Source organism: Chryseobacterium phocaeense (assembly GCF_900169075.1).
GTDB lineage: Bacteria > Bacteroidota > Bacteroidia > Flavobacteriales > Weeksellaceae > Chryseobacterium > Chryseobacterium phocaeense.
In genome coordinates this window covers 1-230,686 of the sequence record NZ_LT827015.1, presented here as the reverse complement: position 1 = coordinate 230,686, position 230,686 = coordinate 1, and the positions used below count along the sequence as shown (strand labels likewise).

Sequence of the window (230,686 nt, the reverse complement as noted above, 5' to 3'; positions counted from 1 at the left end):
AGCGCTATTTTTCCGTTATTTGATAAATGCGGGTGGGAATTTCTATCACTTGGAACCCCGTGTGTAGCCCATCTTGTATGCCCCATTCCTATTTTGGCTGTGCCTTTCAGCTGAGCTGAAATATTCACCAAATCATCTACCTTGCCTTTTGTTTTTTCTACTTCAAATTTTCTGTCTGAGCCTTCTAAAACAATTCCGGCACTGTCATACCCTCTGTATTCTAATCTTCTAAGACCGTTGATTACAATTTCATACGCATCCTGAAATCCTGTATATCCTACAATTCCGCACATATTTTGTCTAGTGTTTGTTATTTTTTATTCGGTACTATTTTTTAGTTCCGTAAGTGATTTTTAATTGAATTCTGTTGGGATTACCTGCATCTGACCCTACAAAAACACCTCTTTCCGTAGCAAATGCCCTCTCCGTAAATCTATACCCAACTCTGCCGTTATCTGACAAAATAAACTTACCGACGTTAAGCAATAGTGGCTTATTTTCTTTGGTGGTTCCGTCTGCAGCTTTTTCCACAATATCTTTTACTGTTTTGGTTACTGTAAATTCATAATAAGAAGGATTTTTATCCAGATCATATGAGTTTATCCAGCTAAAACCTATAGAAGTATCAGTAAGGAAGTCTTTAGGAGTATATATTCCTGACCCTGCCGCAGTTTCCGTTAAAGGCAGAAGAGTGAAATTATTAGCTGTCCTTTTATACTTATTGTTCCAAGTAGCCAGATCTGTATAGATTCTGATCTTGGCACTTACAATGGCTGCCTTGTCATTTTGATACAATGTTTTAAGCTTGTCAATTGTTTCAGCAGGAATCTTCACATGTACTGAAGGCCCTCCCATTCCCTGAAGATAAAGTTTAGGGTCACCGGTAGTTGTATTGATCATCCCTTTTGCAGTTTCCCATGCAGAGCCTGCTCTGTTGTATTCATATTGGCCAATACGTGCATTTCCAACCGTTCCTGCAAGAGAGAATTTGAATGTAGACTGCGGTCTTGTAATGGTCCCGTTATCATTTTTCTCGTTGGTGTAATACATGATAATTTCCATATTATCCGGAGGTATCTGTAAAAGATATCCGTCAATATCGGTTACAGAAAGTCTGATTCCTTTAAAATATCTTGTAAAGTTCGCCGCATCCATAAGTTCCGGCTTACCGTTTTTGTCAAGAATCTTGGTCTGGAAAAAATCTTTGTTCAAACGGATTCTAAGCCCCGGATCTGAAGTAAATACAGATGAATTATCTGATTTCTTGGTAATTGTTTTAGCGGTAACTCTTCCTTCAAGAATACCGGACCCTAAAGCTTCACCGGTACCTACAGTAATATTCGAATACTTGAAAGCATCCGTATTACCATCCAGGTAGGTTGTAATTTCATCCACATTGATATGCATCAAAGTGTGAGATCCTCCTGTACCTAACTTTGTTTTACCATATTTATAATCAAAACTGGTAGGATATGTTTTAATCTCCGTAGAAACCGGTACATTTTCAGTTCCTATCAATAACGTTTCGTCTTTCGCAGGTCGTGTCACAATGGAATCTGCAGCGGAAGACACAAGAGGCTTCATCACAAATACCACAGAATCTACTTTTGGAGTCTTTCCGAAATCAAAATTATCGGTACTCATTCTCAGCTGGGTAAGGAATGATGCTCTCTGCATACCAAACTGTCCTTCAGAAAAAGCTCCCAACACAGCAAGAGATGAAGTTGTTGATGTCCCGGAAATCGCGCTTATCAATCTACCCGCATCACTTCGGATAGAATCATTATTATTAACATTATAGGCAATAAGGTCGTATGAAGTTACATTACCTTCTGCAGCACCATCCACAAACAGCTGTTCTCCCAGCGAATCTGCTTCCGGTTCACAATTATACAGAAGGGCACTCCCGAAAACCGCCATAAAAAACATGGCTAAGGTCCTTTTAACAGTATGAGTCATTAAAAAAGTGTTTTTAATAAAGTTGGTTAATAGAATCTACGTCTACATATTCTGACTTCGGAGCTGTGGTTTCATTGAACCCTTTATCCAGATCTTCATCCAGAAATTCATCTCCTTTTACCACCATGTCTACGTAATTCATACTTTCGATTACAAAGCTTTTGATTGTTGGATTATCTAACGCCTTTAATCCTGAAATATTATCGAATGCCAATTTTTCAGAGATATTTTTATCCAGATCAGCGTCTTTCTCATTATATAGGGAAAGAACAATTTTAGCGTCCTTGAAATATGTATCAGATTCGTAGTATGTTTTAAGGTAAATAGGAACGAAGGAAGACATCCATCCGTTCAGGTGAATCACATCCGGAACCCAGTTCAGTTTCTTGATGGTTTCAATAACTCCTCTGGCAAAGAAAATCGCCCTTTCATCATTATCCGTAAAAGGATTTCCTTCATCATCCACATAATATTGCTTTCTTTTGAAGTATTCTTCGTTGTCTATAAAGTACACCTGAAGTCTTTCTCCCGGAAGAGATGCTACTTTGATGATCAGAGGCTGATCCAGATCATTGATAATAATGTTCATTCCTGACAGGCGGATCACCTCATGAAGCTGGAACTTTCTTTCACTTATTTGTCCAAATCTTGGCATAAAAACTCTTACATCATTGCCTTCATTGTGCATCTTAAGTGCCATTTTGTTTACCACTGCAGCCATATTTGTATCTTCCTGATATGGATACATCTCTGTAGTAATGTACAGTATTTTTTGATTCGGCATAAATTTCTATCTATATTTTTGTAAAAATGCTTTAATGTGCAAAATTACAAAAAAACATCCAACATTATTTTAATTAACATTATTTTACGATATTTCCTAATTTCAAATTGTTAAAAACACATATAATTATCTAATATTTTTAGTATTTTTGAATTAGTATTAAAATAAGCTATGGAAGTTATTAAGAATAAGAAAACCCTTCAGGATTTCATTGAAAGACAGAAGGAAATGGGAAAAAAAATAGGCTTTGCCCCTACTATGGGAGCACTCCATAAGGGCCATCTTTCCCTATATGAGGAGGCCAGAAAAGATAATGACCTGGTAATTTCTTCAATTTTTGTAAATCCAACTCAATTTAACAATCCCGAAGATCTGGAAAAGTACCCAAGAGATATCAACAGGGATATCCTTATTCTTGAAAATTCAGGATTAGTGGATGCAGTGTACATCCCTGAAGTAACCGATATCTACCCTGAAAAGGCCGTAAGCCAGCATTATGATTTTGACGGCCTGGAAAATGAAATGGAAGGAAAGTCAAGACCGGGACATTTTGATGGTGTAGGAACGGTAGTGGAAGAACTTTTCCACCAGATCCATCCTGACAATGCTTATTTTGGAGAAAAAGATTTCCAGCAGCTTGCCATTATCAGAAAAATGGTAGAAAAGAAGCAGCTTCCGGTAAAAATAACAGGCGTTCCCATTTACAGAGCAGAAAACGGCCTGGCACTGAGCTCAAGAAACCAAAGACTGCACGAAGACAGAAAAGAAGCTTCAAAAGTGATTTACCAGACCTTAATTAAGGTTAATGACTGGTTCAGGGCTGTAACCGTTCCTGAAATTAAAGATAGGGTAACGGATATTTTCGACCAGCAACAGGGAATGAAATTAGAGTATTTCCTGATCGCCGATGAAGAAACGCTTAAAGAAACTGATTTTTTCTATAAAGACAGAAATTACAGAGCATTCATCGTGGTTGTAGTGGATGGAGTGAGATTGATTGACAATATGCATCTTGATTAAAAATTAAACACGTGTTCAACAAAATAAGAACACCAACGTACAATAAATAAGCTCTGATCAATAGGATCAGGGCTTTTTATTTACACATTATCAATAAAATATCAGTTTAAACAAACTAATCAAAGACTGATTTGTTTAAGAGGCTGTGATGGCTCCGTTTATTCATTTGAAATTTGTTTGCAGTATTTGCGAAGATTAAAAACCAAAAAGTATCTGTTGGGTTTCCAGATTGTGATATAAGGCCGAAAAATATACTATAATTGTATAAAAAAATCAAAGGTCTCTTGCGGAGACCTTTGAAACACCAAATCACAAAATATTAATATGAAAAAAATTTACTTTTCAGTAAACTTGTGACCCGGCTGGGATTCGAACCCAGGACCCATACATTAAAAGTGTATTGCTCTACCAGCTGAGCTACCGAGTCGGTCACTTATTGACGACGCATTTCAACAGCGATCATCGTTTTTAAGAGGTGCAAAGATATAAATCTTTTTTTATTCTTGCAACATAAATTATAAAAAAAATCAAAGGTCTCTTACGAGACCTTTGAAACACCAAATCACAAAATATTAATATGAAAAAAATTTACTTTTCAGTAAACTTGTGACCCGGCTGGGATTCGAACCCAGGACCCATACATTAAAAGTGTATTGCTCTACCAGCTGAGCTACCGAGTCGGCCACAATTAAGAATAAATATAATGATTTATTTCTTAATTATCAATTTTTCTTTGCAGTGCCTGCGACTGGACTCGAACCAGCACATCCTTATGAAACCACCCCCTCAAGATGGCGTGTCTACCAATTTCACCACGCAGGCTAAAAATTACAAAAATCCAGTAATCTTTTTCGCTTGTGACCCGGCTGGGATTCGAACCCAGGACCCATACATTAAAAGTGTATTGCTCTACCAGCTGAGCTACCGAGTCGGTCACTTTGCAAACGATTTATATTTGAATAATATCCCTCGTTTTCAGTGGTGCAAAGATATGCGTTTTTTCGTTATCTCAAAACTTTTTTGCAAATTTGTTTAAAAAAAATTCATGGTTATTTCACTCATCGGATACATGGGATGTGGCAAATCTCACATTTCCAAAATTTTAAGCGACAAAATAAATTTCAGCCTCATAGACCTTGATAAGGAGATTTCCAGGAGAAATAAATTAACCATTCCTGAGATTTTCGAAAAAAAGGGAGAAATTCAGTTTAGAAAGCTGGAAAGGGAGGCGCTGGAAGAAATTCTTGCTTCGGAAGAAAATGTGGTTTTAAGCCTTGGCGGAGGAACCCCTGTTTACTACAATAACATGGAGCTCATCAATCACAATTCAAAAAGCATATTTTTAAGGGCATCAGTTAATACTTTATTTGAAAGGCTTTCGAAACAGAAAGAAAAAAGGCCTTTAATAGCCAATATTTCTGATGAAGATCTGCCGGAATTCATCGCCAAACATTTATTTGAAAGAAATGTATTTTACAGCAAAGCGCAATTTAGTGTGAATACGGATTCGAGAACGCCGGAAGATATTGTACAGGAAATAGTAGAAAAGCTCTATCTCTAGAGCTTTTTTATTTCTAATCTTCGTTTTCGGCAGCATCTTCAGTCTCTCCGAAGAAATCATCCCAGTCTGTAAAATCTGAGGTAACATCGTTGCCTACGTACTCATCCATCTCCCGTCTGTCTTTTTTGGTAGGTCTTCCTTCGCCTTTATTCCTGTAGTAATCCTGTGACATCTTGCGGAGTTTTAATAATTCATACTGATCTTTGTCCGTCACATCCTGTATATGAAGAGGAACCAGCTTGGCTCCCATCCTGCTTTTAGGAATCTGGATGACCTTTATTTTATAATCGATCTGATTTTTGCGGATTTTGATAATATCTCCTTCTTTTACCTCCTTAGACGACTTTACGGCAGAGGTTCCCACTGAAACTCTGTTCTTTTTAATTTCCTCTGTTGCAATAGTTCTCGTCTTATAAAAACGAATGCACCACAAAAATTTATCTATTCTCATAATTTTTTATACTTTTGCCGTTATATTATCTGTAAAGTAATTAAAGTTTTTTGAAATGAAAAAAATATTTTTATATATCCTTGCGGGATCTTTATGTTTTTCTGCATGTAAGAAAGATGATGAAGTTGAAACCTATAAAGAACCGGAAGACATTGCCGTTCAAAACAACTATGATGATCAGGCTATTAAGAAGTTTATGAACGAAAATTACCTGGATGCACAGGGAAATATAAAAGCTTTCAGTACTACGGACACCAGTGATGACAATGAAAAGAAGTTGATTGAGCTGCCTTATGAAACGCTTCCATCGGGAGTAATATACATTATGAGGACAGCGGCAGGATCACAACCTCCGGCTGACCAGGAGCAGGTCATTAAAACAGATGATATCCTTACACTTATGATCAGGGCTACCGCTTATTTAGCTACCGAATCAGACGGAAATGTTTCTTTCATTTCTTCATTGCCTATCAGCAATACCATTAATGTGAGCGGACTTCCCATGGTAGACCCGATGTATTATTATGCGAAAAAATCTATCCGGGACGCGGCAACAACAGGTGTGGCACAACAGAGAAGTTACTATGAGGTAGAAGGTTTCCGTGAAGCTATTCAGAAATTCAAAGCTTATAACAATCTTCCAAGCGGAAGTCCTTATAACCTTCAGGGAGTTATTCTGGTGCCTTCACGAGCAGCTTTCGCAAGAGATCCGCATTATCCGTATAATACACAATATTCTCTGAGAAATTACTCTATGATCTTTAATTTCCAGGTGTACGGAAGAAAAGACAGACCTGATGCTGAAAAATAAGTCATCTGAAACCATAAAGAAACCGCCCTCTTCTGAAGGCGGTTTTTATTTTTTTAAATTTTTAAGATCTTGCTTTCTGTTTTACGTTTCCTAAAATATCCGGGAAGTAAAGATCGGCCAGATGATCAAATTCATCTCCTCTCATAAACATGGTGGCATCTACTTCTTCGTAGGAACTTCTTCCTGCTGCAGCAATCAGCTCATTGCAGGTGTGCAGCGTATTTTTATGGAAATGATACACTCTTTCGCTCTTGTCTGTCACATCAAGACCTTTGATCAGCATTTTATCCTGGGTGGCAACTCCCGTAGGGCAATTGTTCGTATTACATCTTAAAGCCTGGATACATCCCAGTGAGAACATAAATCCTCTTGCGTTATTGCACATATCCGCTCCCATAGATATAGCCCTGAGAATATCCAAGCTGGTGAGCACTTTTCCACTGGCGATTACCCTTAATTTATTTCTTACATTATAATTATTAAGCGTTCTGTTGACAAAGATCAGAGCCGGTTCCAATGGCATTCCCACTCCATCCGAGAATTCAGGCGGCGCAGCCCCTGTTCCTCCTTCTGCCCCATCTATCGTGATAAAATCCGGGTAAATTTTTAAAACATTCATCTGTACACAGATGTCTTCAAATTCTTTGGTATCCCCGATACAAAGTTTAAAACCTATAGGTTTACCTCCTGAAAGTTCTCTCAGCTGCTGTACGAACCTCAGCAGACCCGGAGCATCGGAGAATGAAGTATGGGATGGTGGTGAAATTACGGTCATTCCAGGGGTGACGTGACGTATTTTTGCAATCTCAGGGGTATTCTTCACTCCCGGAAGCACCCCGCCGTGTCCTGGTTTTGCCCCCTGGGACAGCTTAATTTCGATCATTTTTACATTAGGCAGAGTAGCATATTTTTTAAATAATTCAGGATTAAATTTCCCTTCCTCATCGCGGCATCCGAAATATCCGGTCCCGATCTGCCAGCAAAGATCGCCTCCCTCCATATGATAAGGAGAAATTCCTCCTTCTCCCGTATTGTGGTAGAAATTTCCTTTTTTAGCTCCCCTGTTCAGGGACATCTGAGCCCTGTCACTTAACGCTCCAAAACTCATCGCCGAAATATTAAATAATGAAGCATGGTAAGGCTGCGTACACTGCTCACCTCCTACCCATACTCTCGGAAGTTCTTCTTTAGGGGATTTTGCATAAATGGAATGCTTGATCCCTTCATATTTTCTGTGGTTAACTTCTAACTGTGTTCCAAAGGCTACGGTATCACTCAGGTTTTTAGCCCGTCTGTACACGGCAGAACGCTGATTTCGGGGAAATGGCTTCCCATCTGTCTCCCTTTCGATGAAATACTGCTGCATTTCCGGTGAAATACTTTCGAAAAAGTACCTGAAGTACCCTAAAACCGGGAAGTTCCTCAAAATAGCATGTTTCGACTGGTAAGCATTGTAAACCCCCAATGCGTAAATGGCAGTTAACAGGATAGGTATCCAGTAATGCGCTCTGATCAGTAATGCGACGATCCATGTAGCAGTTACCAATACAATTCCCCAAGATAAGAACTTATCTCTCATGAATGTAGTATTTAAAGTTAAAATAAATTTAGTAGAAATTTTGCAAAAAGACTATGCTTTTGCTAAAAAACTTTCGAAGGATGATTGCACAGAAACCGTGCCATCTGACAGGATTTTTTCTAAATTTAGAAATTCAATCTGATTAACGAATGCGGGATCAAAATCTTTCTGGACTCTCACATAATTCTCTGTGAAACCATACATTTTGCCGTCTTTATTTTCGTGCTCCCAAAGAACCGGAAGCCTTTTCCCCAGCTGCGTCTGATAAAATGCCATTTTTTTCTTTTCAGAAAGTATTCTCAGCATTTTATTGCGTTTTTTTCTTTCCGGAATCGGTACTACACCGTCCATATCGGCTGCCTCTGTATTTTCTCTCTCAGAATAGGTGAATACATGGAGATAGGTAATAGGAAGCTCATTCAGGAAGTTATAGGTTTCCATGAATTTTTCTTCCGTTTCTCCCGGAAAGCCTACGATAACATCTACACCGATGGCTGCATCAGGCATTACCTCGCGGATTTTATTAACTCTGTCGTTATAAAGTTTCGTCAGATAACGGCGCTTCATTTTTTTCAACAGGTCATCACATCCCGATTGAAGCGGAATGTGGAAATGGGGTACAAAACTTTTGCTTCTGGAAACAAGCTCAATGCTTTCGTCTTTCAAAAGATTCGGTTCTATGGAGGAAATACGGATTCTTTCAATGCCATCTACCTGATCAAGCTCTGAAATTAAATCCAGGAACGTGTGTTCATGTCTTTTATTTCCGAATTCACCTTTGCCATAGTCTCCGATATTAACTCCTGTAAGAACAATTTCCTTAATGTCTCTTTCCGCAATTTCTTTAGCGTTTTTAAGAACATTTTCAATGGTATCGGAACGGGAAATACCCCTGGCCAAAGGAATGGTACAGTAGGTACACTTATAATCACAACCATCCTGTACTTTCAGGAAGGCTCTTGTTCTGTCTCCGATGGAATAGCTGCCGATAAAGAAATCGGTTTCTTCAATTTCACAGGAATGAACCACCCCATCACTTTCGGATTTTTCAAGATCATCCAGATAGCTTAATATATTGAATTTCTCTTTTGCTCCCAAAACAAGGTCCACCCCATCGATCTGTGAGATTTCTTCCGGCTTCAGCTGAGCATAGCATCCAACAATAACAACCAGCCCTTCCGGATTGGCTTTCATAGCTCTCTTTACGTGAAGTTTGCATTCACGGTCCGCGTTTTCAGTGACCGAACAGGTATTGATAACATAGACATCCGCTTTATCATCGAAGCTTACTTTATCATAACCTGCATCTGTCAATTGGCGGGCAATAGTAGATGTTTCCGCAAAATTTAATTTGCAGCCGAGGGTATGATATGCGGCAGTTCCGTGAAAAGTAGACATTGAATACTCCTGAATTTTCTGGGTGCAAAGATAGTAATTTTAATAAGAATTCTAAATTGATTCAATCTATTATTCTAACTGAGTTTGACATAAAACATTTTTCATGCTCAAGTAAGGAAGCCTGAAGCTGGAAGAGGGAAGTAATCCAGGTTTCAAAGGATTTATTTCTAACCTACATTAGTCTTTAAAAATAGGTGGGTCCTAAAATTTTGTGATAACTGTAAGAAATAACCAATCTGATAATAACTTTCATCATCCTTCTTCCAGCTTCCATCTTGTTATAGCAGGCTATTTATATTCATCCCGTACTTCCGGGCTGTTTTGAAAGCATACCGGAGATGAATTTGAAACTGATTCATTCGAGGAAAATTTATCTTTCATTTCATTATTGAATTCCTGAGACTTATTTCTTTCAATAGAAAGTGTTTTCCAGTCATGATCTTTTATCATTTTCGCAATATAAACGATCTGCCCGATGTGATACGGGTAATGAGCCAGCTGCCTGCAGACTGCATCCATCACAGAATGGGGTTCGCCCCGCAAATAAACAATGTGATGTAAATTTTCATCATTAATCTGATTCAACCCGTCAAAAAGACATTTCCAGCCGGTTTCCCAGTATTCAATGACCTCCTGCTTTGACTTAAACGTATTGATAAATTCATCATCCCTGTTCCTCCACGGCTTCTCCCCGTCTTCCGTGAGAAAATTGGTCCATCTTGAAAGCATATTTCCGGCGATATGTTTTACAATAACTGCAATGGAATTGCTTTCATCATTGTACTGCCAGAAAATCTGCTCATCTGAAAGCTGTGCAAATGATTTGTCCCCGAGTGATTTATAGTACGTAAACCGTTTTATAAAAAGATCTTTCATTTTTTCCTTTATTAATCGAACTAATGTAAAATTATTTTAACAACAAAACCACTTCTTTCGAAATGGTTTTGTCTATATAGTTTATTATTAAAAAGCTTAATCCCTGTTTTTAACAACAATCCATCCTGAATACTTAACAGGTGTACTCATTTTATCGTTCTCATTCCAGCCTACAGTATACCAATAGTTTCCGGTAGGGACTTTTACTCCGTTTTTGCTGGTTCCATTCCATTTATAACCGGTTGATTTATCCAACTGGAAGATCATATTTCCATAACGGTCGAAAATATTCATCATCAGATTTTTCTTATTTGCCAGCGCAGAATAATCAATAACATCATTGTATCCGTCATCGTTAGGTGTAATGACATTCACGAGATTAGGCACCACAATGCTGATGTCAATAGGATCACAATCATAGGAATCTTTCACAAATATGGTGGCATCGCCTCTTTTAACATTATTAAATACATTAGAATCCTGCCAGTTGATATTATCCATTGAATATTTATAAGCTGGCGTACCTCCTATTACATAAACGGTCACAGTAGTATTTGAAATATCAATATTTGAAACAACAGGCTGTTCGGACGGATATACTTTTACATGCTGAATAACGGTACAGTCTCCTGTTTTGAGTTTCACCCAGTAAGTTCCTACTCCTACATTGGTAATGGACTGGGTAGTAGCTCCCGTACTCCATTCATACCCGTTGAAACCCGGCCCGGCATCCAGCGTGGTCTTATCTTCTACACAGATCGTTTTATCCTTAAGAGTTGCGGAATAGACCGGTGGAATAACCACCAAAGTGATTTTAGCAATATTGTAACATCCCTGGGCATTGGAAACACGCACATACACTACACCGTTAGGCGCAGGATAGGCCAATGCTAGTGGTCCTGGTATTTCATTTGTCTGGTTCACGGCATCCGTCTCGGAACGGTAATATTTCTTGGTTGCCCCAAGCTGTGTCGTCACAGAAGCAACAGTAAGGTTAAACAACGCTGTAGCCGGTTCAGTCTCTACAGAGCATGACCTTAAGGTAGCATCATTCACCAATACGATGGGATGGAATTTTAAGAAGATCTGAGCTATCGCGCTGCATCCGAATGGAGAGGTTACCTTCACATAAATAGTTCCTTCAGCGGAGGTAAATGCCATCGGAGTTGTGATCTCATTTATCCCGGCATTCAGATCGGGAAGACTGTTATAATATTTCTTGGTTACGGCAGGGTCTGCAATAATATCCGCTGTTGTGAGGTCATATAAAGCTGTTCCTGCATTATTGTTGTTGCATTGCGTTAATGTCGCATTTTTTGTTGTGATCCTTCCGTCTCTGAACTTAAATATCCCAATCTGTTTACATTTATTAAGCGGACTGTTTGGATTGGACGGATCGGTATAGCTTATACTGTAATAATAGGTAGCTGTCATACTCACTACCGTAGGAACGGTGATGGCATTATTTCCGGTAAGCGCGTCATTCTGACTGGTGTGATAGCTTATCGTGAAATTAGGATTTCCATTGAGAATTCCTGCAGACAATGTAGAAAAGTCAAACAAAGGAGGGTTTACACATACCACCACTTCTCTCGGATCAGCAGGATTAGCAGCCGGAACTCCAGGAGGATTGAATGGATAAGGCTGAGTATTCGGGTCTGTAAAAGGAGAAGCCAGCGTTGCAGTACCTCCCCAGGTAAGTGAAAACGGAGCCGTTGTACTGCTGGTACTGCTCACCCAGTTGTCAATAAACAGATAATACGTCTGCCCCGGCAAAACATCCATATATTTACAATAAGGTGTCGATGATCCTCCGATAGCATTGGTAATGGTACTGGTCATGTTTAGTCCTGTATTCGGTCCGGGCCCTATTACTGTTGCCGCATTACAACGTATGGGAGCACCTAAGGCTGCACAGGTTACATTCGGTCCAAAAATTGCCCAGTCATAATCTGCATCCGGATCATTCGGGATAAGATCAAAAGTAAGTGTTCCCCCTGTAGCAATGGTAATTCTATACCAGATAGAATAATGTTCACCGGCTGCATCTATACAGGTTCCGGAATTGACCATTTCTTTGATGTCTCCATATCCTGTAGGGTTATATGTAATAGTTGAATTCCCGCAGACGGCCAAAGCAGTGGCGCAATCTGCCTGGGCCAATAAGACCCGCGAAATACCGAAAAAAATAATGAGTAAAAGTTTTTTCATAGATATATTGTTTTTAGTTAGTGTGATTTTACAACCATATGATATGCACTACTTTACAATGCACATCAAATATACCTATTAATTTAATCACAAACAATGGATTTTTAAAAATCTTAAATTATTTCAAATGAAATAATGAAATTATTACGACATCCAATACAAAAAGGAAACTATTTTATACTTGTAATATTTCCGCAGAGATTCTCAAGATGGAAGATTTTATGAAACGGGCTTTTCACTTCCTTAAGATGTTCTTTATCCTGAATAAAGGTATACCGGGAAGCAATGGAGTTCATATCGGAAACAATAACGAGCCAGCACTCGTCTACAGAAGTGTCGTAATAAGGAAATTTTTCGTTTTTTTTATCGATAAGCTCCAGGATTTTCTCGGAACAAAGTTCGTCAAAGAGGTTCATGCTGTATTCATGGGTAATGAATACGTTTCTGCGGTGAAAAGATTTCCTCATTCCCTTTACACAGCCTACAGGTTTATTTTTCTTTATGCTCTTGCAAATGCTGATGATATTTTCCTCCTGCTGTTCTATGTTGTCAAACCTGATATTCGGGTGGAATTCCAAAAAATAAACACCACGGTATTTCGCGGTGTCTTCCTGTTCTAATAGTATTTCTGCCTGACGGAACATTTTATTCAGAGTACTTTCTACTTTTTTCATTTCCAGATGATTGATCACTTCGGTCAGTTCTATTCCGATTTTTTTGTCGTTAAGTTTGGCGATAAAGTCGGGGCTTTCGCAGGTGAGATTTTCAAATTTAACGTCGGGAAAATGATGCATAAAAGAATTGAGCAGTAAAATTTCAGATTTCTTCCGGTATTTCTCACGATCATGCAGAAGAGATTCGTCTATTGTACGGTGGTACTTTTCTATCGGCTTTTTTTTCAAATGCCGGTTCATATAGTATAGGCTCAGATTCTTTATTAAATCTTCATCAGAAAATGTCTTTTTCATAGGTGATTTTTTTATGTGACCAATGAACCCGTGCCGGATTTGGTTTTTCACCGTTAGAAGTTTTTGATTTTCAAAAATTTACATATTAAAGGTAAGTAAAAAAACTATTCATCAGATAGTTTTAGATTAATTTATCAAATAATTAATGTAAAGTTTATTTTCATAATCAATACCTTTAGCCCTTTAAATATAAAACTGTTGATTTATGGATTTTAAAAATTTTAAAATACCTTACACCGTCAATCCACAATATTCTAAGAAAACCGCTTATTTCTCGATGGAATTTGCCATTGATCAGGTTTTAAAAATATATTCGGGAGGCCTGGGATTCCTGGCAGGATCTCATATGAGAAGTGCTTACAACCTTAAACAGGATCTTATCGGGATTGGTATTCTATGGAAATTCGGCTATTATGATCAGGCCAGAAATCATGACCAGACCCTTCAGCCGGTATGGACCAGAAAAATGTACAGCTTTCTTGAAGATACGGGAATCAAATTCCAGATTGAGATCCACAGTGCCCCGGTATGGGTAAAGGTTTGGTATCTGGATCCTGAAATTTTCAATACGGCCCCCATGTTCTTTCTTTCTACAGATGTTCCTGAAAACGATCACGTCTCCAAAACCATCTGCCATAAATTATACGACGCCAACGAATCTACAAAACTGGCTCAGTATATCCTGCTTGGAAAAGGAGGAGCCAAATTACTGGATGAAATCAATGCGGAAAGAGAAGTATACCACCTAAATGAAGCTCACGGACTGCCTGCAGCATTCTATCTTCTCAAAAAATATAACGGAGACCTGAACTGCGTAAAGGAAAAACTGGTTTTCACCACTCATACACCTGAAGAGGCAGGAAATGAAAAACATAACCTGAAACTGTGTTATGACATGTCCTATTTTTCAGGATTCAGCATGCAGGATGTAAAAAGCATTGAAGGTGCTGATGATGATCGTTTCAATCATTCATTGTGCGCTTTGAAAATGGCACGAATTGCCAATGGTGTATCTAAACTGCATGGGGTAGTTTCCAGAGCAATGTGGAGCAAATATCCGGGAATCTGTGAAATTACCTCCATTACGAACGCTCAGGAATTCAAATACTGGGCAGATAAACCTCTTTACAACGCCAAAGATGAAAACGATGCAACTGTTTTCGATTATCGTAAGAAGCATTTAAAGAAAAGACTGTTCACCATTGTGGCAGATCAGACCGGAAACCTCTTCAACCCGAATGTTTTCACCATCGTCTGGGCCAGAAGATTTGCAGGTTACAAACGCGCAGATTTATTGCTGCACGATAAAGAAAGATTCCATAAGCTTTTAAATAATTCCAAATATCCTGTACAGATCATCTGGTCAGGAAAACCTTATCCTATGGACTACTCTGCCATTTCTACATTCAACACGCTGGTGGAAGAAAGTAAAAACCATAAAAATATGGCTGTTCTTACAGGGTATGAACTATCTTTAAGCAAATCTTTAAAGCAAGGTTCTGATTTGTGGCTGAATAATCCGAGAGTCCCGAGAGAAGCTTCAGGAACCTCAGGAATGTCCGCTGCAATGAACGGATCCGTAAACCTTTCTACTGATGACGGATGGATTCCTGAATTTGCAAAACCGGGAGAAAATTCATTTGTGGTTCCACAGGCAGATTATCTAAACATGAGCATCTATGAACAGGATACCTACGACCTTAATCAATTGTATGAGATCCTTGAAAATGAAATTCTCCCTATGTATTATGATCAGCCCGAACGTTGGAGAAAAATACAGTATAATGCAATGAATGATGTGCAGGAACAGTTCAATAGTGATAGAATGGCGGATGAATATTACAGGATTTTGTATGATAATGGGCGAAAAGGCTAAGACTAAAGGGTAAAATGGCAAAAAGGCGAAAGGGCAAAGAAAGCGAAGAAGGCTAATGAGTCGATAAGCAAATTTGCCAATAAGCCCCATTTGTGATTTTGCCTTTTTACCTTTTTGGGGGAAGGTTATTCCTTTTTCTTCTTCGGGACCTTCAGCCCTTTTTCTCTGGCTTCAGAGATCCCGATGGCAACAGCCTGTTTTCGGCTGGTTACTTTTTCTCCGGAAGAGGATTTTAGTTTTCCTTCCTTGAATTCGTGCATTACTTTTCCTACTTTGTCCTGAGCTTTTTCTGAATATTTAGTCTTGCTCATGATAAAAAATTTTAAGATTTTGGCAGGGATACCCCTAGTTCGTAAACTTTGGCATGCTTCAAATACTTGGAGCGTTCTCTTGAAGTTACCGATTCAAAATGATCATTTTTAATCACAATAATCGGGTCTTCTGTATTTTCTATTTCAAAATTGGCAAGATACCGTTCATCCGGACTGGTTTTATCATTATTTGCTTTTATTTTCTGCAGTTCATCTGCATACTTTCTAAAGCCGGGATCTGATGAATGGATAAATTTATACTCATCACCGGCATCTACATAATAATGAAGCTTTTTCTCAATAAGTCCGGCTTCATCTGTGATCTGTGGATTATCATTTCCATCTTTAAATCCTACTTCAACCAGGGTTCCCCCTTTTTTAGCAGCACATTCCTCAGCATCTTTAAAACTTGAGAAACCGGTATAAATGACCTGGTCATTTAAAATATAGCGATTCAGTTTCTGGTTGTATGCATTCGTTTCCATAATTATTATTGAATTTGATTATGTACTGATACATTCAATTTTTTTGCCAAATAAGGTATCCAAAAAGCTTTTTTATGCATTTAATAAAATTATTATCTTTGAAATCCATTAAAATTAGAAATGAAAAAAATATTCTTAACTCTTACTGTGGCTGTTGCCTTTCATCATGCAGCTGCTCAGGAAATCACTTTAGATAAAATATATTCAGGATATTACCGTGGTAAAGGTATTGCTGGCATTGCTTCCATGAAAAACGGAGAGAATTATCTGGTGATTGAGCCCACCGGTATTGCCAAGTATTCTTATAAAACTTCACAGAAAGAAGGAAATATTGTTGACGGCCAGTTTGAAAGCTATGAATTTTCCGATGATGAATCAAAAATTCTTCTTTTAAAAGAAAGCCAGCCTATTTACAGACATTCTTTTCTTGGAAAATTTGAGGTAAAAGATCTTAAATCCGGAAAAACAATCAGTCTGAATGATGGCAAGACAGTTCAGGAACCAAGATTTTCCCCTGATGCCACCAAGGTAGCATTTATCGCTGAAAATAATTTATTTTACCAGGACCTGAGTTCCGGGAAAATTACGCAGATCACTACCGATGGTAAGAAAAACTCAATTCTTAACGGGCTTGCAGACTGGGTATATGAAGAGGAATTCGGGCATGCAAGACTGTATGAGTGGACTAAAAACTCAGACGCAGTTGTATTTGTAAAATCCGATGAAAGTCAGGTTCCTGAGATCTATATTCCAATCTACGGTAAAAAGCTTTATCCTGAAGAAATGCGTTACAAATATCCTAAGGCAGGAGAAAAAAACTCTGTGGTTTCAGCTCAGCTTTACCGTCTCGATACAGGAAAAACCACTGCTTTAAATTTAAGTTCCTTTAAAAACTATTATATTCCGAACGTAGTACAGACCGCAAAACCTGACGAAATCGTTCTGATCACTTCTGAAAGAATTCAGAATGCTTCTGATGTTTTAAAGGTAAACACCAAAACCGGAGCCGTTCAGAAATTATTTACCGAAACTGACGAGAAATGGATTGATACAGACAGTCCTACCCTGGAATTCCTGGAAGATGATTCTTTCCTTTGGGCTTCTGAAAGAGATGGAAACCGTCATCTGTACTGGTACGACAAAGACGGTAAGCTTAAAAAACAGATTACGAAAGGAAACTGGGAAGTAACGGATTACTACGGATTCAATCCAAAATCTAAAGAAATTTACGTTCAGACTACTGAAAAAGGAAGCATCAATAAAGTAGTTTCCAAAGTAAATATTGAAAACGGAAAATCTCAGCTGATTTCCAATGCGGAAGGAAATAATTCTGCCAACTTCAGTAAAAATTACAACTATTTCATCGAAACCTCTTCTACCGCTGCTAAACCGTATACCTTTGTTTTAAAAGACGGAAACGGTAAAACTGTAAAAGAGCTTCAAAACAATAATGACCAGCTTCAGAAATTAAAGGCTGATAATTTCGTAGACAAAGAATTTATCACCATTCCTAATGACGCCGGAGATCAGATGAATGCCTGGATCATGAAGCCTAAAAACTTTGATCCGAACAAAAAATATCCGCTGTTTATGTATCAGTATTCCGGACCCGGATCTCAGCAGGTGGCTAATTCATGGGATGCAGGAAATGCACTATGGTTCAATCATCTGGTGCAGAAAGGATACATCGTGGCGTGTGTAGACGGTCGTGGAACCGGTTACAAAGGCACTAAATTCAAGAAAGTGACGTACATGAATTTAGGGAAATATGAGATTGAAGATCAGATCACCGCTGCCAAATGGTTCGGAAACCAGTCTTATATTGATAAAACAAGAATCGGAATGTTCGGATGGAGCTTTGGAGGATATATGACCAGCTTGGCGATGACCAAAGGGGCTGATGTTTTCAAGGCCGGAATTGCCGTAGCACCGGTAACCAACTGGAGATATTATGATTCTGTTTACACGGAAAGATTCATGAGAACCCCTCAGGAAAATCCGGATGGGTATGACAAAAATTCGCCTACAGAATACGCTAAACTATTAAAAGGAAAACTATTACTGATCCACGGAACTGCCGATGACAACGTACATTTCCAGAATTCAATGGAGTTCTCCGAAGCTTTGATTCAAAATAAGAAACAATTTGATTTCATGGCTTATCCTGATAAAAATCACGGAATTTACGGTGGCCAGACCAGACAGCAGCTATACCAGAAAATGACGGATTTTATTTTGAATAATTTGTAGTATTTATAATGAATAAGCTTATTTTATTAGCGTTTATTATATTCTCATTTTCATTAAAAGCACAAATAAAAGCCATGACAGAAGATGGGAAAGAAGTAGTGCTTTTTGAAAATAAAACATGGAAATTTGTTAATGAAAGTGATGCAAAAACTCTGGAAACAATTACCTCCAACGAACAATCTTTTGAAAAATCAAAAGAATCCACTTTTATTGTAAAGAGTAAAAATGTTGATGGTGGGTTTTATTACAATCCAAAAAAATGGAAAATCGTAAAAGCTCCCAATACGAGTACTTTTGTAGAGTATGCATTTAATAATAATTCTAATTCGGCAGTATATGGTTTATTTGTAAGCGAGATACTTCCTGTCCAGAGTTTAAAGAATCTAAAAGATATTCTGATACCCAACATCCAAAGAAATGCAGATTATTTCAGATTGAAAAATTCTGAATACAGGATGATCAACAACATTAAGGTACTTCATCTGGAATACAGTGCCAATGTTAAAGGCCTAGATTTTGAGTATATTGCAAATTTGTATCTTACCTCCACAGGCTATACCAGCATTTCTGTTTATACCTATGCCAATCAATATGAAGCAAGCAAAAAAGAAATGGAAGATTTTGCCAATGGAATAGTAAAAGCTGATAAAGAAAAAGAGACTATAGTTGAAGTGATAGAATCATCTGATCCACTTCCACCAAAGTCTCTTATAAAATCAAAATAACAAAATTCCCCTTCAATATCCGGAGGGGAATTTTATATTTATTTCATTAATCATTTTTAGCGGATATTATTTATTTTATCAATTGAAATTAAAAACTTATTTTTGGGAAATTTGAAATTTGATTATATGAAGACTAAACATCCTAAAGGCCTGCCCTACCTCTTTTTCACAGAAATGTGGGAGCGTTTCGGGTACTATCTGATTCTTGGAATCTTTGTCCTGTATGTTATTGAACCTACCGGAATGAAAGGAGGACTTGGACTTCCTGACAAAACGGCTGATGATATTTTCGGAACCTATATTGCTTTAACGTACCTAACCCCTTTCCTTGGAGGATTTTTGGCGGACAGGGTTTTAGGGTATATAAAATCAATTTACCTTGGAGGAATCCTTATGGCTGCCGGATATATCGGAATGGGTGTTTTCAAGGAACTTCCTCTTTTTTACGGTTCCCTGGCGCTGATTATCATTGGAAACGGTTTCTTTAAGCCTACCATTTCCACGCTTTTGGGAAATCTGTATTCTGAGGAACCTTATAAAGCCAATAAAGACTCAGGGTATAATATTTTCTATATGGGAATCAATATCGGAGCCTTTATCTGTAATATTATTGCAGCGTTTATGCGAAATAAATTCGGATGGGGTGAAGCTTTCATCACTGCCGGTGTAGGAATGCTTGTTGGTCTTATTATCTTTACCATCGGAAGAAAACACTATATTCATGCAGCACAGATGAAGCCTGTAGAAGAAGGAGATACCAAGCTTTCTGAAATTTTAATTAAAGTGTTTGTCCCAGCTATTGCAGTGGGGGCCATTGGATGGTTTATTCCAGGGAATATTTTCGGTAGCGACAGTACGGATGCCTTTATTTTTGCATGTGCTCCTGTTATTTATTTCTACGCATCACTTTATTTTAAAGCAAAACCTGAGGAAAAACCGTCAATCGGGGCCCTACTTTCCGTGTTTCTGATCAGTATGTTCTTTTGGGCCGTTTTTAAACAGAATGGTACAGCTCTTACGAGATGGGCTAATTATTATACGGACAGAAGTGTTCCTGCCTCTGTGGAAAAACCTCTTGAGGACATTTATATGGTGGAAGGAAAAAGTTACGAGACCAAAGAAGTTCCGGTGTATGATAACCAGTTCCAGTCCCAGAAAGACAAAGACGGGAATACCATTAAGGAGCAAGGGAAAGATGTTTATTTCAAAAATATCACACCTGAACAGCGTGCTGCATTAGAGAAAAACCCTGAAACTAAGGTCTATTTGTACAATACGGAATTATTCCAGTCCATCAATCCTTTCTGGGTAATTGCCCTTACTCCTGTTATTGTAGGATTCTGGGCTTTATTGAGAAGGAAGGGAAAAGAGCCTTTAACACCTACAAAAATTGTTTTGGGACTGTTCATATCGGGCTTATCCTGTTTAGTAATGGTGCTTGCGGTTATGGCCGGGGACAACGGTGCGGTAAAAGTTTCACCTTTATGGCTGGTAGCCGGTTACGGAGTGATTACCATCGGGGAGCTATGCCTTTCTCCTATGGGCCTTTCTTTTGTTTCCAAGCTTTCTCCTGCAAGAATCACGGCATTGATGATGGGAGGTTTTTTCCTTGCCAACTCAGTAGGAAATAAGCTTTCGGGTATTCTGGCCAGTACGTGGTACAATTATGACAACAAAATGAATTATTTCCTGGTTAATTTTGCCTTGTTAATATTTGCAACACTTTTAGGACTGTCTATGTTAAAAAGGTTAAACAAAATCATGAAGGAAAAAGGACACTAATCCTTATTTATCATAAAGAATATCAAGCTGTAGAATCATTCTGCAGCTTTTTTATTTAAATATAAAATTAAAACCTTGTCAAAAACTCAAAAAAAACTATATTTGTCAGTCTTAACAAAAATTAACAATAGAATGGATAATACTGAAGCATTAAGTCCGAAGCCGGATGAATTTGTAGAGAATAAGAATTCAAAGCATCCAAAGGGGTTATGGGTTCTTTTCGGAACAGAAATGTGGGAGCGTTTCAACTTTTATGGAATGAGAGCACTTTTAACGCTCTTTATGGTAAATTCCTTATTGATAAAAGAAGCGGATGCGGCAATCATCTACGGTGGATTTTTAGCTTTATGTTATTTAACCCCTCTTTTGGGAGGTTTCATTGCTGATAAATATATCGGAAACAGAAATGCCATCTTAATCGGTGGTTCTTTAATGGCAATCGGCCAGTTTCTGCTTTTCATCAGTGCCTCTACTTTCTCTGCAGATTTAGGCAGCTCTAAAATGATCATGTGGCTCGCTTTATTCGTTATCATCTTTGGTAATGGATTTTTCAAGCCTAATATTTCCTCAATGGTGGGAAGCCTTTATCCTAAGCAGGAAAAATCCAAGTTAGACTCTGCTTTTACCATTTTCTATATGGGGATCAACATCGGGGCATTCCTTGGACAATTTATCTGTCCGTACGTAGGAGATGTGAAAGATGCGACTACAGGTGTAAGAGACATTTTTGCATTTAAATGGGGATTTCTTGCAGCTTCACTGGCTATGGTAATTGGAACAATAACATTCTTTATCCTTAAAAATAAATACGTGGTAACACCGGAAGGAAGGCCTATCGGTGGACTGCCAAAACACAATACAAGTGAAGATTTTGAAGAAGGTGAAACGCAGACTGCAAAATTCTCCGGAGGAGCATTAGGTTTTACAGGACTTATCTTCGTTATTTTATTTTTCGCTTTCAGATATTTACTGGTTGGAGAATTCGGATTTAATTCTGTAGAAATGGGTCAGCTGATTAAAGGTATCATCTATCCTTTTATCTATGCAGCCGGTATTTCCCTGGCATTCCTGATCATGAGTTCTGCTGAAAATAAAGTGGAAAGACAAAGAATCTGGGTAATTTATATCGTATCCTTCTTTATTATTTTCTTCTGGGCAGCTTTCGAGCAAGCAGGATCTTCTTTAACCTTTATAGCGGATAACCAGACGGACAGAAACATCTTCGGATGGAATATGCCGCCATCAATGGTTCAGATCTTCAATGGTATTTTCGTTGTATTACTGGCTGTTCCTTTCAGTTTAACGTGGGATAAGCTCAGAGCAAAAGGAAAAGAGCCGGTATCTCCTTTCAAACAGGCGATGGGATTGGCATTGATTGCACTTTCTTACTTCATCATTGCACACAACGTAAAAGATCTTGGAAATTCAGGGTTATTGGCTATTAAATGGTTAATGCTTCTGTATTTCATTCAGACTTGTGGTGAGCTTTGCCTGTCTCCTATCGGTTTATCATTGGTAGGTAAATTGGCTCCAAAAAGATTTGCTTCATTATTATACGGTGTTTTCTTCATTTCCAATGCTGCCGGCTATGCTTTGGCAGGTTCATTAGGAGCACTTATCCCTGCAACAGGTGATAAATTTAAGAAAGCAGAGGAAATAGGCGTAAATCTTCAGGATGTTTTGGATAAAAAAGTAACCCTGACTGCAGAGCAGACAGCGGCATTTGAAAAAGCTCAGTTACCATTGCACAATCCTACATTTGCAGGATTTGAAATCCATAACTTATTCGAATTCTTTATGGTATTCGTGGTACTTTGTGGTATTGCATCGGTAATCCTTGCGTTCCTTTCTCCAATATTAAAGAAAATGATGCACGGTGTAAAATAACCGCATCAATAAAGTATAACAAAACCTCTGCTAAGTCAGAGGTTTTTTTTATTTTCGTAGGATGGAAATTTCCGAAGATTCTTTATTCCAGTCCGTAAAGGAAATTATTAGGCAGTCGCGCGAAAAAGTGTTTCGGATCGCGAATTCTACCTTACTGCTTACGTACTGGCAGATCGGAAAATTGATTGTAGAAGATGAGCAAGAGGGAAAAGAAAGAGCAGAATATGGAAAACAGACGTTAAAAAATCTTTCTAAGAAACTTTCTTTGGAATTCGGAAAAGGCTTTGATTATACCAATCTTTCCAATATGCGTAAGTTTTATAAGGCTTTTCCAATTATTGACGCAGTGCGTCAACAATTGAGCTGGACCCATTACAGGCTTTTACTAAAAATAGATATTCCTAAAAAAATCAACTATTATATAGAGGAAAGCATTCAGAATAACTGGAGCTCGAGAGATCTGAAAAGACAGATCAATTCCCTTGCCTATGAAAGAGTTCTTGAACATAAGAAATCTCCTGTTGAAAACATTCACAGCGTTTTAAAAGACCCTTACATCTTTGAATTTCTGGGATTAACACCGGATCAGAAAATCTCCGAAAAAGAAATTGAAACAGCCATCATCGACCATATCCAGAAATTTCTTCTGGAATTTGGGAAAGGATTTGCGTTCGTAGCCAGACAACAGCATATTTCCACAGATACTTCAGATTTTTATATTGATCTTGTTTTTTACAATTATATCTTAAAATGCTTTGTGATCATTGACCTCAAAACCGGAGAACTATCCCACCAGGATATCGGGCAGATTGATATGTATGTAAGAATGTACGATGATATGAAACGAAGTGAGGGCGACAATCCCACCATCGGAATTTTACTATGTTCAGAAAAAGACGAAACCATGGTAAAATACTCCGTGCTGGATGACAAAAACAATCTGTTTGCCAGCAAATATCTTCTTTATCTTCCCAAAGAAGAGGAATTAAAAGAAATCATAGACCAGGACAGGCTACGCTTTGAACTGGATCAAAAATAATAAAACCCCTAATTAAAATCAATCATAGACAATTATGAGCTTAACTCTAGATGAAATACAGAATTTCAAAGGAAAATATCCCAGACAGATCTGGAGCCTTTTTTTCTCTGAAATGTGGGAGCGTTTCTGTTTCTACGGAATGCGCGGAATGCTGGTTTTCTTTATGATATCCCAACTTAACTTCCACGAAAAAGAAGCCAACCTTCAATATGGCGCCACACAGGCTTTCGTATACGCCTTTACCTTTGTAGGAGGACTTTTTGCCGATAAAATCCTTGGATTCAGAAAATCCCTGTTCTGGGGAGGACTTCTGATGATTGTCGGAAGTTTAATTCTGGCAACAGACCCACACCGGTTCTTTTTCTTAGGAATTGCATTCACTGTAGTAGGAACAGGTTTTTTTAAACCCAATATCTCGTCAATGGTAGGCCAACTGTACAAACCTAACGATTCCAGGGCAGATGCCGGTTTTTCTCTTTTTTATGCGGGAATCAACCTTGGTGCCTTGCTTGGCGGATATTTATGTATCGCTATCGGAAAAGGAGAAATTCTTGGAAATACAATCCCTGAGGAAATACGATGGAATATTGCTTTTGGCCTGGCCTCTGTAGTTATGGTTATCAGTCTGATCAACTTCATCTTTACCCAAAGAAGATTGGGAACCATTGGACTTCAGCCGGGGCATCCTCAGGCAGAAGTAAAAGCCGCTCCTATTCCAAAATGGCAAGAATACGGGGTATATGTTTTATCGCTTATTTTTGTTCCGGTTATTATGAAAATGGTGGCTAAAACAGAATATACAGATTATTTTATGTGGACCATAGGCCCGCTTACACTGATTTATCTGTTCTATGAAATGTCTAAAGTAACCGCATCTGAACGTAAAAAACTCTGGGCAGCTCTGATATTCATTATTTTCTCCATCCTATTCTGGGGAATTTATGAGCAGAGTGGCGGTTCATTAAGTATTTTCGCCGCTAAAAATCTTAATAAAGATCTTCTTGGACTGGATCCGAATGGTGTGAATAATTCAGGAGGTGCATTCTTTATCATCTTCCTTGCCCCACTTATCGGGCTTCTTTGGCTTTGGCTGAGCAAAAGAAAAATTGAACCTAATACAGTTGTTAAATTCGGTTTAGGATTTATTTTCTTAGGCCTTGGATATTATGTTTTATTCGCTACAAGACTTTTTGCGGATCTTCAGGGAATCACATCACTGAACTTTTTCACACTGGCACTTCTTATTATCACACTAGGGGAATTGTGCCTGTCACCAATCGGATTATCGATTATGACAAAGCTTTCCACAAAGAATCTTCAGGGAATGATGATGGGAATGTGGTTTCTGGCTTCAGCCTACGGACAGTACGTTGCAGGAATCATAGGAGCAGGTCTTGCCACCGCTAAAGAGGGTTCTACCAACTATGATGCTTTGATCACTTATACTGATGGATATAAACAATTAGGATTATACGCGGTAATTGCCGGTGTGGTATTAATTTTGTTATCATCGTTCGTAAGAAAATTAATGCAGGATGTAAAATAAAGTAAGCCGAATTATGCTTATTTTTATATAAATATCAAATTATGAAAAAAATTATAAGCATATTCTTGCTACTTATAGTAAATTTTAATTTTGCCCAGATCAAATGGATGAGTATTGAGGAAGCTTTAGAAGCCCAGAAAGAAAATCCAAAAAAGATTCTCGTTGATTTTTATGCAGACTGGTGCGGGCCATGCAAGATTATGGATAAAAAGACCTATGGTCATGCGGTCATTGCGCAGATCATCAATGAAAATTACTATCCTGTAAAATTCGATGCTGAGGAAAAAAAATCCATTACTGCTTTTGGAAGAACCTTCGCCAATGATAATACGGAACATAAAAAAGGAAGGAATTCCCTGCATGAATTCACCCAATACATGAATGTGGGAGCCGTTCCAAGCACTGTATTTCTTGATGAGAAAGGCGGTCCTATTACGATCCTTCAGGGAGAGTTGTCTGCTAAAGAGCTGGAGCCTTATCTGGAATTTATCTCGAAAGATCTCTTTAAAAAGATCCGTTCCAGAGAGCAATGGGAAGATTATCAGAAAAAATTCAAATCTAAGATCAAAGATTAATCCGCATTTAAAATATAGAATTAAGGCTTCCATTTTTTGGAAGTCTTTTTTATTTTACCGAAATTCGAACCTTTGTTTTTTTCACGCAAAACCCGGATCCAAAATCCGGATCTGAACACAAAAATGACTTTAGAAACCTCAATAGAATATGTAAAAGGCATCGGTCCAGAAAGAGCCAAACTCATCAAGAGCGTATTGGGCCTTTCCACTGTTGATGATCTTCTGAACTTCTATCCTATCCGTTACCTGGATAAGAATAAAGTATATAAAATTTCCCAGCTTGAAGAAAGTAGCATTGAAGTACAGCTTAAAGGGAGAATTACCCAGGTTCAGGAAGTGCAGACCGGGAAAACCAAAAGACTTTCGGCCAAATTTAATGATGATACCGGAACGATGGACCTGGTATGGTTCCAGTATTCAAAATGGCTGAAGGAGCAGATTCCTGTGAACCGAGAAGTGTATATTTTCGGAAAGATCAATGTATTCAACCGTCAGTTTTCCATGCCCCACCCGGAAATCGAAGCTGAGGAAAATAAGGAAAGCGACAGCCGCCTGAAACCTATTTATCCAAGCTCTGAAAAACTGACCAAAAGAGGGCTTAATCAAAGGTTCTTCCAGGTAGTTTTAAGAAATATCTGCAAGGAAATCCCTTCTCTTATTGAAGAAAACTTCCCGGAATATATGATGAAAGCCTTTAAATTTTTATCAAGGCAGCATACGTTCTTAAACATCCATTTTCCAAAAGATATGGAGCATTTTGAAAAAGCAGACAACAGGCTGAAGTTTGAGGAATCTTTCTTTTTTCAGTTGGGATATGCCCTGAAAAAGCTTCATCATAAAAGTCATTCACCGGGAAATCCGTTTCCTGTGGTGGGTGACCATTTTAATGATTTTTACAATAACCACATTCCATTTGATCTTACCAACGCCCAGAAAAGGGTTTTAAAAGAAATCCGCCTGGATATGAAAAGACCCATCCAGATGAACAGGCTTCTTCAGGGCGATGTAGGATCAGGAAAAACCATGGTGGCATTACTAACCATGCTGATTGCAATGGATAACGGTTTTCAGAGCTGTATAATGGCTCCTACCGAAATACTTGCCCAGCAGCACTACAATGGAATTAAAGACCTTTTAACGGAAACAGGCATCAATGTGCGCCTTCTGACCGGATCTTCCAAAACTGCGGAAAGAAAAATCATTCATGAAGAACTGGAAAATGGAACGCTGTCTATACTGGTAGGTACCCACGCCGTTTTAGAGGACAAAGTGAAGTTTAAAAACCTTGGGCTGGCTATTATTGATGAGCAGCACAGGTTTGGCGTAGCACAACGGGCAAAACTTTGGGCAAAAAATAAAATTCCGCCCCATATTCTGGTGATGACCGCCACTCCTATTCCCAGAACTTTGGCGATGAGCTTTTATTCTGATCTGGATGTCTCGGTAATTGATGAAATGCCGGTGGGAAGAAAACCTATAATCACCGCTCACAGAAGGGAAAAAGACAGAACCTACGTCTATAATTTCTGCAGGGACGAGATCAAAAAAGGAAGACAGGTGTATTTTGTCTATCCATTGATTGAAGAATCTGAAACTTTGGATTATAAAAACCTGATGGAAGGTTTGGACCACGTGATGAACGCCTTCTCCGATTATAACGTCACCATGCTTCACGGAAAAATGAAACCTGCGGAAAAAGACGCAGCGATGAATTATTTCGCTTCCGGAAAAGCAGAAATTATGGTAGCCACTACGGTTATTGAAGTAGGAGTAAATGTTCCCAATGCCTCTGTTATGGTCATAGAAAGTTCTGAAAGATTCGGGCTTTCCCAGCTACATCAGCTCCGGGGCCGTGTAGGAAGAGGCGCGGAGCAAAGCTACTGCATCCTGATGACCTCTGACAAATTATCAAAAGAAAGCAGAACCCGTATCCGGACAATGACGGAGACCAATGACGGATTTAAAATCTCTGAAGTGGATATGCAGCTCCGGGGGCCGGGAGATATTCTGGGAACACAACAGAGTGGTGTGGTGGATTTTAAAAGACTTGATCTTGTGAATGATTCTGCCATCATTAAAACCACCAAAAATACAGTGGATAAAATTCTGGAAGCAGATCCGATGCTGGCCAGGCCAGATAACCTGATCATTAAAAATTACTATCTGAAGTACTACAAAGGGAAAAACAAATGGAGTAAAATATCATAAAAAAACCGCGAAAAGAATTATTATCTTTCCGCGGCCCCCTTATAAAACTGTTATTTAGAAGAAATTACTTTTTAAAAATTTGCTTAAATAATTTATTTTAATAGTAAGAACTAATATTTTGTGATTGGTGAAAATATTTATATACTATTTGAATTTTCAGCTCTGACTATTAAAATAAATTAAAAAAACAAAATGAATTATTTTTCCAACTTGCTTATTATAAAAACTAACTGTTCAAGTTGAAGGAAGTGGGAATGAAACGAATAAATACCCTTCAACTTTCTTAAGTTTTCATGATTGTACCGTTTTGTTTAAAGATCTTCTATGCTTTATAGCTGGAAATGAATATAATTCATTTTGTTAAAACTAACATTGTGACTTATATCTTGATTTCTAATGAAATAATCTAATCTCTGTCATCCACTGCTTTTTTATATAGCTAATTTGTGTTGCAATGTCTACGTTACAAAATTGCGGATATTGCGTGGATTCTTCCTTATATTATTTTAATTATTAGTTATACAATTTTCACTTTTATGTGAATAGTATGCTTGAAATATCACTTTTATTCTACTTGAAGTGAACTCAAAAACCCTGCATCCATCATATCTTCATAATAAAAGTATCCTTATTGAGTCCGGATGTATGATACTGCCAGTTGATACTGATAATTTCTGTAAGAGACTTTTTCAGGCCTTCATAGCTTTCAGGTTTTTTCATAAAAATATTAGCTCCGTTCACGAAGATTTCTTCAATTTCATTTTCCGGAATCTGGTCCACATACATGGCAATAACAATGTTGCTGAATCTGGGATTCATTTTAATTTCTTCAAGGCATTCCCTGCTGTTTTTTCCGGAAATAGTATACTTAATGAAAATCAATTCCGGTATAATGGCTTCACCGGTTTGCAGATAATCCATAAGACTGTCTCCGCTTGAAAAGAACCGAGACTTTACTCCAATCTTTAAATCTTTGAAAATATTTTTAAAGAATATGATATTGCCCTCGTCATCGTCTGCTGTTATTACATTCAAATATTCTTTATTCATATATCATTTTAGAATTTACAGCTACGCTTTGTAGTTTTCTCCTTTTGTTAACAATCTTCTGAAACTGCGAAGGAGTGATTCCGGTTGTATTCTTGAATTGTGTACTCAAATGTGCTACGCTGGAATAATTCAGCTTATGCCCAATTTCCGTAAGGCTGAGTTTATTATTCAGAATCAGTTCTTTGGCGTACTCAATTTTTTGAAGGATAATAAAATTCTCTATTGAGGTATAAGCAACCTCAGAAAAAAGGTTGGAAAGATACCCATAACTGTGATTCAGTTTTTCGGCAATATAAATAGAGGCTTTAACGGGAACTGCATTTTCAGAAAATACCAACTCTACAATAGTGTCCTTTATTTTCTGTACCAAAGCGGTCTTCTGGCTTTCGATAATCTCTATTCCATAATCTTCAAGATCCTTCTTAAAAAGATTATGCTGATCCTGCGTAATGGGTTCAAAGAATTCCACTTCGCCAAAGTTCAACAGGCGGTATTTCAGCCCGTGTTCTTTCAGTTTTTCATCCAACACCTTCATGCAGAGGGCGTTGAAATCAAATTTTACATACATTTTCATCCTGATTTAGTGTCTCAAATTTCGAAGTAAATATACCAATTTATTTCATTTAAAAGTGAAATAGGATGTAATATTTTAACATAATATGTAAAAACAAAAAACTCCTGCATATTGAATACAGGAATTTAAACACTAAGGATGAAAAAAATATACTGATAAAAAGCTGCAATAGCTCAAAACCAAGCATATGAATGTATTATTGAAAGTGATTTGGTTCTGATACAAAGATGGATCAAAAAAAAATATCACATGTTATAGAATTAAAATTAAATGTTACACAATTTTAAGTCATTTAATTGTGAATTAAGAATTCCATAAGGTAGTCATCCATGACAAAACCTCTTCCAATATCAAACACCCCTTCATCATACACTCTGTATCCCTGCGATTCATAGAAGTTCCGTGCAGCATTATGTTTATTCACATTCAGCACAACTCTGTGATCTCCGTTTTCAGAAACCTTTTTATTGAGGAATTCCAGCGCTGCTTTTCCGAGTCCTTTCCCCTTACTTTCAGGGACAAGATAAATGCGGTGAAGCTTTGTTGTCCCTTCTTCATAATGATGCTGATAGCCTATAAACCCTTCAAACGAGCCGTTACTTTCATCCCGGATTAAATAATAATGATAATCCGGATGCTGAATATGATTTCCGATTTCAGCTTCCGAATACATTTCCGAAAGCATATATTCCATCTGTTCCCTGGAAAGAATTTCTGCATAGGCATTTTCCCAGGATCTTCTCGCCAAATCCTGGATAAGAGGAATGTCTTTTTCTGTTGCTTCTATTAATTTCATACTATTTCTGATTAAAAAAAGTGAAAAGCCGGAACTTTTCACCTTGTTATTTTTAGGTCAATGGTCAATTTTGCTTCGCAAGTGAATAGTGAATCATAACACAATACTAAAATTCACTATTGACCATTCACAATTCACATTATCTCTGTCAATGGTCAATTTTTGCTTCGCAAGTGAGTAGTGAATAGAAAACCCGATTATAAATTCACAATTGACCATTCACCATTGACCCTTTCTAGATTTTCGCCATTTCAGCTTTGATCTTCGCATAAAGTCCTTCAGAAGCAGGAACCAATGGAAGTCTTAAATAATTTTTAATGATTCCTTTTTCAGCAAGAACCACTTTGATTCCGCAAGGATTTCCTTCTGCAAAGATCAGCCTTGTAATGTCTACCAATTTATTGTGGATCTCATAAGCTTCCTTCACTTTTCCTTCAAAAGCCAGCTGAACCATTGTAGAAAATTCTTTCGGATACCCCTGCCCTATTACAGAAATTACACCATTTCCACCTGCCAGTGTTACCGGAAGTGTATATTCATCATCTCCTGATACCAGTGAAAATCCTTCAGGCTTTTTTCTTAAAATATCAAAATACTGAAGAATATTCGGAGCGGCTTCCTTGATCATGAATAAATTGGGAAACTCCTGTGCCAGACGGATGGTAGTATCTGCATCCACATTCTGCCCCGTCCTTGACGGTACATTGTAAATAATGATATTTTTACCGGTGGAAGCCAGCAATTTATAATGCTGATAAAGACCTTCCTGATTAGGTTTATTATAATATGGGGAAACGGAAAGTACAGCTTCGAATGCTGAAAGATCTGCTTCTTCAATCTGTTTCTTTACTTCAAGAGTATTATTACCGCCTATTCCCAACACCAGGGGAAGACGTTTATTATTAACCTTAATGATGTGCTCAATCACCTGTTTCTTCTCCTCATCAGAAAGCGTTGCAGCCTCTGCTGTAGTTCCCAAAACAACTAAATAATTGGTTCCGTTCTCGATATTGTAGTCAACAAGTTTTGTTAAGCTGTCAAAATCTACGGATAAATCTTCATTAAAGGGTGTTACAAGGGCAACACCTACTCCTTTTAAAATGCTCATCTGTTAGAATTATTTTTGTCAAATTTAATAATTTACAAGAAGAATTTGAACAAATAATAATGTTTTATTCTACATATAATTATATTTGCATATACTAAAAGATAGTATGACATCGCTATAACCAAATTTGCTTATGAAAGTATTAAAAGTAGTGGCGATTACATATGACCTTTAAAAAATAATTTGCAACATATGAAAAATAAATTCTTGTTACTAGGAATTGCTCTGGTCACGCTTACCGCCTGCAAAACAGCATCTACGCTGCAGCTGGCTGAAGTACAGATCCGGAAAAATATTTCTATTAATAATGAGCTGAAAAATGATGAGGAGTTTGTAAAAGTTATAGAACCCTATAAACAGAAACTGGAAAAGGAGATGAACCAGAAAATTTCCCACACCAGTATAGATCTTACCAAGGAAGGAACTAACAGCAATCTGGGTAATCTTTTGGCCGACTACACCTTTGACGGTGCCGATGTATGGGCAAAAAAGAACCTTAATAAAAATGTAGACGCAGCCCTGATCAACATCGGGGGAATCCGTACTACGATTGGTAAAGGTGATATTCTGCTGAAAAACATTTATGAAGTGATGCCTTTCCAAAATCAGGTGGTCATCGTAAAAATGAAAGGCTCAGACCTTCAGGGACTTTTTGATTATTATGCAAAAACACAGATGAACAACCCGGTGTCTCACTTATACATCGAAACCCAAAATGGACAGTTTACAAAAGCCCTGATCAACGGAAAACCTGTAAATCCGTCCCAGGATTATTATATTGCCACCTCAGATTATCTGGCGCTGGGAGGAGATAATATGAAATTCTTTTCCAAGGGAGAATCAATTAATACAGGGTTGGGGCTCAGAGAGCTTTTTCTGGAATATTTCAGGAAAACTTCGGAAGTGGTTCCCGCTACGGATATTCGTTTAAATTTTATCGGTAAGAAATAATGGATAGAAAAAGTTTTTTAAAAGTAATAGGAGGTGGATCTTTAGCAGCAGCTTTAGCTCCCAATATGATGATGGCGGAAGAATTGAAATTCAATCCTTTTACAACCGCAACCAAACTGACCATCCTTCATACCAATGACCAGCACAGCAGGATAGAACCTTTTGATGCAAGTTTTACCAAAAACCCCAATCAGGGGGGCTTTGCCAGAAGGGCAAGTCTGATACAGCAGATCAGAAGTCAGGAAAGCAACGTCCTTCTACTGGATTCCGGCGATATTTTTCAGGGTACCCCGTATTTCAACTTTTTTGGAGGTGAGCTGGAATTCAAGCTGATGTCTATGATGAAATATGACGCTTCCACCATGGGAAATCATGATTTCGACAATGGTCTTGAAGGTTTCCTGCAAGTACTTCCCAATGCAAAATTCCCGTTTATCTGTTCCAATTATGATTTTAAAAACACCATTCTGGACGGAAAAACTTCACAGTATAAAATTTTCAATAAGAACGGAATAAAAGTAGGTATTTTCGGAGTAGGCATTAAGCTGGACGGTCTTGTGGGCAAAAAGCAGTACGCGGAAACCGTATATTCGGATCCTGTAGAAATAGCCCAGCATTATTCCAACTTCCTGAAAAACGATCAGAAATGTGATCTTGTCATCTGCCTTTCCCATATTGGCTATGATTACCAGGATGAACCTGATAAAATAAATGATAAAACTCTGGCTGCCAAAACAGAAAATATTGACATTATTCTGGGAGGCCATACTCATACGTTTTTACCGGAACCGCAGACATTTACCAACAGACAAGGTAAAAACGTGCTGGTCAACCAGGTAGGATGGGCAGGTCTTCTTCTGGGCAGAATAGATTTTTACTTCGACAGCAATAAAAACGTAAAGCATATTACCTGGAACAACCAGGCTATAGACAGCAGTATAACCGTATAATATGAAAAAACTCTCGTTACTCTCTCTCGGTATTTTAGCCTCCCTGCAATTCGTAAATGCGCAGGTCATTTCATCCAAAAAATGGACGGATCATTTTTCCTACAACAATGTCTTGGCAATGAAGGAAGACAATGGAAAAATAATTGCCGCGACAGAAAACGGGATATTCTATTATACCATCTCCAGCGGAGAGGTGACCAAGCTCTCAAAAGCGAACGGTCTCCATGATGTGAACATATCCGCCTTCGATTATAATCCGCAGACCAAAGTAGCTGTGATAGGATATGCAAACGGCTCGCTTGACATCATTACACCTCAGGAAATCAAATATGTAGTGGACATCCCTATTGCAACCGGTTATAACGGTAGCAAAAGCATCAACCATATTTCCATTACCGGCGATCAGGCTGTAGTTTCAGTGGGGTATGGAGTCTCTATTTTTAACCTTAAAAAGCTTGAATTCGGGGATTCTGCATTCTTTATGACGGGTGGCGGTGTTTATGAAGCCAGTAATGAAGCGGCCATCTTTGGAAATAAGGTCTATTCCGTAACAAACACCGGCCTGAAAAGCCACGAACTGAATATCACATTTCCTGTATTCTCTACCTGGACCACTGAAATACCGGGATCTTTTAAGCATATAGATGCAGAAGGTACATCCCTTATTTATTCTTCTGCCACAGCAGCATTTATTTATAACGGCGGTACGCCTACCCCGCTTCCTGCAGCTTTTGGAGCTATTAAGGACATCGTTATAAGTTCAGACAATATTGTAGTAACAGACAGCAGGATTTATACGTTCGGCTTAAACGGAACCTCGTTGAGTTCCGTAAGTTTGGGAGAAGACTGCAATACCGCTATAATAGCCACCGGAAAAGTATATGGAGGTACCATATTATCAGGGATTAAGGATGAGAGCAGCAATACTTATAAACCTTCAGGACCTTATACCAATTCTTCCTATAAGATCAATCTGTATGACAACAACCAGATGCTGGTATCATCAGGTGCAAGGATCAACCGTTTTAATCAGGGAGCAACCAACCCTAAAAAACCCGGATTTTATTATTTTACAGGTTCAGAATGGATTGCCCCTTCTTATTTTATAGGAAACACGGGAGCAGTTAACGTACTGGATGCTATTTTAAATCCGGCCGATAACAGTGAGGTGCTCTTCACCAACTATACCGGTAGTACTAATGAAGGCGTTTATAAAATGAAATACAATTCCACGAGCAAGGATTTTGATTTTGTAAAATATTACTCGGGTCCTTTCCGGCCTGTAGGCTTTGCTACTGACAGCCAGAACAACATCTTTGTATCCGTTGGATTTGACGAAGGTACCAAACCTGCCATATGGATCTATGACAGGGCTTCAGACAGTTTTACACTAAAGAAAATAGGGTTAACAAGTGCGGGTGCTCAAAAGCCTGTGGTTCACGAAAACATGCTGTGGGTTCCGCTGCCAAGAACCAATCACTTTATGGTTTACGATTATAAGAATGCCGCCAACCTTTCTGATGATACGGATTATATATTGGATGATTCCAATGGATTCGCGGGAAATTCAAAAGGGACATTATCCGTAGCCTTTGATAAATCCGGAGATGCATGGATAGGAACAGACAGCGGATTAAGAATATTACCCAATGCCGCAACAGAAATTAAAGCACCGGACCCTAAAGTGGAGCCTATTGTTATAGAACAGGGCGGGCTTGGAGAAGAGCTTTTCAGAGACGGCCAGATCCTTCAGGTAGAAGTAGATGCCGGAAATTATAAATGGATTTCTGTAGACGGAGGCGGTGTATATTATCTTTCTGCCGACGGGCAGCAGACCATTAAACATTTCACAAAAGAAAACTCTCCCCTTCCTACCAATTCCGTTACCGATATAAAAGTAGACAGAAAAACCGGAAAGGTTTATTTTGTAACCTATAACGGTATTGTCGCTTATCAGGGAGATGTTGGCGATGTAAATGCCAATTTCGGACAGGTAGTGGTGTACCCTAATCCTGTAGTATACTCCAACTTTAAAGGAAAAGTGACCATTAAAGGCCTGGCAGAAAAAACAAATATCAGAATCACAGATTCTGCAGGGAATGTAATACACTCTGCAGTAGCCAGAGGAGGCTATTATGAGTGGGATTTGAATAATCAGAAGGGCACCAGGGTAGCTTCAGGTATTTATTTTGTATTGATGACCAATGAAGACGGATCAGATAAAGCTACGGCAAAAATAGGGGTAGTCAATTAATGAATTCACAAAACGGATTTTTACTCTCATTTATAAAATATGGCGAAAATGATGCGGTGCTGCATTGTTTTACAGAAGAAGAAGGCTTTCAGACCTATTTCGTAAAAGGAATCTATTCCAAAAGAAATAAAAAGAAGGCCCTGCTTCAGCCTTTAAGTATGCTTAATTTTACGGTGAATCCTGCCAGAGGCAACGGAATTCCTTCGGTTTCGAAATTTGAACTGCTTAAAAATTATGATCTGTATATGGATATCAAAGCCAATACCGTGATATTTTTTATTTCAGATTTCCTGAACCAGGTTTTAAGACATGAACACAAAAATCCAGTTCTTTTTTTCAGTATCAAGCAATTCGTTAATGAACTGACGGATAAAAACTATCAATGTCATCTGCTCTTTTTAATTTCAATCCTGAAAATCCAGGGAGTTGCTCCTCTCATACGGAACGGGGAATATTTAGATCCTGAAACGGGAATATTTACAGAAACTCCTGCCCACCAGCTTTTCAATAGGGAAATATCCCATATATGGAAAACAGCCCTATGCTCGGAAAATCTTTATACCACAAAAATTCATCCATCCTTACGAAAAGATTTCCTGGACAGCCTTCTCGTATATTACCATTATCATATTACTGATTTCAGGATTCCGGCATCCCTGGAGGTGATTCAGCAGATTTTTGAATAGGCGAAAGGGCAAAAGGGCGAAAAGGTGAAACGGCAAAAAGGCTAAGGAAGCGAAGAAAGCAGATCAGCTAATTTGCCCATTTGCGATTTTGCCCTTTCGCCATTTTGCTTTCTTCGCCTCCTTAGCCTCTTCGCCTCCTCAGCTCTCTTCAGGCATTTCCGTCTCCGATTCCGCTATTTTCTTTCTCGAGAATCTTGGAAGCAGCATTTTTGCAATCAGGCCGGTCCATCCCGTTTGATGGGAAGCTCCAACTCCCCTTCCGGTATCGCCGTGGAAATATTCATAAAATAAAATGTAGTCTTTAAAATCCGGATCGGTCTGGAATCTTTCATACTGCCCGTTCACAGGGCGGTTCCCGTTTTCATCCTTTAAAAAGATCCCGGACAGCCTTTTACTTAAAGCATCTGCAATCTGATCCAGATTGGAATAATTTCCGCTTCCTGTAGGATATTCTACGAGAAAATCCGGACTGTAATAAAAGAAAAACCGTTGAAGACTTTCAATAATTAAAAAATTGATCGGAAACCAGATTGGCCCGCGCCAGTTGCTGTTTCCTCCGAAAAGACCGCTGTCACTTTCTGCAGGGGTATATTTTACACAGTAATCTGTTCCGTTTAAATTCAATGTATAAGGATTCTGCTCATATTCTTTTGATAAGGCCCGCACGCCGTAATCGCTCAGAAATTCATCCGGATTCAGCATTCTTTTGAGCAAACGTTTCAAACGGTGCCCCCGGAGAAGAGAAAGAAGGTGCTTGGAATCCTGACCTTTCACTTCCCATCTTGACACCAGTGAAGCCAGTTCCGGTTTATTTTCAAGGACCCATTTCATTCTTTTTTTGAAATTTGGCAGTTTTTCAATCATTTCATCATCAATCACCTCAACTGCAAACATCGGGATAAGTCCTACAATACTTCTTAAACGTAAGTACATATGGCTCCCGTCGCTGGCAGCAATCGCATCATAGAAAAATTCATCTTCCTGATCCCAAAGGCTGAACTCTTCCTCACCCATATTATCAAGCGAATTGGCGATAGAAAGGAAATGTTCGAAAAACTTCATGGCCATTTCCTCATATACATTGTTGTAAAGAGCCAGCTCGAGGGCAATTCTCATCATATTCAGCGCGAACATCGCCATCCAGCTTGTTCCATCCGACTGTTCCAGCTGCTCTCCGTTGGGAAGCGTGGTATTCCGGTCGAAAACCCCAATATTATCAAGTCCCAGAAAGCCTCCTTCAAAGATATTATTGCCGTTGCTGTCCTTTTTATTCACCCACCAGGTAAAATTCATGAGCAGCTTTTGAAATGCACTTTCCAGAAAGGCCAGATCCGGTTTTCCTTTGATATATTCATCGATTTTGAACACTCTGAAAACAGCCCATCCATGAACCGGAGGATTTACATCGCTTAAATTCCATTCATAGGCGGGAAGCTGGCCGTTGGGATGCATATACCACTCAAACAGGAAAAGCTTAAGCTGATGCTTGGCAAAATCCGGATCTATTAATGCAAAGCTAATGGTATGAAAAGCCAGGTCCCAGGTGGCGTACCATGGATATTCCCATTTATCGGGCATTGAGATGATATGCTCGTTATTAAGATGCTTCCAGTCGTAGTTGCGGATATTCTCGCGGGATTTCGGCGGAGGCATTTCGGCGGGGTCGCCTTTCAGCCATCTTTCCACATTGTAATGGTAAAACATTTTGTTCCAGAGCATTCCCGCAAACGCCTGCCTCTGAACCATTTTTTCATCTTCCGATTCAATTCCTTTCTGAATTTCGGCATAAAACTCATCTGCTTCTTTTTTTCTAAGGTCAAAAATAGTCTCAAACTCAGCAAACGGTTCCTGTAATTCCTTATCTGTCATTCTGAATTCAAAGACCCTTGATTCTCCGGCTTTTATCACCTCATCAATAAAGAAAGAGGCTTTGGTTCCGGTACCTTTAGGATTTACCGCCTGCGAATTTCCATTGATCACAAAATCATTGATCCCGTCTTTACAATACCTTGATTCATTTTCAACCCCGTAAAGCCTCTCGTTATTGGTTTCATTATTACAGAATACGGTCTTTAATGACTGTTTTGCATAAATATTTTTAATTTCAAGATCCTTGTGGCTGACGGCAATATGGTTGGCCTCCTCACTGTCCAGCTGTGGTTTATAGTCATCATAGCCCCACTTCCAGGTATTCCGGAACCAGACGGTCGGCAAAATAACGAGTGGAGCATCATCTTCAGATTTATTGATGACCGTAAGTTTAATCAGAATATCATTTTCGCTTTCCTTTGCATATTCAATAAAGAGATCAAAATAATCATTGCAGTCGAAAATTCCTGTTTCGATCAGCTCATATTCAGGTTCATCCTTACTCCTTTCCGCATTGGTTTTTACAAGGTCCTCGTATGGAAAAACATTCTGCGGGTATTTGTACAGCATCTTCATATAAGAATGTGTAGGCGTGGAATCCAGATAATAAAAATACTCCTTAACATCTTCCCCATGATTTCCCTGCCCGTTTGTGAGACCGAAAAAACGTTCTTTCACCATTTTATCCTTTTTATTCCAGAATCCTATGGAAAAAACCAGTTTCTGAAGATCGTCACAGATGCCGCAGATTCCTTCTTCGCCCCAGCGGTATGTTTTGGCTTCTGCGGTATCATGACTGGTATAATTCCATGCATCGCCATTCCCGCTGTAATCTTCACGGACAAGCCCCCATTCACGGTTACTGACGTATGGTCCCCATTTTTTCCATGCAATTTCTGAAAGTCTTTGTTTTTCGGACATGTGTTGTTTTTTTATTAATGTAGCGTGTAAAATGTAATGGTGAGGGGTAGATAAAGATTTCAGATAACAGATAACAGATATCAGACATCAGATTCTAAAGTTTAGATTTTAGATGTGAAAGTTAGAAATATTGGTGCTGGTGGCTTCGGGAGCCTCAGCCACCGGATCGTTGTTTTTCATTAAATATTTCTGTAAACATCACTTTTCCAGACTGGAATTCTTCAAAATCATAGTATCAAACTCCACATCCCGAAACTCATAACTCATAACTCATAACTCATAACTCTCCCACTCTCAAACTCCCTCACCCATCACCCTCCCGTAGAAAAGCTCTCAAACGTCGTCATTCCACCATCTACGAAAATACTGGTTCCCGTTATGTAATCCGCAAGGTCACTTGCCAGGAAAGCAGCTAAGTTCCCAATATCGGTAGGCTGGCCTATTCTGTTGTAAGGGATTAGGGTAAGAAGAGAGTTCAAAGCTTCCGGAGTGTTCCAGGCATTGGTATTGATCGGGGTCTGAATGGCTCCGGGGCAAATGGAATTGACACGGATTCGATCGGCTCCATATTCCTGCGCCAGAGTCTGCATCAGCATTCTTATTGCGCCTTTGCTCGCTGCATAATTGGCATGCCCGGCCCAGGGAATAATTTCGTGAACGGAACTGATATGAATGATTTTTCCGCAGGCTACGGAACGCTCCGGATCAATCCCCCGGCGTAAAAATTCCTTTATGGCTTCCCTTGCACACAGAAACTGTCCGGTAAGGTTCACTCCAATCACGGCATTCCATTGATCCAGGGTCATTTCAGTAAATTTAGCATCTTTCTGAATCCCCGCGTTGTTGATCAGGATATCTACGGTTCCAAATTGTGAAACGGTTTCCTGAAACATGCTGATGACCTGGTCTTCTTTGGAGACATCACACTGGAAAGTAATCCCTTTTCCTCCGGTATCTGTGATTTCTTTTAAAACCGCCTGTGCTTCATCTTTGGATCGCTCCGAAGAATGGTTGATAATAACCGTTGCACCTGCAGCTGCAAGCGATTTTGCTATTCCCGAACCTATTCCGCTGGAGCCTCCGGTAACGATGGCGACCTGGTTTTTAAGTGATATTTCCATGTTTTATGATTTGATGTTACTCAAAGTTATGGAAAGAATTCAGCAGGATGGAATTTTAAAATTTAAATTTTTCTTAAAGTTTTTTGTACATCAGATACTGGGGACCGCTTGTGCCTATCCTCGTTTTACCGTCATACAGGTATCCTGTTTTCAAATACATATGATAAGCCGGAATATTTTTCTGATTCACCGCCAGGACAATTTCATCACATTCGGGAAAATTCTCCCGTACAAAATCATCAACGATCCGCATAGCCTTTTTTCCGACGCCTTTTCCCTGAAATTGGGGATTGACGGATAAGGATCTTATCAGAACCGAGTTTTTATTTTCAGTGAGATCAAGCTTGTCTTCTCCAAAATCCAGCACGAAAAAACCTGCGGGTTTTGCATCTTCTGTAATGGTAATGGCAAATGCCTGGGCATCATTTCTCTCCCGGATTTTCTGTAACGCCATTTCCGGTGTTGCTGTAAACTGCAGCTGAAGTTCGTCCAAAGTATAATTCACTTCAGAGAAATCTTCCTGTTTAAAAAATGCGAGACCGATCATATTTTAATGATGATAGATATCCTGGTACATCACTCCTGCCCTGATTTCTACGGGAAGTTTATTTTCTTCAGGAACGATCGGGCAATTATAATCATAAGCATTATAGGCACAGTATGGCTGATAAGACTGGTTAAAATCAAGAACGATGGTATCTCCTTTGGGGATTTTAAGGTCCATATATTTTCCGCCGCCATAGGTTTCTTTTTCGTTGGTGGCATCCCGGAAAGGAAGAAAAAGATAATCTTTGTGTTTCTCCAGTTTGATCAGGTCAAGGCTTTGATATAAGGTCAGCGTATAGGATTTCCCTTCCAGTTCAAAGGTTGCTTTTCCGTATTCCTGATAAGATTTTGTCTTTCCGGAAGATGTGGGAAGGTCAAAAGGTTTAGAATCTAAAGTTCTGCTGAATTTTGCAGTCACCCTGTATTTTAAATCTATAGGAAAGAAAGGATGTTGTTTAAAACGGGTCAGGTTTTCACCGCGTAACGGTGTTTCCTTTGGATTAAGGTATTCTGCATTGAGGGTTTTCTGAAATTTTTTAATCTCCGCAATTTCCTTTGAATCCTTTTTCTGAGAAAACAGAAAGATTGGAAAAAGCAGCAGTATAATGATATATTTTTTCATTGATTATTTCAAATGGATACGTAAAACTATGAATTTTCACTGGATGAAAAAGTTAAAATTCTACTAAAAAAGCACAATCTCTTTTAAATAATTCACAGCCTGTTTTCTTTAGCATATTTTTTGTGCCGAGGAGCATATGGACAGAAAAAAATTCATTAAAACAAGTCTTCTGGCGGTATCCGGTTTTTATTTCCTGCATGCTGATCTATTCCAGGCTGCACAGCCCAAAACAAGCAATCAGGAAAAAAAGATCATTGATGCCCGTATCCTGATTGTCGGCAGCGGATATGGCGGTGCTGTTTCTGCCCTTCGCCTGTGTGAAGCCGGAAAAAAAGTGGTGATGCTGGAGATGGGCCTCAACTGGGAAAAGTCCGGAATTCCTTTTTCCAACCTCCTGAAACCGGGGAAAAGTGCCGCATGGCTTAAAAAGAAGACCATAGCACCATTCATGAATCTTTTTTCTTTAACTCCTTTCACAGGTACACTTGACCGGCTGGATTTTGAGCATGTCAATATCTGGGTGGGGAGAGGTGTTGGCGGAGGCTCACTGGTGAACGGCGGTATGGCGGTGACTCCGAAAGAAAGCTATTTCAGGGAAGTTTTTCCTGATCTGGATGCCGGAAAGTTCTATTCCACCTATTTTCCTCTGGTCCATAAGGAATTAAAGGTGAATGTGATTGATGAACAGTTCCTTAAAGACTGTCCTTACTACAAATTTACCCGCGTGGGTGAAGAAGAAGCCCATAAAGCAGGTTTTAAAACCATCAGGATTCCCAATGTCTACGACTTTCAGTATATGGAGAAGGAATACAGAAATGAAGTTCCCCGCTCCGCTCTTAACACAGAAGTTATTTACGGAAATAATCACGGCAAGAACAGCCTGGACAAAACCTATCTGAAAAAGGCGCTGGAAACCGGAAATCTTGAGATCCTGGATCTCCACCGGGTTGATCATATCAAGCTTAATGATGATAAAACCTATACTTTAAATGTACAGCAAACCGATACTTCCGGTTCCGCTGTTGCTGATAAGATATTCAATTGTCAAAAGCTGATCCTTGCTGCAGGAACCATGGGAACCCTGAAGCTGCTGCTACACTCCAATGCTGTAAACCAATTTCCTGTTCATAAAGAAATCGGGAAAAGCTGGGGGAATAACGGCAATTTCATGACCGGCAGAAACTGGGTAAAACCTCTGTCCGGAGGAACCGGCGCAAAGCAGTCAACTATTCCTGTAGGAGGTATAGACAATTGGGATGATCCTGAACATCCTTTTTTCACGGAGATTGCTCCCCTACCGATGGGAATGGATGTAGCCACCGCACTATATCTTCTGATTAACAGGGTAGATAAAAAAGGTGAGGTTTCTTATGATGCGGGTACCCGGAAACTGGTGTTGGACTGGAATGAAAACCATACAGCCGGCATGAGAAAAAATGCAGATTATTTCATCAGGAAAATGAACAGGGCCAATGGCGGGACAAGAAGCCATTTCCTATTCAATAACGGCTTTGGGGCTGATGTATGTTATCACCCGCTGGGGGGCTGCGTACTGGGAAAAGCAACCAATGAATATGGAAAATTGAAGGGGCATGAAAACCTGTATGTTCTGGATGGCTCTTTAATTCCGGGAACAATTGGCGTTAATCCGTTTGTGACCATCACAGCAATTGCAGAATACTGTATTGAAAATCTGATCAGAGAGAATGAATTTGCATAGGATCAGGGCATATTTTTGACCTCATCCAGGTATTTCCTTACATCACTTTCATGCTGATGAGAATATTCGAACCCAAGTCTATCTGCTAAAAATGTTCCCAGCTCATGCACCAAATCTGCAGAGACGTATAAAGCCTGCCAGTTATCCTCTATACTGCTTCCTGAGAACGTGGCTTCTACTTTGTTCCAGAGTTCTTCGGACAGATATTTTTTAAAAAGGCGGCCGTGTTTATTGGTGGTGATATTATTCCAGTCGTGGAAGCTTGCAATATACCATTCGATCAGAGGAACCAGATAATCTGTCCTGATCACATTTTCTGACATAAATTTCGCATAAAACAGATCACCTCTTTTCAGGCATTTTGCCACATAGGTTGTATCCCACCAGAAATCATTCATCAGCTGCCCGAATTCCTTTTCCGTGGGTTTCGTGATCATGATGGACTGATAAGTCGGCGCTTTAAGATCCCGGGTTAAATTATCCTTATCCACTAAAACTTTATAGCCTACATCCCAGTCTTCCGGAAGATCTTCTCCCTGAACCTCTTTTACAAACTCAGATTTCTGATAAAGCTTGAAGTCAATTTTTACATGATCGGTGTACAGCACCATTTTCATGGCATGTTTTCCATCAAAACAGGTAGTATCTTCCTCCACCATGGAAACTGTTTCACCGAAAAGAAAGATCCAGCTTTTATCCTGTTCATACCGTTCCCTGTCTTCAAAGACAAGCTCAATATCCAGATCACTGAAATCATCCACGGGCGCATAGGGATTCACCAGTGAACTTGTCAGAAGTACACAGCGGATATCAGTATTATTTTCTGCCCAGCTGATGACCTGCTTCAGTTTTTCTTCTCTCGCTTTCATTATAAGTAAGATTCTGAGATTTTTACCCGGTACACATCCAGCGTATTTCTTTTGATCGATTCCACGAAAAAGCCTCCTTCTTCGGGAATGACTTCTTTAAGATCAAAACTTTTGCAATCTTTCGGCAGTCCGGAAAATATTAATGTAAACCAGAAATCCTGCATGAACGGAACGGGTGTCCAATTTGGATAAATAGTAATATTTTCAGCATGAATCAGCTTACTTTTGTGATCGGACTGGTTGTCCATCAGATACGTGGAATTCCAGATCCTGATCAGGTTTCCTAAAAAGGGTGATGCCGGAAAACAGCAGTGTACAATAACCTGCTTCTCCTCTTCCACTTTGGTCTGAAGGGATTCGAGGAGCTCTTTGACGATAATGGGTTTTATGATAACTTCTTCCACCTTTTTTATGAGTAATCGGTAATGAGTAATAAGTAATGTGAATGGTGAATGGTCAATTGTCAATTGTCAATGGTGAATTTTTTAAATCTTCTAAAAATTCACTATTCACCTGCGAAACAAAATTGACCGTTCACAAAAAACAAAAAGCCAATGGTCAATGGTGAATTTTTAAACTCTTCCAAGATTCACTATTCACCTGCGAAGCAAAATTGACTATTGACCATTCACTTTTCACTTTTAATATTCCAGTTCCAGTTTTTCTTTTGTATAGTTCCTTACTTTTTCGGTAAGTTCAGGATTTTGTGCAAGCTTCTGACCGTATGACGGAACCATTTCCAGTAATTTGTCTTTCCACTCACCCTGTATTTTTTCCGGGAAGCATTTTTCAAGAACATTCAGCATGGCATAGACTGCTGTAGAAGCGCCCGGAGAAGCTCCCAGCAATGAAGCGATTGTTCCGCTTTTATTCACCACAACTTCAGTCCCGAATTCCAGTTTTCCGCCTTCTTTTTCATCTTTTTTTATAATCTGTACCCTCTGTCCGGCTACTTTCAGTTCCCAGTCTTCTTCTTTGGCATCTTTAATAAATTCTCTCAGATGCTGCATTCTCTGGGATTTTGTCATCGCTACCTGCTGAATCAGATATTTGGTCAGAGGAATGTTATGCCACCATGCTCCGAATAGTGATCTTAAATTTTTTGTATTTACACTTTCAGGAAGGTCCAGATAGCTTCCTTCTTTCAGGAATTTTGTGGAAAACCCTGCAAAAGGTCCGAAAAGAAGTGCTTTTTTCCCGTCGATAATTCTAAGATCCAGATGAGGAACAGACATTGGGGGAGCATCCACTGTAGCCTGGGTATATACTTTAGCGTGATGTTTTTCTACCAGCTCCTGATTATGGCTCACCAGCCACTGTCCGGAGACCGGAAAGCCTCCATACCCTTCACTTTCTTTAATATCTGAACTGTCCAGCAGCGGAAGTGCATAACCACCGGCACCGATGAATACAAAATCCGCAACTACTTCCTGTTTGTGACTGTGGATTCTGTCTTTCACCTTCATTTCCCATTTGCCGTCTTCTCTTGGATCCACATCTTTCACTTCATGATACAGAAAAACCTCAACATTGGAATCTTCCAGCAAATGTCTCCCCATTTTTCTGGTTAACGTTCCGAAATTAACGTCTGTCCCCATATCCATCTTGGTGGCAGCCATCACTTCAGACCGGTTTCTTTTGCTCATCACCAAAGGAATCCATTCTCTCAGCTGTTCGTGGTCCATAGAATATTCCATTCCTTTAAACATAACAGATTCCGACATTTTTTCGTGGCGTTTTCTCAGGTATTCGGAATCCTTTTCACCAAATACCAAACTCATATGCGGACATGAACTGATGAAGTCCTTTGGCTCATGAATATATCCTTTGGTCACCAGATACGCCCAGAACTGTTTGGACATTTCAAACTGTTCGGCGATACTTTCTGCCTTGGTTATATCTATGCTACCATCCGGTTTTTCCGGGGTATAATTAAGTTCACAAAAAGCAGAATGCCCTGTTCCCGCATTATTCCAGGCTGCAGTGCTTTCTTTTGCAAACCTGCCAAGCCTTTCAAATATGGCGATCTCAAGATTGGGATCAAATTCGTGAAGCAGCGTTGCTAAAGTGGCGCTCATAATTCCGCCGCCTATCAGTACAACGTCATATTTCGGTTTCGGTGTTCTGCTTGTAAGCGAGTGTGACATAATTCTAAATTTTCTATCAAATTTCGGGAAAAGTTTTATAAGTCAGGAGTTTTAGCACGTTAATTTTTATGGTTAAAACAATTTTTTTCCAAGCAAAAAAACTCTATGGATACTGTTGATACATTTCTATTGAGAGAACTAATCAGAAGTACAATTTTCACATAAACAAACATTAAAACATTAAGAAGATTTAAGTTTTTAAGAATATTAAGATGAGCTTCGCTTCAAGATATCATGCTGAAAAAAGACTGCCTTTTGGGGACAGCCTGTATATATATCAAATGTAAATCTTTTTGACTTAATTTAGTTTTGGAGTCAGTTTTTTAAACTGTTTTTCTGCATTCTTTCCTTCATAAAGGATGGCATATACGGTATCGATGATCGGCAGCTTAAGTTTTTTCTGTTTTGCCGTTTTGTAGATGGAATCTGCGGCATAATATCCTTCAGCCACCATATTCATGGACTGGATCGCAGATTTTACGGTATATCCTTTTCCGATCAGGTTTCCTAAGCTCCTGTTTCTGGAGAAAAGAGAATAGGCGGTTACCAGAAGGTCCCCCAGATAGGCACTTTCATTTACGTCTCTCGGCGCTTCATAAACGGCTTCGAGGAAGATTTCCATTTCACGGATGGCATTGGAAACAAAAACCGCGGTAAAGTTATCTCCATAGCCCAACCCGCTCGCAATTCCGGCCCCGATAGCAAAAATATTTTTAAGGATGGCACTGTATTCATTTCCTAAAATATCTTTACTGGAATGTACCTTGATAAAATCCGAGCTGAAGATTCCTTCGAGCTTTTCTGCCGTTTCATCTTCTACTGCAGCCACCGTAAGATAGGAAAGTCTTTCCATTGCTACTTCTTCTGCATGACATGGCCCTGCAATCACTGCCTGGTTTCTGAAACCTATTTTAAATTCATCTCTCAGGTAGTGAGCTACCACATCATTCACTTTAGGAATAATCCCCTTGATGGCAGAAACAAAAATTTTGTCTCCGTACTCACACGTCATTTTTTCCAGGGTATCAGATAGGTAAATGGACGGTGTTGCCAGTACAATCACATCGCAGGCGCTCACCAGTTCATTGATATCTGTGGTAAGCTTTAAACTTTTAAGATTGAAATTAACCGCCGTAAGATAAGACGGATTATGTCCACGTAATTCAATAGCTCCTTTCACAAATTCGCTTCTTACGCACCAGTGCACTACTTTACAGTTTTCAACAAGCATTTTTACGATAGCGGTTGCAAAACTTCCGCTTCCTACTACTCCTACAGAAATATCGTTTTTATTCTTTTTTGGATGAGAAGATTCTGAAATTATTTTCTTTTTAGCCATAATTGGAATGTGAACTGCAAATATATTAAAAACAAAGTCGGAACACTGAATCCGGGACTATGATAAAAGCTGTTTTCTGAAAAAATTAACACTTGAACACAATTAAATATCTAATCAGACGTTAAATACAGAAATAAATAAGTTTTCTTTAAAAATATTCCTGAAAGTTTATTTTTAATTAAATTTGCAGGCTTAAAACCGTTTTGTAATTTATCTAAGCAAAGAAATATGAAGAAATTTCTAAACAGCAGGAAGAACGTAAATATTCTCCTTGGAGGACTTTTGCTGATCGTTTTTGCACAAGCCCTCTTAATCGGAAGGCTGTTTTCTGAAAAGGGCGACAAGATGTATGAAGTGAATCTTGTGAAAATAAACACTGAAAAAGACAGTGTGGATTATTTAAAAATGAAAACAGACCTTACGGTAGTTGACCAGACTGTAGCCCAGTTGAATTCATTTCTGAAATCCAAGGACATCGCCAGTGAAAAACTGATGGCCTTAAGCCAGGACAGTATTTCAAGTTCAGTATATCTTGCCAAGCAGGCCAACCGCTACAGCCAGTATTTAATGAACCTCCAGCAAAAACTGATGCAGGTTCCGCTGGGAATGCCAACGGACGGCTATATTTCCTCTAATTTCGGCATCAGAAAAAATCCCATTCCTTTTAAAACCGTTTATGCTTCTGTAAAACCAGGTGTTGTTGCAGAATCCAAAACTGTTGCCGCTGCCGCTCCAAAACCGGAAGTGAAAGCTGAACCTGTTGAAAAAATTATTGAATTAACAGACAGTTACGGGAATAAAAGAGAAGTAAAAGTAATGGTAACGCCCAAAGCGGCTCCTGCCACTCCGGCACCGGCAGCATCTACAACCGCAGCGTCCACAAAAGCCACAACCGGCAGCTCTTCATCAAAAGTTTCTATGGAAAAGAACAATCCTCCTGCTGAAGCTGACCAGATGCAGTTTCATAAAGGGCTAGATATTGCAGTCGCTTACGGCTCAGATGTAAGAGCTGCTGCTGCAGGAACTGTTATTTTTTCAGGCCAGAAAGGAGGTTATGGAAATTGCGTCATTGTTTCGCACGGAAACGGACTGGCTACTCTTTACGGACATTTATCGCAATTGGTTTCAAAAGTAAATGATAAAGTGAAAGTGGGACAGGTAATTGCCAAATCCGGTAACTCGGGACGTTCTACGGGGCCACACCTTCATTACGAAGTACATAAAAACAATACCCCGGTTAATCCGAAACTGTTTATGAATTTATAATAACAATGGCTGTCTTTTTTGACAGCCGTTTTTATTTTAATATACTAGATAGAATTTAATGGATTTATGTTTAATGTTTAATGTTTAATGTTTTTAAACTATTAAGATTCTGTATTGATTTCCAAATAAAAATCATTAACCACAAGGGACAAAAGTTTTTTTTGACACTTTAGTTATTTGAAATTGAATAATAAAGTGTATAAGAAGTTCACATAAGTTTTTAAAAAATCAAAGATTTTTACCCATCATCTTGAATCTGTCCCATCAGTTTCATATGAAAAAATTAAGGTGAGTTTTGCTTTGAGGATTATTGTACTTTTAAAAATCTATCTGTTTTTCTTAATGAAACTTAATTCCTTCATTATCCTTAATGGTTCAAATTTAAAATCTGCATCATCAGCTATATCTGCGTGAAATTCTTTTAATTTTAACGCAAAATTTAATATTTAATGCTGAATATTTTAGGTAGCAAAGAGGAATCAATAAATTGATTTGATGAAGCATATGATTTCATTCCGTTTATAAATCTGGTTAGGTTCATTAAAAATCTTCGAAATCAGCCAGATCTGCTAGAAATTTATTTTACACTCTCGCTACTCTTTTTAATCCACAACATAAAAAAACTGCTATCAATGACAGCAGTTTTTTATTTATTTCAGAATTTTCAAAGTTCCTTTCAGATGCCTGAAGGTTCCGCCCGGTTCTGCAATATTGGTGTAGACTGTATTTTTGTTATAATCCTGAATATGAGTAACGTTAGAGCCTGATTTAGGTTCGTGCCAGTAGACCATAAAGACATTTTTAGCCACCTCTACGGCTGTATATTTTACGGTATCTGTATTTCCTTTTACATTTCCAGAAGTTCCTTTGAAAGACATTTCTTTATTATCCTTAAAATCAAGGGTGAATTTCAATGTTCCGAAATCCGTCTCCACCTGATGCCCTATAGCTGGGTAAGGAGATTTCAGATCCCAGTTCATCTCCCTGAAGAAAACTTTCGTTCCCATTTCCAGTTCCTCTTTTCCGGGAAGATCCGGATATTTTTTAAGCATGAAATCAACAACACCGGAAGAGGATGTTTTATTCTTTGAGATTGCTTCCTGATAGTTTTCTAGATAAGTCTTCATAAAATCCAGAGATTTTGGAGACAGGGATAATTTTGCAAAATGAGATGGAACCACCTGTTCAGGTTTCAACGCTTTCATGGCATCAATCTGTGCGATCCACTGATCTATTGCCCTCATATTCTGTGTATCCGCCATCCAGACATGGGAATCTGCAGAAACTGAAATTCCTCCGGCTATAGTTTTTAAAGACGGAATCCAGACAAAGCTATGAGCCGGATCTTCAGCATTCTGCTTAATTTCAATTTTGTTTCCTTCGAGATCAGGAATTTCATTTACTGCTTCCGGAACAATGACTTCGGAAGGTGCATCTTCTTTTAATTGTGGTTTCCACACGTCTAATTTATCGTCTTTCGATGCAGCAATCAGATAGACCGTTTGTGCTGTTGAAATGATTTTCACATCTGGAAATGCTTTTCTGATCACATCCAGTCCAAAATAGAAATCCGGATCACTGTGGGATATAAAAACTGTTTGCAGATTTTTTCCGGTTGCTTTTATTTCCTTCACCAGCTGTTCCGCGTACTGTTTCTGAAACTGAGCATCAATGAGCATGGCATCTTTATCTCCATAGATAATTGTGGATGTAATGGGAAAAATAGCCTTTGCACCGGGATTATAAACTTTAATTTTTAAGCCGCCTGCCAGCACAATACCAGCCAGACCAAACACAGCCATTAATGATAATAATTTCTTTTTTAGCATTGTTGCTTTTTTTTGGATTAATAAGCTGCTGTGAAACGTTCACGGATGTGGTTGTTCTGTTCCAGCTCATCGACCAAAACTACGGCTACATCTTCTACGGAAAGACGGCTTCTTCCGTTTTCATCAAAAACCGGAGTTTCCAGGGAAGTTCTGTATACTCCTGTTCTTTCTCCTTGATTGGCCTGGTTCATCTCAATGGCAGGGCTGAAGAATGTCCAGTCCAACGTTTTGTTTTCTCTGATTTTGTTTAAATAATCCCTTGCTGCAGTGGCTCCCGGTTTGTAAGCTTCAGGAAAATCCGGGGTATCTACGATCTGTACATTGTCCGGAGTGTACAGGCTTCCTGCTCCCCCAACTACGATCAATCTTTTTACACCGGCCTGTTCCACTGCTTTTTCAATATTAACGGAACCGTTTAAAAAGTCATGATAAAGATTAGGATTAGTCCATCCAGCATTGAAAGCACTGATCACGGCATCACTTCCTTTTAAGGCTTCTGCCAGGTCATCCGTATTGTTTACATCTACACTTTTTGCCGTCACATTTTCCTTAGATTCCACTTTGGAAGCATCTCTTACCAAAGCTTCCACTGCATATCCTCTTTCTGCCAGTTCATTAACGATTTTTGTTCCTACAAAACCGGTTGCCCCGATTACTGCTACTTTTTTCATATGATTTTATTTTAAAATTAAATTGTAATAATTTTTGTTACATTTATGGATAAAAAATTTTATTCAAACTGATCGCAGAACTCCTGTAATGACTTGTCACCTAAAAAACGGCTAACCAGTTGATCTGTTTCTTCAAATAAATGATTTAAATGGTCATTGATTTCTTTTCCCACACTGCAGGCAGGATTCGGGTTATTATTCTTTTTTCCTAAAACTTCTGTATTTTTTACCGCCTTATAAATTTCTGAGATAGTGATCTCATCCGCACTTCTGGCAAGCTGGCTTCCCCCTTCTTTCCCCTGTCTGCTGATAATAAGTCCTGCTTCTCTCAATACACTCAATTCCTTTCTCACCATCACCGGATTGATGTTGATACTACCGGCCATCCACTCGGAAGTGAGCCACTCCTGAGGGCTTTTAGCCAGTAAGGTCATGATATGTATTGCCGTAGCAAATCTTGTATTATTCATTCTGATTACATTGCAAAGATATACAAAATTTTAATTGTAACAAATTTTATTACAGTTAATTTTTTCTTAAAGGATTAATTTATCCAGATCCAGCAATAAATAATTGATATTCTGGTTAATGGTTCTTGTCGCCGACTGCATCTGGTTGAGCATGGCTGCCCGGTTGTGAAGATCATCTGCCCGGTAAAAACCTCCGTCGCTGAAGATCACAGACTGATCGGCTTCCGTCTTGTTATCGTCAAATTGATAATGCAGCCAGCGTTCTTTCATGCTTCCGATAATTGAATGCTGTTCCTTATTGGAAAATTTTTTCTCCGTATACATATACCAGATGAATGGCGGAAAATTCGGGGATTCCAGTTTTTCCCTCCATATATCCCTTAAAAGGTTTCTCTGATGGATAAATTCTACTTTCTTCCCTTTCGGATTGAGTGTGGCAAGGCCAAACCCGGCCCCCAGAACCCCACCACCGATATCAATCGCGTTGCTCCAGCTGTTATCTTTTACAATTCCTCCGGCAACCGAAGCCGCGGCTCCCGTTACAATGGAGAGCAAAATCAGTTTATTATTCCTGGAATCATTCAGGTTATCCACATAATTCCCGATCTGGGCTACCCTTTCGCCTTCACAGTCGAATTCTGCAGCTACAGCATCCAGCTCTGTAAGGGCAATGGTAATTTTGCTGTTGATTTTAATTTTAAGCTGTAAAACTTTCACCTGAGAAGCAAGGGAAGAATCCTTTTTCAGGTCCATAATCTGATGAACCTCATCCAGATTGTCCAAAGCATTTAAAATCAAAATACTCTGATCGGAAAACATGCCTTGCAGCACTTTATTTGCAGCTAGAATAGAATCCGAATTATAGGAAGGAATTCTGCTGCTGTAATTATATTTAAAAGGTGCTTTACAGTAACTGTCCTTTAAAGTCAGGATATTCTGCTTAATGGCCTGGTTCTTCTTGGAAACACACGAAGTGAACAGAACTAATACCGCCAAAAAATAAAAGATTTTCTTCATTCAGTTTTTATTTGTTGGTTAATCGCAAAGACGCAAGAAAATTAATTGTGTACTTTTTTAAGGCGCAAGGATTTTATCTCCGATAAAATTTAAAACTGCATATTTTTATACTGTTTTTCAGGCATCCCAAATATTTACAAAAATTCCAACACTCTTTGTTTTTTGTAATTAATCCATACGAATATAGTACAAATAAAAAAATTTACCCGGATGCGGGTAAATTTTTAAGCTATTTTTAAGCCTGGATTATTTTATATCCAGAAGTTCCACCTCGAAAACAAGGGTAGAGTTCGGTCCTATTTCCTTGCTGATCTGCTGATCTCCATACGCAAGATGTGGTGGAATGATCAGTCTCCATTTGCTGCCCACAGGCATCAGCTGAAGGGCTTCTGTCCATCCCTTAATGACTTTGTTCAAAGGAAAAGACGCCGGTGTTCCTCTTTTTACAGAGCTGTCGAAAACTTTACCCGAAATGGTGGTTCCGTGGTAGTGACATTTTACAGTAGATTTAGGTCCCGGTTTTGCTCCGTCGCCTTCTGTAATGATTTCATACTGCAGTCCGCTTGGCAACTGTACAACGCTTTCTCTCTTGCCATATTCTTCCATGTACTCTTTACCGTCGTTCAGGTTTTTTTCTGCCTGTTCTTTTTTCTTTTTAAATAACATATCTGCTACTCCCATTGTTGATATTTTTTACAAAGATAGGGGTTTTTATTGGTTGAAAGTTTAGCGTTCAAGGTTTAAGGTTCAGAGTTTAAAGTTTGGGAATGAGGAAATAGTAGTTGGAGAGTTCGGGTTGCAAGTTGCTGGTTATTGGTTTCAATGAAGAAAAAAACCGATTTAAAAACAATCTATTTTCTTTCTGTTTTCGGACCTAAAAAACAGGTAACCAAGCAGCCAGCAACTGTTACTAAAAAAAATATCGCTCAAAATTCAAACAATTTTAATATTATGTTAACACGGATTCAGAAACTTGGCGTTATAATTGGATTTTAAAAACTAAATGCCAGAACCACTAAAATATAATAAGAAACTTGATGAGCTTAATGAAGAGGAAAAAAAACTTCTTGAAATCAATAAAAAGACCATTGCCGATTTCGTTGAGCAGTCATCATGTATAAGTGACGTCAATTATGCCACGAGAAATGCCCATGCCAAAACGTACGCTGCTGCTGCAGGCACATTCTTCATTGACAAGAATATTCCGGAGGAACTTCTACCCTATTTTGACGGGGAGCAATTTGACCTTACAATAAGACTTTCAAATGCGAATCTTAAAATCAAGAACAACGGAAAGGACGTTCCTGCATATGGTTTTGCTGTAAAAATAAAGGATGAAAACGGCGGACTCATCGCCAATTTTCCTCTGGTCAATTTTCCATTGTTTCCAATGAATTCCGTTTCTCATTTTCTGAAACTGTTTACTGCGGTGAATCGGTTTTATATTAAAAAATGGAGCAGCTTTTTTTCACTGGCTGCACAGGCTGTTAAGGTGATTCCCAACATGTGTACCCTGTCTTTTATCAGAAACATCTTCAGGCTCATCGGCAAAAGAAATGATTTTATCCTTTCTTTCGATTATCATTCTGTAGGCGCTTACCGTTTGGGAGATTATATGATCAAAATAAAGCTGGTCCCTGATTCTGTCCATAAAAAATTCGGCCGGAAACTAAAGATAAGAACCGCTTTGAAAAACTATTTCCAGGAACACGACTACAGTGCAGATGTGATGATCCAGCTTTGCTATGACCTGAAAGACCAACCCATTAATAAGCTGAATGTGGAATGGAAAAATTCACCTTGCATCCACATCGGAAAACTTAAAATCAATAAGGGTGCGTTGCTTGACCCTGACAGTTGTACGAATGAGCTGCTGTCATTCAACCCATTTGAAAGCAAGATTTTTTTCCAGCCGGTGGGGAAAATACAGAAACTGCGTGATGAAGCCTATAAGGTTTCTGTGCAGACGAGGAGAAAGATTAATAAGCTGTTGCATGGGAAAAGTTTTGAATTATGAGTTATTAATTATGAGATATGAGTTGTTGCATGGATAGCTTTGATCAGCACAGATATCATACAAGACGGGCCGTAGTCCGGCTCGCCTTGTATGATATGATTGGGAATTTTTATCTGAATTTCCTTTCTTCTTCCTGTATGGCCACATCGTTGATGCTGGCGTATCTTTTCATCATCAGGCCGTTGTCATCAAACTCCCAGTTTTCGTTTCCGTAGGCTCGGAACCAGTTTCCTTCCCTGGTCTGGTATTCATATTCGAAACGGACAGCAATCCGGTTACCGGTATGAGCCCAATATTCTTTTTTAAGGCGGTAGTTCAGCTCTTTTTCCCACTTTTTCTGCAGGAAGCTTACAATTTCCTCTCTTCCGCTAATAAAAGTATCCCTGTTTCTCCATTCGCTGTCGGTGGTATATGCTTTTGATACTTTTTCCGGATCCTGGCTGTTCCAGGCATCTTCTGCCATCTGTATTTTCTCTTTTGCTGTTTCAAGGGTGAAAGGCGGCAGCGGGTGTTTCTGTTCCATTTTTTAAGGGATTAATTGGTTAACGATTTTTTTTGAACGCTCTATTAATTCATTGGATCTAAAAAGCTGGCTTTCAATAATACTGCTTTCAAAAAGCAGATAGATATGATCGGAAAGTGCTTCATCTTTCACCAGGTTTGAAAAATAACTTCTCAGGTCTGATTTATGCTGCTGAATTACCTGCAAAATCTTCATATTATCCATCGGAATTTCTGATAAGATATTAAGAAAACTGCAGCCTCTGAAATCCTCTTTCTCATTCATGTACATAAGAAAATCAAAGGATCTGATTATGCGTTGCTTCGGATTATCTTCTTCGGTACAAAAATGATTCAGTTCACCGAACCAGTATTCATGTCTTACCCTGAGAAATTCTACGCAAAGGTCTTCTTTGGACTTAAAATGCTGGTAAAAGCTTGCTTTGGCTACTTTTGCTTCGGAAATAATCTGATTAATTCCAGTGGAATTGTAGCCTTGCCTGCCAAACAGGTCAAAGGTTATTTCCAGAATTCTTTCTCTCGGAGATGACATACAATTCAATTTTGTTGTACAAATGTACAACAAATTCATCAAAACAGACAGACTGGTCTGTATATTTTTATCAAAAAAATAGATCTAGGACAAAAGAACACTGATCGGCGAAATACCAAACCTCTTCACATAATCTCATAAAAAAACTCCTGAAACTGAGTTCCAGGAGTTATATTTTAACAGAGAATTTTATTATTCTTCTAATTTCTCTTTTTCCTTTTCTTCTTTTTCAGGGAAGATAATGGAAACCAATACGGAGATCACCAGTACTCCTCCCACGATTCCCAATGAAATTGGAGACGGAATGTGAATCCATGGTGCAATCAGCATTTTTACCCCAATAAAGGAAAGGATAATCGCCAGTCCGTAAGGAAGCTTGCTGAACATATGGATGAAATTCGCCAACAGGAAATACAGGGATCTTAACCCCAGGATTGCAAAAATATTAGACGTATAAAGGATGAACGGGTCATTGGAGATTGCAAAGATCGCCGGAATAGAGTCTACCGCAAAAAGAACGTCGGTAAATTCAATTACCCCAACCACCACTAAAAGCGGTGTTGCCATCTTGATTCCGTTCTGAATGGTGAAGAATTTATCTCCATCGTAATTATCGGAAACTTTCCAGAAGCTTTTGATGAGTCTTGCTCCTGCTGTATTGCTGTAATCCTCATCATCATCGTCACCTCCGTCGCCCCATGATTTGATCCCGGCATACACAAGGAACAATCCGAATAAGGTCATTACCACGTTAATCTGTACCGGATGTCCGAAAATATTCATTTCAGGAAGATAGGTCAGGTTAATTAGACCAACTCCCGCAAAGATAAATATCGCCCTGAAGATCAGTGCTCCGATGATTCCCCAGAAAAGGACTTTGTGATGAAGGTATTTCGGAACCTTGAAGAACCCGAAAACCAGGATGAATACGAATAAGTTATCCACAGAAAGGGCCTTTTCAATCCAGTAGGCCGCCTGATACTGGGTAAATTTCTCTACCGCCAATTCATGGCCGTCCGCTTGATTGAAAACCCAATACACCACTCCTGAGAATATCATGGACAATGAAATCCATACGATAGACCAGATGGTAGCTTCTTTGGAGGTTACTTCATGGCTTTTTTTGTTGAATACTCCTAAATCCAGGAGCAGCATGATAACCACCGTTACCGCAAATCCCCACACCAAGCCCGGGTGCAATTCTAAAATACTTTGATGTTCCACTTCAGTTTATTATTATATGATAAAAGCAATAGATGTACAGCGTGTACAAATATTGCTAATTTTTAATGTTTTTATTTTTTTGATATCAACGTTAAATAAATGTTCAGCTCAATTCATAAAAATATTCTTTTTTTCTGAACGGGCCAAAGTTCATTTCTGTTGATGATCTTTTGCTTATAAATAATTGGCCTGCACCGTCTGGATGGTCTGTTCCAGCTTGCGGTCTGATGTAGGATCTCCGATTGCGTTGAATTTCCATTCTCCGTTTCTCTTGTAGAAGACTCCCATTACCATCGCTACATGCCCTTTGAATGAAGCATCATTCGCAATATCGTATTTAGCAAACACCTCTCTTACATTGGTAGGCGTTCCTTCATAGATACGGATGGAAGCGAAAGGAATGGTTCCGAAATCCTGTCCCTGGTAGCTGTTCAGTACCAAAGCAACGTGCTCTACATTAGGTTCCAGCTGACTGAAATCTACTGTGATCACCTCATTATCCAGACCATCATCACCGTTGACGTCTCCGGTAAGATCGTCCCCGCTATGTTTTACAGAACCGTTTCTTGATTTCAGGTTTCCGAAATACACTACTTCTGTAACGTTCTTATTTGAATCATATAAAATACAGCTTCCGTCTAAGTCCACTGCTTCTTTTTTAGTTCCGAAAATTCCTTTTTTTTCTATTGCTCCCCAGTTGATTCCTACACAGGCTTGGGTAAGTTCGGCACCGTTTTCCTTTTTCAGGTTAATTCTCTGACCTTTTTGTAAGTTAATAGCCATCTTTTTATGTTTAGTATTGTTGTTTTTTTTGCGAAAAGGCTAAATTGCTAAAGGGCAAATTCGCTTTTTAACCTTTGCCTTTTTGCGATTTTGCCTTTCAGCCTTTTCGCTTTAATTATTATTCAAATTCAAATTCAGCATTGCCCGCAGGATGTTCGTTTCCTCATCAAATGCGAATATTTTGCTCATAATATCAATGCTTTCGAGGTTTTTAAGATAATCTTTCAGTACGTTTTCCACTTCAGCCGGAATGGTTCGTTTTCTTTCGTTGATGGAGTTTTCAAGCAGCTCATTTTTGGTTTTAAGCTGATTGATGATTGAACTCTGATTCGACTGGTTCTCTGAAATATCAAGCTTTTCCAGATCGCCGTCAAATAAATAAAGTTTTTTATCATCCACCCCGAAAATAAAATAATCATCGGTCTGGAAGATCTTAAAGAGCTCATACTCTATCGTCCCAAGCAGATAACCGCAGACAAAACGCACTTTGAACGCCTGAATATTCAGCCTTCCCAGCAATTTCCTTTCTATGGTATAATCTTTATACTGATAGGCCGGAAAAGGCTTGGCTTTCAGCTGTTCCTCATCGGTTCCGGTTCTGTAGAATTCCTGACCGTATTTTTTATGAAAATACAGGACATTATTCCAGTCTGCTGTAAAGATATCTTCAGTAAGATCTTTGTAGAGCATTTTCAGATGCTGGGAGAATATACCGCTGTACATCTTCCGATCGGTCTGAAAACTGTCTACGCGTCTTTCCTCAAAGCTTTCAATATACTTGGTATTGACGTCAATTTCGTTAATAACAGTCAGCATATCATTTTCTTTCTGGCGTTTTATTTTCGTCAGGAGTTCTATGAGACTGTCGGTATACTGAAGATGAAAAAGTTCCAGCTTGCTGTAGTCCAGAGCGGTATTTTCCTGAAATAGATTATGAATAATATCTGTTTTGATGTAAATAGATATGATATCAATATGTTCAAAAAAATTAGCCAGAAGTTTAAGCTTTGTTAATCTTCTTTTACTCTGGGACATTATGGTTGCTGCATCATCACCCACCTTGGTAACCTGTTATTTAACCTCTTACGTTTGCTTTTAATTCGTGTTCCAATGTCTGAAGATCCTGATCCAGTTTTCTTCTGCCTTCTGCTCCCTGCTTCTGGATCTGCTTCACTTCGTTTAGGGTATTGATCAGCATTGAAGTGGTTTCTCTCAATGTTTCTACGGATACAATCGTCTGCTCGTTTGCTCTTGCCACATTCACAGAATTCTGACCAAGGCGTTCAGCATTTTTCTTCAGAATGGCTTCTGTAGTGGAAGACACTTTCTGCTGGATCTCAATATTCTGCTGCTGTCTGAACATCGCCACCGCCAGCGAAAGCTGGTTTTTCCAAACCGGAAGTGTAGTGGTAAGGATGGTCTGCGCCTTTTCAGCAATAGAAACGTTATTATTCTGTACGAGTCTGATCTGCGGAAGCGACTGCATCATGATGATACGCACCACTTTAAGATCGGCCATTCTTCTGTCCAGTCTCGCAATGAAATCTCTTTTATCTGCAATCTGATAATCCTGGTAGTTCTGCGGAGCGGCTTCCATTACGGCCAGTTCTCCGGCAGCTTTTTCCATTCTTACATTTCCTGCAATCACCAGTTCTTCAATAGCCTTGATGGAATTTACATTGCTTTCAAAGATGGTCTGAAGAACTGCATTATCTTTGGTAGAGGTAATGATTCCTGCGTTCACTTTATGGGCAATCTGTTCAATATTGTTGATGATCTTATCATATTTGGCGAAAAGGTTTTCCACCTGGGTCATCACCTTTTTCATGAACGGGATTTTGCTCAGGAAGCTTTTCACTTTATTCTGCTGAAGCTCATCAACATCCACATAGTTCAATTCTACCAACAGGTCGTTAATCAATACACCTACTTCTCCTGAGTTTGATCTTCTTACATTTCCCAAAAAGCTGTCACTCTGGTTGGATAAAGTTTTCTGAAGCTCCGCCCCATAATTCACGATGGAACCGGGATTGGTCTCATCAATAGAATTGGCCAGAAGCTCATATTTCTGTCTCTCTTCTGTCTGTAAGTGAGCCAGATTTACATTCCCCTCTTTATCTACAAGAACCGGCGGTGCTGCATTCTGTACAGGCTGGCTCGGTGGAGCCATCGGCGTTGGTTCAAATGTTTTAAGAGGCTCAATTGATCCCATTGGATCTATAGGCTGATTTTCCTGATTGTCCATAATTACTTTTGATAAATTGATACAAATTTGTCAAGGCCGTCCCTTTGTCCTGCCCCAACTGCTTCAAATTTCCATTCTCCGTTTCTGTTGTAGATTCTTCCGAATTCCACAGCCGTTTCAATAGAGAAATCTTCATCCAATTCATATTTCAGGATCTCTTCATTCGTATCCGAATTGAAAATTCTGATAAAAGAATTTCTTACCTGCCCGAAGTTCTGCTTTCTTGCATCTGCATCGTGGATGGTTACTACTACTGTAATTTCCTGAATGGCAGAATCAATTTTGGTAAGATCAATTTTAATCTGCTCATCATCTCCCGAACCTTCTCCTGTAAGGTTATCCCCTGTGTGGATTACAGATTTATCCGGAGACTCTAAATTATTATAGAAAATAAAGTGATTGTCCGAAACCAGTTTTTTGTCCTCACCCAGTAAAAATAAAGAAGCATCCAGGTCAAATGCAGTTCCTGTTGAAGTATTATTGATATCCCATCCTAAACCTACTGTGAATTTAGGTGCGTTAATGTTTTCTCTTTGTCCTTTTTGTAAGTTAATAGCCATAATATAGTTCCGTTTGTGTTAAAGTATTGATGTTATTTTCGTATTCTTTTATTAAATGATAATTATTGCTGATCGCCAGCTCTAGAAGCAGATCCATCTGCTCCTTTTTTACTTTAGACGTAAGATAATCAAAATTACCTGAATCGAGGCCTAAAATATATTTTACAATTCGTGTATTAAATTCAAAATCCGGCTTCACCATTACTTCTGCGATGTGTTTTATATTTTTCACCGCATAGTAATTGAAAAAGTTTTCAATCTTGGGATCAAGATCCAAATTCATCAGTTCCGCATAATAGAGGAACATGAAATCGGCTTCCACATTATACTCATTCAAAATCCTGTTCACCGTAAACTCGTGGCTTCCTGTAATTTTGATATCGTCTATAAAAATACAAAGTTTTCCGCGTAAAAAGTCCTTATCGATGTAATAAGTATCATTAGCGATCAGATTTTTACGGTCCTCGAAATTAAGGTTGCCGTAATCTGTGATATACGTATGGTTCCGGTTGATCTTCGATAAAATACTGGATTTCTTTCCTTTCTGGAAAAGATACATATCCAGATGTTTTTTAAAGAAGAAACATAAAAAATTAGAGGCTGTAGGTATAGCCATATAAGGACTTGGAAGGACCACAATTTCTTTTTCTGTGTTGAAAAGCTCTGCATGTCCTGCTATAAATCCGTCGAATAGTTCTTTAGCAAATTTTTCAGCATACGACTTGGCGCCATACTTGAAATAGCTGTATTCCGCAGGCGAGAAAGTGAATTCATCCGCCGAATGAATGTGGTGTAAGCTGTATCTTTTGTTCATATGTATTTAGTGTTTTAGAAGGTGGGCACTGAAACCGAAATCCATGGCTCCCTTATAATCTGCCAGCGCGTTGTCTCCTATATGCAGGACGCGGTGCATGGGAAGCTCCTGATCTTTGAGGTTATTTTTTACTTCCTGGAAAATAAGGGGATTCGGTTTGGAAATATTAATTTCATCGGAATAAATATGGAAATCTATATACTGATCCAGTTCTTCCTGAATCAGAAATTTACGCATGGTTTTTCCTTTGATAAATCCTGTATTGCTGAGGATATTGACTGTCTTTCCCTGATTTTTAATCTGATCGAAAAATTCCTTTATGTTTTCGAAAATAATAACAGGTTTGTATTCCAGAAACAGTTCTTCACTTTTTAAATAAAATTCTTCCAGCGTTTCCTTACCAATCTGTTTTATATCTGCATCCAATGACCCCAGAATCATTAAATAGATCTCAAAGGTATCAATATTCCCTCCTGTCACTTCATTGATTGTATTGCAAAGATCATCGTAATACTTTACGGTTTTCGCAACCTCATCAATAGGCTTATCCACATTAAAAAATGAGGAGAACAGCTCAACTCTTTTTATTTTAAATTCAGGATGAGATTTGATTAGGGTGAGCCACAAGTCAAAAGAAAAATGACAGTGGTTGTGAATGTCGATCTCCGTTTTCAATAGTTTTAAGTTAAAAGTTTTATTTAGCTCTTGAAAAAGATTTAAAATTATTTAATCATCAACAAGTGTTTAAATTAGGTATTCTTCCCAAAGATAAAATTTTTCTTATAAATGCATTACGTACTTCCCTGTTTTAAGAAATTTTTATGAATTTTTACTGAATTTTCTATTGTTTAAAGCCTGGCTTAATGATTTGTTTAAATTCAGTTAACTAAATATCTTTTATGGTTATACTTTTTTACTGATTTATTTTTCGAAACATTAAGAATATGAAAGAAGCTATCCTTAATTAAATATTTTTTATCCAGCACGGTCTGCTTAATATTCTTAATTGCTTAATGAGATCTTAACGGTGAAAATATTTTCAATTGTGAAAGAGTAATTGTGAGTTTTTTGTTCATGCAGATTTTATAGATCATGCAGATTTCTTTTAGTGGCCTATTCCCTATTCCCTATTCCCTATTTCCTCCCACCTACTTTCCAAACTGCAAAAAAGATTTTCATTTTATTTTTTTACCTTTGCGGTCTATGAAACGATTCGCAGTTACATCTTCGCAAATCACACCGCCTTAAGTGGCAGGAATACTTATTTTTCAGTATCCGGAATTTCTTTCCGGACCTCCTTCTTTATATATCATTTAATTTTAATCATCACACCTTATATAATTCATTGATATGAAAAGGTGTTTTATAATACTCTCAAAAGTTTATGGAAAACATATTATCCGGTTTTCAATTGCGTAATGTAAATCTCAAAAATGAAATCCTGGCCGGCCTGACGGTTGCCATGACCATGATCCCGGAATCGTTATCATTTGCTATTCTTGCCGGGCTGTCTCCACTTACCGGTTTATATGCCGCATTTTTAATGGGAATTGTCACTGCTGTTTTCGGCGGAAGGCCGGGAATGGTTTCCGGTGGTGCGGGAGCAACGGTTGTTGTTCTGATTGCACTGGCTTCATCCCATGGGGTTCAGTATCTTTTCGGAGCGGTGATACTGGCGGGAATTATTCAGATATTGGTAGGAACTTTTAAGCTTGGAAAATTTGTCCGGCTTATTCCCCAGCCCGTTATGTATGGTTTCCTGAATGGTCTTGCCGTTATTATTTTCATGGCCCAGGTTGCCCAGTTTAAAACTGTAAAAGACGGGATCAGCACATGGATGAACGGTTCGGCTCTGATGATCATGGCGGGTTTAACGGCTCTTACGATCATAATTGTCTTAAGTTTCCGTAAAATAACCAAAGCAGTTCCTTCTTCCTTGGTGGCCATCATTATTGTTTCTGCCCTGGTTTATTTTTTTAATATTGACACAAAAAAAGTCTTAGATATTGCTTCAGTAAGCGGTTCTCTGCCTTCTTTCCATCTCCCTGAAATTCCTTTCAGCATAGAAACCTTAAAAATTATTTTCCCGTATTCCCTGGTGATGGCCGGCGTGGGGCTGATAGAATCATTATTGACCCTGAATATGGTAGATGAAATTACCGGAACAAAAGGAAAATCCAATCAGGAAGCAGTAGCGCAGGGTGTTGCGAATATCACCAACGGATTTTTTGGCGGAATGGGCGGTTGTGCTATGGTAGCGCAGACTCTTGTCAACATCGGTGCTGGCGCAAAAACCAGAATTTCCGCTGTTATAGGTGCCCTGACCATCCTTCTCATCATCCTTGCCGGAGGTTCTGTTATTGAACAGATTCCTATGGCTGCTCTGGTGGGGGTCATGATGATGGTTGCCATTACTACTTTTGAGTGGGCATCATTTCGTATTATTACCAAAATGCCCAAATCCGATATATTTGTAGGCGTGCTTGTTGCCATTATTACAGTAGTACTTCACAATCTTGCTTTGGCGGTTTTAATCGGGGTTGTTATTTCAGCGCTGGTATTTTCCTGGGATAGTGCGAAGAGGATCAGGGCCAGAAAATCTACTGATGAGATGGGCAATAAAGTATATGAAATTTACGGGCCTCTTTTCTTCGGCAGTACCACAGCATTTGCAGATAAATTTGATATTGCCAATGATCCGCAGCATATAATTATAGATTTTAAGGAATCCCGCATCGTAGATATGTCAGCCATTGAAGCGTTAAAAAAAATCATTGAAAAATATAAGACGCAGGAAAAGCAGGTGGTGCTCAAACATCTGAGCCCGGACTGCATCAAACTTCTGGACAATGCCAGTGGTTTTATAGAAGTAAATATCGAGGAAGATCCCACGTACCGGGTGATGCCCAAATAATTTAAGAAGGATCGCTTTATCGGGCAGTCTCTTTTTTTTAAATCCGTTTTCCGGAACCTCACCATTATATTTTTAATTAAAATTATATTAACTTAAAATAATTCACATATAAGAGGGTTTAATATGTTAATTTTAATTAAATTTTATTTTTATAGCGTTTTTTTATTCATTTTTAAGAATTAGCTTCTATTTTTTATTTAAATTTGAAGCGAACAAACGGATTATTTGAACATTTTTAAAGATTCACATAAAAATGATTTGTTTACACTAAGGACAATAGTTTAAAATATTACGAATAAAGCTGCATGAAAATGGTATCTATTACATAAGAATTCCGCGGATGGAAATGGGAAGTATAAAAAATTCTTAAGACAAAATAACCTGAAAACCAAATTATCGGCAGATCCTGAGACAGCCTGCCGGCCATGCGAATACCCGTTACAGCACTGAGCCTCATCTTCCCTTTTTGCTGCTGCTGAGATTTTTTTCTCAGCATGATTTTTATTTTTGGACAATTTATTCATTCACAGCATGAATGTGATATATGATCTATTTTCTTTAGTCTATAAATTAATAAAAATAGTACTCTATACATGTTATATAAGGAAATTCATATAGGAAGTTTTATCAAGCAGATGGTAGATGAAAATGAGATATCCATGGAGAGGATCTGCAATTTTCTCAATAAAGATGAAGCATTTATTGAAAATGTATATCAAAGTAAATCCATAGATGCTGAGCTTCTGCTGAGATGGAGCAAATTACTGGAATATGATTTTTTCAGGCTTTACAGCTCTCATCTTATCCTGTATGCACCGCCATCTGCTGCCACCAAAAACCAGAAGAAATCTGATAAGATTCCGTATTTCAGAAAAAATATTTACACCCAGGAAATCAAAGATTTTATTATGAAAAGGATCTTATCCGGAGAGATGACCTACGCCGAAGTGATCAGGGAATACTCTATTCCCAAAAGTACACTTCACCGCTGGCTTCAGAAAAACAATGACAATACTAACGGATAACCCCAACCATTATGCGCCCGAATTACAAAAAGATCTACTATGACATGCTGAGGCTGGAGCATCCGGAAAAGCTGAAGGACCCCAAAATAAAAGAACTTCTTGGAAAGCTGAACACCACTGAGGATATTCTGAATTTTAACGAAAAAATATTTGAACAATCGAAGGAAAGCCAGCTTAACAATCAGAAGCTGAAAACCTATGACAAGAAAACAATGTTCAAGCTTTTGCAGTATCAGAGTAAGCATGGCTTTTCGACAAGCTATATGTCCAGGAAATACAAGATCAGCAGAACAACGATCATGAACTGGAAAAAAACTTTCGAAGAAGAAATAAAAGAAATAATCAATGCCGATGAATAATTCACCGGCATTTTTTAAAAGGTAATGGGACAAGGAAAAAGGGGCTGTCGTTCAGCCGGAGTCGAACCGGATAACCTTGCCGGAGTGACCGGCTTCGCTATTCCTCCCCAGATTTGGTACGATGTATTTTTCCTTTACGACACTTTTATTTTCATATAGTAAAACAAGGCAATAATCGAAAGTGTGTAAGCGTGCTCTAACCAACTGAGCTACTCTTCCTATGTCAGACTGTGTTTTTGTGGAAGAGACGGGACTCGAACCCGTGACCCCGTCGTAATGAGCGAAGTAACACTATTCTACGGCACTTGTTTATTTTTTACAGATAAGGAAACAGGCGAAAAAGAGTCTGCTCTTTCTGAGAGCGTCGTTCTTACCCCTTAAGGGCAGTGAACCGGCAATTCTACATCTGCTTGAGACTTACGTTTCCACTGGAAAACTTTTGCCCGGCCGGGTTTCAATCCGGCTTCGCTGGTTCAGTCGCCCGAATTACGCTACCTTAGGACCGTTAATACGAAGGAACCCTTCTCTACGACACTTATCTGATTATGTTTTTAAATTAAAAGAGGCGAAAGGCGGGAAAACTGCTGTATAAACCATAGGGCTTATTCTGGAGTCGAACCAATTGTAACCGAAGTAAGCTTTCCCTTACGGCACTCTTTATTGAAAGTGAAGGTAGCGAGGTAAAGATCTTTTTTTCTGCGTTTTGCTCTGCCTGCTGAGCTACAATCCCGTTTACAACAGGGAAGGCAGGGATCGAACCTGCGACCTGAACGTTTAACCATCGAAGTATGATCTTAAAACGACACTTCACTTTTTATTTTTTCTATTTTTAAATCAAGGTAATAATGAAAGGATCTTCCGTGCATTTGCTCTACCTTCTGAGCTACCTCTCCTTTACGAGGGAAAGGCAGGAATCGAACCTGCGACCTAATGTTTCTAAATCCCGAAGTATGATCCTGAAACGACACTTGATTATTTTTTAAGCAGGGCATTCAGCCAAACAGAAACTTATGACAGAGCGATACCGTTACGCCATCTGTTTCCAGAGCAGGATTCGAACCTGCATTGTTGCCCCCAACGAAGCACTTCTGCTTTACGGCACCTGCCTTATATTTTATATTGGGTTTTTCTATATTTCTTCCAGTTTCGCTGGTAATTTTTGTGATGAGAATTCACCGTTTCAAAACCATGCGGAAAGCAATATGAACACCCCATTTCATTTCCGTATAACAGTCTTGAGATCTGTGTTCCGGAAATTTTCTCTGGAAAATCAATACACCCGTAGGCGTTGATTCCAAAAGATTTTTTAAATTTTTTAAATTTTTTCATGTATTGAGAATTAACCTCAATACAGTGTTCCTTTAAGACATGGTTTATAAATTTTCATGGTTATTTTTTTTAAATTTTATCTAAATAATAAAGTCAAAAGTTCATAAAGCTTAATCAATCCTAAAACAGGTATTAAAATAATGGTTCCCATCACCAAAAGAATAATTAACTTGCTAAGGTAACTTTCTTTATTTTTTGCTTCTGCTAAGCCCTTTTTATACTTTTCTTTATACTGAGGGATATGATTTGTTTTTTTCAGACTATCAGCTTCGAGTTCTTTTAAAACCTTGCATGCATAATCGCTAAGAATATTCTTATTACCTCTGAAAACAATATCTTTTAAAATAGCATTTCCGGAATAACTTAAACAGCTTTTATAAATTTCCACGGCCCTTTCCATTTCTTTATCTTTAGGCTCTGATAGAATCCAGAACTTACCAGCTTCATCAAGAAATCCTGCATCGTAATAGATCTGTCCTAGCTTTTCTCTTAGTGAAAGATCATCCGGCATCTGATTAATTGCGTTTCTAAGCCTGTCGCATGCTTTTTTCTTTCGACCTTCTTCCAGATCTTTATCGATTTTGTAAAAGATATTCTCCATAATTACAATTAAAAACCAAGCAACTGGCCATAAGAGTTTTGAGTGTATTCAAATTAAAAGTTTGACGATGAAACTCTTCATGTACGGCATTGGTTTGTATTACCGGGCGATATGGCAGAAAGACTTAGTTTCAATTGGAAGTCGAAGAAGTTCTTTCCTTACGGCACCGGATGAATAACAATGCAAAGTTATTTGTACAGTGCGCATTCTTTTTACGCAGCTGATTTTTATTTTTATTTTTATTTTTATTTAAAAGCAATCATCATTCATCACTCATCAATTATCAATTATCAATTATGATTAAAAAGCAGTGCCTTTTACAGCACTACTTTTTTAATCATCTGAACGGCAGATTTTTTGTTTTCCAAAGCATTCAATACATCAAAAACTTTGTCTGACCAGCCTGCAATAAGATATACATCATTTTGTCTGATATCTAAAGGCTGCCTTCCATAACCCGCCAGATCGAAAATATATAATTTAGCCTCCCGAGCGATACTTTTATAGCGCTTCCAGGAATCTTCAATCGTATTTCTGGTTCCGTTGCTGTTCCACAGCTGAGTATCGGTAAAGATCATGATTTTATCCGTTTTCTCTCTTTTACTGATCAGATCTTCAATGACCAGATAGCCGTTGGTGGAATATCCTACTTCACCTTCACGCTTGTAAAACTCGTTAACGTTTCTCAAAATTCCGTTTTTAGGCATAGGAACCCTCTTCCAGCTATCACCGAACATACCCGTAATCACATTTTTACATTGTGACTGAAGGATCATCGACATCAACAAACCGATATCATACAGCAAAATCTTGCTTTTTGGAGAAACCGCCTTCTGCATCGAACCTGAAACGTCTGCCGCAATAACTACTGAGGTCTCAAAGCCAAAACCTTTGATGTTTTTTGCACTCACAGTTACTGCGTCTTCCAGCGCTTCCAAAACTGAGGACAAATAAGGAGAGTTCATTGCAGCCAATTCCCTGTATGCTGCTAAAAACCTGAACGGAAGCTGCTTTGAGTTCAGTACTGCTTTTTCACTGGACAAATAGCTGCATACTTTATAGATAGCATCTGAAGAGACACCTGCTTCCAGAATATTTCTGAGGTTTCTCAAAGTCGCCATATATCCCAGCTTATTACTCAGGATCAATTCTTCCCATTTGTTTTTAAAAGCCAGTTTTTTTTCCGCATCAGTTGCAAATTTTGTCTGCCCTAAAACTGAAAGCTCTACTTCCCAGGTGTAAGGAGTTTCCAGTGCATCTCCCACAATTTTGTTGAAAACTGCCTGCTGGTTTTCATCCTTTGCTTTCGGGTGAACCAGGAATAAAGCATCCTTTAGCGTAACTTCAGCTTTCCTGTTGTATTTCGCAAACTGGTATTCATCAAATTTATTGAAAGACTTTGCAAGACCTTTCTGGATCTGCTTGGAAAGTTTGTTCAGCTTTTTGGTTTCAGTTCTTTGGTTAGCACTTTGGTAGTAGGCCAAAAGCTCGGTAATTTCATCCGCTCTCTGAACAACACCATCAACCGTTCTGCTCACCAGATCAGTACCCGAAGCCTGCTTGGCCAGCTCGGCAGTCAACACCAAAGGAATTGAACGGAGGTACATATCTTTTCTGGCATAAACCGCCAGTTTAGCTACAAATTCAGGGTCATTCTTTTTGATCAGAGACTGAATTCTCTGTAATCTGTCATTTCCTTTTTCATAGGAAGTATCAGACAATCCTGTTGTAACAACAGCACTGTATAATTCTTCAGCAGGCGACATGGTAAATGCTTTTGCCCCTTCGTAGTTCATTACGGTATTTTTCTCTTTCTTTAAAAAATTAAATTTCATGAGTTACTGTTTTTTGTTAAACGTGGTAGAGGATTATCATACCTCCTGATTTCTGATGCAAAGTAAAAACAGTATTGCGCAATGTTTCTGCGTAGAAAATATTTGTTTAAAAAAATAATTTTTTATTGAAAAAGAAGGCTACTATTTCCAATAGGTTTTGGTTAAAGCCGATGAATGGATTATCTTTTGTAAGGTGGGCTAAAGCCCACCCCTATTGAATTTTAGATGCTTGATTTAATCATTTAATCATTTAATCATTTAATCATTTAATCTTTTAATCTTTTAATCTTTTAATAATCCAATAAACTCTCCCTATCATTCATTTTCACTAAAGAAATCAAAGATCTTCTCTTTTTAAACAGGCATGGTATAGCTTTGTGTACATTAAAACTGAGGTTATGATCAAGGGATTATATGAAACCCATATTCAGGTGAGCGATCTGGAAAATTCTGTAAAGTTTTATACTGAAATATTAGGTTTGAAACTGGCTCACAGGGATGAGACCCGCCCTATCGTATTTTTATGGATCGGGGATGAAAAAGAATTTATGCTTGGATTGTGGGAACAGAAAGAAAACCTGCAGCCAAGGCATTTTGCGTTTTCAAGCAGTACAGAAGATATTTTAAATTATTCCGTTGATTTTCTCAAAAATAAAGACCTGAAGCCTTACAATTTCCTGAAAGACGGTATGGACCAGCCTATGGTTTTTGCCTGGATGCCTGCACTGGCCATTTATTTCAACGATCCGGACGGTAACCAGCTTGAATTTATTTCTATTCTCGAAGGTGAAGGCAGGCCGGAACTGGGCGTGATTACGTATGAAGAATGGATAGAGCAGCAATAATAAAAAGGACAGCCTGGTATTACAAGCTGTCCTTTTGACTCAGGTAAGAATTAATTTCTTTACGGCGAGAACATGTTTGCATGGTCCCCTTTCACCCTGGTATTTACTGAACCATTCGCAGGTGCAACGTTCCTTATCAGGACTTATGATCACCGTATGATGTACACCGGTACCCTCTACTCTGGCTTCTGTTCTGGCTTCTGTTTTATTTAAAATTTCAACTTTTCCTTCTTCAATAAGCTTTTCGGCATTCTTCATCCGTGGATTTAAACCGATAATCCGTTCAAGTTTAAAAGGCAGTCTCCGGTAGAAAAATCCGTTTTCATCAAGATCATACCCCAAAAGCCCCATAGCAGCGAGCCTCCCGGTAAGGTTATCCGTTTTCTGAAGACTGATATTTTCATCCAAAGCAAACGCTGACGGATTAAAGAACTGATTGGCATACGCATATTTATCCAGCGCGTCAATCCATTCATCAGAAATATCATCAATCAGGCTGTCCAGGACCGCTCCTTCTCCGGAAAACCCTCTCCAGGAATCTCTTGACAATGAAAAAATGAACCTTATGTTTCCCATATACAGCTGCCACGTGGTAGACTGCATATCTGAATGCGGAAAAACATTCATCTGGTCAATATACGGAAGAAGGGGCTCAAGCAGCCGAAGCCGGTGAAGGCCTCCGATGCAAACTGCATCCGCTGATTTTACGGGTGAAAACATAGGCTTATTCCCCCTGATTATCAAATAATAATCAGATTTTACAGCTCCTTTCGGAATTCCCCTGAAAAGCTGCTGGGTCTGGATTTTATTGAAAGAATGAAGCTTTTCTGATTGTGAGAGATAAATCTGAACGGTACTCAACCCTTTAATCCATTTTACAGGCAATGGAACCTTACGTTCCACCACTTTTTTTTCATCTTTATAAAGCCCGACTTCTTTTTCGCCCACAGAAAGCATGATCCTTTCATTGGGACGGATACTTCCCAGTGCCGTGATCATAGGTTGGTTAAAATCCACATTGGTGGTTCCGTTTTCCATAAACTCGCCATGCAGGCCTTCGGGTATTACATCTACCCTTGCATACACACCTGCACAATGTGAGAATCCTTCAAACCTCAGCCTGCTGTTTCCAGCCGTTACGATGGGATCTTTCAGCAATGCCATCTGAAACGGTGACAGGTTAAAGCTTGATTTCACAATATTGGAAAGCGTAATCAGGCATCTGGCCAGTATAAAAGGCTGACAAACGTCTCCCCAGAAAAAGCAGGGAGCATCTGTATTCTTCTGAATTTCGCTGTACCTGGACAGAAACAGTTCTTCAGATGCCTCATTTTTTATCAAAGCCGATGGTCTCTGATAATTGTAAATAAGCGTATCTTCCATATTCTATTTTTTTAGAAGAAGATTGCAGATTTTTTTCAGACTGGAGTTTTCTTTCCAGGTATTCAGTTTTTCTTTTAAGTTTTTATCGGCCTCAGATTGATTTAAGGCTAAAACCTCGTGGTAAATATCCAATATTTTTTTCAGATTGGTCACCGGGGTTTCCATCTGTAGAAGAATATGGGCCAGCAGCTGTTCGAGGGCCAGGTTATGGTCTTTGCTGACATTAAGCATCTGGTGCTGTACAATATCCGTAAAGCGTTTTATAGGCGCCCATTCAAGTTTTTCATGAAGACCTATTACTCTGCCGAGCTCAGCATTATCCATTACTTTATGAGATACATGTTCCAGCCAGATTTCAGCGGCAGTTCCCCGGATCACTTTGTCTCCATCTAGAAAGACCGTTCCCAAAAACAGTAATCCCATTGCATCCAGAGGTTTTTTCATCTGGTGCAATGCCTGCGCGGTACTCAGAACCAGGTTTCTTTCATAAACCTCAGCAAGCCCTGAATAGAACAGACAGTATTTGACGATCTTTGCAAAAACATTCCCAAGGGTATTGGGAAAGCTCCACATAAAGGAAGGAATCTCAGCAAAGTGTTTTTGTTCTGCAATAAAGTATTCAAGGAAAAGGGGATGCTGCCTTTTTTTCAGATGATATTTCGGAACACTGATATTGAGTTCAACGGGATAGTAGGAATTTTTTTTGCTGTCGATGGTTTTCCAGTCATAAATTCCGGAAAGAAATTCTTCAGGAATATCATCATAGCCAAAGTCCTTAAATTCTTCAAAAACTTTCCCCGGCGAGCATGTAATTCCGGCCGTCATCCACCACGAAGGATGTTCAAATTTCCCTTTCGGGGCGGGATTTTTATTAAAAAAGAAAAGAAGCAGGTCTTTGTATTCACCTTTTAATTTTTCCTCAACCTGCTGCAAAGCGTCTGATGTTTTTTCCAGTGAACAACGCTGAAGGGCAAGCTGCATATCAAGATCTTTGGGTTCCGTATCAGTATTCTGGTAAATTTCCAGCCTTTCTACCAATGCTTCCGGGCTTACCCAGCACGGTTCATGGGTTACGGTAGAGAGAAGCGGCGTCTGATCTCCCAAAGTGATTTTTTCAAAAACAAGTACCGCAATACGTTTAAAGGGTTCCATAGCCAAACCTCCTGCATAAATATCTTTAAGAGGCCCCAGCTTCTTATGGTAACTGGAATACACTTCTCTGGTGGCTTCATCTTCGCAGGTTCTTTTGTAGATTTTCTCCAGATTCTTAAGCTGAACCGGAAATTTATCCAACAACAAAAGTCCGTAATTGATGATCAGATTACACAGAAGCACATTAAAATGATGAACTTCCCATTTCGCAACGGTTTTACATGCTTTTTGAAATACGGGTTCGAAAAGTTTTACAGATCCTTCATCTGCCTCATTTGCAAAACGGATCAATCCATCCAGTGCCAGATCATAGTACCAGGTCCCGGGATTTTCTATGGCCTGCGGAAGGAAAAACATCAGGTCTTCAAAGCTTTCAGGCTTCTGAATACGGCTTTCCTCACTGATCAGTTCCAGCTTTTCCGGCTCTACAGCGTCCAATTCCAACGGTCTGTTCTCAATATACTGAACCAGTCCGGGTCTTACATTTGCCAATATATTGTCGGCATAATGGGACAAAGCTTCCTTGATTTCTTCAGAAACGGGAACATATTTCAAAATAACTTTTGCCGCTTTGGTCTGAATACTTTCATCTTTGCTTACAAATGCAGCGCTTAATGCCAATCCGAGATTATCAGTGTCTTTTTTTCTTTTCTGGAAAATTCTTTCTGTAACGGTAAGACTGGCTGCCACTACGGTTTTCACTTCGGAGCTTAATAAATTCGGAAGAAAGTGAGAGAACTCACCCGTTCTGAATTCCGGATCTGCAACTATTTTTTTCAGATGGGCCAGCATGGTATTTACTGCTTTTGACTGAACAGAGGCCAGTCCTGCCATCAGCTCATCCTGAAGCAAAATCAGCTCGTCATCAGAAGGCTTCAATGCATTGAATGCATCCATAAACCATCCGGTTACATTTTTATTAAAATTTCTGTTAGCTGCGAGCAGACATTCCTTTAGAAATCTTTTTCTTTCAATTTTATTTTCAGCAATCAGTTTCTGAACCACCGGAAACCATTCTCTTTGAAACGGAAGGGATTTCGACGGAAATTCACACATGTACCAAAAATGGGTTTCAAGGGTCTCCGGATTTTTTTCCAGTTCATGGGGCTGAAGGCTTAAGTGATAGCCAAGCAACTCAGGTCTGGGCTGTACGTAGCCTTTTTCGGCCCATCCAAGAATATCCTGATAGTTAAATGCAGTAAATTCGGCTTCAACAGAATCATTAATAAAATCTGAAAACCAGGGTGGACATCCCCATTCCAGTATTTTAGAGGTCTGCTCTTTGTCTCTGAAAAAGCTCCAGTAATCTTTCCCGTAATGCTTCTGATCCATACAGACAAATGATGCGATATCAATAATAGAATGCTGATCAGCAGAGCCGGCAGTATGATAGGAGTTTTTCGTCATTATGATCTTACTGATCTCCCTGTCCAGTTTTTTTATTGTAGGTATCAGGGCTTTCCTTTCTTCATGGCTGAGCTGTTTCAGAAAGGGGATGATTTCATGTGCTTTTTCCTCATTAAGGATCTCATAAAGTCTTTCTTTCATTTGTTTTAATTTGATAATAATTTTTTTCAGGTTATTTTCGTTTTTTGTCATGCTTTTAGTCTCCCTGCAACAGCCTGATCAGTTTGTGACTGATTAAGATGTGACAGTTCATTATATATCTCAAAAAGTTGTTTAAGGATTTTAACAGTTTGCTAAGAAAACTGAGAGGCAATATGTAAAAGCCCGGAGCCAGTTTTCCGTATTGCTCATGGGTCTGACCGGAAACCGAAAGGGTAAGCTCAGAGCCGTGATTATGCCTCCAGTCATTATTTAAAAATTTCTTGACAATGACGGAAGTTTTTTGTATTTCTTTTGGGGTCAGCTTTCTAAAAAAAAGAATTATTTCTTTGATTTTATCATTTAAATAAATCCTCTTCAATTCATCTTCACTAAGCATAATTCCACTGTTGAACGACTAAAATAGCAAAAAAATAAATGTCGAAATTGAATTATCCCTTTAAAGTGAGTTTTTTAACAAAAAATTATGCTTTCTGAAGCAGTTCAGCCCGGATTTCTGAATAAAAGTTAAAAGAAATTTTTGCTGTCACAGAAAAAAGCGTTGGTATCTATTTTTTATTTTTTGGTGTATTGCAAAGACGCAAAAGATTTATTTTCATACTGCTTTAAGGCGCAAAAAAATTCAAAGATCTGCTGCTATTTTTAATGAAAGTTAAGATTATTTTTTCTGCTATATCAATAAAAAACTCCCTTTCTGAGAAGGGAGTCATTGGTAGACTGTTATATTTTTATACTAGTACTGTCTTAAGCACCAGTGCAGGATTTTTGCAATATTCTTTGCATCATCCACGCCTCTGTGGTGGGTACCTTCCAGTTTAAGGTTAAGCTCACCTAAAGCCCTGCTCATGCCCACACTTTTTCTCACTGTGGGATGCAGCTGGCCAAATAAGGTCTTTACATTGATATGGTCATCGCTTAACGGATAATCCAGATTGAATCTTCTGGCCTGATTCTGCAGCATATTCAGGTCATAGTTTCCGTAGCTTGCCCACGTAAGATCTTCAGAGTCGTATTCTGCCCTAAGGATATCCAGTGCATCTTCCAGCATAATGCCTTCGCTATCCAGCATTTCCTGGGTGATGGAGGTGAGCTCCGTACAGAACGGGCTTACCTTTGAGTACAAGGATTTTATTAAAATCCCTTCATTCTTTGAGACCATACCTGTTGCGGCATTCATGATGCATACTCCTATTTCGATGATCTCGCTTTCCTGGCCTCTTGGCGGCCTGTCATTCCAACAGGTAGCTTCAAGATCTATGATTAATATATTTTCTGTTGTTTTCATTTGTTTATCAATTTAATGTTCGGGAAGATGGAAGATAGTAGTAGATTTTATTTATTTTCCGTTTAAACTTCCCTGTTACTGATTACTCCAAAATTTTCCGTAAAATTCTGGCGGCATTGTAAGCATCGTCTGCTCCGCTGTGATGGTTTCCTTCAAAATCCATCTTGAGATGGTTCAGGGCTCTTTTCAGCCCTATTAATTTATGCAGTCTGAAATGGTCTCTGAACTCTTCCATCACATTGAGATAATTTCCTCCGAAGGGGATCTCTATTCCAAGCCAGTCGCACTGCTCGAAAACCTGTTCCCTGTCGAAGTTCCCATAACCGGCCCAGGTAAGCCGTTCTGCATGATATTCTTCCCTGATTTTTTCACAGGCTTCCTCAAAATAGATTCCTTTTTCTTCAATCAGTTCAGGAGTAATTCCGGTCAGTTTTGTGCAGAAGTCATTAATTTCTGATCTTTCCGGTATTACATAGATGCTTTGTTTTTGGGAAATAGCTTTAGATTTTAAATCCAGCTTACAAATTCCTATTTCTATAATATCGACTTTTTGTCCGGCCGGAATTCTGTCATTTTCCCAGCATGTGGCCTCCAAATCGATGATTAATATTTCATTGGTTGTTTTCATTTAATTATTTTTATTCTACATTTTTTTCATTCATCTGCATATCGTTTTATGGGTTTGGAGGAGACGTGGGAAGGATTACCCTTAAAGAAGAATTGCTGTAACTGCTAAAGTTATGCAAAGGTAAAATCATCAGTACGCATTCTATTTACGCAGAAAAAATAATTATATAAAATTCCCGAAAAAACATTTTTAGTTTCTTACTGCAAACGGCGGCGTCCACTTCTTGCGTTTCATTATTTCTTTAACTTCTTCGTAGGAGATCGGGTAAAAATTATGGCAGTCTACTCCTACATCGAAGCTTAAAGCCATTTCATCATCCGGTAATGTTCCGTGTGAGTGCCCGTAGAGCTGCCAGACCCCTCGGTATGAGCCGTTCCAGCTTCGCATGGCGTAGTGCAGAAGAATGATTTTCTGTTTACCATTGGTGTTTTCCGGTTCATCGATTTTCAGTTCATGATAATCTCGTATGGAGTCAAATCTTTTGGGATATGTGAGGGCAGCGCCTTCATGGTTCCCTTTGATCAGATGGATTTTACCGTTCAGCCTGTCCAGAATTTCTTTGGTGAAATCCGGTTTTCCTAAACTGATATCGCCAAGATGATAGACCGTATCATTGATCCCGACCTTTTCATTCCATCTCCTGATCAGCTCTTCATTCATATGATCCAGAGATTCGAACGGACGTTCTGAAAATTTTATAATATTGGCATGACCGAAATGATGGTCTGCCGTAAAAAATATATTTGGTTTCATTTTTTAATAATTTGTTTGTTAATTTTTTTCGTTCAATTTTTTGACCACTGATTCCACAGATTTTCACAGATGAGTGTGCCTATTTGTGGAAAATATTTGTGCTGTTCATGTTTAAGGTAATTTTGTCTTAAAAGATTTTTTGTTTTCTGCACAATTATATCCTTAGTTTTTAAACATAAAAAAGTTCCGGTAAAATATACCGAAACTTAGACTTTAAGAGTCATGAACTCTTCTTTTATACAATGAATAACCAAAGTATTCAATTTTTTATTGATCCTTTTCTGTTCTTCTTTTTCTATTGAAGTGAAAGCTGCAGGGAAATCCTTTCCAAAATCTTCCAGAATATCATGTGCAAAAAGGCCAATCACCTTACCCATCATACCGGGATGAAATTCGCCAATCTTGCTTACTACATTATTCAGCCTGTTTGCGGTAACGTATTTTTGGATTTCTTCCCAAATATTTCCGGCAGTGTCACTGAAACGGACCTGTTCCTTCACGGGTCTGTATTTTTTAACCATTTTGGATTTTTCGGTCCATTTTTCATTCTTATTTTTCAGAATGACCCTTGAACCGTTTCCAAAATATCTGGTTTTCAAAGTTTTGACAATGGTTCCTTCGCAGATATTATCCTCAATTTCAGGCAGACCAAGCCAACCCGGAATTTTGGTATCAAAAACATTCGGGAACTTCAAAGCTTCTTCCAGTGAGCCCTGGAACACTATTTTAGCATAGAAAAAACCGGTTTCCTCAAAAATCTGATTCACCAAATCCGTATCCAGATAAGTGGTTCCGTTCAGCTTAATATCGAAAGCGTAAAATTCATTATGAGGGGCATATTCAATCCCTTTTTGCACTTTGACCGCATTTTTTACGGGCTCTACTTCCTTATGCTTGTATCCTCCGCCGAATAATTCGCCGTAAATCACAACAGTTTCCGTTTGAGGATGCATGTTTTTAACTGTTTGGAACAGATCCATCACATTTTTCCTGTAGCGTTCCAATACCTGATGGGCATTGAAAAACTTTTCATCTTTTTCAATAAAAGCGGTTCTTTTTCCGATCTTAATTTCCTTTCCGTCGGTAAAGAAAGAGAAATTTGCCCCGTGAACCTTTTCCTGCACTACGAAAACCTCATCCCCAAAACCCTGAAGCCTGATCTGATCTATCATGCGGGTCTGGTAAGCGTTTTCTATAGTGTTGTATGTTTTGAAAATCATTTCTTTTTAATTTTTAATAGTTTTTAAAGTTGTTCAAAAGGCTTTCAATGTTTTGTTTTCCAACCGGATTCATAAAGTGACAGTAGAATTTTGGCAGATCTAAATAATGATCCATGCAATATTCTACGAGCCATTTGGCACAGTCATATCCTTTTTTTTCAACAAATTCTTGAGAATCCTGTTCCAGATAATGTTCATCTGCCAGATCATGGTCAAAAGAAATCATTTCCGGAAGTCCTTTTTCCAGAATCCTGTTGACAAACTGATCGTAATTCCGAACAATATGCCAGTCCTTTCTGAGGAAAACATCCTGTCTGGAATAATGATACGCTTCAACCGGGTATCTTATATCATCCAGAAACAATAATCTTTTTGTTATTTCCATCTTATTTTTTTAATTAGAAAAGTAAATATTCAATGCTTTGATAACACTTTTCACATTTGTATTGGGATAAAACCCGGAACTGTTAATACAGTTTATTTCTACAATTTTCCAGCCTTCATCCGTTAAGCAGATATCCATTACGAAAGCCTTTTCAAGATTAAAAAGTTTGATCATTTCATTGGCAAAAACAAGTCCGTCTTCTGAAACCTTCTCTTCAAAAGGAGCATTATCATTAAATTTATAGTATCCTCCATCGATTATCTGTCCGCCTATAATCCAAAGTCTTGCTTCTTTTATGGTACATTTTGCTTCTGAAACCTGAACCATTGAATCACCCGTAATTCTATTAGATTGATTTTCGATTGATTCAAAAACGAAATCTTTCCATTCTATTTCCGTGAAAACTCTTCCTGTAAAAATTTTAGCTTCGTTGTAAGGCTTAATAAATTTTATTTCATTATTCTTCCAAACAAGGTCTTCTGAAATTTTATGAACAGAAACTTTATAATTAAGGAGATTTTCTCCATAAAATCTGGAATACACTTCATACAAATGATTACCCCCATAAAAAGAACCAGGAAACCACTCTGAATTCTGTTTTGCCAGTCTTGCTATCGTTACAGAACCGTATACAAAAACATCCTTCCGGTCTGTTTTAAAGTCTATTTTCTCTGCTGTTGGTGGAATATTAATTACTTCATAATCAATATTTAATTCCTCCAATACATTAAAAATTCTGTAATTATCCGGATCTAAATAGACATTGGCCTGAATTAAAAAATACATGGTTATCAGTTTTTATTTGTTTTTTCACAGTTTGAAATTTCCAGTACTTTTCTCCATTAATAAGTAAACTGTTTTCATTTTTTTAAATTAAAAGATTACACCATCATATCAGCACAATTAGAGCTTGCAAAGGCATACGGTTTTGCCTTAAACACATACCCCATTCCCAGGATATAGCCCATCGCATCCTTCAATGCGGCATTTGACTTGAAATCCGGGTCGGTATTAATGTCTGCGTGTACCTCCATTTCTACTCCATAAGCATCCAGAATGGCACAGATAGCGTAGGCAATTTCTACGGATCTGTTTACCTCATTCAGCATTCTTTCTTTGATACTGATTTTCTGTATTTCTCTTTCTTTTCTGATAAAGGTAAACGCTCCTTTTCCTTCCCGAACAAATACAATGGCCGTGGCATAGCTGATGGCGTCGCCATACACGTGGGAATCTGAACCCACACATACTTTCAGTCGGTGGCCGTTAGCCTGTTCGCGGATAATGGCTTCTTCTACCAGCTGCGTGATAGGTTTCAGGAAAAAATTTCCTTTCATATTCTGCCATACTTCTTGTTGCGTTTCCATTTTTTCTACATATTTTAGGTTGATTTTTATTTGTCAATGGTGAATGGTCAATTCGTTTTACCTGTCAATATTAAATTCATCTGCGAAGCAAAATTTACTGTTGCCATTGTATTTTGTGAATGGTCAATGGTCAATTCGTTTAACTTGTCAATTTTAAATTCATTTGCGAAGCAAAATTCACTATTCACTATTCACTATTCACTATTCACTATTCACTATTCACTATTCACGTTTTTGCACTCCGAACAGGACTCGAACCTATACCATCAGTTTTGGAGACTGAGATGCTGCCATTACACCATCAGAGTAATTTTTGTTGATTCATCAGGACTCGAACCTGAACAACAAGAGTCAAAGTCTTGTGTGCTGCCAATTACACTATGAATCAATATGATGAGTAATAAGTAATGGGTAATGAGTAATCCAGAGGTCAATTTATTATTTCACAATCGAGCCATATCATTCATTGCTCATTACTTATTATTCATGTTTGGTGGAACAGACAGGAATCGAACCTGTACCTTTAGTTTTTCAGACTAACGTGCAGACCAGCTACACCACTCTTCCCGGTTTATGAGTAATAAGTAATGGGTAATAAGTAATTAATTCACTTAATGACTATTTCACAATGGAGATCCGTTATCCCGACTACTTATTACTTATTACTTATTACTTATTACTTATTACTTATCATTTATATTAATGTGTACGGAAAGAGGGATTCGAACCCCCAAAACCCTGAGCCTAAATCAGGTGTGTCTACCATTTCCACCATTCCCGCGTTTTTTTATGAGTAATGAGTGATTAGTAATCAGTAATTAATTCACTCATTGACTATTTATCATCAGTCAAATTACTTATTGCTCATTACCCATTACTTATCAATCAAGGTCAGAGAAAGCCTGTCTGTATACAACTATGCCTGTTAGTGTCTGTAAGATCTTCTGCGCCTGACAAACTTTTCTCTTTCCTGTTTTTCTGTGAATGATCAGCGGATCAATTGTGTTTCCTCAATCTGAACTTTCATGGTATTCATTATTCATCATTGATTTTTGACCATTCACGTTTGTATTCCATAAGGGAATCGAACCCTTGTCGTCCGGTAGAAAGCCGGATGCACTTACCGCTATGCTAATGGAACATGTAAACCGACCAACCAGGAATCGAACCTGAACAACAAGAGTACTTTTCCTGCATGCTGCCATTACATTATCGGCGGTTTTTGTGGAAGTAGCAGGATTCGAACCTGCTCAGCAGTGAAGCAACAGATTTACAGTCTGCCCCGACTCTCCAACTTCGGCGTACTTCCAGTATAATGAGTAATGAGTAATTAGCAATAAGTAATTTTATAAGCGATAAGTGATAAATGATGATTGATTAATAATACTGATCTTATTTAATCACTTCTAACTTCTAATCTCTAATTTCTCTGTTGTGAAGAAAAACAAAGCCTGTCTTTATTTTTAGTTTGATATAAGAACTTCTACGCTCGACAAACTTTTACTTTTCTCCGGAACTAACTCTCATTTTAGTTATTTGAGATGGTTATGGATTGTTCATAAACATTTTTATTTTTTATCTGAATTCACGAATGCTGCGCATTTCAAAACCCACTCAGTTTTCACAACGGTTTTGCAGACCGCCCCGACTCTTCCACTTCGGCGAACCATCGAATTATAAATGATGATTGATAATTGATCAATGATACTGCTCTCATTTAATCACTTCTAACTTCTAACTTCTCATAAAAAAGAAAAAGGCTGTCGGTATTTTCCGTATTTGGCGTAAAGATCTTCTGCTCTTGACATACCTTTTTTCTCTTCTTTTGAAACAATTAACATTTAGTTTTTGCGATTTTGGAAAGACTCGAACTTTCAACTTCCGGTTTAACAGACCGGTGCTCTGCCATTGAGCTACAAAATCTTTTGATGTGAATAGTAAATGGTCAATTGTCAATCCGTTTTACCGTCAATTTTTAAATTCACTTGCGAAGCAAAATTCACTATTCACTCTTTCATTTTTCATCTTTTTGTAATTTCGGAAGGACTCGAACCTTCAGCCTCCGGTGTATCAGACCGACGCTCTAACCACTTGAGCTACGAAATCTTTTATGTGAATGGTCAATTGTCAATCTGTTTTACTGTCAATCTTAAATTCACCTGTGAAGCAAAATTCACTTTTCATCATTCACTTTTGTCCTCAACAAAACTTGTCTGGAAAATAGGATTCGAACCTATGGCCTCCCGCGTCCAAGGCGGGTAAACAACCACCGTTATCTTTCCAGTTTTTAAGATTCACTTCCAATTCCGTTTCCGGGAGACAGCCGGAGCTGAATTTTTCCGTGAATCCTTGCGGTCTATGCGAGAATCGAACTCGCGGTGCCCAAGAGACAGTCGGGCAGGTTACCATTACCTCAATAGACCTTTTTGTGATCCCGACTGGATTCGAACCTGTAACCCTGGGTTTAGAAAACCCATGCTCTATCCATTGAGCTACGGAACCGTTTTTAGTTTTGTGAATGGTCAATTGTCAATCCGCCTTCTTTGTTAATTTTTAAATTCAACATTGACTATTCACTCTTAATTGTAATCCCAGAAAGATTTGAACTTTCAACCCCCGGTTTAAAAGACCGGTGCTCTAACCAGTTGAGCTATGAGATTGTTTTTTAATGTGAATGGTCAATTGTCAATTTGCTTCGCCTGTCAATTTTACATTCACCATTGACCATTCACATTTCACAAAATTCATCATCCACTTGTATTTTGGGTATCTTCGGGGATCGAACCCTGTTCTCCGGTTCCACAGACCGGCGCTTTACCAAATAAGCTAAAGAAACCATAAAAAAAAGCACCTCTTTTCGGGAGGTGCTGTATATATTTTGACGTGTCAGATCATTGAGACCTACGTATATAAGCACCTTTTATGTATAAATTCCTGATCCAGAATACTGCATGCATATCCTTTCGGCCCCTGTCCGAGTAGTCTTGAATCCATATTAGATATGTTATGTAATTGTTTCATTATATTTTTGTTTAAAAAGTTTTTGAATCCTGAAAACCTGTTGCTTTCAATTTTCGGTTGCAAAGTAAGGATGAAAATTTTTAACCTGCAAATTTATTTTTCATTTAAGTCATTGAAAACCAAATAATTAAACTCAATTTTTAACACAAGAAGTATCTGTCCGCAATATCCTGCAGATCTCTTAAATACCTAAATGACTGTCTCTCATCGGGTTACTTATCACTCTTATTTATCGTATTAAATGTTCATTGTTAATTAAAAAATTTTCAATTTTATGGTTATTTTTTTTCATTCTAAATAATTTATGGCCTAAAACACAAGAAACGCCCCGGGTTATCGAGACGTTTCTGCAGTATTTTGTTTAAATTTTTACGGGTTTATTGTAAATAATTTTCAAAGCAAGCACATTTCGCCTCATTCCATATCATCCATTCATATCCGAATAATCCTTTTATTGAAGGGCTATCGCATAGATTTACATTGATATGTGCTCTTTGTAGTGTCATAATTTTTCTGGCGCAAAGATATGAAAAATTGTTTTTTGGAAATGTTATTTTCATTTTTTACATGGCCGGAAAGGTGGCTTCGAGTTCCTCAGCCACCTTTCCGGCCTTTGAGATTTCAGTCTAAAACAGATGTAATTTTCTGATGTAAAGAATACATTCCGGAAAGAACTATAATCGCAGGTGGCTGAGGAACTCGAAGCCACCTTTCTCTATATATTTTAATCTTTAAATGATTAAATCTTTAAATCTTTGAATTTTATTTCCTCAACATCCTGTTCCGTCCCGTCTTAAACCTCGAAATATCTTTCAAAATCACGCTGTCATCAGGATTGAAATGCTTCAGCTCATTAATGATCTCTGAGCGGGTTCCTACTTTTTCAGCAATAATTTCATACGCGATATTGCGGGTTACGGCCTGCAGTTTGGGATCTTTTTTAAACTCATGCTTCATGGCTTCAAGATAGATGACCTTTTTGTACGATGGTGTTTTCAGATAAAGGTCCTGAATTTCCGTTTCCAGTTTTTTGATATCAAAAACATTGGCAAAATAATTATTCAGGCAGTTGAATGAGTCTTTATCTTCTTCCCAGCCCTGCAGTAATATTTTTTGCGCTTCCTCCGGCTGCTCCATTTTTTTGCTGTAAATCAGGGAAGCTTTTACCATCTGGCTGTTGGCTGAATAATCGTCCGCCACCATCTGATAATAGGTATGGGCATTTTTTAGATCATTAAGTTCCTTATACAAGTCTCCTACCTTTTCTTTTTGCTGCATTTCTTTGTACAAATCAATAGCCTTTTTGTATTGTTTGGCTTTTTCATAGCAGGATGCGGCTTCGGACTTGTTATTTAGTTTTTTGAGATAAACTGCAGCAGCTTCATTATAGAAACCTCCGTTTTCGAGTGTTTTTGCCCCACGGAAATTGTCCTGAAGAAGGTTCATATATACTTTAGCGGCTTTTTTATAATCTTTCTCAGCAATGTATTTTTCGGCGAGCTCTTCGTATTTATTTCTGATCTTGTCAAACAACGAGGTTTCCAGATAGAAATTTCCGCCGCCCGATTCTCTCCTTCCTGAATTCTTAGTATTCCTTTCTTTATCTTTCAGGGCTGTGATCACCATCATGACGATAAAAGCGACAATAAGGAAAATGATCAATGTCCCGATAACACTCCATATACTTTCGTGAAAAAGCTGCGCCCCGATTCCTATGATCTTAAACACCGTAAGAATCATAAATGCAATCAGGAATTTGTCTATAAATTTCTGTCTATTCATCATCATCCGGTTTTAAAATGGTTTTATCTTCACTGAACAGGCGGTAAAGAAGCATAAGAACAAAAAAGACCAGAATCCATACGAACCAGTTGTATCCGAACATTTTTATCAGCGGATAAAACAGATACACCAGCATGGAGACAAGGACAACAGACAAAACAATCTTGATCCAAAGCGGTACATTATCGCCACCAAGATTGAGGGATTTCCTTTTGAAAATAAAAGAATAAATTCCCACCGCCCCGAACATGAATATCACAAGATACAGGATGTCTGAAACCTTTGTTTTTTCGTGAGCGTTATTTTCACCTGACTCAATAGTTGCTGTTTTTGAATCTTTAACTCGGGTTGGCGGAAGCGCTGTCATATCAAGCGTTCCGTAGAGGCGTCCGAGAGAATCCGCCATGAGTACCTGCTTTTTCTTTAGTATAAATTTTACAATTTCCCCATTAACCGGTTTTCCCTTTGTATATTGCTTTAATGAATCTGAAATCCGGCGCTCCATTTTAGCTTCCTGCTGAACCAGATGCTTTGTTATTTTTTTTGAGTAAACAATTTTCAGGGAATCGCGACTGTTCTGCTCTCTGGAATTGAGTTTTTCAATATCATTTCCCACTTCTCCCAGGTTACGGCCTCCTGATTTTTTATATTGATCCCTTTCATTTTTATCTTTCGACATGGCTGCTCCTGCCGCTGTATATTCGCTGGAAAGTTTTTTACGTTCTTTTCCGTAAATAGAATCGATTTTCATGTCGATGTCCGTCACTCCGGACTGGTAAGCGATCATATCTGCCTGCGATGTTCCCTTCCCGTTCATAATTTTCCCGGAAGAAACCAGGAAATCTTCTTCCTGGGTCTTTTCTTTTTCTGAAGGCATAAAAATTCTGAAAAGTATGGCAATCACCACCACACTCCAGAATATCCACCGGAAGTTCCGGCTTCCCGCAGACTCTTTCTGAGCGCCGGGTCCTCCAAACAAAGCACTGAACCAACTTTCTCCGAAAGTCAATTTTCCAAAACCATCACCGCGTGAAGTTCCCATAATATCCAGCGGCACCCCTAATTCTACGGCCCTGTCAGGATATTTTTCTATATATTTTAAATACTTTTCAATTTCTTTTTTATTCCCTGCCATTACCTTTTTAAGGTCAAAAGGCAGATCTTTCATCCATTCTTCTTCATTCTTTGGCTGTTGAAGACTGTTCAACACCTTTTCATCATTCATTTCCACCATGAAGCTTTCAATATGCTTAGGAATGGTAACGCCATTTGATGGTTTTCTCACATTTCCCAGGGAAATTTCAGGTTCCCTGATCACGGAAAGCCAGTCGATTTCTTCAGTCAGTTTTACCAAACCGAACTCCGGGTGCATCACCATCAGGCGTGAATTCATCGATTGCCAGTCTTCGGGATTGATCTTCGGATAAAATATAGTGTTTTCAGGGATAAAAAGCCGGTCGTCCACAGACTGGAAATAAGCGTTTTTTCCAATTTCCTGAGGAGCTTCACCATAAAAAACCAACAGACATCCGTACAGCACATTAGGCTGATCCGCCGGTATAGCATAGGATTTAACTGTATTGAGATCTATTCCCAGCAATTCCATTTCGTAAAGCCATGCCAAAGGTGAGGGATCTTTAATCAAGAGCCCTTTCTTAGGATATGTATTTTTCGGAAAAGGTTTTATTCTAAGCTCCATAATCCAGGATCTGATCAATAAATGCTGTTAAATACGTGGAATACATTTCTTCCATGGTCTTTACTTTCAGCAAAGTCTGTTTCGGAAGGTAATATTCCGATCCGCCATACTCGGTATGGGTGGCCAGGGCCAGAAATCCATATTCCGTAGAGGGAATATAAAATGTAGGAATCCCGGTATTACTGCTTTTAAAAGTAAGCATTCCACGGGAATCCGTAATCACCTCACTGCCGTCCTGAAATGTAAATCTATTTTTATTCTGTTCCGCCAGAATCTTAACGGTGTGTCTGTTTTTATAAAGATTCAGGGAATTATCATATAATCTGCACAATTCATTTCCTGAAATCACCAGATTATTATTTTCATTAATTCCCATTCTGTTAAAATTGCTGATGATTTTCATTCCGCTGCGGTTCAGCTTAGCAACTTCAGTCTCGGCTTTTGCCACATTCTTGTCTATTTCGCCATCATCATTGAAAACCTGTTCTACAAAAACATTTCCTTCTAAACTGATCTTATAGAGAGAAGAATTCGTAGGCTGATGCAGGTAAAAATTTTTCCCAAAATAGATCAGATGGTAAGAATTGGGGATATTCAGTCCGGTCACGTTCTGTTCTGAATATTCTTTGGTATCCAGATTAAGCTTTGACACCAGCTTTTTATCAGCCTGATACTGACATAAAATAAATTGCTGCTGCCTGTTCTTAGCCAAAGCAAACTGTCCTCGTGGTTTCACGGAAATATCTTCGATCAGCACTTCGCTGCCGTGATAGGTTTTATAATAGTCATATGAATTCCTGTCATAATAATTATCCGAAAGATAGGTTTTCAACAGCTGCTTTTTTGAGCTTAAAATATAAAATTCGCCTTCGTATAAAAACCGGGCAATGGTATTGGACGGAGTTGGAAACAGGATCGGGTAATTTTGCGGAAGATCTGTTTTCTTTCCATTAATCTGAGTTGTTTTTTGTGGCCGTTGTGGCGGATTGGCCCATAATTCCTGAAGGGGAAGCCTGATTTTCTGAATATGTTTTCTGGCTCCCTTATGGTGTTTATAAAAATTCAGCTCGCCGTCTGAATCCGTCGTGATCAGGAATTTTAACCGGTCTCTGTTTTCGTGGATTACTTTACGGATTTTCTCATTTGTAAGGTTTTCCCGGTGGGTAATGAAAAATACTTCAAGGTCCTTTTCAGTGCGCTCTTCGTTAAAAAACTTTTCCAATGCTTCTGAAACTTCCAAAACAGGACTTACCTGATTGAGATTTTCAATAACATATTCAGGCTTATCCAAAGCAACCGGAACAGATGCCTGTCCCAATGCAAAAACTTTACATTCCGAATGGGCTTTCGGATGTCTTATCACTGCAATCGCCGATGCAAAAGCCAATACTTTAGGGGTTCCCCAGTTTTTCAGGGAAGTATCAATTAAAATAATCCGTTCGAAAATATTTTCTTCGGGCGGGATTTCTCTTTGGATGTACAGCGCTTCGTTATTCGCAACCCGGTTCATAAAGACTTCATCATCATTTGCAAATTCGGAAAGAAGCATTCTTTGGAGGTCGCCTTTATTGGCCATATCAGAAATTCCTCCAATGGGCTGTTCTCCCGGTGATAAATGCCGCATAGGAATCCTCAGTCCGCTCCAGATCCTTTTGATGAGGCTGCCTACCTGAAACGTTTTAGGCTCTTCGATCAGCTGCTGAATAAAATCTTTGTTTGTTTCCACGGTTGTTTCCTCCTCCACTACTTCGTCATCCAGTTCCGGCTCATCCATATGATCCCGCATGGCATCCATGATAGACTGGGTAGTGGGGAATCTTTCATTCAAAAGATCAAGGGTACTTAAATCTCTGTTGATGGCGGACGGCCCCGCGTATTTTTTTTGGGCACTTACTCCGAGCATGTGCGGCCTTTTGTAATAATTCGTGAGAATCATTTCTGCTTTTCGGGGAGAGAGTCTGTTATGAGAATCCTGAAACAGGGTGTGAAGCAATATGATCCTGTTCTGGCCCTGTTTATATACTTTATTTAAGGATTTTATTTTTTCCAGGAACTCAATACTTTTTTCAGCTGTGAAATCAAAATTTCCGATGCTGTGAAAATTAGCCGTATGCTTCAAAGGGCCTGCAAAATCCGTGTAGCCTTCCTGCATGGCATAGAGAACCATCAGCAATGCACCAAACGGAGGCCATCCCAGCGGCTGAAGCTCTTTCAGGATCTCCATCACATAAGGCCTGTAGGCTATGGCCCCTACACCCGGAATCGATATGAGGTTATGATTATAGTAACCGGCATCTCCGGCGATATCCTCGTCGGTCTCCCACTCCCAAAAGTAGTTTTCATATGACTGGAAATATTCGTTTAAATCCATTCTTTTGTTTTTTCAGTAAGGCGGAATGAACTTACGGACAGTGGCCTCAGATCTTCTTTTTTAACGGGAAGATAAGTTCCGTCTTCATTCCATAAAAGCCATTTATCCGACTCTTTATTATATTGCTGCTTCAGAAGGAGACTCAGGTTTTTAAATTCAAAATCATAACCTGCAGGCAGGAGATGTCCGTCTTTTTCCCAATAGGTTTTCCCGGGAAGGCTTAATAAAGGAATTCCGAGAAATAATGCCTTATCATTAATCACCGTCCATTCTATTTTTTCAAGCTTAAAATCCGGCTGTGCAGGAATGCTTTCCTTAATTTCTGACAGGATGCTTAATAATGCAGCAGCAGGATGTTCTTCGGTTCCGGGTTTTAATCTGACCTGAACTTTTTCCTCGATTCCAAAATAGTTCTGGTTAGAAACCGGGAAAGTAAGGGGTAATGCTTTATGTATGGGTGACCAAAGCAAAGCCGTTCGCATTTTTTTGGTTGGAACCAGTGCTTCTTTTTTAAACAAAAGTCCGTCACGCAACTCATACAGTACAAAATCAGGCATTTGCCGGATTTCCGGAGATTCAGCCTGTTCTGCGGTAAAACCTTTCAGCCACAGCGTATCTTCATCCACTGCGATCTGCACATTTTTCCAGTCCCTGACAGCGCCCAGAAGATCTTCATCAACCCGGGGAAGTTCTGCCCGGAATTCTTTTACACACTTTGAAGGATCTTCTGCCATAAGCTTTCAATTTCTTGCCGGATATATTCTTTCTGCTCGGGGTTTCTGATCCAGTCGCAGCGGGTCTGCAGGTATCTCAGTTTATCCTTGATTACATTCTGCTCTTCAAAGCTGAGCATGCCGCCGTTCCATTTTTCCACAAGAATCTTTACATCCTTCATCACTTCTTCCGGATTGGGTGTTTTGTTCTGCATGGCCTGCGGATGGGATTTCGGATGGTCATCTTTTTCAATGGTCCTGTTGATGATCCCTTCCAGGATCTCAATCTGTTCTTCCGTATCCCAGATATGCTTGAGCACCCACAGATCGGAGAGTACGGCTTCGTTTCTTCCGCAGATGAGTGCGCTGGCTGCAATCAGGTTTTGTAATTTTACAGCTCTACGGTCAGAAATTGCAATTCCTGTGTTTCGCAAGCTGATGATGGTATTCAGATATACTTCATAAATGGGTCTGAGATCCACTGTTTTACAAAGATTCTGAAGTTCCCTGATCTCATCTGCATGAATTTCGGGGATTTCGGTTTCTGTTTCGTTTTCAAGCTTTCTTCCTGCAAGAAGTACCTGCTGAAGAAGCTCTGGATTTACATAATCTACATTGATTCTGACCAGAAAACGGTCAAATAACGCATTCAACGATTCATCTTCGGGAAGGACGTTGCTCGCTCCCACGAATATGAGAGCCGGTAATTTTTTGGTTTCTTTTCCTCTTTTGAAAATCTTTTCGTTCAAAGCTGTCAACAATGAATTCAGGATCGCTGAATTGGCATTGAAAATTTCATCCAGAAAAACCAGTGAAGCTTCAGGCATCATGCCTTCAGTATTAGTGAGCAGTTCTCCTTCTTTTAATTTCCGGATATCAAATGGACCGAAAATTTCATTCGGTTCTGTAAAACGGGTTAATAAATACTCAAAGTTCCTGCCGTCTTTTACGGTTTTGGCCAGCGTTCTTACAATAGCCGATTTTGCAGTACCCGGTGGCCCGTACAAAAACGCATTTTCCCTGGCCAGCAGACATATTCCCAACAGATCCACTACATCATTTTTCCCAACAAAGGTATCTTTTACGTAGCTGAGAACGGTATTAAGTTTTGTGATATTTTGAGTCATTGACTATTCTTCAGTTATTATTTTTAATTCTTTCCAAAATGAGTCTTTGTACATCCCGAATTCTGCGATAAGCAGTTGATTAATGTACGGAATTTCGGCAAGTTCATAAGCTTTCTTCTTTACAATTCTTTCGAGATATAATTTCCGGTACGTTTTATTCATCAGCTCCTTCTCCCAGTTGATCTTTTCCAGATTAAGATGATATCCAATCCCCGAATAATGAAAATGCGTAAGAATATCTTCCAGAATCCCGACCAAAGGATCATGAGGATCAGCAGCATGCAGTAGAGATACAATCTGAGGCAAAAATCTTAATGATAAATCAGCCGATAAAACAGAGGGAACATCTGATGCGATTTTCAGCTTCGGTATCAGTTTATCAAGATCTTTTGCCGTATTTTCCCGGATGAGATACAGCTGTGCACTGTGATATAAAACTTTTGCCGCCCAAACCGCCGCTTCTTTATGGCATTCTATTTCCTGAGATAAAAATTCCAGTCTCTCTTTTTCAAATTCTGTCTCGAAATAATCCCCGGCTTCCATTTCCTCTTTTTTTGAGATCTCCTGCAAATTTGAAAAAACAGTCATGCTTCCACTTTTTCGAAGCAGAAAAATAGTATCTAAAAAAGGCGATCCCTTTTGCATCATCTAACAAAAATAAAACTATTTCACAGAGAATAAAATTTTTATGGGAATGATTGATAATATCTACAATATTTAAATAAACTGAGTTCGGGATAAGAATTTAAGATGAAGTGGCTGGAAGTTGGAAGAGGGAGGCCGGAAGTTAATACAGGTACTCCTATCAAAAACCAGCTATGGAATCTGATCAATCTTGTTTTAAAAATTATAAGTTGCTTTAAAGTTCTTTTTTCAGATCTCAACAACTTCCCTCTTCAGCCTTCAAACTTCCTGACCATATTATAAAAACAGAAATGTCTAACTTTTAATTTTCAAGTTTTAGTTTTCGGCGGCGGCTTCGCCGCCGAAAACTCATCAATCACTCCGTTATTTCAATGATATTGTTTTCAGGATCCAGAATAACACTTTCATAGTAGCCGTCGCCTGTTGTACGGGGCTCTGCAGCGATGGTGTACCCGTCTTTTCTTAAAGCTTCCGTCAGTTCATCTACTTTTTCTTTACTTCCGGTGGAAAAAGCCAGATGAATTATTCCGAACTGCTGAGCATCATAGGAATTACTGCTTTCCTTAATGTCCGGTCTGTTCATAATTTCCAGACGGCTGCCATTATCAAAACTTAAGAAATAAGACTGGAAATTTTTTACCGGATTGTGGTATTTTTCATTGGAAACAGCTCCGAAATATTTCTGATAGAATTCCCTGATCTTTTCCAGGTCTTTCACCCAGATCGCAATGTGTTCAATTGTCATTGTGGTTTGTCTTTAATTTTTACTAAAATAATCAGAAGCTGTTGCTGCTGCTACTGCTGTATTGTTCTTTTCTGATGCTGTGTTAGCCGGTGATCATCTATTGTCATTCAGGAAGGTTAATCATATCTGGCCGAAATTTATATATTAAAAACTTACTGTATTGAACCAAAGTCCTTTAGATATTTCCATCTAAAAGTTGTTATCTTTGTCCCTTCAAAATAACATTATGAGTATTCACATCAGTGCAAAAAAAGGAGAAATTGCCAAAGTAGTATTGCAGCCGGGGGATCCGCTTCGTGCACAATATATTGCTGAAAATTATTTGGAAAATGCTAAACTGGTAAGCAAAACAAGAGGAATCTTTTATTATACAGGTCTTTACAAAGGTAAGGAAATTACTGTAGGAGCCAGCGGAATGGGCTTCCCGAGCATCGGGATCTATTCTTTTGAATTATTTACAGAATATGAAGTAGATACCATCATCAGAATCGGAACGTGCGGAGCATATACTACAGATCTTAAGCTTTTTGATATTTTAAATATTGAAAAGGCAGCGAGTGAAAGTACATATGCAAAATATGCCTGGGAAATTGAGGATGAGATCCTTTCACATCAGGGGAATATCTTCGGAACGATTAATGAAACGGCTCAGGAATTATCTTTGGCTGCTAAAGCGATCAACGTTCACAGCAGCGATATTTTCTACAGAAAAGATCAGAATATTCCTGCTATTGCTACAAAATATAACTGTCCGGCTGTAGAAATGGAAGCTTTCGGATTATTTGCGAATGCCCAGTATTTAGGGAAAAATGCCGCTACCATCCTTACGGTAACCGATATTATTCCTACCCACGAAAAAATTTCTGCCGACGAAAGAGAAAAAGCCCTTAAACCTATGATGGAGCTGGCTTTGGAATCTGCGTTGAAAAGTCTTTAGAAGGCAAAAAAGCTAAAAGGCAAAAGGGCAAAATCGCTAAAGTGAAAAAGGTAAATGGACAGACTGGGCAAATTTGCTTATCAGCCCATTTGCTTTCTTTGCCCTCTTTGCTTTTTAGCCTTTTCGCTCTTTCGCCTTTAAAGTTTAAAAAACTCCCTCGCCGTTTCAGTCGTTTCATCCGCTACTTCAGAAATATTTATTTTCTTCAGGTGGGCAATCGTCTGTGCTACATACGGCAGAAAAGACGGTTCGTTTCGGCGGTTCTGCATCCGCGGCATATTTTTGGGGAGCATGAAAGGAGCATCCGTTTCTATCATCATCCGGTCTAGCGGGGTGTATCGGATCACGTCTTCAAGGTGTTTAAATCTCTTCTCATCACTTATGGCTCCTGTGAATCCTAAGTAAAATCCCTTATCAAGATAGATTTTCGCTTCATTCAATGTTCCGGTAAAGCAGTGTACAACGGCTTTCGGTAGTTTGGAAAGATATTCATCTGTGATTTCATTGAATCTTTTGAAAGCCGATCTTTCATGAAGGAAAAGAGGTTTACCAACTTCTATTGCCAGTTCAAGCTGAGCTTTGTAACATTTTTCCTGAATGGGTCTTGGTGAAAAATCCCTGTCAAAATCCAGGCCGCATTCGCCTACTGAGATCACATGATCCAGTTTCAACAGGTTCCTGAGTTCAGGAATGCTCTGCGGGCTAAAAGATTTTGCATCATGAGGATGAATTCCTGCCGTGGAAAATAAAATTCCGGGATACTCTTCTGCAATCTGAGCAGATTCTTTACTTCCCCTTATACTTGTCCCGGTAAGGATCATTTGATCTACGCCGTTGTCCAGTGCGCGATTGATAATTTCTTCGTGTTCATTATAGAACTGTTTATTGGTCAGATTAATGCCAATATCAATATAGGTGTTCATTTGTTTTTTTGTTTCTTTTTCATAAAAAAATGTCTTATGATGTGAGATCCTTTCAAGACATTTCTGCATTCTTTTTCGGAATAGAATCCGCGATAATCGGACTGCTTTCTTCCATTGGTTTCTTTAGTAACTTTTACCCAGATTATTTTACGTTTGTTCTTCCTTGCTTTTTTGAACCTGAAAGTTTCTCTTAAGCGATCTTCAATATCACCTTTTTCAGTCCTTCTCCATTTTTTATTCCCATACTTCCTTAGATCCTGGGAAATTTTCCCATACTCACCGGCTCTGAAATTACCTTTATTGTAAATATTTCTCATCTGCTATTTATGTTTAAAAAGGAAACAGGCAGGATTCGAATTTGTATAACAAACCCATAGCTCCGGTTTACAGCCACAAAATTATTTATCCGATACGCAATCTTTTTACGCAGTAGAGAATCTTACTCATTAATAAATTTTTCCAGAAAGCCAATCAGCTGCTTCCCGCCATGACTCCAGCGAATGCCGTGACCTTCTTTTTCCCGAACTTCAAAAACCAGCTCATGCTTATAATGGTAAAAAACATTCCACCAGGTCCTGTGGTCTAAAATATGGCTGATCTTTTCCATTACCTTTTCCTGCTTCTGCTGATTATTCCCTTTGACTTCGTCCCAGAACTGATCATCGGTTCTTCCGGTATGTTTTTCCCAGGCTCTCTGCGCCATGGTTATTTCACTGTTAAAAGGTTTCCGGCAGGCTTCAAGCAAAATATTTTGTAAAGGAGGAATCGCATTTTCATCACGGATGCTTGCGGAAGTGAGACGCTGTCCCAGAACATCAAGCCAATGCTCAAAAGGAATTTTTTCAAGCTGCAGTGCTTTTACCTCATCAGCAGTATTGTTCTGAAACAGATTGATGAATAAATTAAAGCTTTTTTCCCGGTCTATCTTTATTTCTTCATTAAAATACGGCAGTTCCCATTCCAGCCGGTTGTTCTGAAATTTTACCATATTGTTTTCCATACCGGACAGATGTTCTTCAGCTAAGATAGCTCCATATTTTTCTTTCCATGAGTCTGACAGGAATGGAAGATAGGGTTTAAACAAATCCATTTTCACCTGTTTTTATAAGATTAGCGTCAAGATTTTCCTCTGAAATCAGATATCCGATAAGATTGAACCATTTTTCACAGTGATCCAGTTTCCATGCATCTGAAGACACAGCGATCTGTGAATTTTCAACTAAAAATTTATCCGGATTGTATTCCAATGCAGCTTCCCAATCCAGATTATTTTCTGCAGCAAAATCAAGGATGATCTGCTTGATTCTTCCACTGTTGGAAACGGGTTTGTCAAAGATCCAGATCAGTTTCTTTACTTTCGTTTTCTGAAAGAATACCGCGATAAGCTCCACAGCTCTTAAAGTCTGATTCACTCTTTTATACGTTCCGTGAACACCCGAAAGATCGCGGAAACATCCGTCCAGTCCTTCAAAAATATAAGCTCCGGAAAGCAGACTTTCCATCAGAATCAACACATTGAAACCGTCCAGATAAAGAACCTTATCTTCAAGTTCTGTGATTTCCATCTGCCTCAGTTTTCTTTCCTGCCGCTGCTTTTCTGATGCAGAAGCACCCCGCAGCGCCTGGATCTGTCGTGTTTTCAGTTTATAACGGTTTCCTACCAGTTCAGAGGACGCTTTTTCAGGATAATCCCGGCTCAACAGATAGCGCATATCCTGAACTGCCATTCTCAGCCTGGCAACTTGTTTTTCTGAGCCAAACAATGCATCATCTCCTGTATTTTTCCCGCGGTTCCTGTTATTCATATTCAAAAATAGTTTTTTAAACGGATATAATTACTGCATCAGGTTTTAAGGGTAAGGTATTTTATCATTAAGTAAATTCTGAAAACAGGGAGTTATACATTTTACAACAAAAGGAATATTTCATACAACATTTTGATTTTCATAAGGAATATGTTTGCAGGGAATAAAAATATCGATTATGAATATCCTGAAAAAATTAGGTTCCCTGTTTACAGCAGTACTTATGCTTACTGCTTTTGTATCATGCTCTGATAACGATGATATAATGCCGGAACCCCTCACGCCCTCACAAGTTCTTTCGTCCACTCCGTGGGAAACCACAGGAGCCAGAGATAACAATGGGAACCCAGTATCCCTGACAAATACCAGTGTAGCCGGATTTGTAGGTTTTGCCTACTTTAAGGCTGACGGAAATTTTGCGATCTATAATCTTAACGACGCCCTGAGATCCAGAGGCACATGGTCCGTAGATCCTGAAGGAAAAACCAGAACCATTACCGCCCTTAATCCAGACGGTACTTCCATTTTCAGCCGTGTGGTAGATATTCTTGTCCTGAATGCCAATGAATTCACCTACAGGATTCGTACAAATCCATCTGATCCGTCTGTGTATTATGATATTATCCATACAAAAACAGCCCATGCTGAACCGACCAACGGGCAGCTTATTCTGGCTTCCACACCGTGGGAAACAACCGGAGCCAAAGACCAGAACGGAAATCCGGTAGCGTTAACGGATGCCAGTGTCGCAGGATTTGTAGGGTATTCTTATTTCAAAGCCAACGGAACGTTTACCATTTACGGACTGAATGATGTTCTGAGATCACAGGGAACATGGTCTGTTTCCCCGGACGGTAAAAAAAGAACGATCACTGCGCTGGATGCCAATGGAAATGTGCTGTTCACACGGGTTGTTGATATTCTTACGCTGAATAATTCGGAATTTACCTACAGAATCATTCCCAATGCGGGAAATCCTTCTGTATATTATGATATCATCCATACCAAAGTGGCTCATCAGGAACCATAGGTATTTGTTTAGTTAGTTGTTGATGAATGGAAGACTCCGGCCCGGAATCGGGCCGGAGTCTATTTTTTTATTGTTTCATGCTAATTCATATCTGAATAGGATTTTCTGAAACATAGGAAAGTTTATCGTAAGGTTTATTTTCTGAATGTATATTTTAAGGTAGCAAAGAGGAATCAATCTTCGATTGATTTGACTAAGCGTATGTTTTGTAAAAACTTTATATGTATGAGTGTTTGATCAATATCATCCTATTTAATCTGAGTTCGGGATAAGACATTTCTGTTTTTATCATACGGTAAGGAAGTTTGAAGAAGGAAGAGGAAAGTTGTTGAAGTCTGAAAAAAGAACTTTAAAGCAATTTAATTTTTAAAGCCAGCTTGATCAAATTCCATGATTGGTGTTTAATATGAATGTCTGATATTAACTTCCAGCCTCCCTCTTCCAGCTTCCAACCATTTTACCTTTAATTTCTTATCCCGAACTCAGGTTATTTACATCAGCTCCTGCCACCATTTTTTCCATGAAACCTCTCCCAGTTTATCAAGATTTGCTTTTTCTCCGATCATGGGAAGAGTAATGGGAGTGCTGTTTTCTTCCGCATATTTTGAAACCAGTTCCAATGGCTCAAACCATGGATGCTGAGCGAGTTTAAATTTTGAATGATGAACCGGGATGAAATTTCCGGCTTTCAATTCTTTTACTTCCTGGATGATCTGCTCCGGCAGACTGTGGATATAAGGCCATTTTTCGTTGTACTGTCCGCATTCCATTACGGCAAGATCAAACGGACCGTATTTTTCTCCGATTTCTGTAAAATGGTTGCCATAACCGCTGTCCCCACCGAGAAACAGTTTTTTGGATGGAGTCTGAAGGACAAAGGATGTCCACAATGAAATATTCCTGTTCAACAGCCTTCCTGAGAAATGTCTTGCCGGCGTCAATGTGATCGTAAAACCATCCGCTAAATCAACACTTTCCCACCAGTTCTTTTCTATAATTTTTTCTGTGTCCCAGCCCCAGTACTCAAAATGCTGTCCGGTACCCAGTCCGCAGATAACTTTTCCTGTTTTATCTTTCAGGGCATGAACTGTTGAATAGTCAAGATGGTCCCAATGATCATGGGAGATCAGAAGAAAATCAATCTCCGGCATATCTTCCGGCCTGTAATGATCTGATCCGGCGAAAGCTTTTATAGAACCCGGCATTGGGGAAGCATTACCGCTGAATACAGGGTCTACAAGAAACCTTTTTCCATCAATCTGAATGAAGTAGGAACTGTGCCCAAACCATACGAGTACATTTTCATAGTGTTGAAGGTTTTTAAGGTCTGTTATAACGAATGGCAAAGGTAGCTTTGGACTTACATTTTCTATTTTACACAAGGTCTGCAGAAGCAGTTTGGTCATACTTTCCCCTTCCAGAAGGGCGGGTGTAGGGAGTATATTCTGAAATTTTCCGTTGGTATAATTGGCCAGCGTACTGAAATAGGTCTTTCTTTTTTCATTGGGGAACTGTCCCATCTGTTTCTTTAAATTCATTCTCTTGTTTTTTGTTCTGAGCTTTAGCCGTTATCAGAATACTAAATATAAGAATAGATTTCTTATTTATATCATGAACGTACCAATGAACATTTTACTTTATCAGTCTTCATCATTTTAATCATAAAAGATCATACTGTTAACTTTTTATTTATTTTTTGAATCTGATGTAACGAAGTTGCACTTATAAGTGTCTTATTGGTGAAATATCATTTTGAATGAAAATAATTATATCTTCGATTGCTTTATTAATGGGGTCTTTAGTTTTTGCCCAGGCTAAAAATGACACCATCAAGCAGAAGGAAAATCAGATAGAAGGGGTTACACTTACCGCAAGAAAACCTACCGTGGAATCAAAAGCGGACCGAACGGTTTTTAATGTATCCAACAGCTCTATCCTGGCAGGAAATACCACATGGGATGTTTTGAGGATGACGCCTTTAGTGAGTATTGATAACAATGATGCCATAAAAGCAGAAGGAGAATCGGTGACGGTTTATATTAACGACAGAAAATCTGTTTTTACAGGGAAGGAATTAAAGGAATATCTGAAAACTATTCCTGCGGACAACCTGATGAAAATTGAGGTGATCACCAGCCCTTCTTCCCGCTATGAGACAGCCGGATCGGTTATCAATATCGTCCTGAAAAAAAGAGATGATGAAGGAATTAAAGGAAGTGTAACCTTCAACAACAGGCAGAATACCAAAAACTCACAGTATACCAACCTCAACCTAAATTACCATAAGAAAAGTTTTACACAAACCCTGATCGGAAGTTACGGCGACAATACGTATTTCCAGAGAAATACCAGTCTCAATTCCCTGTACAAAGACAATGATGTCACCAATATTGTCAATGAGACCCTTGGAAAAAGTAAAAACCCATCTGTATCTTCCACTTCCGAATATGAGCTGAATGATAAAAATACAGTAGGCCTTATCCTGGAGTATTATCAGAGTAAAAATATTTCCAATTCTGATGCCGATTTTGAGAGAACCCAGAATGGTACACTATACCGTTCCTACCATCAGGATCAGGATGTAAACGGCCGTTTCCGCACATTGGGGACCAATGCCTTCTATAAATATTATGATAAGGAAAAGAACCGGATCCTGGACGTGAATATAGGTTCCAATTACAATTCCCAGAAAAACCTGAATGAATTTTTAAGAACTTCAAATATTTCATCGGAAATCAATCAGCTTGGAATAGATTCTCACGAACAGACCCGAAATTATTATCTGAAGATTGACTATACCCAACCTCTGGGAAAAGGCGGCAGCTTTGAAGTGGGTGGAAAAATGGATTTCAATAATAATGTAATTCCTAACCACCTCACCGGAAATAATGCCGATAACCTTCGTACCAATGATGTATTCCACTACGAAGACAATATCAATTCCCTCTATGCGAACTACAGCAAAACTTTGTTCGAAAAGCTGGAAACCAGAATCGGGATCCGCTATGAGCATATTGATTTTAAAATGAGAGAGGATATTGCCGGTACTTCAAGAAAGGATTCTTACGGTACATTCCTTCCCAATGTATTACTTAAATATTCTTTCTCGGAAAAATATGACCTGACTCTTACTTATAACCGTAATTTATGGCGCCCATGGTATGCGGAATTCAATCCATTTCTGGTTCCTACGAATGACGGAACCTTCTCCCGCGGAAATATGGATCTGGAGCCGAACCCAAGCCACAGGCTGTATATGAAATTCGGATTCAAGAAAAAGTACTTCCTTTCCGCAAGGTATATGTATACAGACCAGGATTACTGGACTACTTTTGTGGAAGAAGCCGGCAAAACGGTTACCCTGCCTGCCAACCTGAATGGAAAAGTTCAGAAATATTATCTTTTTGCCAATACCAACCAAACCTTTCTTAAAAATAAGCTGAATGTGAATGTAGGCGTCGGATGGTATTATATCGATAACCATGATTTTAACGAGGTGAATAAGCTTGAGAGCAAAAATTACATCAGTTATATGGGGGCATCAGCCAATCTTTCCTATACGAATCTTTTTAATAAGAATATTAACCTAAGCGCATGGGTGGAACTTTCTAACCAGAACAACGGAAACTCTTTCGCCAATAAAACGAATATTTTCCATAACATCTCTGCTACCAAAATATTCCCGAAAACCCAGGTGGAAGTAAGCCTGCAGCTGATGAATATTTTCAGCAGACCTATTTTCGACAATACCACCTATAGCCAAACGGGCACTTTCAGATCTGCGATGAGGTCGGACTGGTACGGATTCTCACTTTCGTTCGTGAAACGTTTCGGAAACCAGAAAGTAAAAGGAAATACCAAAACCGATGTAGAAAAAAACAGCGGCGGCGGAAAGTAGGAAACGGACATTGCACATCCTGAAATCATAAAAGGTAAGCAACAAATAATAAAAACAGCAGAAATCCTGGGATTTCTGCTGTTTTTATTTAATACTACAAGAAGCCGTTCGAATACAAAGAAGGAATCATTATTGATTTGACCAGATTTATATCCGGTGCAATTTTAGATCTCCTCTGTTTGGATTCTCAGAGCAAAATTTCATTTAAAAAAACCGTTCAGATAGTTTAGTATAGTCTGTGTCTGCATCATCAGGCTCACATGCCCTTGCCCAGGAACAATTGCCAGCTGTGATTTTGGCATGGGTCCTAAATCCGCAGTAACGCCGCCGCCCAGTAACTGATAGGTTTTCATTAATTCTACTTTGTCCAGTCCGTCATTGTCTCCTGCTATCAAGAGTACGGGAGCGGAGATTTTAGAAATATTAGAATCTCCAATGTTGAATTTGACATGTGAAAAATCAAACATCTGCATTAAGAAGGGTCTCCACTTGGTTTTATCCGGTGCCACGGCATCATATCCTGTTTTCAGTGGAGTGTTATCAAAAAATTCAGGTTTGAAATCTTTAAATGCATTGTTTACGGCAGGCAGCCAGCCTTCTGTTTTATAAGTAGATGAAATAATGACCAGCTTCCTCAATCTTTTGGGACTCTGAACAGCAAACTGATAGGCAACGGAACCTCCCATACTATACCCTGCTACATCCGCAGTTTCTATTTTCAGATAGTCCATTACTTTTTCCACATCACTTGCTAATGTATTGAGTGACAATTTTCTTTCTGAAAAAGGTGAATGCCCATGTCCCTGCATTTCAATGGCAATGACTTTTCTGGTTTTTGACAGTTCGGGAATCAATTCTCCCCAGTTCATATCAATAGTATAGAATGCTCCATGCAATAAAACAACAGGATCTCCTTTACCATAGACTTCGTAATACACTTTGATCCCATTCACAGGGGCGTATCCACTGTTTGAGGGTTTCATTTTTTGTGCATTTGAGGTACACGCTACAAACACCATGACCACCAGCAGCATTGACTTAAGCAATTGAGTTCTGCCCTTTTTCATGGTTTCAATTTTTTGTTTGGTTCAATAATTCTTCCAGTTCATTCAGGGTCATGGTAAATCCTTCTTTGAATCCCATTTCAATCATTTTTTCCATCCGTTCAAGAGAATCATTGTAAATACTGATGCTTACGGTTGTGATCCCGTTTTGCTCACTGAAGCTAAGATCCCAATCGGAACCGGGTAATTGTGGGTTTGCGTCCTGATCTGCAAATGCATTCAGCATTTTGAAATTGGTTTTGGGAGTAATGGAAGTATATTGGTGCATAGCCCACATCTCCTGTCCTTCAGGGCTTACCATAGCATACAATCTTACCCCACCTACTTTGAAGTCCATTGATTTTGTTTTTGAAGCAAATGGTTTTGGCGCCCACCACTGATCAAGAAGTTCCTGTCTTGTAAATGCATCCCAGACCAAAGACTGTTCTGCATTAAATTCTCTGTTTATCAACACGGTATTGGTTGATTTGTCAACGATAAAGTCAAATAGTAAATTGTTCATATTTTTGTTTTTTGAATTGTTGTTAATAGATCATCTAATTGATTAAACCGGTTTTCCCAAATCTTTTTGAATTGTTCTAACCACTGGTCTACTTCTTTCATTTTTTCAATTTCAAGAGAGTAGTAAATTTCCCTGCCCTTCTGCTCCTGTTTTACAAGCTCACATTCGGACAGTATTTTCAAATGCTTTGACACAGCCTGCCGCGTGATGCTGAAATTATCGGCAATGGCATTGGGGGTCATCGCCTGTAATGAAATCAGTACGATAATAGCCCGTCTGGTTGGGTCTGCAATTCCCTGGAAAATATCTCTGCGCATTTATAACTTTTTTAATGAAACCAATCAGTTGCAAATATATGTGCAACTTTTCGGTTTCGCAAATTATTTCATACCTATTTTTGGTAAGAGCAAAAAAATCTGAACACAGCTTCACAAAGAATATGCTGAAATTCCCTTGTATAATTCTTAAACAGAAGATTATCATAAAAAAATATCCCTCATGTTTGAATTATTCATATCTTAGTGATGCATTAAAAACTAAAATATTATGAAAAATTTAAAGAAAGTTTCACGCGAGAATTTAAAAACCATTAAAGGAGGACTTAGGTATTGCAATGATGAGCAGTATTGCAATATAAAATTCTGCTGTGCAGACGGTATTTGCAGACATATAGATTCTGCATACTGTCAATAATCGGTAAAAAACCAATTAAAGATAAGCTTCTGAATGATCAGAGGCTTTTTTTGTGTCAAAAAAAACACCAAATAGTGCTTTATTTAAAAAATTAACGCAAAGAAGTTAAGTAAAATCATATATTTGACGCTTTAATAAAACCATGAAAAAAATTCTCTTATTTTTAGGATTATCCTGTTTAGCTACCTTTTCTGCACAGGAAAACTTACTGGATACCACGTATGGCCAGAACAACGGATACTCTAATTTTGCGTTTTACACGAACGGACAGCCCAGCGGTGGCCTCCAGATTCATGATACCACCCAACTTCCGGACGGAAAACTTCTCGCCGTGGGAGTAAGTTGCTATGCCCGCTTTACAGCGAATGGCCTCTTAGATCCAACGTTCAATAACGGGTTAGGTTATAAACTTTTGTCTCCTCCACGCACTTACAACAAAGTAGAGCCCGCAGGCGATGGCAACTATATTGTGCTGGATGGCAGCACAGGAGGAAGGATCTTAAAGATAGACGAAAACGGAAATCCGGTAAGCAGCTTTACCATCTATAATCAATCCGGAGATTATATGGATATGCATATTGATCCGGCCGGAAAAATCTATGTGATCAGAAAGATCAGCAGTGATCACAGATTAGTACGCCTGCTTCCCAATGGCCTTGTGGATACTACATTTGCCAATAACGGAGAGATCGCTTTGGGTTCAACCTATCTGTACAGAAAAGTGGTAGTGAATGCCAACAACGAAATCTTCATCGGGGGGAAATATCAGATTGCCCCTAACAACCGGTATATGCTGCTTTCAAAATTTGATGCTGCGGGCAATCTTGATACCGGCTTCGGAACCAACGGACATTTCATGCGTTCTTCAGGGGAATATGTAGGTGACTATACCCGCCTCGAGCTTCTGGAAGACGGGAAAATACAGGGTTTTACTTCCGGAAGTTTCTGTTTCGGAAACAATTGTTTCGGGCTGATTGCCTACCGTCTTCTTCCCAACGGAACTTTAGATCCGTCCTATAAAAACGGTGGTGCATTTGTCCTGCCGATACAGTCGAATTCTGATCCTGTAGAAGTAAAACGTATGCCGGATAATTCTTTTATAATCGGAGGAACAGGACATCACACATTTTATGCTTTAAGAATGAAAGCCGATGGAAATCTGGATCCTTCTTTTGGTGTAGACGGCAAAATCATTACCCCAATCATTGGTACCGGCACTTCTTACGTGTACAACCAAGGGTTTGAATTATATGGAAACTCCATTGTACTGGCAGGCATCTACTCTATTGCATACGGAGGCCAGACAAAATATGTGGGTACGCTGCGGAAATATTTCTTCTCCCAGAACAATTTATCTGTTACCGACCTAGAAAAAGACAAAGACAAAGTGAAAATTTATCCTAATCCTGTCAAAAACAGCCTGAAATTTACCATCACTGGTCCTGCGAACGGCTATGAAATATATGATATGAACGGGAAAAGAATAATGCATTCATTATCTCCTTTAAAAACCCAATCTGTTGATGTGAGCAACCTCCCGTCCGGAAATTACATCCTTAAACTTCAAAGTCCAGGGGAAGTGATTACCGGGAAGTTTATAAAGGAGTAAACTGCTAAATCATAAAATATAAATGGCTCTTTTTTGTAAAGCCATTACGCAAAGAACCCGTCCCGCAAATGGTTGTGAGACGGGTTCTTATTTTGTATGGCCACCTGGTTATGAGTCAGGTGTTCTAACCTGCTGAGCAAAAGACCTCAAAAACGGAATTAAATAAAATAATACAAATATAATACGTCATCATTTGTCGTTTTGCCGGAATACCTTTACATCACAAACATTGGGCAGAAGTACAAAACAAGGAATTGATATGACCTACGTTAAATCTTATTGAAAGAGGCTTGTGGTACGTTAAAAAATGTTAAATTTGCCGCAAAATTATAAAAACTAATCTAAAATAAAACACAAAAAGCAGATGAAGAAATTCTACGCCGATGCATACACTTTATGCACGCTCCTGGGGCTGTCTGCCCAGGAAGTATTGTGGCAGAAAAATACTAAATTCTCTACCCAGGATTTTCCAAGCCATGTTACCACAACCATTGATCAGCAGCATCTGATACAGGCCAGCTCTATTCAGGGCGGCTCTTCGGCAAGCTCAGGGACTTATCTGGTGACTATAAAAACGTATAATAATAAAACGGCAAATGCTAAACTCATCAAGAAATAAAACCATGATAAAAAAACATTTTTTAAAGATAAAAAGCCTGTTTTTTACTTTAATTCTGGCATATACGACAGGAAACGCCCAGACCAATGTATTTGAATTTCAGAAGGAATCCATTCTCAGGAATTATGAAGGAGGCTATTCCAAAGGGAAAACAGATGTCAGTATTCCATTAGGAGGTATGCCCACATCAAGATCGGCATTAAAAATTGATATAGGATTAAGCTATGATACGGAAAGTGTATCCAACCTGTCCGGAACAGGAGATGCAGGGCATGGCTGGAACCTTGATGATGGCGCAGGTTCGGTAAGCAGATACCTGTATTATGGGCTCAATGATAATATGAATGTTTATCAATACAGTTTTTTGGGGCGAGCCGGACGTTTTCTTATTAAGCGGGACAGCAACACTGGAGATCAAAAAGCCATAGAAACGTATCCCAGCACCAATAAGATATTGATTCAGAAAGAATCTGACAGTATTTTTACTTCATTCACAATTATTGATGAAAACGGATTCAAATATATTTTTGATAAAAAGAACGTTTCTTATCGGTATGAGTATCCGCCAGTTTCCCCTAATCCGCATCCAGGAGGTGGCGGCGGAGGGATTCCAGATCCCAAAAAAGAAAAATTTACAAGCGCTTTCCTTTTGACAAAAATTCTTGACGAAAAAGGCAGGTTACTGGTCGATTATGAATATATGGCCCGCAGCAAAACCATTGAAACAGGTAAAGTAATTGTACAGAACAGGGTGAAGAAAATCAATATTCATGGAGTAGGTACCCTTAATTTTAGTTATAATGTTACTGACGGAACTTATTCTCTTGAGGATAGGGTCTGGCTTAATAGCATATCTCTGAAAAATAAAGCCGGGCAATTCATTAAACAATATGCTTTTGAGTATACTTCCGGATATACAGCGAAAAATCTGCTCTATCGCATAGTACAGAAAGACAGTGCCGGAACAATACTGGGTAAATACGATTTCAATTATCATATACCGCAGGAAACATCCCATGATATGAGCATGTACGATACTTACGGATATGTTAATTTCTTCTATCCATGCCGGATTGATTATGATAATTTTTATAGTTTAGGAGCAGTAAATCCCCGTCAGTATAAAACTGATTTTCTAAAATCGGTTACTTATCCTACCGGCGGAAGAACAGAATATGAGTATGAAGTAAATACCGTTCATATTGAACCGTATGCCTATTCTTCTATAACAGGCGATTACAACCATTCCGATTTTGAAGTTCAGAAATTAGCCGAGGTTACTGCTAATCCTCAAACACCCAGCATTCCTTTTACCATCAACAATCCACAGAATTACTCCCGGTTTTTGGTAACAACAAGCTACGGTGAAGAAATAGATTCAGAATTTAAAACCGAGATTGATCCTAATTTGTGGTTCAATTATAAAATATCTAAAACTGCTATCGGAAATGATACCATCCCATTAAAAAGATATAAATATGATGCTGTAAGACTTTGTGGTAAAAATCAGGTAAGAGAATTTGATCCCGGAACCAACAGCAATTTGTTTTTCAGGTTTATGGGAACCCAGCCTAACGGTAAGGCCAAAATCTTTGGTGTAAAAAAAATGAGCCGTAACATAAGATATGCAAAAGGAGGACGGATTAAATCTATAAAAACCTATGAAAATAATGCAGCTTCTCCCACTAGTGTTATCAAGTTCGACTACAATACGTTTTCTGATCCCTCAAAATCCAGTGGCTATTCTTATAATGACGGCGGGAACTGGGAAGAGAATATAAGCCTAGGAGTAACGGGACTTAAAAACCTGCAGGAAGTAGTGATGTATCAGAATGTAAAAGTGACAGATTCTGTAAAAAATATATCGGCAAAATATACCTATCTGATGCCTGAAGAAATAGACGCTCTTTATGGTACTGTCAATGATGAACAAGTGGATATAGATCTTAACCACTCATTGAAAAAAGCAGGACTGATGAAAAAAGTGGAAAAATTTGATTCCGGAAATAATCTGATAGAGGAAATTTCTAATCAAAATACCATAGAATATATTACAGCCAATTGGGTTCAACATGTGTTTAATCCATTTAAGTATGTTTGGGTAAAATCTGTCAATACCACCACTAAACTTAAGGTAGATAATACAGGCACGCTGGAATCTCAAACTCAAAAATTCTTTGAATCCGCCAACAATTTAATGACCAAAGAGGTATCCACGGATTTCTCAGGGTCTGTTACGGAACAGAATATTTTCTATCCGAAAGATCTTAATAACCAAAAACTTCTGGATGCCAATCTTGTGGGTATTCCTTTAAAAACAGAAGTGAAACAGGAAGGTGTGCTTACCGGCAGAGCAGAAACAAAATTTGATGATCCCACCCATATATTCCCTACCTCGCAGGTAGTGTATAAAATGGATACACAGACTCCTCAGACACAGGGAAATATTACGGTATATGACGAAATGGGAAATGCATGGGAAGTGAAATCTAAAGATGGAATTCCCGTTGTTACCATCTGGGGATACCACAAAACCCAGCCTATTGCTGTGATTACAGGTGCTTTGTACGCTGATATTATCAATCTGCAGACGGTACAGTCCGCTATTACGGCTTCTGATGCAGACAACGATAATCCGGCCAATGAGCCGGCGCTGATCCTTGCACTTAATAATCTGAGAAATGATGCTGCTTTAAAAAATTTCCAGATACAGACCAGCACCTATGATCCGCTTATTGGTGTCACTTCCTCAACATCCCCTTCCGGGTTCAGGGAAACCAATGTGTATGATGCTGCCGGAAGACTGCAGAAAGTAATGGATATGAACGGGAAAACGCTGAAGGAATTCAGGTACAATTATAAACCATAATCAGGATCTGGATTCATGAAGGATTTAAGTCAAACTTTAGCACTCAAAACAATGAAAAAAATTTTAAATATATTCTGTATTATCGCTGCAGGTGTTTTTTTCTCTGCACAGCAGACTGATACGGAAAACTATATCTACAGCAAAAGCTGTCTTGATGCAGACTGTGTCAAAAAAGCAGAAACCGTACAGTATTTTGATGGTCTCGGGCGGCCCAAACAGTCCGTTGCCGTAAAAGCTTCCCCATCCGGAAAAGATGTGGTTTCACATATTGAATACGACCAGTACGGAAGGGTATCAAAATCCTATCTTCCGGTACCGCAGACAGAAACAAGAAACGGAGGAATTTATGAAAACCCGCTGGCGAATGCCACGTCTCCCGGAATTTATGGAAGCGAAAAGATTTATGCCCAGCAGGTTATTGAAAATTCTCCCCTGGAACGGGTAAAGCAAAGCACAGGAACCGGAAATGCATGGAGCGGAAAACATGTGGATTTTCAATACACCACCAATACAACAAGCGACGGGGTGAAAAAATACCCTCTTATCACTACATGGACAGACGGAAGAAGCCATTCTGTGCCGGGCGTTCCCACTGTGTTTGCAGTAAATACCCTGATGAAAACTTCCGTTACCGATGAAGATGGAAATATGGTTACGGAATTTAAGAACGGAAAAGGCCAGACCGTATTGGTCAGGAAAAACACCGGTACCGCCAATGTGGATACCTATTATCTGTATGACCTTTATGGAAGACTGGCTTATGTCGTTCCGCCACTGGCCTCCGGATCTTCTTCACTGGATCAGGCCACTCTTGACAATCTATGTTACCAGTATCGCTATGACGGCCTTGGAAGACTGGTAGAAAAGAAACTTCCCGGAAAAGGCTGGGAATATCTGATCTACAATAAGGCAGACCAATTGGTAATGAGCCAGGATGCTAATCTCAGAGTTCAGAATAAATGGATGCTTACCAAATATGATCAATTCGGAAGAATCGTTTTAACAGGTATTACGAACAATACGGCTACAAGACAGAGCCTTCAAACAAGCATTACAGGTGCGGCCTATACATTTGAATTACGAAGTGCCGGCTCTTTTACCATATCCGGAATGCCCATCTATTATACAAACAGAGCGCTCCCTGCAAGTCTGATACAGGTGTTAAGTATTAATTATTATGATACTTATCCGAATTACAGTTTTGCTCCGGCTTTTCCCGGCTCAATACTGGGCCAAACCATCATTACGGACGGACAGAATGCTTCCGTAAGTACTAAGGCGCTCCCTACGTTAAGCCTTGTAAAGAATATTGATGATGACAGCTGGACGAAGAATTATGTCTATTATGATACCAAAGGCCGTGCAGCAGGGACCCATACTATCAATCACCTGGGAGGTTATACCAAAACAGAATCTGAATTTGATTTTACAGGCCTGGCCAAACAGACCAAGGTCTATCACAAAAGGCTCAGCACCGACACGGAGAAAGTCCTGGTACAAACGTTTGAATATGACAGCCAGAACCGCCTGAAAAAACATTATCATCAGGTTGGTACCCAGCCTCAGGAATTACTGTCGGAAAATACGTATAATGAACTGTCCCAGCTTTCCAATAAAAAAGTAGGCAGTAATCTTCAGAGTATAGATTATACCTACAACATCCGTGGAGCGCTTACCAAAATGAATGATCCGGCTGCTTTGGGAACTAAGCTTTTCGGCTATGAATTAAAATACCATAATCCACAGTCTCCGGGAATTGCTCCTGGAAAATACAATGGAAACATTGCAGAAGTGAACTGGAAAACAGCTTCCGATCAGGTTTTAAGACAATACAATTATGAATATGATGGTCTCAGCAGGCTGACAAAAGGAGTTTATTCCGAGCCCGGAGCTTCTCTTCCGCAAAACGGATTTTTTAATGAGACCTTAGCCTATGACCTGAACGGAAATATCACCTCTTTACAAAGAAATGGAAAGAGTTTTTCCGGAACAGCACAGCTTATGGATAATCTGGTTTATCAGTATACAGGAAACAGACTTAACTCTGTGGCTGATATCTCGGGAAATTATAGTGGTTATCCTGATAGTTCTGGAAATACCATTACCTATGATGATAATGGGAATATGAAAGATCATGTGGACAAAGGTGTTTTACAGATTAATTATAACTTTCTGAATTTACCTAATTATGTGAAGTTTGATCAGACTTTTGTGCCCAGAGCTACAGATGGTGAATACAATGTCAATACAAAATATTTCTACAAAGCAGATGGTACCAAGCTTAAAAAGATCTATACCTATGGGATGGGCAGGCAGAATATGGAGACTTCCAGAACAACAGAATACCTGGACAGTTTCCAATATGAGACCCAGGGATTATCGGCAAGTGCTCCCCTGACCCTCCGATTCGTCCCTACAGCGGAAGGTTACTATAATTTTGAAAATAATAAGTATATTTACAACTATACGGATCACTTAGGAAATACCCGTTTAAGCTACACCAGAAACAGTGCTGGAACAGGAGCAGAGATCATTGAAGAAAACAATTATTATCCATTTGGTTTAAGACACACAGGATACAATGCTTTGGATGGAAATCCTGCGTACAATTATCAGTACAACGGAAAGGAACTGCAAAAAGAAACAGGCTGGAATGATTATGGCGCCAGGATGTATATGTCTGATATTGGGAGATGGGGAGTGATAGATCCATTAGCAGAAACCAGCAGGGCATGGTCACCTTATCGATATGCCTATAATAATCCACTGACATTTATAGATCCGGATGGAAGAAAGGAAAGAAAGAGTTCTCTGGAAACCATGGTTGAACTTGGAGGATCCTGGAAGAATACAGGAAGTGGTTTTTCGAATGGTCGTATTACATTGGGCTATGATACCCCAGGTGTTGATAGTCCAGCTGTAGGCTCAGATATGCTTGATTTTACTTTAGGAAAAGAATATTTTAAAGGGATTGATTTTTCGAAATTTAAAAACAATAAGCCTGATGATATAATAATAAGAAATAATAAAGGACATATTATGTACCGTATTATTTCAGATATTAAAAAGGATGTACAAATAGACACAGATGTTGAAATTGGAAATCCGATGACGATAAATTTAGAAGATTATAAGAAAAAAGGCGTTCACGCAGTAGGTTTTAGCCTTGATTATAGTGGAACATTTGGAGGAGGAATGAATGGAGGGGTATCGTTTGTTTATTTTATATCTGGCGATAATGCCGGGAGTGGCTTTCTATATGGTTATAAAGGAGGAAATACAGGTCTTGAAGGCTCAGTAGGCGTTAGTAAATTTTATTCTACATTTGTTGATAATGATAAGAAGAACTTTAATGCAGAAGGATATGCCGGAAAATCTTCTGGACATGCCTTTGGAGTTGGGATCTGGGGATATTCTAAATCTTGGGGTAATAGAACAAACGATGGAGAATTGTGGCAAGGTCAAAAAAGTAAAACAACATGGGTTACAATTTCTAATGGGGTTGGACATGGTGGGAGTGTTGGAGCTAAAGTATTTTGGTCAGATTATATACTTTTAAAAAAAATATTTTAAATGGGAAGAAAAAAATTATTATACCTAATTTCAGCATTTGCAATTGCAGGTCTAATATTATTTCTATTTATTTATTCTCCAAAAAATGAGAATAAATTTATTTTAGCAGATATTAAGGTCGAGATAAAAGGAAAGATAAAAAAGAAAGTTGCCGTAAGAAAAAATCTTTTTACTCACACGCTCATTTCAAGATTTAACAAAACAGATACTTTAATTTTTTTAGGAGAAAGTATTGATAGTGTAAATGTTGGAGATAATTTTTTAAAATACAAAGATTCTCCTTTTTTCTACGTCCTAAAACAGGAAAAAAAAGTTAAGAAACTAAAATATGTATCAATACCTAAAAGTATATTGACTGATGAAAATTTCCCAAAAGAATGGAAAGACAGTTGTAAAACAGCTTGGAGGAGTGTTGTAGTTGATAATTAAGAAGAAAACGAGAATATCATCTAAAATATTAGTTATAGAAGTTTCACAAAGTCCCGGTTGGCGGGAGTGTCTTGCTCGTATCCACAATAAAAACCACTGTTTTTTCATAGTGGTTTTTACCTGAACTAGGAATCAATATATTACATTTGTAGAAAACCTGAAGGAAATAGCCGTTTAGGCTATACCAACACAGTGTGGAACTGGAGCAGAGCAGTTTAAATCGGGATCCCAATTAAGAATTTCAGACTAAATAATTAAAATGAGCTTAATAGTAACAGATATAGACAGCGATTATCAAAGCTTACTTGATAACAAAGATTTTACCGCCGTAAATTTCCCCATTGAAAAGGCTGTTAAAATTTATGGAAATAGTTATAGCAGACTAAGAGGTAAGAACAAATTAAAACGTGAATTTGAAAAAATAATAGGTTTTAAAGATGATCACTTAAACTCATGTGAAGCGATAGAAAACTTTCTGGTATTTACTTATTATCTATTAAAAACAAATGACAAGCTGGTTGTGTTCACAGCCGGACTATCATATGATTCTATTGACCACTATATTAAAATAATGGAAATTATTCTGCCAAGGCTGGGTAATCGTACATTATACGTTGTCAAAAATTTCACTGATATTAATGAATCACAATTAACTGATCTATACATACACATCAATAAAATTGAAAAAGAAATTATATTTGATTTTATGAAAAACTGATTGATCGGATTCAAGCCTAAAAATGAATATTTCAGATACCCTGAATATTTTGGAAAAATGGAGTTTGAAACTGAAGATTATTTCGAAATGCTTTCATTCATTTTATCTGAACCAAACAGGAATTATGAATTCTATTTTATCAATAAAAACAATTCTCAATATTATCCTAAAGGAATGATTCTTATTAATAACAATTCAATGTATTTGGGAATTGGTGTTAATAAAAGTTGTGAAAAAGATTTCATAGATAAACTAACTAAAGAATATGATAAGACACCTATTATTAGTAACTGGCTACAATTACCGTATTAAAACATGAAAATAATTCAGTTTTTGAAGTTAAAATACTCCAAAGGGATAGTTTATAGATTGGAAAAAGCGACGGAATTTATAAATAAGGGACTAAAGTCCTAATAATTTATGGAATTAACAGATATATATCTATTTATAGATAAGGTTGAAAAAGAGTTTATATTTGACTTTATAAAAAATTGGTTAATAGGTTTTAAAACCACAGATGAAGTTTTTGAATATCCTCAATTTTTTGGAGATACAGAATTGGAAACCTATGATTATTTTGAAATGCTTTCATTCGTCTTAGCTGAGCCTAATAGAAACTATAATTTTTATTTTGAAAACGGGAATAATTTACAAAACCCCAAGGGAATGATTTTTATCCAAAATAACAACATGTACTTAGGCATAGGTGTTATTCCAGGTTATGAAAATCATTTTATTAATAAATTGAGTGAACAATATAAGCAAGAACTAATTATTTGTAATGGAGTTCTACCTTATAAATAATATATAATTCCTTAGTTGTCCCGTTGATACGAGCCTTTCGCTCGCATCACCAAGTAAATAAAAACCACTGTTTTTCCACAGTGGTTTTTATTTGAGACTAGAATTAATAAATTTACATTTTGGACCTTAAGGTTATACAAAAATATTGTAGGAACAAAAATCATTGAAGAAAACAATTATTGTCCATTTGGTTTAAGACATAATGCAGGAACGGCTCCAACAGCAAATCCAGCCTACAATTATCAGTATAACGGAAAGGAGCTGCAAGAAAGAAACAGGCTGGAATGACTACGGAGCCCGGATGTATATGTCTGATATTGGGAGATGGGGAGTATTAGATAATTATAGTGAAACTTACAACTCTTTATCTCCTTATAATTATGTTGCCGGAAATCCGGTTAAATATATTGATATTAATGGAGAATGGATCTATATCAATGATACAAATGGAACTAAATACAGATATAGTAATGGAGGAGCACAGCACCAGGTAGAGGGAAAATGGGTGAATGTAAACGAAACTACAAAATTATCGGAATATGTTATGCAGACTATAGCAGGGCTTAGTTATTTAGATCATAACACATCGATCGGAAATACGATGATTAATTATTTTAATCAAGAGGGAACACAAAGAGATATACATTTTTACTCTACGAGTGGAGATTCACAGGTAAGACATGGGATAAGTAATATTATTGATCTAAAAATATTCCCATCAGATGGTGTTTGGACAACTTCAGGAAAGGACTTACAATATTCTCCATTATATACAACTATTGCACATGAAATGGGGCATGTTTATGGGTATTTTGCTTTAGGAGAAGTGGATACATCAGAAGAAAGATTTGGAGACAGATCAACAACGGCTGAAATTTTTGGAACACATGTTGAGAATATTGTCAGGGCAGAGACATTTCTTTCATTACGAACACACTATGGGAAAACCTGTTTGGGTAAAACTTGTATACCCAATACTGATGGTAGATTAATAGATAATGTAGGAAACAGTATTTATTACAATTCAAATGGAAGCCAAATTAAACCTATTCCAAATATTGAGAGTGTACGGAATATCAATAATAATATACTACAAAATAAATATAATTACCATGGAGCTGCTTTATATAATAACTGGCAAAGGTTTAAAAATAGAGCTCAGTAATATTAATAAATTAATTATAATGAAAAATTTTATCATCTTATTAAGTACGATCTTGTTTACTGGTTGTTTTTCACAAAATAAAATATCATTAAGAAAAGCGAATGATGAGATATTAAAAAATAGAAAGGTATTTCCATACAGTGAATCAAATGATTCAACAATGGTAAATATGCTCATAAAAGGATATACAACTTATCGATTATTGGGAGCAAAAACTTGTAATATTCTTCCTGATAAAAAATATTCTCATATTTATATAGAAGATGGATTTAATGTAGAAAGCGGGCAATATAGTGGTGTAATTATCATAGATAATACAAATATTTGTGAAATAGAAGCAAACAAGAATAATTTAAGAGCTGATATTCTTTCTTATACTAAAATTCAAGAGGATTATATTACTTTTTTCACTAAAAAAATTAGTAAGGATGATTTTAAGAAAAAATATCTTGATGAATATTTTAGATATGAGATTATAGCTCAAAATAAAACAAAAGATTTACAAAAATGTTTAGCTATAGATAAATTTACTCCAAAACCAATTATATATGCGGCTAGTTATTATTTTGCAGCTAAAAAAATAAATAATTATGGAACTGTCAGAATAAAATATAATGATATAAAAAGATGGCATAGAAGAAATCCCTTATTTTACGGAGGAAAAAAAGAAAAGTTTTATAGAATGCATCAACAATCTTAATATTCTGAAAATATCGGATAAACATGCTAACAGACTATAAACAATAAGTTATGATTCATAAGTTTATTATTATAATTTTATTAATCTGGATTACTTTTATTAAAACTCAGGGCAATAATAATTCTATCCAGGAGACAAAAATCTCCACATTTCTTAAAAACATGGAGACTAAAAAAGAACAGACTAATTTTCTTATTTATAATATCGGAAAAGAATATTTGATTGTTACCAAATTAGAATCCTCCTTCACATTGTATTGGTATAAAGAAAAAATGGATTTTAGCAATCAAATTGAAATTTATAGTTTAGTCAGAAAACGGCAAAATGTAAAAGATAAATTGTTACAAAAATTATTTAAACATAAATGTGGCAATAGAAATTATAAAAATACAGATGAAGGAAGTTCTTATATTTATTTTGAATTATATTCTAATAATATAAAGGAATGTGAGTTTAAGACACCTTATATGTATTACAATAAAGAAAATAAAAACCGTCCCCCTATAAAAAAGAAATATATGGAATATTTAACAGAAAATCTTTTACGTATCTATTAACGATGGGGTTATTCTAAAATTCTTATCAATTATATAGGAGGAAAAATCAAAATATAGTTTTAATAAGATTTGTTATGAATTTATTAGAAGTAATTTTCGGAGGAATACTTATTCGGTTTTTAGGATTGAATACGAGATATTATTTTTTCAAAATCTTTGATGAGAGTGTGAAAAAAGAAGATTTTGAAAGTGATAAGGAAGACATAGGGGCTAGCTTTTATCAAGGTTTTTTCAATTTTTTTATTGGACTCATCGTTTTTTTCCTTCTATCTTTTGGAATAGTGTATCTGTTATTCATACTTCATCTTTTATAAATGTGTCTTCCATACGTGTACGAGCATATTACAAGCTTCTTTGTAATAACAAAACCCTACATTTTACAAGACTTTATAGATCAGATTTGGGCAGACAGATGTGCACTTGAAAATAACAATTTATTCATTTCATAGTACACATTTGAAAAAATCTTGGAAAAATATGAAAAACAAAAAACCACTCACATTACTGTAAGTGGTTGAAATTGTGGTCCCACCTGGACTACAAGCTTGCATTTCTATTTAGCAGATTTTCAAAACAATACAAAAATAGCAATTTAATCAGTGGACAGTTTAGAGCACACTTTTAATTAAATATTCTTTTGTCTTAATACAAATTTAATTAATTAAACTGAATTCTAGTCACTCACAATAACATTAAAATAATTACCTGTATTTTTTAATAACATTTCTGTTGCTCCTAGTAACTTTAACTGTTCATTTGAAATTTTTGCTTTGGAAATTCCAGGCTGTACAATATGAATATTTACAATAACTTTTGAAAAACCTGATTGAATAATTCTTTTAAATATATATAATTCCTCTGTTCCTCCTTTTTCAAATCTAGATGGTTTATTAGCTTCAAATCTTTGCTTTTCTCTAAAGTTTAGATGATTAATTAGATTTTCTATTCTATGCTTCCAGTGAAAGCTTCTTTGCGCCTGTCCACAAACTTCATATAAATCCTTAATTCGTCCTCCTGCTTTTGATTTTTGTGAAAACTTACAGTGATATAAATCAACTACTACTTTACTGTAATCTTCTTCAAAATATTTTATCCCAACAATATCACTAATTTCATCTTTATCATCATCATCAAAAATTATTTTATAATCTTCATCTTTTTTTAATTCATTAACCATAAAATATTGAACTGAGTCAGTAATTTTTGTCTTTTTGGTTTTATCATATTGAGACTCATTAGTTATATTTACTCCCGTCCAAATTCTTGTTTCGATTAATTCTGGATTATATGCTTGAAATTCATATTTAAACTCAAAAAATATATCGTTATACATTTTTGAAGAGTCAGAAAATCTTATTATAGGAGGATACTTTTTGAAAAAGTCATCAATACTTATATTTTCATTTCGTCCGTATGTAAAAAATAAATCATTTCCTTTTATTTTAGAATAAGTGTAACCTTTTGAATTTTTATTTGAATCTAATATAAGTTCATATTCAGTCTCAATATTTTCTGTTTTTATTGAGAAATTAATTGAATTATTTTTTGTCTTATCAAAATTTAAAGCAATTCTGTAATCAAAAAAAGATTTTTCATTAATGAAAAACTCTGTTTCTCTGAAATATATTTCGTCATTCCATATTATTGAAATTGGAGTAATTCCATTAGGAAGAATAGAAATCCTTTCTGGTTTAGCTATAAAATTAAATATATTTTTAACGTCAATAGTATCATCGTTAAGTTTTTTCCCAATAGTATCACACCATTCACAAAATTCAGGTATTGTTTTAATCATTCTAGACCAAACTCGACCTTTAGATGAACAACCTATAGTTATTCTTTCACCTACAGTAAAACCTTTTCCAAAGAGATTTGCACTTGATTTTGTTTTTTTTGTTATTTCGTCTAAAGCTTCTCCAACATTTCTCCCAAATAATTGTGTGTAGCTTATTGCTTCCTCAGATATTGGCTTAACTCCTAAATTAAATAATTCTAATTGCTCTACTTCATGAAGCGATTTATATATATCAGATTCATTTATAAGATTTATATTCTCTCCAATTACAAGATTTGCAAGGCTCTCATAAAGGCTACCATTATTAGAACTATTTATAAATAATAAATTTTGTTCTCTATTAAAATAAATTATATATAGGTCATATACATTATTTATTAAATCATCTATTATCCCCCACCTTACAGAAGAATTGTTTCGACCAATAATGATTAACAAATCTTTTTCTTGATGTGTTGCGTGTACCGATTGATTATTCTTTTTTTCAAAAAACTTCTTATATGAATCAGGATTCCATTTGGGCTCTAAATCATTAACCTTATATACTACTGTACTAAGAGCTGGAGTAATATTTCTTAAGGGTATTTGGTATGGGATTCCTTCTTCATCAAATTTTTGAAAAAAATCTTCTTCCTTATTTAACTCAGCCAAAATCCCCTCATTAGAAACTTTTAGAATTTTATTCCAATCTGCATCCTTTGCGTAAAGTTTTCTTAAAAGATTATCTTTTAAATTATTATCTCCGATATTAGCAATTATTGTAGCATTACCAACTTTTTGAGTTGAACTTCTAGTAAATCGACCAAAAAACTGTATTGAAGTTGTAATATTCTTATGAATTTCATGCAGTGCACATACCTTTAAAGTTGGTAAATCATAGCCTTCTCCTAGCATATCTACACAAACAATAATTCTATAGTTATCATCATTTTTTATTTTATCTAATATATCTCTCTTTTCAGAATCACTAAGCCTACTGTGTACCAGCATAGGTTTAAATTCTTTATATTTTTTATAAATCTCAAATACTTCCTTTGCTCTATTTATGTTTTCCACCCTTGCCATTAATTTGTGATTCAATTCTTGTGACAAGTCATTTCTTAATTGTTCAATTGCTCTTTCTGCTATTATTACATCCGCCTTACTATCGTTAAATTCTATTATAGGTATAAAGTTTATATTCAAGAAAGAGCCGTCTCTTTGGGCAAGAGAAAGAGGATAATTATAAATTGTTTTACCCTTTAATCTTTTTTTATCATTTCTAAATGGTGTTGCAGTAAATTTCAACACGGGCTTATTTTGAGAAATAAATTTTGTTGCAATATTATCCCACGTGCTTGCTTCACAATGATGAGCTTCATCAACAATAAGTAATTTTGATTTCGAAATTAAAGTATCGAAAATTTTATAATCATTTTGGTTGCACTTATTTATAATTGATGTTGTTGCTATTATAACATTACACTTATCCCAAAACTCGGCTGCCTCAGTTTGACTTTTAAAAGAAGTCTGTAGTGTACCAACTATAGGACATAATGCATCTTCACCAACAATTTGAAATTTTGAATCTTTTAAAACTCCAAGTGTTAAAAATTTACCCGTTATTTGCCGTCTAAGGGAATCAGATGGAACAATTACAAGTATTTTATCTGTTTTATTAGCAACAAGAAGAGAAAGCATTGTTTCGGTTTTCCCCGTTCCTGTAGGCATTACTACTATTGCAGGCTCTTGTGAAACACTCCAATGTGCTAATATTGAATGTAGTGCACCAATTTGCGGAGGTCTTAATCCAAATTCAAGATTTACTTTATTTTCGTCTAAAACTTCTTCTTTGTAAAAAAAATTATTATTCCATGAGTTTTTGATAAATTCTGAATTGGGTAAATTAAAATTGAGGCATATTTTATTGGTGGTTTGAAGAAAAGAAACTAAGTCATTTCTAAACTTATTTTGGTCAACATAAAAGATACCGTTATACCCATTTGGTGCATAGCTGGGTTTTAAAGTAAACAAATACTTTTCATCATCGCTAACTGTAAACAAATAACCAAATTCGGATTCTTTTGAGAGTAATCCTCTTTTTTTTCCTAGATAATAACTGATTACATTTTTATTTTGACGTAATTTTACTGTCAAATCAATTTCAGCAGTTTCTTGAAATAATTCCATCATAGTTTATTAGTTTAAACAAAAATAGAAAATAAATACTAAAATCTCATCCTTACAGTATGATTACAAATGAATTACAAAATCTTTCATACATTTTCAATTTTTCTAAAATCTTTTATGAATCATACCATAAAAATCTTCCATTAATAAATTTTCCTAGCACTCTCGAAAAACTTATAGATATTGATATAATCCAACTAATAAAATCTGACGAAATACATATTCGTGACAAGGCAAATATTTGGATGGAAGAGGCATATCTTAATTTCCAACGAATCAGTAAAGTTGGAACAGAACCAAGCAAAAAATTAATTTTAGAATTGGTTCCTAATAAGATACAAGATAGCAGTTTTATACAAGCTCTCACTGCATTTAATGAAAGAAATTATAATATTGCTAACTGCTTAGTTAATAAAAAATCTTTGATTGATAATGAAAATCTAATAAAATCTCAAATTAAATTAGATGCATTTAAAGGTATTCCTCTTCTACTTCCCTGTGATGAATTAGTAAAAAAAATATCTAGTAATACATACCAACAACCAAGCCAGGATAAACTTTCAAAACACAATCTTCAAATTCAACAGAAATATATAGATAGGTTTATTAATTCTCTCTTAGTATATACTTTGGTTGATTCAAAAGAAGATTTAAAAAAGCTTCTACAAGGACATAATATCTTTAAACCTGTAGAGTTTTCTTGTCCTGCAAATTCAGTTATAACATTTTTCAGGGAAAGACATGAAGATGGTATAATTATTAGTAGTAAATCCATCACAAAACAATTCATTCACACTTTCTTCTTATTTGAAAATAAAAAAACCAAGATTTACCAGCACCCATCATTAAGTAATATAATTAACTTTCTTACAAGAGAAACTCCTCAAAGCGGTACACTAAAAAAAATTATTTTTATAGAATAAAGTTAAATTCAGTTAATTTTTATGACTCATTTATAACACCTCAATAACAGTGTATTGATGGTGTCACTTTTTGTAAAGTATATTTGCAAAGTAATTACAGAAAGTTATTAATAACCAATCATTAACAATTTAAAATATTATTATGAGTATAAAATTCAATGAACTTTTAACATTATCTGAACTAGAAAAAATATTAAGAAGAAAAAGAACAACAATTTATAATTGGCGAAAAGATGGCAAACTTGTCCCTTATGGAATGAGTGGAAAAAGTCCACTATTCAGAATGGAAGATGTAGAAAAATTTTTAACCGACTCACTAAAAACTTATTAATTATGATAGACAACTTTACAATTAAACTTAACTCACAAGAATTCTGTGAGAAATATTTGCAATCAACAGGCAATTATACTCAATCGTCATGGATTAGAAAAACGAAAAAGAGTGACGAAAAAGAGATAATATATCCTCTTAAAAAGAAAATCAATAATATAGAATTGAGAGTAACCGAAAAGAATTCAGTATTAGGTAATTCTATCCATAAGTATTTCAACATCAACAATTATGGAGAAATACAAGGGAATCAAAATTACAATGATTTTACTTTCTGTTCTCTATTGGAAGCCATTGAACAACTGGAAATAGATTTCAAAGGTTTAAATTTAAATAATGGTTATCTACAAAGTTTAGAATTTGGATTTAACTTGCTTGTTGATAAAGAACCAAAGTATTACTTAAATCATAATTTTCTTTTATTCGAACATAAAGCTCCAACAATTAATAAATCAACAAATGCTATGAATTATAGGAAGTTTGAGCATAATAATTTAGCATGGAAGGTCTATGATAAAAAAACACAATATGGTCTTGAAAATAACCTTTTAAGGATAGAAATTGTGCTCGGTTCATCTGAGTTAAAGAAACTGGGAATTTACGCCTTAAATGACCTTAAAAACAAGGAAAATATATTATTGCTTTATTCAAAGTTTTTAGAGTCTTTTAAAGGCTTTACACTTATTGACAATAGATTTGAAAGAAAAGATTTAAATACTGAATTTACAAGCGATTTAGGTAACAGATTAGAGCCTTCTTATTGGAAACACAAAAGAGGAAGAAATAACCTTTGCAGAGACAAAGCAAAGCTAAAGGAGATGATAAAACAAAATAACCTCAACACAACAGAATTGTATATTACAGAATTGATAAAATCCAAGTTTAATGAGCTGTTTTATGACTGTAGTATTATCAATCAAGTTGCATGATTGGTTTTCAGTGATTGTATATAATAAAATATCAATCATTTGGAATTTTTTCTTTTTTTTAATGCTTTTCCAAATAGCATTTTAATTTCTCTAAATTCTCAATTTTCTAATATTTTTTGTCAGTAATCAGTAATCTCATTTTTTTACAAATGAGACAAGAAAAGGTTTTGACTCTATGTAACTATAAATTTTACAAAAAATATGATTTAGAGATTCAATTTGAATTAATATCTTTGCTACTTACTTCAACGAAAAAAGTGTAAACTTTTTGCTTTTTGTTATAGAGAATCGGCAAAATTCACATAATGACACAGAACGCAAACAGTTATCACCTTGTCTCATACGGCAAGGTCGATTCTCCTGTTTTAATGTGTCATTGGCTTTGCCGAGCCATCTATAACTTTAAGCATGGATTTTCGCCTTGCTTTTTTTGTTGCTATTAAGGGAAACCGTAAAAGTTAAAGGAATCTTTGAATTAAATTAACAAACTCTAAAGCAATATTATGAGAAAATTATTACTTACCTCGACAGGACTATTGATTGGCATTTTTACAAGTGCACAAAGACAAGGATGGATTGACCCTACAGACCAAGATTTTACGTACAAAGCTTTACAACAAAAGCAAAATCTTTATGATAATAATTTAAGGGCTGTTAATATCATGAAAAGCAGAGCTCTTAGTGATATAAGAAATTACTTTGAATATTTAAAGACAATTCCTAGATTGACCGAAACCCATAAAGCTAGACTTAATTATACTGATAAAGTATTTCAATTTATGCGAAGTTCTCAATCATGGGATTATTCTAATACAAATATGAGTAGAGAAATTATAGACTATTATACAAACGTTTGTAACGAGATTGAAAGTTGGAAAGATTAAAATCTAATGAATTATGAAAAAATATTATTTAGCTTTTTTATTATTGAATATATTAGTAGTAAAAGCCCAGAATTTCGATTGCAACAATTTTGATAGATATGAATTGAATTACATCTACAAACAAAATGAGAATAAATTCAAAGCTACATTAGGTGAGATAAACTACATGCAAAAAAGTATCGATGGGTTAGATATTGGGGTTATAAAACAAATTTGCATAAATAATTGGGCAGTCTATGATAAAAATGGAATTGAATACATGTATAAACGATTTCTTGATTCCAATGGCAGTATTGACAAAAATTATTATTTAAAAAATATAGGATACTTAGAAGTATTGAGTTATTTAAAATATAAAATTAAGAGCACAATAAAATAATCTTAATATAGTATTAATATGTCAAACTACATCTCTATTTTTAATTTAAAACTAATTTTCGACTACGAAATCTTTTCATTAGGTCAGGAATATCCATATTTATTAGACTGTATAGAACATGAATGGAGAAGGGATGATTCTGTTGATTTAAAAAAGATTATTGGAAATATTATTATTAGACATGAACATAATATCTCATATAAACATTTCAATCCTAATTATTTGAGTAAATTAAAAGAACTGAACGAAATTCAAAGTGATAAATCATATTTGAATTATATTAAGATTTTTAATATTATGGGATACTGTTTCGTCATTATAGTAAAGGAAAATACTTACAAATTTAAACTTGACAAGTTCCACAGAGCTTTACTTCAAAATAATATTGAGCAAATTATTAATAAATTCACTAAATGTAAGTAGATAGAAAGCACAAAATCAATTACTAATAAGTCTTACTCTAATTATTATTAGATTGATTACTTTCTGATAATATTTTCATTCGTTAATACTATTTGAATAAATTTAGAAAAACACATAGGTCTTACATGAAGTTTTAAAAAAAAATAATCCTCTCACTTTTAGAGGGGATTATTGACTTTAGTACACCTGTAACAACTTCAAAGGATTATTTTTAGTCTAAACCACTGATAATCATAAAACTTCTCATTACAAATGGTAGATAAAAAAGAGTTTTGTTACTTTCCTATCGCAATTGTTATCTTATCTTTCAGAAACAATCTTTTTCTTTTATTTTTAATTTATTTAAAAATTTTTATACAATTCGCCCTAAATAACACATTTAAAAACTCTAATAACTCTAGTCCATCCAGGGTTTTCTTGCCATTCACCTTTTTTACTATTAATATTCTGTAAAACTTCAAATTCAGGATAATTAGAAAAGTGTCTCATAAAAGCATTAAGTCTACTTGTCCGTAAGTCATCAATAAATGGGCTCACACAAACAAAATAATTCAATCCTTTAAAAGTATTATCGATTAATGAAAGTAATTTAGTTAATGAAATATGTTCAATATCAATTATGTTAGAGAATAAGTGTAAGTTGGGTAAATTTGGGCTTGAGGTGAAGTCATCTTCATTTAGGTTATCTAAGGTTTTATTAATCGTATTAATTTCTATTTCTGTAAAATAACCTTTCAAATGTGCTGCAGCTCTTTTTAATGCAATTTCAGACGGCTCTATAAGAGTAAAGTACTTAGATTTTGTTTGATAGCCATTATCATTTAAATAATCAAAGTAAGTTATTGTTGCCATAGCTTGACCGCATCCCCAGTCAATCACATTTAAAGTTTCATCAAAAATGGTTTTAGGTAAAGAATTAAAAGCTGTTATTAATTTGGCATAATGCATATTTCCATAACTATGCATATAGGCAAATAATTGTAGTTCCTCTGTTAATATACCTACTCCTCTTTTCAAAGAATAAAATATCGAATCATCTTGCAAATGCCTATATAAGTCTTGTGATATTTTCTTTATAGAATAAAAATTTTTATCAGTAGTCTTAAATAATTCGATATAATCACCCGAATCCTCTATTAATGGCTCAGGGTTAACAGGAGGTAATATAATTTCTCTATTTAGAAAAGCTTCTAATTTTTGGTTTATTTCAATAGGAGATTCTTTAAAATCTAGATTCCCATTTAAAATCTCTTGTATAAAGTTATCATTTAAAAATGAATTTGGGTCTTCACCAGCCGATGTTAATAATTTTTCTCTCAGTCTTTCTACACCTTCAATATTGAATCTGCCGAAATCAACTAAGAGTCGCACATAATAATTTACAATAGTTGCAATTAATTTATTAACACCATCTTCTTCTTCGTTGTAAGCTTGTGAAAGTAATCCGTAAAAATTATCATATCTCTCAAAATGTTGTTGTATTACATTTATACCTACAAGATAAAGAGCCGATGCTTTTAATCTACTTCCTAGGACAAAATCTGTATTAGACAATAATTCATATAATTGTTTAAATTGTGATGTTAATCCTAATCTTTCACAAGCATTAAGCAATAAGGCTATAAAAGTTAAACTATTATCATTTTTTTCTAATTCACTAATAAATGTAATGTTGTTAGATATATAAATTCTCAAATCATTCTTAATAGCAATTAACTCTGAATCTTTTTGAAGTTCAAAATAATCATAAACCTTACTTAAATTGCTAGCCAAATAATCTTTAAAAATCTGTGGGTCTTGCGAAAGTTCTTCTAAATTTTCAAAAAATTTCATCAAAGAATTATTTTATTATTTTTAATAAGTGATACTAGTTCGGTTATATTATCTTTTTTATACTTACTAATATTAGGAATTCCCAAAAATTTACCTACAGCTTTTAGCTCTGCAAGACTAAACTTTTCATAATTGACGGTTTTAACATACGAATCATTATCAATTATTTTACCACTTTTATCTATTTCATTTTTTATCGTATCATGTCTTTCAATCTCTTTAATATTTAAATCGTTTTTAAAACTTTTCGGTTCTTTTGTATTGGCTACCAAAAACCTATTATTAGTATCCTCAGTAGGAATATTATTATATTGACTTAAAAAACTTGAAATAGATTGATTCATTACATTTTCAAGCATATTTTTAAAAAATAAAACAGATTTCTCACTATCAAAACTCTCTAGTAAAAATGGAGGGATAGTATTTTTAGTATAATCAGCTAAAATTTTACAAATGTCACCCGAATATATATTCCAAAATTCTTTTGAGAAATTTTTTTTTGGAGGGTTTTTTATTAATTTATCCAAAATAATATAATAGTCTGACTTTATATTTTTAGTTTTTTGACTAACAAAAAGATTATCTAAATATGTAAAAGAATAATTTTCCTTTGAATTATTAAAGTAGAATTGATAAATACTCTCAATAATATAGTAATCTAACTTATCCTCAAGTTCAAATTTAACTTTCGTAAAACTTCCATTAGTTTTATATTTATTACGTAATTTTGAATATCCAGAATATAAGCCATATAGTAAAGATAACTCTTCTTTCTTCTCAGCGGAGATATTTCCATCTCTTAAAAAACCTATTAAGTCCTCTGTACTTTTACTTCTTCCTTCTCCATACGTATATAAAATAGCTAAATCAAAAGTCAAGGAATTTTTGTCAATCATATTCAAATTAATTTGACCTAATTTAATTTCGATATTCATTCCATTTTTTTTAGCAATATCTTTAATTAAATTTATATCAATATCAGTGTACAAATGCTTTTGTAATCCTAACCATTCATTATCTTCATTTTTAAAAATCCCTTTATATCTTTCTGAAAATTTAAGACCTAATCTATTTTCTTCTGATTTAAGTTGTTCTCCTATAAGTTTATTAAAATGTGAAAGTGTAGAAAAATAATTAAGTGGAAACTCATAATCAATCGGTGCTCCAATTTTCATAAAAGCCATCGCTCCTAAAACTTTATCAAATGTATTGACCTTTTTTTCAAACTCTAAATTTTCATTTTTTTCAAAATCACCTTCATTGTTATAGGGAATAAAATCTGTCCTTAAAGGATTTTCTAGTGTTGTTAGATGTGGAGGTATGAAACCATTCCCATTATTAACATTCCAAACGCTTACATCCATTTGCTTCTTATCAAAAAAATAAATTCTCTTAATTCTTGAAATTGGAAGTGGTTTGTTTAGCTTTGAAAAATTATCATCAATTATATTTAAATTTAGCTCTTCCTCTGTTAAAATTATTTCCACAGAGCAATCACAATTCTCTACCCATTTATTTTTTGATAAGAGAATAAAGTTTCCTGCCTTATCTTGTATATCTGTAGGTTTATTTTTGTAATATACAGAAGGTAATATAATTCCCTTACTAAAATAGAAAGCAAGAGTAGATGATTTAATAGGTATATAAATTTGATTTTTCATTTTAATATTCTTCAATTGTATATGTCTGAGACTGTTCTGTACCTAAAAGGTTTGGATGAATTTTTGAAGTAATTAAATATAGATTTCTTCTAGCTCGTGTAAGTCCAACATAATAATCATTCTCAGTTATAGGTGCTTTTGTCATATAAGTTATATTATAATCATATAATTGAAAATCAGGAATTATTACTGTATCAAACTCTAATCCCTTTGCTGATTTAAAAGTTGTTATATGAATATTTTCCAAACCAATGAAATCTGGCATTTTACTATGGTAATAAGAGAAATTTATATTAAGATTAAGGCTTTCTACTATTTCAGTAAAATTAATTACATCTTGTATTAAAGGAACCAATATCGCAAGATTATGTGTTCCTCTTAATATATCATCTCTAAACAAGTTAACAACATCAATTATCGCTTGATTTCTTTGAACATTAGTAGCTTTTATAATTATAGGCTTCCTCCCTATTCTACCATTTTCTAATAAATTAGTTAATGTGTTATGTGGAATAAGTTTATTCGGAAAAAAAGCACTACAAAACAGCATTATTTCATAAGAATTCCTAAAATTTTCACTTAGAGGATATTGTCTTGTAGTAAAAATTTCACGTAATCTATTTTCTGTTGTAGCCCTTTTAGGGTCTAAAATCTGTTGGTCATCAGCGCCAAAACAAACCCTATCAGCATATTGGACAATTTTCATGTTGTCACTCTCTTCTAAATCCTGAGCTTCATCAATAATAATCTCATATTGTTTAGTCGGTCTTCCAGCTAGCCACTCCAAAGTTCTTGTTACAGCTTGACCAGCATTTGCATTATTCTGCTGAGCATTCATTCTTAGGTAATGTTCTAAAGTTTTGGTATATGTCATTAAGAGACTACCATTACCTATATCATGATTTCTAATATGTCTTAATAAAGCAACCACACTTTTACCTGTTCCAGGACCACCTGCAACAGATATTGAATTAGGGTTATTTAATGCAGCTTGTTGTTCAGTTGTAAGTTCTGTAATTAAGGGAGGAATCCAATTATAAGGCATTATCTAATTGTTCTAAATGTTAAATTTATTCTCTCAGCCACTTTTTGATTTGTTTTTGGTACTTGATGTTGCCAAAAATGTTGAAGTTCACCCTTCATAATTAATAAACTACCGTGGGTTAAATTAATATCTATCTTTTCTTTAGTTTCTATATGTCTTAACTGAAATTTTCTTGTAGCCCCAAAGTTTACTGAGCAAATTACGGGATTGATTCCAAGTTCTTCTTCAGCATCACTATGCCATGAAATTGAATCATTTTCATCCCGATATAAGTTTAATAGAACACTGTTAAATTCAACGCCCGCAATTAATTGAATACTGTTCTTAATATCAAGCAATTCTTTAGTCCAAGAATTGGGAGTTAGTGTAATTCCAGAAAATGAATATGGCTTATCATTGTCACCATACCATGCTGTAAGCCTAGGAAATAAAATATGTTTTCCATACATTTTCATAGATTCTTGTTTCCAAAAGGTATCCTTTCTTAACTTTTTAAAGTAAAAATTACTTTCCAGTTCTGAAAAAAAATTGGGCAAAAATAAATATTCTCCATTACTAATAGAGATTAATTTAGGTTTTTCACCTTCATTGAATACATCATCAAAAAGGCTTAATTGACTTATCATATTACAAAACTACGTTTAAAAAGAGTAAAATTCATTAAAGTTTTTTATACAAAAATCGCTTTACTAATTTACATAAAATCATTAAGACTTTTTAAATATACTTATTTGATTAAATGTTTTCGTTTTCTTTATTCTATTTTTAATCCTAAACAAATTCACTAAATATCTGTTCTTTATTAAAGTCAAAATATTTTGCATGAGTCCACAATATTATTAAAATATACTGTAAAATAAATTTTGCCTGTATATATTTATTTTACAACCATATAGACAACAATACCCCCTATTAATTTAAATCTATGGTATACCCCCCTTGAAATTAAAGTTATTTATCTCTGCTTGATTGAAGAATTTGAAAAACTTATAAAATTTATTTTTCATTTATATTAAGAGAAGCCTTTCTTGCATAAGAAAAGTTTTAACTTTCATTTTAACAGAATATAATTTATATAGTATCACTCCAAGCTTTGTTTAATTTTTTAACATTATCATTATCAGCAAACTTTACATAGTTTTGAAAAACTCCAAAATCCTCGTGACCTGTGATTTGCATAATTTCAAGAGGTTGCAACCCCCTATTCAAGCAACCAATAATAAAATATCTTCTACCATAGTGAAATGTAACCCAATCATACAAGGGTTTTACAACTGCAATAACATCCCCTTTATAATCTTTTTCATTGATAAGAATTTCTTCACTTATCTCAGCTTTTATAAGGATTTTTGTTAAATGTTTATTACTTGTCTGGTTTGTATATCCTTTACCAACACCATAAAGGTCATTAAATTCCTTTATATAAGAAACTGCTTTAACTGACATTGCAATTATATCAGGTCTGTTTTTCTTAGTATTTTTAAAATGATATTTACCATTCTTTATATTCTTATAATTTATGTCTAGAACATCCGAATGCCTTAATCCAGTAAGGCAGCTAATACAAAACAACCTACGTGTTATATCTAAATGACCGTGATTACTAAGGTCAAGATTGAGTATTTTTTTAAAATCTTTTTCTATAAAATCTACAAACTGTCCCTTCTCATGCTCTCTTTCTAATTTTTCAAAAATTTTATTAGTATGGTGATTTCTATCATACATAAATTTTAGAAAGGATTTAATATTCTTAATTTGCTTTGACCTCGTATTTGTTTTCTGCTTACAAGTCATTTGTAAATAGTTCATAAAACCATCAAAAAAACTAATATCTAAGTCATCAAACAATAAATCCTTTTTACTCATAGTAACCGAATAAGATTTTAGATGATTTCTCAGCGTTGTATATGCCTTAACCGTTCCTTCTTTAAGATTTGATTTTCGTATTTCTAAAAACTTATCAAATCCTTTGTCTACTGTCAAATCAATTTCAGAGTTTTCAAATTTCCCAGACAAATACGTTCTGACCTCATCAAAAAATTTAACTGTCATCGATTTATCATTTTCAATGAAATTTTTAGTATATAAATCTAATATCTTAGATTGTATAGTATTAAGGATTTTATTAAAATTTAATGCATTTGGAGCATTGGATTTAATTCTCTGATTATTTATATTCCAATATTTCGGGTTAATTTTCTGTGTAGTGGAAAATTTCGTCCTTTTTCCATTTAGACTAACAGTAACCAAGATTAATGATTCTTTTACTGAGTTTGGTTCTTTTAAATAGAAATTAATTTTCATAATAATTACATTAGGGACACTTTAATTTACGTTAGGGACACTAAAGGAGACACTATTTTATGAATATAATTAAACAATCTTGAAAATAAATATACAAAAAAAATCCTTGCATTACTTATGAATACAAGGATTTTAAGTTTAACTGTGTTCAGTTGTTTTTAACTGTTTTCAGTATTTGTGGTCCCACCTGGGCTCGAACCAGGGACCACCTGATTATGAGTCAGGTGCTCTAACCAACTGAGCTATAGGACCTCAAAACTTGGTTAAATTTTGTGCTTGCAAAAATAGCAAAATTTCTTTCACCACAAAACTTTTTATTGCTTTTCTTGACAAAGTTCTACCAGTACTCCATTCGTGGATTTTGGGTGTAGGAAGACAACTAATTTGTTATCAGCACCTTCTTTCGGTTCCTCGGAGATAAACTGGAAACCTTCTTTTTTCAGTCTTTCCACTTCTTCCAGGATATTTTCTACGCCAAACGCTAAGTGATGGATGCCTTCGCCTTTTTTATCGATAAATTTGGAGATCGGACTTTCAGGATTACTGGCTTCCAGCAGCTCAATTTTGCTTTCTCCCGTTCCATAAAAAGAAGTGACTACCCCTTCCCTTTCCACGGTTTCTTTTTTGTAGGATTCTTTTCCCAGCAGTTTAGCAAAAAGTTCATCCGAAACGCCTAAGGATTTTACCGCAATACCAATATGTTCTAGCTTCATAAATACTAATAAATATAATTAAATCGTAAATTTGATACCGGAGCTGAATTTCAAAGGTATCAATTCAAACAAAAGTACTAAATTTGCACAACTTATGGAAAGTAACAGACAAAGAAAAGTAGCACAGATCATCCAGGAAGACTTCGCGGAGCTTTTCCGCAAACAGGCTTCAGAAAGTAAGCAGAGTATATTGGTATCCGTTTCGGATGTGAAAGTATCTGCAGACCTGGGAATTGCTAAGATTTATTTAAGCATTTTCCCGCAGGAGTTTCGTTCTGCGGTGATGAAGGAAATTGAAGAAAACAAACCTCAGTACAGAAATTTTATCGGCCAGAAAATGGCAAAACAGGTTCGTATCATTCCACAGCTTAATTTCTATCTGGATACCGCTCTTGATGACGTTGAAAGACTGGAAAGAGAATTAAGAGGCGAAGGCGACAATCCGGTTTTATAAGGTCTTGAAGAATATTGCATTTTACATAGCATCCAGATACCTTTTGGCTAAAAAAGGAAGCACTGCCGTTACGTTCATTACGTGGCTTTCGGTAGGTGCCATGATGGTTGCCGTAACTGCCATGTTCGTGATTATATCCGTATTCTCAGGGCTTGAAGTTCTGAACAAAGATCTGATCTCCAATCTTCACGCTGACCTTACGCTGAAAAGCACTTCAGGAAAAACAGTGAAAGATCTGGACAAGGTGACCGCTGCTTTGAACAGCAATAAAGCTATCAGCCATTTTTCCCGTGTCATTGAGGAAAAAGTATATGTCAATTATAAAGGTAAGGGGGATATTGCGTATTTAAGAGGAGTGGATTCTGCGTATACCAGGGTTAATCCTATTGACAAAGATGTATTCTATGGAACCTATCCGAGTTTCAAATACTCCAATGAAGTATTGATGGAGACCAACCTGCACAACCGGCTTTCTATTCCTATAGATTCCAGCAGCAGCTATGCAACCATCTTCATGCCGAAACCAGGAACCGGCATCATCAATAAGGAAGAAGACATCTATAACAAAAGGGATTTTCTCGTAACCGGAGTTTTCCCGGGGAAAGAGCAGCTGGACAGCTATATCATTGCACCCATAGAACTTACCGAGGAATTGCTCAGCTTACCAAAAAAATCAGCGTACCAGATTGTAGTTAAATTAAAGAATCCCGAAAATGCTGATGCCGTAAAGCAAAGCCTTCTGAATTCGCTGGGGAAAAACATCGAAATAAAAACCAAGGAAGAAGAAAACGCAGCCTTCTGGAAGATGATCAATACAGAAAAAATGTTCATCTACCTGATTTTTGCACTGGTAATATTCATTACTACCTTTAATTTAGCGGGAGCCATCATTATTCTCCAGCTGGATAAAAAAGAACAGTCGAGATCTCTGGTTTCACTCGGCTTCCCGATCAGCCATTTAAGAATGACCTATTTCTACACCGGATTGCTTATTGTGATTTCCGGTGTAATCTCCGGCTTAATCCTTGGAACTCTGCTCTGCTATTTCCAGCAGTATACAGAATTTTTCAGAGCCAATGAAATCCTTCCTTTCCCTGTAAAAATCGTTGGAAAAAATTATCTTATTGTAGCGTTCACTGCTTCCCTTTTCGGAATCATTATTTCATGGTTCTTTTCCAAAATCGGCAAAGACTATATTACCAAAAATTAATACACTGATTTGAAATAAAATTCGCTCCATTTTCAATTTTGCGTACCTTTACGGCCCAATTTTTTTGAAATGAAACGAATTCTATTCTTTTTTTCGCTGAGTTTTGCAATTATTTTTGCATCAGCACAGGCACCTGCCGGTTATTATAACAGTGCAGCAGGTTTAACCCTTGCCCCGCTTAAGACAGCTCTTAAAAACATTATTAAACAAGGGCATCAGGACCATGGCTATGACGGCTTATGGACGGCTTATGCCACAACAGACCGTGACTATTTTTACGAAAATGACGGAAAGATCTTAGATATCTATTCCGAAAATCCTAACGGACCGGATCCATATACCTTTAATTTAGGAACCAACCAGTGTGGGCAGTACTCTAACGAAGGAGATTGTTACAACAGAGAACATATCGTTCCTCAAAGCCTTTTCAACCAGGGATTTCCAATGAAGTCGGACGTTCACTTCATCCGCGCCACAGACGGAAAAGTAAATGGAATGAGATCCAATTATCCTTTTGGAAAAGTAGCAACAGCTTCTTATACTTCCGATAACGGATCCAAACTTGGAAATTCTGCATCGGCAGGATATAGCGGAACAGTATTTGAGCCAATAGATGCTTTCAAAGGTGATGTAGCCCGAATGATTTTTTATTTTGTAACAAGATACGAAGCAGAGCTTCCGGGTTTCAGTACCGGAAATATGCTTGGCGGATCTTCCTACCCGGGACTTCAGCAATGGGAACTGAATCAGCTTCTCGCATGGCATGCTGCAGATCCTGTATCTGCTGAGGAGGTAGCCAGAAACAACGCATCATATACTTATCAGGGAAACAGAAATCCGTTTATTGATAACCCCGCTTACGCCAACCAGATCTGGGGAACTCCTGTAATAGATACGCAAGCTCCTACAGCTCCTACTAACCTGATCACGCAAAATCCTACTTCCAATACCATATCTCTGAGCTGGACAGCCGCTACGGATAACATAGGTGTGGCTTCATACGATGTATATGCCGGCGGAATATTAAAAACCTCCGTTTCAGGAACTACTGCAACCGTTTCAGGACTAATGCCGTCTACCACTTACACATTCCACGTCATTGCAAAAGATGCTGCCGGAAACCCTTCTCCTTCCAGCAATACTGCCGATGGAACAACCCTTGCAGGACAACCTGGCGGAACAAGCTGCGGGACTGAAAACTTTGAAGGTATTCCTAACGGCGGAAACGGATACGGAACCAGAACATGGACAAACGCCGGTATTTCATGGACTGCCACCGATGCAAGAACAGACCAGACCATTGCAGGAAAAGCCATTACTATCAGAAACGGTGAACTAACCAGTTCTACTATTTCAGGAGGAATTCAAAGTTTAACGCTGACAACCCAGCTAAAATTTGGAGGAAGCTCCGGTTTTTTCAATGTTCTTATCAATAATGTGAATGTAGGTACAATTCCTTACAGTGATACACAGGAGACCACAACTATTAACAATATTAATGTAAGTGGAAATATTGTTATTAAGCTGACGAATTCATCCACATCAAACAGAGTGGCACTTGATGATCTCACATGGACCTGTGCTGGAACACTGGGAACTTCCGATGTAAAAAAAGACAATTCTGAATTCACAGTGTACCCTAACCCGGTTAAAAATAATGAGCTGTTTGTAAAAGGTAAGAACCTGAGTACTATTTCAAAAGCTGAGGTCTATGATCTTTCCGGAAAGCTGATTGAAGTGATCTCCCATCCTTTCAAAAACTCTGTTAAGATCAACCTTAAGGGACTTACCAAAGGAAATTATATCTTAAAAACAGACCGTTTCTCTACCAAATTCATCGTAGATTAAAGTCTAAAAAATATTTAATAACGAAGACCGGTTTATCCGGTCTTTTTTATATTTTTGAGGTATGGATTCCAATAAAAAATTAGGGCTGATAGGAAAGAACATTTCCTATTCCTTTTCCAAAAAATTCTTTGAGGACAAGTTCCACAAGCTGATGCTGAAAGACTTTACCTACGATATTTTTGACCTGAATGAAATACAAGAAGTGGAAAACCTGCTGACTGATCCGGCGTTACTTGGCTTTAATGTAACCATCCCTTACAAAGAAAAAATTATTGATTATCTTGACGACCTTAGCGACGAAGCAGAAAAAATCGGAGCGGTGAACTGTGTTTTAATCAGAGACGGAAAAAAAACAGGGTATAATACCGATGCTTACGGTTTTGAGAAAACGTTGCTTCTTCACAGAAAAGCATATCAGGACAAGGCTTTGATTTTAGGAAACGGAGGCGCTGCAAAGGCAGTGAAATATACGATGGACAAGCATGGAATCCCATCTGTGGTGGTCTCCAGGAATTCAGAAATCAATTTTCAAAACCTGGACAGCGATACGGTGCGTGATCATAAAATCATTATCCAGTGCACACCGGTAGGTACGTTTCCCAATGTAGAAGACTGCCTGGAATTTCCTTTTGACGGAATCACTTCTGAACACCTGATCATTGATCTGATTTACAACCCGAACTATACCCAATTCATCATAAAAGCATCAGAAAAAGGAGCCAAAACAGTGAACGGTTATTATATGCTTGAACAGCAAGCAGAAAAAGCTTGGGAAATTTGGAATTTTCAAAAAAAATAACCTAAATTAGTACCTGAATTGGCTTCACAGCTATATACAAAAGGATTAACGCCACTCACATAAAAGATTTGCTATGACTACAGAAAACAATCTTTCTGAAAACGAAGAAAACAAAAATTCTGACGAAGTATCTCAGGAAGAAACCTCAGGAACCCCCGTTTCTCATGATGAAAGTGCTCATGATGACACTGAACATCTGGAAGAGGAACATGCCGAAGAGATCTCTCTGGCTGATGCTTTAAAAGAAATGGAATCTATCATCAACTCTGCCAATGCCGGTGAGAAATTCAAAAGATTCAATCTGTTAAAAGAAAAAGCAAGTCATTACATCCATGATGAAGTGGAAGACAAAAAGCATGAATACACGGAAGCCGGAAATGCTCCCGAAAATTTCAGCTATGAGCATCCTTCGCAATCCAGACTCTCTGCATTAATCAATATTTTCAGGGAAAAGCATGATACTTACCAGAAATCTCAGGAAGAGGAGCAGAAGAAAAACCTGGATCACCGTCAGAATATCATAGAAAGGCTTAAAAATCTTTATACCAATTCTGAGCCGGGAACCAATCTTTTCAAATCCATCCGTGAAATCAAGGAAGAGTGGTCAAAAGCCGGACAGGTTGCCAAATCTGAATTTAAAATCCTTAACAATAATTATTTTCACCATCTGAACCAGTTTTATCAGATGCTGGACCTGAATAAAGAATTTCTGGAGCAGGAATTCAGCCATAATCTGGAGAAAAGACAGCACATCATTGCAAGGGCTAAAGAACTGGAAAATGAACCGGTGATTCAGAAAGCCCTAAACGAGCTTCAGTATCTTCATAAGCTATGGAAAGAAGAAGCAGAACCTGTAGCTGAAGAATTCCGTGAAAAAACATGGGAGGAGTTCAAAGAGATTTCCAATAAAATCCACGAAAGAAAATCTGAACTTTCAGCAGCGATCGAAGGAGAACAGAATGATAACCTGGAAAAGAAAAACCAGATCATCGCAGAAATCAAAAAGCTGTCTGAGCCTGCTGAAACGCCTAACCACGGTTACTGGCAGAATTCCATTAAAAGAGTGGAAGATCTCCGTACCGAATTCCTAAAAACAGGAAGTGTTCCAAGAAAGCTTTCCAACCAGAACTGGAATGATTTTAAAACGATTCTGAGGGGTTTCAATACCACCAAGAATAATTATTATAAATCCCTGAAAGGCTCCCAACAGGCCAATCTGGAAGAAAAACTAAAACTGATCCAGACTGCTAAGGATAATATGAACAATGAAGAATGGGATATTGCCGTTCCTTTATTCAAAAAGCTTCAGGAAGACTGGAAAAAAGTAGGACATGTTCCAAAGAGTATGACCAATAAGATCTGGGACGAATTCCGTGATGCCTGCAATACATTTTTCAATAATTACAGGGAGAAAAACAACGCTTCCAACGACAACTGGAAAGAAAACTACAAGCAGAAAAAAGAAATTCTTGAAGATCTGAAAACCGTATCCAATGAAGAAGGCAGCATCGAAAGGATAGAAGCCATAAAAACCGCCTGGAACAATATCGGGAAAGTACCGAGAGATAAAATCTCCATCAATACTGAATTCAACAGGACGTTGAGAGAAAAGCTGAAGCTGAATAAAATCAATGAGCTTGAACTTAAAGAGGAAGGATTAACGGAAAACCAGCTGACAGACAAAGCAAGAAAGATCAAGAGCCAGATCTCCGACCTGGAAGCCGAAATTGTCAAACTGGAAAACAACCTTGCATTCTTTAAAAACCCGACCAAAGACAACCCTCTTCTGAGAGATACTTTCAACACAATCGACGAGAAGAAAGCCCATCTGGAAACTTTAAAACAGAATCTTCACAGCATTATTGCAGGAGATTAATCTATAAAAAATTATCAATAAGGCGGAGCAAAGCAATTTGTCTTCGCTTTTTCTTTTCACCCTATGAACAACGACGAATTATATATTAAAAGATGCATTGAACTTGCCCGGAAAGCCTTGGGAAAAACTTACCCTAATCCCCTTGTCGGAAGTGTAATCGTTCACAATGGGAAGATTATCGGGGAAGGTTACCACCACAAAGCAGGTGAAAACCACGCAGAGATCAATGCGATCAATTCTGTAGAAGATAAAAGCCTGATTCCTGAATCTACCATTTATGTTTCGCTGGAACCCTGTGCCCATTACGGAAAAACTCCGCCGTGTGCTTTAAAGATTAAAGAACTCGGCTTCAAAAAAGTAGTGATCGGTGCTATGGATTCTCATGATAAAGTGAACGGCAAAGGAAAGAAAATCATTCAGGATGCCGGCATTGAAGCCGTTTCCGGAATCCTTGAAAAAGAATGTATTGAATTAAACAAACGATTTTTCACGTACCACGAGAAGAAAAGGCCTTACATCATCCTCAAGTGGGCAGAATCAGGAGACGGATTTTTAGATAAGGACTTCCGTCCCACTGCTATTTCTAATTCATTGGTCAATCAATTGGTCCATCAGTTAAGAGCCGATGAACATGCCATATTGGTAGGAACACAAACTGCTTTAAATGACAATCCGGGTCTTACGGTAAGACATGCTGAAGGAATAAATCCTGTGAGAATCCTTATCGACTTCGATCTGAAAGTACCGTCCCATTTTAAAATATATAATGATGAAGCCCCTACCCTGATCATCAATACCCGAAAAGAAGAAGCAGTAGGGAATATCAGATTCATTAAAGCCGGAAAAGAGAATTTCCTGCAAAACCTGATGGATGTACTTTATAAAGAGCAGATCCAGTCCGTGATCATCGAAGGCGGAAATTATACACTCCGGCAATTCATTAATGAAGATCTTTGGGACGAAGCTATTGTTATCAGAAACGAAGAATTAAAACTGGAAAACGGTACAAAGGCTCCACTGCTGGATGTACAGCCGGAGGAAATTAAAATATTCAGGGATAACTGCGTTTCTATTTATCGAAATAGCAGCCAAGCAATTTAACATAATAAAAATTCTCGCAAAAATTAGATTTTAAATCAATAACAATAAGTAACTTCATGGTGAATTAAAACTTTGAACTCAAATTATTATTAAGATGAAAAATCTAAAAAAAACGTTCAAGAGTTGGCTTAAAAAGCATTATCGGAGGAGCATTTGTAAACTGTACACTTCCAACAGGAGAGCCTACAAGATGCAGAGATAAATGTCCTGAGGATTTTTGCGGTCCTACAAACTACATGTGTCTGCTTCCATCGGATTATTGTGGATCATAGGAAGGACCTGTCATAAAAAATAAAAGAAGCCGTCAAAGTTTGACGGCTTCTTTTGTTGCATAAATTAGGTCGTATTTTATACTTTTGCATTGATAAAGCAGGCTGAAATGACGTTTGAATATAAAACCATAGAAAAACCCATAGAAAATACCTTATTAAAAGAAAAAGGAAGCAAGTTCATAGGATTTGCCTTTCCTGTTAATAATGAAAAAGAACTGAAGGAAGCCCTTGATAAAATAAGAACAGAACATCCGAAGGCTACTCATCACTGCTATGCGTTCAGAATGGGGCTTGAAGGCGAAAACTATCGGGCCAATGATGACGGTGAGCCTTCCGGAAGTGCAGGGCTTCCCATCTACAATCAGCTTTTGGCCCATGAAATCACGAATGTTCTGGTGATTTCGGTACGCTATTATGGAGGAACAAAACTTGGGGTTTCCGGGCTGGTGAAGGCTTATAAAGAATGTGCAAAGATCACCCTGGAAGAAGCCCACATCATCACACGGGAGCTGGAAACTGAAATTGAAATTCAGTTTAATTTTAACCAGCAGAATACTATTTTCACCCTGCTTTCAAAATATGATGCGAAGGTTTTGAATTTCGATGCCAATGAAAACTGCATCCTCACCGCTTCGTTAAAACTGGCTCAAAAAGAAAGCATCTCAGACAAATTGTCCGAGATGCAGTATGTTTCATTTAAATTTGTTGATTAATCCCTTCTTCCTCCCAGCAGCATAGATCCCCAGTAAAGAAGCTGTGCCAGAGATCCGATGGCGGCAACAACATAGGTTCTCGCTGCCCACTTCAGACTGTCCTGGACCCCTACAAATTCTTCCTGTGTAACCGTACCGGTATCTTTAAGCCATTTCATCGCTCTGTTGCTGGCATCGTACTCCACTGGAAGCGTTACAAAAGCAAAAAGTGTAGTCATAGCAAACATAGCCACTCCTATCGCCAGAACCGTAGTATTTCCGTTCGGATCATCAATGGATCTGGTTGCAACCATTATCCCGATCCCTGCGATAAGGACAAACTGCATTAAATTAGAACTTATATTGACTACAGGAACCAGTTTTGAACGAAGATTCAGCATCGAATACCCCACGGCATGCTGTACCGCATGTCCGCATTCATGGGCTGCCACCGCAGCAGCAGCGGCATTTCTCTGCATATAAACTCCTTCCGAAAGATTCACTGTTTTATCTGCAGGATTATAATGATCTGTTAGCTGTCCGGGAACTGAAATTACCTGTACATCATTGATCCCGTTATCTCTAAGCATTTTTTCCGCTACTTCTTTCCCTGATAAACCGTTTCTGAGATGTACATTGGAATAATATTCAAATTTTGATTTCAATCTGGAGGAAACCCACCAGCTCACCAGCATTGAAATACCAATAATGATATAATAACCCGTCATTTTATATAGATTTTTTGTGTTTAATTTTAAGCATAATGATGTAAAAACTGTGCCAAAGTATTACATTTTATTATTTATATTTGTCCTATAATTACCCTCTTACATATGTCTGAAATTTCCGTTATTGAAGTGAAAAACCAGGATGAATTAAAACAATTCGTAAGGTTTCCGATGGATCTCTATAAAAACAATCCTTATTATGTTCCTTCTTTTATAAAAGACGAATTCAAAATATGGGATGCCAAAGAAAATCCGGCACTGAATTATTCGGAATCCAAACAGTTTCTTGCGTTAAAAAACAACAAAGTGGCTGGAAGAATTGCGGTAATGATTAACCATAAGGAAGAAAAGGAATTAGGCATAAGAAAGGTACGCTTCGGATGGATAGATTTTATTGATGACAAGGAAGTCTCCAAAGCTTTAATTCAAAAAGCAATAAATTACGCCAAAGAAAATAAGATAGATAAAATTGAAGGCCCGATGGGCTTTACCAATCTGGATAAAGCCGGAATGCTGACCATGGGCTTCGAGAAACTGGCTACCATGATCGGGATTTACAACCATGCTTATTACCCGGAACATATGGAAGCCCTGGGACTGACCAAAGAAAAAGAATGGGTGGAATATGAAATGAACTTCCCAAAAGTTCTCCCCGAAAAAGTGGAAAAATTCAGCGGACTTATTGCACAGAAATACAAACTAAAAGTACTTAATTTTAAGTCGAAACAGGAAATCCTGCCTTTTGTAGAGCCTATGTTTAAACTGCTTGATGAGACATACAAGCATCTTTCCACCTACACTCCTATTTCCGAAGAGCAGATTAAGACCTATAAGGAAAAATACTTCCCGTTTATAGACAAAAACTACGTGATCTGCGTGGTAGATGAAAACAATCAACTGGTTTCGTTTGCTATCACCATGCCTTCTTATTCAAAAGCGTTACAGAAATCAAAAGGAAAGCTGTTTCCGTTCGGATGGTGGCACTTTTTACAGGCCGGAAAGAAAAATGACCGTGCCAATTTTTATCTGATCGGAATTCATCCCGAATACCAGAGACGTGGCGTAACGGCTATTATATTCAAGGAAATTTTCGTCCGTTTTACCAGCATGGGTATCGAGTTTGCAGAAACCAATCCCGAACTGGAAGAAAACAAAAGTGTCCAATTGCTGTGGCAGGATTACAACCCGGTGAACCATAAGCGAAGAAGAACGTACACGTTGAATATAAGTAATGAGTAATGAGTAATGAGGGATGAGTTATAAGTGATGAGTTATAAGTTATGAATAATAGTCATTTAGTGAATTATTTTGAATTTTAAACTAATAACTCAACTTTTCACTTATCACGAAAAACTTTTAACCCAAAAATCACAAATCCGCAACCCGCAACCAGAACCCTACACCCATGAAACCACACCTTATCGTTTTTGCAATCCTTATCGCTGTATTCATTGCTTACAATTTTTTCTTCCGGATTGAAGATGACAGGACGAATACTGTAGTGAATATACTGCTTGCCAGCATTCTTTTTGGATACATCTCATTCATGGCCTACTCGCTTTTGAAAAAAATGAAGAAGTAGCAGTTCATTACGTGCTTATTCTTATCTGAAATGAAATATTTATCTTTTAACAGCCTACAAAAAACAGGAAAAATACACTAAGAAAATAATAACAAGCCTCTAATTTTTATTCATTCTAAATTACCGCTTTTCCCTATTTTCAACCCACATTTAAGCTTATTAATTTCATGCTTTCTTGTTTATTCGCTAAATTTGCAAATTGAGATAATAATGCAAAAATGAATTTACCTGAAAGTTATATTCCAATCCTGATCCAAGCAGGTGTAGCTGTGGCATTTGTGGCAGTTTCTTTGCTTGGAGCCCATTTTCTGGGACCCAAACAGAAGAAAGGAAATTCTGTAAAAAACCAAAGCTGGGAATGTGGAGTTCCTGTAGAAGGAAACGCGAGAACACCGTTTTCCATTAAGTACTTCCTGACTGCGGTATTGTTCGTGCTATTCGATATTGAAATCGTATTTTTTTACCCATACGCGGTTAATTTCAGAGAATTCGGAATGGAAGGATTCCTGGCCGTGCTTACCTTCGTGGCGATTTTCTTCATGGCATTTTTCTATGTCTGGAAACGCGGCGCATTGGATTGGGATAAATAAACTTTTAACATTAAAAGATTTAAGGTATTTAAATAATTTAAAATGACGACTTAAATTTTTGAATCTTTAAATACTTCAATCTTTAAATATTTACTAAAAATGTCAGATAAAAACCAGTAATAAGAACAGATGCACCTGCTCCGGAAGGATTTGAAGGAGAAGGGTTTTTCGCAACGAAACTGAGCAGTGTAATCGGGATGGCAAGAAAGTTTTCACTTTGGCCGCTTCCTTTTGCAACCTCTTGTTGTGGTATCGAGTTTATGGCAACCCTGAACCCTACGTATGATGCATCAAGATTTGGTATGGAAAGAAACTCTTTCTCACCAAGACAGGCAGATATGCTGATGGTTTGCGGAACTATATCTAAGAAATTAGGACCTGTCCTGAAAGAGGTGTATACCCAGATGGCCGAGCCGAAATGGGTAGTTGCAGTGGGAGCCTGTGCTTCCAGTGGTGGTATTTTTGATACGTATTCTGTACTTCAGGGAATCGATAAAATTATTCCGGTAGACGTTTATGTTCCGGGATGTCCTCCAAGACCAGAACAGATTATTGAAGGCGTGATGCAGGTACAGGCCCTGGCCGAAAGCGAAAGCATCAGAAGAAGAGATATGCCGGAATATCAGAAACTATTAGATTCCTACAACATAAGCAACTAAGAGAATGACAAACGAATTTGTATTAGAAGCCATCACAAGAGAATTTCCGGAGTCTGTTATTTCAAGTTCAGAGCCTTATGGAATGCTGACGATTGAAGTGAAGAAAGAAGATATCAAAAAAATCATTCACTACCTGAGAGATTCATCGCTGGGATTCAATTTCCTTACCGATATCTGCGGGATCCATTACCCTGAATTTCCGGACAAGGAAATTGGTGTAGTGTATCACCTGCACAATATGATGGCCAATTTCAGATTGCGTCTGAAGATCTTTATGTCCAGAGAAAATATTGAAGTGGATTCCCTTGTGGAATTATTTGCAGGAGCCAACTGGATGGAAAGAGAAACCTATGATTTCTACGGAATAAAATTCAAAGGACATCCTGATTTGAGACCTATCCTCAATATGGAAGATCTCGGATATCATCCTATGCTGAAGGAATACCGTCTGGAAGATGGAACAAGAACAGATAAGGACGATAATATGTTCGGAAGATAAAAAGCGAATGGCAAATGGCAGCTAGCCAATAGCCAGAAGCAAATAGCTAAAAGCAATCATTATGAAAGATAACTCATTATCTAATATACTTAACCAGTACGAAAGTAAGGAACAAATTGACGGACAGCTGTATACCCTCAATTTAGGACCTACCCACCCTGCTACCCACGGGATCTTCCAGAATATCTTAACGATGGATGGAGAAAGAATCCTTCACGCGGAGCAAACGGTAGGATACATCCACAGAGCATTTGAAAAAATTTCCGAAAGAAGAAATTATGCTCAGATTACTACCCTTACCGACCGTATGAATTACTGTTCTGCACCTATCAACAATTTAGGCTGGCACATGACTGTTGAAAAGCTGATTGGCGTTGAAGTTCCAAAACGTGTAGATTATATGCGTGTTATTTTGATGGAACTGGCAAGAATCGGTGACCACCTGATCTGTAACGGGGTAACCGGGATGGATTCAGGAGCGATTACAGGTCTTACCTATATGTTCATCGAAAGAGAACGTATCTATGATATGTATGAGCAGATCTGCGGAGCGAGGATGACCACCAATATGGGAAGAATCGGAGGTTTTGAAAGAGATTTCACTCCAAAATTCCATGAGCTTCTGAAAGACTTCTTAAAAACATTCCCGCCAAGATTCAAAGAATTCTGTACCCTTCTCGAAAGAAACAGGATTTTCATGGACAGAACCATCGGGGCAGGAGCTATTTCTGCTGAAAGAGCGTTAAGCTATGGTTTCACGGGCCCGAATTTACGTGCAGCAGGTGTAGATTATGATGTAAGAGTGGCACAGCCTTATTCTTCTTATGAAGATTTTGATTTCATTATTCCGGTAGGAACTGCAGGTGACACGTACGACCGTTTCATGGTCCGTCAGCAGGAAATCTGGGAATCCATTAAAATTATCAAACAAGCATACGAAAACCTTCCTGAAGGACCATTCCACGCGGATGTTCCGGATTTCTATCTTCCTGAAAAGGCAGATGTTTACAAGAAAATGGAAGCCCTGATCTACCATTTCAAAATTGTAATGGGAGAAACAGACGTACCGAAAGGAGAAGTATACCATGCTGTAGAAGGAGGAAACGGAGAATTAGGATTCTATTTGGTAAGCGACGGAGGAAGAAGCCCTTACAGACTTCACTTCAGAAGACCATGCTTCATTTATTATCAGGCTTATCCTGAAATGATCACAGGTTCTGTAATTTCAGACGCGATTGTTACGATGTGCAGCATGAATATCATTGCGGGAGAATTAGACGCATAAAATTGTAAAAAGTACAATGTATGATGTACAATGTACTTAAAATATAAACAGATAATAAATACTTTGTACTTTGTACAATGTACATTTTACAACAAAATAAAATGAGCGAAACAATAGCTTTTAAACCGGAAAGTTTAGCACAGGTACACAAAATTATCGCAAGATATCCTGAAGGAAGACAAAAGTCTGCCCTTCTTCCTGTACTTCACTTAGCGCAGAAAGAATTCGGAGGATGGTTAGACGTTCCTGTGATGGATTATGTTGCTGAATTATTAAGTATCAAGCCAATTGAAGTATATGAAGTAGCTACTTTTTATACCATGTTCAATATGAAGCCGGTTGGTAAATATGTTTTGGAAGTATGCAGAACGGGACCTTGTATGGTGTGCGGAAGCGAAAAAATCCTTGACCATATCAGAACCAAACTGAACATTAAGGACGGGGAAACTACCGAAGACGGTATGTTCACATTAAAGCCTGCTGAATGTCTTGGAGCATGCGGATATGCACCCATGATGCAGCTGGGGAAATTCTTTCATGAAAATTTAACGATAGAAAAAGTGGACGAAATCCTTGATCTTTGCAGACAGGGACAACTTGCTTTGGACTAATAATGATTCTGAATCTAAATTCTGGATTCTTAAGATCAGTTATTCTTTTTAATAATTATAAAAAGCTGGAAGCCAAGAGCCAATAGCTAAAAGCATAATAAACAATGAGTAAAAAACTTTTACTTAAAGACGCACATATAGAAGGCATCCGCTACTTTGAAACCTACCGCAAACAGGGAGGTTACACTGCAGCTGAAAAAGCCTTGAAAATGACACCTGACGAAATCCTGGAAGAAGTAAAAGCTTCGGGACTTCGAGGACGTGGTGGAGCAGGATTCCCGACAGGGATGAAATGGAGCTTCCTGGCAAAACCGGAAGGCGTGCCGAGACACCTCGTAGTGAATGCTGATGAATCTGAACCGGGAACTTTTAAAGACAGGTATCTGATGGAATTCCTTCCTCATCTACTGATCGAAGGAATGCTAATCTCTTCTTACTGTCTAGGTTCCAATGTTTCCTATATCTATATCCGTGGAGAATATTCGTGGATCCCGGATATTCTCGAAGAAGCTATTGAAGAGGCCAAAGCAGCAGGATTTTTAGGAAAAAACATCTTAGGAACCGGTTTCGACTGTGAAATTTATGTCCAGAGAGGAGGTGGAGCCTATATCTGCGGTGAGGAAACCGCATTGCTGGAATCCCTGGAAGGTAAAAGAGGAAACCCAAGATTAAAACCGCCATTCCCGGCTGTAAAAGGACTTTGGGAAAGACCAACCGTAGTTAACAACGTTGAATCTATCGCAGCTGTTGTTCCGATCATTGATATCACTGGCGCTGAATACGCTAAAATCGGGGTGGGAAGATCTACAGGTACGAAATTGATTTCAGCTTGTGGAAACATCAACAAACCTGGCGTTTACGAAATAGACATGACCATCACCGTAGAAGAATTCATCTACTCTGAAGAATACTGCGGCGGTATTAAGGATGGGAAAAGACTGAAAGCCTGTATTCCGGGAGGAAGTTCTGTTCCGATTGTTCCCGCTAATTTATTGCTGAGAACCGTAAACGGGGAGCCAAGATACATGAACTACGAATCACTGGCAGACGGAGGTTTTGCTACCGGAACCATGATGGGTTCAGGAGGTTTCATCGTTCTGGATGAAGATCAGTGTATTGTAGATCATACCATGACTTTGGCGAGATTCTACAACCACGAAAGCTGTGGACAGTGTACGCCTTGCCGTGAAGGTACAGGATGGATGTATAAGATATTAAAGAAGATAGAAAAAGGAGAAGGTAAAATGGAGGATATCGATCTGCTTTGGGATATCCAGAGAAAGATCGAAGGAAATACGATTTGTCCGTTAGGTGATGCAGCAGCATGGCCGGTTGCAGCGGCGATCCGTCATTTCAGAGACGAATTCGAATGGCATATTAAAAACCCTGAATTATCCCAGACCCAAAATTATGGATTAGCTAATTATGCTGACCCAATTCCTGCTGTTGAAAATAATGCGTAGCTAAGAATGAAGAAGTTATTGGTTGTCGGCCTTATGATGTCGAACCTTGCTTTTGCTCAGAATACTGTTCATATGGAGACAAAAGCATACGAAAATACCCAAAAAATGAATCCTTTTAAAAAAGGATCCGTAATGATTTTCTGGGGATGGAATAATGCAAAATATTCAAAATCGGATATCCGGTTTAAAGGAGACGGCTACGATTTCCAGCTGGAAAATGTAGCAGCTCAGGACAGGCAAACGAAATTCGATTGGGGAATTTATTTTAATCCGGGTAATCTGACGATTCCGCAGGTGAATTACAGAATTACCTATTTCCCTAAAGACAATTTCGGAATTACAGTGGGAATGGATCATATGAAGTATGTGATGGATCAGGATCAGACCGTGAATTTTAAAGGTCACATCAGCGATCCCCAATATGCAGCCATGGTAAACAACGGGCAGATAAATTTAAGTGACGCCAATTTTTTAACATTTGAACATACGGATGGACTGAACTATATCAACATCGGAGCTCAGAAGTATCACAATGTTTTGGATAAAAAAAATATTGATCTTTTCCTGAGTTACGGAGCCGGAATAGGAGCCTTATTACCGAAATCAAATGTTAAGCTGATGGGTAACGAAAGAAGTGACAGGTTTCACCTGGCAGGTTTTGGTACCGATATCAGAGCGGCGGTGAATTTAATTTTAATCAGTCATATCGTTCTTCAGGCAGAAGGAAAATTAGGATACATCAATATGCCTGATATTAAAACGACATTAAACAATAAACCTGACAAGGCTTCTCAGGATTTTGTATATGCGCAGTTCAATTTTGGAATCGGGTATACATTCAATACAAAAAAGTATAATTAAAATATAGCTTAAAAGCTTTTAACACTTTTAACAGCATAAGCGAAAAGCATAGAATATGAGCGAAGAGGTTAAAAAATTCAAAATAACTATAGACGGACAGACTACCGAAGTTTTGCCGGGCACATCCATCCTGGAAGCCGCAAGACAGATCGGTGGAAAATCTGTACCTCCTGCAATGTGCTACTACAGCAAATTGGAAACCAGTGGAGGAAGATGCAGAACTTGCTTAGTGGAAGTTTCCAAAGGATCCGAAGCAGATCCGCGTCCTATGCCGAAGTTGGTAGCAAGCTGCAGAACCAACGTCATGGACGGAATGGAGGTAAAAAACCTTTCGTCTGAAAAAGCTCAGGAAGGAAGAAAAGCCGTAACCGAATTCTTATTGGTGAACCACCCTCTAGATTGCCCTGTGTGCGACCAGGCCGGTGAGTGCCACCTTCAGGATCTTGGTTATGAGCACGGAAACCTTGAAACCAGAACGGAATTTGAAAGAAATACATACGAAGCAGACGATCTTGGTCCGAATATCAAGTTGAATATGAACCGTTGTATTCTGTGTGCAAGATGCGTATTGGCTGCCAACCAGCTGACAGGTCAGAGAGAGCACGGAATTCTCTTCAGAGGAGATCACGCTGAAATTTCAACCTATTTAAATAAAGCTTTGGATAATGACTTCATCGGAAACGTAATTGACGTTTGTCCGGTAGGAGCATTAACCGACAGAACATCCCGTTTTGCTAGCAGAGTTTGGTTTACTAAGCCAATGAATGCAACCTGTAAATGTGATAAATGTTCAGGAAAAGCTGTAGTTTGGATGAAAGGTGACGAAATTGTAAGAGTTACCGCCAGAAAAGACCAGTGGGGCGAAGTAGAAGAATTCATCTGCGACACCTGCCGTTTTGAAAGAAAAGAACTTTCCGACTGGAATATTGAAGGTCCTAGACATATCGACAGACATTCAGTAATTTCACTGAACCATTACGAAAAACCAAAGGATGAACTGAGAGTTTTAGACAATCCGATGGCAAAAGAAATCAGTGAAAAAGACGAAAAATAATTAATAAGACATCAGATCTCAGACAACAGACATCAGACCGTAGATTTTAAATCTGATATCTGACATCTGATATCTCATATCTAACATCTATAAAAATAAAATGGATTTACTAACATTTAAACTTATACTTGTACTGGCGCTTTTCCTGCTGTCTCTTACGATAGCGGCCTACTCTACCTGGGCAGAAAGAAAAGTAGCATCTATCATGCAGGATAGAATTGGTCCCAACAGAGCCGGACCTTTCGGATTGCTGCAGCCTCTTGCGGATGGTGGAAAATTTTTCTTTAAAGAGGATTTCACCCCTGCCAATGCGGAAAAATTCCTTTTCGTACTGGGACCGGCGTTGGTGATGTTTATTTCACTGATTACAGGAGCCGTTATTCCATGGGGTAAAAGTTTAAATATTGCAGGAACTTCTTTTGACCTGCAGGTAGCTAACATCGATGTTGGGGTACTTTTCATCATCGGAATGGCTTCCATCGGCGTATACGGAATTATGATCGGAGGTTGGGCTTCGAATAACAAATATTCACTTTTAGGAGCTATCCGTGCTTCTTCGCAGATGATCTCTTACGAATTGGCGATGGGGTTAGCTTTGCTTTCTATCATTATGATGACGGGAAGTTTAGATCTGAAAGAAATTACAGAAAGCCAGACGACAGGAAAATTATGGGGCGTTATTCCATGGGTTTCAGGTTTGAACTGGAATATTTTCTACCAGCCGATTGCCTTCCTGGTGTTCTTTGTTGCTGCATTGGCAGAAACCAACAGACACCCTTTTGACTTACCTGAATGTGAATCTGAACTGGTAACAGGATATTCTACGGAGTATTCTTCTATGAAATTAGGATTGTATATGTTCGGGGAATATGTGAACATGTTTATTTCCAATGCTTTCATGGTCGTTCTTTTCTTCGGAGGGTACAACTACCCGGGAATTGAATGGGTCACTCAGAACTGGGGCGAAAACGTTGCTGGAATCCTGAGTATCGTTGCGTTCTTAACAAAAACGGTAATCGGAATTCTGATCTTTATGTGGATCAGATGGACGCTTCCAAGATTCAGATATGACCAACTAATGCACTTAGGATGGAAAACCCTGATCCCGATGGCATTGGTAAACCTGCTGATTACAGGAGCTGTAATTTTAGCATTTGCAAACTAGAATAATTTGAAAATGAGATGATGTGATGATGTGATAATTTGGTGATCCGGGTAAGAACTTCCCGCTTCCATCTTCTAACATCTAACGTCTAACATCTAACATCTATAATTAAATGAAACTTACGAACAGATCAAAAGTTGTTTCCAACAAAGAAATGACCCTTGCTGAAAAAATCTACCTTCCTGCTATTTTTACCGGGATGGGGATTACATTTAAGCATGCTGTAAGAACCGTGATAAAAGGTGCTCCCGCAGTATATTCGTATCCGGAAGTACAGAAACCCAGAACCACCATCTGGAGAGGTCAGCACGTTTTGAAAAGAGACGAGGAAGGCAGAGAAAGATGTACAGCCTGTGGACTTTGTGCCGTAGCCTGCCCTGCAGAAGCCATCACCATGACTGCTGCCGAAAGAACGAAGGAGGAAAAAGGTCTTTACAGAGAAGAAAAATATGCATCAGTATATGAAATCAATATGCTGAGATGTATTTTCTGCGGAATGTGTGAAGAAGCCTGCCCGAAATCTGCCATCTATCTTACAGACAGACTGGTAGACGTGGAAACCAACAGAGGATCTTTCATCTACGGAAAAGATAAGTTGGTAGAAAAAATAAATGAAAGGATTGACATTACGACAAGACAATCCGAGAAACAAAAAAATGCGGTAAAATAATGGATCAGTTTTTATTTTTCTTGGTGGCGTTTTTAGCAGTGGCAAGTGCAGTGTATTTTGTATTTGCAAGAAATCCTCTCTATGCTATTTTGTCATTAATTGTTACGATGTTTTCCATTGCAGGCATGTACATTCTTCTGAATGCACAATTCCTTGCGATTATCCAGATTATAGTGTACGCCGGAGCCATCATGGTATTATTCCTTTATATCCTGATGATGCTTAACCTTAATAAAGAAGACGAAAGTAAGAAGGGCAATACTTTAAAATTTGTCGGAGTTTTTACGGCCGGTCTTTTATTAATTGGAGTTTTAGGCGTATTCAGAGGTGTTCAGGATAACCATATTGTTGTTGAAAATGTAGATAAAGGTGTGGGTCTTACGAAAAATCTGGGTAGGCTTTTGTTTAATGAATATGTTTTACCGTTTGAGCTTGCTTCTATCCTGATTTTGGCAGGTATTGTAGGTGCGGTATTAATCGGTAAAAAAGATTTATAAAATTATGGGAGAAGTAAATACATTTATACAAAGCGTCCCTCTGAATTATTTCATCATTCTTTCTTCTGTATTATTCAGTTTGGGAGTGTTGGGCGTATTGCTGAGGAAAAATGCTATTGTTATTTTGGGCTGTGTAGAGCTTATGCTAAATTCCACGAACCTTTTACTGGCTGCTTTTTCAGCGTATAAAGGCAACGGAGACGGACAGCTTTTAGTTTTCTTCATTATGGTGGTAGCCGCCGCTGAAGTAGCGGTAGGTCTGGCAATTATTGCTATGCTGTATAGAAATACCCGTTCTGTAGATGTTAGTATATTTAATAAATTAAGAGGATAAGGAATGGAAAATTTAGTGTATGCAATAGTACTTTTACCACTTTTAGGGTTTCTTATTAACGGTTTATTCGGGAAAAATCTTCCAAAAATATTTGTCGGCTCTCTGGCTACAGCTATGGTTTTCGGATCATTCTGTATTGCAGTAAGTCTTTTCATGAATATGAATTCAGAAAGCCAGCCGGTGATCGTAAAAGCATTTGAGTGGTTTACTGTAAACGGGGTTCAGATCAATTTCGGATTCCAGATTGATCAGCTTTCATTAATGATGGTGATGATCATTACGGGAATCGGTTCCCTGATCCACCTGTACTCGATCGGATATATGAGCCATGACAAAGGTTTCTATAAGTTTTTTACTTATCTGAATCTTTTCATCTTCTCCATGTTACTTTTGGTAATGGGAAGCAACTACCTGATCCTGTTTATCGGATGGGAAGGTGTAGGTCTTTGTTCTTATCTGCTGATCGGGTTCTGGTATACTAACGAAGAATATGGTAAAGCAGCTAGAAAAGCTTTCATCATGAACAGAATTGGTGACCTTGCCTTATTGATCGGAATCTTTATGATTGCGGCTCAGACCAACGCAGTGGATTACCTTACCGTAGCACAAAACGCTTCAAAATTTGAATTGGACGGAACAGTAATTATATTCATTACAGCGAGTTTATTTATCGGAGCAACCGGTAAATCTGCGCAGGTTCCTTTATATACATGGTTACCGGATGCAATGGCAGGTCCTACTCCGGTTTCCGCATTGATCCACGCGGCAACGATGGTAACGGCAGGTATTTATTTAGTGGTAAGATCCAACTTCTTATTTACTTTAGCTCCTACCGTTCAGGGAGGAATTCTCTTAATCGGATTCTTAACTGCAGCTTTGGCAGGATTCTATGCACTTCGTCAGAACGACATCAAAAAAGTATTGGCATACTCTACCGTTTCACAGCTTGGATTCATGTTCATTGCTTTGGGACTGGGAGCTTATACTACGGCGATGTTCCACGTAATGACGCACGCATTCTTTAAAGCTTTATTATTCCTGGGGGCAGGTTCTGTGATCCACGCCATGAGCAACGAGCAGGATATGCGTTTCATGGGGGGGCTGAAAAAATACATTCCCGTGACCCATGCTACTTTCCTGATCGGAACATTAGCTATTTCGGGTTTCCCTTTATTATCGGGGATGATCTCAAAAGACGAAATTTTAGTCGCAGCTTTCGCTAAAAATCCGGTGTACTGGGTGATGCTCTTTGTTTTAGCGGCCATGACTGCCACCTATATGTTCAGACTGTATTATCTTACGTTCCACGGAGAATTCAGAGGGACAGAAGACCAGAAACACCACTTACACGAAAGCCCGTCCAATATGACGCTTCCGCTGATCGTACTGGCTATCCTTTCTGTACTTGGAGGTTTCATTAACCTTCCTCACTTCATCGGGCACGGCCATTATGCTAAATTAATGGAATGGCTGAAGCCTGTTCTTACCGAGCAAAGCTACAGCCAGATGGAAGCAACTCTTTCCGGAGTACCGTTTGGAACTGAAATGATACTATTAGGCGCTACGGTTCTTATGTTCTTCTGCGTATGGTTTATCGTAAAGAATACCTACGTGAAAAAGAAAAAGATGGCGCTTGCAGAAGAAAGCTATACCGGATGGGAAAAGCTTTCTGCTAAAAAATTATATGTAGACGAACTTTACAATGCATTGATTGTAAAAACTGTTGAAGGATTAGGACGCGGAGGAAAGATGTTCGATAAAGGAATCTTAGACCGTTTTGTAGACTTCGTGGGCGAAGGCGCTGAAGACAGCGGAAAAGCCATGAAGCGTATCCAGAACGGAAATGTAGAGACCTATATTCTGATTATGTCTTTAGCGGTGGGAATTATACTGATTGTTAACTTTATATTACAATAATGTCTGGTTTATTATTAACATTATTACTATTACCTCTTGTAGGTTCGGGATTAGTTTTTGCATGGAAAGATAAATCCAGCAAATATTTGGCGCTGGGAATTGCTTTGATCCAAATGCTCATTACGTTCTACATCGTAGCGGATTTTGATTTTAATCCAACGGTAGACAGCGTACTACAGCACGAGATCAACTACCCTTGGTCACAATTTATTAAAAGCTCACTTCATTTCGGGATAGACGGGATGAGCCTGCTGCTTTTACTGTTGACCAATATTCTTACGCCAATCATTATTTTATCATCTTTTAACGAAAATGTTAGCTACAGAAATACATTCTATGGTCTGATCCTGCTGATGCAGTTTGGTCTTGTAGGGGTTTTCACATCGCTTGACGGATTGCTATTCTACATTTTCTGGGAAGTAACCCTTATCCCGATCTGGTTTATTGCCGGACTTTGGGGCCAGGAAAACAAAAGATTTGAATTCACTACGAAATTCTTCGTTTATACATTCGTGGGGTCACTATTTATGTTAGCAGGATTGATCTATGTGTACAATCACTCGGCATCATTCGCTTTAACGGACCTTTACAATGCTGATCTTAATGAAGTACAGCAGACGGTGGTATTCTGGTTTATTTTCTTTGCATTTGCAGTGAAATTACCGGTATTCCCTTTCCATACGTGGCAGCCGGATACTTATACCTACTCTCCTACCCAGGGATCCATGCTTTTATCAGGGATCATGCTGAAAATGGCAGTTTATGGCGTTATTCGTTATTTATTGCCGATCTCGCCGCTTCCCATTGCAGGAATTTCAGGACAGATCGTTATTATTTTAGCCATCGTAGGAATTGTTCACGGAGCATTAATCGCAATCATCCAGACGGATATGAAGAGAATCATCGCGTATTCTTCTTTCTCTCACGTAGGATTAATGGTAGCAGGGATTTTCTCCTCCGCAGTGATTACTTTAAGAGGAACATTCAATATCGAAGGTGCTGAAGGCGCATTGGTACAGACGTTTGCCCACGGTATCAACGTGGTGGGACTGTTCTACTGCTGTGATATTTTATACAAAAGATTTAAGTCAAGAGACATCAGACAAATGGGAGGTTTAGCGAAAGTGGCTCCTAAATTTGCCGTGCTGTTTCTGATTATTATATTAGGTTCAATGGGAGTTCCGTTGACGAATGGATTTATCGGGGAATTTATTTTGCTGAAATCAGTCTATGATTTTAACGGGCTGGCAGCAGTAATCGCCGGTCTTACGGTAATTCTTTGTGCTGTGTACCTATTGAGATTCTACGGAAAAGCTATGTTCGGGGAAGGAGACGAAGCTGTTTTAAGTACAGCCAGAGACCTTTCCGGTGTAGAATTCTCCGTATTGGCAAGTTTAGCGGTTTTCGTGATCCTGCTGGGTATTTTCCCTCAGCCGGTGATCGATATGGTCAATAGTTCGCTGAAGTTTATCTATACGGCGATGGCCAGCTAAAAAATTAAAAGAGTAAAAATTAAAAAATTAAGAGATCAGAAGAGCAAAAGAATAAAGAGAAAAGAATAAAGACTGGAATTCCGGATTTCCGGCTATCACAATAACTTTAAACCTTGACCTTTAAACTTTAAACTCAAATCTCACATCTCAAATCTATAGTATGAGTGTTTTAATTATTGTTTTCCTAACGGCAGTTATTGCGTTATTTTCAGGAGTTTTCGAACAGGGAAAATTCGCAAGGTATATTGGGATTTTAGGACTGATCGTAGCGTTATATGTAAGCTTCCTACCGGAATGTGCTTTCTTCGAAAAGTACAGACACATGTATGAGTATACATTAAATACTGCATTATTTACTAAAATATCCATTGTGACTACCCTATTGTTATTTTTCCTGGGCGGTTTTGCGTTCAGCAACCACAGAAGTCACCAGTCGGAATTATATGCCCTGATGCTTTTTGCATTATGCGGCGGGATTATTCTTTTCGGATTCCAGAACCTGGTAACGCTGTTCTTAGGAGTAGAGATCCTTTCCATTCCTTTATATGTAATGGCAGGGGCTAACAAAACTGATTTAAGATCCAATGAGGCTTCAATCAAGTATTTCCTGATGGGTGCTTTCGCAACAGGTTTCTTACTGTTCGGTATTGCATTTATTTACGGAAGTGCAGGAAGTTTCGATTTATATAAAATCCAGGAGTTCGGGGTTAAAAACTCTAAAGATGTGATGTTCATTCTGGGAGTATTACTGATCCTTTGTGCCCTGGCATTTAAAGTGGCTTTAGCGCCTTTCCATATGTGGAGCCCGGATGTATACGCCGGAGCGCCTTCCCTGATCACTGCATTTATGGCAAGTGTTGTGAAGATCTCAGGATTCTTTGCTTTATTCAGGTTGATGACGATTGGTTTTGCAGGCGTTACCCATGAATGGATCAATGTTTTAGGTGTATTCCTGATCATTACCCTGCTTTTGGCCAACGTGATGGGACTTGCCCAGACGAACGCAAAAAGAATGCTGGCTTACTCATCCGTATCTCATGCAGGATACATCGGACTTGTATTCTTCGGAATGACTAATCTTTCTACCTATAACCTGGCATTTTACCTATTCGCTTACTCGTTATCTACAGTAGGTGTTTTCATGTGCCTGATCTGGGTAGAAAAATTGAAAAGAGAAACCTCTTTCGGAGCTTTCAAGGGATTGGCAAAAACTGAACCTCTATTGGCTACAGCAGCAGCAATCTCCATGCTTTCAATGGCCGGAGTTCCATTAACAGCAGGTTTTATGGGTAAATTTGCGTTGTTCTCCCAGGCGATGAACGGTGCAGCTTTCCTTGTATTAATTGCTGTGTTAGGTTCTGCCCTTTCTATTGCATTCTACTTAAGACTGATCATTGCCATGTTCTTCTTCAAAGAATCTACATTCAAATCTTCAGAAAAAGTAACATTGACTTACAATATCGTAGCGGTATTTGTCATTGCATCAATTATTATATTGGGAGTTTTCCCTGACCTGTTCGCAAGACAGTTCGGATTATAAAATACTGATATCAAAATATACAAAAGCACAACTTTCCTGTTGTGCTTTTTTTATGACTAATCAAAGAATATTAAGCTCCATTTCCTGAGTTTTTTGAGTATGTTTTAAACGCAAAGACGCAAGGGAAATCCATTAAAACCCGATTATTTTAAGAACGCAGGGATTTTATCGGAGATAGAATTTAATACCGTTATAAACAATGTGAATAAAGAAATCCTATATCGACTGCGCGATTCTTGCTGAAAATCTTTGATTTTCTTGCGCCTTAACAACATCACAATTTTAAATCCTTGCGCCCTTGCGATTAACCAAAAAAATAATCCTTAATATTGACTAATACATTGTCTCAAAAATTCACAGTTAATATAATTTCCAAAAAAAACACTACATTTGAGTACATTAATCACAATGAAAAAACACCTCATCACCGTCCTTACTGCTCTGCTTATCATAGCTTTTCTATTTTTTGTCAGTAAAGACCTAAAAGATACTGAGAATTACGGAATACTTGTCCTGCCCCTTGCCCTTATATTCTCTGTTCCGCTGATGAAATTCCTTTTCCCGGTAACCAGGGAATTAAAGATCGGAACCTCAGAATTTTATCCTACTCTTTATCACAAAACTGCCGAATTTTTCAAAAAGAAAAGAGAGAACAGATAATGCTCTATCTTTTTGGAAGTTTTGTTTGAAAAAAATAAATAAAGTCATTCAGAAAGATCATTTTTACCAATTTGAAGGCTATTTGAAAATGCCGTTTTTTTCATAACTTTACTTTAAATTTCAGCATTTGGCCAATCTTTACAAAAAAGACGCTCCCTTTGAGGTTCTAATATCATTCAAAAAATATTTGGATGTTCTGGAACATATCCGCTACAACGACCGTTTGGAGTACCGGGTCAACTATGCTGAATCTTTATTGGAAAGAACCGAAAAATTTCCGGAGCTGAAAGACGGTTTTCTGGATGAAGCCGTACTGGAAAAGCATGAGGAACTTATCAGGCTGCTGCTTGCAGACCTTTTCCCTATCGGGCTTACCCGCAACGAAATTAAGGCGGCCAGTATTCCACTTTCTAAAACCACTTTTAACTATACCGAAAGGTTTAAAAATATTCTCAAAGATGCCGGAAAAGATTTTGAAATAGAGCTGAGAAATATCGGTGACGATGAATTTTATGTATTCTGCTGCTGCCTGATCCTCCAGAGTTATTTTAAAAGAGACATCAAAAGTACCATGCCTTTTTATTATGATATTCCCAACAGATTGGGTATCATGAAGCATTATAAAATTACGGTCAATTCAGATTTTACAGAGGTTTATCCCGGCGAAAATGCAAAGATTCCAACGGAAGAGGTGGTGGACATGCTGCTGGAAAATTTAGATGATTTTAACCTCTGGAAAAAATACTTCCCATCAAAATCATGGGTTTTAAAAGGGTTTACCATTATTTCCCTAGTAGACTGTACCTCAGAAGTGGCCCTGTCTGACCTTAAATCGAGCATGATAGAAATAGATCCCGAGGATCTGAGCCCGGATGAAAATCTTGTTGAAATCTTTAAATCGTATTTTGAGGTGCCGGAACTTAACTTCGGACTGATGCTGTTCGATAAAAAAGACCAGAAACTGGGCAGGCTTCCCATCTATGAAAATCTTTTTACCCATCATGTGCTGGACTTCTGGATCAATGCATTTGATGAGGAAACCCGGAAAAGTACATTCAGCAACATCAATCATAATTCCAAGCCCATTGTGATCTCAAATGTTGACAATCTGGATCACGAAATCAAAAGCCTTCCTTCATTCAATATTCTGAAGGACAACAATATCAACAGCTTCATGGTCATCCCTATCATGAAGGACGGAGAACTTCTGGCCATCATGGAATTTACGTCACCACAGGCAAACAGCTTCAATGGCTTAAAGCTGAAGAAAATGGAGTTCTTCTCAGATATGATCCTCTTCTCCCTGAACCGATTCAATTTTGAAAAAAACTATCAGATAGAAGCCATTATCCAGCGGGAATACACCTCCATCCACAACAGTGTGGTATGGAAATTCAGGAATGAAGCTGAAAAATATTTCAATGCCTCACTCGGGAAAAAGATGTATACCCTGAAACAGATTTCCTTTAAAAACCTGACACCGCTGTTTGGGTTCTCGGATATCCGTTCTTCTTCAGACAAGCGTTTTAACCTTATGCTGGAGGACCTCAACCAGCAGCTTGAAAGCCTCCATGATATTTTCGTCATGATCAATTCCGATTCGGAGAAATATCTTCTCGCACTGGAGATTTTTGAAAATGAACTGAACAACGAAATCAAAGCAGACACGGAGCAGCGTTTCCAGAGGCTTCTGAGAGAAGAAATCCATCCTTTCCTCCAGGGGAAACTGGAACTGAAAACCGACCGTGAAATCAAAAATAAAATCAAAGATTATTTCCTACAGGTTTTTACCCAAACCGATCTGTTTTATGCCAACAGAAAAAGCTTAGATGATTCTATCACCCTGGTTAACAGGAAACTTGCCGACATGCTGGACGAAAGCCAGGTAAAAGCCCAGCAGATCTTCCCGCACTATTTTGAAAGATTTAAATCAGACGGTGTGGAGCACAATCTCTACATTGGCCATAATATCGCGCCGGATCTTCATTATACGTCAAAAGAAGTTCACAAATTAAGATACTGGCAGCTGAAAACGATCTGTAATATGGAACGTGAATTCCAGAGCTTTAAAAGGGATCTTCCGATTCAACTGGATATTGCGTCACTGATCTTTGTATATAACGAGAAAATAGACATCCGTTTCAGAATGGATGAAAAACGCTTTGATGTAGATGGCGCCTACAATTCTTATTATGAAATTATCAAAAAGCGTCTGGATAAGGCCCATGTAAAAGATTCATCGGAAAGAATCACCTGCCCCGGAAAAATCACCATTGTTTATTTTGGTATGGAAAACCAGAAAGAATACCTGGAATATATCAGCAAGCTTCAGAAAAAAGAAATTCTTCAGAACGATGTAGAGTTTCTGAAAGTGGAAGATCTTCAGGGAATTACAGGACTGCTGGCGCTGAGGATTTCGTTGGTGTAAAGCTATTTGGAAACAAGTATTTCTCTTATCATAATCAAACATTTTTTACGGCTTTATTTTAAACCTAATCATACATACTGGGAAGAAACTATTATCTATCTTTGGATAAGAATTTTTACTTCATTTTCAAACTATTTACCCTGTTATGGATCTCAATTCATTCTTTGCTGAATATTCTCCCGTTTTGTTGCTTTCTTTATCTCTCATTGCTTTTGTTTCAGGATTCATTGATGCCGTAGTTGGCGGTGGCGGGCTTATCCAGATTCCAGCATTGCTTATTGCTTTCCCCAATGTACAGGTGGCGACAATTTTCGGTACGAATAAGATTGCTGCCTTATCTGGAACCACAGTGGCTGCTGCACAGTATACCAGGAAAGTCCGTTTTAATTATCCCCTGTTGCTGGTGGTTTCCATTTTTGCATTTATCACTTCCTGGCTGGGTGCTCAGGTGGTCAGCATTATCCGGACAGAAATTTTAAAGCCTGTTATTCTGGTTATCCTGATTATTATGATGATTTACATCTATAAGAAAAAGCAGTTCGGAACGGTTCAGACCAAAACGTTATCTCCCTTAAAGCAAATGGTATTCGGATCTGTCATTGGTTCTGTAGTGGGCTTCTATGACGGCATATTCGGTCCCGGAACCGGAAGTTTTTTTATTCTGGGTTTTGTTTTCTTCTTAGGCTTTGAGTTTGTAATGGCCTCAGCATATGCAAAAGTAATCAACTGCCTGACCAACATATCTGCCCTCACAGTTTTCATCAGACAGGGACACTATATTCTGGGCATTGGATTGATGATGGCTTTCTTTAATGTAGCTGGAAGTTTTATTGGCAGTCATCTGGCCCTGAAGAAGGGAAATGGTTTTGTAAGAAAAATATTCCTGGTCGTGGTTTCTATGATGATTGCAAGGTATGGATATGATGTTTTTACGGAATATTTTTGAACTTTCACCAAATCGTCCACTAGTCTTCAAAAAGTACATTCCCTTTAACATCTTCTAACTTCCTTCCTCCAGCTTCCATTCTTCTTCATTTTCAAAACTAATCTATAAAATAAGAATCCGGTTTCTTAAGCTCTCCCTGCGGTATTCCGGCCTGCTCAAAGATAGAATACTCAATCGTTCTGCAGATACTGTTTAGGGCAAGGTCATTCTCCTCTTCTCCGAACGGCTCCCCGATTTCCTGAATGATCGCATCCAATGCAATGAAAGTATAGCTGATCAAAAGAACAATCAGGGGCATCATCCAGTCCAGTGAATCCACCAGTCCGAAAGGCAGCCAGAAACAGTACAGATAAACCGTGCGGTGCAGCAATACACTATAGGCAAAAGGTAACGGTGTATTATAAATCCTTTCACATCCGCCCGAAATATTGGAAAACTGATTGAGCTGATGATCCATGGAAGTCATAACAATCGTGTCAATATTTCCCTTCCGCTGCTGTTCATTCAGCCAGTCTGCAATAAAACCCAGAATAATGCCGGGAATAAACTTTTTATCCTTCAACTGCTCCGTCTGTTCCGGGGAAAGAAGCCTTGTTAAATGTTCCGTTCCGGATTTATCCCTCAGTTGATAATTCAGAGACCAGCAGAATGCCGATATCATTTTGATGATTTTTTCTTTTTCTTCCTTAGCTCCCGGTGAAGAATCATTTACCAGAGAAAGGATCTGTCTGGTCAACGATCTGGTTTCAATCACCAGCGAACCCCAAAGCTTCCGGCCTTCCCAGAAACGGTCATAGCTTGCAGAATTGCAGAATCCCATGAAAATAGCCAGTGCCAGACCGATGAGTGTAAAAATAGTCGGATTAAGATGGACTTTATAATCAAAGATTTTTCCTTTAAAAAAATAGATTAACAGTGAAAATACCAGAATAACAGCCAGCTGCACTACTATTTTCTTCAGCACTGAACCTCTCCATATAAATAACATTTTCAGCCAATTGGTCCGCTGTCTGACAATCATCTTTATTTATTTTTTTAATTAAAGCGAAAGAAAAGCATACCCGAAAGACAGCACGGAAATAATAATTCCGGCCATAAATATCTGATAGGTTACCGATAACAGCTTGTACTTTCTGTCCAGAACTTTCCCAAGGAAATAAAGATCCTTCACCATAGAATCATAAATATAATCCCGGTCTTTGATCATATCTTTCATCGCATTATGATAATCGTCGAACAGCATCTGGTGAAAGTTTCCGAAAAACAGAAGGTTTACTTTCTTCTGCGCAACATCCTGCGCCGTAAAATGAGTCTTGGTTACATTCGGTTTTGTGGATAGAATCGCAAATATTATCGTCAGAACACTTGACAACAGCAATATAAAGCTCGGAATGATCAGGTGGGCATTCTTTGGCGTATCCAGTTTTGGAACCAGTACGGAAAGACATACCGAAATGATAATGGCGTTTACGGAAAGTAGAATGTTCGCTTTACTGTCTGCAATATCACTCAATCTGGTATGATTGTTCAGCGTTACCCTGAATAGTGTATCCACACTGCGGTCAGATTTAGGATCTTTAGGTTCTTTTTTAGAATCTGAGCTTTCCTTTTTATCTTTTCTCTTTTCCTCGTCTTTTTCCAGCTTTTTTTCTATTTTCCTGATATTGTCAGCTTTCATAGGCTCCCAGTTGTCCTTTGCATATTCCGTGTAATAATGATGCTTGTTTTTAAGCATATCCAGGTTTCCTGCATTCCATTCTTCATTGGAGAAACATCGTACGTTGGTAAGCTCCCATTCCTTTCTAAGGGCATCGGAAATATCATTATAATCGTGGCTGGCAAAATGACTGCAGTCTGCATCTTTCACAATCTTTTCCAGAAGGTTTTGCGGTTCATAAGTAATTTTTGTCGCCAGAATCAGTTGGGAAATATCCTTAATATCGGTTTCCTGATAATTTTCTTCCTTTAGGAAATCCGTAAGAATCTTTACCCCCTCCTCTTCATGATTCTGGGCACATTTGATATATCCGGTATCATGAAACCACAGCGCAAGCAGCACTTTCTCCTGATCTTCCTTGGAAACAGGCGTATTTCTCATAATCTCCTCCGCCTTATTCACTGTATAGGTGGTATGAATAAAATTATGATAAAAATATACAGAAGATAACTTATCTTTGAATAAGTTTTCGACATAATCTTTAGCTTTGTGTAAAATGCCCATTCCTGAATTTTTGTTAATGTAAATTTATGAATTTATCCTTTAAAACTCATTTAAAAAATACTTCTATTGCCTTTCGGACCGTATTGTCTGCCGGAGTTTTGTATTCCTGCGCAACATATAACGTAAAAAAAGGAAAAAACTTATTTGAAGTACAGAATTCCGACATAAAATCTGAAAACGATTTTAAAGTTTTCCTGATCGGGGATGCCGGAAATTCAGATGAGCCACAGGCACAAAATACGTTAAATTTACTCAAAAACAAACTGGATTCTGCAGACAGCAACTCCATGCTGATCTTCCTTGGGGACAATATTTACCCCAACGGACTTCCGAAAGAATCAGATAAGGAATATGCATCAGCAAAGCAAAAGCTGGAAAACCAACTCGCCATTACCAAAAACTTTAAAGGAAAAACCCTGGTCATTCCCGGAAATCATGACTGGTATAGCGGCCTTGAAGGGTTAAAAGCCCAGGAGGACCTGGTGAAAACTTATTTAAACGACAAAAAAGCTTTTCTTCCAAAAAATGCCTGCGGGATTGATGATATTAACTTATCCAAAGACATTAAACTTATCGTTATTGATACTGAGTGGGCGCTGGTCAACTGGGATCAGTATCCCGGTGTGAATAAAGGCTGTACCATCAAAACCCGTGAAGATTTTTTCACAGAATTTAAAGATCTGGTGACCAAAAACCAGGATAAAAGAATTATTGTTGCGCTGCATCATCCTGTGATCAGCAGCGGAACCCATGCAGGATTCAATTCTACAAAAGCACACCTTTATCCGCTGAAAAGCAAAATCCCGGTTCCCGTTGTTGCCAGTGTAGTCAATGTACTGAGAAGTTCTTCCGGAGCAAACCTTGAAGACATCAATAACCAGCATTATGCTGATCTGGCCAACAGGCTGAAAAGTATTGTGCAGGATAAGGAGAACATCATCTTTGTTTCCGGCCATGATCACAATCTTCAGTATCATGAAGACAGGAATATCCGGCAGATTGTAAGTGGTGCCGGTTCCAAAACAGATCCTGCCACGATTGCAGAGAAAAGTGATTTTTCATATGGCGGGAGTGGTTTTGCCGTTTTAAATCTGAGAAAAGACCAAAGTACGGATGTAGAATATTTTTCTACGAAAGACAACAATCTAAAAAAGCTTACCCATATTTCGGTGATCTCAAAGCCGGATGTATTTGTGAATAATTACCCGAAATCCTTTCCTGGAAATGTCAGCTCAAGTATCTACCCGGTAAAGCTCACCAAAAAAGGACCGGTGTACCGCTGGCTCTGGGGCGAACACTACAGAAAGTATTATGGAATCCCGGTTGATGCACCTACTGCAGATCTGGCTTCTTTAAACGGTGGATTTACGCCTTTCAGAGAAGGGGGCGGCAATCAGTCAAACAGTTTAAGACTGAAGGCAGCAGACGGTCAGGAATTTGTGATGCGCGGTGTAAAAAAGAGCGCTGTTCGTTTCCTGAATAATATGGCATTCAAAAAAAGCACCTTCGGAAATGAACTGAACAACACGTTTCCTGAAAAATTCCTTCTGGATTTTTATACCACCAATCATCCGTTTACTCCTTTTTCAGTAGGAAATATGGCTGATAAACTGAATATTTTCCATAGTAATCCAAAATTGTATTACATTCCAAAACAATATGCTTTAGGAGAATACAATGAAAATTATGGCGACGAAATGTACATGATTGAGGAACGTTTCTCTTCTGATCCCAAAACGTTGGCGGCGCTGGATAATGCCAAGGACATTGTATCTACCGATGATGTTCTGAAAAATTTCTCTAAGAACTATAAATATTCCGTAGACCGGGAGTCTTATATCCGGGCAAGAATTTTTGATATGCTGATCGGTGACTGGGACCGGCATTCCGACCAATGGAAATGGGCAGAATATGAGGATGGCAAAAAGGTCATTTACAAACCTATTCCCAAAGACAGGGACCAGGCTTTCAGTAAATATGACGGAGCAGCTTTTAAGATCATTATGAATGTTCCGGCTATCCGTCACATGAAAACCTTTAAAGAGGACATTAAAAATGTAAAATGGATGAATATGGAGCCATATCCGCTGGATCTTGTCTTTTTGAAAGGCGCTACCCAGGAAGAATGGATCGCACAGGCGAAATACATCCAGGAACACCTTACGGATGCTGATATCGATGATGCATTTACCAACCTTCCCAAAGAGGTGAAGGATGAAACCCTTACAGATATTCAGAGAAAATTAAAAATAAGAAAAACAAAGCTGCAGGATTATGCAGCTCAATATTACGATGTTCTTCAGGAAAAAGTATCGCTCGCAGGAACCGTAAATCCTGATAAATTTGTGATTACAAAGACCGGAAAATCTGTTAATGTAAAGCAGTATCAATTAGACAAAAACAAAGAAAATCCTGAACTGGTTTTTGAGAAAAATTACGAAGATTCCAAGACCAAAGAGCTTTGGATTTACGGACTTGAAGACGATGACATCTATGAAGTTTCGGGAGATGGAAGACCTAAGATGAACATCAGGCTTATCGGTGGTTATAACCACGATGTCTACAATATAGCTGACGGAAAAAGCGTAAAAATCTACGACTTCAAATCCCAGAAAAACACCTATAACGGAGGCGGAACGAAAAATATTTCTGATGATTACGATGTCAATACCTATAATTACAAGCATCCGAAATATAATTTCTTTGCGGGCTACCCGAATGCAGACTACAACCCGGATGACGGAGTGATCCTGGGGGTTCTGGCTAATTACACCGTAAATAATTTCATCCGTGCTCCTTATACCCAGAAACACAGTCTGAAAGTTAATTTCTATACAGCGACAGGAGGATTCAATGCAGCGTATAAAGGGATTTTCAAGAAGGCCATCGGCGGATGGGACTTTAACCTTGATGCGGCCTATACCACGCCAAGATTCGCAGAAAATTTCTTCGGACTTTCCAATGAAAGTGAGTACGATAAAGAAGAAACGGAAAGAGAATACAACAGGGCGAGAATCTCCAAATTCAATTTTGCACCATCGATCTCCAAAAAAAGCTGGCTGAATCTCCAGCACCAGTTCCAGCTTACTTTTGAAGATAATAAGGTTCAGCGCAAAGGGGACCGTTTTGTAGACCAGTCTCCGGATGTGAGACCGGAAGTTTTCAACAGCCAGCAGTTTGCAGGAGCCAATTATACCTTCAGTTTTAAAAATCTGGATAATAATGCTTTCCCTACCTTAGGCCTTGAGTTCCTTGTGAATGCCGACTGGAAAACCAATCTCTCCAATACGGAAAGGAATTTCTTCACCCTGAGCGGAACACTTGCCATAGATCACAGGCTTGATAAAAGAGGAAATTTTGTTTTTGCAAATTCCAGCAATGCGATGTGGATCAGCAATAATAATTTTGAATTCTACCAGGCGGCAAGCATCGGCGGAAACAATGGAATGAGAGCATTCAGAAATGACCGGTTCTCCGGGAAATCCTATTTTACCAATAATTCTGAGATCCGCTGGGACTTCGGAAGGGTGAGAAACAATATTATCCCTGCCAACATGGGCGTCCTGATTGGCTATGATCTGGGCCGTGTATGGAATGATGATGAAGATTCCAAAAAATGGCATCAGTCTGTGGGAGCAGGATTCTGGATGAGTGTTGTGGAAATGTTCTCTGCAAGACTTAATTATTTCTACGGTTCGGACGGAGGCAGAATTTCTGCAGGTGTAGGGATGACTTTCTAGTATTTTTATCGAAATAAAGCTTCATTTACATAAAAAAACGGTTATGTATGTTAAATTTTACTATGCATAGAATTTAAAATTCGGCCCGTTTCATTCATAAATCGTTACATATAAAGCAAATACGATCAGGAAAGCTGAATCATATTTTTCCCGGCTTTAAGCAGATTTACTCATAGCTCAATATGTTTAGTTATCTGCTAAAAATTCAATGTTTTAGAAACAATTTATATTTGCTTTTAAATTATTTCAACAAAAAACAACTATTGGATGAAGAAAACGCTATCGTACATGGCATTATTTGTCATGTCCTTAACTGTAAACGCTCAAGTGGGTATAGAAACCCCAACACCACAAAACACACTGCATGTCAACGGAAGCCTTCAGGTGGTTAAAGACCTTAATGTAGGCGGCAATGCAAAGACCAAAGGAAGTTCCGGAAACCGTGGTGAAGTATTAATGTCAAACGGAGCCAATAATCCTCCTTCATGGACGACCATCGAGTCCCAGAACTTTTTAAAGGTAGTATTTGTCGGTAATAAAACCGATACGAACCCCAGTTCAGGAAGCTACACGGGTACCGGAAGCAACCCCGTCAGCACGCACGACAGCTACGCAAAAAGCTATGTGTATAACGTAACGAACAAAATTGATAATACGTACCTTACGTATAACTCAACGACCGGAGTATTTACCGTTGTAAAGCCGGGGTTTTACAATATTGTTCCTTATATCACATATGACCTGAGCTTAAACGGGAACGGCTATACTGCGGGAACGGCAAAATCTTCCGTTCAGAAGATTTCTCCATCCACAGCCACCCTGGCTTCCATTTCAACAGGACATGGCGAACGTACATTGACTGTGAACCATAACCTCTCCTCTATCAGTTATTTCAACAAGGATGAGACGTTCAGGGTACGGTGTGTTTACACCCAGAATTTCAGGTTGTCTGCGGGCAATATTCACATTTCTTACCTTACTCCGTAAGATATTTTTTGAATCTAGCCCTCCTGCAATTATTTTGTTTGAGGGTTAAATTCAAATCTATATACATTTCCACCTTCTGTTTTATCTTTCTCGTCGGCAATCAGCAATGTTTTATCATCAAGAAAAACAACGGCTTCTTTTTGTGAATTATGGTTTAAAGGAATTTTTTCAATCTTGGCTGAATTGAAATCATCAGCTTGAAACCCGGAAAGAACGTGGATATTTTTATGAGTAAGAAGAACAATTTTATCATTCGTACTGTTGATGGCGGCAGAAGTGATGGCGGCATCACTGTACTTGCCCTGAAGTTTTAGTTTCCCGATCAGTTTCGCCTCAAAATCCCCTTCTTTATTCGGTACCTGGAATACCAGGAAAGTCCCGTCAAAACCTTTGCTTCTGTTCTTGGTGAAAAGATAGAAGTTTCCATTCATCTCTACAAAAGCTTCACAGTCATACAGCCAGTTTGATTTCTTTGGAGGAAATTCCGTCTGTCCTTCATAGTGAAATTTTGTCGTCTGAATTGCTCTGGTCGTTTTCTGAGAACTGTCTTTCAGATCCAGCTTTAAAATAGCCAGATTCTGCCGGATATTGTCGTTATTTCCAAAATCCCCGAGATAAATATTTCCCTGGCTATCTTTTGTAATATCTTCCCAATCGTTGTTTTCAGCGTTTTCCACCAGAACATCTGTGATCAGTTTTCCCTGCAAATCCAGGCCGTATACCACATTTTTATTTCCCTGATCTTCAATAGCCCAGATAGTGTTTTTATCCTGAGACAAAACAATTCCGGAAACTTCTTTCAGCTTTTTGGGCAAAGAAAATTCTATTTTCAGATCATCATCCGTTTTTGGGGAATCCTGAGCTTTAGGATTACAGCTCCACAGTAAAAAAACGGATAGGGTAAGAATACGCAACATAGCTATTTTTTATATTTTTCTCTAAGTTATTAATTATCTGCTGATGATGAAAGCCTCGGGAACAGACCATTTTAATTTTTTTATGACATCAACTTCGCTTTTTCCCATAATACATCCATTTCTTCAAGGGACATTTCTGCGAGATTCACGTTGGTTTCCAGGGCAATCTTTTCCATTTTCTGAAATCTTGTTATAAATTTAAGATTGGTTCTTTCCAGTGCAGAATCGGGATTCAGTCCTGAAATCCGTGCATAATTGATCAGCGAGAAAAATACATCGCCTAGTTCCAGCTCTTTTTTATCAGGATCCGTTTCTTCATGAAATTCCCGGATTTCTTCATCTACTTTTTTCCATGCATCTTCGGCATCATGAAACTCAAACCCGATTCCTTTTACCTTATCCTGAATTCTGTACGCTTTTACCAGACTTGGAAGGCTTTTCGGAACACCGCCCAAAATAGACTTATTCCCTTCTTTCAGCTTTAATTTTTCCCAGTTCTGCTTTACTTCTTCTTCATCTTTCACTTCGGTATCCCCGTAAATATGAGGGTGACGAAAGATCAGTTTCTCGTTTAAAGAATTGATAACATCTGCGATGTCAAAGCTTTCTTTTTCAGATCCTATTTTAGCATAGAAAACCAGGTGGAGCAATACATCTCCCAATTCTTTTTTTATTTCCTGTAAATCTTCCTGCAGGATGGCATCTGAAAGTTCATAGGTTTCTTCAAGGGTCAGATGGCGCAGCGACTGCAAAGTCTGTTTCTGATCCCACGGGCATTGTTCACGGAGATCATCCATAATATCTAGTAATCTTCCGAAAGCTTCCAGTTTTTCCTGTTTGGTATTCATAAATTGAGAATTCAAGTACTGCAAATTTAGGGTAAATCTTTAATTAAGTTCATTTGTCCTGAAACAAAAGAACGAAAAGTTCAAGACTTGGAAACTTCCGTTAAGAATAAATTCTGCTCTTTAAAAATTCTAAAACTCGTGCAGACTGACTATTTCTGAATCGTTTCAATACAGGTCCCGCACGTTCACCGAATTTATTTTTTTAACGCTCCATTTTCCGAAGTCATTTTAAATTGGACAAAAAATCCCTGTCAGAAATTTCTGACAGGGATTCATATTTTACAATTCAGGAAGAATTATCCTTTCTTGGTATGTGTGCTTTTCGGAGCTGCTTTGGCTGCAGAAGTAGCTTTTACTTTTGGAGCGGCAGGCTTTTCTGCTTTTGGAGCCGCTTTTTTAGGTGCTTCTTTTTCAATGCTTACTTCTTCTTTTTCTCCTTCCAATGTTTCCGGTTCTGCCTTTACAAAGCTATCAGGGGTGATATATCCGGCTTTCTGAAGGATATTGTACCACTGAGCCAGTTTCTTGATATCTGAAGCGTATACTCTCTCTGTATCGTAGTTTGGAAGAGAAGCCGTCATAAAATCTTTCAGAACATCATCTGTAGATTTGTGGGAAATAGCCTCTTTATAGTCACTATTCTTAGCAATATTTTCAAAAACTTCAAACAAAGGAACTTCTTTATCTACTGTAAACATAGCGATATTATCCAGCAAACTCACCTGGCTGGAGTTTCCGATGCTTACTTTCTTCTTTGTTGTAACATCTTCAATGATGAAACCGTTTCTTAATTGGGAAACTAATTTAAAAAGTCCCGGCTTTCCGGAAATTGAAATTATTTTTTCTAACAGCATAATTTTATTTTTTGTAAATTCTGCAATCGGCACGAGGCGTTTTGCGGTGTATTATTTTATTTTTTTAATCCTTATTTTAAATTATTTCGGAAATCTCATTTTGTAGCCTATGCTTACATCCCCCTGTGAGATCTTCGTCAGTTTACCTTTTACAAGCTTTTTCTTCAAAGCGCTTAAATGATCGGTAAACAGGATGCCTTCAATATGATCATATTCATGCTGAATTACGCGGGCTCTAATATCGGAAAAAGTTTCTGTATGTTTTACAAAATTTTCGTCATAATATTCAATAAGAATGGTTCCTTTTCTTTTCACATCTTCTCTTACATCCGGAATAGAAAGGCATCCTTCATTAAATTTCCACTCTTCGCCGGACTCTTCAAGAATCTTTGCATTAATGAAAACTTTCTTAAACTCAGCCAGTTCGTCTTTGATGTCTTCATAATCTTCATCCTCCGCAAGAGGAGTCACATCAATTACGAACAAGCGCAGGTCCAGCCCGATTTGCGGTGCAGCCAGCCCAATACCGTTTGCACTGTACATCGTTTCGAACATATTATCTATAAGTTCCTGTAAACCGGGATAATCTTTTTCTATATCTTTTCCCACTTTTCTCAAAACAGGATCTCCAAAAGCTCTTATCGGTAAAATCATCGTATTCTTTGTTCTAAAAAATTCTGCAAAATAATTGTTGCACTTACTTTATCTATCAACCCCTTTTCCTGTCTCTTTTTCTTGTTTTTTCCACTTTGGGAAATAAAAAAAAAAGCCATTTTAGAGGTAAACCTTTCATCTAAACGGTGGACTGTAATCCCCGGAAATTCTTTCTGAAATTCTTCAATGAATTTTAAGATATCTGTCTCCACTTCGGAAATATTTCCTTTCAGATCTGTGGGAAGTCCCACTACCAGATCATCCACTTTATTCTCAGTGAAATATTTCTTTAAAAACTCCATTAAAAACCGCGTTTCCACAGTTTCAAGACCGCTCGCAATAATCTGCATATCATCCGTTGCAGCAATACCACACCGCGCCTTTCCATAGTCTATTGCAAGGATCTGTCCCATAAGTGTGCAAATTTAGTAAAATTTAATGATTTTATTCATAACGCAGTTTTTTTATAAAAATCATGTTTTATTCCATTATTTTTTTTATAATTTTAATCTTCCAAAAAACGAAAATATGAAGAAACTCATCCTCGTAAGACATGCGAAGAGTGACTGGCCGGAAGAAACGGAAGACTTTGACAGACCTTTGGCAGACAAGGGGTTAAAAGATGCTATGAACATGTCCAGATTCATGAAAAGTAATAATATTTCTATTGATCAGTTTGTGTCCAGCCCGGCAGTCCGTGCCCTGAATACATGTAAAATATTTAATCAGACCTACCAGCTTACTGTTTCTACGGAAGACAAGCTGTATAATCCCTCTGAAAGAAATTTTGAATCTGTGATCTACGACTTGGATGACAGCGTAACCTCTGTTGCCTTTTTTTCCCACAACAATGGAATTTCCAATTTTGCCAATTCCATCTCAGAAGATATTTTTCATTTCCCGACCTGCGGAGTGGCAGGTTTTGAAATAGACTGTAATTCCTGGTCTGAATTTGATGGTGCCAAAAAGAAACTTCTGTTCTTTTATGAACCCGGGAAAATATAATATTATCCTTTCTTTATTCATCACTGCCTCATTCCTTTTTTCATGTCAAAAAAAGGAGAAAATCTATGTGGAAACCATTGCCCTGAATAATATTCAGCTTACCAAAGCTAAGCCGGGCGACTGGCGATATTCCAGGAACGAAAAATTTCAGACTTTTGAAGATTTTCAGAAACTAAAAAAAATAAAGCCCGAGCCGGGAAAAAATACGGTCTATCTTCAGCCTATTGGAGAATTCAATTAGCTTCAACAAAAAGAAATACAACTTACTCAGGAATATTTAAAGGCTTATTTTCAATTGGAAACCAAAATTCTTCCGGTTGTATCCAATACTATTTTCCTAAAAGAAGCCAGAAGAATTTTCAAGGATGGACAGGAACAGATTTTGGCAGGTTATGTTCTTGACAGTATTCTGATCAAGCAAAAGCCGAAAGATGCCGTAGTCTTAATGGGCATTACAGAAAGGGATCTTTTCCCAAAACCGGAATGGAACTATGTTTTCGGTCAGGCATCTTATGAAAATGGTGTAGGGGTAACTTCTATATACAGATTTTCCGACGGACATCTATCTGATTCCAATTTTAATGAAAGTCTTGAGCGCCTGATTAAAATTAGTTCTCATGAGATTGGCCATATGTTTGGAATCAGCCATTGCCTGAATGCGGTTTGCGTGATGAACGGTACGAATTCGCTTCCGGAAACTGATTTCCATTTTGCAAGAGCCTGCTCTCTCTGCCAGCAAAAATTGAATTCAAGCCTGTCATATGATCCACGAAAGCGTCTTCTGGATTTGAAAGATTTTTTTGAGAAACAACATCTAAATGTTGAATTGTCTCGTGCTGAGCAGGATCTGTCTCTTTTAAGATAACTGCAGATGCTTTTTTAAGTTTTGGCTAAAGCCAAATTGATCACAATACATTATTGAAGGATGGAATAGGCCCGTACCTATTGAACATTACAGCTATTTCCAAGTGCTTTAATTGTGATTTATCTTTTACATTTTGCTCATGACTTTTGTCACAACCTGGATATTTTTGTTTTTAATAAAGTATTTTTGTTTAAAATTTAATTATTCTAAATAAAAATAAAATGAAAAAACAGCTTTATTTCTTCGTGCTTATTCTTCTCTTTGCGGGAACCGGAATATATGCACAAGCCACCGCCAATGTATTTATTGAAAATCTGAATACGCCCAATCCAATGGTTATTGACGGGAATACTATGTATATTGGTATTTATTATGAAGACAAGGTCATCAAAGTCAATATAGATGATCCTACCTCTCCTCCGGTCGATGTTGTTACAGGCGTAAACCGTCCTTATGGACTTGCCTTGAAGGATAACATTCTGTATGTTTCTGAGTTCGGAGGAAACCGGCTTTCCAAGGTTGATCTTAATGCTGCCAATCCGACCCGGGAGATTGTTCTGTCGGGCATAAACAGCCCTTTGGGTCTCGAATTCGTAGGGAATGACCTGTATATGGCTCTTGAGGGAGATAATAAGATAGCGAAAATAGATGTCACCCAAAGTACACCTCAGCTGATTGATGTAACGGCTGCAGAGTCTCCGTTTGAAATTGAGATCATCAACAATGTGATTTATTTTACGGAAAGATTTGAAGGAAGGGTTTCAAAATTTGATATGAACAGTTCCAATTCCCCAGAAATGGTAGCACAGGGATTAAGCTATCCATCAGGTCTTGCTTCCTACGGGCAGGAATTATTTATCTGTGAGGCCGGAGCAGCTAAGGTTTCCAAACTTAATTATACGACAGCCAGTCCGACGGTATCAGATGGTCTTGTTTCAAGCGGATTTAATTATCCATCAGGTTTAGCCGTCAATGGGAATACAATGTACGTTACAGATTTCTTTGCAGGTTCATTATTGAAAGCGGATTTAGCAGCTCTTTCAGTTTCAGATCAGAAAAAAAATAAAAACACTGCAGCAATTTATCCTAATCCTGCAAAAGACATATTAAATGTTCGCAATGCATCTTCAAAAGACTTTAAAATCTTCAGCATGGTTGGGAATCTTGTTCTTTCCGGAAAACTGGAGCGTGATACGATTAATGTAAGTCAGCTGGCAAAAGGGGCTTATATTATTCAGATCGGGGGTTTTATTAAGAAGTTTGTGAAAGAGTAATTGAGCTTGAGGCTAAGGTTAAGATCGAGTTTAACGCTGAGGCTGAGATTAATACTATATATTATAAAAAAGAGCTCCAATAGTTTTGGAGCTCTTTTTTAGGTTTTGGCTAAAGCCGTTTGAAAATATGATACATAAAAAACGGGCTAAAGCCCGTTCCTATTGAATTTTTTAATGCTAGTATTGTTACTGCCGTGTCTTTTGCTATGAAGCTGATCACTAAAGCCTGCTTTATGAATGTTTTATAATCCTCATTGAAAATTCATTTTCATACAGCTGTTTTCCTCATCAACAAATTTGCCTCCTTTGCTTTCTCAGCTTTATTTGCTTCCTTAGCATTTTACTTTCTCTTCAGATCCAGATCATCAAAATCAAAACTGAAATCCGTAACATCTGAGATGGGTTTTAGCTTAGCAGATACTGCCTTTCCGTTTTCATCATAATCAAAAATAATATAGGCATCGGCATCATAGCTTCTGTCGTCCCATTTGATGATAAAGGAATTATTGGAGAAAGGAAGCAGTTCACCTTTCAGTCTTGGTGAATTTTTACAAAGGATTTTGTAAGCGGTTCCCTGCTGTGAAATTTCAACATCACCGAACCATTGGTCATTGTAATTCCCAACGAACTGTTCTGCTTTCGGATGTAGACTTTTTTCTTTTTTAAAAGCTTCTGATTTCGCATATGCCTCTTTTTTCTGCTTATCGAAATCTGCATTTACTTTTGACATTCTTTCGCCATATGTTTTCAGCCAGTTTCTGTCTGCCACGCCAAGGTAAGAATCTTTTACCGTGTTGGTGATTGTATTGAAAGCAGCTCCAGACTGCTGATTGGTTAATACTACAATTCCCAGTTTCAGATCAGGAATCAGGGTAAATTGGGTAACGGTACCGATAAGACCACCGGTATGCTGAATCTGCTTATGTCCTTTAACATCACTCAGGAACCATCCCAGACCATAACCATAAAAGCTTGTATCATAAGGATTTTTCATCGCCACCCTGTCAGGAATCTGAAGGCTCCACAGCTGCTGAACATTTTTATCAGAAACCAGCTTTTTACCATCTTTTGTCGTGAAATTGTTTAAAAGACAATCTGCCCAGATCGTCATATCTTTAATATTACTCATAATTCCTCCTGCTGCATTTCCCGTTTCATTCCAGTCGTGAGGAACGGCGATCGCTTTTCCGTCAACAGGTGCGTGTGCATCGATTTTATTGGCTACTGCTTTTGCTCTGTTATAGCTTCCAAAGCTGGAGGTCATTCCCACCGGCTTCATAATTCTCTGTTCTATAAATTCAGCCCAGCTCAATCCGGAAACCCTGTGGATAACTTCCCCGGCAACAATGAACATAATATTGTTATAATCCAAAGTGGTTCTGAAAGGATTCTCAGGCTTAAGGTATCTTACATTGTGAACTATATCATTCACCGTAAGATTTCCTCCTTCCGGAAAGAACATCAGGTCTCCCTGTCCCAGCCCTAATCCTGCTCTGTGGGTCACAAGATCTTTTATGGTAACGTTTTGAGAGACGTAGGGATCGTACATCTGGAATTCAGGGATATATTTAGAAACTTTGTCGTCCCAGTTCAGTTTTCCTTCATCGGCTAAAATAGCCAGAGCCGTACAGGTAAAGCCTTTGGAATTGGATGCAATTCCCACCAGCGTGGTATCGTCCATCGGCTGTTTTGTGGTGAGTGAACGCTGTCCGAAACCTTTTGAATAGATCACTTTTCCGTCTTTAATGATCCCCACAGACATTCCTGGAACATCAAAGGTTTTCAAAGTATTCAGGATCAGCTCATCCAATTTTTTTTCTTCAACCTGGGCGTTGAAAAGCCCTGCTGCTATCAGAAAAACTAAAAGAGAAAATTTCTGCCTCATTTTTTATAATTTTCCCAAATTTAATAAATATTAGGAGATACCTGGTTTTCCTTTAAAACTTTGTCTATTTAAAATAATCTGATTCTTAATAAAAAATAAAATCTTCCTAACTTTGCACAAATTTCAGATCTTAATGACAAAAATCCTTCTTCTTTCCGATTCCCATTCTTATATAGACGACCGCATCTTAGAATATGCCCGTCAGGCCGATGAAATCTGGCATTGCGGTGATTTCGGAAGTATGGAAGTCATAGAGGCACTGGAAAAAATCAAGCCTTTAAAAGGAGTCTACGGAAATATAGACAACGCTAAAATCCGGGCCGAGTTTCCGGAAGTGAACCGTTTTTTCTGTGAGGATCTTGAAGTTTTAATGATTCATATTGGTGGGTATCCCGGAAAATATACGCCGCTTACCAATAAAGAAATCTCTGAAAAAGCACCCAAACTTTTTATTTCAGGACATTCCCATATTTTAAAGGCTATGTTTGACCAGAAAAACAATCTTCTGCATCTGAATCCCGGAGCCTGCGGAAAACTGGGATGGCATAAAACGAGAACCATGATGCGTTTTGTTGTAGATGGTGACGAAGTCAAAGATCTGGAAATTATTGAACTGGGGCCGAAAAATTAATCTTACATTTAAAAGAAGCAGCAAAATATATGAAAATCGGGGACCAGGTTTCTGTAGTAGATGAAGATTTAAGCGGAATTGTTACTTCCGTGAATGGGAATATCGTGGTTTTTAAGGACGAATATGGATTTACCTATCAGTATCCCAAAGAAAAACTGGTTCCTAAAAATGCGGATCTTTACGAAAATATCCGGGTGGTAAAAAAAGCAGAGCCTCAAAAAATTATTTCGAAAAAGCATCAGAAAAATCATATGGTTCTGGATCTTCATTTTGAAAATCTGGTTAAAAACCCCAGTGAATATGACAGTTTTGAAAGACTTTTCATTCAAAAAGCAAAATTAACGGAGGTTCTTGATTTCTGTAGAAAGCACCATCTGAAGAGACTGGAAATTGTTCACGGGATTGGTGACGGAACGCTGCAGAAAATGGTGATGGATGTTTTGGAAAGCCAGCGCGATATTGATTTTTACAATAAGGAAATACTTCATCATCAATCCGGTGCCGTTATGATAGAATTTCACTAAATTTGCATCTAATTGAAATATGAACGTACTTAATTTACTTTTTACCAAAGACGGATTAATCTACCAGATTGTAAAGAACAAAAGCATTCTGGAAGAAAAGTCTTATTTCGTTACTGAAGAAACACCGGAGAATCTTATTGAGGAGAAACTGGATGAAGTTCTTCTTAAGCAAAGGTTTGAGGAGATCCATGTGATTTCTGCACTGAATCATTTTACGCTGATGCCCGAAGGTTTTTCGGAACATGATGCCGGTTTTGAGCTGATTGCGTTCAATGCTCCGGCGGACAGGGAAAAAGAAGAACTGATGCTTTCCGTGAATAAAAAATTCGGTGTACAGTTTTATTACACGTTCCCGAAAAACTTTTATAAAAAAATTAAGGAGCTGGCAGTACCGGTTCATTTTAATTTTTCCGGAGAAAAGTTTTTAAATTCAATCCATAATAAAAATACTAAAGAGATTCACATCAATCTGTATCATAACCAGTGCGAATTTTTCGCTATCGATAACAAGAAAGTGATCCTGTACAATAATCTGGATGTGAATTCTGAAGTAGATTTTCTGTACTTCGTGATGTTTACGCTGAGTAAAATTGGTTTTGGAATCAATGAAACCAACTTTTATGCTTACGGCGAAACCACGGAAAACGAAACTTTTATCTCTGAGCTTCAGAAATTCGTCAAAAATATGAGAATTGTTTTTGACAACGTTCCTAATAAAAATTTTATACTTAATTAAAGGGATTAGGAATAAGGGAACAGGGCCTAGCCTTACTGTGTTTCCCTCGCCCCTAAAACCTGATACCTAAACCCTAACTAAATATGTTCAGAATAATTTCAGGCAAATGGAAAGCCAAAAAAATAGCTGCACCCAAAAATTTTGAAGTAAGACCCACCACGGATTTTGCCAAGGAAGCGCTGTTCAGTATCCTTGAAAATAAATACGACATGCAGTCGATTTCCGTGCTTGATCTTTTTGCAGGCATTGGCTCCATCACCTTTGAATTTGCTTCCAGAGGATGCCAGGATGTAACCTCAGTGGAGCTGAACCCAAAGCATACAAGCTTCATCAATTCTACGGCTTCGGAACTTGATATGTCTTTACAGATCAATGTTCAGCGAGGCGATGTTTTTGACTGGCTTAAAAAATTCAGAAACAAGAAAAGCTTTGAGATTGTATTTTCCGATGCTCCTTTTGAAATGGAAGAAAAAAAATATTATGAACTGCTGTCTTTGGTTTTGAACAATAAATTTGTCAAGCCCAACGGCGTTTTCATTGTAGAGCATCAGAGCAGGATGAAGCTGGAGCATCCCAATTTAATTGATACCCGGAAATACGGAAACGTAAGTTTCAGTTTTTTCGAACCGAATAAAGATGATCATCAGGAAATTTAATTCCTGATGATTTTTTTTACCGAAAGATCCGGCGCTGCCCTCCCCCAGCTGGTAATGGCTTCAATGACGGGTAGCAATGTTTTCCCGAAGTCCGTCAGTGTATATTCTACCATCAAAGGAGGTTTTTCCGTATATACTTTCCTGTTGAGGATATGATCTTCCTCAAGCTGCTTCAGTTGCAGGCTTAATGTTCTTTCTGTGATGGTAGGGATCAGTTTTCTCAGTTCGTTATATCTTTTGGGGCCATCCGTAAGATGAAATAAAATAACTGCCTTCCATTTCCCCCCGATAAACTTCATGGTTACGCTGGTACAGCATGGATATTCTTTATTGTCTATGGTATACATTTTTATACTATCATTTTTTACCGTTATTGCAAAGATAATAAACTTACATTAATTTTGTAACTATAAAAATGATAGTATAAAATTATGAACTTTTTAGAACACATGAAAAAGAGGTATACCGTTAAAAAGTATAATCCTCAGGGAAAAATAAGTGCAGAACAGATTGCAGAATTAAAGGAGATCCTTAGCTTAAGTCCCTCTTCCATCAACAGCCAGCCATGGAATTTCATTTTCGTAAATAAACCTGAGCTGAAGGAACAACTGGCGGAAGCTTCTTATTTTAACAAGGAAAAAGTCTTGGACAGCAGCCACGTCATCGTTTTTCAGGTGTTGAAAAACCCGGCGGATTTTGAAAAGCAGATTGAGGAAAACCTTCCGGAAGGCTCGGTGAATTATTACAGAACTATGGTAAAGCCCAATGGTGAGGCTGCTATTCGTTCATGGATGGGACACCAGGTTTATCTTTCGCTGGGAGTGCTTCTTTCCGCCTGCGCCGCTATGGGAATAGATTCCACGCCAATGGAAGGTATTGAACCTGAAAAATATGATGCAATCCTGAAAAATAACTCTTATGAAACGCTATTTGCAGTAGCTATCGGAAAGAGAGCAGAAACTGACAGCAACCATCCCGCAACCACTCCGAAAAGGAGGCTTAAAAGTGAAATGGTAATTGTAGAGCCGTAGTGTATAAAGGTGCTATATCAAAAATAAAGCTGTTTCGGGTGAAACAGCTTTTTGTCTTATAATACTTTCAGTTCCAGATCTATGGATTTTCCGAAGAATTTTTTGGAGATTTTCTCAAAGTTTTTCGTCAGATCCGAAAGATAGAAATGATAGCTCGGTTTTGGATTATTCTCATTAAGAAGGTGATATTTATCCAGAATGATCTTCAGGTGATTAGCTACAATATTGGGAGAATCAATCACACGAACCCTGTTTCCGTAATACTGTTTGATCTCATCAATCAGCAAAGGATAGTGGGTGCAGCCCAGAATCAAGGTTTCTATATTTTTCAGCTTGTTATTGCTCAGATAATTGTAGATAATCGCATGCGTAATCGGGTGGTTTTTAAATCCCTCTTCAATAGCAGGAACCAATAAAGGAGTGGCCAGCTCGTCTACTTTGATCCACTTATTCTGTTTTCTGATGCTTTTTTTATACAATCCGGAATTCACCGTTGCTTTCGTTGCAATAACTCCCACATTATTGTGAATCTCATACGCTACTTTTTCAGCAACAGGATTAATAACGTCTATTACTGGAACTTTTCCGTTTACAGACTGCATGACTTCGTTCAGAGCATTAGCTGTAGCTGTATTGCAGGCAATAACAATCGCTTTGCAGTTCTGCTCAAGCAGGAAATTGGTGATCTTGGTAGAATATTCTATGATTGCATCTTTTGATTTTTCACCGTACGGAAGGTGTTTGGTATCTCCGAAATAGATCAGATCCTCATGGGGAAGAAGTCTTTTGATCTCTTTGGCTACGGTAAGACCTCCCACCCCGCTATCGAAAATACCGATCGGCTGGCTTTGTGAAAGATGTGAATAATCTTGCTTTTTAGTTTTCAAGTGAGCTGAATTTTATACAAAAATACTGAATAATTGGCTATTTTAATTAAGATTACCGATTGAAAAATCTTTAGGATATCTTACTTTATAGCTTATTCTGATTTTCTTAGTTTCGGATGGGGAAATTTTAAGATTCCAGGTTAAAAATCCTTTTTCTTTATTAAGATCAGCATTATCGCTCTGGAGCAGTTCAATCTTTACGGCTTCATCTTTACTTAAAGGAATCTGATCTCTCAGATCCATTGTGACTGCCTCTTTTTTGTTATTCCTGATAATAAGATCATAGGCAAAAGTTTTTTCCTGGTAAGAGGAAAACAGCTTCTCGCTTGATTTGTCATTTACTATTTCCTTACGTATACTGATTTTTTTGTCGTCACCGAGGGTAATGCTCATTTTATCATCAGTCAGGTTAGGATTTATTCTGGTTTCCCCTACATACATATTTTCAAAGATGACACTGGCAGAACCTGAGATGAGATTGTATTTGTTGAAATCTTTGATATCTGCCACCAGATAGGCATTGGTATTATATTTTGGAACCGCATAGTACTTAAAATCGGCAGGAATTTTTATCTGTTTCAGGTTAATGAAATGGTCTTCATTATTGGAAAGTATATCGTAGGGAATGTCTGTATCAAAGCTTACGTTCAGCTGGTTTTCATTAATTTTAATGCCATAACCTACCATAACAACCTCTTCAATGTTCTGAGTTCGAACTGTATCTTTTCCACTGGAGTAGCCCAAATTTGCTCTTTCTTCATTTTTATACGAATTCAGAAACCACGGATTCATTACCGGGGCTACATTATTTCTTGAAGAACGGGCGTTGATCAGTGAGAGTTTTACGCCCTTCCAGTCCAAACCTGTATCCTGTCTCACTTTTGCTTTGAAAGTGACATCCAGAGGTTCTGTGAGCTTATTCCCTTTCACCTCATAAAACGGCTCCCAGGAAACGTTTTCTACCAGATATCCTAAATTCATTTTTGCATTTCCTGCCGTGCTGCTTACGACTTTCAGAACAAGAACGCCGTCAGAGAATGTTTCTTCAGCGTCTGCATTTGCTTTTAACCGGTTTCTTAACCTTTCCAGCTTCAGAATGGTGTCTGTATATTTTTTATTAATATCAATCTGGGCAATGCTTATTTCATTTCTTTTCGTCTTATAATATTCCGTCAGCTGCATCAGCTGGGCAACACTTGATGTATTGCTCCCTACCAAAAGCCCCTGGTTTTTGTCTAAAAGCTCCAGCGTTTTTTCATTGGTCTGCCTTTCAATATTGATTTTCGTACTAAGATTCTCTAAAATCGTAATGCTGTCTTTAATTTTTTTCCCGCTGGGGTTATTGGTTTCAGAATATTTTGAATCGTAACCGTCTCTGTATTGAGCGGAAAGAACGGAGATCTCTTTATTATTGGTATTGATCTGTACCGATTTTTCTACAATTTCATCCGAAATATTGGTGATAACGATCTCAGAGTTTCCGGCAGGCACAGACACATTGATGATGTTCTGGAGCTCCGCAGACGTTCTGTACATATTTACTGCATTAACTTTTGCTTTTGTAAATATTGGTTTTTGAGAAAAGTGCAGAACGCCTAAAAAAAGAAAAAATAACAATACGTTTTTCCTCATGGTGATAGTTTTTATTTAAGTATATATTCAAATATACACTAATAAATATTACACCAAAAATAAATCTGAAGCAATTCCATCCGCCATAAACCAGTGCTTTTCCGGTATTTTCAAATGGTTGTTTTCGGTGATCAGAATTCCTTCTTCTAATTTGGATTTGATCTCATGATGAAAATGCTCCAGAACTTTTCCGGAGAATTTCCGGCTTAGACTTTCAAGATCTACTCCCCAGATGGTTCTCAGGCCAATCATGATCATTTCATTGAACTGGTCTTCCTGGGACAGGATTTCTTCTTCTTTGGCCAGAATTCCGGTATGCAATTTTTTAATGTACTGCTGATTGTTGGCCACGTTCCAGCTTCTCACATCAAAACCGTTGTAAGAGTGCGCTGAGGGACCTATTCCCAGATATTCTCTATATTTCCAGTAAGCCGAATTATGCCTTGAATAAAAGCCGGGTTTTGCAAAATTGGAGACTTCATAATGTTCAAATCCGTTGTCTTTTAAGAAATCAGACAGGTAATAGAATTCTTTATTCTGCTCTTCTTCCCGCGGACTTGAAATTTTACCTTTCGAAATCCAGTTTTCCAAAGCTGTTTTAGGTTCTACGGTCAGTGCATAAGATGAAACATGCGGAACTTCAAGTGCGATGGTCTTGTTTAAATTCTCTTTCCAGATCTCCAGATTGGAGGTTGGTGAACCGTAAATTAAATCTATACTTAAATTTTCAAATCCAAAATCCTGAGCCCTCTTGATGGAACCTTCTGCTTCTGAAGCATTATGGGCACGGTTCATCATTTTAAGATCTTCATCAAAAAAGCTCTGGGTTCCGATAGAGAGCCGGTTAACCGGAGAATCTGCAAGCTGTTTTAAGAAATTTTTATCCAGATCATCCGGATTCGCTTCTAAAGTAACTTCAATATCATGGTCAAAACTGAAATATTTCAGCACCTCATCAATCATGGAACGGATTTCATCTGCAGAAAGGATAGACGGAGTGCCGCCTCCAAAATACAGTGATTTTAAGCTCGTGTCCTGCAGCTCATCTTTCCTCAGTCTTATTTCGGTCTTCATGGCACTGATCATTTCATCTTTAAAATTCAAAGAGGTGGAAAAGTGAAAATTGCAGTAGCTGCATTTCTGTCTGCAGAATGGAATGTGAATATATATCATAAAAAAAGCTCTGAAAATTTCAGAGCTCAAATTTATTTAAATTAAATCATATTAGTATCTATATCCTCTATGATTAATAAAGTTATCAAAGTTATAGCCTAAGCTGATCATGAAGCTGTTCCCTCCGTAAGTCTGGATATCAGACATTCCGATGTTGTAGGTAGCTCCCACCATGAACTTGTTAAATCTTACTTTAACAACCGGTGCCACCTGAAGCTGCTGGCTGTCGAATCTGTTCTGTACCGTTCTGTAGCTTACTCCGGCAGAGAATGAGTTGATATCATTAAAGAAAGTCGCCATTAAGTTATAGTCGATCATTCTGGTTGAATTGGTATTCAGGTTGATCAACGCTGATGGCGTTACATAGATATTGTCCGCAAAATGCCAGTTGTATCCTAAGTTTAAGAAGAATTTAATTGGTGAAGGCTCAATTCCGTTTACGATAGCCTTATCATTGCTTAGTGCGATATCGTTTACCGATACTCCCGCAAAAATGTTTCTATAGGTAGCTGCTGCTCCGAAGTTGGCATATGCCATAAAAATATTCCCTTCTTTTCCGATCAATAATGGATCATAACCATCTTCAACGTTCACTGAAGTATAGTCGAAGTTCATATTATAGAATGAAACACTGGTACCAAAAGAGAACTGGTCTTTTCTTTCTCCTTCACTACTTAGTGGAATAAAGTATGACGCTCCTGCCGTGATTCCTCCTGCCGAAATAGGCCCGTTACTATCTCTGAAAATAGAAAGCCCTGCTCCTACTCTGTCGAAGATGTTCCCGTTGATTCCTATAGACTGCGTATTTGGAGAATCGCTAAACTTGTCAAATTGCTTGTGGTAATTAGCATTAAGCTGCACGTAATCGGTCTTTCCGTACTGAGCTGGGTTGAACAGGAATTCACCATCCAGAAGATATTGCTGATAATATGGTAGTGATTCTTGTGCTTTGTATGCATTTGACAAAAGAGCTAAACATACGATAGCATATAGTTTTCTCATAACAAATCTTGATTTCAATTCAACAAATATAAAAAAATTCTCAATATATTTTTAGTTTTCTAAATAATTTCTCCATTTTTTTACAGCATCCGCCATATCTTTCGGCATTGGGCTCTCAAAGTATAATTCCTTTCTTGTAGTAGGATGTATAAACCCTAATGTATGCGCATGAAGGGCATGTCTTGGCAGGATCTCAAATACATTTTTTATAAACTGCTTATACTTAGGAAGATTCACGCCTCTCAGCGGGGTATCGCCTTCATATCTTTCATCATTAAATAAAGTATGGCCTATATGTTTGAAATGAGCCCTGATCTGGTGGGTTCTTCCCGTTTCAAGTTTACATTCCACCCAAGTCATATATTTAAAACGCTCCAATACCTTATAATGGGTCACTGCATGTTTCCCGTGACTTCCATCTTCATAAACGGACATCTGCATCCTGTTTTTCGGGTGTCTTCCAATATGCCCTCTGATGGTCCCTTCGTCTTCCTGAGGATTTCCCCAGACAAAAGCCCAATACAATCTTTTGGTGGTCCTGTTGAAAAACTGTTTCGCTAAAAAGCTCAGTGCAAATTCATTTTTCGCAATAACGATAAGCCCCGATGTGTCTTTATCAATCCTGTGAACAAGACCCACCCTGTCCAGATCGGATTTCAGCCCGATTTTTTCAAAATGGAAAGCCAGTGCATTCACCAACGTTTTGTCATAATTTCCATGTCCGGGATGCACCACCATTCCAGGCTCTTTGTCTACTACCAGCAGATCATCATCTTCATAAACGATATTTACAGGAATATCTTGTGGAATAATAATATTTTCTCTTGGCGGATGAGCCAGAAGCACCGAAATCTGGTCACCCGGCTTCACGCGGTAGTTCTGTTTCACCACATTTCCGTTCACCACGACATTTCCGGCTCTGCAGCTCTGTGAAATTTTATTCCGTGAAGAGTTTTGTCTGAAGGTCAATAAGAACTTATCGATTCTTGTAGACTCCTGATTTCGATCAACCGTAATATTAAGATGCTCGTAAAGCCCCTTATTTTCCTCATCAATATCGATATTCCCGAGACTGTCCGACTCTAATAATTCCTCTTCTAAAAAATCTTCGTTATCTTCTGCCATTATTTTATTTTTTTACACAAAAGGCCCCAACATTTTGCAGTTGAAGCCTATATATTATATAATAAATTGTTATTATTCTACGACTACTTTCTTAGCCTTTGGTTTCTGAGCAGGCTGCTGTGCCGTATTTCCGGATGCAGGTTTATTGCTGCTTCCTGAGTTCTGACTGCCTGTCGTTGTGGTCTTAGGCTTTTCTGCGGTGGTTCCTGAAGGTTTTACTCCGGTTGCCGCACTTGTTTTAGGCTGTTCCGTTTTCACAGGTTCCGTTTTTGGAACTTCTTTTCTAGGTACAGGTGCTGCTGCAGGCGGATCAAAAGTAGGCTCCTGATGAACAGGAACTTCGTCATAATGCACCGGTGGCAGTGATGTATCTACCTTCATACGGTAAATAGAGTTCAGCTGTTCCACTTTAGCCCTAAGCTCAGCAGGAGTTCTCTTACTGGCCCAAAGGTCAATCTGCATGCCCTGGTCTCTTACGTCCCCGGCCGCAGGATCCTGATAATAGATAATATCAGATTCATCTTTACTTCCGTCTTCATGCTCTACCAATCCTACTTCAAACATGCTTTTGGCAATAACCGCTCTGGCTTCTTTAACAGAAAGCCCTACTACACTAGGAATGGAGATATTTCTCATAGGTCCTGAACCTACCACCACATCAATTACGGAAAATCTAGGAAGACGTGCCCCCGGATTCACTGCATTTCCTTTATATAATATCCTTAAAAGAGCATCTTTCTGGATACTCGGCTCATAGATGGTATCATTAATTTTAAGGCCTACCTGGTCCAGTCTCTGGAAAGCCAGCCCTGAATATCTGTTGATTACATCCGGAACGGTAATAGGTGCCCATGTTCTTGGGTTCACCACAATTCTCACCAGTGATCCCGGCTTTACGCGGGAGCTGGATAACGGGTGCATCTTTAACACCTGAAAAGGCTTATATTTAGGATTGTATTCTGCACTGTCCACTTCATATTCCAGTCCGGTATCTTCCAGTATCTTTACGGCATCGTACACCGATTTGTTAATAACATTGGGCACAGGAATTTCCTGACCATGATTGGTATGATATTCCAGCCAGCGGAAAGTAAGCCACACCAACCCCACAAAAACACCGATGGCGACTACTAAATTCAGTAAAACTTTCCAATTGAAAAGTGATTTAAGCATACTTAAAAATACTTTAATTATAACGGCAAATATAGCTAATAATTTTAAATGTGCTTTTATTTAACACAATTCATTTCAATTTTAAAATTTCTGAATTTCCCGTATTGCATTACATAAAATGATTAAATTTGCCTTAACAGATACTATAATGGTTATGAGCAAAAAAAGTGTTGCCGTTGTTATGGGAGGCTATTCTGATGAATATGTGGTTTCCTTAAAAAGCGGTCAGTTGATTTATGATTCTCTGGACAGAAATCTATATGATGTATATAAAGTGGTTATCCTTAAAGATGAATGGTATTTTTTAGGGGAAAACGACAAAAAATATGAAATCAACCGTGGGGATTTTTCAGTAACATTGAATAACAATGAAAAGCTAAAATTTGATGCCTGTTTCAACATTATCCACGGAACTCCGGGCGAAAACGGAATTCTTCAGGCCTACTGGGATGCCATAGGACAGAAATATACCGGATGTGATTTCTACCAGAGTGCTTTAACCTTCAATAAAAAAGATACATTAGCTGTATTGTCCAAATACGGAATTCCTTCCGCCAAAAGCATTTATTTAAGAAAAGGGGAAGAAATCAATACGGATGAGATTGTAGAAACCCTTGGCCTTCCGGTTTTCGTGAAACCCAACCAGTCAGGATCTTCTCTTGGGATCTCAAAAGTAAAAGAAAAATCAGAACTGATTGCCGCTACAGAAATAGCTTTCAAAGAAGATGATGAAATCCTGATTGAAAGTTTCCTGGACGGCATGGAAGTTTCCGTAGGCGTTATCGATTACAAAGGAGAAACCATCGTTCTGGGAATCACAGAAATTGTTCCAACCAATGAATTTTTCGATTATGAAGCTAAATATGAAGGCGCTTCAGAAGAGATCACGCCGGCAAGAATTGATGATGCCACAAGAATCAGAGTGGAGGAAATTTCAAAAAGAGCCTACAATTCCCTTGGGATGAGCGGATTTTCAAGAAGTGAGTTCATCCTGATGGACGGTATTCCTTACATGCTTGAAATGAATACCAATCCAGGATTCTCACCAGCAAGTATTCTCCCACAACAGGCGAAAATTTACGGAATATCCATTACAGACCTTTGTGGAAACGAAGTAGAAAAAGCGTTGAATAAGAAATAGAAATTAGAAGTTAGATATTAGAGGTTAGAAGTTAGAGTATGGAAGTCAGAAGGGAGAAGGTTGGAGGTTTATCATTTGTTATCAAGGCTAAACCGAAAACTCGTAACTCATAACTCATAACTCATAACTCATAACTTATAATTCGCAACCCCATAACACGAAACCCGTACAACATGAAAATTGCTGTTTTTCCGGGATCTTTTGATCCTATTACCCTGGGACATTATGATATCATTGAAAGAGCGGCACCGCTTTTTGACAAACTGATTATCGCCATCGGGCAGAATTCCCAGAAAAAATATATGTTTCCGCTGGAAAAAAGAATGGAGTTTATCCAAAATTCCGTGGCGGAATTTCCCAATGTAGAAGTAGATTATTTTGAAGGATTAACGGTAGATTACTGCTTCGAAAAAAATGCACAGTACATCATCAGGGGTTTAAGAAATCCTGCCGATTTCGAATTTGAAAAAGCCATCGCCCACACCAACCGTACGCTAGCCCACAAAAAACTGGAAACTGTTTTCTTACTGACCTCATCCGGAAAATCTTTCATCAGCAGCAGCATTGTAAGAGAGATCATCAACCACGGCGGCGAATATGAGCTGCTGGTTCCGGACTCGGTGAGAGTAGAAAGATAAGTAATGAGTAATAGGTAATGAGTAATCTTGGAGCTATGGATTATAATCAGGTATTCAGGGAGAGAACTAAGAATTTCTCTGTTCTTGTGATTAAATCTCTTTCATCATTACCTTATTCAGATGCTCTTTCGGTTATAAGAAAGCAAATTATAAGATCAGCTACATCTGTTGCAGCCAATTACAGAGCTGTTTCAAGAGCAAGATCCGAAAAGGAAAAATTTGCGAAGCTGTGTATCGTGGTAGAAGAAATTGATGAAACTCAGCTCTGGCTCGAAATTATAGAAGAACTGGAATATCTGAGTCCAGAAAAGATGGTTGAATTAAAATCAGAATGTGAAGAACTTGTAAAGGTGATGACTACCTATAAATTTAAATTATCCCAACTTTAAATGGCATAATTTTTATTACTCATTACCGATTACTCATTACCCATAAACACATATGCACGAACAGTTCAATTTTGCCATAGAAGTACTCGGTACCATTTCCTTTGCGATGTCAGGGAGTTTTGCGGCAATGCAGAAAAGACTGGATCCGTTCGGGGTTCTGATTATTGCGTTCGTGACTTCTGTGGGTGGGGGAACGGTGAGAGATCTTCTTCTGGATATTCCTGTTTTCTGGATGCATGACCTGCTGACCTGTGCCCTGATCCTGGGAACAAGTATTTTTGCCATGATCTTTAAGTCTATTGAAAAGAATTTTAAGGTAACCCTTTTTATTTTTGACAGCTTCGGACTGGGACTGTTTACCATTATCGGGGTTCAGAAAGGGCTCAATGCCGAAATTCATCCACTGATCTGTATTGCATTGGGAACTATTACCGGCTGTTTCGGAGGGATTATCCGGGATATTCTCCTCAACCGGATTCCACTGATCTTCAGAAAAGAAATTTATGCCACCGCATGTATTGTAGGAGGATCTGCGTTCCTGCTCATGACGAAGTTTATTCCGCTTTCCTATACTTTTATCCAGATTTTCACTATTTTACTGATTGTGGCGATCAGAACGCTGGCTGTGAAATACCAGTGGCAGATGCCTAAGTTTTATGGCTATGACCAGAATTCTGAGATGTAATAGATTTATGTAAAATTTAAAATAAAAAAGCACCCGGTTCAGGTGCTTTTTATGTTTTCTATAAGTTTTCTTAGAAGAATTTTCCTCTCTGTCTCATATTCGGGTTGTGCATATGCTTCTGCATGGAAGGCATTTTCAGCTGATCTTTCATCATTTTGATCTGGTCCGTCATCATTCCGGCGCTGTCTAATCTTTTGGCTTCTTCAAGAAGTTTCTGCCCTTCCTGTTTTCTCCCTTTGGAAATAGCTGCTGCTGCTAGGTTCAGGGTAGCCATTGCTCTGTCGTGCTTCATGTTCAGTCCGTATTCCAGAGCTTTTTTCATCAGAGGTTCCACTTTTGCAGGATGTTCCTGGGCTTGTGTGAGTCCCTGCAGATAATGAAAATACCCATATTGGGATTTGTGAAGCTGCGCCTGGTAATTGGTGATACTGGTTAACCATTGTGCTGCTTTTTCCATATTCTGTTTTCTCAGCTGCCAGAAGGCAAGCAGGATGTATTCATTTTTAAAGAAAAGTAAAATAGGCAGTGCTGCCAGAAGGAAAACTACAATCCCCCAGCCCAGACTTCTTGTGAAAAACATCATATAAAGTCCTAAAAGTATAAGAACTGCTGCAATTACAATTTTTATGTACTTATTCATTGTTCAATTTTAGAAGTGCAAAGATAATAAAATTTAAAGTTTTTACGAGTTTAAAGTTCAGAGTTTAAAGTTTAAGTTTTGACAACAGAGCGTTTAGAACTCATCATTCATTACTCATTACTCATCCCTTAGAAATTAAATTCTTTCATAGGTCTGAAAACAGAAATCATATTGATTTTTTTCATCTTTTTCATGACAGATTTCATCTGTTTTCTTCCAGATTTTCTCATTGATTTTCGGAAAGAAGGTATCTGCTTCCAGATCAGCTTTCACCAGGGTTACTTCCAGTTTATCAACAATCTCCATCGTCTGCTCATAAATATTCCCGCCACCGATAATAAACACATTTTCATCAATTTTCTTCGCAAATTTTACTGCTTCTTTAATACTTCCCACAATCAGGATCCCTTCTTCAAACCAGTCTTTCTTTCTGGAAATTACAATATTGGTGCGGTTCGGCAAAGGTTTTCCAATGCTTTCATAGGTTTTTCGTCCCATAATTACCGGATGCCCGGAAGTAATATCTTTAAAGTGTTTCAGATCTTTCGGAAGATGCCACAGCAGTTGATTTTTAAAACCAATCTCATTCTTCTCTCCCATAGCCACCACTATTGTTGTCATTCTAATAATTTTTCACAAAATTAGCACATAATTTGTATATTTGATTAGCACAAAAAATTAAAAAAAATAAACTATGAAAAATAAAGGCTGCCTGAGTGCAGGAACTATCGGTATTGCACTGCTTATCATTGTTGGTGTCATCTTCTTCTGGGGGAAAAACGGGTATAACAATTTTGTTTCGAAAGAGCAGAATGTGAATTCCAAATGGTCTAATATAGAGACTGTGTATCAGAAAAGGGCGAACCTTATTCCGAACCTGGAAAGAACAGTGAAATCCTATTCAAAATTCGAGCAGGAAACGCTTACAAAAGTGGTGGAAGCACGTTCAAAAGCTACTTCTATCAACATTGATCCAACGAATATGACGGAAGCTGACCTGGCTAAATTCCAGGCTGCCCAGGGTGAATTATCCGGTGCACTGAGCAGATTAATGGCTGTGGTAGAATCTTATCCGAACTTAAAGGCTGATCAGCAGTACATCAATTTCCAGAGAGAATATACGGCAATTGAAAACAGCATCAGAACCGAAACGGTGTATTATAATGATGCGGCCAAAGATTATAATACAACCATCAAGACGTTCCCGAATAATATTCTGGCTAATTTTACCAACTTTAAAGAAAAACCTTTCTTCAAGGCAGAAGCCGGTGCAGAAAAAGCACCTGAAGTATTTAAATAATGAACCGTTTTCTGACAAATGAGCAGATCAATTCCTTAGTGGATGCGATACAATCTGCGGAAGAACATTCTACAGGCGAGATCAGGATACACATTGACTCGAATACGGAAACGGAAAATGCACAGACTGCATTTGAAGTTTTCAAAGAACTCTGTATGAATAAAACCGCCGACAGGAATGCCGTGCTTTTTCATGTAAATTTTGAACAGAAATATCTTACCATCATTGGTGATATCGGGATTCATGACAAAGTGCACCAGTCGTACTGGGATCACCTGCACGACTACATCACTGCTGAATTTGCCAAAGGAAATTATTATAAAGCTTTAAAAAGCGGCATTCTGGAAACCGGTCTTGAACTAAAAAAATATTTTCCTGTAGAGGGAAAAAATCCCAATCAGCTGTCTAATGAGATTACATTCTCTTAAAATAGTATTTTCATTTCTATTCTTCTGCTTTTACACTTTTGTATCAGCACAGTACACGATTCCGCCAAAACCGGCGGTGCTGTATCCTGTGTTTGATGAAGCGGGACTGCTTAGCCAGCAGGAAAAAGATGAACTGAATAATAAGCTGATAAAATTTGCAGATTCCACTTCCACAGAAATTGAAGTGATCATTATCCCTTCCACAAAAGGAGAAGATGTCAATTTCCTGGCAACGATGTTCGGCCAGCAATGGGGCATCGGGAAAAAAGGCGTGGATAACGGTGTGGTATTCCTTATTGCTACTGAAGACAGAACCGTGTCTATCCAGCAGGGACGGGCTGTAGAACAGTATCTCACAGCTTCCGTAGCGGGCCAGATCCTTGATTATATTGTTACACCCAATTTCAGACAGGGATTATGGTACGAGGGGATCAACCGTGGTACTTCCGCAATCATGGAAGCGGTTCAGGGAAAATTCAAACCACAGGAAACCACAGCACCTTCAGGAAATGGCAGTGCTTTTAAAATCCTTATTATCGCATTTGTCATTTTTATACTCCTTGCCATTATCTTTGGCAGCAGAGGCGGAGGGCGCGGCGGCGGCAATAATGACGACGATGATGTGATTATCACCAGACGAGGGCGCAGAAATTATCCAGGCGGATTCTTTCCTTTCCCGGGCAGCTTCGGAGGAGGAGGCTTTGGTGGCGGAAGCTCCGGCGGTGGCGGAGGAGGATTCGGCGGCTTTGGAGGCGGAGGAAGCTTTGGCGGAGGCGGTGCTTCCGGCGGATGGTAAACAGGTATAACCAAATTCAATATAATCGGGCTCACTGCCCGATTTTTTATTTAAAACACTAAAATCACATCATTTCTTTGACTTATTACAATATGAATTTCATATTTTCATATTAAAAAATTAATAAAACCATACAAAACCCGTCTTTTATTCAATATTTTTTCGTTATATTTACTGAAAACAGGTTTATGAAGAAGACGCTGGTAGTTTTTGCACATCCCTATTTAGAGCACTCCAATTCCAATGTAGAGCTTATTAATTTTTATGTCCGCCACCAGCATTATACCCTTAGGGATCTTTACGAGGAATATCCGGATTTTCACATCGCTGCATTCAGGGAAAGGAAAAGATTGAAAAACTATGATCGTTTTGTTTTTCAGTTTCCGCTGATCTGGTTTGGAATGCCTCCTCTTTTACGGTTATGGATTGATGAAGTTTTCGACCGGGACTGGCTCAGGGAAGGTGAAATTAATCCTTTGGAAGGAAAAGAAGTCTACATCCTGATCACAACAGGCGGAAAAGAACGGTCATTTACAAAAAACGGAACCTATCAGTACACGGTAGAAGAACTGGTGAGCGGTCTCATCGTTTCTTTAAAGGTTTTCAAGACTGATATCAAACATATTAAAATTGTTTATGAGGCTAATAAACTGAGCAAAAAAGATATCATTCTACATAAAAAAGAATTTGCAGAACTACTTAACCAATAATTTATGGAGTCCAGCTTAGCAATGAACACTCTACTTTTCTTAGGTGTAGCCATTATTATGGTTCCGCTGGCGAGAAAATTCGGGCTCAGTTCAGTGATTGGGTATATTTTAGGGGGAATTATCATTGGTCCGTATGTATTGCGGCTTACCGGGAAAGATGTTAATGATATTATGCATGCCAGTGAATTTGGGGTGATTATGCTGTTATTTCTGGTAGGATTGGAACTGGAACCCCGTAAATTCTGGGAAATGCGGAAGAAAATTGTCGGGCTCGGGCTTACACAGATGCTTCTCTCGATCTCACTCCTTTTCCTTGTGTTCCTGAGCGCAGGATGGCGGATAGATAAAGCCATTGCCATTGCCATGTGTTTTGCCCTGTCATCCACGGCTATTGTACTCCAGACGCTTCAGGAGAAAAATAATCTGAAGACCACAGCCGGAGAAGCTTCGTTCTCTACCCTTTTGTTCCAGGATATTGCCGTAATCCCCATTTTAGCTATTCTTCCGATTATCGCCAACTATAAATCAAGCCACCATGATAACGAGATCCAGATCCTTATCCAGAAACTTCCGGAATGGCTGCAGGCCGGGACCGTAATTTTAGGAGTAGCTATTCTGATCCTTTTGGGACGCTATGTATTTGTTCCTTTTTTAAGATATGTTTCAAAATCGGGGATGACGGAACTGCTCACTGCTTCGTCTTTATTTCTGGTGATCGGGGTTTCGGAGCTTATGGCAGGTATAGGACTATCTCCGGCATTGGGCGCGTTCCTGGCAGGGGTTATGCTGGCCAACAGTGAGTTCCGGCATGAGCTGGAAGCGCAGATCAATCCGTTTAAAGGACTTCTTCTTGCCGTATTCTTTGTAAGCGTAGGTTCCACCATCAATTTTAATATTATCCAGAAAGATCCTGTTTTTATTTTTTCTACAGTCTTTGCTGTGCTGGCTGTTAAATTTATTGTTCTGTACGCCATCGGCAAATTTTTCAGGATCGATACCTCACAGAGCCTATTTTATGCTTTTGCGCTTTCTCAGGTAGGAGAGTTTGCATTCGTCCTGCTCAATTACGCCTCAGACCTTTATCTGCTGGGACCTGAAATGAATGCCCAGATGATGGCGGTAACAGCTATTACCATGTGTATCACTCCTATCCTGCTTATTATCAACGACAAATTTATAACTCCGAAATTCATTAAAGAAATTCCTGAAGATGAAAATGATTTTAGTATCCTGGACAATGATGTAAGCCAGAAGAAGATTATCATTGTAGGCTTTGGACATTTCGGCAGTACGGTAGGTCGTCTTTTAAAGGCCAATAAAATTTCGGCAACAGTCCTGGACAGGGATTCAGACCGCGTGAAATTATTGAGAAGCTATGGTTTTAAAGTCTATTATGGGGATGCCACAAGAATTCCTATTTTAAGGGCAGCCGGAATTGAAGATGCAGAAATTTTAGTCTTATGCCTGGATGATCCGGATGACAATAAGTTTATTGCAGATCTTGTACGGGAACATTATCCGAAGGTAAGGATTTTTGTACGGGCCAAAAACAGGATTGACGCTTACAATTATCTCAACAACGGGATTGAAAATATTTACCGTGAAACTCTGGGAACTGCTGTGGATATGGCAGTAGACGTCCTGCATGAAACCGGTATGAGAAAATATGCGGCAAGGCGCCTCGGGCAGCGGTTTATGGCTATTGATAAAGCTTCTATCAGAAGGCTCGCCAAAGCAAAGGATGATGATGAGATCCTATTATTTACTACAAAAGAAATCCTCCAGCGTGAGGAGGAATTACTGGCTTATGACAACCTTAATTTTGATAACAGGAATTGGGAAGGTTCTTCGTCAGTAGATGAAGAAAATGACGAGGAAAATGAAACCTGATTTCTAAAAAAGTATTCTGTCACAAAATTCTCTGCAGATTTTATATTACAAAAAAATAACCCCTTAACTTAGAGTTAAAGGGTTATCCTTATATTTATTTAAATAATCTGCCTATTGAACACTTACACTTCCGCCACTGCTTTCCTGCTTGGTGATGGTCTTAAGCTCACCTCTTTTGGAAACATCAACACTTCCTCCGGAGGAAGCTTCTGCATTCAGGGAAGAAACAGCGCTGATCATAATACTGGCACCACTTGATGCATCCAGTTTTGCATTGTCTGCCACAACTTCTTTGGCATTTACACTGCTTGCTGATGAAGAACTGATGTCTGCATTCTTGGTTTTACCCGAAATATCAATACTTGCCGCGGAAGAGGCATCAATGTCAAGATCTACCGCCCATACTTTTCCGTTGAAACTGCTGCTGCTGTCCGCTGAAATATCAAAGTCATTGGCTTCCAGATCTCCGGAAACACTGGCAGCGCTGGATATATCAATATCCATTTTATCCTGCGTAAATTTATCCTTGATTACAATGCTTGCTGCAGAATTGGCTGTAAGTTTAGAGAAATCTTTGGTATAGATTTTTGCTTTCACATTGTGGCTGTTCATCACCCGGATTCCGCGTTTGTAGTGGATATGAAGCTTTCCGTTATCATTATCCACAAGAATTTCGTTAATGATATTCTCTGAAGCAGAAAGAACCACTTTTTCAACATCCGATTTAATGATTTCAGCAGATATAGCTTGTGAAACCTCTATTTCATCAAAATCTCCGTTAAACGTTTTTTCTCTCACAGGGCCGCTTTCTTTGTCGATCACTTTGTCTACCCAGCCATTATTATTGTTATCGTTGTTATTGTTCCCATTGTTTCTTCTGTCATGCTTTTCATTACATGAGGCCATCAGCGCAACGGCTGAGAATACAAAAAGAGTTGTTGATTTCATGTTTACTGCTTTTATAAATTAAGTTTTTAATATCTTTATACTTTAATAACAACTAATTTATGAAAAATATTTCATCGGTATTGTTAATTTCTGCCCTGGCACTTAACCAATCTTGTACTACAATGAAGAAAACCGATACTCAACAGGAAATTCCTGTTACCGATCCATCCTTATCTTCGAACCCATTTATGAAGAAAAGCAAGCTTCAGTACGAAGCCCCGGAATTCGATAAAATCAAAAATGAACATTTCAAACCTGCTTTCGATTTTGGCCTTAAACAGCATGATGCTGAGATCCTGAAGATCGCCAATAATCCGGAAGCCCCTAGTTTCGAAAATACGATTGTTGCTCTGGAAAAAAGCGGTGAAGTCCTGAAAAGAGCTTTAATTGTTTTCTCTAATCTTACAAGTGCGAACACCAACCCTACCCTTCAGGCTTTAGATGAGGAATATGCGCCCATTTTTGCTGCTCATTCCGATAAAATGTACCTGAATGAAAATTTATACAAAAGAATCAAGTCCATTAAAGAAGACGGTTTACATGCGGAAGGAAAAAGACTGGTACAATATTACAAACAGAATTTTGAAATTGCAGGAGCTAATCTTTCTGCCGCAGATAAGGAAAAATTAAAGCAGATCAATCAGGAACTGGCCTCCCTTTCTACGCAGTATGCCAATAAATTACTGGAAGCAAGAAAACAGGGCGGTGTATTTTTCTCTGATGCCAAAGAACTGGACGGACTTTCTGCCGATGAAATCGAGGCTGCAGCAGCCGATGCCAAAACTGCGGGGCAACCGGGTAAATATCTTCTGGCCCTTCAGAATACTACCCAGCAGCCCCTTCTTCAGAACCTGAAAAACAGGGCAACCAGAGAAAAGCTGTTCAAAGCTTCATGGCTGAGAGCTGAAAAAGGAGACGGAAATGATACAAGGGAAACAATTGAAAAACTGGCCAAACTGAGACTTAAAAAAGCTCAGACCTTAGGAAAAGCAAGCTTTGCTGAATGGAAGCTACAGGACCAGATGGCCAAAACACCGGAAGCCGCCACAAAACTGATGAACCAGATTGCAACGCCTGCCGTGGAAACTGCAAAACGTGAAGCACAGGATATCCAAGACCTCATTGATCAGCAGAAAGGAGGCTTTAAGGTAGAACCATGGGACTGGAATTTCTATGCAGAGCAGGTAAGAAAAGCGAAATATGATCTTGATGAAAACCAGATCAAACCTTATTTTGAAGTGACTACGGTTCTGGAAAAAGGGGTGTTTTATGCCGCTGAAAAATTCTTTGGGCTTACTTTCAAAAAGAGAACGGATCTTCCGGTTTATCATCCTGATGTAGTGACCTATGAAGTTTTTGACCACGACGGAAAATCTATTGCAATCTATTATCTGGATTTCTATACGAGAGATTCTAAAAACGGCGGTGCGTGGATGAGCAACTTTGTAGAGCAGTCTTATCTGCTGGGAACAAAACCGGTGATTGTGAACTGCTACAATTATCAAAAGCCGGCTCCGGGAAAACCGTCACTGATCAGCTATGATGATGTTTCTACCATGTTCCATGAATTCGGACATTCTATTCACGGGATGTTTGCCAGCCAGAAATACCCATCCCTTTCCGGGACAAGTGTTCCGAGAGATTTCGTGGAATTCCCTTCACAGATCAATGAGCACTGGGCTTTAGATCCTGTGGTTCTTAAAAATTATGCCATTCACTACGAAACAAAACAGCCGATTCCACAGGCTTTAGTTGAAAAAATCAAAAAAGCGGCTACTTTCAATCAGGGATATATGACCACAGAACTTGTTTCTGCGGCCGCTCTCGATATGGACTGGCATACGGTAACCAAAGAAAGCCAGCTGATTCCTGTTCTGGATTTTGAAAAACAGTCATTAGCCAGCCATGGATTTACCCTGGCCACCGTACCGCCGAGATACCATACTCCTTATTTTGCCCACATCTGGGGCGGAGGATATTCGGCAGGATATTATGCTTATTTATGGTCTGAAACCCTTGATAATGATGCATGGGAGTGGATTAAAAATAACGGGGGACTGACGAGAGAAAACGGTGACCGTTTCAGAAAATATATTCTTTCGGTAGGAAATTCTGTAGATCTTAACCAGGCATTCAGGGATTTCACTGGACATGATCCGGATATCAAGCCTTTATTGAGAAACAGAGGTTTTATAAAATAAATTTACAGAGAAGCATTCGTTTAGGATGCTTCTTTTTTTAGGTTTTGGCTAAAGCCTGCGGATTTTTTTCATTTTTAAATGGGCTAAAGCCCATTTCTATTGAATAACGAATTAATTCTTTAATGTGGAGCGGACTAAAGTCCGTTCCTATTGATGTGATATTATTCTCTCGCGGATTTTGCAGATTATGCAGATACTTGCGGTATAATTTCTCATTATTTTTATAAATCTGCTTAATCTGCTTAATCTGCGGGAAGCAAAAAAATATTCGCTTAAATTTGTTCATTAAAAGGAAGAGATATGAATTGTCCCTGCTGCTCAGGAAAATTATACGAAGAATGCTGCAAGCCTTACCACACCGGAGAAAAGCATGCTCCATCCGCAGAAGCATTGATGCGCTCACGGTTTTCGGCCTTTGCAATTCCAAATGGAGAATATTTAATGGAAACCACGCTTCCTTCGAAACGGAAATTGCACAACAAAAAAGATCTGCAGCAATGGGGTGAGATCAATGAATGGACGAAACTGGAAATTGTGAACAAGCCTTCTGCCAACAAAGTTGAATTTAAAGCGTTTTATACGGATGAGGAAGGGCAAAAGCAGATTCATCATGAATTATCAAAATTCAAAATGATTCAAAACCGCTGGTTTTATGTGAGCGGAGAATTTTTAGAATAAAAAAATGTCCGAAGTTTTTTCGGACATTTAATATTATTTAGTGAGCTTCTGTTCCGTCAATTCCATGAGAATGACCGTGAGACAGTTCTTCTTCCGTTGCCGGACGTGTATTTAAAATTTCCACCTCGAAATCTAAAACTTTACCCGCCATTGGGTGGTTAAGGTCTGCAATTACCGCTTCAGGTGTTACCTCTACTACAAATGCCTGGAAATTATTACCCTGACCATCAGATAAAGGTAAAATAGCTCCTACCGGCGGAGTTCCGGATTCCTGGAACATATCAAGTGGCAGCTGCACGATTGAATTAGGATCTTTTTCTCCATAAGCCTCTTCAGGCTGAATCACGAAAGATGCTTTATCTCCGGCTTTCAGACCATGGATATTCTGTTCAAACTTAGGGATCATTCTTCCTACGCCATATAAAAACGTAAGAGGATTTTCTGCTGTTGTTTCTTCTACAAGAATCTTGCTTCCATCTTCTTCGATGGTATGAAGAATGTAACGTACTGCTACAACATGATTGTTTTCAATTGTCATATTTTTCTTTTTTTTCGCGATATTTTTCCACGATTAATATCACAAATATACTATTTTTGAAATGATTGACCGGGAAAACGTGTTAATTTTAAACCGTCATTCCTTTTTCAGTTTCCGTTCTTTTTTTCATCTCTTTTTTTCTGTCTCAATACATAGAGATACAGGCTTTCCACTTTAGTCCTTGCCCAGGGAGTTTTTCTAAGAAACTTCAGGGAAGAACTGATACTTGGGTTGTCTGTAAAACATTTTATATTGATCTGCTCGCCTAATCTTTCAAAGCCTTCATAGTATTCTACCAGCTCTTCAAGGATAGCATCGAGTCTTTTTCCGTGTAACGGGTCTTTGGAGGGTTCCATCTTTTTTTAGCAAAAATAACGATAATAAGATTAATAATTTCTGATCAGAAAAAATCCCGCTGTATAAACAGCAGGATTTCATTTTTATAAATTCTGAATAACCGGTTTTACTTTTTCACCAAATAATTCTATGGATTTCATCATCACATCATGAGCCGGATCTCCCACATCCATATGCCCGATAAATCTGGTGATTCCAAAAATCTCTTTCATATAGGCTATCTTATCCGCAACTTCTGCCGGATTTCCGATGAACAACGCTCCTTCTCTTGCTCTTCCGCCTTCATACTGCATTTTGGTGTATGGCGCCCAGCCTCTTGAAGCCCCGATCCTGTCCATCTGGGATTTGTAATTATTGAAATATCCGTCTACTACGGCCTGGTCTTCACTTACAAATGTATGCGAGTGAATAGCGATGTGCATTTGAGACATATCATGGCCTGCTTTCTGGTATTCCTGCTTATAGAATTCCACTAAATTTCTAAACTGTACCGGCATTCCTCCAATAATGGCTACCACCAGCGGCATTCCCAGTTTTGCAGCACTTAAAACAGACTGCGGTGTTCCTCCTACCGCTCTCCAGATCGATAGCTTCCCATTATTTTTAGCTCTTGGATAAACGGTCTGGTTCTGCATGGGTGCCCGAAGTTTTCCGGACCAGGTAACATTTTCTTCCGTGTTAATCTTTAATAACAGCTCCAGTTTTTCATCAAAAAGTTCCTCGTAATCATTCAATGAGTAGCCGTACAAAGGAAATGATTCTATAAAGCTTCCTCTTCCCACAAATATTTCAGCTCTTCCGTCTGAAATCAGATCTAGGGTTGAAAAATCTTCATATACTTTTACAGGTTCTGAGGAGCTTAAAACCGTAACCCCACTGGCCAGTTTTATATTTTTGGTAATACTTGCCGCTCCGGCCAGTACCATTTCCGGTGATGAAACCGCATAATCAGGACGGTGATGCTCACCCATTGCAAAAACATCAATTCCCACCTCATCCATTAATTTTACCTGATCCAGTATCTCACGGATCTTTACCCCTGCATCTCTGTATTTTCCGGTCGCCTGATCAAAAGCCAGGTCACCAAACATGCCTATTCCTAATTCCATATTTTCGATTTTTATGTTTTTAAATTTATATCCACAAAGTTACAGATAGCAGGAATCAAAAGCATTGACCTTTGATAAGAACGGATTTCCTATATTTGTGATTTATCATAATTCGTGAAAAATGAAATCTATTTTTGCTTTCCTTTTGATTTTATCAACTACTTTCTTCTTTTCGCAAAACAAAACCGAGATCTATGTGATTGGAAACATCCATGACAGTGTGCCCAATTATCATCCTCAAATACTATTCGGCATCCTTGAGAAAATTCAGCCGGACGTGATCCTCCATGAAGTAGACAGTGAAGGAATGAAGGAGTATGAATCTGACAAAAGTCTCAAAGGAAATGAGATTACAGCCAGCAATTTATATAAAGCAAAATTCCCAGAAACCGTAAGACTTCCTTTTGATTTTGAAGGAAGAAATCAGTATAGAAAGGATAAAGGGATGGTTCCAACTGATAATTTATCGGTTAAATTAATTGACAGTCTTTGTAAAGCCAGGCAGCTGACCCCGTCAGAAATGAAGCTGTATGAAAATTTTACAAACTCTACTAAAGAATTAATGAAAATAGCAGAACTATCTCCGGAGCATTTTAATAACGTGGCCACAGATCGGATCGCAGAGAGAAGGCAAAATGCCCAGTATTCCGGTTTGCTGAAAATTACAGAAAGAAGAGCTGAATTTGCTAAAAGGTTCATGGTAAAACCCGATGGAGAAAAAATCAGCTACAGAGATGGATTTAAACTCATGTCCGGATTCTGGGATCTCAGGAATCAGACTATGGCTAAAAATATTTACAAAACGGCAGAAACCCATCCCGGCAAAAAAATTGTTGTACTCACTGGCTTTCTTCACCGGTATTATCTGTTAAAAGAGCTGAAAAGAATCAATAAGAACACATATATCATCAAAGAATTTTATGATTGATCCATAACATGATCAGCTGAATCTGCGAGATAAAAATATTTCAATACAAAAAGAAATCCAGCCTTCCGGCTGGATTTTATTGTTATTTTTTCAGGTACTGATCAAAGTAATCTGTTACTTTCTGCATCAGGTGAACCCTGTCTTTCCCGATCACATTGTGCGGATGCCCCGGATAAGCAAAATAGTCCATCTGAACCCCGTTGTCTACCGCAGATTTAATAAACTTAATGGAATGCTGCCATACCACCACATCATCCTGTGCACCGTGGATCATGAGTAATTTACCTTTTAAATTCTGAACTTTATCCAGAAGATTCGCGGCCGCATATCCCTGAGGATTTTCCTGCGGCGTATCCATATATCTTTCGCCATACATGATCTCGTACATTTTCCAGTCGATTACCGGTCCGCCTGCAACACCTACCTTGAATACATCCGGCTTTCGAAGCATAAAGCTGGTCGTCATAAATCCACCAAAGCTCCATCCGTGAATTCCCATTCTTTCTGCATCTACATAAGGAAGGGATTTCAGGTAGTCAACCCCTTTCATCTGATCATTCATCTCAGTGGTTCCCAGGTTTCTGAAAACAGCCTGCTCAAACTTCAATCCTCGGTTGGCAGAACCTCTTCCGTCCATGGTGAAAATAATATATCCGTTTTGAGCCATGTATTCATACCAAAGATTTCCGGATGCCGGGAACGTATTGGTTACCAGCTGCAGGTGTGGTCCGTTATACAAGTAAACGATCACCGGGTATTTCTTATTTGCGTCAAAGTTCGTCGGCAGAATAATCTTTCCGTAAAGCGGAGTTCCGTCATCGGCCTTCAACTCTACATTTTTAATTTCAGGTCGCTGATAATTTTTCAGGGTATTTTCAGCGGTAAGAATGTTGGTCGATTTGGCTGTGGCAGTATTGATGATATTGGCAGATCTCGGCGTTCCTGCATTACTGTAAATATCATAAAGATAATTTCCGTCGTTACTCAGAATTCCTGTATGCACACCGGCTGCATCGTCCATGCGCTGCATTTTAAAGTTTGTCCAGTTGATTTTATACAAATGTTTTTCCAGAGGAGTTTCTTTCGTGGAAGTGAAATAGATCTCTTTTTTCTTTTCGTTAAACCCTAAAATATCGGTTACCAGCCAGTCGCCTTTCGTGATCTGAGCCACCAGGCCTTTTTCCAGGCTGTAATGGAAAAGGTGGTTGTATCCTGTTCTCTGGCTCTGCCAGATAAAATCTGTATTGGAATTCGGGAAGAAAGTAAGCGGATGCTGAGGCTCCACGTATTTATCGCTGGTTTCTTCAAATAATGTTTTTACAAAATTTCCTGTAGCCGCATCATACTGATTCATTTTTACATGATTCTGCCCACGGTTCAGGACACCGACAAAAATATATTTTGAATCCGGGCTCCAGGTAACAGCGGTTAAATATTGATCCTTATCTCCCTCAATTTTAAGGAAAGTCGTTGACTGATCTTTGATGTTATACACACCCAGAGTCACCTCATGAGATTTCTGACCCGCCATCGGATACTTGATATTATGATTCACCGCAGGCGTTACAGACCAGTCAATAATCGGGTAATCTGCCACCATAGTCTGATCCATTCTATAGAATGCTACAGCTTCTGAATTGGGAGCAGGGAAAATTCCGGTATCGATTCCAAATTCATTTCTGTGAACTGCTGCTCCGCCATTGATGATATTTTCATCGGAATCACTGGTTACAGCAATCGTTTTTCCGTTTTTATTAACAAATAAATTATTCTTTACGGTAAAAGCAAAAGTCTGGTTATCTCCGAATACTTTCACATTCGAAGTATTTTCATCCACTGCGGCAGACGTTTTTACTTTCCAGTCGTTTCCGGATTTTTCAATCCAGACCATTTTACTTTCAGTATTGAAATAAGCGTTTGAGCCGCTGATGAATTTGATCTGGGGAACCGCTTTCAGTTTCGCATCAGCAAATGACCTGTTCAGTTGAGTTAAAGATACCAGAGTATCCTGCTTATTGGTTTTAAGATCGGTAATCAGATACCCGCCTTTTACAGCCTGAATATATGATTTACCGTCCGCAGCCCATGAAAACTGAGAGATATTTTTCACGGCAAGATTCGTTCTCAGTCCGTTAACTGCCTCCGCCATCGTAAATTTCTGGGTCTGCGCCATTGCGGAACTGCCCAAAACCAGCATCAATAAAGAAAATTTATGTAATTTCATTGTATAAAATTGAATCCCTCAAAAATAAGAAATAAAAATCACCCGTTAATAAATGTTAAAATAAAACATTCATAAAACAGGAGATATGTGTTGATAAAAATAAATTCTTAACTTTAATTGTCAATCGTGAAGGGGGAAATTGTGAAATGTCAATAGTCAATTGTGAATTTTTATACAAGCCATCAATTCACGATTCACTTGCGAAGCAAAATTGACCATTCACCGCCTAATTGTGAAATGTCAATCGTTAATTGTGAATTTTTATACCGCCATCAAATTCACCATTCACTTGCGAAAGCAAAATTGACCATTCACCGCCTAATTGTGAAATGTCAATCGTCAATTGTGAATTTTTATACAAGCCATCAATTCACGATTCACTTGCGAAGCAAAATTGACCATTCACACAAAAAATAGGAGTAATTTCATTTCTTAACCTATATCAATGCTTCGTATATGCTCTCCAAGCTACATTTGCATTATCAATAACAAACAAAAAATACAATACAATGGCAACAAAATGGAACCTAGACCCAACGCATAGTGAAATTACTTTTAAAGTAAAACACATGATGATTTCCAATATCAAAGGAAACTTCAGAACTTTCAACGCAGAAATTGAAGCTGAAGACGATACTTTCGCCAACGCTAAAACTACAGCAACCATCCAGACCGATTCTGTATTCACCAATAACACAGACAGAGACAATCACTTAAAGTCTGCAGAATTTTTCAATGCTGAAGCAAACCCTTCCATCACATTCGAATCTCAGGCTCTAAATGATAAAATCACAGGAAACCTTACCGTGAACGGAATTACAAAACCTGTTACTTTAGATGTTGACTTCGGAGGAATCAACGTAGATCCTTGGGGAAATACAAAAGCAGGTTTTTCTTTTGAGGGAAAAATCAACAGAAAAGATTTCGGACTGAACTGGAACGCAGCCCTGGAAGCAGGCGGTGTAATGGTAAGCGACGAAGTAAAAATAGCCGGAGAACTACAGTTTGTAAAACAGGCTTAAAAAAACGGATATTTCGACAGAGAGGAGCCACAAAGTGGCGACTTAACAAAGAATAGGATGCAATCCTATCAATCACAATTGAACAGGATTGCATTCTATTCAACAAAAAATATCCAATTCATAACATAAAAAGGTTCAGGGATTTTTCTAAAAGCCTTGAACCTTTTTCAATACCACCAATCTATGAACCTCAACGACCTTCAGAATATCAGCGATAGTTTTGGAAACACGCAAAAAATGCCCGTTTTATTTCTCGGACACGGCTCTCCCATGAATGCTATTGAAGAAAACCAGTTTGTACAGGGATTCAGAAAAGCGGCGCAGGAAATTCCAAAACCTCATGCTATTCTCTGTATTTCTGCGCACTGGTATACCCGTGGAACTTTTGTGACCGCTATGGATATGCCCAGAACAATCCATGATTTCGGAGGCTTTCCAAAAGCTTTATTTGATGTTCAGTATCCCGCTCCGGGAAGTCCGGAACTCGCTGAAGAAACGGTTGAACTTCTGGCTCCCACTCTGGTTGAGGAAGATCACAACTGGGGCCTCGACCATGGCGCGTGGTCGGTCATCAGACATATGTATCCTGAAGCTGACATTCCGGTCATCCAGTTGAGCATAGATTATACAAAACCTCCGCAATATCATTTTGATCTGGCCCAGAGACTGAATAAGCTCCGTGAAAAAGGTATTCTGATCATCGGAAGCGGAAATATTGTCCATAATCTGCGTCTCATCGACTGGAAAAATATAAATACTGTAGGCGCCGGATGGGACTGGGCTGTGGAAGCAAGAGAAAAAACCAACAACTGGCTGCTGGACGGAAATTTCCGGAACATTATAGACTATCAGAAACAGGGAACATTCCTTCAATACGCAGTCCCCACACCGGATCACTATCTTCCGCTGATGTATACATTGGGTTTAAAAGATCAGGCTGAGAGTCTTTCTTTATTCAATGATGAGCTGATTGGAGGATCTTTAAGTATGACGAGTGTAAGAATCAGATAAATACAGCATTTTTTAATCATGTTATAAAACTTCTGAAAGACACAGAAATATTTCTATGAATTAAAAAGGAAAAATCTCAACCAGAAGGCTGAGATTTTTTATAAAGAAAGTAGTATGGAAGACAGTGGAGAAGTCTTTTTAATTAACAATTATTTCATGCCTCCATCTTATATTTTCTTACATATTTTCTATTGTACAGCCTGTAACACATTAATGTTTCCATAGCCGTAGCTTGAATTTACCGTAGGATAATAGGTGGCAGACTGTCTCATTTTGTTCAGCACCTGCTCTCTCGTCCATGAAGGATTTTTCGCCCAGACAAGTGCCGCAATCCCTGCAGTGGCAGCCGTGGCCACTGATGATCCGCCCACATAATCAGCCTGATTGTTATAGTAGCTTAAAACCGGAACGGTATTTCCATTGGCGCGTTCCATCTGGAAAGTAAAATCAATCTGGCTTCCTGAGTGGCATACGTCACATTTCTGGTTGGAAGTTCCTTCTTTTACTCCTGTTACCGCCTGCGTTTCAGACATGCTTGCCGGGAAAATAACGCCCACGAAAGTAGTGAAGCTTGTAGAAGTTCCTCCGGCACAGAAGATCAGTTTTCCCTTAGAATAGGCATATTTAACACCATCTTCAATCTTTCCTACCGAGAAAATATGTCCCATAGACATGGAAATGATCTTCACACTGGTGTTATTAGCCAGCTCAGTAAATGCTGTCTTTACCCCATTCTGTTCGCTGGAAGTTTCCAATACTACATTGGAAGCTGCCCGGTAGGTAATAAGATTGGCATTGTAAGCAACTCCTACAGGAAGGCCGGCGTTATTTTTAGGAGCGGCCATAACGGCAGCCATTTTTGTTCCGTGTCCGCACTGGTCTGCAGGACCATCTGTAGTGGAACCATTAACATAAGATCCGAACTTACTGATCGTTCTTCCGGATGAAGCCCCTGTATTAAAGCTGCTTCCCAATAAAGTCTGCTCCGGTGAAACCCCGGTATCGATAAGCCCGATGGTGACTCCGGCACCCGTGCTGTAGCCCCACGCACCAGGAATATTATGTTTTGTAAAAGCCCATGGAACCTTAGCATTAGGCGTAGTTGTGGTATAATCTGCGGCATTTAAAACACTGGAATCAAATCCGCAGCCTGAAGATCCGCTGGAACTGGATTTCGCATTGGGATTAAGACCGTTTTCCACTTCAAAGTAATGATAGTCTCCCGGCTCTACATAACGGATGGTCTTCATCTTTCTAAGGGCAGTAATTGTTTCCTCCTTCTCGATAAGGACATCGATCTGGTTAAGATAAGGATCGGAGGCAATTAAAAACCTGGCCTGTCCGATGCCTTCATACTGGCTGATCAGATTCAGAACCTCAGCTTCCATGGTTTTGCTGTCTGCGGAAAGACTTCTGTCAAAATCATCTTTTGAAGATCCAAATCCGATGGATACCATCCTGTTTCCTCTGAAAATGGCACTCCAAAGCAAATGGTCAGAGCTGTTTTTCCAGTTAAATGACCCGGTGTTTTTAATTGAATTGTTGATTTCTGCATTGATCTGTTTCCCTGTCAGAGGGTCTTTCTGAACAATTTCAGTGGATGGATTTTCAGTGGGAAGCCCGTCCCTTGTACACGAATTCAGGGCAAAGAATAATGCCAGAAGGTAAAATGCGGTTTTTTTCATAGTTTTATTTAATGGTTGGAAACCACAATATACCACTTTAACGTGATTTAAAAGCTCAGAAAAAATGAATTTACTATTACAGGAATATTAATCTTTGGTTTTGGCCTTTAAAAATTTCACAGTATTTTCTCGTAGCAAACACTATTATCGACACCAATATACTGTCCATAGTTAAGAATTCTGGAATATCCTTGTTTTTCATACAGGGCAATAGCTTCCGGCTGCATGATTCCAGTTTCCAGAACGCACTTACTGTATCCTTCTTCTTTAGCCCAGGTTTCAAGCTCATTCAATATTTCTGAGGCAATTCCTCTTCCTCTTTTATCAGCATCTGTATACATTCTTTTGATTTCCACAGTATCCTCAGAAAAAGGTTTGAAAGCACCGCAACCGGCAGCCTTCCCTTCCAAATAGGCCACCACACAATTTTTCAGCATATCAATTGAATTGAACTGGTGGTAAAATTCATGGTCTTCCCCGTCCCGAACAGCAAGATCAGCATCAAGAAGTTTCACTAAGCTTTGAAAGTCAAGGTTTGAGGAATCTGTTCTTTTAATGTTTATCATTTTATCAATTTAAAAAATTAAAGGATTATGATAAATACAAAAGCTTCCTTCGCGGAAGCTCTTGCATTTGATTTATTTCTTTTCTGGTGCAGGCGGTGGCGGATTTTGGTAACCTGCCTTTTTATCAAGTTTCTCTTTCACCTGAAGTGCAATATCGCGTCCTAATTTGCCTCCTGATTCTATACTTTCTTTCATAATGGAGGGCGCAACAGAAATACTCTTTTGCCCTACCGGGGATTTATAGAATGTGATCAGTTGGTCCAACTCTGATTCCGTATAATGCTTTGTATAAATTGGAACATACATTCCAAGCAGTTTTTCAGAAGTAACTTCGGCGATAAATTCTTGAATGAATTCCTCCGAAATATCCGGAGAGGTTTTCCTGATCTCCTGCATGTATTGCTGCATTCCTGCCAAAGCCAGTTTATCCGCGCCGGTAACTTTAATAAGCTCACGAGCTTTGGTTTCTAATGACTGGGAAAACACAATTGTACCCACGCACAGGCCTACAATGGTAATTAGTTTTTTCATGGAATAAATTAAGCGTCTACGTTAAACTTTCTCTCATTGATCAGTTCTGCAATCGCCAGCATATCCTGCCCGATCAGTCTGTCATCTTCAAGTTTTTTCACTTTGGAACGGATAACTGCGAAGTTTTCCTCAATAATTTTGGAACATTTGGAAGGTCTCCTGAACTCCAGTCCCTGTGCTGCAAACATCAGCTCTACCGCTAAGATATTCACAAGATTTCCAAGCACCTGATTGAATTTTCTACCGGAAATACTTCCCATAGAAACGTGGTCTTCCTGTCCTAAGCTTGTAGGAATAGAGTCTGCGGATGCGGGGAAACACAATGTTTTATTTTCCGTTACCAAAGCAGCTGAGGTATATTGCGGGATCATAAATCCGGAATTCAGTCCTGAGCTTTCTGTCAGTAATCTAGGAAGTCCGTATTTTCCTTCCAGTAATAAATAACTTCTTCTGTCTGAAATATTTCCTAATTCGGCCACGGCAAGCGTCGCATAATCCAATGGAAGCGCCATCAGTTGTCCGTGGAAATTTCCTCCGGAAATAGATTCTTCGGCACTTAAAACAATCGGGTTATCCGTCACTGAATTCAGTTCCGTCTCTGCCATCATTCTAAGGTGTTCAAAGGCATTTCTGCTGGCACCATGCACCTGCGGTACACATCTCATGGAATAAGGATCCTGAACTCTTTCGCAGTCTTCATGGGCTTTCATATTTTCGGAGCCTTTTAGGAATTTAACCATTCTGGCAGCTACTTTCTTGCTCCCTTCAAACGGTCTGATCTCATGAAGTTCTTTTTTGAACGGACTTTCAGAACCTCTGTAGGCTTCAATACTCATCGCCGCGGTCATATCGGCAAGGTTTAGTAGATATTCAAACTTTTCCAAACCTTTGATCGCATGTGCCAAAATAAACTGGGTCCCGTTGATCAGCCCCAGACCTTCTTTCGGACCTAAAGCTAATGGCTCAAGACCATGTCTGTCCAGAACCTCCATGGTATCGAAAATCTGATCTCCTTCCCAAACCTGTCCTAATCCCAGCAATGGCAGTACGAGATGAGCAAGCGGTGCAAGATCTCCTGATGCCCCTACAGAGCCCTGTTCAGGCACTACCGGAATGATATCTTTTTCAAGCATCAGGATCAGTCTTTCAATGACTTCCAGGGAAACCCCTGAAAATCCTTTGGATAAGGCATGAACTTTTGTGATGATCATGATTTTGGAAAACTCCTTATTAATAGGCTTTCCTACACCCACTGCGTGGGAAATAATAAGATTATACTGCAGCTGAGCGGTTTCGTCCGCTGAAATTTTGGTATCACACAAGGGTCCGAAACCTGTATTGATCCCATACACACATCTGTCGGACTCTACTATCTTCTGGACATTTTTCTGCGATTTCAGAATCTGTTCTTTGGCTGCTTTATTAAGTTTAGCTTTAGCTGGTTTTTTACAGATTTCCAGAACATCATGGAAAGTGAAAACATCTACACCGTATATCATTTCTAAAAATTTCCTTAAAATTACGCATTTACCCATAACTGGAAAAGCTAAATTTCACGGTCCTGTGCTTTTCTGAAATATATGGTGAGAGGCATCAGATCAGTTATCCAAAATATTAAAAAAATTAGCAGAATTTTCTTCAGCATTTTTTATCTTTTATGCCATTATTTAAACTATACTCATGAAATTCTGTTTCAATATGATTCTGATCATTAGCTTCTTATTCTGGGGAGCTTTGGGAAGAGTATTTAAAGGCTGCTCAAAGGCTGACGATGCAGTACATGCCGGAAGCTATGTAAAAAACCTTGACCACATTCCCTATCAGACCAACTATAAAACCATGGGGCGTTATCTCACTTCTGAAGCGGTGATCAAAGATCCTGTTTTACTGCAACGGCATATCGAAACTGCAGAGCTTGTTAATACGAAAATCATCAATGATCTGAAAATTACAGATCCAAAGTTAAAAGAACAGGTTGACCAGATAGATCTTAAATATCTTCCTTCCGAAAGGCTGGCTGAGTATCAAAAGATCATTGACAGCCATATCAAAGACATTAATTTTTCAGAGTATAAAAAACTGTTTAAACTTTTAAAAGTCATTTCAAAAATGAAGAAGTTCTACGGTCTTGATGGTAATGTGAAAGATAATAATCAGGAGGTTGGAGCCAATTATTCTTATTCAAAAAATGGTTTCAATGTTCATATTCCTACAGGTTTCCATGAAATAACTTCTCTTCAAAACCCTCTAATTGATAAGATCTGGGTGAGTGACCAGGCGATGATCACGATCTATACTTTTGAAAAAAATCAGGAAAAATCCCTGGAAGAGTGGAAAAAATTCAAAGGAGAAAACCGGAAGCTTCTGCAGCTTTTTGAAAGCGAGAAAGACCTCATCAACCACTCCGTCTTCTCAGAAGGTGAAAAAATATACGGTTCTTTAAAAATCTTAAATAAAGGAAAGAAAGTTCTGTTTGTGGAAATTAGCTTTGACGATCATTTATCTTATATTGAGTATCGGAAAAAATTACTCTCTGCCATTTAAAAACAGATTAAAAATAATAAGTCATAATAGATCAAAGCAAAATTCCGTAATTTTGTTATATGAATCCTTCTTTAGAATTACAGCTCAAAACTTTACCATCAGAACCGGGCGTTTATCGTTACTATGATAAGAACGATCAATTGCTGTATGTAGGAAAGGCCAAACATTTAAAGAAAAGGGTTCTTTCCTATTTCAATAAAAATCTTCCCGGCTACCGGATCAAAATCATGGTGGGAAAGATCGTCCGCCTTGAAACAACGATCGTTAACAGTGAATACGATGCTCTTTTACTTGAGAACAACCTGATCAAGGAGCACCGCCCATTCTATAACGTATTGCTGAAGGATGATAAAACCTATCCGTGGATCTGTATTAAAAATGAAAGCTTCCCCCGGATATTCCTCACCAGAAATGTAATCAAGGATGGGTCTGAGTATTACGGTCCGTATGCTAAAGTACGTCCGGCAAAGATTTTACTGGATACCATCAAGCATATTTATAAGCTGAGAACGTGTAATCTTAATCTCTCTCCGGCCAAAATAGCTGAAGGAAAATATAAAGTCTGCCTGGAATACCATATTAAAAACTGTGAAGGGCCATGTGAAGATTTGGAAAGCAAGGAAGATTATGATGAAAAGATTGATGCCATCCGTGGAATTATCAAAGGGGATTTCCGAAAAGCAAAGGAATATCTGGTCAATCAAATGATGAAGTTTGCAGAAAATCTTAAGTTTGAAGAAGCCCAGACCATCAAGGAAAGACTGGATATCCTTGAGGATTATCAGGCCAAAAACACCGTGGTAAATCCAAATATTGACGATGTAGACGTTTTTGGAATGACCAGCGACGAGGCCGCCGCTTATGTGAATTTCTTTAAAATCAGGAACGGAAATATCATCCAGAGTTTTACCACAGAAATTAAAAAAATCCTGGAAGAGACGGACGAAGATATCATGGAAGAAGCATTGATCGAGATCCGCCAAAAATTTGGTTCCGATTCCAAAGAAGTCCTGCTTCCATTCCATCTTTCGGTAGAAATTCCGAATGTAAAACTGATTGTTCCCAAAGTAGGAGATAAAAAAAGGATTGTGGAGCTTTCGGAAAAAAATGCAAAAGAATACCGTCTGGAAAAGCTGAAACAGGTCCAGATTGTAGATCCGGAAAGACATACGAACAGGATCATGGCCGAAATGCAGAAACTTCTCCGGATGCCAGTGGAACCAAGACATATTGAAGGTTTTGATAACTCAAATATCCAGGGAACCAACCCCGTTTCCGCATGTGTGGTTTTTAAAGACGGTAAACCAAGCAAGGCAGATTACAGAATTTTCCATCCGAAAACAGTAGAAGGCGCTAATGACTTTGCTACCATGGAAGAAGTAATCTACCGCCGCTATAAAAGAATGCTGGATGAAGGAGAAAGCCTGCCCCAACTGATTCTGATAGACGGAGGAAAAGGACAGCTTTCTTCAGCTGTAAAAAGCCTGAAGTTATTGGGTCTTTACGGTAAGATTACCATTGTGGGGATTGCGAAAAGACTTGAGGAAATTTTCTTTCCTGAAGATTCTATTCCTTTATACCTTGATAAAAAATCGGAGACCTTAAAAATCCTGCAGAGAGTAAGGGACGAAGCCCACCGCTTTGGAGTGAAACACCACAGGACGAGAAGGAAAAATTCTACCATAAAATCTGAATTGGAAGAAATTCCGGGCGTTGGAGAAAAAACAATAGAATTACTACTTTCCAAATTAAAATCCGTAAAGCGGATTAAGGAATCAAGCCTGGAAACACTGGAAGAAATTCTTGGAAAAAGTAAGGCGAAGGTGATCTGGGAGTTTTTTAATGGAAATTAAAGAGTACATCTAAGTTTATCCTGATACATCACATAAAAAATCCTTAATTCAAATGATGAGTTAAGGATTTTTTATGTGATTATATCTATCACGTCTATTTTCCTGAGAATACTTCCTTAGTGAAATCTCCGCCAGACTGTGGCATATCAATGACAATATTTCCATTTTCGAAATACCCGATCGTAGAACTTCCGTCTCTAAGCTTTACCCTGAATACGTCTCTTTTTGAAGAAGCTTTAAAGACGGCAAATGGTACAGAACTGCCGCTTTCCGCCAAAATAAACTGACCGGCATCTACCTGGATTTTCTGCAGATCCAGTCTCCCGTTGGTATACTTTTCTGATTTATTTTCTGAAACGGTTGAAGAAGGAGCTGTCTCGATTTTATTTTCAGACGGAACAGATACAGGTTCAGTTTTTACCGTCTGCACAATTTCTACAGGATTTGAAACCGGAACGGCTATAATAGCCTGCTTAAGGGCATCCTGAAATCCTTCTTTAAAATCCTTGATGCCGGAAGAGCCTTTTGATGAAAAAACAACTTTTTCATTGCAATCCTTAACTTCAATCAGTACCCTGTTCTTTAAAAAACTACTGTTATCTAAAACATTGGCATAACCTACAGCACATGGGTTATCTTTTACTTCTTCCGGCAAGTTTTTTAATGAATTGACAACAATGTATTTTTTAGTCACCAATCCTTTTGCCAGTAGTGCTTCAAGCCCATAAGGTTCTTTATCAAAGGCTTTATCTTTCAATTTCTCCGGAACGGAAATATATTTATAATCTGAAACTTTCTGTCCAAAAACAGCAATTCCAGCAAGCATCAAAGTAAATACCGTTATCTTTTTCATTACGTTTAAATTATGATTCAAAGTTAATCATTTCTGAATGCCCCCATATCCAATTTCAGGGAGAAGAAATTAGAATAGAAATTAGAGCCTCCGATTCCGGAATTGGTAATGGCGTAATCCAATGTTAGACCTCTGTACCTAATCCCGATACCCGCACTCGGCTGGAATGAAACTTTTCTTTTCAGATCTTCAATATCGGTGATAGATTGGAATCTGTTGACCCCAAGACGCACAAAAATCATTTTCTGGTAACCAAGCTCCGCTCCTGCATATGGCGTAAGACTGGCAAAATCTGTAGATACCAGAGCAGCTGTTTTAGCAAAATCTACATTGATCCCGGCTTCCGGCAATACATAAAGACTGCTGTTGATATTGAATATTTTACTCGCACCTACATTCAGCTTAGGCATGGTAAGTTCCATTTTATCTTTTGGAGCGGGGTTAAATTCCTCTCCGTTAACTACTGTAGAAAGTTCCTTTTGGTTGATGCTCCAGAAATTGACCGTGGTGGTAGCATCACGCAGCATCCCCCCGAATTTCCATCCGTTGTCTGCTTTATAAATAGCTCCGATATCAAAACCAAAACCATATCCGTTAGCAAATTTCCCTACATTTCTGTAAACAATTTTAGCATTCACCCCTACATCCAGCTTTGGATTTCCTCCGGGATTAAAAGCATAGGAAAGAATAGCAGCATAATCCGATTGGGAAAACTTGGTAATTTTATCATAGTCAATGTTTCCTTCCGCATCAATCATCTGTGTGGTATTCAGGATATTGTCTACTCCTAATCTTACCACTGAAACACCAAATACTCCTTCTTCCAGTACCTTTGCATAGGCCAGATAATCATATTTTGCTATAGATTCAAAATATTCTGCGTGCATTGCTGCGCCCTGCCAGTCTCTTTCAATAGCCATTAATCCCGCCGGGTTCCACATAGGAGAATATACATCATCCTGATTTGAAACTACAGCTCCTCCCATAGCAAGACCTCTTGCCCCTGCTCCGATATTTAAAAATTCATTGGAGTATTTTCTTATGATCTGGGATTGGGACAGTCCAAACAAGAGCGAAAATGCAAGTAAAAAATATTTCTTCATCATATAAATTTGATGCTTAATTAAGGTTTATTTGTTTTTTAGTTTTTTGAGCCTTCATTAATCCATTGACAATGATTGCCAATATCATAACGCCTGAAGCTGCATAAAATACAGGACTCATTTCTTCCGATTCTCCAAAGATAAAAAAAGCTAGTATAATTCCGTAAACAGGTTCTAAATTAACTGTTAAAATTAGAGTAAAAGGCGAAATATATTTCATGAGCTTCACCGATTCCAGCATTGGAAAAGCAGTAAAAACACTTGCCAACAAGCATATTAACGCCAGATCTCTGTAGTTTATTTCATTCATCTGAAAAATCTGTCCCGTGGACATATAAAATACGGCCAGAATAAACCATCCACAGAATATTTCATAGAATATAATATTTCCGGAGCTTGTTTTTCCATATATTTTACCATTAAAAACAGAAAAAACAGTCCCGAATACCGCACATAATATTCCATAGATAATACCCTCCTTAAAATGAAATTCGGTTTTAAAAATCAGCAGTATACAGGCAACAATCACCACACCCATGATAACTTCCGACACGTCTATCTTACGTTTGAAGATGAGTGGTTCCAGTATTGAAGCAAACAAAGTAGAGAGCGAAAGACAGCTTAATGCTATGGAAACATTAGATACTTTAATAGAATAAAAAAAGCAGTACCAGTGAAGTGCCATGGCACAGCCAATCCCGGCCAGCTGGAAAAATATCTTCTTTGATACTTTAATGCTTTCTTTTTTATAAATCCTGATGAATAAGAATAAAAATACTGCGGCAAATAACATCCTGTAAAAAACAAGAATCTGCGCATTGGCATGAATCAGTTTTCCCAGAATTGCGGTGAATCCCCATAAAAAAACAATCAAGTGCAGTCTGAAAAGAGCCAATTTTTGCATATCCTACTTCTGTAAATTTTTTAACAGGCAAATTTACAAATAGGCTTTCATAAATCTCACAAAAAATATAAATATTACTTTAAGAAATAATTATTTTGTCTGTTTTTCTATCCTTTCTATAATTAATCTTAGAAATTCATCAAAAACAAATATTCAAACGTAATAATATTAAATCTTCACTGACCGGAAAATAAAGATGAGCTTTCTTTTCTGAATATAGTAGAATACAGAAAGTATTATCTCTGATTAATTTCTGTAATTATTTACAGATTCATTAGTGCATAAAAAAACCCTGAAAATTTGTTCAACGTTCAGGGCCTTCAAATAATAAACTATTAAAAAAATAAACTAGGAACTTAGAGTATTTAGCAGGGATTATTATCCCATTTACTCTGTAGTAAAGTTAGAAAAAATATCATTAATTTAAAAATATTTTTTTGTTAAAAATTTCACAATTTTCTGAGAACCAATATATTAAACAGGTGTTTTACTTCAGTTGCCGTTCAATATAAAAATAGTTATCTTTAGCCGGAAAAAATTGAAATTTTATGGACCTTGAATTCAACAAAAGAGAAGACCAGAATAGATTAAAGTTATCAGACCTTAATCAGTTGCTCGCTGAAATAAAAAAAGGCGGTGGAGAAAAAAGGCTTCAAAAGCTTCGTGATGAAGGAAAAATGACAGCAAGAGAAAGAATTGAGTATCTTCTCGATAAAGGTTCAGACTCCATAGAAATCGGTGCATTTGCCGGCTATGAAATGTATGAGGAACACGGCGGATGTCCCAGCGGAGGGGTTGTAGTGGTCATTGGTTATGTTTCCGGAAGACAATGCCTTGTGGTTGCCAATGATGCTTCTGTAAAAGCAGGTGCCTGGTTTCCGATTACCGGAAAGAAGAACCTGAGAGCACAGGAAATTGCTATGGAAAATAAGTTACCGATCATCTATCTGGTAGACTCTGCAGGAGTTTATCTTCCGATGCAGGATGAAATTTTCCCTGATAAAGAACATTTCGGAAGAATTTTCAGAAATAATGCCAAGATGAGTGCGATGGGTATCATTCAGATCTCAGCTGTAATGGGCAGCTGTGTTGCCGGAGGCGCTTATCTTCCTATCATGAGTGATGAAGCGATGATTGTAGATAAAACCGGTTCTATCTTCCTGGCAGGAAGCTATCTTGTAAAAGCTGCCATCGGGGAAAGTATCGATAATGAAACGCTGGGAGGAGCTACCACACACTGCTCTATTTCAGGTGTTACAGATTATAAGGCTAAAGATGATAAAGATGCGCTAGACCGTATCAAAAATATCATGAAATCTCTCGGAAGTACAGAAAAAGCAGGCTTCGACAGGATAGAAAGTTTTCCGCCAAAGGAAAATCCGGACCATATTTTTGGAATTATCCCGGTTTCCAGGGCTGAGCAATATGACACTTATGAAATTATCAAATGTCTGGTGGATAATTCAGAATTTGAAGAATATAAACCTGATTATGGAAAAAGCATCATCTGTGCAACTGCCAGAATTGACGGCTGGTCCGTAGGGATTGTAGCTAACCAGAGAAAGCTTGTGAAAAGCGGTAAAGGTGAAATGCAGTTCGGAGGAGTTATTTATTCTGATTCTGCAGATAAGTCAACAAGATTTATCGCCAATTGCAACCAGAGAAAAATCCCTTTGATTTTCCTTCAGGATGTAACAGGATTTATGGTAGGTTCAAAATCAGAGCATGGAGGCATTATTAAGGATGGAGCTAAAATGGTAAATGCCGTTTCTAATTCAGTAGTTCCGAAATTCACCATTATTACAGGAAATTCTTATGGAGCCGGAAACTATGCCATGTGCGGAAAAGCATATGACCCGAGATTAATTGTTGCATGGCCATGGGCAGATCTTGCAGTAATGGGTGGTGCACAGGCTGCAAAAGTATTGGTGCAAATCCAGGAATCAACCATGAAAAAACAAGGTAAGGAGATCACTGAAGAAGAGCACAATGAAATTTTGGATACCATTACAAAAAGATATCAAAAACAGACGGAAGCCACTTATGCAGCGGCAAGACTATGGACAGATGCCATTATCAACCCTACAGATACCAGAAAATGGATCTCTATGGGGATTGAGGCAGCTAATCATGCTCCAATTACGGAAAAATTTAACCTAGGTGTTATTCAGGTCTGAAAAATATTTCAAAATAAGTAATATTTAATTTATTTTTTAAACTAAACATTAAAGCAACGGCAATATGATTGATTATTCATATTGCCGTTGCTTATTTTTTGCTAAATTTATAAAAATAAAACCAACTCACTTATGAATTACAAATTGACTTTAGTCCTGTTAATAGTTTTTAACTATTTCTGGGGGCAGAATCTTACAAAAGATGAATCACTGCCGGGCAGTGTTTTCCGCTTCGACTTTCAGAGATTTGAAAACCAATTCAAAGAAGCCCGGCTAAAAAATGAAAAAATATCGAAAATGTATATTACGCTTCCTACTGAAAACGGAAGAAGTACAAGGTTTATTTTAAACGAAAACAGTCTTACGGAGCAAAGACTTGGAAGCATCCTTACCTTTGACGGGGTGAGTGATGATAAAACTGCTTCATTAAAACTGTCCGTTTTTAAAGATCACTTTAATGCTATTATTAAAAACAATGCAGGCTATTTTTTTGTAGAACCTTATAAAACAGCTCCCGGTGAGTACAGGATCTACAGTGCATTTTCAAACTTTGAGGAAAGATTTGTCTGCGGAGTGGAAGAAAATGATGTTCTTAAAGAACTGGCAGAAGTCAAACAATCTTTAGCTTCCAAATCAGCGGTCAATTTTCCATTTGGAAACCAGATCAGGAAATTCAGGCTGGCGGTAGCTACAACGGGTGAATTTACCCAGGCTTTCAGCGGAAATACGGACGATGCCCTGGCAGAACTTGTCAACATGGTAAATCTGATCAATAAAATTTATGAATCTGAGGTTTCAGTAACGTTCAGCCTGATTGCAGAAACCACCAACAAGTCACTGATATTTACAGATCCTGCTACAGATCCGTTCACGGTAAATGCTTCTTTTGCCAGTGCTGCGAATTCGCAGACCGGTTTTAATACACTTAATACCAATACCACGCTGGCCTACAATAAGTATGATATAGGGCATACTTTTAATATCATGAGCAGTGGCGGCGCACAAGGCCAGGCAGGGACGCAGCCCTGTAACAATGCTTCGAAAGCAAGAGCATGGAGCCAATGGGCCTTAACCATGCCTAAAGGTACGGTTGCCGGTTTAATTGCCCACGAAATGGGACATCAGTTTTCTGCCGGACATACCTATAATGCGGTTGGAGGCAGCTCAGGCAGTCCTACATTCTGTACAAGCGGCTGGAGTTCGGGAGCAGCTATTGAACCCGGAGCCGGATCAACAATTATGAGCTATGCCAACAACTGTACAACTCCAAATAATCAGACGAATTCCGGAAATAATAATCTGAATTATTTTAATGCAAGGAGTTTAGACCAGATCCTGAACTATCTGCAATCTCCTGCTAACTGCTATACTTTAGTGGCCAGTACCAACCTCGCTCCTTCTGCCAATGCCGGAGTGGATATTACCATTCCGAAAAATACACCGTTCAAATTAAAAGGAATCGGAACAGATCCTAATGACGGCAGCCTTTCTTACACGTGGGAACAGGCTGATATAGCCAGTGCTAACGATAAGGGAGCATTTGGCTCCACCATTACGGGAGCAGGCGGCTATACTGCAGTGAACAGTACCACTGCGCCATTATTCCGCTCTGAACAAAGTGTTTCCACTACAGAAAGGTATTTTCCAAAGATGCAGTTTGTTCTTAACAATCAAAACAATCCTCCTACCAATGATGCTGAAGCGCTGCCATTAGTAGCAAGAATAATGAAATTCCGTTTTACGGTAAGGGATAATAATATGACAAACGGAGGTCTGGATTCAGATGAAATCATTGTAACGGTGAATAATACCGGACCACTGGCGGTTACTTATCCAAATGCAACCGGTGTTTCAGTAGCATCAAATACCAATGCCACAATTACCTGGGACGTGAATAATACAAATACCGTTAAAAGCAACGTTGATATCCTGTTGTCTATAGATGGTGGTATAACTTTCCCTTACACTCTGGCTTCCAATGTCTTAAATAATGGCAGCTCCAATGTTACGATTCCTTATATTCCGGCTACAGATAAGGCAAGAATAAAAGTGGTGGGAACCATTAATCCATACGCAGAATTCTTTGATGTCTCCGACAATAATTTTACCATCACATCAGACTGTAATGCTTATACCTCATACATTACACCAAAAACTGCTGTTACAGCGATTGCCGGAAGCCCGTCAAGTAATCTGAATATGTCTGCTCCTGATGCTGCAGGTGCTCCATATACTTCCAAAACTATTGTGTATAATGTTGGAACTAGCAACAATGGCATTATTGTATACAGTAATTCTGCAATGACGGCTCCTTATTCTGTAAGCAGCAGCTCAGTAACCAATACATTCAAATTCAGGGTAACGGAGAGCGGTTCGTACGTTTTCTCCAAATCATCAGGATTCCTTATTACCTCAATACACTCTGGAAGCCCTGCTTCAACGGCTAATTTTTTAACTTCGAATGCGTATTACAACGGGACCAATTATACATCTACCGGATCCGCAAAAGCAGTGGTATTAAATGAAGGAGTAGATTATTATTTTGTGATTTCTAACTTTTCGAGTCCTGCCAATGCCAATAGCTATACAATAACTGCAACCGGACCTGGAAGTTTATATGAAACATCTGCACCACCCGCTGGCTACAGCTATACATTTGCAGCGATTAATAATTCGACGGGTAAAATTCAGGCTGTAAGTCCTACTGCGAACTTTACGTCTCTTCCGGCAGGCACGTATACCGTGGAAGGTATCTCATACATCAGTACAGCCAATGTTTCAAGCTTTGTGGGCAAAAGTATCAGTGAACTTATTGCTTTGAATATCTGTTTAAGTGAAAGCAAAAACTCAAGAGTACTTAATTTAACTGCAAGTCTTGGCGTATCAGATAATTCCCTGACCCGTACCGGTATAAAAGTTGTTCCTAATCCCGTAAAAGATGTACTTTCTGTAATTAGTAACAAAGAAATCAGTCAATATGAAATATATGACATGTCGGGAAGAAATCTTACCGGCAGGCAGAAATACTCAGGAAGCATCAGTTTCCGTGATTATGCAACAGGATCCTATATTTTAAGACTGTTTGATCATCAAGCTCTGATCCATCAGGAAACCGTAATTAAAAAATAATGGTAACTGAAAATAAAATGGAGATGGTGTAGCAGCCATCTCTTTTTTTATCCGGAAAAGAATAGTTTAATTTAAAAACATCCATCATGAAAAAAGCAGCAGTGTTGATTATCTTATGTATGGCTAACATTCTATATTCTCAAAACAGGGAACATCAATTTAAATTCGATGTTAAAAAATTCAGAAAAGAGTATAAAAATAAAAAGCATCCTCCGCAGCTAAAGATATTCAGTCCGGAAGGAAAGGAGCTTATTTTTAATATAGCTGAAAGCAATATTTCTGAACAACCTATTCAAAATATTAATACATTCAAGGGAGTAAGTGCAGATGGGACTAAAATAATATCTTTCATTTTAACTAAAACTTACATCTCCGGATCCTATGCCGATCAGGGAACTGAAATCTATTTCGGACCTGTTGCCACTAAAAAAGATGTTTATAAAGTATACATCCCGGTTAAAATTCAAAACGGACAGGAACAGGATTTTGTAAAATGAACCGTTTTAATGAATCTGTTTTAAAAATCAACTTCTTAAGATGATTTTTTATCTCATTGATGCTTTACAAAAAAGATGTGGAAAACAAATTCCACATCTTTTTATTTTTATCTCGTAAAAATTCTGAAGCTTTAAGAAAAGAACATTCCCGTTCTGAATCTTTCCTTATTCAGTTTTTTATTGACCGCTAATCCCCAAAGAATAAACTCTTTTAAGAATAAAATATCTTCCGGTTGCGTATCAGGTTGATATTTTTCAATGATCTGATGAAGAGGTTCTATTCTGTTAAGAGATTTTGCATAGGCTTCATCCGGAGATTCATCTGTAATTTCCAAAAAGCCATCGTCTTCCAGAAACCAATCCGTAATCTGGCTAAACGGTCCGTCAATATGCTTTTTCTCCAGCTTTTCCACTTTTGGGAAATAAGAAGTGAACAAAGTTCTGATTGCATTATCGATTAGTAACTGAGCAACCGCTTCCGCTCCTTCCTGCTCTCCTTCATACACCAGCTCAACTTTTCCTGTAATCGCAGGAATTATCCCCACGAAATCGCTTAATCTTACGGAAGTTTTCTCATCACCGGTTAATAATGATCTGCGCTCTGCAGTGCTCAATAAATTCTCGAAAGCTGTAATACTCATACGTGCACTCACTCCACTTTTTGAATCTACATATTCACTTTCACGGGCTTCAAAACCAATTTGCTCCAAAAGATCCTTCGCTAAAGAAGGCACATAGACTCCATTTTTCTGACGACTGTCTAAACTGGATTCATAGGCTGTAATTTCCCTGGCAATATTGATGTTTTCAGGATAATGTGTCAAAATCTGCGATCCGATACGATCTTTCAGTGGGGTTACAATGCTTCCTCTATTTGTATAATCTTCCGGATTGGCCGTGAAAACAAACTGGATATCCAAAGGCATTCTAACCTTAAATCCACGGATCTGCACATCTCCCTCCTGCAAAATATTAAACAAAGAAACCTGAATCCTGGCCTGTAAATCCGGCAGTTCATTAATGACAAAAATACAGCGGTTTGCTCTTGGAATCATTCCAAAATGAATCACACGGTCGTCTGCATAGGAAAGTTTAAGATTGGCAGCTTTAATAGGGTCTACATCACCAATCAGATCGGCAACCGTAACATCCGGAGTCGCCAGTTTTTCGAAAAATCTTTCATCACGGTGAAGCCATTCTATCGGAGTGTCATCACCTTCTTTTTCGATCAGTTCTTTCGCAAAACGGGAAATTGGGTTAAATGGATCATCATTAATCTCACTTCCTGCTACAAAAGGAATCCATTCATCCAGTAAAGAGGTCATCATTCTCGCCAGCCTTGTTTTTGCCTGCCCCCTTAATCCTAATAAGTTGATATTATGCCGGCTGAGAATGGCATGCTCCAGTTGAGGGATTACCGTATTTTCATATCCGAAAATTCCCTCAAAAACAGATTCTCTATTGCGAATTTTAACTTTCAGATTATTTCTTAATTCGTCTTTAATATTTTTTGACAGGTATCCTGATGCTCTTAATGAACCCAGTGTTTTTATATTTGGCTTTTCAGTCATTTTATTTACCATCTGATTTATAAACTTTTGAATTTTTTTTGAATAATGAATTTTCAGCGAATCCTTTTCTTGCGGTTGGCCTCATAATCTTCAAAAATCATGTGACCTAATCCATTAAGCCCCGTGTAAAAAGCTTTTCCCTGATTGGCTTCTGTAAATTCGCTCACAAAACGTTGTAAATAAGGGTCCTGCGCAATCATAAAGGTCGTAATAGGAATATGCAACCGCCTGGCTTGGGACGCCATATTGTAACATTTCTGAACAACATATTCATCCAAACCGTAAGAATTCATATAATATGTACCATCGGCCTGACGGACACAGCTTGGTTTTCCGTCGGTGATCATAAATATCTGTTTATTGGTATTTCTTTTTCTCCGTAAAATATCCATCGCCAGTTGAAGCCCGGCAACCGTATTTGTATGATACGGACCAACCTGCAGATAAGGCAGCTCCTGAATTTTTACAGGCCATGCATCATCTCCAAAAACAATAATATCTAAAGTATCTTTCGGATAACGCGTTGTAATCAGTTCTGCAAGGGCCATTGCCACTTTTTTGGCGGGAGTGATACGGTCTTCACCATAAAGGATCATACTGTGGCTTATGTCAATCATCAAAACCGTGCTCATCTGAGATTGGTGAATGCTATCTTCAACAATCAAATCATCTTCAGTAAGATGAAAATCACCGATTCCGTTATTGATTTGGGCATTTTTAAGGCTTTCGGTAATAGAGATTTTTTCTACAGGATCCCCAAAGTTATAATTACGGAATTCTCCTGTTGTATCTTCTCCGGTTCCGCTTTTATTGGTCTTATGATTTCCGTTCCCACTTTTTCCAAGATTTCCGAATATTTGATTAAGTGCCTGTTTACGGATATTCTGTTCCATTTTTGCGCTCAGACGAATTCCGTTTCCACCAGTAGGATCAACTTCTTCCCGGATATAGCCTTTCTTTTTGAGGTCTTCTATAAAATCGTCGATAGTATATTCCGGAGTCGTAAGCTGGTATTCTTCATCCAGCATCCGAAGCCAGTCGATCGCTTCATCAAAATCTCCTGAAGTATGGGTCAATAAATCTGTAAAAATTTCCAGCAACCGGTCAAATACAGATAATTCCGGTTCTTTGTACGTTTCAAATCTAAACCCTCTCACAATATGCTCTTTCATAAAATAAAGTTACAACATAAATAGAAGGTCTGTAAGAGATTTAATCTATTTTAATTTTTATGAATAGAAATAATTTGGCCTGATTTAATGGGTAATGGATAATGAGTAATAAATGATGATTGATGATTGATAATTGATTTGAACAGAGTATGGATACTGGGTATTCATTACTCATTACCCTATTCCCTATTACCTATTGCTTATCATTCATCATTGATCTTTTATCACTTATCAATGATCATTTATCATTTATTTTTTATTTCTTTTTGGTAGGGGTATAAAACAAAAACGTCTCACACAAAACTGTATGAGACGTTTTAATAAAAACTGGCGGCGGCCTACTCTCCCGCTTGTCGCAGTACCATCGGCGCTGGTGGGCTTAACTTCTGTGTTCGGAATGGGAACAGGTGAGCCCCACCGCTAAAACCACCCTAAAGAAGGTATATATTGTACAATGTCGGATGTATCATGTACAATGTATTTACATTATACTTTCTACAACCTACAGGGTACAAGTTTTAAGCGATAAAAACTTTCACAAAGACAAAACCTTTACTGCGCATAAAAGGCTTGTTATATAGCAACCATAGGCTATAAATCTACGGGTAATTAGTACTACTCGGCTATGCTGTTACCAGCTTTACACCTGTAGCCTATCAACGTCGTCATCTACAACGACCCTTAAAAGATGTCTCATCTTGAGGCGAGTTTCGCACTTATATGCTTTCAGTGCTTATCTCTTCCAAACATAGCTACTCAGCGGTGCACCTGGCGGTACAACTGATACACCAGAGGTTTGTTCAATTCGGTCCTCTCGTACTAGAATCAAGCCCTCTCAAACATCTAACGCCCGCAATAGATAGAGACCGAACTGTCTCACGACGTTCTGAACCCAGCTCGCGTGCCACTTTAATGGGCGAACAGCCCAACCCTTGGGACCTTCTCCAGCCCCAGGATGTGACGAGCCGACATCGAGGTGCCGAACCTCCCCGTCGATGTGAGCTCTTGGGGGAGACTAGCCTGTTATCCCCGGAGTACCTTTTATCCTATGAGCGATGGCCCTTCCATACGGAACCACCGGATCACTATGTCCTGCTTTCGCACCTGATCGACTTGTTGGTCTCACAGTCAAGCACCCTTATGCCATTACACTCTACGCACGGTTACCAAGCGTGCTGAGGGTACCTTTGAAAGCCTCCGTTACTCTTTTGGAGGCGACCACCCCAGTCAAACTACCCACCACGCAATGTCCTTCAATATGAAGTTAGGCTCCAAGTAAGTAAAGGGTGGTATTTCAACGTTGGCTCCACCAACACTAGCGTGCCAGCTTCAAAGCCTCCCACCTATCCTACACATTACTTACTCAAAGTCAATACGAAGTTATAGTAAAGGTTCACAGGGTCTTTTCGTCCCATTGCGGGTAATCGGCATCTTCACCGATACTACAATTTCACCGAGCTCGTGGCTGAGACAGTGCCCAGATCGTTACACCATTCGTGCAGGTCGGAACTTACCCGACAAGGAATTTCGCTACCTTAGGACCGTTATAGTTACGGCCGCCGTTTACTGGGGCTTCAGTTAATGCCTTCGGTTTAACCCTAAGCACCTTCCTTAACCTTCCAGCACCGGGCAGGTGTCAGACCCTATACAGCATCTTTCGATTTAGCAGAGTCCTGTGTTTTTGATAAACAGTCGCCTGGGCCTCTTCACTGCGGCCACCATTGCTGATGGCGTCTCTTCTTCCGAAGTTACGAGACTATTTTGCCTAGTTCCTTAGCCACGACTCACTCGAGCACCTTAGGATTCTCTCCTCGACCACCTGTGTCGGTTTTGGTACGGGTTGCTTCACTTCGGCTTTTCTTGGATCCGAGTTCACTACAGCAGCTTCGCCCGAAGGCTAGGCCTTGACTATTCCGTCAGTCTCCAGTAGCTACATCGAACCGTCCCCTTTTTAGTGTGAGCAAGTATGGGAATATTAACCCATTGTCCATCCACTACCCCTTTCGGGTTCGCGTTAGGTCCCGACTAACCCTCAGCTGATTAGCATGGCTGAGGAAACCTTAGTCTTTCGGTGAGGGGGTTTCTCGCCCCCTTTATCGTTACTTATGCCTACATTTTCTTTTCTGTCCGCTCCACAATACCTCACGATACTGCTTCAGCGCAAACAGAATGCTCTCCTACCAGATGTATTAATACAAATCCATAGCTTCGGTAATATGTTTATGCCCGATTATTATCCATGCCGGACCGCTCGACTAGTGAGCTGTTACGCACTCTTTAAATGAATGGCTGCTTCCAAGCCAACATCCTAGCTGTCAATGCAGTCCAACCGCGTTGCTTCAACTTAACATATATTTGGGGACCTTAGCTGTTGGTCTGGGTTCTTTCCCTCTCGGACATGGACCTTAGCACCCATGCCCTCACTGCCGCAGAACATTTATTAGCATTCGGAGTTTGTCAGGAATTGGTAGGTGGTGAAACCCCCGCATCCAATCAGTAGCTCTACCTCTAATAAACTCATTTGCGACGCTGCACCTAAATGCATTTCGGAGAGTACGAGCTATCTCCCAGTTTGATTGGCCTTTCACCCCTACCCACAGGTCATCCGAAGACTTTTCAACGTCAACCGGTTCGGTCCTCCACTCTGTGTTACCAGAGCTTCAACCTGCCCATGGGTAGATCACAAGGTTTCGCGTCTAATCCTACTAACTAACTGCCCTATTCAGACTCGCTTTCGCTCCGGCTCCGGTACTTAATACCTTAACCTCGCTAGTAAAATTAACTCGTAGGCTCATTATGCAAAAGGCACGCCGTCACCCAACTTGTGGGCTCCGACCGCTTGTAGGCGTACGGTTTCAGGTTCTATTTCACCCTTCTATTCGAAGTGCTTTTCACCTTTCCTTCACAGTACTTGTTCACTATCGGTCTTTCAGGAGTATTTAGCCTTGGAGGATGGTCCCCCCATATTCAGACAGGATTTCACGTGTCCCGCCCTACTCATTTATCATCTAAATATGCCTTTCAAATACGGGGCTATCACCCGCTATGGCTGTTCTTTCCAGAACATTCTTTTAAACATATTAAGACTTTTGGGCTAATCCGCTTTCGCTCGCCGCTACTTACGGAATCTCTTCGATTTCTTTTCCTCCGGGTACTTAGATGTTTCAGTTCTCCGGGTTTGCTTCCCCTTAGGGATGACATATCTTCAATATGCCGGGTTGCCCCATTCGGACATCTGCGGATCAAGTCGTGTGTGCCGATCCCCGCAGCTTTTCGCAGCTTACCGCGTCCTTCTTCGCCTCTGAAAGCCTAGGCATCCGCCATACGCCCTTAACGATTTCTTTCCTATTTTTGGTTACTCAAGCGCTCTTATGCGCTCGGTTTTCTCTTTGTGATGTCTTTACCGTTAATGTCAATGATCTTATTTGCTGTACTAATGTAAGATGTAAAATGTAAAATGTACGGCTCTCGTACTTTTTTGATACATTTTCCATAATACCCTCATACATTGTACTTTATACTTACGTACATCATACAACTTGTGGAGAATAAGGGAGTCGAACCCTTGACCTCCTGCGTGCAAGGCAGGCGCTCTAGCCAGCTGAGCTAATTCCCCCTCTAGTTAAGATTAAATGATTAAAAGATTTAATGATTAAATAATTAACGCTCGCTAATGTTTTAATCTTTCAATTTTTTAATATTTAAATCCCTTTAATTAGTAGTCTCGGGCAGGCTCGAACTGCCGACCTCTACATTATCAGTGTAGCGCTCTAACCAGCTGAGCTACGAGACTTTGTTATGAGTAATGGGTGATGAGTAATAAGTAATATTTTAATATCCTTTTTTTCCTCGCTTCATTCTCAATCTCTTCCCTTTTACTAATTTCTAGTGGGTTTTATTTTATAATTGATAGATGATGATTGATGTTTGATATTTTATCAGTGATCAATTATCATTTATCTTTTATTTATATCAACCAAATAAAAAACTAAAGCTTAACTTTAAGCAGAATCAATGTACATCACTGTACTTAATTTTGTTTAACGTTCTTCAACGCTCTAAAATGAGATGTTCCAGCCGCACCTTCCGGTACGGCTACCTTGTTACGACTTAGCCCTAGTTACCTGTTTTACCCTAGGCAGCTCCTGTTACGGTCACCGACTTCAGGTACCCCAGACTTCCATGGCTTGACGGGCGGTGTGTACAAGGCCCGGGAACGTATTCACCGCGCCATGGCTGATGCGCGATTACTAGCGATTCCAGCTTCATAGAGTCGAGTTGCAGACTCCAATCCGAACTGAGACCGGCTTTCGAGATTCGCATCCAGTCACCTGGTAGCTGCCCTCTGTACCGGCCATTGTATTACGTGTGTGGCCCAAGGCGTAAGGGCCGTGATGATTTGACGTCATCCCCACCTTCCTCTCTACTTGCGTAGGCAGTCTCACTAGAGTCCCCAACTTAATGATGGCAACTAGTGACAGGGGTTGCGCTCGTTGCAGGACTTAACCTAACACCTCACGGCACGAGCTGACGACAACCATGCAGCACCTTGAAAAATGTCCGAAGAAAAGTCTATTTCTAAACCTGTCATTTCCCATTTAAGCCTTGGTAAGGTTCCTCGCGTATCATCGAATTAAACCACATAATCCACCGCTTGTGCGGGCCCCCGTCAATTCCTTTGAGTTTCAGACTTGCGTCCGTACTCCCCAGGTGGCTAACTTATCACTTTCGCTTAGTCTCTGAGTCCGAAAACCCAAAAACGAGTTAGCATCGTTTACGGCGTGGACTACCAGGGTATCTAATCCTGTTCGCTCCCCACGCTTTCGTCCATCAGCGTCAGTTATAGTTTAGTAACCTGCCTTCGCAATTGGTGTTCTAAGTAATATCTATGCATTTCACCGCTACACTACTTATTCCAGCTACTTCAAATATACTCAAGACATGCAGTATCAATGGCAGTTTCACAGTTAAGCTGTGAGATTTCACCACTGACTTACACATCAGCCTACGGACCCTTTAAACCCAATAAATCCGGATAACGCTTGCACCCTCCGTATTACCGCGGCTGCTGGCACGGAGTTAGCCGGTGCTTATTCGTATAGTACCTTCAGCTTTCCACACGTGGAAAGGTTTATCCCTATACAAAAGAAGTTTACAACCCATAGGGCCGTCATCCTTCACGCGGGATGGCTGGATCAGGCGCTAACCCATTGTCCAATATTCCTCACTGCTGCCTCCCGTAGGAGTCTGGTCCGTGTCTCAGTACCAGTGTGGGGGATCACCCTCTCAGGCCCCCTAAAGATCGTAGACTTGGTAGGCCGTTACCCTACCAACTATCTAATCTTGCGCGTGCCCATCTCTATCCACCTCAGTTTTCAATTCCAAATGATGCCATCCAGAATATTATGGGGTATTAATCTTCCTTTCGAAAGGCTATCCCCCTGATAAAGGCAGGTTGCACACGTGTTCCGCACCCGTACGCCGCTCTCTCTGCTCCGAAGAACAAATACCGCTCGGCTTGCATGTGTTAGGCCTTCCGCTAGCGTTCATCCTGAGCCAGGATCAAACTCTCCATTGTCTGTTTTTCCTGACCCGCTCAAAGTTT

At 38.2% G+C, this 230,686-nt stretch carries 205 protein-coding genes, 20 tRNA genes and 3 rRNA genes (1 of these 228 cut by a window edge); 101 read left to right on the top strand and 127 right to left on the bottom strand.

Annotated elements, in window-relative coordinates:
• The 3 genes in view from glmS to B7E04_RS07905 are tightly spaced (at most 34 nt apart) and all read right to left on the bottom strand, a layout consistent with a single transcriptional unit that may run on beyond the window.
• Nucleotides 1-293, bottom strand: partial view of a glutamine--fructose-6-phosphate transaminase (isomerizing) gene (gene glmS / locus B7E04_RS07915; protein WP_080778164.1) — the 5' end (the start) only. Its footprint begins 1,561 nt before the window's first position; the window shows 293 of its 1,854 coding nt (coding positions 1-293); it begins with the start codon at nt 291-293; its stop codon lies beyond the left edge, outside the window.
• A 34-nt stretch (nt 294-327) separates the two neighbouring features.
• Complete coding sequence (locus B7E04_RS07910; RefSeq protein ID WP_080778163.1) at nt 328-1,959, bottom strand: DUF4270 family protein; 1,632 nt, start codon at nt 1,957-1,959, stop codon at nt 328-330.
• Between the two features lie 13 nt (nt 1,960-1,972).
• Nucleotides 1,973-2,743, bottom strand: a complete 771-nt coding sequence (locus tag B7E04_RS07905; protein ID WP_080778162.1) for a glycogen/starch synthase — start codon at nt 2,741-2,743, stop codon at nt 1,973-1,975.
• Between the two features lie 171 nt (nt 2,744-2,914).
• Here B7E04_RS07905 and panC point away from each other — a divergent pair, with 171 nt between their 5' ends.
• On the top strand, nt 2,915-3,763 hold the full coding sequence (panC, locus tag B7E04_RS07900) for a pantoate--beta-alanine ligase (RefSeq protein ID WP_080778161.1): 849 nt from the start codon (nt 2,915-2,917) through the stop codon (nt 3,761-3,763).
• A 354-nt stretch (nt 3,764-4,117) separates the two neighbouring features.
• Here panC and B7E04_RS07895 read toward each other — a convergent pair.
• The 4 genes from B7E04_RS07895 to B7E04_RS07880 form a co-directional block, all read right to left on the bottom strand.
• A tRNA-Lys gene (locus tag B7E04_RS07895) sits at nt 4,118-4,190 on the bottom strand.
• Between the two features lie 180 nt (nt 4,191-4,370).
• Nucleotides 4,371-4,443 (bottom strand) — tRNA-Lys (locus B7E04_RS07890).
• Nucleotides 4,444-4,502: 59 nt separating this feature from the next.
• A tRNA-Leu gene (locus tag B7E04_RS07885) sits at nt 4,503-4,585 on the bottom strand.
• Nucleotides 4,586-4,621: 36 nt separating this feature from the next.
• Nucleotides 4,622-4,694: transfer RNA gene (locus B7E04_RS07880), tRNA-Lys, on the bottom strand.
• A 114-nt stretch (nt 4,695-4,808) separates the two neighbouring features.
• On the opposite strand from B7E04_RS07880, the gene B7E04_RS07875 reads away from it, so the two are divergent.
• Complete coding sequence (locus B7E04_RS07875) at nt 4,809-5,324, top strand: shikimate kinase (RefSeq protein WP_080778160.1); 516 nt, start codon at nt 4,809-4,811, stop codon at nt 5,322-5,324.
• Between the two features lie 13 nt (nt 5,325-5,337).
• Here the strand turns inward: B7E04_RS07875 and B7E04_RS07870 are convergent, their stop codons facing one another.
• On the bottom strand, nt 5,338-5,775 hold the full coding sequence (locus tag B7E04_RS07870; protein WP_080778159.1) for an RNA-binding S4 domain-containing protein: 438 nt from the start codon (nt 5,773-5,775) through the stop codon (nt 5,338-5,340).
• A 55-nt stretch (nt 5,776-5,830) separates the two neighbouring features.
• Here B7E04_RS07870 and B7E04_RS07865 point away from each other — a divergent pair, with 55 nt between their 5' ends.
• On the top strand, nt 5,831-6,586 hold the full coding sequence (locus B7E04_RS07865; protein ID WP_080778158.1) for a hypothetical protein: 756 nt from the start codon (nt 5,831-5,833) through the stop codon (nt 6,584-6,586).
• 61 nt (nt 6,587-6,647) lie between these two features.
• Here B7E04_RS07865 and B7E04_RS07860 read toward each other — a convergent pair whose 3' ends face one another.
• The 5 genes from B7E04_RS07860 to B7E04_RS07840 form a co-directional block, all read right to left on the bottom strand.
• A complete protein-coding gene (locus B7E04_RS07860; RefSeq protein WP_062652869.1) occupies nt 6,648-8,165 on the bottom strand; it encodes an FMN-binding glutamate synthase family protein in 1,518 nt (505 codons plus the stop codon).
• Between the two features lie 51 nt (nt 8,166-8,216).
• Nucleotides 8,217-9,563 (bottom strand): tRNA (N(6)-L-threonylcarbamoyladenosine(37)-C(2))-methylthiotransferase MtaB, encoded by a 1,347-nt coding sequence (gene mtaB / locus B7E04_RS07855; protein ID WP_080778157.1) that lies wholly within the window; start codon nt 9,561-9,563, stop codon nt 8,217-8,219.
• A 288-nt stretch (nt 9,564-9,851) separates the two neighbouring features.
• Nucleotides 9,852-10,439 carry a DUF1572 family protein gene (locus tag B7E04_RS07850; RefSeq protein WP_080778156.1) on the bottom strand — a complete coding sequence of 196 codons (588 nt, stop codon included), beginning with the start codon at nt 10,437-10,439 and terminating at the stop codon, nt 9,852-9,854.
• A gap of 96 nt (nt 10,440-10,535) precedes the next feature.
• Nucleotides 10,536-12,650, bottom strand: a complete 2,115-nt coding sequence (locus B7E04_RS07845) for a T9SS type B sorting domain-containing protein (protein WP_080778155.1) — start codon at nt 12,648-12,650, stop codon at nt 10,536-10,538.
• A 170-nt stretch (nt 12,651-12,820) separates the two neighbouring features.
• A complete protein-coding gene (locus B7E04_RS07840; protein WP_080780618.1) occupies nt 12,821-13,618 on the bottom strand; it encodes a hypothetical protein in 798 nt (265 codons plus the stop codon).
• Nucleotides 13,619-13,823: 205 nt separating this feature from the next.
• Between B7E04_RS07840 and glgP the strand changes: the two genes are divergently transcribed.
• Nucleotides 13,824-15,494, top strand: coding sequence for an alpha-glucan family phosphorylase (gene glgP, locus B7E04_RS07835; RefSeq protein ID WP_080778154.1), 1,671 nt, complete (start codon nt 13,824-13,826; stop codon nt 15,492-15,494).
• Nucleotides 15,495-15,619: 125 nt separating this feature from the next.
• Here the strand turns inward: glgP and B7E04_RS07830 are convergent, their stop codons facing one another.
• Nucleotides 15,620-15,805: a DUF6496 domain-containing protein gene (locus B7E04_RS07830; protein WP_080778153.1), complete on the bottom strand. Its 186-nt coding sequence runs from the start codon at nt 15,803-15,805 to the stop codon at nt 15,620-15,622.
• Nucleotides 15,806-15,816: 11 nt separating this feature from the next.
• On the bottom strand, nt 15,817-16,290 hold the full coding sequence (locus B7E04_RS07825; RefSeq protein WP_080778152.1) for a hypothetical protein: 474 nt from the start codon (nt 16,288-16,290) through the stop codon (nt 15,817-15,819).
• Nucleotides 16,291-16,410: 120 nt separating this feature from the next.
• Between B7E04_RS07825 and B7E04_RS07820 the strand changes: the two genes are divergently transcribed.
• The 8 genes from B7E04_RS07820 to recG all read left to right on the top strand — a co-directional run bounded on the left by B7E04_RS07820 (nt 16,411) and on the right by recG (nt 28,302).
• Entirely contained in the window at nt 16,411-18,540 is a 2,130-nt protein-coding gene (locus B7E04_RS07820; protein WP_080778151.1) for a S9 family peptidase, read from the top strand.
• Between the two features lie 8 nt (nt 18,541-18,548).
• Nucleotides 18,549-19,265, top strand: coding sequence for a hypothetical protein (locus B7E04_RS07815; protein WP_080778150.1), 717 nt, complete (start codon nt 18,549-18,551; stop codon nt 19,263-19,265).
• A 126-nt stretch (nt 19,266-19,391) separates the two neighbouring features.
• Nucleotides 19,392-21,047, top strand: coding sequence for a peptide MFS transporter (locus B7E04_RS07810; protein WP_080780617.1), 1,656 nt, complete (start codon nt 19,392-19,394; stop codon nt 21,045-21,047).
• A gap of 132 nt (nt 21,048-21,179) precedes the next feature.
• On the top strand, nt 21,180-22,934 hold the full coding sequence (locus B7E04_RS07805; RefSeq protein WP_080778149.1) for a peptide MFS transporter: 1,755 nt from the start codon (nt 21,180-21,182) through the stop codon (nt 22,932-22,934).
• A gap of 61 nt (nt 22,935-22,995) precedes the next feature.
• Nucleotides 22,996-23,973 (top strand): PDDEXK nuclease domain-containing protein, encoded by a 978-nt coding sequence (locus tag B7E04_RS07800; RefSeq protein WP_080778148.1) that lies wholly within the window; start codon nt 22,996-22,998, stop codon nt 23,971-23,973.
• 34 nt (nt 23,974-24,007) lie between these two features.
• Nucleotides 24,008-25,519, top strand: coding sequence for a peptide MFS transporter (locus tag B7E04_RS07795; RefSeq protein ID WP_080778147.1), 1,512 nt, complete (start codon nt 24,008-24,010; stop codon nt 25,517-25,519).
• A 41-nt stretch (nt 25,520-25,560) separates the two neighbouring features.
• Complete coding sequence (locus B7E04_RS07790; protein WP_080778146.1) at nt 25,561-26,094, top strand: thioredoxin family protein; 534 nt, start codon at nt 25,561-25,563, stop codon at nt 26,092-26,094.
• Between the two features lie 123 nt (nt 26,095-26,217).
• Nucleotides 26,218-28,302 carry an ATP-dependent DNA helicase RecG gene (gene recG, locus B7E04_RS07785; RefSeq protein WP_080780616.1) on the top strand — a complete coding sequence of 695 codons (2,085 nt, stop codon included), beginning with the start codon at nt 26,218-26,220 and terminating at the stop codon, nt 28,300-28,302.
• A gap of 603 nt (nt 28,303-28,905) precedes the next feature.
• Here the strand turns inward: recG and B7E04_RS07780 are convergent.
• The 4 genes from B7E04_RS07780 to dapA form a co-directional block, all read right to left on the bottom strand.
• A complete protein-coding gene (locus tag B7E04_RS07780; protein WP_080778145.1) occupies nt 28,906-29,352 on the bottom strand; it encodes a response regulator in 447 nt (148 codons plus the stop codon).
• Entirely contained in the window at nt 29,345-29,926 is a 582-nt protein-coding gene (locus tag B7E04_RS07775; protein WP_080778144.1) for a helix-turn-helix domain-containing protein, read from the bottom strand. Before B7E04_RS07775 ends, B7E04_RS07780 begins: the two co-directional genes overlap by 8 nt.
• Before the next feature lie 292 nt (nt 29,927-30,218).
• Nucleotides 30,219-30,722 carry a GNAT family N-acetyltransferase gene (locus tag B7E04_RS07770; RefSeq protein WP_080778143.1) on the bottom strand — a complete coding sequence of 168 codons (504 nt, stop codon included), beginning with the start codon at nt 30,720-30,722 and terminating at the stop codon, nt 30,219-30,221.
• A gap of 235 nt (nt 30,723-30,957) precedes the next feature.
• The gene (gene dapA / locus B7E04_RS07765) at nt 30,958-31,830 is read right to left on the bottom strand and encodes a 4-hydroxy-tetrahydrodipicolinate synthase (protein WP_080778142.1); all 873 of its coding nucleotides are present in this window, start codon (nt 31,828-31,830) and stop codon (nt 30,958-30,960) included.
• 192 nt (nt 31,831-32,022) lie between these two features.
• Between dapA and B7E04_RS07760 the strand changes: the two genes are divergently transcribed.
• From B7E04_RS07760 to recO, 4 genes are read left to right on the top strand one after another with little or no spacing between them, the layout of a single operon-like run.
• Nucleotides 32,023-32,781, top strand: a complete 759-nt coding sequence (locus B7E04_RS07760) for a 5'-nucleotidase C-terminal domain-containing protein (protein WP_080778141.1) — start codon at nt 32,023-32,025, stop codon at nt 32,779-32,781.
• Nucleotides 32,781-33,731, top strand: a complete 951-nt coding sequence (locus tag B7E04_RS07755) for a bifunctional metallophosphatase/5'-nucleotidase (RefSeq protein ID WP_080778140.1) — start codon at nt 32,781-32,783, stop codon at nt 33,729-33,731. Before B7E04_RS07760 ends, B7E04_RS07755 begins: the two co-directional genes overlap by 1 nt.
• Before the next feature lies 1 nt (nt 33,732).
• Nucleotides 33,733-35,985 carry a type IX secretion system anionic LPS delivery protein PorZ gene (porZ, locus tag B7E04_RS07750; RefSeq protein ID WP_080778139.1) on the top strand — a complete coding sequence of 751 codons (2,253 nt, stop codon included), beginning with the start codon at nt 33,733-33,735 and terminating at the stop codon, nt 35,983-35,985.
• Nucleotides 35,985-36,671: a DNA repair protein RecO gene (gene recO / locus B7E04_RS07745; protein WP_080778138.1), complete on the top strand. Its 687-nt coding sequence runs from the start codon at nt 35,985-35,987 to the stop codon at nt 36,669-36,671. The genes porZ and recO overlap by 1 nt, the downstream gene beginning before the upstream one ends.
• A 138-nt stretch (nt 36,672-36,809) precedes the next feature.
• Here the strand turns inward: recO and B7E04_RS07740 are convergent, their stop codons facing one another.
• From B7E04_RS07740 to B7E04_RS07725, 4 genes are all read right to left on the bottom strand, one after another.
• Entirely contained in the window at nt 36,810-39,461 is a 2,652-nt protein-coding gene (locus tag B7E04_RS07740) for an MGH1-like glycoside hydrolase domain-containing protein (RefSeq protein WP_080778137.1), read from the bottom strand.
• Nucleotides 39,462-39,772: 311 nt separating this feature from the next.
• A complete protein-coding gene (locus B7E04_RS07735; RefSeq protein WP_080778136.1) occupies nt 39,773-40,582 on the bottom strand; it encodes a glucose 1-dehydrogenase in 810 nt (269 codons plus the stop codon).
• A gap of 73 nt (nt 40,583-40,655) precedes the next feature.
• Nucleotides 40,656-41,129, bottom strand: coding sequence for a GNAT family N-acetyltransferase (locus tag B7E04_RS07730; protein ID WP_080778135.1), 474 nt, complete (start codon nt 41,127-41,129; stop codon nt 40,656-40,658).
• 3 nt (nt 41,130-41,132) lie between these two features.
• Complete coding sequence (locus B7E04_RS07725) at nt 41,133-41,750, bottom strand: DUF1684 domain-containing protein (RefSeq protein ID WP_080778134.1); 618 nt, start codon at nt 41,748-41,750, stop codon at nt 41,133-41,135.
• Between the two features lie 136 nt (nt 41,751-41,886).
• On the opposite strand from B7E04_RS07725, the gene B7E04_RS07720 reads away from it, so the two are divergent.
• Nucleotides 41,887-43,470 carry a GMC family oxidoreductase N-terminal domain-containing protein gene (locus tag B7E04_RS07720; protein WP_080778133.1) on the top strand — a complete coding sequence of 528 codons (1,584 nt, stop codon included), beginning with the start codon at nt 41,887-41,889 and terminating at the stop codon, nt 43,468-43,470.
• A 2-nt stretch (nt 43,471-43,472) separates the two neighbouring features.
• Here B7E04_RS07720 and B7E04_RS07715 read toward each other — a convergent pair whose 3' ends face one another.
• The 4 genes from B7E04_RS07715 to B7E04_RS07700 all read right to left on the bottom strand — a co-directional run bounded on the left by B7E04_RS07715 (nt 43,473) and on the right by B7E04_RS07700 (nt 47,825).
• Nucleotides 43,473-44,339 carry an AadS family aminoglycoside 6-adenylyltransferase gene (locus tag B7E04_RS07715; protein WP_080778132.1) on the bottom strand — a complete coding sequence of 289 codons (867 nt, stop codon included), beginning with the start codon at nt 44,337-44,339 and terminating at the stop codon, nt 43,473-43,475.
• The gene (locus B7E04_RS07710) at nt 44,339-44,743 is read right to left on the bottom strand and encodes a hypothetical protein (protein WP_062652897.1); all 405 of its coding nucleotides are present in this window, start codon (nt 44,741-44,743) and stop codon (nt 44,339-44,341) included. The genes B7E04_RS07715 and B7E04_RS07710 overlap by 1 nt, the downstream gene beginning before the upstream one ends.
• A gap of 237 nt (nt 44,744-44,980) precedes the next feature.
• The gene (mqo, locus tag B7E04_RS07705; protein ID WP_080778131.1) at nt 44,981-46,486 is read right to left on the bottom strand and encodes a malate dehydrogenase (quinone); all 1,506 of its coding nucleotides are present in this window, start codon (nt 46,484-46,486) and stop codon (nt 44,981-44,983) included.
• A gap of 298 nt (nt 46,487-46,784) precedes the next feature.
• The gene (locus tag B7E04_RS07700; RefSeq protein ID WP_080778130.1) at nt 46,785-47,825 is read right to left on the bottom strand and encodes an NAD(P)H-dependent glycerol-3-phosphate dehydrogenase; all 1,041 of its coding nucleotides are present in this window, start codon (nt 47,823-47,825) and stop codon (nt 46,785-46,787) included.
• A 228-nt stretch (nt 47,826-48,053) separates the two neighbouring features.
• On the opposite strand from B7E04_RS07700, the gene B7E04_RS07695 reads away from it, so the two are divergent.
• The gene (locus tag B7E04_RS07695; protein ID WP_080778129.1) at nt 48,054-49,091 is read left to right on the top strand and encodes a M23 family metallopeptidase; all 1,038 of its coding nucleotides are present in this window, start codon (nt 48,054-48,056) and stop codon (nt 49,089-49,091) included.
• A gap of 650 nt (nt 49,092-49,741) precedes the next feature.
• Here B7E04_RS07695 and B7E04_RS07690 read toward each other — a convergent pair.
• The 5 genes from B7E04_RS07690 to B7E04_RS07670 form a co-directional block, all read right to left on the bottom strand.
• Nucleotides 49,742-50,920, bottom strand: coding sequence for an MBL fold metallo-hydrolase (locus B7E04_RS07690; protein ID WP_080778128.1), 1,179 nt, complete (start codon nt 50,918-50,920; stop codon nt 49,742-49,744).
• Nucleotides 50,921-50,937: 17 nt separating this feature from the next.
• Nucleotides 50,938-51,591, bottom strand: a complete 654-nt coding sequence (locus B7E04_RS07685) for an NAD(P)-dependent oxidoreductase (RefSeq protein ID WP_080778127.1) — start codon at nt 51,589-51,591, stop codon at nt 50,938-50,940.
• Nucleotides 51,592-51,650: 59 nt separating this feature from the next.
• On the bottom strand, nt 51,651-52,061 hold the full coding sequence (locus B7E04_RS07680; RefSeq protein ID WP_080778126.1) for an Rrf2 family transcriptional regulator: 411 nt from the start codon (nt 52,059-52,061) through the stop codon (nt 51,651-51,653).
• A gap of 66 nt (nt 52,062-52,127) precedes the next feature.
• Nucleotides 52,128-53,078 carry a hypothetical protein gene (locus tag B7E04_RS07675; RefSeq protein WP_080778125.1) on the bottom strand — a complete coding sequence of 317 codons (951 nt, stop codon included), beginning with the start codon at nt 53,076-53,078 and terminating at the stop codon, nt 52,128-52,130.
• A gap of 246 nt (nt 53,079-53,324) precedes the next feature.
• Nucleotides 53,325-53,759: an FKBP-type peptidyl-prolyl cis-trans isomerase gene (locus B7E04_RS07670; protein WP_062652905.1), complete on the bottom strand. Its 435-nt coding sequence runs from the start codon at nt 53,757-53,759 to the stop codon at nt 53,325-53,327.
• 322 nt (nt 53,760-54,081) lie between these two features.
• Between B7E04_RS07670 and B7E04_RS07665 the strand changes: the two genes are divergently transcribed.
• Nucleotides 54,082-55,095, top strand: a complete 1,014-nt coding sequence (locus B7E04_RS07665) for a catalase family protein (RefSeq protein ID WP_080778124.1) — start codon at nt 54,082-54,084, stop codon at nt 55,093-55,095.
• Nucleotides 55,096-55,204: 109 nt separating this feature from the next.
• Here the strand turns inward: B7E04_RS07665 and B7E04_RS07660 are convergent, their stop codons facing one another.
• The 9 genes from B7E04_RS07660 to B7E04_RS07620 form a co-directional block, all read right to left on the bottom strand.
• Nucleotides 55,205-55,618, bottom strand: coding sequence for a nuclear transport factor 2 family protein (locus tag B7E04_RS07660; protein WP_080778123.1), 414 nt, complete (start codon nt 55,616-55,618; stop codon nt 55,205-55,207).
• Between the two features lie 3 nt (nt 55,619-55,621).
• Nucleotides 55,622-56,149 (bottom strand): TetR/AcrR family transcriptional regulator, encoded by a 528-nt coding sequence (locus tag B7E04_RS07655; protein ID WP_080778122.1) that lies wholly within the window; start codon nt 56,147-56,149, stop codon nt 55,622-55,624.
• A 192-nt stretch (nt 56,150-56,341) separates the two neighbouring features.
• Nucleotides 56,342-57,373, bottom strand: coding sequence for a TerC/Alx family metal homeostasis membrane protein (locus tag B7E04_RS07650; RefSeq protein ID WP_062652909.1), 1,032 nt, complete (start codon nt 57,371-57,373; stop codon nt 56,342-56,344).
• 174 nt (nt 57,374-57,547) lie between these two features.
• Nucleotides 57,548-58,156, bottom strand: a complete 609-nt coding sequence (locus B7E04_RS07645) for a TerD family protein (protein ID WP_080778121.1) — start codon at nt 58,154-58,156, stop codon at nt 57,548-57,550.
• Between the two features lie 111 nt (nt 58,157-58,267).
• Nucleotides 58,268-59,191, bottom strand: a complete 924-nt coding sequence (locus B7E04_RS07640; RefSeq protein ID WP_139785362.1) for a hypothetical protein — start codon at nt 59,189-59,191, stop codon at nt 58,268-58,270.
• A gap of 40 nt (nt 59,192-59,231) precedes the next feature.
• Nucleotides 59,232-60,401, bottom strand: coding sequence for a toxic anion resistance protein (locus B7E04_RS07635; protein ID WP_185117071.1), 1,170 nt, complete (start codon nt 60,399-60,401; stop codon nt 59,232-59,234).
• A gap of 2 nt (nt 60,402-60,403) precedes the next feature.
• Nucleotides 60,404-60,961, bottom strand: a complete 558-nt coding sequence (locus tag B7E04_RS07630; RefSeq protein WP_062652912.1) for a TerD family protein — start codon at nt 60,959-60,961, stop codon at nt 60,404-60,406.
• Entirely contained in the window at nt 60,951-61,775 is an 825-nt protein-coding gene (locus B7E04_RS07625; RefSeq protein WP_080778119.1) for a phosphoribosyltransferase family protein, read from the bottom strand. Before B7E04_RS07625 ends, B7E04_RS07630 begins: the two co-directional genes overlap by 11 nt.
• A gap of 6 nt (nt 61,776-61,781) precedes the next feature.
• Nucleotides 61,782-62,450, bottom strand: a complete 669-nt coding sequence (locus B7E04_RS07620; protein WP_080778118.1) for an HAD family hydrolase — start codon at nt 62,448-62,450, stop codon at nt 61,782-61,784.
• Between the two features lie 709 nt (nt 62,451-63,159).
• Between B7E04_RS07620 and B7E04_RS07615 the strand changes: the two genes are divergently transcribed.
• Entirely contained in the window at nt 63,160-64,689 is a 1,530-nt protein-coding gene (locus B7E04_RS07615) for a SulP family inorganic anion transporter (protein ID WP_080778117.1), read from the top strand.
• 289 nt (nt 64,690-64,978) lie between these two features.
• On the opposite strand, the gene B7E04_RS07610 is transcribed toward B7E04_RS07615, so the two are convergent.
• Nucleotides 64,979-65,185 (bottom strand): hypothetical protein, encoded by a 207-nt coding sequence (locus B7E04_RS07610; RefSeq protein WP_080778116.1) that lies wholly within the window; start codon nt 65,183-65,185, stop codon nt 64,979-64,981.
• Nucleotides 65,186-65,282: 97 nt separating this feature from the next.
• Here B7E04_RS07610 and B7E04_RS07605 point away from each other — a divergent pair, with 97 nt between their 5' ends.
• Entirely contained in the window at nt 65,283-65,714 is a 432-nt protein-coding gene (locus tag B7E04_RS07605) for a transposase (protein WP_080778115.1), read from the top strand.
• 11 nt (nt 65,715-65,725) lie between these two features.
• Complete coding sequence (locus B7E04_RS07600) at nt 65,726-66,073, top strand: hypothetical protein (protein WP_080778114.1); 348 nt, start codon at nt 65,726-65,728, stop codon at nt 66,071-66,073.
• A gap of 1,107 nt (nt 66,074-67,180) precedes the next feature.
• Here B7E04_RS07600 and B7E04_RS07595 read toward each other — a convergent pair.
• The 3 genes from B7E04_RS07595 to B7E04_RS07585 form a co-directional block, all read right to left on the bottom strand.
• Nucleotides 67,181-67,402 carry a phosphate ABC transporter substrate-binding protein gene (locus tag B7E04_RS07595; protein WP_080778113.1) on the bottom strand — a complete coding sequence of 74 codons (222 nt, stop codon included), beginning with the start codon at nt 67,400-67,402 and terminating at the stop codon, nt 67,181-67,183.
• A gap of 76 nt (nt 67,403-67,478) precedes the next feature.
• Nucleotides 67,479-68,003, bottom strand: a complete 525-nt coding sequence (locus B7E04_RS07590) for a DUF6584 family protein (protein ID WP_080778112.1) — start codon at nt 68,001-68,003, stop codon at nt 67,479-67,481.
• A 317-nt stretch (nt 68,004-68,320) separates the two neighbouring features.
• Nucleotides 68,321-69,838 carry a TROVE domain-containing protein gene (locus B7E04_RS07585; RefSeq protein ID WP_080778111.1) on the bottom strand — a complete coding sequence of 506 codons (1,518 nt, stop codon included), beginning with the start codon at nt 69,836-69,838 and terminating at the stop codon, nt 68,321-68,323.
• A gap of 398 nt (nt 69,839-70,236) precedes the next feature.
• Between B7E04_RS07585 and B7E04_RS07580 the strand changes: the two genes are divergently transcribed.
• Nucleotides 70,237-70,683, top strand: coding sequence for a VOC family protein (locus B7E04_RS07580; RefSeq protein ID WP_080778110.1), 447 nt, complete (start codon nt 70,237-70,239; stop codon nt 70,681-70,683).
• Nucleotides 70,684-70,722: 39 nt separating this feature from the next.
• Here B7E04_RS07580 and B7E04_RS07575 read toward each other — a convergent pair whose 3' ends face one another.
• The 29 genes from B7E04_RS07575 to B7E04_RS07435 form a co-directional block, all read right to left on the bottom strand.
• Entirely contained in the window at nt 70,723-72,066 is a 1,344-nt protein-coding gene (locus B7E04_RS07575) for an SWIM zinc finger family protein (protein WP_080778109.1), read from the bottom strand.
• A gap of 3 nt (nt 72,067-72,069) precedes the next feature.
• Nucleotides 72,070-74,766, bottom strand: coding sequence for a DUF6493 family protein (locus B7E04_RS07570; RefSeq protein WP_139785361.1), 2,697 nt, complete (start codon nt 74,764-74,766; stop codon nt 72,070-72,072).
• Nucleotides 74,767-75,517: 751 nt separating this feature from the next.
• Nucleotides 75,518-76,069 carry a 3'-5' exonuclease gene (locus B7E04_RS07560; protein ID WP_080778106.1) on the bottom strand — a complete coding sequence of 184 codons (552 nt, stop codon included), beginning with the start codon at nt 76,067-76,069 and terminating at the stop codon, nt 75,518-75,520.
• Between the two features lie 82 nt (nt 76,070-76,151).
• A complete protein-coding gene (locus tag B7E04_RS07555) occupies nt 76,152-76,697 on the bottom strand; it encodes a 3'-5' exonuclease (protein WP_080778105.1) in 546 nt (181 codons plus the stop codon).
• A 189-nt stretch (nt 76,698-76,886) separates the two neighbouring features.
• Complete coding sequence (locus B7E04_RS07550; RefSeq protein WP_080778104.1) at nt 76,887-77,450, bottom strand: metallophosphoesterase; 564 nt, start codon at nt 77,448-77,450, stop codon at nt 76,887-76,889.
• Between the two features lie 206 nt (nt 77,451-77,656).
• A complete protein-coding gene (locus tag B7E04_RS07545) occupies nt 77,657-78,670 on the bottom strand; it encodes an RNA ligase, Rnl2 family (RefSeq protein ID WP_080778103.1) in 1,014 nt (337 codons plus the stop codon).
• Nucleotides 78,671-78,683: 13 nt separating this feature from the next.
• Nucleotides 78,684-79,055, bottom strand: coding sequence for a cyclic-phosphate processing receiver domain-containing protein (locus B7E04_RS07540; protein WP_080778102.1), 372 nt, complete (start codon nt 79,053-79,055; stop codon nt 78,684-78,686).
• A 9-nt stretch (nt 79,056-79,064) separates the two neighbouring features.
• A complete protein-coding gene (locus B7E04_RS07535; RefSeq protein WP_080778101.1) occupies nt 79,065-79,841 on the bottom strand; it encodes an ATP-grasp domain-containing protein in 777 nt (258 codons plus the stop codon).
• Between the two features lie 95 nt (nt 79,842-79,936).
• Nucleotides 79,937-80,422 carry a ribonuclease H-like YkuK family protein gene (locus B7E04_RS07530; protein WP_062652930.1) on the bottom strand — a complete coding sequence of 162 codons (486 nt, stop codon included), beginning with the start codon at nt 80,420-80,422 and terminating at the stop codon, nt 79,937-79,939.
• A 237-nt stretch (nt 80,423-80,659) separates the two neighbouring features.
• Nucleotides 80,660-80,730, bottom strand: a tRNA-Trp gene (locus B7E04_RS07525).
• An 8-nt stretch (nt 80,731-80,738) separates the two neighbouring features.
• Nucleotides 80,739-80,810 (bottom strand) — tRNA-Gln (locus B7E04_RS07520).
• 103 nt (nt 80,811-80,913) lie between these two features.
• A tRNA-Phe gene (locus B7E04_RS07515) sits at nt 80,914-80,989 on the bottom strand.
• A 140-nt stretch (nt 80,990-81,129) separates the two neighbouring features.
• Nucleotides 81,130-81,203: transfer RNA gene (locus tag B7E04_RS07510), tRNA-Leu, on the bottom strand.
• 288 nt (nt 81,204-81,491) lie between these two features.
• Nucleotides 81,492-81,563 (bottom strand) — tRNA-Glu (locus B7E04_RS07505).
• Between the two features lie 84 nt (nt 81,564-81,647).
• Nucleotides 81,648-81,731: transfer RNA gene (locus B7E04_RS07500), tRNA-Tyr, on the bottom strand.
• A 542-nt stretch (nt 81,732-82,273) separates the two neighbouring features.
• Nucleotides 82,274-82,345, bottom strand: a tRNA-Asn gene (locus tag B7E04_RS07495).
• A gap of 109 nt (nt 82,346-82,454) precedes the next feature.
• A tRNA-Ile gene (locus B7E04_RS07490) sits at nt 82,455-82,528 on the bottom strand.
• A gap of 106 nt (nt 82,529-82,634) precedes the next feature.
• Nucleotides 82,635-82,706: transfer RNA gene (locus tag B7E04_RS22115), tRNA-Pro, on the bottom strand.
• A 68-nt stretch (nt 82,707-82,774) separates the two neighbouring features.
• A tRNA-Asp gene (locus B7E04_RS22110) sits at nt 82,775-82,845 on the bottom strand.
• A 6-nt stretch (nt 82,846-82,851) separates the two neighbouring features.
• Nucleotides 82,852-82,924, bottom strand: a tRNA-Arg gene (locus tag B7E04_RS07485).
• Nucleotides 82,925-83,008: 84 nt separating this feature from the next.
• Nucleotides 83,009-83,082, bottom strand: a tRNA-Lys gene (locus tag B7E04_RS07480).
• A 104-nt stretch (nt 83,083-83,186) separates the two neighbouring features.
• Nucleotides 83,187-83,259 (bottom strand) — tRNA-His (locus B7E04_RS07475).
• 946 nt (nt 83,260-84,205) lie between these two features.
• Nucleotides 84,206-85,225 (bottom strand): tetratricopeptide repeat protein, encoded by a 1,020-nt coding sequence (locus tag B7E04_RS07465; protein ID WP_080780614.1) that lies wholly within the window; start codon nt 85,223-85,225, stop codon nt 84,206-84,208.
• Nucleotides 85,218-86,924, bottom strand: a complete 1,707-nt coding sequence (locus B7E04_RS07460) for a hypothetical protein (RefSeq protein WP_080778100.1) — start codon at nt 86,922-86,924, stop codon at nt 85,218-85,220. The genes B7E04_RS07465 and B7E04_RS07460 overlap by 8 nt, the downstream gene beginning before the upstream one ends.
• Nucleotides 86,914-89,295 (bottom strand): hypothetical protein, encoded by a 2,382-nt coding sequence (locus B7E04_RS07455; RefSeq protein WP_080778099.1) that lies wholly within the window; start codon nt 89,293-89,295, stop codon nt 86,914-86,916. Before B7E04_RS07455 ends, B7E04_RS07460 begins: the two co-directional genes overlap by 11 nt.
• Nucleotides 89,286-90,029, bottom strand: coding sequence for a hypothetical protein (locus B7E04_RS07450; protein ID WP_080778098.1), 744 nt, complete (start codon nt 90,027-90,029; stop codon nt 89,286-89,288). The genes B7E04_RS07455 and B7E04_RS07450 overlap by 10 nt, the downstream gene beginning before the upstream one ends.
• The gene (locus B7E04_RS07445) at nt 90,002-91,135 is read right to left on the bottom strand and encodes an AAA family ATPase (protein WP_080778097.1); all 1,134 of its coding nucleotides are present in this window, start codon (nt 91,133-91,135) and stop codon (nt 90,002-90,004) included. Before B7E04_RS07445 ends, B7E04_RS07450 begins: the two co-directional genes overlap by 28 nt.
• A 3-nt stretch (nt 91,136-91,138) precedes the next feature.
• The gene (locus B7E04_RS07440) at nt 91,139-91,780 is read right to left on the bottom strand and encodes a hypothetical protein (protein ID WP_080780613.1); all 642 of its coding nucleotides are present in this window, start codon (nt 91,778-91,780) and stop codon (nt 91,139-91,141) included.
• A gap of 355 nt (nt 91,781-92,135) precedes the next feature.
• Nucleotides 92,136-92,525 (bottom strand): VOC family protein, encoded by a 390-nt coding sequence (locus B7E04_RS07435; protein ID WP_080778096.1) that lies wholly within the window; start codon nt 92,523-92,525, stop codon nt 92,136-92,138.
• A gap of 226 nt (nt 92,526-92,751) precedes the next feature.
• On the opposite strand from B7E04_RS07435, the gene deoD reads away from it, so the two are divergent.
• A complete protein-coding gene (gene deoD / locus B7E04_RS07430; protein WP_080778095.1) occupies nt 92,752-93,462 on the top strand; it encodes a purine-nucleoside phosphorylase in 711 nt (236 codons plus the stop codon).
• A gap of 137 nt (nt 93,463-93,599) precedes the next feature.
• Here deoD and B7E04_RS07425 read toward each other — a convergent pair whose 3' ends face one another.
• The 4 genes from B7E04_RS07425 to B7E04_RS07410 all read right to left on the bottom strand — a co-directional run bounded on the left by B7E04_RS07425 (nt 93,600) and on the right by B7E04_RS07410 (nt 96,190).
• Nucleotides 93,600-94,385: a TatD family hydrolase gene (locus B7E04_RS07425; protein WP_080778094.1), complete on the bottom strand. Its 786-nt coding sequence runs from the start codon at nt 94,383-94,385 to the stop codon at nt 93,600-93,602.
• Nucleotides 94,382-94,702 (bottom strand): hypothetical protein, encoded by a 321-nt coding sequence (locus B7E04_RS07420; protein ID WP_080778093.1) that lies wholly within the window; start codon nt 94,700-94,702, stop codon nt 94,382-94,384. Before B7E04_RS07420 ends, B7E04_RS07425 begins: the two co-directional genes overlap by 4 nt.
• A gap of 122 nt (nt 94,703-94,824) precedes the next feature.
• Nucleotides 94,825-95,475, bottom strand: a complete 651-nt coding sequence (locus tag B7E04_RS07415) for a hypothetical protein (protein WP_080778092.1) — start codon at nt 95,473-95,475, stop codon at nt 94,825-94,827.
• Nucleotides 95,462-96,190 carry a DUF434 domain-containing protein gene (locus tag B7E04_RS07410; RefSeq protein ID WP_080778091.1) on the bottom strand — a complete coding sequence of 243 codons (729 nt, stop codon included), beginning with the start codon at nt 96,188-96,190 and terminating at the stop codon, nt 95,462-95,464. Before B7E04_RS07410 ends, B7E04_RS07415 begins: the two co-directional genes overlap by 14 nt.
• A 178-nt stretch (nt 96,191-96,368) precedes the next feature.
• Here B7E04_RS07410 and B7E04_RS22360 point away from each other — a divergent pair, with 178 nt between their 5' ends.
• Nucleotides 96,369-97,220 (top strand): DUF4822 domain-containing protein, encoded by an 852-nt coding sequence (locus tag B7E04_RS22360; protein ID WP_080778090.1) that lies wholly within the window; start codon nt 96,369-96,371, stop codon nt 97,218-97,220.
• 491 nt (nt 97,221-97,711) lie between these two features.
• Here B7E04_RS22360 and B7E04_RS07400 read toward each other — a convergent pair whose 3' ends face one another.
• Nucleotides 97,712-98,758: an MBL fold metallo-hydrolase gene (locus B7E04_RS07400; RefSeq protein ID WP_080778089.1), complete on the bottom strand. Its 1,047-nt coding sequence runs from the start codon at nt 98,756-98,758 to the stop codon at nt 97,712-97,714.
• 218 nt (nt 98,759-98,976) lie between these two features.
• Between B7E04_RS07400 and B7E04_RS07395 the strand changes: the two genes are divergently transcribed.
• Entirely contained in the window at nt 98,977-101,118 is a 2,142-nt protein-coding gene (locus B7E04_RS07395) for an outer membrane beta-barrel family protein (protein ID WP_080778088.1), read from the top strand.
• A gap of 200 nt (nt 101,119-101,318) precedes the next feature.
• On the opposite strand, the gene B7E04_RS07390 is transcribed toward B7E04_RS07395, so the two are convergent.
• The 3 genes from B7E04_RS07390 to B7E04_RS07380 are packed head-to-tail and all read right to left on the bottom strand — an operon-like array spanning nt 101,319 to nt 103,001.
• Nucleotides 101,319-102,185 carry an alpha/beta fold hydrolase gene (locus B7E04_RS07390; RefSeq protein WP_080778087.1) on the bottom strand — a complete coding sequence of 289 codons (867 nt, stop codon included), beginning with the start codon at nt 102,183-102,185 and terminating at the stop codon, nt 101,319-101,321.
• Between the two features lie 4 nt (nt 102,186-102,189).
• Complete coding sequence (locus B7E04_RS07385) at nt 102,190-102,684, bottom strand: SRPBCC family protein (protein WP_080778086.1); 495 nt, start codon at nt 102,682-102,684, stop codon at nt 102,190-102,192.
• Complete coding sequence (locus tag B7E04_RS07380) at nt 102,681-103,001, bottom strand: ArsR/SmtB family transcription factor (protein WP_080778085.1); 321 nt, start codon at nt 102,999-103,001, stop codon at nt 102,681-102,683. Before B7E04_RS07380 ends, B7E04_RS07385 begins: the two co-directional genes overlap by 4 nt.
• Nucleotides 103,002-103,230: 229 nt before the next feature.
• Here B7E04_RS07380 and B7E04_RS22730 point away from each other — a divergent pair, with 229 nt between their 5' ends.
• The 12 genes from B7E04_RS22730 (at nt 103,231) to B7E04_RS07325 (ending at nt 116,420) form a co-directional block, all read left to right on the top strand.
• The gene (locus tag B7E04_RS22730; protein ID WP_449384825.1) at nt 103,231-103,377 is read left to right on the top strand and encodes a bacteriocin-like protein; all 147 of its coding nucleotides are present in this window, start codon (nt 103,231-103,233) and stop codon (nt 103,375-103,377) included.
• A gap of 142 nt (nt 103,378-103,519) precedes the next feature.
• Nucleotides 103,520-104,986 carry a T9SS type A sorting domain-containing protein gene (locus B7E04_RS07375; protein WP_080778084.1) on the top strand — a complete coding sequence of 489 codons (1,467 nt, stop codon included), beginning with the start codon at nt 103,520-103,522 and terminating at the stop codon, nt 104,984-104,986.
• Nucleotides 104,987-105,350: 364 nt separating this feature from the next.
• Nucleotides 105,351-105,605 carry a hypothetical protein gene (locus B7E04_RS07370; RefSeq protein WP_080778083.1) on the top strand — a complete coding sequence of 85 codons (255 nt, stop codon included), beginning with the start codon at nt 105,351-105,353 and terminating at the stop codon, nt 105,603-105,605.
• Between the two features lie 4 nt (nt 105,606-105,609).
• Nucleotides 105,610-108,474: a hypothetical protein gene (locus B7E04_RS07365; protein ID WP_139785360.1), complete on the top strand. Its 2,865-nt coding sequence runs from the start codon at nt 105,610-105,612 to the stop codon at nt 108,472-108,474.
• 51 nt (nt 108,475-108,525) lie between these two features.
• Nucleotides 108,526-112,047 (top strand): DUF6443 domain-containing protein, encoded by a 3,522-nt coding sequence (locus tag B7E04_RS07360; RefSeq protein ID WP_165439420.1) that lies wholly within the window; start codon nt 108,526-108,528, stop codon nt 112,045-112,047.
• Nucleotides 112,048-112,476, top strand: coding sequence for a hypothetical protein (locus tag B7E04_RS07355; protein ID WP_062652952.1), 429 nt, complete (start codon nt 112,048-112,050; stop codon nt 112,474-112,476). It abuts the gene before it with no gap.
• 259 nt (nt 112,477-112,735) lie between these two features.
• Complete coding sequence (locus B7E04_RS07350) at nt 112,736-113,194, top strand: hypothetical protein (RefSeq protein ID WP_080778080.1); 459 nt, start codon at nt 112,736-112,738, stop codon at nt 113,192-113,194.
• Nucleotides 113,195-113,506 carry a hypothetical protein gene (locus B7E04_RS07345; protein ID WP_080778079.1) on the top strand — a complete coding sequence of 104 codons (312 nt, stop codon included), beginning with the start codon at nt 113,195-113,197 and terminating at the stop codon, nt 113,504-113,506.
• Nucleotides 113,507-113,614: 108 nt separating this feature from the next.
• A complete protein-coding gene (locus tag B7E04_RS07340) occupies nt 113,615-113,998 on the top strand; it encodes a hypothetical protein (RefSeq protein WP_080778078.1) in 384 nt (127 codons plus the stop codon).
• 202 nt (nt 113,999-114,200) lie between these two features.
• Nucleotides 114,201-115,163 (top strand): RHS repeat-associated core domain-containing protein, encoded by a 963-nt coding sequence (locus B7E04_RS07335; protein ID WP_080778077.1) that lies wholly within the window; start codon nt 114,201-114,203, stop codon nt 115,161-115,163.
• Between the two features lie 19 nt (nt 115,164-115,182).
• Entirely contained in the window at nt 115,183-115,863 is a 681-nt protein-coding gene (locus tag B7E04_RS07330) for a hypothetical protein (RefSeq protein WP_139785359.1), read from the top strand.
• A 161-nt stretch (nt 115,864-116,024) separates the two neighbouring features.
• On the top strand, nt 116,025-116,420 hold the full coding sequence (locus B7E04_RS07325) for a hypothetical protein (RefSeq protein ID WP_139785358.1): 396 nt from the start codon (nt 116,025-116,027) through the stop codon (nt 116,418-116,420).
• A gap of 673 nt (nt 116,421-117,093) precedes the next feature.
• Here the strand turns inward: B7E04_RS07325 and B7E04_RS07315 are convergent.
• A complete protein-coding gene (locus tag B7E04_RS07315; protein ID WP_080778073.1) occupies nt 117,094-120,387 on the bottom strand; it encodes a DEAD/DEAH box helicase in 3,294 nt (1,097 codons plus the stop codon).
• 56 nt (nt 120,388-120,443) lie between these two features.
• Between B7E04_RS07315 and B7E04_RS07310 the strand changes: the two genes are divergently transcribed.
• The 6 genes from B7E04_RS07310 to B7E04_RS07285 all read left to right on the top strand — a co-directional run bounded on the left by B7E04_RS07310 (nt 120,444) and on the right by B7E04_RS07285 (nt 124,253).
• Complete coding sequence (locus B7E04_RS07310) at nt 120,444-121,307, top strand: hypothetical protein (protein ID WP_080778072.1); 864 nt, start codon at nt 120,444-120,446, stop codon at nt 121,305-121,307.
• Nucleotides 121,308-121,449: 142 nt separating this feature from the next.
• On the top strand, nt 121,450-121,638 hold the full coding sequence (locus tag B7E04_RS07305; RefSeq protein ID WP_080778071.1) for a helix-turn-helix transcriptional regulator: 189 nt from the start codon (nt 121,450-121,452) through the stop codon (nt 121,636-121,638).
• A 2-nt stretch (nt 121,639-121,640) separates the two neighbouring features.
• Nucleotides 121,641-122,567: a hypothetical protein gene (locus B7E04_RS07300; protein ID WP_080778070.1), complete on the top strand. Its 927-nt coding sequence runs from the start codon at nt 121,641-121,643 to the stop codon at nt 122,565-122,567.
• Between the two features lie 503 nt (nt 122,568-123,070).
• Nucleotides 123,071-123,451 carry a hypothetical protein gene (locus tag B7E04_RS07295; protein ID WP_080778069.1) on the top strand — a complete coding sequence of 127 codons (381 nt, stop codon included), beginning with the start codon at nt 123,071-123,073 and terminating at the stop codon, nt 123,449-123,451.
• Between the two features lie 13 nt (nt 123,452-123,464).
• Nucleotides 123,465-123,830 (top strand): hypothetical protein, encoded by a 366-nt coding sequence (locus B7E04_RS07290; protein ID WP_080778068.1) that lies wholly within the window; start codon nt 123,465-123,467, stop codon nt 123,828-123,830.
• A gap of 18 nt (nt 123,831-123,848) precedes the next feature.
• Nucleotides 123,849-124,253 carry a hypothetical protein gene (locus B7E04_RS07285; RefSeq protein ID WP_080778067.1) on the top strand — a complete coding sequence of 135 codons (405 nt, stop codon included), beginning with the start codon at nt 123,849-123,851 and terminating at the stop codon, nt 124,251-124,253.
• Nucleotides 124,254-124,619: 366 nt separating this feature from the next.
• Here B7E04_RS07285 and B7E04_RS07280 read toward each other — a convergent pair whose 3' ends face one another.
• The 7 genes from B7E04_RS07280 to mce form a co-directional block, all read right to left on the bottom strand.
• Entirely contained in the window at nt 124,620-126,086 is a 1,467-nt protein-coding gene (locus tag B7E04_RS07280; RefSeq protein ID WP_080778066.1) for a hypothetical protein, read from the bottom strand.
• Complete coding sequence (locus tag B7E04_RS07275; RefSeq protein WP_139785357.1) at nt 126,086-127,747, bottom strand: hypothetical protein; 1,662 nt, start codon at nt 127,745-127,747, stop codon at nt 126,086-126,088. Before B7E04_RS07275 ends, B7E04_RS07280 begins: the two co-directional genes overlap by 1 nt.
• Nucleotide 127,748: 1 nt before the next feature.
• A complete protein-coding gene (locus B7E04_RS07270; RefSeq protein ID WP_080778064.1) occupies nt 127,749-128,792 on the bottom strand; it encodes a 3'-5' exonuclease in 1,044 nt (347 codons plus the stop codon).
• Nucleotides 128,792-129,418 (bottom strand): alpha-ketoglutarate-dependent dioxygenase AlkB family protein, encoded by a 627-nt coding sequence (locus B7E04_RS07265; protein WP_080778063.1) that lies wholly within the window; start codon nt 129,416-129,418, stop codon nt 128,792-128,794. Before B7E04_RS07265 ends, B7E04_RS07270 begins: the two co-directional genes overlap by 1 nt.
• Before the next feature lie 445 nt (nt 129,419-129,863).
• Nucleotides 129,864-131,096: a site-specific integrase gene (locus B7E04_RS07260; RefSeq protein WP_080778062.1), complete on the bottom strand. Its 1,233-nt coding sequence runs from the start codon at nt 131,094-131,096 to the stop codon at nt 129,864-129,866.
• A 178-nt stretch (nt 131,097-131,274) separates the two neighbouring features.
• Nucleotides 131,275-131,348: transfer RNA gene (locus tag B7E04_RS07255), tRNA-Ile, on the bottom strand.
• 62 nt (nt 131,349-131,410) lie between these two features.
• Nucleotides 131,411-131,809 carry a methylmalonyl-CoA epimerase gene (gene mce, locus B7E04_RS07250; protein ID WP_062652961.1) on the bottom strand — a complete coding sequence of 133 codons (399 nt, stop codon included), beginning with the start codon at nt 131,807-131,809 and terminating at the stop codon, nt 131,411-131,413.
• A gap of 94 nt (nt 131,810-131,903) precedes the next feature.
• Here mce and rbfA point away from each other — a divergent pair, with 94 nt between their 5' ends.
• From rbfA to B7E04_RS07215, 7 genes are all read left to right on the top strand, one after another.
• Nucleotides 131,904-132,263, top strand: coding sequence for a 30S ribosome-binding factor RbfA (gene rbfA, locus B7E04_RS07245; RefSeq protein WP_062652962.1), 360 nt, complete (start codon nt 131,904-131,906; stop codon nt 132,261-132,263).
• A 4-nt stretch (nt 132,264-132,267) separates the two neighbouring features.
• The gene (locus B7E04_RS07240) at nt 132,268-133,473 is read left to right on the top strand and encodes an ABC transporter permease (protein ID WP_080778061.1); all 1,206 of its coding nucleotides are present in this window, start codon (nt 132,268-132,270) and stop codon (nt 133,471-133,473) included.
• Between the two features lie 69 nt (nt 133,474-133,542).
• Nucleotides 133,543-135,321 carry an endonuclease gene (locus B7E04_RS07235; RefSeq protein WP_080778060.1) on the top strand — a complete coding sequence of 593 codons (1,779 nt, stop codon included), beginning with the start codon at nt 133,543-133,545 and terminating at the stop codon, nt 135,319-135,321.
• 61 nt (nt 135,322-135,382) lie between these two features.
• Entirely contained in the window at nt 135,383-136,120 is a 738-nt protein-coding gene (locus tag B7E04_RS07230; protein WP_080778059.1) for a shikimate dehydrogenase family protein, read from the top strand.
• Nucleotides 136,121-136,193: 73 nt separating this feature from the next.
• A complete protein-coding gene (locus B7E04_RS07225; RefSeq protein ID WP_080778058.1) occupies nt 136,194-137,996 on the top strand; it encodes a DUF349 domain-containing protein in 1,803 nt (600 codons plus the stop codon).
• A gap of 63 nt (nt 137,997-138,059) precedes the next feature.
• Nucleotides 138,060-139,097, top strand: coding sequence for a bifunctional diaminohydroxyphosphoribosylaminopyrimidine deaminase/5-amino-6-(5-phosphoribosylamino)uracil reductase RibD (gene ribD, locus B7E04_RS07220; RefSeq protein WP_080778057.1), 1,038 nt, complete (start codon nt 138,060-138,062; stop codon nt 139,095-139,097).
• Between the two features lie 379 nt (nt 139,098-139,476).
• On the top strand, nt 139,477-140,082 hold the full coding sequence (locus tag B7E04_RS07215) for an IMPACT family protein (RefSeq protein ID WP_080778056.1): 606 nt from the start codon (nt 139,477-139,479) through the stop codon (nt 140,080-140,082).
• Here the strand turns inward: B7E04_RS07215 and B7E04_RS07210 are convergent.
• Nucleotides 140,079-140,789, bottom strand: a complete 711-nt coding sequence (locus B7E04_RS07210) for a zinc metallopeptidase (RefSeq protein WP_062652970.1) — start codon at nt 140,787-140,789, stop codon at nt 140,079-140,081. The two genes, B7E04_RS07215 and B7E04_RS07210, sit on opposite strands and share 4 nt — an antisense overlap.
• Before the next feature lie 105 nt (nt 140,790-140,894).
• Between B7E04_RS07210 and B7E04_RS07205 the strand changes: the two genes are divergently transcribed.
• The 20 genes from B7E04_RS07205 (at nt 140,895) to B7E04_RS07115 (ending at nt 161,043) form a co-directional block, all read left to right on the top strand.
• On the top strand, nt 140,895-142,028 hold the full coding sequence (locus B7E04_RS07205; RefSeq protein ID WP_080778055.1) for a GTP cyclohydrolase: 1,134 nt from the start codon (nt 140,895-140,897) through the stop codon (nt 142,026-142,028).
• A 166-nt stretch (nt 142,029-142,194) separates the two neighbouring features.
• Nucleotides 142,195-142,371 (top strand): hypothetical protein, encoded by a 177-nt coding sequence (locus B7E04_RS22105; RefSeq protein ID WP_165439419.1) that lies wholly within the window; start codon nt 142,195-142,197, stop codon nt 142,369-142,371.
• A 218-nt stretch (nt 142,372-142,589) separates the two neighbouring features.
• Entirely contained in the window at nt 142,590-142,961 is a 372-nt protein-coding gene (locus B7E04_RS07200) for an NADH-quinone oxidoreductase subunit A (RefSeq protein WP_040996932.1), read from the top strand.
• Between the two features lie 119 nt (nt 142,962-143,080).
• On the top strand, nt 143,081-143,620 hold the full coding sequence (locus tag B7E04_RS07195; protein WP_080778054.1) for an NADH-quinone oxidoreductase subunit B: 540 nt from the start codon (nt 143,081-143,083) through the stop codon (nt 143,618-143,620).
• 4 nt (nt 143,621-143,624) lie between these two features.
• A complete protein-coding gene (locus tag B7E04_RS07190) occupies nt 143,625-144,119 on the top strand; it encodes an NADH-quinone oxidoreductase subunit C (protein WP_080778053.1) in 495 nt (164 codons plus the stop codon).
• Nucleotides 144,120-144,180: 61 nt separating this feature from the next.
• Nucleotides 144,181-145,404, top strand: a complete 1,224-nt coding sequence (nuoD, locus tag B7E04_RS07185) for an NADH dehydrogenase (quinone) subunit D (protein ID WP_080778052.1) — start codon at nt 144,181-144,183, stop codon at nt 145,402-145,404.
• Nucleotides 145,405-145,505: 101 nt separating this feature from the next.
• The gene (locus B7E04_RS07180) at nt 145,506-146,015 is read left to right on the top strand and encodes an NADH-quinone oxidoreductase subunit NuoE family protein (protein WP_080778051.1); all 510 of its coding nucleotides are present in this window, start codon (nt 145,506-145,508) and stop codon (nt 146,013-146,015) included.
• Nucleotides 146,016-146,119: 104 nt separating this feature from the next.
• Nucleotides 146,120-147,478: an NADH-quinone oxidoreductase subunit NuoF gene (gene nuoF / locus B7E04_RS07175; protein WP_062652974.1), complete on the top strand. Its 1,359-nt coding sequence runs from the start codon at nt 146,120-146,122 to the stop codon at nt 147,476-147,478.
• Between the two features lie 6 nt (nt 147,479-147,484).
• Complete coding sequence (locus B7E04_RS07170) at nt 147,485-148,339, top strand: hypothetical protein (RefSeq protein ID WP_080778050.1); 855 nt, start codon at nt 147,485-147,487, stop codon at nt 148,337-148,339.
• A 55-nt stretch (nt 148,340-148,394) separates the two neighbouring features.
• Complete coding sequence (locus tag B7E04_RS07165; RefSeq protein WP_062652975.1) at nt 148,395-149,393, top strand: NADH-quinone oxidoreductase subunit G; 999 nt, start codon at nt 148,395-148,397, stop codon at nt 149,391-149,393.
• 100 nt (nt 149,394-149,493) lie between these two features.
• Entirely contained in the window at nt 149,494-150,558 is a 1,065-nt protein-coding gene (gene nuoH, locus B7E04_RS07160) for an NADH-quinone oxidoreductase subunit NuoH (protein ID WP_062652976.1), read from the top strand.
• Between the two features lie 112 nt (nt 150,559-150,670).
• Nucleotides 150,671-151,228, top strand: coding sequence for a NuoI/complex I 23 kDa subunit family protein (locus tag B7E04_RS07155; protein WP_040996950.1), 558 nt, complete (start codon nt 150,671-150,673; stop codon nt 151,226-151,228).
• Complete coding sequence (locus tag B7E04_RS07150) at nt 151,228-151,725, top strand: NADH-quinone oxidoreductase subunit J family protein (RefSeq protein WP_062652977.1); 498 nt, start codon at nt 151,228-151,230, stop codon at nt 151,723-151,725. Before B7E04_RS07155 ends, B7E04_RS07150 begins: the two co-directional genes overlap by 1 nt.
• Before the next feature lie 4 nt (nt 151,726-151,729).
• Nucleotides 151,730-152,059 carry an NADH-quinone oxidoreductase subunit NuoK gene (gene nuoK / locus B7E04_RS07145; protein WP_080778049.1) on the top strand — a complete coding sequence of 110 codons (330 nt, stop codon included), beginning with the start codon at nt 151,730-151,732 and terminating at the stop codon, nt 152,057-152,059.
• Nucleotides 152,060-152,062: 3 nt separating this feature from the next.
• Entirely contained in the window at nt 152,063-153,976 is a 1,914-nt protein-coding gene (gene nuoL, locus B7E04_RS07140) for an NADH-quinone oxidoreductase subunit L (protein WP_062652979.1), read from the top strand.
• A complete protein-coding gene (locus B7E04_RS07135) occupies nt 153,976-155,469 on the top strand; it encodes a complex I subunit 4 family protein (RefSeq protein ID WP_080778048.1) in 1,494 nt (497 codons plus the stop codon). Before nuoL ends, B7E04_RS07135 begins: the two co-directional genes overlap by 1 nt.
• A gap of 160 nt (nt 155,470-155,629) precedes the next feature.
• Entirely contained in the window at nt 155,630-157,009 is a 1,380-nt protein-coding gene (locus B7E04_RS07130; RefSeq protein WP_062652981.1) for an NADH-quinone oxidoreductase subunit N, read from the top strand.
• A 408-nt stretch (nt 157,010-157,417) separates the two neighbouring features.
• Nucleotides 157,418-157,669 (top strand): hypothetical protein, encoded by a 252-nt coding sequence (locus B7E04_RS07125; protein WP_080778047.1) that lies wholly within the window; start codon nt 157,418-157,420, stop codon nt 157,667-157,669.
• 127 nt (nt 157,670-157,796) lie between these two features.
• Nucleotides 157,797-160,097, top strand: a complete 2,301-nt coding sequence (locus B7E04_RS07120; RefSeq protein ID WP_080778046.1) for a GAF domain-containing protein — start codon at nt 157,797-157,799, stop codon at nt 160,095-160,097.
• A gap of 145 nt (nt 160,098-160,242) precedes the next feature.
• A complete protein-coding gene (locus tag B7E04_RS07115) occupies nt 160,243-161,043 on the top strand; it encodes a sulfite exporter TauE/SafE family protein (protein WP_080778045.1) in 801 nt (266 codons plus the stop codon).
• 97 nt (nt 161,044-161,140) lie between these two features.
• On the opposite strand, the gene B7E04_RS07110 is transcribed toward B7E04_RS07115, so the two are convergent.
• Both B7E04_RS07110 and B7E04_RS07105 read right to left on the bottom strand, forming a co-directional pair.
• Nucleotides 161,141-162,064, bottom strand: a complete 924-nt coding sequence (locus tag B7E04_RS07110; RefSeq protein WP_080778044.1) for a bestrophin family protein — start codon at nt 162,062-162,064, stop codon at nt 161,141-161,143.
• 18 nt (nt 162,065-162,082) lie between these two features.
• On the bottom strand, nt 162,083-163,264 hold the full coding sequence (locus B7E04_RS07105; RefSeq protein WP_080778043.1) for a Pycsar system effector family protein: 1,182 nt from the start codon (nt 163,262-163,264) through the stop codon (nt 162,083-162,085).
• 26 nt (nt 163,265-163,290) lie between these two features.
• Between B7E04_RS07105 and B7E04_RS07100 the strand changes: the two genes are divergently transcribed.
• Both B7E04_RS07100 and B7E04_RS07095 read left to right on the top strand, forming a co-directional pair.
• Nucleotides 163,291-167,004: a metallophosphoesterase gene (locus B7E04_RS07100; RefSeq protein ID WP_080778042.1), complete on the top strand. Its 3,714-nt coding sequence runs from the start codon at nt 163,291-163,293 to the stop codon at nt 167,002-167,004.
• 267 nt (nt 167,005-167,271) lie between these two features.
• Complete coding sequence (locus tag B7E04_RS07095; RefSeq protein WP_139785356.1) at nt 167,272-167,991, top strand: hypothetical protein; 720 nt, start codon at nt 167,272-167,274, stop codon at nt 167,989-167,991.
• Nucleotides 167,992-168,020: 29 nt separating this feature from the next.
• Here the strand turns inward: B7E04_RS07095 and B7E04_RS07090 are convergent, their stop codons facing one another.
• The 5 genes from B7E04_RS07090 to ruvX all read right to left on the bottom strand — a co-directional run bounded on the left by B7E04_RS07090 (nt 168,021) and on the right by ruvX (nt 171,677).
• The gene (locus B7E04_RS07090; RefSeq protein ID WP_080778040.1) at nt 168,021-168,908 is read right to left on the bottom strand and encodes a hypothetical protein; all 888 of its coding nucleotides are present in this window, start codon (nt 168,906-168,908) and stop codon (nt 168,021-168,023) included.
• Between the two features lie 80 nt (nt 168,909-168,988).
• Nucleotides 168,989-169,756, bottom strand: coding sequence for a nucleoside triphosphate pyrophosphohydrolase (gene mazG, locus B7E04_RS07085; RefSeq protein ID WP_080778039.1), 768 nt, complete (start codon nt 169,754-169,756; stop codon nt 168,989-168,991).
• 296 nt (nt 169,757-170,052) lie between these two features.
• Entirely contained in the window at nt 170,053-170,610 is a 558-nt protein-coding gene (locus tag B7E04_RS07080) for a DUF5606 family protein (RefSeq protein ID WP_080778038.1), read from the bottom strand.
• An 81-nt stretch (nt 170,611-170,691) separates the two neighbouring features.
• Nucleotides 170,692-171,264 (bottom strand): peptide deformylase, encoded by a 573-nt coding sequence (gene def / locus B7E04_RS07075; RefSeq protein ID WP_080778037.1) that lies wholly within the window; start codon nt 171,262-171,264, stop codon nt 170,692-170,694.
• Nucleotides 171,261-171,677: a Holliday junction resolvase RuvX gene (ruvX, locus tag B7E04_RS07070; protein WP_080778036.1), complete on the bottom strand. Its 417-nt coding sequence runs from the start codon at nt 171,675-171,677 to the stop codon at nt 171,261-171,263. Before ruvX ends, def begins: the two co-directional genes overlap by 4 nt.
• 115 nt (nt 171,678-171,792) lie before the next feature.
• Between ruvX and B7E04_RS07065 the strand changes: the two genes are divergently transcribed.
• The 4 genes from B7E04_RS07065 (at nt 171,793) to B7E04_RS07055 (ending at nt 174,408) form a co-directional block, all read left to right on the top strand.
• On the top strand, nt 171,793-172,269 hold the full coding sequence (locus B7E04_RS07065) for a SixA phosphatase family protein (protein WP_080780612.1): 477 nt from the start codon (nt 171,793-171,795) through the stop codon (nt 172,267-172,269).
• A complete protein-coding gene (locus tag B7E04_RS22355; RefSeq protein WP_228439854.1) occupies nt 172,250-172,510 on the top strand; it encodes a hypothetical protein in 261 nt (86 codons plus the stop codon). The genes B7E04_RS07065 and B7E04_RS22355 overlap by 20 nt, the downstream gene beginning before the upstream one ends.
• Nucleotides 172,511-172,564: 54 nt before the next feature.
• Nucleotides 172,565-173,134, top strand: a complete 570-nt coding sequence (locus B7E04_RS22350) for an archaemetzincin (RefSeq protein WP_228439852.1) — start codon at nt 172,565-172,567, stop codon at nt 173,132-173,134.
• A gap of 221 nt (nt 173,135-173,355) precedes the next feature.
• Nucleotides 173,356-174,408 carry a T9SS type A sorting domain-containing protein gene (locus B7E04_RS07055; protein WP_080778035.1) on the top strand — a complete coding sequence of 351 codons (1,053 nt, stop codon included), beginning with the start codon at nt 173,356-173,358 and terminating at the stop codon, nt 174,406-174,408.
• A gap of 340 nt (nt 174,409-174,748) precedes the next feature.
• Here B7E04_RS07055 and B7E04_RS07050 read toward each other — a convergent pair whose 3' ends face one another.
• Nucleotides 174,749-176,293, bottom strand: a complete 1,545-nt coding sequence (locus B7E04_RS07050; RefSeq protein ID WP_080778034.1) for a serine hydrolase — start codon at nt 176,291-176,293, stop codon at nt 174,749-174,751.
• Nucleotides 176,294-176,426: 133 nt separating this feature from the next.
• Here B7E04_RS07050 and B7E04_RS07045 point away from each other — a divergent pair, with 133 nt between their 5' ends.
• The 4 genes from B7E04_RS07045 to B7E04_RS07030 all read left to right on the top strand — a co-directional run bounded on the left by B7E04_RS07045 (nt 176,427) and on the right by B7E04_RS07030 (nt 178,840).
• On the top strand, nt 176,427-176,924 hold the full coding sequence (locus tag B7E04_RS07045) for a metallophosphoesterase family protein (protein WP_080778033.1): 498 nt from the start codon (nt 176,427-176,429) through the stop codon (nt 176,922-176,924).
• 29 nt (nt 176,925-176,953) lie between these two features.
• On the top strand, nt 176,954-177,448 hold the full coding sequence (locus B7E04_RS07040; RefSeq protein WP_080778032.1) for a Smr/MutS family protein: 495 nt from the start codon (nt 176,954-176,956) through the stop codon (nt 177,446-177,448).
• A 19-nt stretch (nt 177,449-177,467) separates the two neighbouring features.
• On the top strand, nt 177,468-178,184 hold the full coding sequence (locus tag B7E04_RS07035; RefSeq protein ID WP_080778031.1) for a DUF3822 family protein: 717 nt from the start codon (nt 177,468-177,470) through the stop codon (nt 178,182-178,184).
• 83 nt (nt 178,185-178,267) lie between these two features.
• The gene (locus B7E04_RS07030) at nt 178,268-178,840 is read left to right on the top strand and encodes an RsmD family RNA methyltransferase (RefSeq protein WP_062653000.1); all 573 of its coding nucleotides are present in this window, start codon (nt 178,268-178,270) and stop codon (nt 178,838-178,840) included.
• Here the strand turns inward: B7E04_RS07030 and B7E04_RS07025 are convergent.
• Nucleotides 178,837-179,187, bottom strand: a complete 351-nt coding sequence (locus B7E04_RS07025) for a winged helix-turn-helix transcriptional regulator (RefSeq protein WP_080778030.1) — start codon at nt 179,185-179,187, stop codon at nt 178,837-178,839. The two genes, B7E04_RS07030 and B7E04_RS07025, sit on opposite strands and share 4 nt — an antisense overlap.
• Nucleotides 179,188-179,271: 84 nt before the next feature.
• Here B7E04_RS07025 and B7E04_RS07020 point away from each other — a divergent pair, with 84 nt between their 5' ends.
• Nucleotides 179,272-179,871: a nitroreductase family protein gene (locus B7E04_RS07020; RefSeq protein WP_080778029.1), complete on the top strand. Its 600-nt coding sequence runs from the start codon at nt 179,272-179,274 to the stop codon at nt 179,869-179,871.
• A gap of 56 nt (nt 179,872-179,927) precedes the next feature.
• On the opposite strand, the gene murI is transcribed toward B7E04_RS07020, so the two are convergent.
• The 6 genes from murI to B7E04_RS06990 all read right to left on the bottom strand — a co-directional run bounded on the left by murI (nt 179,928) and on the right by B7E04_RS06990 (nt 186,863).
• A complete protein-coding gene (gene murI / locus B7E04_RS07015; RefSeq protein WP_080778028.1) occupies nt 179,928-180,758 on the bottom strand; it encodes a glutamate racemase in 831 nt (276 codons plus the stop codon).
• A gap of 42 nt (nt 180,759-180,800) precedes the next feature.
• Complete coding sequence (locus B7E04_RS07010; RefSeq protein WP_080778027.1) at nt 180,801-182,390, bottom strand: DUF4139 domain-containing protein; 1,590 nt, start codon at nt 182,388-182,390, stop codon at nt 180,801-180,803.
• 48 nt (nt 182,391-182,438) lie between these two features.
• A complete protein-coding gene (hemW, locus tag B7E04_RS07005; protein WP_080778026.1) occupies nt 182,439-183,563 on the bottom strand; it encodes a radical SAM family heme chaperone HemW in 1,125 nt (374 codons plus the stop codon).
• A 51-nt stretch (nt 183,564-183,614) separates the two neighbouring features.
• Nucleotides 183,615-184,565, bottom strand: a complete 951-nt coding sequence (locus B7E04_RS07000) for a PorP/SprF family type IX secretion system membrane protein (RefSeq protein ID WP_080778025.1) — start codon at nt 184,563-184,565, stop codon at nt 183,615-183,617.
• 51 nt (nt 184,566-184,616) lie between these two features.
• The gene (locus B7E04_RS06995; protein WP_080778024.1) at nt 184,617-185,690 is read right to left on the bottom strand and encodes an RluA family pseudouridine synthase; all 1,074 of its coding nucleotides are present in this window, start codon (nt 185,688-185,690) and stop codon (nt 184,617-184,619) included.
• Nucleotides 185,691-185,762: 72 nt separating this feature from the next.
• On the bottom strand, nt 185,763-186,863 hold the full coding sequence (locus tag B7E04_RS06990) for a PASTA domain-containing protein (RefSeq protein ID WP_080778023.1): 1,101 nt from the start codon (nt 186,861-186,863) through the stop codon (nt 185,763-185,765).
• A gap of 154 nt (nt 186,864-187,017) precedes the next feature.
• Here B7E04_RS06990 and B7E04_RS06985 point away from each other — a divergent pair, with 154 nt between their 5' ends.
• The 4 genes from B7E04_RS06985 to B7E04_RS06970 all read left to right on the top strand — a co-directional run bounded on the left by B7E04_RS06985 (nt 187,018) and on the right by B7E04_RS06970 (nt 189,716).
• Nucleotides 187,018-188,004 (top strand): D-alanine--D-alanine ligase, encoded by a 987-nt coding sequence (locus tag B7E04_RS06985; protein ID WP_080778022.1) that lies wholly within the window; start codon nt 187,018-187,020, stop codon nt 188,002-188,004.
• 173 nt (nt 188,005-188,177) lie between these two features.
• Nucleotides 188,178-188,642, top strand: coding sequence for a pantetheine-phosphate adenylyltransferase (coaD, locus tag B7E04_RS06980; RefSeq protein ID WP_027373487.1), 465 nt, complete (start codon nt 188,178-188,180; stop codon nt 188,640-188,642).
• A gap of 17 nt (nt 188,643-188,659) precedes the next feature.
• Nucleotides 188,660-189,031: a four helix bundle protein gene (locus tag B7E04_RS06975; protein ID WP_228439850.1), complete on the top strand. Its 372-nt coding sequence runs from the start codon at nt 188,660-188,662 to the stop codon at nt 189,029-189,031.
• Between the two features lie 52 nt (nt 189,032-189,083).
• Nucleotides 189,084-189,716 (top strand): trimeric intracellular cation channel family protein, encoded by a 633-nt coding sequence (locus B7E04_RS06970; RefSeq protein ID WP_080778020.1) that lies wholly within the window; start codon nt 189,084-189,086, stop codon nt 189,714-189,716.
• Between the two features lie 70 nt (nt 189,717-189,786).
• On the opposite strand, the gene B7E04_RS06965 is transcribed toward B7E04_RS06970, so the two are convergent.
• Nucleotides 189,787-190,356: a tetratricopeptide repeat protein gene (locus B7E04_RS06965; protein ID WP_080778019.1), complete on the bottom strand. Its 570-nt coding sequence runs from the start codon at nt 190,354-190,356 to the stop codon at nt 189,787-189,789.
• Nucleotides 190,357-190,491: 135 nt separating this feature from the next.
• Nucleotides 190,492-190,977 carry a dihydrofolate reductase gene (locus tag B7E04_RS06960; protein WP_080778018.1) on the bottom strand — a complete coding sequence of 162 codons (486 nt, stop codon included), beginning with the start codon at nt 190,975-190,977 and terminating at the stop codon, nt 190,492-190,494.
• Between the two features lie 73 nt (nt 190,978-191,050).
• Between B7E04_RS06960 and B7E04_RS06955 the strand changes: the two genes are divergently transcribed.
• From B7E04_RS06955 to B7E04_RS06935, 5 genes are all read left to right on the top strand, one after another.
• Nucleotides 191,051-191,656: a LemA family protein gene (locus B7E04_RS06955; RefSeq protein WP_080778017.1), complete on the top strand. Its 606-nt coding sequence runs from the start codon at nt 191,051-191,053 to the stop codon at nt 191,654-191,656.
• Complete coding sequence (locus B7E04_RS06950) at nt 191,656-192,084, top strand: TPM domain-containing protein (protein ID WP_185117070.1); 429 nt, start codon at nt 191,656-191,658, stop codon at nt 192,082-192,084. Before B7E04_RS06955 ends, B7E04_RS06950 begins: the two co-directional genes overlap by 1 nt.
• Entirely contained in the window at nt 192,065-192,880 is an 816-nt protein-coding gene (locus B7E04_RS06945) for a TPM domain-containing protein (RefSeq protein WP_080778015.1), read from the top strand. The genes B7E04_RS06950 and B7E04_RS06945 overlap by 20 nt, the downstream gene beginning before the upstream one ends.
• Nucleotides 192,881-193,068: 188 nt before the next feature.
• Nucleotides 193,069-193,590, top strand: coding sequence for an NAD(P)H-dependent oxidoreductase (locus tag B7E04_RS06940; RefSeq protein WP_080778014.1), 522 nt, complete (start codon nt 193,069-193,071; stop codon nt 193,588-193,590).
• Between the two features lie 3 nt (nt 193,591-193,593).
• Nucleotides 193,594-195,480 (top strand): monovalent cation:proton antiporter-2 (CPA2) family protein, encoded by a 1,887-nt coding sequence (locus B7E04_RS06935; RefSeq protein ID WP_080778013.1) that lies wholly within the window; start codon nt 193,594-193,596, stop codon nt 195,478-195,480.
• A gap of 111 nt (nt 195,481-195,591) precedes the next feature.
• On the opposite strand, the gene B7E04_RS06930 is transcribed toward B7E04_RS06935, so the two are convergent.
• The gene (locus tag B7E04_RS06930; RefSeq protein WP_080778012.1) at nt 195,592-196,428 is read right to left on the bottom strand and encodes a head GIN domain-containing protein; all 837 of its coding nucleotides are present in this window, start codon (nt 196,426-196,428) and stop codon (nt 195,592-195,594) included.
• A 59-nt stretch (nt 196,429-196,487) separates the two neighbouring features.
• Here B7E04_RS06930 and B7E04_RS06925 point away from each other — a divergent pair, with 59 nt between their 5' ends.
• Together B7E04_RS06925 and B7E04_RS06915 are read left to right on the top strand one after the other, a co-directional pair.
• Nucleotides 196,488-198,629, top strand: coding sequence for a M3 family metallopeptidase (locus tag B7E04_RS06925; protein WP_080778011.1), 2,142 nt, complete (start codon nt 196,488-196,490; stop codon nt 198,627-198,629).
• A gap of 300 nt (nt 198,630-198,929) precedes the next feature.
• A complete protein-coding gene (locus B7E04_RS06915; protein WP_080778009.1) occupies nt 198,930-199,307 on the top strand; it encodes a YchJ family protein in 378 nt (125 codons plus the stop codon).
• Nucleotides 199,308-199,344: 37 nt separating this feature from the next.
• On the opposite strand, the gene B7E04_RS06910 is transcribed toward B7E04_RS06915, so the two are convergent.
• From B7E04_RS06910 to B7E04_RS06900, 3 genes are all read right to left on the bottom strand, one after another.
• Entirely contained in the window at nt 199,345-199,845 is a 501-nt protein-coding gene (locus B7E04_RS06910) for an FKBP-type peptidyl-prolyl cis-trans isomerase (protein ID WP_080778008.1), read from the bottom strand.
• A gap of 107 nt (nt 199,846-199,952) precedes the next feature.
• Nucleotides 199,953-200,201 carry a VF530 family protein gene (locus B7E04_RS06905; protein ID WP_080778007.1) on the bottom strand — a complete coding sequence of 83 codons (249 nt, stop codon included), beginning with the start codon at nt 200,199-200,201 and terminating at the stop codon, nt 199,953-199,955.
• Nucleotides 200,202-200,285: 84 nt separating this feature from the next.
• Complete coding sequence (locus tag B7E04_RS06900; RefSeq protein WP_080778006.1) at nt 200,286-201,311, bottom strand: LLM class flavin-dependent oxidoreductase; 1,026 nt, start codon at nt 201,309-201,311, stop codon at nt 200,286-200,288.
• A gap of 121 nt (nt 201,312-201,432) precedes the next feature.
• Between B7E04_RS06900 and B7E04_RS06895 the strand changes: the two genes are divergently transcribed.
• Nucleotides 201,433-202,239: a hypothetical protein gene (locus B7E04_RS06895; RefSeq protein ID WP_080778005.1), complete on the top strand. Its 807-nt coding sequence runs from the start codon at nt 201,433-201,435 to the stop codon at nt 202,237-202,239.
• Between the two features lie 82 nt (nt 202,240-202,321).
• On the opposite strand, the gene B7E04_RS06890 is transcribed toward B7E04_RS06895, so the two are convergent.
• Complete coding sequence (locus tag B7E04_RS06890) at nt 202,322-204,463, bottom strand: S9 family peptidase (RefSeq protein ID WP_080778004.1); 2,142 nt, start codon at nt 204,461-204,463, stop codon at nt 202,322-202,324.
• A 509-nt stretch (nt 204,464-204,972) separates the two neighbouring features.
• Between B7E04_RS06890 and B7E04_RS06885 the strand changes: the two genes are divergently transcribed.
• Together B7E04_RS06885 and ygiD are read left to right on the top strand one after the other, a co-directional pair.
• Nucleotides 204,973-205,485 carry a YceI family protein gene (locus B7E04_RS06885; RefSeq protein WP_062653024.1) on the top strand — a complete coding sequence of 171 codons (513 nt, stop codon included), beginning with the start codon at nt 204,973-204,975 and terminating at the stop codon, nt 205,483-205,485.
• 183 nt (nt 205,486-205,668) lie between these two features.
• Nucleotides 205,669-206,496, top strand: coding sequence for a 4,5-DOPA-extradiol-dioxygenase (ygiD, locus tag B7E04_RS06880; RefSeq protein ID WP_080778003.1), 828 nt, complete (start codon nt 205,669-205,671; stop codon nt 206,494-206,496).
• Between the two features lie 188 nt (nt 206,497-206,684).
• Here the strand turns inward: ygiD and B7E04_RS06875 are convergent, their stop codons facing one another.
• The 4 genes from B7E04_RS06875 to hutH form a co-directional block, all read right to left on the bottom strand.
• Nucleotides 206,685-208,181, bottom strand: a complete 1,497-nt coding sequence (locus B7E04_RS06875) for a S8 family peptidase (RefSeq protein ID WP_080778002.1) — start codon at nt 208,179-208,181, stop codon at nt 206,685-206,687.
• A gap of 116 nt (nt 208,182-208,297) precedes the next feature.
• Nucleotides 208,298-208,747 (bottom strand): GNAT family N-acetyltransferase, encoded by a 450-nt coding sequence (locus tag B7E04_RS06870; RefSeq protein ID WP_185117069.1) that lies wholly within the window; start codon nt 208,745-208,747, stop codon nt 208,298-208,300.
• A 72-nt stretch (nt 208,748-208,819) separates the two neighbouring features.
• Nucleotides 208,820-209,278: a DUF2059 domain-containing protein gene (locus B7E04_RS06865; protein WP_080778001.1), complete on the bottom strand. Its 459-nt coding sequence runs from the start codon at nt 209,276-209,278 to the stop codon at nt 208,820-208,822.
• 8 nt (nt 209,279-209,286) lie between these two features.
• A complete protein-coding gene (gene hutH, locus B7E04_RS06860) occupies nt 209,287-210,777 on the bottom strand; it encodes a histidine ammonia-lyase (protein WP_080780610.1) in 1,491 nt (496 codons plus the stop codon).
• Nucleotides 210,778-210,958: 181 nt separating this feature from the next.
• On the opposite strand from hutH, the gene B7E04_RS06855 reads away from it, so the two are divergent.
• Both B7E04_RS06855 and uvrC read left to right on the top strand, forming a co-directional pair.
• Nucleotides 210,959-211,822, top strand: coding sequence for a hypothetical protein (locus B7E04_RS06855; RefSeq protein WP_080778000.1), 864 nt, complete (start codon nt 210,959-210,961; stop codon nt 211,820-211,822).
• Between the two features lie 59 nt (nt 211,823-211,881).
• Nucleotides 211,882-213,675, top strand: coding sequence for an excinuclease ABC subunit UvrC (uvrC, locus tag B7E04_RS06850; RefSeq protein ID WP_080777999.1), 1,794 nt, complete (start codon nt 211,882-211,884; stop codon nt 213,673-213,675).
• Between the two features lie 94 nt (nt 213,676-213,769).
• On the opposite strand, the gene B7E04_RS06845 is transcribed toward uvrC, so the two are convergent.
• From B7E04_RS06845 to B7E04_RS06835, 3 genes are read right to left on the bottom strand one after another with little or no spacing between them, the layout of a single operon-like run.
• Nucleotides 213,770-214,528 (bottom strand): hypothetical protein, encoded by a 759-nt coding sequence (locus tag B7E04_RS06845; RefSeq protein WP_080777998.1) that lies wholly within the window; start codon nt 214,526-214,528, stop codon nt 213,770-213,772.
• A gap of 23 nt (nt 214,529-214,551) precedes the next feature.
• Nucleotides 214,552-215,634 carry a putative type IX sorting system protein PorV2 gene (locus tag B7E04_RS06840; RefSeq protein ID WP_062653042.1) on the bottom strand — a complete coding sequence of 361 codons (1,083 nt, stop codon included), beginning with the start codon at nt 215,632-215,634 and terminating at the stop codon, nt 214,552-214,554.
• A 13-nt stretch (nt 215,635-215,647) separates the two neighbouring features.
• On the bottom strand, nt 215,648-216,535 hold the full coding sequence (locus B7E04_RS06835) for a DMT family transporter (protein WP_080777997.1): 888 nt from the start codon (nt 216,533-216,535) through the stop codon (nt 215,648-215,650).
• 548 nt (nt 216,536-217,083) lie between these two features.
• On the opposite strand from B7E04_RS06835, the gene B7E04_RS06830 reads away from it, so the two are divergent.
• From B7E04_RS06830 to B7E04_RS06820, 3 genes are all read left to right on the top strand, one after another.
• The gene (locus B7E04_RS06830) at nt 217,084-218,712 is read left to right on the top strand and encodes an acyl-CoA carboxylase subunit beta (RefSeq protein ID WP_080777996.1); all 1,629 of its coding nucleotides are present in this window, start codon (nt 217,084-217,086) and stop codon (nt 218,710-218,712) included.
• 132 nt (nt 218,713-218,844) lie between these two features.
• Complete coding sequence (locus tag B7E04_RS06825; RefSeq protein WP_080777995.1) at nt 218,845-221,841, top strand: zinc-dependent metalloprotease; 2,997 nt, start codon at nt 218,845-218,847, stop codon at nt 221,839-221,841.
• Between the two features lie 86 nt (nt 221,842-221,927).
• Entirely contained in the window at nt 221,928-222,338 is a 411-nt protein-coding gene (locus B7E04_RS06820) for a hypothetical protein (RefSeq protein ID WP_080777994.1), read from the top strand.
• Between the two features lie 131 nt (nt 222,339-222,469).
• Here the strand turns inward: B7E04_RS06820 and B7E04_RS06815 are convergent, their stop codons facing one another.
• The 7 genes from B7E04_RS06815 to B7E04_RS06785 form a co-directional block, all read right to left on the bottom strand.
• A complete protein-coding gene (locus B7E04_RS06815; protein WP_080780609.1) occupies nt 222,470-223,909 on the bottom strand; it encodes an AAA family ATPase in 1,440 nt (479 codons plus the stop codon).
• Nucleotides 223,910-223,962: 53 nt separating this feature from the next.
• Nucleotides 223,963-225,081, bottom strand: a complete 1,119-nt coding sequence (locus B7E04_RS06810) for a vWA domain-containing protein (RefSeq protein WP_080777993.1) — start codon at nt 225,079-225,081, stop codon at nt 223,963-223,965.
• Nucleotides 225,082-225,406: 325 nt separating this feature from the next.
• Nucleotides 225,407-225,515, bottom strand: a 5S ribosomal RNA gene (rrf, locus tag B7E04_RS06805).
• Nucleotides 225,516-225,670: 155 nt separating this feature from the next.
• Nucleotides 225,671-228,425: ribosomal RNA gene (locus B7E04_RS06800) — 23S ribosomal RNA — on the bottom strand.
• Nucleotides 228,426-228,623: 198 nt separating this feature from the next.
• Nucleotides 228,624-228,697 (bottom strand) — tRNA-Ala (locus tag B7E04_RS06795).
• A gap of 103 nt (nt 228,698-228,800) precedes the next feature.
• A tRNA-Ile gene (locus tag B7E04_RS06790) sits at nt 228,801-228,874 on the bottom strand.
• A 268-nt stretch (nt 228,875-229,142) separates the two neighbouring features.
• Nucleotides 229,143-230,659, bottom strand: a 16S ribosomal RNA gene (locus B7E04_RS06785).
• The 16S, 23S and 5S rRNA genes sit together here with 2 tRNA genes alongside, the layout of an rRNA operon.
• Between the last annotated feature and the right edge of the window lie 27 nt (nt 230,660-230,686).

Bases quoted from the DNA above. Each gene is read 5' to 3' on its own strand.
- B7E04_RS07910 (WP_080778163.1), bottom strand. From the start codon at position 1,959: ATGACTCATACTGTTAAAAGGACCTTAGCCATGTTTTTTATGGCGGTT.
- B7E04_RS07905 (WP_080778162.1), bottom strand. From the start codon at position 2,743: ATGCCGAATCAAAAAATACTGTACATTACTACAGAGATGTATCCATAT.
- panC (WP_080778161.1), top strand. From the start codon at position 2,915: ATGGAAGTTATTAAGAATAAGAAAACCCTTCAGGATTTCATTGAAAGA.
- B7E04_RS07875 (WP_080778160.1), top strand. From the start codon at position 4,809: ATGGTTATTTCACTCATCGGATACATGGGATGTGGCAAATCTCACATT.
- B7E04_RS07870 (WP_080778159.1), bottom strand. From the start codon at position 5,775: ATGAGAATAGATAAATTTTTGTGGTGCATTCGTTTTTATAAGACGAGA.
- B7E04_RS07865 (WP_080778158.1), top strand. From the start codon at position 5,831: ATGAAAAAAATATTTTTATATATCCTTGCGGGATCTTTATGTTTTTCT.
- B7E04_RS07860 (WP_062652869.1), bottom strand. From the start codon at position 8,165: ATGAGAGATAAGTTCTTATCTTGGGGAATTGTATTGGTAACTGCTACA.
- mtaB (WP_080778157.1), bottom strand. From the start codon at position 9,563: ATGTCTACTTTTCACGGAACTGCCGCATATCATACCCTCGGCTGCAAA.
- B7E04_RS07850 (WP_080778156.1), bottom strand. From the start codon at position 10,439: ATGAAAGATCTTTTTATAAAACGGTTTACGTACTATAAATCACTCGGG.
- B7E04_RS07845 (WP_080778155.1), bottom strand. From the start codon at position 12,650: ATGAAAAAACTTTTACTCATTATTTTTTTCGGTATTTCGCGGGTCTTA.
- B7E04_RS07840 (WP_080780618.1), bottom strand. From the start codon at position 13,618: ATGAAAAAGACATTTTCTGATGAAGATTTAATAAAGAATCTGAGCCTA.
- glgP (WP_080778154.1), top strand. From the start codon at position 13,824: ATGGATTTTAAAAATTTTAAAATACCTTACACCGTCAATCCACAATAT.
- B7E04_RS07830 (WP_080778153.1), bottom strand. From the start codon at position 15,805: ATGAGCAAGACTAAATATTCAGAAAAAGCTCAGGACAAAGTAGGAAAA.
- B7E04_RS07825 (WP_080778152.1), bottom strand. From the start codon at position 16,290: ATGGAAACGAATGCATACAACCAGAAACTGAATCGCTATATTTTAAAT.
- B7E04_RS07820 (WP_080778151.1), top strand. From the start codon at position 16,411: ATGAAAAAAATATTCTTAACTCTTACTGTGGCTGTTGCCTTTCATCAT.
- B7E04_RS07815 (WP_080778150.1), top strand. From the start codon at position 18,549: ATGAATAAGCTTATTTTATTAGCGTTTATTATATTCTCATTTTCATTA.
- B7E04_RS07810 (WP_080780617.1), top strand. From the start codon at position 19,392: ATGAAGACTAAACATCCTAAAGGCCTGCCCTACCTCTTTTTCACAGAA.
- B7E04_RS07805 (WP_080778149.1), top strand. From the start codon at position 21,180: ATGGATAATACTGAAGCATTAAGTCCGAAGCCGGATGAATTTGTAGAG.
- B7E04_RS07800 (WP_080778148.1), top strand. From the start codon at position 22,996: ATGGAAATTTCCGAAGATTCTTTATTCCAGTCCGTAAAGGAAATTATT.
- B7E04_RS07795 (WP_080778147.1), top strand. From the start codon at position 24,008: ATGAGCTTAACTCTAGATGAAATACAGAATTTCAAAGGAAAATATCCC.
- B7E04_RS07790 (WP_080778146.1), top strand. From the start codon at position 25,561: ATGAAAAAAATTATAAGCATATTCTTGCTACTTATAGTAAATTTTAAT.
- recG (WP_080780616.1), top strand. From the start codon at position 26,218: ATGACTTTAGAAACCTCAATAGAATATGTAAAAGGCATCGGTCCAGAA.
- B7E04_RS07780 (WP_080778145.1), bottom strand. From the start codon at position 29,352: ATGAATAAAGAATATTTGAATGTAATAACAGCAGACGATGACGAGGGC.
- B7E04_RS07775 (WP_080778144.1), bottom strand. From the start codon at position 29,926: ATGAAAATGTATGTAAAATTTGATTTCAACGCCCTCTGCATGAAGGTG.
- B7E04_RS07770 (WP_080778143.1), bottom strand. From the start codon at position 30,722: ATGAAATTAATAGAAGCAACAGAAAAAGACATTCCTCTTATCCAGGAT.
- dapA (WP_080778142.1), bottom strand. From the start codon at position 31,830: ATGAGCATTTTAAAAGGAGTAGGTGTTGCCCTTGTAACACCCTTTAAT.
- B7E04_RS07760 (WP_080778141.1), top strand. From the start codon at position 32,023: ATGAAAAATAAATTCTTGTTACTAGGAATTGCTCTGGTCACGCTTACC.
- B7E04_RS07755 (WP_080778140.1), top strand. From the start codon at position 32,781: ATGGATAGAAAAAGTTTTTTAAAAGTAATAGGAGGTGGATCTTTAGCA.
- porZ (WP_080778139.1), top strand. From the start codon at position 33,733: ATGAAAAAACTCTCGTTACTCTCTCTCGGTATTTTAGCCTCCCTGCAA.
- recO (WP_080778138.1), top strand. From the start codon at position 35,985: ATGAATTCACAAAACGGATTTTTACTCTCATTTATAAAATATGGCGAA.
- B7E04_RS07740 (WP_080778137.1), bottom strand. From the start codon at position 39,461: ATGTCCGAAAAACAAAGACTTTCAGAAATTGCATGGAAAAAATGGGGA.
- B7E04_RS07735 (WP_080778136.1), bottom strand. From the start codon at position 40,582: ATGGAAATATCACTTAAAAACCAGGTCGCCATCGTTACCGGAGGCTCC.
- B7E04_RS07730 (WP_080778135.1), bottom strand. From the start codon at position 41,129: ATGATCGGTCTCGCATTTTTTAAACAGGAAGATTTCTCTGAAGTGAAT.
- B7E04_RS07725 (WP_080778134.1), bottom strand. From the start codon at position 41,750: ATGAAAAAATATATCATTATACTGCTGCTTTTTCCAATCTTTCTGTTT.
- B7E04_RS07720 (WP_080778133.1), top strand. From the start codon at position 41,887: ATGGACAGAAAAAAATTCATTAAAACAAGTCTTCTGGCGGTATCCGGT.
- B7E04_RS07715 (WP_080778132.1), bottom strand. From the start codon at position 44,339: ATGAAAGCGAGAGAAGAAAAACTGAAGCAGGTCATCAGCTGGGCAGAA.
- mqo (WP_080778131.1), bottom strand. From the start codon at position 46,486: ATGTCACACTCGCTTACAAGCAGAACACCGAAACCGAAATATGACGTT.
- B7E04_RS07700 (WP_080778130.1), bottom strand. From the start codon at position 47,825: ATGGCTAAAAAGAAAATAATTTCAGAATCTTCTCATCCAAAAAAGAAT.
- B7E04_RS07695 (WP_080778129.1), top strand. From the start codon at position 48,054: ATGAAGAAATTTCTAAACAGCAGGAAGAACGTAAATATTCTCCTTGGA.
- B7E04_RS07690 (WP_080778128.1), bottom strand. From the start codon at position 50,920: ATGCTAAAAAAGAAATTATTATCATTAATGGCTGTGTTTGGTCTGGCT.
- B7E04_RS07685 (WP_080778127.1), bottom strand. From the start codon at position 51,591: ATGAAAAAAGTAGCAGTAATCGGGGCAACCGGTTTTGTAGGAACAAAA.
- B7E04_RS07680 (WP_080778126.1), bottom strand. From the start codon at position 52,061: ATGAATAATACAAGATTTGCTACGGCAATACATATCATGACCTTACTG.
- B7E04_RS07675 (WP_080778125.1), bottom strand. From the start codon at position 53,078: ATGAAGAAAATCTTTTATTTTTTGGCGGTATTAGTTCTGTTCACTTCG.
- B7E04_RS07670 (WP_062652905.1), bottom strand. From the start codon at position 53,759: ATGGGAGTAGCAGATATGTTATTTAAAAAGAAAAAAGAACAGGCAGAA.
- B7E04_RS07665 (WP_080778124.1), top strand. From the start codon at position 54,082: ATGCCAGAACCACTAAAATATAATAAGAAACTTGATGAGCTTAATGAA.
- B7E04_RS07660 (WP_080778123.1), bottom strand. From the start codon at position 55,618: ATGGAACAGAAACACCCGCTGCCGCCTTTCACCCTTGAAACAGCAAAA.
- B7E04_RS07655 (WP_080778122.1), bottom strand. From the start codon at position 56,149: ATGTCATCTCCGAGAGAAAGAATTCTGGAAATAACCTTTGACCTGTTT.
- B7E04_RS07645 (WP_080778121.1), bottom strand. From the start codon at position 58,156: ATGGCTATTAACTTACAAAAAGGTCAGAGAATTAACCTGAAAAAGGAA.
- B7E04_RS07640 (WP_139785362.1), bottom strand. From the start codon at position 59,191: ATGTCCCAGAGTAAAAGAAGATTAACAAAGCTTAAACTTCTGGCTAAT.
- B7E04_RS07635 (WP_185117071.1), bottom strand. From the start codon at position 60,401: ATGGACAATCAGGAAAATCAGCCTATAGATCCAATGGGATCAATTGAG.
- B7E04_RS07630 (WP_062652912.1), bottom strand. From the start codon at position 60,961: ATGGCTATTAACTTACAAAAAGGACAAAGAGAAAACATTAACGCACCT.
- B7E04_RS07625 (WP_080778119.1), bottom strand. From the start codon at position 61,775: ATGAACAAAAGATACAGCTTACACCACATTCATTCGGCGGATGAATTC.
- B7E04_RS07615 (WP_080778117.1), top strand. From the start codon at position 63,160: ATGGAAAACATATTATCCGGTTTTCAATTGCGTAATGTAAATCTCAAA.
- B7E04_RS07610 (WP_080778116.1), bottom strand. From the start codon at position 65,185: ATGCTGAGAAAAAAATCTCAGCAGCAGCAAAAAGGGAAGATGAGGCTC.
- B7E04_RS07605 (WP_080778115.1), top strand. From the start codon at position 65,283: ATGTTATATAAGGAAATTCATATAGGAAGTTTTATCAAGCAGATGGTA.
- B7E04_RS07600 (WP_080778114.1), top strand. From the start codon at position 65,726: ATGCGCCCGAATTACAAAAAGATCTACTATGACATGCTGAGGCTGGAG.
- B7E04_RS07595 (WP_080778113.1), bottom strand. From the start codon at position 67,402: ATGAAAAAATTTAAAAAATTTAAAAAATCTTTTGGAATCAACGCCTAC.
- B7E04_RS07590 (WP_080778112.1), bottom strand. From the start codon at position 68,003: ATGGAGAATATCTTTTACAAAATCGATAAAGATCTGGAAGAAGGTCGA.
- B7E04_RS07585 (WP_080778111.1), bottom strand. From the start codon at position 69,838: ATGAAATTTAATTTTTTAAAGAAAGAGAAAAATACCGTAATGAACTAC.
- B7E04_RS07580 (WP_080778110.1), top strand. From the start codon at position 70,237: ATGATCAAGGGATTATATGAAACCCATATTCAGGTGAGCGATCTGGAA.
- B7E04_RS07575 (WP_080778109.1), bottom strand. From the start codon at position 72,066: ATGGAAGATACGCTTATTTACAATTATCAGAGACCATCGGCTTTGATA.
- B7E04_RS07570 (WP_139785361.1), bottom strand. From the start codon at position 74,766: ATGAAAGAAAGACTTTATGAGATCCTTAATGAGGAAAAAGCACATGAA.
- B7E04_RS07560 (WP_080778106.1), bottom strand. From the start codon at position 76,069: ATGAAAACAACAGAAAATATATTAATCATAGATCTTGAAGCTACCTGT.
- B7E04_RS07555 (WP_080778105.1), bottom strand. From the start codon at position 76,697: ATGAAAACAACCAATGAAATATTAATCATCGATTTGGAGGCCACATGC.
- B7E04_RS07550 (WP_080778104.1), bottom strand. From the start codon at position 77,450: ATGAAACCAAATATATTTTTTACGGCAGACCATCATTTCGGTCATGCC.
- B7E04_RS07545 (WP_080778103.1), bottom strand. From the start codon at position 78,670: ATGATTTTCAAAACATACAACACTATAGAAAACGCTTACCAGACCCGC.
- B7E04_RS07540 (WP_080778102.1), bottom strand. From the start codon at position 79,055: ATGGAAATAACAAAAAGATTATTGTTTCTGGATGATATAAGATACCCG.
- B7E04_RS07535 (WP_080778101.1), bottom strand. From the start codon at position 79,841: ATGTATTTTTTAATTCAGGCCAATGTCTATTTAGATCCGGATAATTAC.
- B7E04_RS07530 (WP_062652930.1), bottom strand. From the start codon at position 80,422: ATGGAAACGCAACAAGAAGTATGGCAGAATATGAAAGGAAATTTTTTC.
- B7E04_RS07465 (WP_080780614.1), bottom strand. From the start codon at position 85,225: ATGAATAGACAGAAATTTATAGACAAATTCCTGATTGCATTTATGATT.
- B7E04_RS07460 (WP_080778100.1), bottom strand. From the start codon at position 86,924: ATGGAGCTTAGAATAAAACCTTTTCCGAAAAATACATATCCTAAGAAA.
- B7E04_RS07455 (WP_080778099.1), bottom strand. From the start codon at position 89,295: ATGGATTTAAACGAATATTTCCAGTCATATGAAAACTACTTTTGGGAG.
- B7E04_RS07450 (WP_080778098.1), bottom strand. From the start codon at position 90,029: ATGGCAGAAGATCCTTCAAAGTGTGTAAAAGAATTCCGGGCAGAACTT.
- B7E04_RS07445 (WP_080778097.1), bottom strand. From the start codon at position 91,135: ATGACTCAAAATATCACAAAACTTAATACCGTTCTCAGCTACGTAAAA.
- B7E04_RS07440 (WP_080780613.1), bottom strand. From the start codon at position 91,780: ATGCAAAAGGGATCGCCTTTTTTAGATACTATTTTTCTGCTTCGAAAA.
- B7E04_RS07435 (WP_080778096.1), bottom strand. From the start codon at position 92,525: ATGACAATTGAACACATTGCGATCTGGGTGAAAGACCTGGAAAAGATC.
- deoD (WP_080778095.1), top strand. From the start codon at position 92,752: ATGAGTATTCACATCAGTGCAAAAAAAGGAGAAATTGCCAAAGTAGTA.
- B7E04_RS07425 (WP_080778094.1), bottom strand. From the start codon at position 94,385: ATGAACACCTATATTGATATTGGCATTAATCTGACCAATAAACAGTTC.
- B7E04_RS07420 (WP_080778093.1), bottom strand. From the start codon at position 94,702: ATGAGAAATATTTACAATAAAGGTAATTTCAGAGCCGGTGAGTATGGG.
- B7E04_RS07415 (WP_080778092.1), bottom strand. From the start codon at position 95,475: ATGGATTTGTTTAAACCCTATCTTCCATTCCTGTCAGACTCATGGAAA.
- B7E04_RS07410 (WP_080778091.1), bottom strand. From the start codon at position 96,190: ATGAATAACAGGAACCGCGGGAAAAATACAGGAGATGATGCATTGTTT.
- B7E04_RS22360 (WP_080778090.1), top strand. From the start codon at position 96,369: ATGAATATCCTGAAAAAATTAGGTTCCCTGTTTACAGCAGTACTTATG.
- B7E04_RS07400 (WP_080778089.1), bottom strand. From the start codon at position 98,758: ATGAATTTAAAGAAACAGATGGGACAGTTCCCCAATGAAAAAAGAAAG.
- B7E04_RS07395 (WP_080778088.1), top strand. From the start codon at position 98,977: ATGAAAATAATTATATCTTCGATTGCTTTATTAATGGGGTCTTTAGTT.
- B7E04_RS07390 (WP_080778087.1), bottom strand. From the start codon at position 102,185: ATGAAAAAGGGCAGAACTCAATTGCTTAAGTCAATGCTGCTGGTGGTC.
- B7E04_RS07385 (WP_080778086.1), bottom strand. From the start codon at position 102,684: ATGAACAATTTACTATTTGACTTTATCGTTGACAAATCAACCAATACC.
- B7E04_RS07380 (WP_080778085.1), bottom strand. From the start codon at position 103,001: ATGCGCAGAGATATTTTCCAGGGAATTGCAGACCCAACCAGACGGGCT.
- B7E04_RS22730 (WP_449384825.1), top strand. From the start codon at position 103,231: ATGAAAAATTTAAAGAAAGTTTCACGCGAGAATTTAAAAACCATTAAA.
- B7E04_RS07375 (WP_080778084.1), top strand. From the start codon at position 103,520: ATGAAAAAAATTCTCTTATTTTTAGGATTATCCTGTTTAGCTACCTTT.
- B7E04_RS07370 (WP_080778083.1), top strand. From the start codon at position 105,351: ATGAAGAAATTCTACGCCGATGCATACACTTTATGCACGCTCCTGGGG.
- B7E04_RS07365 (WP_139785360.1), top strand. From the start codon at position 105,610: ATGATAAAAAAACATTTTTTAAAGATAAAAAGCCTGTTTTTTACTTTA.
- B7E04_RS07360 (WP_165439420.1), top strand. From the start codon at position 108,526: ATGAAAAAAATTTTAAATATATTCTGTATTATCGCTGCAGGTGTTTTT.
- B7E04_RS07355 (WP_062652952.1), top strand. From the start codon at position 112,048: ATGGGAAGAAAAAAATTATTATACCTAATTTCAGCATTTGCAATTGCA.
- B7E04_RS07350 (WP_080778080.1), top strand. From the start codon at position 112,736: ATGAGCTTAATAGTAACAGATATAGACAGCGATTATCAAAGCTTACTT.
- B7E04_RS07340 (WP_080778078.1), top strand. From the start codon at position 113,615: ATGGAATTAACAGATATATATCTATTTATAGATAAGGTTGAAAAAGAG.
- B7E04_RS07335 (WP_080778077.1), top strand. From the start codon at position 114,201: ATGCAGGAACGGCTCCAACAGCAAATCCAGCCTACAATTATCAGTATA.
- B7E04_RS07330 (WP_139785359.1), top strand. From the start codon at position 115,183: ATGAAAAATTTTATCATCTTATTAAGTACGATCTTGTTTACTGGTTGT.
- B7E04_RS07325 (WP_139785358.1), top strand. From the start codon at position 116,025: ATGGAGACTAAAAAAGAACAGACTAATTTTCTTATTTATAATATCGGA.
- B7E04_RS07315 (WP_080778073.1), bottom strand. From the start codon at position 120,387: ATGATGGAATTATTTCAAGAAACTGCTGAAATTGATTTGACAGTAAAA.
- B7E04_RS07310 (WP_080778072.1), top strand. From the start codon at position 120,444: ATGATTACAAATGAATTACAAAATCTTTCATACATTTTCAATTTTTCT.
- B7E04_RS07305 (WP_080778071.1), top strand. From the start codon at position 121,450: ATGAGTATAAAATTCAATGAACTTTTAACATTATCTGAACTAGAAAAA.
- B7E04_RS07300 (WP_080778070.1), top strand. From the start codon at position 121,641: ATGATAGACAACTTTACAATTAAACTTAACTCACAAGAATTCTGTGAG.
- B7E04_RS07295 (WP_080778069.1), top strand. From the start codon at position 123,071: ATGAGAAAATTATTACTTACCTCGACAGGACTATTGATTGGCATTTTT.
- B7E04_RS07290 (WP_080778068.1), top strand. From the start codon at position 123,465: ATGAAAAAATATTATTTAGCTTTTTTATTATTGAATATATTAGTAGTA.
- B7E04_RS07285 (WP_080778067.1), top strand. From the start codon at position 123,849: ATGTCAAACTACATCTCTATTTTTAATTTAAAACTAATTTTCGACTAC.
- B7E04_RS07280 (WP_080778066.1), bottom strand. From the start codon at position 126,086: ATGAAATTTTTTGAAAATTTAGAAGAACTTTCGCAAGACCCACAGATT.
- B7E04_RS07275 (WP_139785357.1), bottom strand. From the start codon at position 127,747: ATGAAAAATCAAATTTATATACCTATTAAATCATCTACTCTTGCTTTC.
- B7E04_RS07270 (WP_080778064.1), bottom strand. From the start codon at position 128,792: ATGCCTTATAATTGGATTCCTCCCTTAATTACAGAACTTACAACTGAA.
- B7E04_RS07265 (WP_080778063.1), bottom strand. From the start codon at position 129,418: ATGATAAGTCAATTAAGCCTTTTTGATGATGTATTCAATGAAGGTGAA.
- B7E04_RS07260 (WP_080778062.1), bottom strand. From the start codon at position 131,096: ATGAAAATTAATTTCTATTTAAAAGAACCAAACTCAGTAAAAGAATCA.
- mce (WP_062652961.1), bottom strand. From the start codon at position 131,809: ATGAAGCTAGAACATATTGGTATTGCGGTAAAATCCTTAGGCGTTTCG.
- rbfA (WP_062652962.1), top strand. From the start codon at position 131,904: ATGGAAAGTAACAGACAAAGAAAAGTAGCACAGATCATCCAGGAAGAC.
- B7E04_RS07235 (WP_080778060.1), top strand. From the start codon at position 133,543: ATGAAACGAATTCTATTCTTTTTTTCGCTGAGTTTTGCAATTATTTTT.
- B7E04_RS07230 (WP_080778059.1), top strand. From the start codon at position 135,383: ATGGATTCCAATAAAAAATTAGGGCTGATAGGAAAGAACATTTCCTAT.
- B7E04_RS07225 (WP_080778058.1), top strand. From the start codon at position 136,194: ATGACTACAGAAAACAATCTTTCTGAAAACGAAGAAAACAAAAATTCT.
- ribD (WP_080778057.1), top strand. From the start codon at position 138,060: ATGAACAACGACGAATTATATATTAAAAGATGCATTGAACTTGCCCGG.
- B7E04_RS07215 (WP_080778056.1), top strand. From the start codon at position 139,477: ATGACGTTTGAATATAAAACCATAGAAAAACCCATAGAAAATACCTTA.
- B7E04_RS07210 (WP_062652970.1), bottom strand. From the start codon at position 140,789: ATGACGGGTTATTATATCATTATTGGTATTTCAATGCTGGTGAGCTGG.
- B7E04_RS07205 (WP_080778055.1), top strand. From the start codon at position 140,895: ATGTCTGAAATTTCCGTTATTGAAGTGAAAAACCAGGATGAATTAAAA.
- B7E04_RS22105 (WP_165439419.1), top strand. From the start codon at position 142,195: ATGAAACCACACCTTATCGTTTTTGCAATCCTTATCGCTGTATTCATT.
- B7E04_RS07200 (WP_040996932.1), top strand. From the start codon at position 142,590: ATGAATTTACCTGAAAGTTATATTCCAATCCTGATCCAAGCAGGTGTA.
- B7E04_RS07190 (WP_080778053.1), top strand. From the start codon at position 143,625: ATGACAAACGAATTTGTATTAGAAGCCATCACAAGAGAATTTCCGGAG.
- nuoD (WP_080778052.1), top strand. From the start codon at position 144,181: ATGAAAGATAACTCATTATCTAATATACTTAACCAGTACGAAAGTAAG.
- B7E04_RS07180 (WP_080778051.1), top strand. From the start codon at position 145,506: ATGAGCGAAACAATAGCTTTTAAACCGGAAAGTTTAGCACAGGTACAC.
- nuoF (WP_062652974.1), top strand. From the start codon at position 146,120: ATGAGTAAAAAACTTTTACTTAAAGACGCACATATAGAAGGCATCCGC.
- B7E04_RS07170 (WP_080778050.1), top strand. From the start codon at position 147,485: ATGAAGAAGTTATTGGTTGTCGGCCTTATGATGTCGAACCTTGCTTTT.
- B7E04_RS07165 (WP_062652975.1), top strand. From the start codon at position 148,395: ATGAGCGAAGAGGTTAAAAAATTCAAAATAACTATAGACGGACAGACT.
- nuoH (WP_062652976.1), top strand. From the start codon at position 149,494: ATGGATTTACTAACATTTAAACTTATACTTGTACTGGCGCTTTTCCTG.
- B7E04_RS07155 (WP_040996950.1), top strand. From the start codon at position 150,671: ATGAAACTTACGAACAGATCAAAAGTTGTTTCCAACAAAGAAATGACC.
- B7E04_RS07150 (WP_062652977.1), top strand. From the start codon at position 151,228: ATGGATCAGTTTTTATTTTTCTTGGTGGCGTTTTTAGCAGTGGCAAGT.
- nuoK (WP_080778049.1), top strand. From the start codon at position 151,730: ATGGGAGAAGTAAATACATTTATACAAAGCGTCCCTCTGAATTATTTC.
- nuoL (WP_062652979.1), top strand. From the start codon at position 152,063: ATGGAAAATTTAGTGTATGCAATAGTACTTTTACCACTTTTAGGGTTT.
- B7E04_RS07135 (WP_080778048.1), top strand. From the start codon at position 153,976: ATGTCTGGTTTATTATTAACATTATTACTATTACCTCTTGTAGGTTCG.
- B7E04_RS07130 (WP_062652981.1), top strand. From the start codon at position 155,630: ATGAGTGTTTTAATTATTGTTTTCCTAACGGCAGTTATTGCGTTATTT.
- B7E04_RS07125 (WP_080778047.1), top strand. From the start codon at position 157,418: ATGAAAAAACACCTCATCACCGTCCTTACTGCTCTGCTTATCATAGCT.
- B7E04_RS07115 (WP_080778045.1), top strand. From the start codon at position 160,243: ATGGATCTCAATTCATTCTTTGCTGAATATTCTCCCGTTTTGTTGCTT.
- B7E04_RS07110 (WP_080778044.1), bottom strand. From the start codon at position 162,064: ATGATTGTCAGACAGCGGACCAATTGGCTGAAAATGTTATTTATATGG.
- B7E04_RS07105 (WP_080778043.1), bottom strand. From the start codon at position 163,264: ATGGGCATTTTACACAAAGCTAAAGATTATGTCGAAAACTTATTCAAA.
- B7E04_RS07100 (WP_080778042.1), top strand. From the start codon at position 163,291: ATGAATTTATCCTTTAAAACTCATTTAAAAAATACTTCTATTGCCTTT.
- B7E04_RS07095 (WP_139785356.1), top strand. From the start codon at position 167,272: ATGAAGAAAACGCTATCGTACATGGCATTATTTGTCATGTCCTTAACT.
- B7E04_RS07090 (WP_080778040.1), bottom strand. From the start codon at position 168,908: ATGTTGCGTATTCTTACCCTATCCGTTTTTTTACTGTGGAGCTGTAAT.
- mazG (WP_080778039.1), bottom strand. From the start codon at position 169,756: ATGAATACCAAACAGGAAAAACTGGAAGCTTTCGGAAGATTACTAGAT.
- B7E04_RS07080 (WP_080778038.1), bottom strand. From the start codon at position 170,610: ATGCTGTTAGAAAAAATAATTTCAATTTCCGGAAAGCCGGGACTTTTT.
- def (WP_080778037.1), bottom strand. From the start codon at position 171,264: ATGATTTTACCGATAAGAGCTTTTGGAGATCCTGTTTTGAGAAAAGTG.
- ruvX (WP_080778036.1), bottom strand. From the start codon at position 171,677: ATGGGACAGATCCTTGCAATAGACTATGGAAAGGCGCGGTGTGGTATT.
- B7E04_RS07065 (WP_080780612.1), top strand. From the start codon at position 171,793: ATGAAGAAACTCATCCTCGTAAGACATGCGAAGAGTGACTGGCCGGAA.
- B7E04_RS22355 (WP_228439854.1), top strand. From the start codon at position 172,250: ATGAACCCGGGAAAATATAATATTATCCTTTCTTTATTCATCACTGCC.
- B7E04_RS07055 (WP_080778035.1), top strand. From the start codon at position 173,356: ATGAAAAAACAGCTTTATTTCTTCGTGCTTATTCTTCTCTTTGCGGGA.
- B7E04_RS07050 (WP_080778034.1), bottom strand. From the start codon at position 176,293: ATGAGGCAGAAATTTTCTCTTTTAGTTTTTCTGATAGCAGCAGGGCTT.
- B7E04_RS07045 (WP_080778033.1), top strand. From the start codon at position 176,427: ATGACAAAAATCCTTCTTCTTTCCGATTCCCATTCTTATATAGACGAC.
- B7E04_RS07040 (WP_080778032.1), top strand. From the start codon at position 176,954: ATGAAAATCGGGGACCAGGTTTCTGTAGTAGATGAAGATTTAAGCGGA.
- B7E04_RS07035 (WP_080778031.1), top strand. From the start codon at position 177,468: ATGAACGTACTTAATTTACTTTTTACCAAAGACGGATTAATCTACCAG.
- B7E04_RS07030 (WP_062653000.1), top strand. From the start codon at position 178,268: ATGTTCAGAATAATTTCAGGCAAATGGAAAGCCAAAAAAATAGCTGCA.
- B7E04_RS07025 (WP_080778030.1), bottom strand. From the start codon at position 179,187: ATGTATACCATAGACAATAAAGAATATCCATGCTGTACCAGCGTAACC.
- B7E04_RS07020 (WP_080778029.1), top strand. From the start codon at position 179,272: ATGAACTTTTTAGAACACATGAAAAAGAGGTATACCGTTAAAAAGTAT.
- B7E04_RS07010 (WP_080778027.1), bottom strand. From the start codon at position 182,390: ATGAGGAAAAACGTATTGTTATTTTTTCTTTTTTTAGGCGTTCTGCAC.
- hemW (WP_080778026.1), bottom strand. From the start codon at position 183,563: ATGATATATATTCACATTCCATTCTGCAGACAGAAATGCAGCTACTGC.
- B7E04_RS07000 (WP_080778025.1), bottom strand. From the start codon at position 184,565: ATGAGAAAACTATATGCTATCGTATGTTTAGCTCTTTTGTCAAATGCA.
- B7E04_RS06995 (WP_080778024.1), bottom strand. From the start codon at position 185,690: ATGGCAGAAGATAACGAAGATTTTTTAGAAGAGGAATTATTAGAGTCG.
- B7E04_RS06990 (WP_080778023.1), bottom strand. From the start codon at position 186,863: ATGCTTAAATCACTTTTCAATTGGAAAGTTTTACTGAATTTAGTAGTC.
- B7E04_RS06985 (WP_080778022.1), top strand. From the start codon at position 187,018: ATGAGCAAAAAAAGTGTTGCCGTTGTTATGGGAGGCTATTCTGATGAA.
- coaD (WP_027373487.1), top strand. From the start codon at position 188,178: ATGAAAATTGCTGTTTTTCCGGGATCTTTTGATCCTATTACCCTGGGA.
- B7E04_RS06975 (WP_228439850.1), top strand. From the start codon at position 188,660: ATGAGTAATCTTGGAGCTATGGATTATAATCAGGTATTCAGGGAGAGA.
- B7E04_RS06970 (WP_080778020.1), top strand. From the start codon at position 189,084: ATGCACGAACAGTTCAATTTTGCCATAGAAGTACTCGGTACCATTTCC.
- B7E04_RS06965 (WP_080778019.1), bottom strand. From the start codon at position 190,356: ATGAATAAGTACATAAAAATTGTAATTGCAGCAGTTCTTATACTTTTA.
- B7E04_RS06960 (WP_080778018.1), bottom strand. From the start codon at position 190,977: ATGACAACAATAGTGGTGGCTATGGGAGAGAAGAATGAGATTGGTTTT.
- B7E04_RS06955 (WP_080778017.1), top strand. From the start codon at position 191,051: ATGAAAAATAAAGGCTGCCTGAGTGCAGGAACTATCGGTATTGCACTG.
- B7E04_RS06950 (WP_185117070.1), top strand. From the start codon at position 191,656: ATGAACCGTTTTCTGACAAATGAGCAGATCAATTCCTTAGTGGATGCG.
- B7E04_RS06945 (WP_080778015.1), top strand. From the start codon at position 192,065: ATGAGATTACATTCTCTTAAAATAGTATTTTCATTTCTATTCTTCTGC.
- B7E04_RS06940 (WP_080778014.1), top strand. From the start codon at position 193,069: ATGAAGAAGACGCTGGTAGTTTTTGCACATCCCTATTTAGAGCACTCC.
- B7E04_RS06935 (WP_080778013.1), top strand. From the start codon at position 193,594: ATGGAGTCCAGCTTAGCAATGAACACTCTACTTTTCTTAGGTGTAGCC.
- B7E04_RS06930 (WP_080778012.1), bottom strand. From the start codon at position 196,428: ATGAAATCAACAACTCTTTTTGTATTCTCAGCCGTTGCGCTGATGGCC.
- B7E04_RS06925 (WP_080778011.1), top strand. From the start codon at position 196,488: ATGAAAAATATTTCATCGGTATTGTTAATTTCTGCCCTGGCACTTAAC.
- B7E04_RS06915 (WP_080778009.1), top strand. From the start codon at position 198,930: ATGAATTGTCCCTGCTGCTCAGGAAAATTATACGAAGAATGCTGCAAG.
- B7E04_RS06910 (WP_080778008.1), bottom strand. From the start codon at position 199,845: ATGACAATTGAAAACAATCATGTTGTAGCAGTACGTTACATTCTTCAT.
- B7E04_RS06905 (WP_080778007.1), bottom strand. From the start codon at position 200,201: ATGGAACCCTCCAAAGACCCGTTACACGGAAAAAGACTCGATGCTATC.
- B7E04_RS06900 (WP_080778006.1), bottom strand. From the start codon at position 201,311: ATGGAATTAGGAATAGGCATGTTTGGTGACCTGGCTTTTGATCAGGCG.
- B7E04_RS06895 (WP_080778005.1), top strand. From the start codon at position 201,433: ATGAAATCTATTTTTGCTTTCCTTTTGATTTTATCAACTACTTTCTTC.
- B7E04_RS06890 (WP_080778004.1), bottom strand. From the start codon at position 204,463: ATGAAATTACATAAATTTTCTTTATTGATGCTGGTTTTGGGCAGTTCC.
- B7E04_RS06885 (WP_062653024.1), top strand. From the start codon at position 204,973: ATGGCAACAAAATGGAACCTAGACCCAACGCATAGTGAAATTACTTTT.
- ygiD (WP_080778003.1), top strand. From the start codon at position 205,669: ATGAACCTCAACGACCTTCAGAATATCAGCGATAGTTTTGGAAACACG.
- B7E04_RS06875 (WP_080778002.1), bottom strand. From the start codon at position 208,181: ATGAAAAAAACCGCATTTTACCTTCTGGCATTATTCTTTGCCCTGAAT.
- B7E04_RS06870 (WP_185117069.1), bottom strand. From the start codon at position 208,747: ATGATAAACATTAAAAGAACAGATTCCTCAAACCTTGACTTTCAAAGC.
- B7E04_RS06865 (WP_080778001.1), bottom strand. From the start codon at position 209,278: ATGAAAAAACTAATTACCATTGTAGGCCTGTGCGTGGGTACAATTGTG.
- hutH (WP_080780610.1), bottom strand. From the start codon at position 210,777: ATGATATACGGTGTAGATGTTTTCACTTTCCATGATGTTCTGGAAATC.
- B7E04_RS06855 (WP_080778000.1), top strand. From the start codon at position 210,959: ATGAAATTCTGTTTCAATATGATTCTGATCATTAGCTTCTTATTCTGG.
- uvrC (WP_080777999.1), top strand. From the start codon at position 211,882: ATGAATCCTTCTTTAGAATTACAGCTCAAAACTTTACCATCAGAACCG.
- B7E04_RS06845 (WP_080777998.1), bottom strand. From the start codon at position 214,528: ATGAAAAAGATAACGGTATTTACTTTGATGCTTGCTGGAATTGCTGTT.
- B7E04_RS06840 (WP_062653042.1), bottom strand. From the start codon at position 215,634: ATGATGAAGAAATATTTTTTACTTGCATTTTCGCTCTTGTTTGGACTG.
- B7E04_RS06835 (WP_080777997.1), bottom strand. From the start codon at position 216,535: ATGCAAAAATTGGCTCTTTTCAGACTGCACTTGATTGTTTTTTTATGG.
- B7E04_RS06830 (WP_080777996.1), top strand. From the start codon at position 217,084: ATGGACCTTGAATTCAACAAAAGAGAAGACCAGAATAGATTAAAGTTA.
- B7E04_RS06825 (WP_080777995.1), top strand. From the start codon at position 218,845: ATGAATTACAAATTGACTTTAGTCCTGTTAATAGTTTTTAACTATTTC.
- B7E04_RS06820 (WP_080777994.1), top strand. From the start codon at position 221,928: ATGAAAAAAGCAGCAGTGTTGATTATCTTATGTATGGCTAACATTCTA.
- B7E04_RS06815 (WP_080780609.1), bottom strand. From the start codon at position 223,909: ATGACTGAAAAGCCAAATATAAAAACACTGGGTTCATTAAGAGCATCA.
- B7E04_RS06810 (WP_080777993.1), bottom strand. From the start codon at position 225,081: ATGAAAGAGCATATTGTGAGAGGGTTTAGATTTGAAACGTACAAAGAA.